This is a genomic window from Nitrospira sp. NS4 (assembly GCF_049546785.1).
Classification (GTDB): Bacteria; Nitrospirota; Nitrospiria; order Nitrospirales; family Nitrospiraceae; genus Nitrospira_D.
Map to the genome: position 1 here is coordinate 56142 of NZ_JBMWAN010000003.1, position 224738 is coordinate 280879.

Here is a 224738-nt window from a genome sequence, read left to right on the forward strand (position 1 = left end):
GGTGGTCAAGACGACGACCCGCCCGCCGGCTTCCCTGGCGAGCAGATCAGGAATCCTCTGGCTTAGCTGAATTTCCGACACGATCACCTTGATCCGGTCGTGCTTGATCTTCGAGATGAGGGATTGTAGTTGCAGCGCCGAAGGCTCCGTGCCAGATTGCGATTGAATCGTCGCGACAATGTCAAAACCGAACCGTCTGGCCAGATAGGGCCAGGCCGGATGGTGGGCCACGAAGCGGCGATCAGGCAGCCGGTTGACGCGGTCCGATAGGTCCTTGCGCAGCGCGTCCAGCTGTCGCACATAGGCGGTCTGATTCTGGCGGAATTCGGCGGCATGCGCCGGATCGAGCTTGCTGAGTGCGTCGGTGATGTGCCGGACCATCGTCGACACGCTCTCCGGATCCATCCAGATGTGAGGATTGCCGCCGCCCTCGTGATGGTGGTCATCGGCTGCCGACCCGTCCGGCTCCGAGTGATCGCGGATCAAGCTGACTCCTGTCGACGTGGTCACGACCATCAATGACGGACCGCCCGCATTTTTCACCAGTGATGCAACCCATACTTCGAGACCGAGGCCGACTTCGAATAACACGGTCGCTTTGCGTACCGCGACCAGATCGCTGGGTTTCGGCGAGTAGGTGTGCTCGTTTTCATATCCGTTCAAGAGCGAGGTCACGTGAACCCGCTGGCCGCCGATCTGTTCCGTCAGATCTTTGAGTACCGGGATGGTGACGACGACATTGATGGGAGAGGGCGACGCGGCCCGCGCCGGAGTCCCTGACAAGAGGGGACCGAAGAGGGCCATGGGCAGGACGGGGAAGAGGGCTATGCGAAAAATCGCGAGCATGGGCGGGGACGGTAACATCGGGGGTGCGTGATGTCAACGCGCTGAAACGGAGCGGCTTACGGCGAACGGCCGGCCTGCTTGACCCCGATCGTGACTTCCATTAGCGTAGCGCGAACCGTTCAGGAGTTGCGTGCGGTCGAAAGGAGAACGGGATTATGAAAGTTGTCGGGCTCATGTCCGGAACATCGGGTGACGGGGTTGATGCCGCCCTGATCGATATTGTCAAGAAGACATCGGGGCTCCAGGTGCAGATGCTCGCGTTTCATTCTCTGCCCTATCCCCGGTCACTCCAGCAACGTGTCTTGACGGCGTCGGTGTCAGGAACGGTGTCTGAACTGTGTCATTTGAATGCGTTGCTCGGCGAGTGGTTTGCCAATGCGGCTCTCGGGGTCATTCGAGAGGCGGGGCTGCAGCCGAAACAGGTCGACTTGATCGGATCCCATGGCCAAACAGTGCATCATCTGCCCCATGGCACCAAGGACGCCGGGGTCGGTGCCATCCGCTCGACGTTGCAGCTCGCTGAGCCGGCGGTCATCGCCGAACGCACCGGAATTACGACGGTGGCGAATTTCCGCCCTCGCGATATGGCCGCCGGAGGACAAGGTGCGCCGCTCACGCCCGGTGTCCACGCCCTCCTTTTCCGCCATCCCCGGCGTGCGCGACTGGTGGTGAACCTCGGCGGCATCAGCAATGTAACCTATCTGCCCCGCGGCAAAGGAGTCGGTGGCGTCATCGCCTTCGATACCGGCCCTGCCAACATGGTGCTGGACGGGCTCATCTATCGGATCACGAAGGGCCGTATGTCGATGGATCGGGACGGACGTGTTGCGGCGCGCGGGCGTCCCGACGGGCGCCTGCTGGCGAAGCTCTTGGCGCACCCCTATCTCTCAAAGCAGCCGCCCAAATCCACTGGACGGGAAGTCTTCGGGGCGCCGATGGTCGAAGAGTTGCTGGCCGTTCAAGAGGCGCGACAGCTCTCGATGGAAGATCTGCTCGCCACCTGCAGCCGGTGGACGGCCGAGGCGGTCGGAACGGCAAGAAGATGGATTCATGGCGGGGCCATCGATGAAGTGTTTGTCGGCGGGGGCGGGGTGCGAAACCGGGCCATTATGACCCATCTGGCGGACGTGTTTTCCCCCGCGCCCGTCACGACGTTCGATGCGCAGGGATGGGACAGCAAGGCGTTGGAGGCGGTGGCCTTTGGCATCCTCGGGTATCAGACGATCATGGAGCAGTGCGGCAATGTTCCGGCCGTGACCGGCGCCACACATCCGGCTTTACTGGGCTGTATTGTCCCCGGTGGGCCCGGGTGGCTCAGCCGGTTGAAGCGCAGGTCCGGGTAAACGGCACGGATGACGATGGACGCGATTCTCATTGGTGTGGTGGCGGCCGGTGTGTTGCTCCTGGTGTTTTGGGAGCGGGTTCAGTCTCCTGTTGCGGCGAACACCCAGGCGCCTGTCCTTCCGGCCGGAGTGACGCTGGCCCCCGCTCCATTGCTGACGGAGCAGGAGGTGGTCCTCTATAACCTGATACGGATGGCGGTGCAGGACCACTATCTCGTCTTTTCCAAGGTTCCGCTCTGGGCATTCGTCCGCATCGATGCGGCGGGGAAGGCTCGCGCACAGATCTTTCGCGATATTGCCCTCAAGCCTGTGGATTTTGTTCTCCTCCATCCGGGCACGCGCGAGGTGGCGCAGGTGGTTCAGGTCGAAGATGTCCCTTCACGAGGGCCCCAGGCCGACCGGGCGCATGTCGTGAGGTCGGTCCTGGAGGCGGCCGGGATCAAACTGGTGATGTTGCGCTCGCAGCACGCGCACAGTGTGCCGGTGCTGGCCTCGTTGTTGGGGCTTGATCCCGAGGAGTCGTGAAGGACCGCGGCCGATGACGGCGGATTCATCGATACCGGGTCACTCGACCGGAGGTAGCGCCGGATCGGATTTGGCGATGGCGGCGTCGATGGCTTTTCGTGCGACTTCAGCTTCCGAGCTATCCGGGTATTGGTCCACCACCCGTTCGTACATCATGCGGGCCTTGCCCTGATCTCCTAACTTCGAGTAGGTCTGGCCTATTTTCAGGGTGGATGCCGCAAGTTTCTGGCTGAGAGGATAGTAGGACACGACGTTGTAGAACGCGGTGAGTGCGTCTTTGTAGCGCCCCATGCGATATTGGCATTCTCCGATCCAGTACTGAGCGTTTGCAGCGAGGGCGGAATGTCCATGGACTTCGATGAAAAATCGAAACCCGGCCAGAGCCGCTTCATAATCGCGATGCTTGAACTCTTCCATCACTCGGTCATAGAGACGGCGTGACGTGTCTTGAAGCTGGCTCGGGGCGGCCAGCGACGGAGTTGTTGAGAGGAGCAGCGTGGTCACGATGAGCGCTCCGATGGTTCTCAGGTTTTTCACGGTATCCCTCCATGTCAAACGAGACTGCCGGGCAAGACTCGTGCGGAACTTTACGGAAGACAATCGCAATCGTTGTGCCATTAGCAGGCTGCCGGAAGTTCTTTAGAACGGTCACCAACGGAACTTTTCCGACATTGAACATCCTGAGACCGGAAAGCCTGCAGTCATACGCATCTTCGGGAAACAGATTTGTACGGCGCGACCGGGACAACTGTGATGTTTTTGCCGCGCTTCCTCGTGCGTGAAGGGCTTGTGCGCAGGATGTCAGAAATGGAAGAACAAGACGTTCCTCTCCCGGCCGGCGGGCGGGTCCTCGTTGTCGACGCGACAGATGCGCGCTGCTATCCCCTTCCGAGCGCCGCGCTTCGCGATGCCGGCGAGCACGATCGGGTCTATATCCGGCCGGGCATATACGAAGACAAGGTCTTTGTTTCAGATCGACCGGTGTGGCTGATCGGCGCGGGGCGGGATCAGGTGCAAATCTATTGTCGGCGAGGCGGTCCCCTCTACCTGCAGCGCGTCTCCGGAGGAAGGATCGCAGGCATCACGTTTCGCTACGTGGGCAGCGATCAGCATGCGGCGATGAATGTGCTGGATGCCACCTGTGTGATTTCCCGGTGCCGGGCGATGGAGGGAATCCTCTCGGGCGTCATTCTGTACGGACCGGAATGTCGTGTGACGTTCTCGGAGAACGAAGTGTGCCGCAATCGGGAGTCAGGGATTTTCGTGTTTGCCGGCGCGCAACCGCGTGTGGCCGACAATCGTTGCTTCGAGAATCATCATTTCGGCATTGCCGTGCGCGATGAGGGGTCTCTGCCGGAGATTGTCCGCAACCAGTGCGACAGCAACATGCTGAGCGGCATGCTCCTGTTTCATCATGCCGGCGCGCTGCTGGTCGATAATGTGTGCCGAGACAATCAGCAGTGGGGTCTCGTCATGACGCCCGACGCTCATTCCACCCCCGCGTTATCGGAGTTGCCGGGCATGAATCAGCTGGCAGCGAATCCGCGCGGCGCCTGCACCATTACCGATGAGCCGTTGTCGGAGATTGGACGCTAGGAGGCCTCCGTCCTCTTCGAATGCATGCGGCAGTTGGACAGGAGCCCCGGCGGTGCGGGTTCAGGTTGCGTTACGGTGGGGATGGGCGGACGTCGGTGACGTGGGAGAGCGGGCGTGGAAATGAAACGCGTTTCCGCCTTTTTGCTTGGCCCGGTACATCGCGGCATCGGCGTGTTTTAAGAGGTCATCCACACCATGGTCGTCAGACGGGTACACCGTGATGCCGAGGCTGACCCCGACTGATGCGTGACTTTGGCCCAGATCGAACGGTTCAGCAATCGCGTCCGTGATCCGCTGGGCCACAACCGTCATATCCTCTTCGGACGCACAACCTTCCAGAATGATGGTGAATTCGTCCCCGCCCATTCGCGCCACCGTATCGATTTCCCGGACGCAGGTCCGCAGGCGGTCCGCCACCAATTTCAGGAGAAGGTCGCCCACGCTGTGTCCCATCGTATCGTTCACCGCTTTGAACCGGTCCAGGTCGAGCAGCATGAGGCCCAGCGGCCGTTGGAGCCGTTTGCTCCTGGCCATGGCTTGAAGCAGCCGGTCACGGAACAGGGTTCGATTCACCAGGCCGGTCAATTGGTCGTATTGCGCCAGATAGGTCATGCGTTCTTCAGCACGTTTGCGTTCGATCGCATAGCGGATGGAGCGGGCGAGCAGATCGGGGTGCCCCTGGCCTTTGACCAGATAGTCCTGCGCGCCTTGCTGAACGGCTTGGATCGACAGCGCTTGGTCGTTGACACTGCTCAGCACGATGATAGGAATTGTCGGGCAAGTGGCCTGCACATGTTTGAGGGTTGGTATGCCATACGCATCCGGCAGCGAGAGATCGAGCAGAATAGCATCGTAATGACTGCGTCCCAGGCGGGCAAAGGCTGCGCTGAGGCTGGTCACGTGCGTGATGTCGAATTGTTCAAGGCTCCATTCCGCCAGAATATCCTGGGTGAGATGGGCATCAACACTGTCGTCTTCGATCAGCAACAGCTTAATCATTGAGAGCCGTTCCCTCGGCCGTGGAGACTCCAGAGTCTGAGAGACTCCCGTCCTGCAATCCCGAACCACCCTCTCTCGTACGATTGTGAGTATAATGCAACATGTTGGGCAAACAAGGAATTCTCGATATTCTGAGGGTGGGGTGTCTGTGTTGAGTGACTTCGGTATCGGGTCAGAGAGGCAGGTGGGCGGGCAGAAGGCTGTTGTCGGTTCGCCAGAATGGCGGACCGGGACTCATCGGGTGCCGGTGGCTGCGGGGATCAGAGTGAATCCCGGAGCGTCTTTCCGGGTTGGGCAAGGGGAGGGGCTCTGTCTATTCCATCCGTGACAGCACGCGGCTCTCTTCGCGCGGGTAAATACCTCGCCGGATGTCCGGTGGGCCGATGGGGGCTTCACAGTAGTAACCAGGCTCAACCGGCCACAGGAGCATTTGTCCAAACAGCGATCCCTTTATGTGCACATGCCGAACGGTGACGCCCAGTTCATCCGCGTCTTGCTGGATTTCTTGGATGCAGTCCTCCCGTGAGTAGGCTCGTCGAGTCAGGATGAGCGGATCGCCTGTCAATTTGTGATAGGCGATATATTCGTCGGCGCAGCCGGCCGCCAATAATAGCCACGCCATGAGCATGCCGATGTCAGCTGCTGAGGATTTCCGGGTCATCACGGGTAGCCTCCTATTCCGAGAAGAAGTGTACCGCATATGAAGAGGATTGCAATAGGTAGTTGTCGGCCTCCTGAGGGGCGCTCTCTAGTCTATGTCACGACCGTATGTTATCCGAGGCCATCCTGCACCCGGTTAACCAGAAGCGACAAAGTCCGGCTGACCCGACACGCTTTGGCTGCGAGCCCGGAGAAAGCTTTCGACCAAAATGGGGAAGAAGGAAATCGCAGGCGGGGCGAAGCCCCTCCGTTACCTGCTCGATCGCTTCCATGGCGCCACCCGTCCGGCGCTCGCTGCCTGCAATGCCGGGAGGGGAAAGGTGGCCCGGTATCGGAGGGGTCCTCCGTTCAAGGACACGCAGCAGCATGTCAGACAGGCGAGAGCCTACCGCCGCGCTTACCCATCAACGGCGAGCGTCGTATCTCTTCACGGGGACTTGCTGTCACAGAGCTGAAATGGTCGGTAACAATGGCTGGACTGGAGGGAATGCGAAGCGCGGCTAGACCGGTTTTTCAGCCACGTACTCGATGTACTTCCAAAACTCCTTCGCCTCTTCTTCGTTCAAGACCACCGGCGTGTTGTTTGCCATGCCGGACAGGTAGATCTTCACTGACACGGCATCGTGCCAGACCTGGACTTCGCAATGCGTCACGTTGTCTAGATTCAGCGCACGATTGCCGATTCGAACAAAGTGCATCTGCGGACTCCTCCTGATTTGGCAAAGGTGGATTGATGCTACAACAGGGGAGAGTATTCGGCAAAGCAACTTACACATTCCTGATCGTGCCGGAAAAGCATAGCGGCGGGAGGCAGCTGAGATATGTTCAACTCACGGCCGAGATGGCTGTCCCGGTTTCCTTTCAGGCACGGAGCCAAGGCTCAATGGTGCGGCCCGTGAAGCGATTTGTGACCACCCTCGCCGGTTATGCCCCAATCCTCATGCGGTCGCACTCGTTGCTATCTGGTTCGGCTCAGTCCTTATGGACAGGACCGGCTCGATGAAAAGACCGGTGGACCAGAGTTGTCTTGGAAGGAGAAAAATTGCGCCCGAGAAAACACGGGGGGTACTTCAGTCTGTCCTGCCTGGTCCCGGGCTCCCTGGACTGAGACAGAGAATAGGCTAAACTATCAGCGCCTTACCCGGACGGACACTCTCCGTTACCCCTACAGGGATGCCGAACAGGGAAGGCATTGGTCTTGCTCCGCACCATTCATACTACTCGCCATGGGTAGCAGTTGTCCTGACAACACCGGAGGTACCTACTATGCGGGCAAGGATCACATTGTTGTTGTTTGCTGTAATGCTGGCTCCACACCAGCCGCTCTATGCCGCGAGCAAACAGGCGTTTCCAGGGGCAAGCGGGCGGCCCTTCCAGGCATTAACCCAATACATTACCGATCTCCAAACGGAAATGAACACATTCACGCAGCAGCTCATGGAGTTGCAACTGACGGCTCAGCAGTTACAGGCGCAGATTGCTTCCTCTGTAACCGATGTGTCCACGCTGCAATCACAGCTATCAACGGTTCAAGCCCAGATCGTCATGGTACAGACACAAATCAATTTTCTGCAGGATGCCTTGAATACCAAACAGGGGGCGATCACTGGGTCCTGCCCCAGCGGTAGCTCGATCCGGCAAATCAATCCCGACGGGTCCGTGATCTGTCAGGAGGACTCTTCTTCCGGTTCTGGTGTCGGACAATTCGTCACGAAAATAAGTCCGGTGCAGACGGCCTCCTTCGGGCAATCCGTTTCCTATGCGATGAGCTGCCCGTCCGGCTATATCCTGTCGAACGTCGGCTATAGTTCCAGTGCCTATGTCACCATCAATCAGGCGGCATACCCTTCCCTTGCGACGGGGTTTGTTGTTGGATCGCATTCCAACGCGGCGTTCAGCGACCGGCAGGGATTTTTCCAGCTATATCTTCGTTGCCAGGCCGCTTCTCCCACCGGTCCTTCCGGTTTCTGAAGTTCTCATCCGAGCCGTCATGCGGTAGGGCTCCACTCAGTAAGGGTGGAGCCCGTACTGCGACAAGGCGTGGAGGCCTGCCGCGCAGAATGCTCTTAGCCCTGCCTGGCTCAGTGTTCCGTTGTGCGGGTAAGGCCAAGAGTCTGCTGAGATCCTAAACCCGATCTCGCCCTATGCGGGTTCGAGATCCTGGATCGGGTTCGAGCAGAGAGCAGCGCAGCCGGCTGATTGTGCCGGTACGCGACTTCCAGGAAATTCCGCTGTTAGTTTTTGAAAGACTAGAGAGAGGATTGGTTCCGGGGAGAGGATTAGGAGATAATTTAATCCCGCCGATACGCATTATTCTGAAGTGAGGGGAATCAGAATCTTGGTGGCCGAACTTCTGGATAAGCGTATGAGGGGATCGTGAACGAGTGCGGTTCCCTTGACGTACGAGGAACGTGTGCGCCCATTCCAATTGAGCACAGAACTCAGACAGGGAGAATCGGAGGGCATGGGAGGAGAACCCACCGACTCACTTCTATTAAGCGTCAGAAACGAGGCAACCGGTGTCAGTGCAAGCTAGTGAGGCGCTTCCTCGACAGTCCAAGGAGCATCACAAGGCCGAAGCCAAGTAACAGCAGAGAAGAGGGTTCGGGAACGCGGGCCGGAACCCTATTGAACCGGATTCGATCGAGAGTTGCAGGATTCTCCCATCCACCGATGAAGAGTGTCTGCATAAATGGATCACGATCCAAACTTCCAATTTGCGCAATTTCGGCTTCCATGCCACCGCCATACTCCAAAGGGAACCGGCTCGTCGCTCCCCCAACAAATAAGCCATTAGTGTCAAAGGCATATATTGTGTGCACGTCCTGATTAAAGCTCCCCGCAATTTCAAAGAAATTGGTGGGTCGGTCAAACTCAATCATCAGAGCAGAAAACCCACTCGAACTACCTGTCGGGCATCCCCCCACGCTCCAACAGCCAGGAGCATCACTCGGGCGCCTAAACGCTCCGAAGGTATGCGTCCCAGTGGGAGCTCCCCACCATGTACCCGTTTCGACATAGACGGGGGTATAAACAGCAGTAGGGCTATTAAGACCATACCCAGAAGGTGGGACAGCTCCAACTCTGTTGTAAAGGTTAGTGCTACTCGCACCCTCATAGCTACTGATTCTATACATCGTCACCCCTTCAAATAGATTGGTGACATTGGTTCCGACCCGGAACATATCCGGTTCGAGTTCCATCAGAAGAGCCTCGGCTGGGGTGTAGGCAAGGCTCAAGGTTAGCAGAGATAGGCTCAACGCGAACAACATCGCCCGTATAACGGATTTTGGCGTCTTCATGTCCTCTCCTTCCTCTTAGTTGAGCGGACCATGGGCGTGCCTAACAAATATAGCGCTCCCTCGTTAGAGGGGGCTCAATGAAACGTTGATTGTGGAGTGTGGAATGGTTGTATTGTACAGGGGATAAGATACAGTCAGCCTGACTGTTTCCACGACTGCCACGGCGGCACCTAAAGAGGGGCAGCATGTCACGACACGAGTCAGCGTTGAATGGCATCCCTACACCTAGTTTCATGGTCTTATACCTACCTGACCAGATTGAACGCCACTATCGGCCATCGTCTGATTCTGTTATCGAATTCTTAAATGGTCCTATTGTCATGGTTCGTATGACAAGACGAGGAGCGAAGAGGCGGAAAGACAGCACGCATTCGATAACAACACTAACTGCGGTGTAAACATTAAGGTGATGAAGGCCGCTCGTGGGGGGCGTGTCGACGGTATATTTGGATGGAGGTGAAAGTGTTTTCTGTGGCAGGCGTGGGATTCTTGCGGGCAATATCTGCTACTTGCTCACGAACTGTGTCCTTTTCCTCCACTCCCACGGCGGTACGGGTTGAGGCTCCGCCCATAGCCCATGCCTCGCGTCTTTTGCCTCAGTCTTAAGACCCTCAAGCTCTGTATTGCCTGCTGCATATTACCGATAGCACCAGCACCAGTCGTCTTTGACGAGAGCGCGATGGACATTCGTTTTGTCCACCAGCACCACTCCTTGGTCAGTTGAGTACAAATGCCCCAATTAGTTTGGCTCTGCGGGGCAGATCACCACGTGGCGTTGCCATTCATACCGATCATTCTACTGATTGGCGTATCATTCGATGCACGTCACTGCTTATTAGGTTGGGCATAGCGATTGCGTTTCACTCCGCTACAACAATGAGGAACGGTACGGGGTTCGTAGCATAGCTTCCACGGCTTGGCCGGAGCCGCTCGGATGATTGGAGCGCGCGCTCATGCTAATCCCGAGTCAGTTCCATAGCCGTATCGGCTCACCCAGGTTCCCAGCAAACCCGCACTCACTGCTTCAGCGCGCGCATTGCGATCTGTCCCTACAGACAAATGGGTGGAGGTCCTTCTGTGCAATCTCCCCGCATGTCCCTGAATGTATCCATGGGCCCAGAGTGCGGGTCTATCTCTGGCGCTGATGCTGATAAGGAACGGTGAGGACAAGGAAGGGGGTGGTAAGCAGCACCAGGCAACGATCAATGACGAAGAGTGGGCCAAACAGCAGGTATCGAGTGCATTAACAACAGACCAGTAAGAGGAGGGTACCAAGATGAGAAGATTTCTAGCTGTGATTGTCGGTATCATTTTGATGAGCGTGGGAGAGGGAGGCCTGAGGAGTCAGGAAGTAAGCGCCGCCCCGCCCACGACTCCAACCGATCTGAATGGCGTGACCCAGAACTGGGACAAGAACCTGCCAAGCGCCTCGCGCTTTACCGTCTTGGCAGCCTTTGGCAATCAAGCCGTGCGGGACAATAATACCGGGCTGGTATGGGAGCAGGCGCCCGATGCTACTCCTCGCGCGTTCGCCGAAGCGATTTTGCACTGCCTAAATCGGACAGTGGGCGGCACGACCGGCTGGCGAATGCCCTCGGTGGTTGAGTTGAAGAGCCTGCAGGATCCGGCTCTGCCGGCACCTTTTGTCCCAGCCACTATCTTCACTGGCGTCCAGCCAGACATTTATTCGGTGACTACATATAGCCCTGATCCCATCGCAACCTGGCTCGTTTACTTCGCCCCCGGAGCCGAGATCACCGCAACCCAGAGAAGCTCCGTCAACCATGTCTGGTGTGTGCGCGGTCCGATGCAAGAGTCTGTGTATTGAAGCTTCGGTAATTGGAGTGATTGATCTATTGGGGGCAGGGGGCGAAAGCCTCCTGCCTCTCTGCGAAACGCTGATGGCACTCACGGTCTACATCGAGGAGGTCGTGCTTAGGGCACAAGCCCTGGCCTTGGGGGGCGACGAAGCCGCCAGTGGGCAGGTGTCAAGAAAGTGGAACGGGCTTCCGAGACAAACTAATTGCTCTGCCTCCGCCACTATAATGACGGCACCGGCTGCGGATCAGCCCACAAGCCTTTCCTCGCCCCTCGTGCTTCCTTTTCTAGCCCTTCTAGCACCGTATCGCCTGGCGCATATTTGCGATACCACCAGCACCAGCCTTGCTCAACGAGTTCCTGATTCAGGTTGGTCCCATATGGGCAGGAACACATCCGCAATGGTACGTCTGTAATTGACGTGGCCGTGCATCTCGACGGTGATTTCTTTCCCGAAGGCAAGGCCTTAGTCAGCGTGCTTTGTGTGTGGGTCGATTGCCTTCCTGTTCATGTCCGGCAGGTTACCTGTTGAGGTCTGCCAAAAAATCCATTACACGAACAAAAGCGGCGGCTCCATTGCTGGAACCGCCGTCTGTGATGCCGTGATGTGCTAAGGTTACGCTGCCGGGTGTTTCTGTCGCCACGCTGCCAGCATCGCAAGGCCGACGCCGAGTAATAGCAAGGAGGTGGGTTCGGGGACACCCGATGCTTGAGGCATGACATGCCAACTCTCCTCCCAACCATGCTCAAGTGCGCAGCCGGGGCAATCATTCCAATTATAAAACTCCGATATTTCTAATAGAAACATATTTGGAGTGCTAGGTGCGGGAAATGAGGGGTCGTTGGTTTCTCCGATGATACTAGCGCGAAACCAAGTGTAATCCGAAATTCCCGAATCCGACGTCACTGAAAGGTGCTTACCATCTGAGAAAGTGGAGGGGGTAAATAGATAAGAATTCAGATCAGTATCAACTGTACGATTCAACAGTTTATTGGTGTCAAAATCTACAGTCGTCCCATCGAAGGTAAAATACAACGTACCTCCGCGGCAAAAACTACAGATGGTCGAGTCGAGGTCGAGTGAAAAATCTAAGGGCAACGCTTTTGCGGGGGATGGGTGAAGGACGCCCCCCAGGACGCAAGACAGAAAGACCCCGACTGCCATCAGCCGCAATCGGTCAACTGGCACCGTCGCGCGGATCGTTGGTGTTGGCATTTCCATGGACTCACCTGTGTCCGTGATGGGCTCAGCGTATGCCTTTGCCACGAACAAAGCGATCCCTCGTTGGGGGGGGGGTATGTAAGAATACGTAATGTGTTGTGGAAGCTCATATGCCATCGGATTACTTAGCTTCCGGCTCCTATGGCAGGGCCACAGTGTTCACCATATTCGATCCAAAAAGCGAAATTGCGGATGATAGAGGACCCTGGTCAATGCGCGAACCGCAAGAGATCCGGTCGCCGGAAATGGGGGTGTTGAATTTGAATTCGGCGTGCACCGCAATGTCGTGCCCCTTGAGTATCGCTTTGACCGAATAGTCACCGGGGAGAGATTCTGTCCAAGCTCGATTCGCAGGATCTACTTGGAACACGGCGTTAAAAACAGGTACTGCGGTTGCTCCGTCCCATGGCAGATACTGAATGCGCATCACCCCACTGTAAATTTTGTCTTCGTCAACCCCGCTTACCGAGATGTCACAGGTTGCAGTCCAACTGGAGGTCCTCGGATCGTTTTCTATCGTAAGAGAGTTGGACTTATTGAACCCTGTGGCCCACGATGTCCCAACGAAGAGTACGATGATGAAACTGCTTATCAGGCCCCACAGCACAGCTCTCTCAAATATTCCTATCCATTTCTCCGACCCTGTTACATGCTGGCTCGACATGATTCCCTCCTTTATCCCGCTGCAGCTAGGTTGGTGTTCTTTCTCCTGTCCTGCTGATGGGGACCTCAATCAAACATGGGAACTGCCCGTACAAGAGAAGAGTAGCGGCCGCATTGGCAGGTGACGGAACAGTGTACGTGAAAGCGACGGTGAGGGGGAATTGCGAAGGGCCTGGGAGCCTCGGAGAGTGACGTATTGTAGTAAGGATCCCGATTTAGCCCAACCGTGGAGGCTGTGGGACTTCACCGCGTATTGAGACGTGACCTGATCGACACGGAAAGAAACACGGACAATTAAGCCGCTTTTATGGGTGCCGGGATGAAGTGAAGTTGCTAAGTGTTTGAAAGGGTTGGTTGCGGGGAGAGGATTTGAACCTCTGACCTTTGGGTTATGAGCCCAACGAGCTACCAGGCTGCTCCACCCCGCAGGCGGAGACTAACAAACGGTTAGACGGCAAGTCAAGCGAACCGGCGACACCGTTGCATTCACGCGAGGGCAGTGCTAAAGCGATACCATGCGTATTGTCTTCATGGGCACTCCGGAATTTGCAGTTCCTTCACTCGAAGCGTTGCTTACGTCCGATGACCAAGTGGTCGGCATCGTCACGCAGCCCGACCGGCCGAAGGGACGAGGGCAGATCTTAACGCCCTCTCCGATCAAATTGATTGCACAGCGAGAGAACATTCCGTTACTGCAGCCTCTCAAAATGAAAGCGCCTGAATTTCTTGACGCATTGGCCGGGTGGAAACCGGATCTCATCGCGGTCACGGCTTTCGGACGTATCCTGCCCGGCATGATTCTGAAGCTGCCTCCCATGGGCTGCGTGAACGTGCATGGATCCTTGCTCCCGAAATATCGGGGGGCTGCGCCGGTGCAATGGGCGGTGATCAATGGCGAACGCGAAACCGGCATCACGACTATGTTGATGGACGAAGGCATGGATACCGGAGCGATGCTGCTACAAGAAAGCCTGCCGATCAGTCCCGACGACACGGCAGGAACGCTGGCTCCACGACTGGCGGCCATCGGGGGCCGGCTGTTGGTTGAAACGATCAGGCAGCTCAAGGCCGGCACGATTACTCCTCTTCCCCAGGACCATTCCCTGGCCACGATGGCGCCGATTTTGAAGAAGGAAGATGGTCTGATCGATTGGACGATGAGTGCGGGGCAGCTGTCCAATCGTGTCAGAGGGCTGTCGCCTTGGCCGGGAGCCTACACCTTTCTCGGCCGCGAACGGTGGATGATCTGGAAGGCGTCCCGTCATCCGGCGGATAACCATGGAGCACCCGGCACGATTATCGGCGTGACTAAACAGGCCATCCAGGTTGCGACAGGCGAAGGCGTCCTTGAGATGACCGAGGTCCAACCGGCGAACAGCAAGCGGCTCACGGTCGCGCAGTTTCTTGCCGGCCATCAGGTGGTCGCTGGGCAGCGCTTCGATGCCGGGCCTCCTGTGCCGGAGGATCACGAGGCGGCACAGTCGTAGGCATCGCCAAAATTCTCACCGTCCGCTGTGATCAGGCCATCGATGTCCTCTGCCCGCCCATCTCCAAAGAAATCCGCTTCTTCCGCCCGACACCGGGCGCTTTCGGTGTTACTGGCCTTCCAGAAATCCGGCGATGCGATCGACGAGATCCTCGATCGTCTGTGGACGGGCGAGGCAGGCGATTCCCGCGATCGGGCGTTTGCGATGGAATTGATCTACGGGGTCTTGCGACGGCAGGAAACTCTCGATTGGCGATTGGCGCCGGTGCTGAGCAAGCCTCTGGCCCGTCTCCCACAGGTTATTCAAGTTGTGCTTCGCCTGGGCGCGTACCAACTGCTCTACATGGATCGGGTGCCGGAGTCTGCGGCCGTCAATGAATCGGTGAACCTGGCCAGATCCCATGCGGCCAAACTCGGGCGCGATTGGGGCGGCCTGGTGAATGCGGTTTTGCGTGCCCTCATGCGTTCCCCTGAACCACCGTTGTCGGATGGACAACACATGCCGGCCAGGGGGTTGTCCGTTCGCTACGCCCTGCCGCTCTGGTTGTGCGAACGTTGGGTTCAACGACTCGGAGTGGAGGGGGCTGAAGCAGCCTGCAAGACCGTCAGTGTCATTCCCTCTCTGACGTTGCGTGTGAACCGGCAGCGAGCGACCCGTGAGGGACTTCTTGAGCAGTTCGAGAAAGCCGGCATCGTATCGCGACCGACCCCTGTCAGCCCCGCTGGAATTGTCGTCGAGGGCGGACAGTCCGTGACGGCGCTTCCCGGTTTTCACGAGGGGTTGTTCTATGTCGAGGACGAAGCCGCTCAACTGATTCCGCTGGTGCTTGATCCGCAGCCCGGCGAGCGGATCCTCGATGTCTGTGCGGCGCCGGGTGGTAAGACTACGCACATTGCCGATCTCATGTCGAACCGCGGCGAGGTCGTGGCCATGGATCGGCAGCCCTCGCGGCTGAAGCTGCTTGCCGAGAATTGCCGGCGACTTGGTGCGACCATCATCGCTCCCCTTGTGGGGGATGCGCGGGAGCTCGGCTCTCCCGCATCACCCAAGAGTACAGATCAACGAATCATCGCCCCGGGGCTGTTTGATCGCATCCTCGTGGATGCACCTTGCAGCGGCATCGGCGTACTCCGCCGGCATCCTGACGCGAAATGGAAAAAAGATACCGGCATGTTTGCGAGACATCAGATTTTACAGCGCGCGATCCTCGATCGGGCGGCATCTGTCTTGCGGCCCGGCGGGGTGCTGGTCTATAGTACCTGCTCAACTGAACCCGAAGAGACGGAAGAGGTCATCGACCGCTTCTGCCGGGATCATTCAGCGTTTAGGCGCGAGTCCGTGGCGCTGTGGTTATCAACCGCCGTCCTCCCGTTTGTCAGTCCTCAGGGATCGTTGTCCACCCTGGGAAACGAACTCGGGATGGACGGATTCTACGCCGCCAGACTGCGAAAGGCCGAGTATGAGTAACCGAGTGCTGATTGCCCCTTCTATCCTGGCCGCAGATTTTGCCCGGCTTGCCGATGAAATCGCCGCGGTCGAACGGGGCGGCGCGGATCTCCTGCATATCGACGTGATGGACGGCCATTTTGTGCCGAACATTACGGTAGGACCTCCGATCGTGGAATCCCTCAAGAAAGTGACCAAGCTCCCCCTCGACGTGCATTTGATGATCACCAACGCCGATGCGTTCATCACGGAGTTTGTTTCCGCCGGGGCGGACTATGTCACGGTGCATGTCGAAGCCTGCCCCCATCTGCATCGCACGGTTCAGTTGATCAAAGAGCGGGGCGCGAAGGCCGGGGTGACGCTGAATCCTGCGACGCCGGTCAGTTTGCTGCAAGAAATCCTGCCGGAGGTCGATCTGGTGCTGATCATGTCGGTGAATCCGGGATTCGGCGGGCAGAAATTTATTCCGTCCGCCCTGCAGAAGATTGCCGCCATACGCGAGATGCTGGACCGTCTCCACAGCCCGGCGCTGCTCGAAGTCGACGGCGGGGTGAAAGTCGACAATGCCGCGCAGGTGCTGGCGGCGGGAGCCGACGTCCTCGTTGCCGGGTCCGCGATTTTCTCCAGCCGCGACTATGCCGGAACCATTGCCGCGCTGCGTGCGGCAGGTCAGCCGGCTTCCTCAACCATGGCGCATGCCGCACTCCATCGATAGGCCATTCAGGGTGGATATTTCCGGACTCATCGACAGCCTGCACCCCCTCGAAATCAAAGTCCTCACGGCCTTTGGCGCAAGACCGGCCGGATCGGTGCTGGGGACCGAGGAGCTGGCCGCCGCGGCCGAATTAGAGCCGTCACAGCTGAGCATGGCGATTGAGTGGCTGCTGACGAAGTCCCTGCTGGCCGTGCATGCCGAGACCGTGACTCCCGTGGTGTCGTTGACGAAGATCGGTGAGCAGTATTTCGATACCGCATCGCCGATCGAGCGGGTGTACTCGGCCGCGCGAGAAGTGGCCAGCACGGGCAAGCGGCTGACGATTCCCGACTTGCAGGCGCAGGACGGGTTGGATCCCTCCGACGTCAGCAAGGCCGTCGGCCGTCTGAAAAAGGAAGGCGTGTTGCTGATCGTCCAGGGCGGCTGCATCGAAGCGACGGGGCGTCCGAGTCCGACCGTCGAGGCGATCCGCACGTTGCTCAAGGACGTGCATGAGTCCTCCCGAGATCTGAAGAGTTTCTCCGACGCCCATCGTCAGATCATTGAAGATTATGCCGTGAAGCGCGGCAATGCCAAAGAGCCGTTCCGCGTCGATGACCGCGTCGCGCGTTCGTTCGCGCTCTCCCCCACCGGGGCGACCGCGGCGGAGCATCTCCTGCGCGAAGGGGTGGCGGAGGAAGTTTCCCAGCTCACGCCGGAATTGCTGAAGGACGGCAGTTGGCGGGGCAAGCGGTTCCGCAAATACACCATCAGTTTGCGCGCGCCGCGCATTGGCACAGGGAAAAAACATCCCTATCGCGAGTTCCTCGACACCGTGAAGACGAAACTCGTGAGCATGGGCTTCCAGGAGATGCGCGGGTCGCTCGTGGAGACCGAGTTTTGGAATATGGACGCGCTCTTCATGCCGCAGTTTCATCCGGCACGCGACATTCACGACGTCTATTTCGTGAAGAATCCCACCCACGCGACGAAAATCGACGAGCCGTTCCTGACGCAGGTGACCCGGGCGCATGAGAATGGCGGCAAGACCGGGTCCACGGGATGGAAATATGCCTTCAATGGCGAACGTGCGAAGCGGCTGGTACTGCGAAGCCAGGGGACGGCCGTTTCGGCCAGGACGTTGGCGTCGGTTCCGGCCGTGCCGGGCAAGTATTTCTCCATCGCACGCTGCTTTCGTTACGATCAGGTCGACGCGACGCACGCCACCGACTTTTTCCAGGTCGAAGGCATCGTGTTGGGCGAAGACATCAATTTCCGCACCCTCCTGGGGTTGCTGAACCTCTTTGCGCGGGAGGTGGCGCAGGCGAAGGAAGTGAAATTCCTGCCGGCCTATTTCCCGTTTACCGAGCCGTCGGTGGAAATGCACGTGCGCCATCCGCGCCTCGGATGGATGGAGTTGGGGGGGGCGGGGTTGTTTCGCCCGGAGGTGACGCTGCCGCTCGGGGTGAATGTGCCGGTGATTGCCTGGGGGCTGGGCTTGGACCGGATGGCGATGGTGGCGCTCGGCATTCACGATATCCGTGAGTTGTTCACCGATAATTTGGATTTGATCCGCACGACGCGGGGGATCTTCTAGCTGCCATCATGCCTACGATTTCAATTTACAAAGAGGATTTCGAGTCGCTCCTGGGTTTCACCGGTCGCGCGAAGCGATCGGTTTCAGTCGAGCAATTGGAAGAGTGGCTCATGCTCGTCAAGGGCGAGTTGAAGGGGCACAACGCCGAGACCGGCGAGTTGCGCGTCGAATTGCAAGATAGCAACCGGCCTGATCTTTGGTGCTGCGAAGGGATCGCGAGACAGATCCGGATCAAACAGCAGGGCAGGCTCAAGCCCTATTCCTTCTTCAGCAAAAAACCGAAACCCACGCAGCGTCTCATCGTCGGGCCTGGCCTCGAACAGGTGCGGCCCTATGTCGCCGCCTGCACGGCCAAGGGTTACCGGGTGACCGACGAAGGGCTGGCTCAGCTGATTCAGACGCAAGAAAAGCTCGCGGATATTTTCGGGCACAAGCGAAAGACGGTTTCCATCGGGATCTATCAACTGTCGAAGATTCAGTTTCCTGTGACCTACGAATTGGTCAAGCCTGACGAGGCACGGTTCACGCCGCTGGGCATGGAGACGGTGATGACCTTGTCGGAAATTCTCATGGTCCATCCTAAAGGATTGGAGCATGGCCACATTCTGTCGGGGCAGAGCCGGCTGCCTATTTTGCGCGACGCGAAGAACCAGCCGCTCTCTTTCCCGCCGATCATCAACAGCCGGGAAGTCGGGGAAGTTCGGGTGGGCGACGATGAGTTGTTTGTCGAAGTGACCGGGACTGACTTGGCGATGGTGGTATTGACGCTGAACATCTTCGCCGCCAACCTCGCCGATCGCGGTGCGGCCATTGAGCCGATCGAAGTGCAGTATCCGAAGAGCACACCGCTGGGCAAGCGCGTCGTGACACCGCAAGACCTTGGCAAGCCCAGGACCATTCAGCTGAAGACGATTGAACAGGCGCTGGGCCAGGAACTTGGGGTCAAAACCGTCAAGCAGGCCCTGGAAGTCTATGGCTACGAGGTCTCAGCCGGAAAGGGGACGGTCAAGGCGAAGCTGCCGCCCTATCGGCAAGACCTCATGCACGCGATGGACGTGGTCGAAGATGTGGCAGTCAGCCGAGGCTACGGTGAGTTTGCTCCGGTCATGCCGGCGCAGTTTACGGTAGGCGGGTTGTCGCGGATCGAAGAGACGTCCGACCGGGCGCGCGAGTTGATGGTCGGGCTGGGGTTTCAAGAAATCATCTCCAATATTCTCGGGTCGCCGGAGAACTATCGCAGTGCCATGCGTCTTGACGGGACGGATTGGGGACAGATGGTTCAGGTCGATAACGCGATGGCTCTGACGTTTTCCTGCTTGCGCCAGTGGATGCTGCCGTCGCTCCTGCGCGTCGAGGCGGCATCCAGCCGGGCCTTCTATCCGCATCGCCTGTTCGAAGCCGGTGAGGTGGCGACTCCCGATAGCACGCACGAACTGGGCTCGCGCACAGAAGTTGTTCTCGGCTCTGTCATCGCCCATGCCGGAGCCCATTTCTCAGAGATTCATTCGTGCGTCGATGTCTTGTTCTACTATCTCGGGAGGGAATACAGCCTGGAGCCGGTGCAGCATCCCTCATTCCTGGAAGGGCGCGCCGGGCGAATCGTCGTTGCGGGGAAACCGCTGGGGGTCATCGGCGAAGTCCACCCCGAAGTCCTGGAGCGCTGGCAGATCGCCGTGCCCGTCGTCGCCTTCGAAGTGAATCTCACCCAACTGGCAGACCTCGCCTGATCGGGAGAGCGACGAGGTGTCGCTCTCCCGTATCCGAAGCATAGGGGAGTGATGACGGATTGTGTGAGGCGGCGAGATTAGGCCGCGGCAGGGGTCAGGTGCTGCTTGGCGAGGCCGACCAACTTCTCAAATCCGGCGCTATCCTTGATGGCCATGTCCGAGAGGACTTTGCGGTCCAACAAGATATTCGCTTTCTTGAGCGCATTGATAAACCGGCCGTAGGTGAGGCCCTGTGCCCGGACGGCGGCGCTGATACGCGCAATCCACAACTGCCGGAAGTCCCGCTTCCGGTTCTTACGACCCGTATAGGCGTAGACCAGTCCTTTATCTACGCTCTCTGTGGCCGATCGGAACAGCCGGCTCTTTCCGCCATATTGGCCTGACGCCAGCTTGATCCGCTTCTTTCTCCGCTGTCTAGTTTTTGATCCACCTTTCGCGCGAGGCATGATTCCGTCTCCTTTTACTCGTGAGGCACCCTGTCAGGGCTCTAGTTATACGGCAAGAGGCGATTCAAAGACAAGGTCGCCGTCGGATCCACCGGTTGGGTTCCGCTCAAGCGGCGCTTTTGGTCGCTCTTCTTATGGCTGAGAAGATGGCGCTTCCCGGCGCTTTTTCTGACCAGTTTTCCTGTGCCGGTTCGCTTGAATCGCTTGCTGGCTCCTTTGTGTGTCTTGGCTTTCATCGGCTGATTCCTCTTGGTTAATGACGACGGTGTTATTCGCTTAGTTCTTTGGAGCCACGATCATGATGAGGCTGCGGCCTTCCATGCGCGGGGCATATTCAATCGTGCCGGTTTCCGTCAACTCGGCAATGACTGAACTCATGACGCTACGGCCCATCTCCTGGTTGGCCATTTCCCGTCCCCGATAGGTGAGCGTCACTTTGGTCTTGTTCCCATCGGCCAGGAATTCCTTGATCTGACGGATCTTAATCTCCAGATCGTGCTTATCGGTCCGTGGACGGAGCTTGATTTCCTTTACCTGCGTAGACTTCTGATGGCGACGGCTCTGGTGGTCCTTCTTGCTGAGCTCGTACTTGTATTTGCCATAGTCCATGATCCGGCATACCGGCGGGGCGGAAGTCGGGGCGACTTCTACCAGGTCGTAGCCCCCTTCTTGTGCCTGCCGGAACGCATCCGCGGTCGGGAGAATGCCTAATTGCTCTCCTTCCGGGCCGATCACCCGAACTTCTCGCACTCGGATTTCACGGTTTACACGCAGTTTGGGAACGATAAGCCACCTCTTAGTGTGTAGGTTGAAGGTCCGGCTGCGCGCGAGAGACGTCATTTCTGAGCATCTCGATCACCGCAGCCCCTGTCATGCTGCCAAGGTTTGCCCCGCTCCGCCCTCTGACCGAGAGGGTGCCGCTCTGGACTTCCCGGTCACCCGCGACCAGCATGAACGGAATTTTGGCCTTTTCGGCCTCGCGGATTTTGAAACCGATCTTCTCATTGCGAAGGTCCGCCTCGGCGCGAAAGCCGGCGGCCTTCAGCTGCGAGACGACCGACGTCACATAGTCGCGCTGGTTATCGGTGATCGCAATGACCACGGCCTGCACCGGGGCGAGCCAGGTGGGGAACGAACCGCCGTAATGCTCGACCAGAATGCCGAAGAACCGCTCGATGGATCCCATCAAGGCCCGATGGATCATGATGGGCTGATGGGACTTCCCGTCTTCGCCGATATAGCTGAGGTCGAACCGTTCCGGGTTATTAAAGTCCACCTGGATGGTGGAGCATTGCCAGGAACGTCCCAGAGCATCCTTGATTTTGATGTCGATTTTCGGCCCGTAAAACGCGCCGCCGCCTTCGTCGAGATGGTACGAAATCCCGCGGCTCTTCAGCGCGGCCTCAAGCGACGTGGTTGCGAGAATCCATTTGTCGTCGGAGCCTACCGACTTGTCGGGTCTCGTGGAAAGGAAGATCTCAAATTCCACGAAGCCGAACGATTTCAAAATGAAAAATGTAAAGTCCAAGACGCGGCTGACTTCGTCCTGAATCTGATCCGGACGGCAGAACAGATGGGCATCATCCTGAGTGAAGCCGCGCACCCGCAGCAGCCCATGGAGCACGCCGGTCCGCTCGTAGCGGTAGACCGTGCCGAGCTCGCCGTACCTGATGGGCAGGTCGCGATAACTCCGCAGATGCGACTTATAAATCATGATGTGGTACGGGCAGTTCATCGGCTTGAGCTGATACTCACTGCCCTCCAACTTCATGGGGGCGAACATGTTTTCCCGGTAGTAGTCGACATGGCCGCTGGTTTTCCAGAGGTCGAGTCGCGCGACGTGGGGGGAGTAGACCAGTTCGTACCCGTCTTTGAGGTGCTGTTCACGCCAGAAATTTTCGATCAACAGCCTGACCAATGCGCCTTTCGGGTGCCACAGGACCAGCCCGGGACCGATTTCGTCCTGAATGGTAATGAGGTCGAGTTCTTTGCCGACTTTGCGGTGGTCCCGCCGCTTGATTTCTTCCAGCCTGGCCAGATGGGCGTCCAGTTCTTTTTGAGAGGGGAAGGATGTCCCGTAGATCCGCTGCAACATCGGGTTGCGCTCGTCCCCTCGCCAGTAGGCGCCGGCCGTATTCAGGAGCTTGAAGGCGCCGACATGGCCGGTTGCCGGAAGATGCGGACCCCGGCAGAGGTCGACGAACTCACCTTGGCTGTAGGCGGAAATCGGTTCGTTCTCAGGGAATCCCCGGATCAATTCAACTTTATAGCCTTCGCCGCGCGAGTGGAAAAACTCGATGGCTTGTTGTTTCGAAAATTCCGTCCGCTTAACCTGAAGATTCCGTTTGATGATGTCTCGGGCGCGGTCCTCGATCTTCTCCAGGTCTTCCGGGGTAAAAGGGCGATCGAAGGCAAAGTCGTAAAAGAAACCGTCTTCGAGAGCCGGGCCAATCGTCATCTGAGCCGTGGGAAACACTTCTTTCACGGCCTGCGCCATAATGTGGGTGCTGCTATGGCGATAGACCTCGCGGCCTTCGGCACTGGCAAAGGTGACCGGCTCAACCGTCGCATCCTCAGTCAGGGGACAAGACAGATCGACGACCTTCCCGTTGACTTTCGCGGCAAGGACGTCGGTCCCGACCGTCACGCCGCAGGCCTCCAGCGCTGAGCCGACGGTGTGCCCGCTCTCGACGGTCTGAGCCTTTCCATCTTTCAACGTAATCGTCATCACGAGGGTGTTCTGTCCGATCGCAAAAAATAACAAAGGCACTCCGCCACCGAAAGGCAAGCGGATGCCTTCAGCCGAAATGGTAGGCGCGGACGGTCTTGAACCGTCGACCTCTACCGTGTCAAGGTAGCGCTCTCCCCCTGAGCTACGCGCCTATAGTCCGGGTGCGCATGCTAATATAGGCCTGCCTGTAGTGTCAAGAAAAGCAAAACAGAAGACAGCCCCGTTCTGATCATCCGAAAGGGGGTCGCCATCTCTCTTATGCCTCGGCGCGGCAGTGGGTGGTTACTTGACTGCGGAGCGCAGCTCTTTCCCTGACGAGAATTCCGGAACCTTCGCCGTGGGCATTTTGAAGGCTTCGGCCGGTTCCGGGGTTCCGACCCATCCGGGTCTTTCTCTTGGAAATGATGAAAGTGCTGAAGTTGACGAGAGACACGCGATTACCCTTACTTGAGCGAGGAGGTGACGGCGCCGGTAAAGGCTTCCAGTGCTGTTCCTGCCGCTACTTTGGTGATTCCGCAGAGGCCGCCATCGTTGCGATGATTCCCTCCTTGGTCATCCGTTTTCTCTTTGTGTGAGATTGAGTGAGGATGTCGGTTGTCTCACGCCCGATTCTCTCGCCGCTCGACAAACCTGGATGCTAGGCGTCGCGCGCGACTTTGGCCCGTTTGCGCTTTAAGGGAATGTGCAAATCGGTGATTTTTTTCCTCAGGGTGTTTCGATTGAGGCCCAAGAGTTCGGCCGCCTGAATTTGATTGCCCTGTGTTTCGCGGAGCGCGGAGGAAATAAGCGGCCGCTCAACTGCGGAAATCAGCATGGGGTGGAGATTCTTGGCCGATCCGTTGCGCATCCCCCTGACGAAATCCCCCATCTTTAAGTCCAGATAATCCTCCAGCGAGAGGTCGCGACCTTTTCCGTTTTGCATCCCTTCGTCCGACCGATTCATGTGCTGGAAGAGTTTGGACGTCTGGCTGAGTACGGCTCGGGAACCGGCAATCACCAAGGTCTTGGCTGGATCGACACAAGTCGGGAGCGTCACCGCATGGTCCTGTTCGGCAGCCCACTCCACCACCACGGCATCGAAGGGAGGATTTGGAGGACTGTGAGGGAGAGAGAGACGGTCCTGGCAGATGGTGACCGAGGCGTGTGGAAAGGCCAGTGTGAACTGAGTCTGGACGTCGGGGTCCCCCGTCAGCAGGAGTATGGAGAATGCAGATAGAGGGACTGACATGTAGGCACCAAGCGAAGAGGAGGGCGGGATTATTGCCCAGCGCTTCAGTGATGTCAAACGCCTTGTTTCTGGTTTGCGGATTTTAGTTAGGGGTCTTTGAACGAGTGGGATGCTGTTCCGGGGCTTACGCCCGTTCCGGGAATCGGTGCTGAGTCGGGAGGATTGCCAGGCCGTGAGTCAGCCAGCTGTCCGCAATTCTAGGGCATGATTCAGCCGAACGATAGAGACGGTCCTGGAGATTCATGACAGACTGAGCCTTGACAGGACGGAGAACCGAACGGTATATGATGCTAAATCAATTCCAATCGGAATATTCAAGAATGAGAGTCTCGCATCGCGCAACCTATGGAATTATGGCGGCTGTTGACCTGGCCATGAACGGGAAAAGCGAGCCGATACAGGCGCGGACGATTGCCAAGCGGCAATCGATCCCTGTTCGATTTCTCGAACAGGTCCTTCATGCGATGAAAAAGGCGGGGCTCGTTGACAGTATTCGCGGCGCGCAGGGCGGTTATCTCTTGCTCAAGAATCCCTCTGAGCTTTCCGTGGCCGATATTCTGGAAGCGCTCGATGGACCGGTGCTTCATGGCGGTTCCCTCGACGGCCATACTCATGAAAGACGGGAAAGCCGGCAACATCTCTTGCTGGGGCGGGTCTGGGAGCAGGTTGAAGAAGCGGAGCGCGCGGTGCTGGAAGCCATTACGATAGAAAGCCTGGTTGAGCGTCAACGTACGCTCGATCAGCAGCAAAACCCCATGTACCACATTTGACCACTGACCATCGGTGGATTGCCATAAAGCCTGCCTGTCATTCAGGCCGGCATCCCGGCAGTCACTTGTATGTAGGGAGCACATCGCCATGAGCCCTCAAGACCAACTGGTCGTTCCAGAGATCAAGACCCTTCCCATTCCCTCGGCCATTCTCGAAGAGATCGAGACGTTCGAGAACGAAGCGCTGAAGACCTTGGCAGGGGAGGTCTCCACCGACCTTTTTAAGCCCTTTCGGCTTCAGTACGGGATCTATGGCCAGCGGCAGCCCGGCGTGCAGATGGTGCGGATTAAGATTCCCTTCGGCGGGATATCGGCGAATCAACTGCGGCGTGTGGCCGAACTGGCCGACCGTTATGCCACAGCCGTCGGTCATGTGACGACGCGCCAGGACATTCAGATGCATTTCGTCGAATTGAAGGATGTGCCGACGATCATGCGCGGCCTTGCAGAAGTCGGGCTGACGACCCGCGAAGCCTGTGCGAACACCGTGCGGAACGTGACTGCCTGCCATCTGGCCGGAGTGTGCCAGGGGGAGGTGTTTGACGTCACTCCCTATGCCAAAACCGTCGCCTATCATCTGCTGCGCAACCCGCTGAATCAGAGTCTGCCGCGGAAATTCAAGATTGCCCTCTCCGGGTGCAAACAGGACTGTGCCCTCACGCCTATTCATGACGTGGGACTGTTGGCTGTGAAACGGGCTGACGGGGTCATTGGTTTTCGCATGGTCGCGGGCGGCGGGCTTGGTTCCGCCCCACGGATGGCCCAAGTCCTGCGCGAATTTACTCCGATGGAAGAACTGCTCCCGAGCATTGAAGCTGTCATCAAGGTGTTCGATACGCTGGGGAACCGGAAGAATCGCAATAAGGCCCGCATGAAATTCGTGATCGAAAAGCTCGGCTTCGAGGAATTCAAGCGGCGCTGGGAAGCGGCGTATGAATCGATGGGCTATCAACGCCCCTCGCACGAGCCGATCAAATTGCTGGCGTACCAGGACGAACCCACTCCGCTGATCATGCCGACCTGCAATGGGTCCGGAGCCCCGTCGGCGAACAGCAACGGGCATGCGAATGATATCGGGCACGAAACGCCGTTTCAGATGTGGAAGCGCACGAACGTGGTCAAGCAAAGACAGCCCGGCTATGTGACCGCTGCGATCAAGTTGTTCATGGGAGACCTTACATCCGAGCAAATGCTTTGCGTGGCCGATCTGGCAGAGCGCTACGCCAACGGGAACATCCGGACCACGATTAACCAGAACATGGTAATCCGGTGGATTCCCGAGACGCAGATCGAATCTCTTTATGCGGACCTTGCCGCGCATGGCCTGTCAGATCCAGGCGCCGAACTCGTCGAGGATATTATTGCCTGTCCCGGCACCGATACATGCGGCCTGGGCATTACCTCGTCCAAGGGCCTCGCGCGGGCGCTGGCCGAAGTATTCCCCGCCGGTCGTGTGCCCGAAGATTTGTCCGATGTCAGTGTGAAAATCAGCGGATGCCACAATTCCTGTGCGCAACACCATATCTCGACCATCGGACTCCATGGGGTCGGGAAACGGCTGGGCGACCACGTGGCGCCGCACTACGAGTTGCACCTTGGCGGGCAGATCGACGGCACGCCCAAGATCGGGCAGATGACGGTCAAGCTTCCGGCGAAGGCGGTCCCGGCGGCCCTGTCGCACCTCGTCGCGGTCTATCGGCGCGATCGGCTGCCGAATGAAAACCTGTCGGCCTTCATCGGCCGGGCCGGCAAGGTCAAACTGAAGGATGAGCTCATTCCGTACACTATTGTTCCTGCCTTTCAGGACGATCCCACCTTCTATTATGACTGGGAAGGTGAGGAGGAATTTATCCTCGAGGACCTGGGACCCGGCGAGTGCGCCGGCGGTGCGCTGGAAATGATCGAGAACGGCATCCTCGAAGCGGATCAGGAGCTATATCAGGCCAAACTGCTGGTGGAGAAGCATCAGTACTCCGTGTCGGTGAATAAGTCCTATCGCGCGGTGCTGGCGGCAGCCAAGGCGATGCTGGTCACGGAAGGGCTGGATCCCTCCACTGACTCGGAAATTTTCCTGGAGTTCGAGCAACGGCTGGCGACCAAAGGCGTGGTGCCGGCCATGTATCGGAATCTCGGGAAGCAGGTGGGGGATTTGGGGCCCAAAGACACCACAGCGCAATCCGCCCTGGCCAAGATGGAATTCGCGAAGGGATTCGTCGAGGCCTGCCGGGCCGCGACCGAACAGATGGGGAAAGATCTGAAGCTTGCGCCCGTGACGGAGGCGCCGGTTCCGGCGAAGGAAGCGGTTGTGCCGGCTACCCCCGTGCCGGCGGCGGTCGCTCCCACGGCTCCCGCACCCACCGGCGCGCCGGTCTATGACCTCCGCGGGGTGGCCTGTCCGTTGAACTATGTGAAGACCAAACTGAAACTTGAAATGATGGATGCCGGTGAGCAGTTGGAAGTGTGGCTGGATGCCGGCGAACCGATCAAGAACGTGCCGATGAGCCTGAAGAACGACGGGCACAAGGTGCTGCTGCAAGAGGCGCTGGAGCCGGAGGCGGCCCATTACCGCGTGCTGGTCGAAAAAGTCGAGGGCTAAGGGAGCGCACCGGGAAGATGAGCAATATCGGGAATTCAGACATGATCGCGGAGTTGAAACGGGTGAGCGACGCGTTCGAGTCAAAGCAGCCGCAAGACCTGTTGGCGGAAGCGATCAGGCGGTTTGCCCCGAAGATCGTCGTGGCCTGCAGCTTCGGCGCAGAGGATGTGGTGCTGGTCGATATGGTCCATCGCATCAATTCTGAGATCCCGCTCTTTTACCTGGATACGGACTTTCTCTTCCCCGAGACCTATGAGACACGCGATCGCATCGTCCGGCATTATGCGCTCAAGCCGGCGCAGGTCATTCAGGTGAAATCGCTGCTGACGCCGGAACAGCAGGCGGCTCAATACGGTCAGGCGCTCTGGTCCACGGAGCCGGATCGCTGCTGCCAGTTACGGAAAGTGGAGCCGCTCACGCGGGTCCTCAAAGGGTTCGATGCCTGGATCACCGGCATTCGTCGGGATCAGGCCCCGACCAGGGCCAACGCGGGGTTGATTGAGTGGGATAGCAAGTTCCAATTGGTGAAAGTGAATCCCTTGGCTCGCTGGACATGGGCCGATGTGTGGACCTACATCAAGGTATACGAAGTGCCCTACAATCCGTTGCACGACCACAACTATCCCAGCATCGGCTGTACGCACTGCACGGCTCCCGTCGCGCCGGGTGACGATCCCCGGGCAGGGCGCTGGAAAAATTTTACAAAAACGGAGTGCGGACTACACAAAACGTAACATGCCAATCCAAGACTACCTCGCAAAAATTGCTCAAGGGCCCAAGGCGTCAAAAGATTTGACGTGGGACGAGTCGAAGCAGGTGATGAAGCTCCTCATTGAGGGACAGGTGACCCAGGCCCAGATCGGGGCCTTTCTGATTGCCATGCGCTTCAAGATGGAATCGGTCACCGAGTTGGCGGCGTTCACCGCCGCCGCGCGTCAGTATGTGGCGCCTCTGTCGATTCCGAAGTCCCTGGCGCTGGTGGATGTGCCCACCTATGCCGGCAAGCAGGATACCTTTCATGCGCTCATTGCGGCGGCTGTTGTTGCCACGGCCGGCGGGGCGGCGGTCTTGATGCACGGCTACGATGGCATTCCGGGCCGTCCGGGGAGCGCCGGAGTCTTAAAGGCGCTGGGGGTTCCCATCGATCTCGAACCGAAAATGGCGGCAGAGGAATTGACGAAGAAAGGCTTCGCCTATCTCGACATCGGCCTCTACCATCCGCCGATCTACCGGTTTTTGGAAATGCGCCAGGAATTGGGTGTGCGCAACATGTTTCATCCCGTCGCGCGGCTGCTCAACCCGGGACGCGCGTCCGCGCAAGTGGTCGGGCTGTCCCATCCGCCGCATTTTGAAAAGACCGCCGAGGTGCTTCGCATGTTGGCCTGTCCGCGCGGGTTCGTGATCCGCGGGGTGGAGGGAGATCCCGAGTTATCCGGCGCGGCGGCGACCCGGGTGCTGGAATTGCGCGATGAGCGCATCACACCGCTGGGCATTGCCCCGAAGGATTTCGGCATGGGTTTGTGCTCATCCCGTGAAATGGCCGGGTTTCCTCCGGACCAGCGCGACAAGGAAGCGGATCTACTGCGGCGGTTGATCCAGAATCAGGTGCCGGGTGGACCAAAGGATTGGGTGCTCATGAATGCGGCGATGCTGCTCTATGCCGCCGGAAAGGGAACGTCGTTGACGGCTTGTTTGCCGATTGCCCGCGCGGCCCTCGAAGGGGGGGCGGCGGCGCGCAAGCTGGATGAGCTGGTGCAGGCGCCGCTTGCGGCAGGCAAGCGGGGATAAACGGAAAGGGTCGGCAGTCGTGAAACATCTTCGGCAATTGGAAGACCAAAGCGTCTACATTCTTCGAGAGGCCTACAAACACTTCGACAATCTGGCGATGCTCTGGTCGATGGGCAAGGACTCCACGGTCCTGCTCTGGCTCGCGCGCAAGGCGTTCTTCGGGCATGTGCCGTTTCCTCTGTTGCACGTCGACACAAGTTACAAGATTCCCGCCATGATCGAGTATCGCGACCGGCTGGCGCGCGAGTGGCGATTGGATCTCGTGGTGGGGCAGAACAAGGAAGCCCTGGCGGCCGGGATGAACCATACGATGGGCCGGGTGGCCTGTTGCACCGCGCTCAAGACGAACGGCCTCAAGCAGCTGATCGAGCAGAAGGGCTACACAGGGATCATTCTGGGGGTGCGGGCCGACGAAGAAGGCACCAGGGCCAAGGAACGGTATTTCTCTCCCCGCGACAAGCACGGCGACTGGGATTTTCGCGATCAGCCGCCCGAGCTCTGGGATCAGTATAAGACCACGTTCCCGCCCGGCACCCATATCCGTATCCATCCGCTGCTGGATTGGACCGAGATCAATATCTGGGAATACATCAAGTACGAGAACATTCCGTTCATCGATCTGTATCTCGACAAGGGGGACGGGACCCGCTATCGCAGCCTCGGGTGCGCCCCCTGCACCACCCCGATCAAATCGACGGCGAAGAGCGTGGACGACATCATCGACGAATTACGCCACACGACGGTGGCCGAGCGGGCAGGCCGCGCCCAGGACGAAGGGCGCGGAATGGAACTGTTGCGCAAAGACGGGTACATGTAGCCATGAACACTACTACTGCAGCCTCCAAACCGTCAGAGAATCTCAACATCGTCATTGTCGGACATGTGGATCATGGAAAGTCCACGCTGCTGGGCCGGCTCTATGCCGACACCGGCTCGCTGCCTGACGGCAAACTGGAAAAGGTGCAGGCGATCTGCCGCCAGCAAGGCAAGGAGTTCGAGTACGCGTTTCTGTTCGACGCCTTCCTCGAGGAGCAAGAACAAGGCATTACAATCGATACGGCGCGCACGTTCTTCATCTGGAAGGGGCGCCAGTACATCATCATCGACGCCCCGGGCCATAAAGAATTTCTCAAGAACATGATCTCCGGCGCGGCGCGGGCGGAGGCGGCACTCCTTCTGATCGACGCCCTTGAAGGGGTGAAAGAGCAGTCCAAGAAGCACGGGTATCTGCTCTCGTTGCTGGGCGTTCGCCAGTTCGCCGTGGTCGTGAACAAGATGGATCTCGTCGGGTATCGACAGGATGTATTCGATGGGATTGAAAAAGAATACCGGGAGTTTCTCGGGCAGTTCAAGGCGGTGCCCGAGCGGATCATTCCGGTCAGCGCCAAGATGGGCGACAACATCGCCAATCGCAGTGACAAGATGTCCTGGTACACCGGTCCGACGGTGCTGGACACCCTGAGTCTCTTTAAGAAAGAGGCAGCTCGTTCGGAGCAGCCCCTGCGGCTGCCCGTTCAAGATGTCTATAAGTTCGATGCCCGGCGAATCATTACCGGGCGTATCACCGCGGGCACGCTGAAGGTCGGCGACCAGCTGGTGTTTTCCCCCTCGAACAAGCGCGCCAATATCCGCTCTATTGAAGCCTTCAATATCGATCCGCCGCTCGCGGAATCGCATGCCGGCCAATCGGTCGGGATCACGCTTGACGAGCAGATCTTTGTGGAGCGCGGGGAAGTCGCCACGCATCCGGAGGCGCTGCCGCTGGTGTCTACGGCGTTCCGCGCCAATCTCTTCTGGCTTGGGAAGCGCCCGCTGGAGCGGGGCAGGAAGTATCAACTGCGTGTGGCCACCAAAGAAGTCGACTGCGAAGTGTCCGCCATTCACCGTATCATCGACACGATGGACCTGGCGCAACAGCAGGGAAGTGCGACCGTCAACAAGAATCAGGTGGCCGAGCTCACGTTGCGCACCAAGGCCCCGGTCGCCTTCGATCTTTCCGCCTCCTTCGAAGCCACGGGCCGTTTTGTGCTGGTCGATGAGTACGACATTGCCGGTGGCGGCATCGTCACGGAGCTGGTGCATGACGATCAGGAATTGCTCCGCGAGGAAGCCCGCCGCAGAGATTTTGCCTGGGTGAAGGGCGAGGTCGGCGTGGAAGACCGTGCCCAGCAGTACGGCCATCGTCCCGCGATCGTGCTCTTTACCGGAGGCCGGCACACGGGCAAATCCTTTCTCGCGAAAAGGCTGGAAACCCGTTTAGTCGCGGACGGACGCCATGCCTACTTGCTTGACGGTGAAAATCTTCGCCGCGGACTCGACGCCGACCTCACCGAGGAAGAGCGGGGCCAGACCGACGAGATGGCCCGGCGTTATGGGGAGGTGGCCCGTCTCTTGATCGACACGGGGTTGATCGTGGTGTCTACCACCAATCCGTTCGGTCTTGCGTATAAAGAGGCAGCCCAGGCCATCAGGACCCTTGTCCATCCGGCACCGGTGATCGCCGTGCATATGACGAAGACGAACGAAGAGCCGCCTCCGAACACCGATATCATTTTCAGCGGACCAACGGATTTTGATGAAGCCACGAGGCAGATCATGGAGGAGCTCAAGAAGCGGGGCGTGCTGGCCCAGGCCATCGGCGCCAAGCCGACCTTCCAATATTCGATCTAGCGGGAGTCCCAAGAAGGAGAGATCCCCGGGCGCTTCGCTTCCTGTGGATCCCCCCTTCCGGTTGCTTGGTTTGACTCCCCAGAAACCGCTGTGTTACGGTACCGTTTGATCAATTTGGCCTGCACAAAAGGGACGTATTATGGCTCCTGAAAAGGACCTGAAAGCCATCCTCGGCAAGCTCAAATATTCGGACGACGCCAAGGTCGTTCAGCAGATTACCGAGCAAACCAAGCAGGTACATGCCCGCATGGCGGGTATTAAGTACAAGATCGCCGTGATGAGCGGGAAGGGCGGCGTCGGCAAGAGCATGACGACCGTCAACCTGGCCCTGGCTTTTGCCCGTCAAGGGGCCAAGGTCGGATTACTGGATGTGGATTTGAACGGTCCCTGCGTGCCGCGCATGTTGGGTCTGCATGGCCAGTCTCTGACTATGACGCCGGAGGGCGCTATTCCTCCGGTTGGGCCATTGGGACTGAAAGTCGCCTCGATGGACTTCTTTCTCGGCGACGCGTCGCCGGTCCGGTGGAAGGGCCCGATGGACGTGAGCCCGGTCTGGCTTGGGCTCATGGAGATGAATGTCATTCGGGAGTTTCTCGCTGATGTGGTCTGGGGCGAACTGGATTATCTGCTGGCCGACCTGCCTCCTGGCGCTGCTGCCGATAAGCCGCCGGTCATTGCGGGATTTATCCCGGATTTGGCCGGTGCGATTGTGGTGACCACTCCATCGGAAGTGGCCTCCGACGTGGTGCAGAAGTCGGTCACGTATGCCCGTGATATGGGGATCAAGGTCCTCGGTATCGTGGAAAATATGAGCGAGTATCGCTGTCCGTCCTGCGGTGAAGTCAATGAGCTGTTTGAAGGCAATACCGAAGCGATGTGCGAGGCGCTCGATCTTCCGCTTCTGGGAAGGGTTCCGTTTGATCGAAAACTCGCCCGTACGTTTGACAAGGGCCAGCCGTTGCTTGACGAAACCTATCCGACTATTCAACGGTATCAGGAAATTGCCGGTCGTATCCGCACCTTGCTCGACTACAAGAAGGTGTTAGCGGATAAGCTGTAATGAGAGGGATGCGGGAGGAGTCACTATGAAATTTGTCTGTCTGAACTGCGAAACCTATATGAATTTTGAAAAGGTCGAGAAGCCCGGGGAAGGGTCGCTCGGCGTGTTCTTCGGCTGTCCGTCTTGCAATGCCAAGTTCTCCATGGTGACCAATCCCGGCGAAACGCAAATGGTCAGTTCGCTCGGCGTGAAACTGGGAGGCCGGACGGTTGCGGCCGAGCCGTTTGAAATGACCAGAGGGACCCTCAAGGATGAGGCGTTGGCCGGGGCCGGACAGATGGGCGCCTATTTGAATGAGAAGATTCAGGGCGGCCAACCGGTTGCCTCCGCTGCCGTTCCTACGGCCGCGAAGCCCGGCGAGAAAGCCAGCGGCGGCTGTCCCTTCTCCGCCATGGTCGCGGAAATGGGGCTGACGACCGGCGGTAAACCGGGCGCGACTGCTCCGTCTGCTTCGGAGTTCACCTGGACGGCCGACGCAAAAGAAAAACTCGACCGGTTGCCGGCTTTTGTGAAACCGATGGTGCAAAGCAGTGTCGAAGCCTATGCCAGGAAGAACGGGTTTACGTCCATCACGCTCCAAGTCATGGACGATTCGAAAAACGATTCGCCCAACGGGATGACCTGGTCTCGGGAGGCGGAGCAGCGGCTGGACAATATTCCCGACTTCATCAGGCCGATGGCCCGGAAAGAAATCGAGCGGTTGGCCAAAGAGCGCGGCGTGGCCACCATCACCGCGCAAGTTATGGATGACGCCAAAGATAAGTTCATGAAGTTTATGTAAGACGGTTATGGGCAACAGACAGCGGGCCTTCTCAAGGCCTATCCGGCCGGCCGGATGGGCCTTTCCTTTCCATATATTCCTTCAGCGATCAGGACAGCTGAGTCGAGTCTCCGCGTGGCTACGCGGCTTCTCGTGTGTGGCCGCGGTGGTCTTGTTGTGCGCCGGGCCGCTGGGCGCTCAGCACCATGAGCCGGGGCCAGACACTTCTGCTGAGACGGTACCCCATCACGGGCACGATCATGATTCGGCCCCTTCCTCCGATGGCTGGGAGGGATCGAAAGAAGGCGTCGCCTATTCCGAGTTTAATCACCATCTGGCAGGATTCTTCGTCCTTCTGATCGGTTTCTCGGAGTTGACTCCGGCTCTTCGGGTTGCCGCGGTCAGTTGGGCGAGGATGCTGTTGCCCGGGGCTCTTATTCTTATGGGGATCTTTCTCTTGATTTGGAGCGATCACCAGGCATGGCCGATCGGTTCCTTGAGTTTTGCGCAAACATTTGGCGGCCACGATCCTGAAATCCTTCAGCATAAGTTGTATGGGATCTTGTCGTTGGCCATCGGGCTCATCGAGATTTTTCGACGGCTCGGTCATGTCGTTCATGCCGGCTGGATGGTGCCGCTTCCCGCCTTCGCGATTCTCGGTGGGCTGATGTTGTTCGCCCATTCCCACGGAGCCCATCCCTCCGCACAGCAGATTGCTCTTGACCATGCGATCATGGGGACCATTGCCATCTCGGCCGGCGGGACAAGGCTCGTCTCTGCGTGGTTTGCCTCTCCCATTGGCTGGTTGCGCAGCAGAGGGGAAATCGCCTGGGCTCTGTGCATTCTCGCGATCGGTGTGCAACTCCTCTTATACTCCGAATAGTCTCGGGACCACCGGCCGCACCCGAGTCGATTGACACCCTCGAAAGCCCTATGCTAGGTCTAACGCATTGCGGCGACTGAGGCAGTGCGGTGATCTCTAATCAGCCGGATTGTCGCTGACTTAGAGGAGGAATCTTTATGGGTGGACATAGTCATTGGGCGACAATTAAGCGGCACAAAGGCGCGCAAGATGCCAAGCGCGGGAAGATTTTCACGCGCATTATCAGAGAGCTGACCATCGCATCCCGATCAGGCGGTGATCCGGACGGTAACCCTCGCCTACGGCTGGCCATTGCCAAGGCGAAGGAAGCCAATATGCCCGGCGATACGATGAAGAAGGCCATCCAGCGAGGCACAGGGGAACTTCCCGGTGTGACCTATGAAGAATTTGCGCTCGAAGGGTATGGGCCTGGCGGCACGGCCGTCCTGCTGGAGATCACCAGTGATAATCGTAACCGCACGGTCGCCGAAATCCGCAGTCTCTTTACCAAGAACCATGGCAATATGGCCGAAGCCGGTGCCGTGTCATGGCAGTTCCACAAGAAGGGCCTCATTACGATCGAGAAGGGAAAGGTGGACGAGGACACGCTCCTGACTCTGGCTCTTGATGCGGGTGCGGAAGATGTGAAAGTCGGCGAGAAAATGTTCGAGGTGGTCACTGACCCGCATGATTTTGAAGCCGTCAAGAAAGCGCTGACCGATGCCAAGATCGAATCGACGACGGCGGAAATCACCTTTATTCCCCAGAACACGGTCCATCTCGAAGAGAAAGCCGCTGAGCAAATGCTCAGGCTGATGGAAGTCATGGACGAGCACGACGATGTGCAGAAAGTCCATGCCAACTTCGACATTTCCGACGAAGTCATGGAGAAAGTCGCTGCGGCTGCTGCCGGGTAACCGGCGTTCTCATCGTTCACCGATTCAGGAGTCTCCACGACCGACGCATGATCGCCTTATTGACAGGCCGGTTGGCCTTTAAGGCGCCGACGCATCTGGCTCTTGATGTCCAGGGAGTCGGTTACGAAGTCTTTGTTCCCCTCAGTACCTTCTATAACCTCCCGGATCTCAACCAGACCGTTTCGCTGAGCATCCACACCCATGTCCGCGAGGATGCCATTCAGTTGTTTGGTTTCGTCACGCAACAGGAAAAAGACGCGTTCGTGTTGCTGACGACAGTCTCCGGAATCGGTCCCAAATCGGCCTTGGGAATACTCTCGGCCCTGCCCGTGTCAGACCTGGTTTCGGCGATTCAATCCGGCGACGTTGATAAGCTGGAAACGGTGCCGGGGGTGGGTAAAAAAACCGCCGGACGGATCGTCCTTGAACTCAAGGAGAAAGCGGCGAAGTTGCATCCCGCGATGGCGCTGACCTCAGAAGTCTCGCCCGCCGGACAGGATGCCATGTTTGACGATGCCCTCTCTGCATTGACGAACCTCGGGTATCGGGCACAGGATGCGAAAGAGGCGTTAAAGCGGGTGCGGCAGTCCAGGACAGAACCCGTCAGCTTGCAGGTTCTGATCCGTGAAACCTTGAAAGATCTGGCAAGGGGGTAGCTCATGACCGTGAACTCGTGGCGTGACGTGATCGTAACCGTGTTTTTCATGCTCAGCGCGTCGGTCGCATTCTCCCCTGATCTCTCTCTGGCTGATGACGCGCAAACAGAGCCGAAAAGCATCCGCAAGACGTGCGGGAAATGCCCCGAGGGCTATGCTATGACGGGCGTCACCGAGGCTCCGAGTATTTGCAAAGATGGGGATCCGATACTGGTCCAGTGCGTGCCGCTCGGCGCCAACTTGCTGCCCGTCTGCGGTTCCTGTCCGGAAGGGTACCGGGAAATCGGGAGTTCCTCGGTCCCGGCCCGTTGTGGAAATCAGGACGGCGGGCGCCTCTCCCAATGCCAGTTGGAACGAATGGAATCGAACTTTCCGGATTCGACAACCGGCGGAAAAATCTGTCCGCCCGATTGCGGGAGCACGGCGACGCCGGGGCGAGGGGCGTTGCCGCCCCCCCCGAACTATCAATATATTCCTCCCTCCGAAAAGAAATAATACCCCAGTGCGGGACCCAGGGACTATGAACGATCGAATCCTGAACGCCCAGTTGACCGACGACGAACGAAGCATCGAGCAGACGTTACGTCCGCAGACGCTTGACGAGTACATCGGCCAGGCGCGCATGAAAGAATCGCTCAGGATTTGCATCGAAGCCGCCACGCAGCGAGGCGAGACCCTCGACCATACGATTTTCTATGGCCCCCCGGGGCTTGGCAAAACCACCATCGCCCATATCATCGCCCGTGAAATGGGCGGGGCCTTGCGCGCCACCTCGGGCCTTGTGCTGGCGCATGCCGGGGATCTCGCGGCGATCCTCACGAATCTGCAGGAGCACGATGTGCTCTTTATCGATGAAATCCACCGGCTGCCCGCATCGGTGGAGGAGGCGCTGTATCCCGCGATGGAGGATTTCCAGCTCGATCTCGTCGTGGGGCAAGGGCCTGCTGCCAGAACCGTAAAACTCGATCTTCCTCGCTTTACGCTCGTCGGGGCGACGACCAAAGCCGGGGCCTTGACGTCGCCGCTGCGGGATCGCTTCGGGTTGGTCTATCGGCTTGAGTTTTATTCACCGGCGGAACTGCAAGTGATCGTTATGCGTTCGGCCGGGCTTCTCAATATTCCCATCGATCCGGAAGGCGCCCACGAAATCGCCTGCCGTGCCCGAGGCACACCGCGGATCGTCAATCGACTCATCAAGCGGGTCCGTGACTTTGCCCAGGTGAAAGCCGAAGGCCGGATCACGCAAGCCGTGGCTCACCAGGCCTTGGCCTGGCTCGGGGTGGATTCGGCGGGCTTTGACGAGATGGATCGCAAAATCCTTCTCACCATCATCGAGAAATTCGGAGGAGGGCCGGTCGGGGTCGAATCCCTGGCAGCGGCGGTGCAAGAGGATCGCAGCACCCTCGAAGATGTGCACGAACCCTATCTGATTCAAGCCGGCTACCTCGATCGTACGGGGCGCGGCCGGCAAGTCACCAAAGCGGCTTTTGAGCATTTCAACAAGCCAACGAACCAGCTGTTCTAGCGACTGAAGCTCGACGACCGGGCGCCTTTCCGTGGTCGCCGCCAAGGTTACACCTAGTTCCTGGGCCATTCCCCCTTTCATGAAATCCCGTCCCATGGCCTTTCCTCAGCCCTCCGACTTGTCGCGAGAGCTTCGCGGGGAGTGAGTTTATAAAGAGGACGCAAGTCCTTGACAGACCTTGAGTCTCCTTGCATTACCTGACTCGGTTCCTGTATGATTCAACGCTTGCTCGCACTCGTTCCGCCTCTGGACGATCGTCCAACTCATGAGGCGAGAGTGGAGGGGGTTTGTTCATGCCTGGTGACCTTTCCGATTACCGGAAAGAGATTGACCGTATCGACGATGAAATTCTCCGTCTGCTCAACGAGCGGTCGAAGAGTGTTATCGAGATCGGTAGGATCAAGAAAGAGAAGGATGCGGAGGCGAACCTCCATACCCCGGCCCGCGAAGCTGCGATCATCGAGCGTTTAGTCAACCAGAATACAGGTCCGTTTCCTTCTGAGGCCATCCGTCCCGTGTACCGGGAAATCATGTCGGCCTCGCTCTCGCTGGAAGGCCCGCAGAAAGTGGCCTATCTGGGGCCCCGCGCAACGTTTACCCATATGGCCTGCATGCAGAAGTTCGGATCGTCGGCCCAGTACATTCCGGTCCACAGCATCAAGGAAGTGTTCAACGAAGTGGAGCGGGGGCGCGCGCATTTCGGCGTCGTGCCGATCGAGAATACGACTGAAGGCGTCGTCAATCATACGCTCGATATGTTTGTGGACTCGAATCTCCTGATTTATGGCGAGGTGCTGCAGGAAGTCTCGCACCATCTCATGTCCAAGTCAGGGGTGGCGGAAGAGGTCAAGAAGATTTGCTCGCACCCTCATGCCATTGCCCAATGCCGCAACTGGCTCGAAACCAATATGCCGCGCGTTCAAGTGTCAGAAGTGGCCAGCACGGCGCGCGCGGCTGAGATGTGCCTGGAGGATCCCTCCATTGCCGCCATTGCTTCGGAACTGGCTTCCCAGCTCTACGGTCTCAAGGTGATCAAGGCGCGGATTGAAGACAATCTCAACAACTTCACCCGTTTCCTCGTGCTGTCGCAAAAGCCGCCCCAGCGCACCGGCAAAGACAAGACTTCATTGATGCTGTCGATCAAAGACAAGGTCGGTGCCCTCTATGACCTTCTCAGGCCCTTTGCATCGCACGGGATCAGCATGACGAAGATCGAGTCGCGTCCGTCCCGGCGCAAGGCGTGGGAATACATTTTCTTTGTGGACGTTGAAGGCCACGTGGAAGAAGAGCGTGTGAAGAGGGCCATTGAAGAGATTAAGGGCCGGTGCCTCTTTATGAAGATCCTGGGTTCCTACCCTGCGCACAGTTAGCCCTATGGCACTTCGAATTCATCCAGACATTGCCTCGCTCCATCCCTATGTTCCGGGCAAGCCGATCGAAGAGCTGCAACGGGAGATGGGGCTGGCGCGGGTCATCAAGTTGGCGTCGAACGAAAACCCGCTGGGACCATCGCCCAAAGCGTTGGCCGGTCTTGCCGGGGGGCATGAAAGCCTGCATCGGTATCCGGACGGAGGCGCCTATCGGTTGCGCCAGGCATTGGCGGATCGATGGAAGGTCACCCTCGATCATATTATCCTCGGCAATGGATCCGACGAAATTCTTGGTCTGCTCGCGCGGACCTTCCTTGCGCCGGGCGACGAAGCGGTGATGGCCGACCAGACCTTCGTCATCTATAAGATGGAAGTGACGGCAGCCCACGGTAAGGCGGTGATCGTCCCGTTGATCGACTGGACCCACGATCTTGACGGCATGGCGAAGGCGATCACTCCCAAAACGAGACTCGTCTTTCTCTGCAACCCCAACAACCCCACGGGGACCATGGTCTCAGCCGATGCCGTCGCCCGGTTCATGACGCAGGTGCCGGAGGATGTGATCGTGGTCTTTGATGAAGCGTATTTCGAGTACGTACGCGATCCGCACTTCCCGGACAGCCTGCAGTATGTGACGCAGGGACGGAACGCGGTTGTGCTGAGAACGTTTTCGAAGATCTACGGGTTGGCCGGACTGCGGATCGGCTACGGGATCACGACACCGGAGATCACCAATTGCCTGAATCGGGTCCGCCCGCCCTTCAACGCCAACACGCTCGCGCAGCGCGCGGCTCTGGCGGCGCTGGGCGATGATGACCATGTAGCGAAGAGTCGGGCGGTGAATGCCGCCGGCATGCAGCAGATGGAGAGCGGGTTGCGGGGGCTCGGGTTTACGGCCATCCCCAGCCAGGCCAATTTTCTGTACTTTGACGTCAAGCGGGACGGCCGGGGCATATTCGACGCCTTGCTTCGCGAGGGCGTCATCGTGCGGCATATCGAAGGCACCATGCTGCGCGTGACCATCGGGCAGCCGGATGAGAATGACGCATTTCTATGCGCCTTGCAAAGAGTCTTGCGGTCGTAGGGGAGGCAGGGAGAGGCTACCATGATCATCGTCTTGAAACCCGAGGCGACGGAACGGGAAGTCGATCGCATCATCGATCGCTTGCGTGAATTGGGCCTGAAGTCACAGCTCTCCACGGGGCAAGAGCGGACGATCATCGGGGTCATCGGAGACGACCGGATTCTCCAGAACCAGCCGTTGACGGCGCTTCCCGGCGTCGAGAGCGTGCTGCCGATCCTGGCGCCGTGGAAGCTGGTGAGCCGGGAGTTCAAGCGGGAAGGCACCATCATCGACGTCGGCGGCGTGAAAATCGGCGGGAACAAACTCGTGATCATGGCGGGCCCCTGTGCCGTGGAGCGTCTGGAATTGACGGTCGGGATCGCGCACGAGGTCAAAGCGGCCGGGGCGTCGATCCTCCGCGGCGGGGCCTACAAGCCGCGCACGTCCCCCTATTCGTTTCAGGGACTTGGTCGTGAAGGCCTCGACTACTTGTTGGAAGCGAAGAAGCAGACGGGCCTGCCGGTGGTCAGCGAGATTCTCGACACGCGGGACATCGAACTTTTTCTCGAGAAGGCCGACATCATTCAGATCGGCGCCCGCAATATGCAGAACTTTGAACTCTTGAAAGAAGTCGGTGCGTACGACAAACCGGTGTTGCTCAAGCGGGGCCTCTCCGCGACGATCAAAGAATTTCTGCTCTCGGCGGAGTACGTCATGTCGCGGGGCAATCGCAACGTGATGCTCTGCGAGCGCGGCATTCGCACGTTTGAAACCCAATATCGCAACACCCTGGATCTCGCGGCGATCCCGACGCTGAAAGAACTGTCGCATCTTCCGGTGATCGTGGATCCCAGCCATGCGACCGGTAAATGGAATCTCGTCGCCCCCATGTCGAAAGCGGCCGTGGCCGCGGGAGCCGACGGGTTGCTCATCGAAGTGCATTCCAATCCGGAATGCGCCCTCTGCGACGGAGAAGAGTCGATCAGGCCGTCGAAGTTCAAAGAACTGATGCAGGATTTGCGGAAGATTGGGGCTGCCGTGGGGCGCGAGGTCTAGGAGTTGATCGAGCGAGCATGACCGTTCACTTCACACAGGTTGCTATCATCGGAGTCGGGCTCATCGGCGGATCGCTGGGCATGATCCTGCGCCGCAAGGGGCTGGCCGATCAGGTGGTCGGGGTGGGGCGGCGGGTTGAAAATCTCAAGACGGCCGTCGAACTGGGTGCCATCGATCGCTATGTCGCCGACGCGAAAGAAGGAGTGCGAGGCGCGGATCTCGTCATCCTGGCGACGCCGGTCGATACCTACGATCGACACCTGAAGGAGTGGGCCTCCTGTCTCTCCCCCGGTGCCATCGTGAGCGATGTCGGGAGTGTCAAAGGTGCACTGGTTGAACAGTCGGAGGCGAGTCTGCCGTCGGGCGTGCATTTTGTCGGCGCGCATCCCATCGCAGGGAAGGAAAAAACCGGCGTGGCGGCAGGGACGGATCAGCTCTTTAAGGGCGCACGCTGCATTCTGACGCCCACCTCCAAAACCGATGCTCAGGCGTTGGAACGGGTGCGGGCTTTGTGGCAGGAGACGGGCTCGGTCGTCTTGACGATGGATCCCCGCCTGCACGATCAGATTCTGGGCGCTGTCAGCCATTTGCCCCATGTCGCGGCCTTTGCGCTTATCACGGCGTTGGCGGATTTGCGTGACCGTGAAATCGCCTCCCTCGATTTGGCCGTCCATTCCGGAGGGGGATTGCGGGATACGACGAGGATTGCCGCGAGTTCGCCGGAAATGTGGAGGGATATCTTTCTGTGGAACCGCGACAACGTGGTGCACTTCATCGACGCGTATCAGCAGGCGCTTCAGGACCTCAAGCGCCTGATTCAATCCGGGGATGCAGCGGGTATCGAGAAGGCGCTGGAACGGGCAAAAGACGAACGGGACAAACTCAACCCTCGTTCAGCTGTGTCGGCATGAGATCGCTATGGCATCGTTAACTGTCACACCAGGACGCGCGCTTTCCGGGGCCATCACGGTTCCCGGCGATAAGTCGATCACGCATCGCGCGATTATTTTGACGTCGCTTGCCGAAGGGGAGAGCCGGCTGTCCAGTTACTCCCGCGGGGAAGATTGTCTGAACACGATGCGCGCGTTTCAGGCGCTGGGCATTCGGATTGAGGAACAGCCCGATGTCCTTCACGTCCATGGGAAAGGCTTCTGGGGGTTGCAGGAGGCGGGTGCTCCGATCGATTGCGGGAATTCCGGAACCGGGACAAGGTTGCTGACCGGCCTGCTGGCCGGACAGGATTTTTTTACGATCCTCACCGGCGACGAATCGATTCGCCGCCGGCCTATGGGGCGTGTCGTGAAGCCGTTGCGGGAGATGGGCGCGATCATCGCCGGCCGCAAGGGCGGTGAATTGGCGCCCTTGGCGATTACCGGGACCCGCTTGCATGGGATTGACTATACATCGCCGGTTGCCAGCGCACAGGTCAAGTCCTCGCTGCTCTTTGCGGGCCTGTTCGCCGACGGTGTGACCAGATTTCGGGAGCCCCGGTTGTCGCGCGATCATACGGAGCGGATGTTTCAGTTTTTCGGGATTTCTTTGCGGCAGGAGGCGGACACCTTGGTCTTGCAAGGCCGTCCGTCGGTAGGGTGGACCGGACGAGACATTGTGATTCCCGGTGATTTCTCCGCCGCCGCATTTTTTCTGGTCGGGGCGACGATCGTGCCCGGTTCGGATGTCACGATCCGCAATGTCGGCATTAATCCGACGAGGACCGGGCTGCTCGACGTGCTGACGGCCATGGGGGCGAAGATCCAGATCCTCAACCGGCGGGATCAAGCCGGTGAACCGGTTGCGGATTTGCGTGTGACGTCCGCATCGTTGAAAGGTGTAGCGGTCGGTCCTGAGCGGATCCCTCAAACCATCGATGAATTTCCGATCCTCTGTGTGGCCGCGGCGGTGGCCGAGGGTGAGACGACGATCTCCGGGGCGGAAGAATTGCGGGTGAAGGAAAGCGATCGCATTGCGACGATGAGCGCCGAACTGCGGGCCATGGGGGCACAGATTACGGAGAAGCCCGACGGCATGGTGATTCGCGGGCTGGGGCGCGCGGGGCAGAACGGTCATCTGAACGGCACCACCCAGGGCCGGAGTCATGGCGATCATCGTGTGGCGATGTCGTTGGCCATCGGCGGGTTGACTGCCGCGACGCCCACCAGCATCGAGGACACGGGCTGCGTCGATACCTCATTCCCTCACTTCGATCGAACCTTGGCCGCATTGTTGACCGGAGGGGCGTGAGGACTATAATGCGGTGGCGTTCCGGCATCGGGATGGAAGGACGGGCGTGTGATTATCGCCATTGATGGACCAGCCGGAGTCGGCAAAAGCACCGTGGCCAAGCTGCTGGCTGCCCGCCTGGGCTATCTCTATCTCGATACGGGGGCATTATACCGGGCGGTGGCATGGCACATCCTGCGTCATGGGATTGATCCGGCCGATCGGGAACAGGTTGCCGCCTCGCTTCCGACCCTGTCGATTCAAATGTTGTTTCAGAACGGGGCGATGCGCGTATTGGTGAACGACGCTGACGTCACCGGCGAGCTGCGCACGCCGGAAGTAACGGCCGCGGCATCGGTGGTGTCGGCCATTCCCGCAGTCAGAGAATGGCTCCTGCCGGTCCAGCAGCAAATCGGACAGCGCGGGTCAGTCGTCGCCGAAGGCCGTGACATCGGCACCAGGATTTTCCCCTCGGCGCCGGTGAAATTTTTTCTGGAGGCCGATGCGACGGTGCGGGCCGAGCGCCGCCATCGAGAACTCGTTGCGGCGGGACATGGCGGTCCGATGGAGAAAACGTATCAGGATCTTTCCGGACGTGACGAACGGGATCGGAATCGCGTCGTGGCGCCGCTCGTGCCGGCCGCCGACGCGCGCCTGATCGATACGTCCTTATTGCAGATCGACGAGGTGGTGGAGCAGATGCTGGCGGTGGTGGCAGCCGCATCGTGAGCGGGTTCGTTTACGGAATCCTCTGGGTCCTGGCCCGGACGATTGCGAGGCTGTTGTTTCGGTATCGGATCGAAGGAGAATTGCCCAGGACCGGCGGTGTGCTGGTTGCCGCCAACCACGCCAGCTATGTGGATATCCCGCTGCTGGGATGCGGCATGAAACGGCGGGCGTGGTATCTGGGCCGCAGCGATCTGTTTCCCGTTCCTGTGCTGAACGGAATTTTGCAGTCCCTGGGCTGGATTCCCCTCCGGTTAGGCCGGCTGGATCGTGAGGCTTTCGGGAAAGCCATCAGCCTGATTCAGGCTGGCAAGGTGGTCGTGATTTTTCCTGAGGGGGGCCGGACTCTTGACGGCCACCTCAGGCAGCCGAAATCCGGCATCGGGATCATCGTCTCGCAGACCGGTTGCCCCGTGGTTCCGGCCTATCTCAAGGGGACGTTCGATGTGTTGCCGACCGGGGCCAAGTGGCTGCGCTTTCGCCCAGTGACCGTCAAATTGGGAGCTCCGTTGGTATTTGAAAAGGGGCATCCCAAAGAACACGATAAGGCAGACGCGAAACGATTTTATCAACTGGTCAGCCGCACGGTGATCACACAGATCGCCGCTCTCGGGAATGTCCCTCCTCCGATGGTGGGACACGAGGGCGATCCGGTTTTACCGGAGCGGCCGACTGCCGACGCTCGCAACGCTGAGTGAGCGCGGCTTCTTCACCCTCAGCACCCGGCGAAAGCCGGAGGATTAGGATCCGCCCATGAGCACCGCACCGACAGGAAGTGACGCACAATTGGATCGCGCCGCATTGGCCGCCCTCTATGAGGAGACTTTCCGGAACCTCGAAGAAGGCACGATTACCGAAGGCCGTGTGGTCGCCATGACGAAAGACAAAGTCGTGGTGGACATCGGCTACAAGTCCGAGGGGATGATCCCCAGCGATCAGTTCTCTCCCGACGATCTCCAGAACCTGAAGGTCGGGGATCGGCTCCAGGTGTATATCGAAGAATGTGAAGACGCAGACGGCAATCTCGTTCTTTCCAAAGAAAAAGCCGACAAGATGAAGATCTGGGAAGAACTGGAAAAGCTGTACAAGGATGAAAAGAGCATCGACGGGAAAATCATTTCGCGCATCAAGGGCGGCATGATGGTCGATATCGGCGTGAAGGCGTTCCTGCCCGGTTCACAGATCGATCTCCATCCGGTCCGGGATTTGGACGGCCTCGTCGGCAAGACGTTCCCCTTGAAGATCATCAAGATCAACCATCGCCGCGGCAACGTCGTGGTGTCGCGCCGTGTGCTGCTCGAAGAAACCCGTGACAAGAAGCGGCAGACCACGCTGGCCAATCTGAAGGAAGGGCAGCTGATTCAGGGCATGGTCAAGAACATCACCGATTACGGCGCGTTCATCGATCTCGGGGGCATCGACGGGTTGCTCCACATCACCGATATGTCGTGGGGTCGTGTCGGCCATCCCTCTGAAATGTTCACGGTGGGCGATCGCGTCGAAGTCACCGTGCTGAAGTACGATCGGGAGACCGGCCGCATTTCCTTGGGCTTGAAGCAGAAGAGCGCGGATCCCTGGACCAACGTCGCAGGAAAGTATCCGATCGGCACCCGCGTGCGCGGCCGGGTCGTGAGCCTCACGGACTACGGGGCCTTTATCGAGCTTGAGCCGGGCGTCGAGGGCCTGGTCCACGTCTCTGAAATGTCCTGGACCCATGAAGTACGGCATCCGTCGCGCGTTGTGGCGGTCGGCGATCAGGTTGAGGCGGCGGTGTTGAATGTGGACCCTGCCAGCCGGAAAATTTCGTTGGGCATGAAGCAGACGGCCCCCAACCCCTGGGACATGATCGAGAGCAAGTATCCGATCGGCACCAAGATCGAGGGCAAGGTGAAGAGCCTGACCGATTTCGGCGCCTTCATCGGGCTGGAAGAGGGCATTGACGGTTTGATCCATATCTCGGACATGTCCTGGACGAAGCACATCAAGCATCCGTCCGAATTGTTCAAGAAGGGGCAGAAGGTCGAGGCCGTGGTGCTGCGTATCGACAAGGAGAAAGAGCGGCTTTCTCTGGGCTATAAGCAGCTGGCCCGCGATCCCTGGGACGATGAGATTCCCGCCCGCTATCATGTCGGGGACTCGGTGACCGGCAAGGTCAGCAAGATTGCCGATTTCGGGATCTTCATCGAACTCGAAGGCGGGGTCGAAGGACTGATCCATGTCAGCGAGGCCGGGCTCGAAGGATCGGCCAAGCTTGAAGAAAAGTTCAAGCTGCAGGATGATGTGACGGCCAAGATCATCAAGGTCGATCGTGAAGAACGGAAAATTGCGCTCAGCTTGCGGGAGCATCAGGCGGATTCCGATCGCCGTCAGGTGGATGAGTACCATGCCTCCCAGGGCGGCCTGGACCAGAGCCTTGGGCGGGCTGCCAAGCAGAGCCGGAAGAAGTCCCAGTCAGACGACTAATCACGGAGGCGCGGGCCTTGAAAGTGCTCTGTGTGATGCAACATGGCTGACGAGCATGTAGAACGCAGTCCCCGACGACGCCCGTTTCGCACCTTTTTGCTGGTGGCGGGCGTCGGCCTGGGATTGCTGCTCTTGATCAATATCTTCTTCCCCGATGTCGATTTTTCCGGCGAGGACCGGATTGCGCTGATTCGTGTCGAGGGGGTCATCCTGGATTCGCAGGCGACCATCGAAGAACTGAAGCGGTTCAGCGAAAACCCCACAGTCAAGGCGATTGTGTTGCGCATCGATAGTCCCGGCGGCGGGGTCGTGCCGTCGCAGGAAATTTATGATGCGGTGCGCCGGGTCCGAAACAAAAGCAGCAAAGTGGTTATTACGTCCATGGGCAGTGTGGCGGCCTCGGGCGGCTACTATATTGCTGCGGCGACGGATCGGATCGTGGCCAATCCGGGGACGCTGACCGGCAGCATCGGGGTGATCATGGAGATGGCCAACGTGGAGGGCCTGCTCCAGAAGATCGGGGTCGAAGGGGTCGTCGTCAAGAGCGGAAAATATAAGGATGTGGGATCTCCGCTCAGGAAAATGAGCGACGAAGAGCGAGGCCTTCTGCAAACCGTGATGGACGATGTCCACAAGCAATTCATCGAGGCGGTGGCCGAAGGACGGGCACTGGAGGTCGGCGACGTTCAGGCGCTCGCGGACGGACGGATCTTTACGGGCCGTCAGGCGAAAGAGGCCAAGCTTGTCGATGAACTCGGGGACTTGGAAGACGCTATTCAGCTTGCGGCCGACGTCGTGGGCATCGAGGGAGAGCCCAAAGTGGTGGAGCCGCGGCGCCGGTTTTCGGTCCGCGAGTTGCTGGAATCCAGACTGTCGGCGATGTTGCCCAAGTTGGATTTTCATTCCGGCGTGAATCTGAAGTATCTGATGGCCTATTAGTAGCGGGGCGCGGCATCCACGCGCGAGGCATCCGTCCATCAACGGTGCGAAAGGGGATCGGACATGACGAAGGCGCAGATCATCGAGCAGGTTTCCGAGAAAGTGACCACGCTGACGAAACGGCAGGCCGAGGTCGTGGTCAATACGATTTTCGACTGTATCCGGGATTCGCTCAAGAACGGCGACAAGACCGAGATTCGCGGGTTCGGCAGTTTCCGGCTCCGCGCGCGACGGATGAAAGAGGGCCGCAATCCCAAGACCGGCGCCACGGTCGCGGTGCCGGCCAAGCGGGTTCCGTTTTTTAAAGCGGGCAAAGAACTCAAAGAGCTCTTGAATCAGTAACCAGCCAGAAGGAGTCCTCCCCATGTCATCCCCCAATACCCCCGAGTCAGCCATGACGGAGATTCGCTGGACCGACGGTGCCCTTAAGCGGATGGAGCGCGCACCCATTTTCCTGCGGAGCATGGTGCGTCGCTTGGCCGAGAAAAAGGCCCGCGAGTTGGGCTATGACGAGATCGATGAAATCAAGCTGGATCAGTTTAAGGGACAGATGATGGGCCGCATGGGTGGCGAGGCCGGGATGGCCTCCGCCGCCGATGCGATGGAGAAAGGGCAGCTGCCGTGGACGGCGGCGGCCAAGGCGCGGCTCGATGCGGTGCCTGATTTTATGCGCGGGATGATCAAGCAGATTGCCGAAGAGTTGGCCCGTGAAGGCGGGCACATGGAGGTCAACATCGATCTCCTCGATCGTGTCGAGTCGATGGGGGATTTGCGCGAACAAGAGCTCCCTCCCTTGGAGTGGAGCGAGGGGGCGTTGGCGCTGCTTCAGCAGAAGATCAAGGATTCCCCGCCGATTGCGCTGGAATTCGTCAGCGACATGATCCGGCATGACACCGAAGAAGCGGCAAGAGAGAAGGGGTTCACCAGGATCGACGAAGAGAACGTCCGGCAGTTATGGGACGCGCCGCAACAGCGGGTGGCCTGGTCGGATGAGGCGTGGAAGCGGCTGCAAACCTCACCGGACTTTGTCCGGAGCGGCATCAGGAAAGCGGCCGAACGGCGCGCCCGAAAGCTGGGTCTTGCCGAGATCGACTCCGATCATCTGACGACGTTCCGCAATCAGGCCATGATGAAAGCGGTAAAGCGCATTCGATCATTCGGGTATAATGAACTGACGTTTGATGCCTTTGACACCGCCCTCACGAAAACCAAGCGGCTGCAGGGGAATGATCAGGCTGAAAAGCGCCTGCAGGAAATTCGCGGCCACTTTGCCGATCCTAATGTCAAGAAGCCCGAAGGCGGCACACTGGGTGCCGACCTCATGGATCGATTCCGCAAGTATCTGAAGGGTGAGGGGGCGCTGTAACGTCCCCTCATTCTTCCGCCCTCAGCGTTACCTTACGGCAACGGAACAACAGTGGGCATCTGCGCATTGCGAGCGGCGTCTATGCGTCCTGTCTGAGGGTGCGCAAGTTGCCCCGGAATCGCCAGCGCGACTCCGGGGAACGCCTTAGTGGGCTGCGACGGGTTTCGGCCAGAACTTGTGACGAATCTGTGGCAGCGGTTCGTTATCGAAGTTCGGAATGTCATAGAGGCAACGGTCAATGGTGGCCACTTCCTCTTCGGTCAAATCGAGCGTGACTTTCTTTTTCCAGAACTGATCGAGCGTAAAGTAATCAGCCGACTGAGGCTTCTCAGCCAGCAGCGCCTTCATTTTCTGGAACCCTTCGGTCTCGACACCGGGAACGCGTCCCTTGTTTCGATCATGACACCAGGTCAAGACTTCGGCGATGCCGTACATCGTCAAGTCGATCTTCACGAGATTACTCATTGGATCCTCCTCAAGTGAGCGCCCATTCTAGCGCAATCACAACCGCATCGACAAGGCTCTTTGCAAGGATTTCCCCGGGATGTTCGCCGGTCCCTCTCTTTGATTGCCAGGTGAAAGACGGGGTCTGTATACTGCCCCTTCTGCCCAGCTTCTTGGGGCGACGAGCCTCTGAATTGATGGTCGGCTAGGCCTTACGGCCTAGCTTACGTAATGGGATGCCGGTGAAGATACCTGATGTTGTGAGACGTATCCGAGCGTCTGCGTGGTCCACCCTCGCCCTCTTTGCGCTGTGTTGCGTGTCTATTCTGTCCTGCACGAAGGCCAACCCCTACACCCCCCCGGATCTCTTTTACTACTACGCCAGTTACAAAGTGGGGAAAAATCCGACCACGATCACGACGGCCGATCTCAATCACGACTCCTTTACCGACCTGATCACGACCAATATATCCAGCAACACCCTGTCGATTTTATTGGGTAACGGCGACGGGAGTTTCCAAGAGCAAATGCAAGTCAAAGTCTGCCAGGAACCCCGAGCCCTTGCGATGGCGGATTTCAATCTCGATACCCATTCGGACGTGGTCCTTGCCTGCTCCGGCGGCGACGAGATTGCATTACTGGTCGGCCGCGGGAATGGGAAATTTGAGGAAGGCCCGCATTACCCCGTTCATCGGACGCCCGTGGCCTTGGCGACAGACGATCTCAATGGGGACGGCCATCCGGATGTCGTGGTGGCATTGCGGAATGACAAGATCAAAATCTTTCTCGGGACGGGCACGCCTGAGTTCCGGCATGGCGCGCAATATCAGTATGGTGATACCCCCACCTCCGTCGCGCTGGCCGACCTTAATGCCGACGGCAAGGTTGATCTGGTGGTCACCAACGGGGGACCGATGTCTAACGCGGTGTCGATTTGGGTCGGAAAGGGAGATGGAACTTTTCTAGATCCCAAGGATTATCCAACCGGGAAACGACCACTGGGAGTCAGCTTTGCCGATTTTAACAATGACCGCCACCGCGATCTCCTCGTGATCAACGGCGAGCGAGACAGCTTTACGACCTTTCTTGGAAACGGAGATGCCACCTTTCAGCCGGGCCAGGATTCGGGCGCTGATGCCGGGCCCATCTCCGGCATTACACGTGATTTTAATGGGGACCACGTTGTGGATGTGGCCATCGCGAATCTCCAGTCGAATGATCTGTCCATCATCTTTGGAAAAGGCGACGGAACGTTTTATTACCCGCCGAGGAATTATCGAACGAAGGCCGGTCCCTTCGCGATCGCTTCATTCTGGGTCACGACCAAGCAGGTCGAGGAGCCGGGACTGGTGACGGCGGACAATGGTGATGGCTCCGTCTCCATTTTTCTCCATCGCGGGCTAAAAACCATCGCTCCCGCAACCTCGTCCGGTACGTCGTAGAGGAATAGCCGCCACGGGTAATGCCCCTCTTCTTGACAGGTTGGGGACCCTCGGATAGAGTGGCCGACAGGCGTGATTATGCGCCATTTTTTGTCTGTGTGACCCGAATGCCGCTGAGAATCTTTACCTGGTGGTTTGCGATGGGCGCAATCATGACCCTCGCCGTGCTCATGGTTCAGGGCGGTATTCGAGATCTGTTGGAAGGGACTCAGCCTGTCGCCGGCGCCACGGCCCTTGTGTCGTTCGGAACCACGATCCTCGGCGGAGGCTTGCTGGCCGGGTGCCTGGCCCTCGTGATGAATCGACTGCGGTAACGTCGAGTGAGACAGAGACGGGATGCATTGCCTCAAATGCAAAGGCTTCATGATGGTGGAGCGTCACTATACCCTCATGAACAAACGACTCTACGCCCGTTGCCTTAATTGCGGGTTTTGGATCGACCTCGCCGATGTGCTCCGCTTTTTCCATAAAGTAATCGATAGCAGTGTGCGGGGCAGAAAAGTTCGAGAGTCCTACACGTTATAAGCCGTCGGGTCGGCCGGCAGATGTGACAGACCCGTGTGGCAGGGAGTCCACCCAGCATGATGCGAATTCTACGTACGGCAGCCATGATCCTTTCCCTCGTCGGGGCCGTACTGGCCGGGGTTTCGTCTCCCGCGCATGCCGAATACCGTTCAAAACACAAACACCATGTCCGCCCCGTGACATCGTCGACGCACCACCTCCCCTGGAGAATCGCGCCGGCGCACAGCATTCTCCTCAAGGAATTGCGATCGGGGCGTATTCTGTACGAGCATGATTCGCTCCGGCGACTTTCCCCCGCGAGTCTGACCAAGATCATGTCGGCACTGGTGATTCTGGAAAGAGGGAAGCTCGACGATCTGGCCACGATCAGCCGGAATGCGGCCCGCGCTCCGAAGACGCATTTGCGCGTGCGAGCAGGGGAGGTCTTCAGGCTCGAGGACTTGCTGAAAGCGATGCTGATCGTATCGGCCAATGACGCCTGTCTTGCCGCCGTCGAGCATGTCGGGGGTGACGAAGAGCAGTTCGTCATGCTGATGAATGCCAAGGCGGCTGCGCTGGGCCTCGTGGATACCCACTTCAGCAACGGGTGCGGGTTTGACGGCCCCGAGCATTATTCCACGGCAGAGGATCTGGCGAAGCTCAGTGAAATCGCGCTGCAGAATCCCGTCTTCCGCGAGTTGGTTCGTGAAGAGCGGGAAATCATTACTCCCGTGAGCGGACACCGGTCGTATGTGCTACATACGACCAACCGGCTGCTTGGTCGCATTCCCGGTGTGGAGGGGGTGAAGACCGGCTTCACCTCCAAAGCCGGGCGCTGCCTCATCGCCAAGGTTTCTCAAAACGGCAGCGACCTGCTGCTGGTGATCCTGAATTCCAACCGCCGCTGGAATACTGCGGTCAGCCTCATCGATTACGGGCTCAAAGCGACTGAAATCGTTCGATAGATTGCTCCCCAGCCCTCACGTTCTCTCAAAGACACAGCCATCCGCTCCACTCCTTTGCGCGATGTTCAGGTGGGCCTGGCCAGGTGTGCCTGGAGAAGGAACGCACGCGAATCACCCGGGGACACCCGCGAAGCTGGTGGGGAAGCTCGATCGGGATGGTTTGGGGGCACCTATGCTGGCTGTGACCAGTGGCAGTCGTCTTAGCTGCCACTGGTCGATCAGTCGTTAGCGGGGGAGGGAGAATTCGATGTTGATATCTTTGCCGAGGTAATTGACCTGGAAGCCTTGCTTGTCATAGGCCATCACCGCCCCCATGACGTTCTCATCGCCGTATTCTTCTTTACCCAGAAGTTTCCGGATGTCTTCCGGGCTTTCGCTATTCAGCACATTGCGGAAGATGCCTCTTGTCTTATGCGCAAATCGGTTATTGACAAAAATGAGGTCTACTTTCCCATCCTGCACCCGCACCCCGGCCATCGGGCCGGTAGGCTTTCGTTGATCGATTAGAAAAATGAATGTGGCTTCCTGCTCGGCTTTGATCCCCGAGATCTTCTCGTTCACGAGCATGTCCAAAGCCTTCGCTTCCGAATCACCAAGCTTGATGCCGAAGAGGGAAATAGAGTCACTGGAAATATTTTTCGGCTCCATGACGTCATTCTTGCTCAATTCATAGGGCTCGGCGTGCAGGGAGGTAGGAACGCTCGTGAGGAGCGCCACGAGTACCCAGGCTAGCGCGATCAACCCGTATTTATCCCTCATCGATTCCTCCTTCACGTCGCTCTCAAGATGAATGTTGTTCTGTATCAGGATCTATGTCGGCATTGGCGGGTCTAAACAATCATCGGTTATTTTAGCCAAGGGGGTGACGAACTTGCAAGAAAGAGGCGGGCTGCGGTTTTAGTATCCTGCGTCTGGGCGATTCTTCCCGTGGCAGACCCGTATAATTTACACAGGGAGGGCTGTGATGTTTCGAAGTATTCAGCAGACCATGATCATCAGCTGCGTTGGAACGGTACTCATGATGGCCGGTTGTTCAGGAATGGAGCCGGCACCATCCGGTAAGTCTCTCTACGATCGTCTTGGCGGAAGGCCGGTCATCACGGGAGTGACGGATCAGTTTGTCGCTAATGTAGTCAACGACACACGTATTAATGTCCGCTTTGCGACCACGGACATTCAGAAGATGAAAGGTCAGCTTGTTGATCAGGTGTGCATGGTGACGGGCGGCCCGTGCAAGTACACAGGCCGGGAGATGAAACCGCTTCATGCAGGGATGAAAATCACCGACGGGGATTTTGGCGCCTTCGTGGGCGATCTTGTTGCTGCCCTCGACCAGTTCAAGGTTCCGGCTCAAGCAAAGAATGAGTTGCTGGGCCTATTAGGCCGGATGAAGAAAGACATTGTGGAGTAGGGAAGGATGGATTAGGCCGCCGGGTTTGTGAAAGGGGCCCGGCTGTCACGCCCTGCGCTTCTACGATGCGGGGGCTGTTGCGAGCAGGAGTTCGCCCAGGCGGCGAAGCCGGAGAAAATACGGGCGGCAGTCAGGCTCGAGTTCCTCGGTCAAGCCTTCCAAATCCGACAAGCAGTCTTTCAAGATCGTAATACGTTGAGGGTCCAACCCTTCAGGGCTGTCCAGAAAGAACACCACGCAGCCGCTGATCACGGTATCGAGCGTCATCAACTGGCCCTGGTTCGGGCTCGCAAACTGAGGCCATCCGTCGCCGCAGTGGGCTTCCCAGGCCGAGGCAATAGGTGAACGGTTCACGGAAATCCTCAGGTATGCTGGTGGCTACTCATGTCCCAGCCACCCTAACGCATGGAGGAGGAGCACGGCAAGGGTGCAGAGTCCAATCCCGAGGAAGCGATAGTCCACATCCTCGCGTTGCAAGCACCACCCGATCACGATTGCTCGCCATGCCGGCGAGCCCCAGGCCAGAAATAACCCCTTGGTCATCATTGATGTAGCGGTGAGCGTCCAGAGCGGTTGATAGCGGAATTCAAGGGTGCCCACGAGCAAGACGATTCCCGCCACCACAGAGACCAATTGCCAGATCAGGAGGGACGGATTTCCTTGGAGGGTTTCGCGAACCCTCTCAACGACAAAGCGCGGTGCGACCAGGAGGGAGAGGCCATCGGCCAGCCAGATGCCGGCAATGGCAGCCAGGGCATATTCGTTCATGCGGTTACGTATGGCATGGGATTGTGAGGGTGATCATCAAGATTCGGTGAACCTCAGGGATACAATCCCCGCTGGAGATGGGCCTGGGCGACCTTGTCGATTCCGCTCATCAGGGCGGCCATGCGCATGGACACACACCGCTCTGTTGCAAACTGTTTGGTCCGATGAAAGGCCGAGGTGATGATCTCCTGCAGCCGGTTACGGATATCCGTCTCGCTCCAGAAGAACCGTTGAAGATCCTGCACCCATTCAAAGTACGAGACGATCACCCCGCCCGAGTTCGCCAGGATGTCCGGAATGATAAAGACTCCCTTATCTTCCAGAATCCGGTCGGCTTCCAGCGTGGTCGGGCCGTTGGCCCCTTCGGCGAGAATCCGGCAGCGCAGGGATGCGGCGTTCTTTCCGGTGATTTGTTCGGATAGCGCAGCCGGGACCAGCACCGTGCAATCGAGTTGGAGGAGTTCCTCGTTGCTGAGCCAGTCGCCCATCTTGGTGTCCCGCAACGACTGGCCCCTGGTCTTATAGCGATCCAGCAGGTCCCGCACATCAAGCCCACGGGGGTTATAAATTCCACCGGTGACGTCGCTCACCGCAATCACGCGCGCACCTTGCTGTTGCATGATGAGTGCGGTATGCGATCCCACATTACCGAATCCCTGAACGGCCACGGTTGCATCTTGAACCGACAGGTTCAGCTGTCGGAGCGCTTCCAGGGTGACGTACACGACGCCGCGGCCCGTGGCTTCTTCTCGTCCCAGGCTGCCGCCGATCGAGACGGGTTTCCCTGTGACGACTCCGGGAACGGCGTATCCCACCTGTTGGCTATAGGTGTCCATGATCCAGGCCATGGTCTGCGCATCGGTGCCGACATCCGGGGCCGGCACATCCTGATCCGGTCCGATGAGCGGGAAAATCTCCGCTGCGTAGCGTCGCGTCAGCCGCTGCAGCTCGGCGCGCGAGAGTTGCTTGGGAGCGACCGTGACGCCGCCCTTTGCGCCGCCGTAGGGGAGTCCGGCCAAGGCGCATTTCCAGGTCATCCACATGGCCAGCGCGGCCACTTCGCCCAGGTTGACGTCGGGATGGTAGCGGATGCCGCCCTTGGACGGGCCGCGAGACGAGTCGTGCTGCACGCGATAGCCGGTGAACACCTCGACGCGGCCATCGTCCATGCGCACGGGCACGCTGACGACCAAGGAGCGCTGCGGCAACTTGAGCCGTTCCCGCAGGTTGCGGTCCAACTGCATGGTTTCGGCGGCTTGATCGAATTGGGCCACTGCCAGTCGGTAGGTGTGGGTATCAAGTTCTTTCATATGAGCCTCAATACTAGAATCAGGTCTCCCTGTTGAGCAAGGGCGGAAGCCAGTCAATGCCCAGTAGCGCACCCAAGCGAAGCGCGAGATCGCGTTTCACGTCGGCGACGGAAACAGGACGGCCGAGGACCTCCGCCATGGACGTTACGCGGCAATTGCTCAATCCGCAGGGCGTAATGCGCCCAAAGGGAGACAGGTCCATCTGGACATTGAGCGCGATGCCGTGCATCGTCACTCCACGGTCTACTCGAATGCCGATTGAGGCAATCTTCGCGTCGTGCGGAGCCGTGACCCACACACCCGGGGTCTTTTCCCTTCGCTGGCCCTCGATCCCGTGGTCTTGCAGGCCGCCAATAATGACGTCCTCCAATTGCTGCACATACTGTTTCACTCCTCTGGCGTACTGCGTCAGGCGGAGAACGGGGTAGATGATGACTTGACCCGGGCCATGATAGGTCACAGACCCGCCTCGGTTCACGTGGTGTACTTCCGCCCCTTCCGCCTGCAAGGGGGCCGGGTCACCGCCCCAGTCGGAAGGTTTCGTGCTTCGTCCCAACGTATAGACCGGCAGATGTTCAAGAATCAGCACCGTGTCGGGCCTTGCCTCTCCGACTCGCTCGTGATGCACACGCGATTGCAGTGCCCACGCGGTGGCATAGGAGACCGGCTCCTGGAAGAGGAGAAGTTCTGCTTGCCTCTCCCTCATTCCCTCACGTGCGGGAACGGTGAGCGCTTTTTCTGAAGTAGATGGCATGGGCGTCACGGAAAGGGCTTCTGTCCAGGCGGACGAGGCACCGTCAGCGTGGTCTGTCCGCCGTGGCCATGGATGGTGAATTGAACGGGCGGCTGGTCGCCTCCCCGCATGACGCTGTGCCAGAAGTCGCCCATGTTGTAGAGTTGGTGCTGATCGAGTGCCGTGATCACATCGCCTGTCTGTAAGCCCGCAGTGCCGGCCGGCTTCGACGGGTCCACATTCAGCGCGAGAACGCCACGTTCGGCATCCAATCCGAAGCTGGCGGCAATGCTGGGGGTCACGGTCACCGGCGTAAATCCGAAATCGGGTCTGGTGACAGATCCCTGCATCATCATGGAGTGAATGTGAGGGTAGACCGCCTCTAATGCAATGGCGTAGCTGATTGCCTGGGCTGACGGGGCAATGGCGACATTGATACCCACGACATCTCCGGCAAGATCGACCAGGGGGCCGCCGCTGTTCCCGGGGTTGATGGCGGCATCGGTCTGAATCAGGTCATAGAGTGTCTCACCATTCGGCGTCAGCACCGATCGATCGAGCGCGCTGACGACGCCGACGGTCACCGTGGAGCCGCCTTTCAGGGCGAGGGGATTCCCGATTGCCACCACCGTTTCACCAATCTCCAACGAAGCGGTTTGTTTCAGTGTGGCCGGCACGAGATCCTGCGCGTTGATCTTGACTAACGCCAAATCCAGGAGGAAATCTCGCGCGACAACGCGACCGGGAGTAAGCCGGCCGGTCGGCAATCCTACCACCAGGCTCGTGACGCCTTCGACGAGGTGGTTGTTTGTCAGCACATAGCCGGTGATATCGATGACAATGCCCGAACCGGAGCCGGATTGCGGACCGTGTTGAGAGGGAATGGCTGGCATGCCCCGAGTCAGGATCGTGACGACCGAGGGGCGGACTTTGGCCACCACGGCGGGAATCGAGAGCGTCTTCTCATCGGCCGCTGCAACTCCGTCGAAGGCGAGGGTGAGCAGGCAGGTGCTCATGAACAAGCTCAGAGCGGAGATACAGCGGCGGCTTGTCATCGTGAGATCTGACTTCATGGCTGAGCCTGTGAGCGTCGGGTGTGATGATCCCGGAGCCGGCGCACATTCTCTCATACCTGAGGGGGAGGGGGAAGCCTGATCTGGAGCGCGAGGCATATCCCTCGCGCCCCAGGTCCGAAAGGCGGTTGAGTCCTACTGGATTGCCGCAAACATTTCTTTAATCTGCGGAGTCTTCAGCTTCTTGAGCGCCTTGGCCTCAATCTGCCGGATCCGTTCCCTGGTAACCGACAGGCTCTGTCCCACCTGTTCCAATGTGCAGGGCTCATCGTATCCGATGCCGAACCGGAGGCGGATCACGGTTTGCTCCCGCGGGGTCAGCGTGCCAAGGATACGATCCAGCTGTTGCGCCATCTCCGTTCGATGCACATGGGCATCAGGAGGCGCTGCTTGCTGGTCGGGAATCATCTCCCCGAATTCGGTGTCGCCGTCTCCGATCGGACGTTCGAGGGCCACCGGTTCCTGAAAGGCCTGCACCGTTTCATGCAGCCGCTCAGGCCTCATGCGGAGGACATCCGCGATCTCCTCCAGGCGCGCCGGCCGGCCCAACTGTTGAGCGAGACGGCGCGTGACGCGGAGAATCCGGCTCGACGCTTCCGTCTGATGAACGGGAATGCGAATCGTCCGCGATTGATCGGCCAGCGCCCGCGTAATACCCTGCCTGATCCACCAGGTGGCGTAGGTGCTGAACTTGAACCCTTTGCGATATTGGTAGCGTTCGGCCGCTTTCATCAAGCCGATGTTGCCTTCCTGCACAAGGTCCAGGAGAGTCAGCCCTCGTCCTGTGTAGTGTTTGGCGACATCGACGACGAGACGGAGGTTGCATCGCACGAGCTCGTCTTTCCCCTTCTCCAACACCGCACGGGCCGCCCGGATTTCGTCGAGCAATGCCTTGATCTGTTTTGCCGTCGTGGGTGCGGGTTTCATCTCGCGCACGGCAGGTTTGAGGATCGCCGTGAGCGCCTGCTCGGCTTTGTCCAGGGCGGTCGCCGAGAAGCCGCTCAACTGCCGCGTGAGTTGAAGGGCGGTCATTGATTCCTGGAGTACGGGAGTGCGTTTCGATCGCGCGAGCACTTTGAGTGTGTGCCGCAAGGCGATGCGGATGCGCCGCGTCCCCTCATCGACGCGCTTGGCCAACGCGATTTCTTCTTCGCGCGTCAGAAGCGCACGTTCTCCGAACGAACGGAAATACAGCGACTCGAGCAGGAAAGGACTGGCACCCTGGCTCGTGCGCATCGTGGCAGGAGCCGTCTCTGGTGCCTCGGTTTCCGGGTCTGCCTCCCGTTCGATCACTTCCAGCGCATCGCTGGCCTCGGAGTCATCGGTATCCACGTCTGCCGTTATGGTCGTAGTGCCTTCAACGCCGTCAGTCGACCGAAGATCTTCGTTTTTCATCGCCTCACCCTTTGCATCCTGGTTTCTCATCTCACCCTCCACTACAATTAGAGCAACCCGGGACCAAGAAGATTCGTCGTCGATACCCGCACTCTGTGATTTCTCTACGAAGCAAGAGCGGTGCTGGATTGGACATGAGGACGGTCATGAGCAATCCCCAGGATATTGCAGGAAGATTAGGGAGACTTAATGAGAAATGACGCGTGTGCCTGTCACAAGAATGCGGCAGCTCTGTATGGTTTATCCCAAAGACGAGGCCGAATTGCCACACCATTGCAAACCGTGACGTTGTTGACCGGATCGAGGCGGCAATCATGGGGGAATGGTCAGGCGAATGTGTGGTGATTCGTTTTGAGCCGGGGCAAAGAGGGCCTCTTGGTTGCAAACAGTGGAACGAACCACCTAGAATGCCGCCCCATGTCGCAACTCATCAGCGGTGAACGCATTCACCTCGTCGATAAAAAAGGGCGTCAGTATGCCCTGACCTTGAAGGCCGGGGACACCTATCACTTCAGCGGACAGAAAATCCCTCATGATGACATGATCGGCCGTCCCGATGGGACGATTGTGACGCTTTCAGGCGGGAGGCAGATGCTGGCCCTGCGTCCGACCTTCGGCGAGTACGTCCTCAAGATGCCGCGTGGTGCGCAGGTGTTGTATCCCAAGGATTTGGCGCTGATTCCCATGTGGGCGGATGTCTATCCCGGGGCGAGGGTGTTTGAGGCCGGCACCGGTTCAGGCGCGCTGACGATGGCACTCTTGCGAGCCGTGGGGCCGCGCGGTCTGGTCGTGACCTATGAGATGCGCGAAGATTTTGCGAAAACGGCTCTCACCAACATCGAGCGCTACATGGGACCGACGCCGACGTTGATATCCTGCCGGAAGAGTGCGTATGAAGGCATCGATCTGCCCGACGACGGGGTGCCGTTCGATCGCGTCGTTCTCGACCTGCCGGAGCCCTGGCAGGTGGTGCCTCATGCGGCGAAGGCGCTTCGGTCAGGCGGCATCTATCTGAGTTTTGTCCCTACAGTTCCGCAAGTGATTCAGACGGTCCAGGCGCTGGAGCGGGCGACGGTCTTTGGCATGATCGAGACATTCGAATCATTAATCCGCACCTGGTCGGTGCAAGGCCGAAGCGTGCGCCCCGATCATCGGATGGTCGCGCACTCGGGCTTTATCACGGTTGCGAGAAAAGTTGAGCCGGGGTTGTTGAGTGTGGGGCAGGAGCGCGAGCGAGCGGCTGAGGCTATGGCTGAGGAGGTCGGTGGCAATGAGGCAGGGGAGCAGCCGCAATGAGCCGTCTGGCCGGGAAAGTGGCCCTGATCACGGGCGGCAACGCTGGTATCGGGGAAGCGGTGGCGAAGCTCTTTGCCCGTGAAGGCGCGTCGGTGGTCATTACCGGTCGGCGTAAAGACGAACTGGATCGCGTCGCGGCAGACATTCAAAATGATAAGGGGATGGTGCTCGCTGTGGCGGGGTCGGTGACCGACGAGTCTCACATTCGGTCCGCCGTGGCGGAGGCGGTTCGTCACTTCAACGGGCTCGACATTCTGGTCAATAACGCGGGCATCGGCGACTTCGGCAAACGCGTCCACGAAACCGATGATGAAACCTGGTCGCGCGTGCTCGACGTGAATCTCACGGGGGTCTTTCGCATGACGCGGGCCGCAATTCCGGCGATGTTGGCGCGGGGGCGTGGATCGATTGTGAATATTTCCTCCATCGCCAGTCTTGTCGGAATTCCCCTGCTCCCGGCCTATGCTGCGTCAAAAGGCGCGCTGGATTCCCTGACCCGGTCGATTGCCGTTGATTACGCGAAGGATGGCATTCGATGCAATGTCGTGAATCCCGGGTTGATTGCCACACCGATGGCGGCGCCCCTGATGGGCAATCCGGAACAGCTCGATCCAATCCTCGATCACTACCCGATCAGACGCCCCGGCAAGCCGGAAGAGGTCGCGAATATGGTGCTGTACCTTGCCTCCGATGAATCCGCCTGGGTGACGGGTGGCACGTTCACGGTCGACGGGGGCATGACAGCCTGGTGAGACAGGTCTGAGAACTTATGGAAATTGACGCACATACCCGGTTTTGCGGAGTGATCGGAAACCCGGTCGAACATTCCCTGTCACCCGCCATTCACAATGCGGCGTTCCAGAAGCTGGGGCTGAATTTCGTTTATCTTGCCTTTCGAGTGGAAGCCATCGGCGATGCAATCAAGGGGTTGCGCGCCTTAGGGAGCTTCCGCGGGGCGAGCGTGACAATCCCACACAAGGTCTCGGCGATTCCGTTCTTAGACGAGGTCGAGCCGACCGCCCGGCACATCGGCGCCATCAATACGATTGTGGCAGAGAACGGGAAGCTGACCGGCTACAACACGGATGCGACCGGCGCCTTGCGCGCCCTTCGAGAGGGCGCAGGTTCTCTCAAGGGGAAACGGGTTGTCATGCTGGGATCAGGAGGGGCTGCGCGCGCCATCGCCTTTGCCTTGGCGGCGGAATCAGGCGTGACCGGATTGACCCTGCTCGGTGTGGACGGGAAGGAACGGTCGGCCTTGGCTGCGGACCTGCGGGTGAAAACGGAGTTGTCCGTCCAGGATGCGATGCTTGACGACGCGGCGCTGGCTCGAGAACTTCCAGGGGCTCAAGTGCTCATCCACTGCACGCCTATCGGGATGTCTCCCAAAGTGGAGGCGACCTGCGTGCCGCCGCAGTTGCTGCATCCCGGATTGGCCGTCATGGACATTGTTTATAACCCGCGGGAAACACGATTGCTCAAGGATGCTAGGCTGGCTGGCTGTGTGACGATTCCGGGTCTCGAAATGTTCCTTCATCAGGCTGTGGCCCAATTCGAATTGTGGACGAATCAGCCGGCACCGGCCGACGTGATGCGTGCGGTCTTGGAATCCCGCTTCCAATGAACATCGTCCTGATCGGCTATCGAGGGACCGGGAAAAGCACCGTGGGTAAAGTGCTGGCCAGCCGGCTTGGCCGGACGCTTGTCTCGACTGACGCAGAGATTGTGCGGCGCGCTGGACAGACCATCCCTGAGATTGTGGCAAAACTTGGCTGGGACTATTTCCGCGACCTGGAATCCACCGTCTGTCAGGAACTCGCCATGAGAGACGGATTGATTATCGACACGGGCGGCGGTGCGATTCTCCGATCCCAGAATGTGGACAGTCTCAAGAAGACCGGGACGCTGTTTTGGCTCACGGCTTCCATACAGTCGATTGCGTCACGTATCGGAGGGGATACCCAGCGGCCCTCGCTGACGGGGACCAAATCGTTCTTGGAGGAAATTCAAGAAGTCCTGACCGAGCGGACTCCCAAGTACCAGGCTGCAGCCGATCATGTGGTCTCGACCGACGGGCAGTCCATAACCCAGATTGTCGATACGATTCAGTCTTGTCTCTAAACTCGCGGTGCCCTCTATCTCTCTCCTTGACAGGGTCTGGCTCGAAGTGTTTGAAATAGCCTCGTGCGCCCGTAGCTCAATTGGATAGAGCATCGGACTTCGGATCCGAGGGTTGGGGGTTCAAGTCCCTCCGGGCGCACCACTGAATTACATAACGCGGCTGATGGGCACGCTGAAATATCAACGGTTTCGATTGATTCGTTGCCACCGGCTCCCGCCCGCACCCTTGTGTTGCATTCCCCCCGCAAAAGCTGCATAGATTTTCCATAGCTTGCGCATTAAAATAAAAAAGAGAGAAGGTTTATCGCGAAAAATGTTCTTGCCGAAAGAGGGGCAGGAGAGAAGCTGGTAAGGTATGATCAATCCGTGAGGTGAGTCCGGGCTTGGTCGTTCTGCTGTTTTTCCCCGAGTAGGGGAGTGTGAACATCCACCCGTGCGAATGCGGGTGGCAGCCTGGGTAGTGAGGAAGGAGAAATTATGAGCCCTGTACTGCATGATGTACGAGCGGGTTTCTTTCTCGTTGTCGGCCTTGCCATGCTCGCGTTCATTTGCGCGGTAGCGGCGTTGGGTACGGTGATGCGTCCTATTCGCTGGTCGGAACGGAACGGACACGGGTATTAGTTTTTTCTGCGCCTCACGTTCTTGGCCTCCCATCGGACGCCAGGGCAGTTGTACGTTTCCCCCACTTCCGCCTTTCGACGTTTGTCACTGCTAACTCCTTCATTCTTTCCAGTCCTGACAATTTTTCAAGTTATTGTAATTGCAGGGCTAGTTTTGCTTTCCCAAGACATTTTCCCATGCCCAGCCAATTTCGTATCTCCTGCTATAGTTAAATCAGTCAATTTGCTGTGGATTGTCGCGGTGCAGGGATGCAGGCATCTGTACTCAGGCGTAGCTTCTACTGCGCACGAGACAGGCGGCGACGGGATAGAGGCTTGAACGTTATTACATAGGAGAGAGCTATGAGCAGGAGAATCATTCACGCAAGCGGGATTGTCATCATGGGTATAGTCATGATGGTCAGCCAGGGGTGCAGTCTGAAGGCGCTTCAGTCCAATGGAGATTCCATAGCGGACTCGAAAGCCGGATCGTCAGCCGGGTCCGATGTGAACAATTGGAATGGAGAAGGGGTCAATCCGGACTTCCCCCAGAATTTTTCCGGTCTAGGGCAGGGGAATTCCAGCGGGGAGCTGAGCGGGTTTTCACAGAATCCCACCGAGGAGCGCCTCACGCAAGGCGGGTATAAGGCTTCGTTGTCTCCCTCTGACGTGAATGTGAGACGACGCGCTGAATTGACAAAGGAAGAGAAGGCCGCAATTGAAGCAGGCCTTCAGGATGTCTTTTACGGCTACGATCAATGGCAAGTCTCTGATGCGGGGATGGAGGCCTTAAATCGAGATGCCAGTTGGTTGAAGGATCATCCTGGGGCAGTGCTGAAAATCGAAGGTCATTGCGATGAGCGGGGAACCACTGATTACAACATGGTTCTCGGAGATAAACGGGCAAAAGCCGCGCAGGCGTATCTGTTGGAGACCGGGGTCAGCCCGAAACAGGTGGCCATCGTCTCATTCGGGAAGGAGCGTCCGTTCTGTTTCGATCACGCGGAATCCTGCTATCAGCAAAACCGGCGAGGGCACATGTTGTTGGGCACGAAAGAGTAGCGGGGCAGAAAGCCCTGCGACATCCGGCTCCCCCCTCATGCCTTCGGGGGAGCTGGACATCGTCGTCGCACCGCCACAAGAAGGTAGAGAACACCCATGGCCATTCACGCGTTCAAGAAGAGTGCCTCTTTGTTGAAGTCGGAGGTTCAAGTGCAGGGCCAGGAACCATCTTCTCCGCAGGACCGGCGAAGGCAACCGCGCTTTACCACGCAGTTCAGGAGTACGTTTTCTAAGAATCAGCATGAGGGTCAAGGTCGCGCCCTCGATCTTTCGATCGGGGGATGCAGGATCGAGAGCGAGGCTAACGCAGTCCAAGGCGCAACGTTCGAATGCCGGCTCCACATTCCGGACCTCGATTGGCCTCTGAGAATTGATGAAGCAACCGTCAGGTGGGTCGAGGGCCATACGTTTGGCCTTTCCTTTACCCGCATTCGTCCGGAGGAAAAAGCGAAGCTCCAGCAGCTGCTTGAAAGACTCGAGAAAGAATAATTCCTCGTATCGCCTCTTCCATATTTCTCTCTCGCCGTACTCCCGGCCCCTCAGGGGTTGCTCGCAGCCGTGTGATTCAGGCTGTGTGCGCCAATCGCGGGGGCGGCATTCGACAATTGAAAACCCGACCGACCGGTTCTTTGAGAAGGACTACCGATTGACACCGCCACTATCCGTGTCTCAAAGTAGCCCCACAAAGTCGGATGTCGAAGGCGGCGTTCCAGGTTTGTGAACACTTCCCGCGGCACTATATCCCTACGATGATTGAAAGGAGTCTGCAGTGGAGCAACGCTATGCCATTACGGTGAAATTCTTAGTCAACGCCGATTCAGCCGAAGATGCCGAGGAAATGATCGAAACCGCATGTGAGAAGGCCACCGCGTCATTTCCTGAAATGAGCTATGAGGGGATTGAAGATATCGAAGAGGAAGAAGAGGACTAGCGCCGGCTTGTTCTCGCCCGAATAGGCGAGGCGCACCTGACCGGTTTTTCGATCGACAATTATCATCTCGCGAGGAGGGAGAGGGCCTTGGTTAATGCCATAACCGAAATCGCAACCCTTGCCGGTGGCTGCTTCTGGTGCCTGGAGGCCGTCTATGATCAGGTAAAAGGGGTCCTCTCGGTCGAATCGGGCTATATCGGCGGGTCTGTCGAGAACCCGTCTTATGATGCGGTATGCGGTGGACGGACGGGGCATGCCGAGGCTGTTCGTGTCACCTATGATCCGAAGATCATTTCGTATCGGGAATTGCTGGAGATCTTCTTTGCGATTCATGATCCCACCACGTTGAATCGTCAGGGCAACGATGAAGGCACGCAATACCGTTCTGCCATTTTCTACCATTCACCGGAACAGCAGCAGCTGGCGGAAACGGTGAAGGCCGCGGTGGCAGGGGCGGGCACGTTTGCCCATCCGCTGGTGACGGAGATTGCTCCGGCCTCCACGTGGTACGAGGCTGAGCGGTATCATCAGGAGTACTTTGCCAGGAATCCTCTCCAGGGCTACTGTCAATTTGTGGTGGGCCCCAAAGTGGCGAAATTCAGAAAACAGTTTGTGGCGAAACTGAAGTCCTAGCCGATCCTGCTCCCCTTCTCATCTCCCCAGCAATCCGGCGAACCTGTCTTTGATCCCCGCCAGCGGGTCCGGCTTCTGAAATACCTGCTGTGTGGTCAGAAGTACCTCGGTATGGGCCCGGCAAAACGGCCACTCGATGGGTACATTGCCTTGTACTGTGGCGAGAATGGTGCCGTCAGGTCGATCGCCCGGAGGTTGCACAATGATGAGAGGGGTTCCGGGATCAAGAAGGCAGATCTCCACTTTATCGGGCGCCGGTGCGAGGTCATGGACAGACACGAGGGCGCGCTGATGGCCCTCGGAAAAAACCGTATCTCCCTCCCGCAGAGGGCCAGAAGGGGCCAGCGAATACAAGAGGAGCGGGGCAAGCAGGATGACCAAGACGGCGATGCCGATCGACCACAGTGGGGGTTCCGTTCGGTTGGGATCCGCTGGCGTGGGTGAATCGCTCACCGGGTCTCTCTGGCTGTGTTGCCCGTTCCGGCTGCCGAGCCCCCCAGGGCATCGCGGCCTGCTATGCCGGATGCGAATCCGCGTCCAGCCAGACATCTCCCTCACCGGCTCCATCAGCTGAGGCGTGAAGGCGCTGGAAATCGAACAGGCGCTGATCCATTAATAAAGAGGGGGCCACATTGGCAATGGCGGCGGCGACGCTGTCCGAGCTTCCCGGAGACCGGCTCTCCCAATCCCGGAGTAAGGTTTTCACTTCTTTCCGCTTCAGGTCTTCTTGAGAGCCGCAGAGGTCGCAGGGAATGATCGGGAATGCGCGGAGCTCGGCATACCGTGCCAGATCCGCTTCTTTCACAAAGGCCAGCGGGCGAATCACGAGATGGCGTCCATCCTTAGAGCGCAGCTTCGGCGGCATGGCTTTCAGTTTGCCGGTAAAAAAGAGATTCAAAAACAGCGTCTCATTGATGTCGTCGCGGTGGTGGCCGAGCGCAATTTTTGTCGCGCCCAGCTCAGTGGCGATGCGATAGAGATGACCCCGCCTGAGACGTGAGCAGAGTGAGCAGGTTGTCTGGCCTTCTGGAATGAGACGTTTCACGATCGAATAGGTATCGCGTGTCTCAATGTGAAACGGGATGCCTCGGCTGGTCAGATAATCGGGCAGGACATGAGCAGGGAAGCCCGGTTGTTTCTGGTCCAGGTTGACCGCCACGAGGTCGAAGTGAATCGGTGCTCGTTGTTGAAGCAGGAGCAGGATATCGAGCAGACCATAACTGTCTTTCCCCCCCGATAGGCAGACCATGACCTTGTCTCCCTCCTCGATGAGGCGATAGTCGGCAATCGCTTGCCCAACGAGACGGCAGAGCCGAGTCTGAAGTCTTTCCGTCTCTTGGTCCAGCTTGCCGGAGGGGGCAGTTTGCAGGGGAGCTGGTTGCATGGGGGCGATTGTACCCGCTCGCCTGAGCGCCTGTCGATGGAGCGCTCACAGGAACGTCGACCCGGATCGGCCAGCCATGCCGCTCGCAGTTCATTCTTGAACCGCCGGTGACAAACTTTTCCTCTTTTAAAGGCCGGGGGCTCCGCCTCTCCGGGCACCAGTAAAATCCCTGGCAGCTGGTATAGTTTCTTAAGAAAGATGGCGAAATGACGAGAAAGGAATAAGCGGTTGCGCGATGCAGCGAGCATTATCCGACAATACGAAGTCTCACACCCCCGGCCAGCTTGATCCCGAGTGGATGAACTGGTCTGACGAGCAGCTGCTCGACCTTCCGATGTGCCGGCTCAACCTGGAGATCAAAGGCAGCTTTCTTGAAGGACCGATCGCCGAGCTGGATCGAGAGTTGGAAGCCAGGAGACTGCTCTTTCGTCCGCACTATTGGCTCTCGAACGAGTGGTTTACGCCGGACGGGGTGCCGGGTATTGCCATCCCGTTTTATCTCGTCCATCCCCGGCTCGCGAAACTGGAGCTGGCGCAGATGCTTGAGGTGGAGGGAGGGACGCCTGAGTGGTGTCTTCGCATTCTGCGCCATGAAGCCGGGCATGCCATTGAGAATGCCTACGGCATCCGCCGCCGCCGGACCAGGCAATCCATCTTTGGAAAATCTTCCCAGGCCTATCCCAAGTACTATACCCCCCGGCCCTATAGCCGTAGCTTCGTCCGGCATCTCGATGTCTGGTACGCACAAAGCCATCCGGACGAAGACTTCGCCGAGACGTTCGCTGTCTGGCTGACGCCCGACTCGATGTGGGAAGAACGGTACTGTGGCTGGCCGGTCCTCAAGAAGCTCAGGTACGTGGACGCGCTGATGCAAGAGTTGGCGGGGGCTGCTCCAAAAGTCGTCACGCGAGAAGAGATCGATCCGCTGCCCAGTTTGCAGACCACGTTGCGAGAGCACTATGAGCACAAACGGAATCATTATGGCGTCGAGCGGTCGTCGTTCTACGACCCCGATCTGAAGCGTCTGTTTTCGGAGGCGCCGGCGCACGCGGGCAAACCCAACGCCGTGACCTTCCTCAACCGGTTTCGCCGGGAAGTGCGCCGCAAGGTGGCCAGCTGGACCGGTGAGTATCAATACACCATCGATCAGGTGCTGGAGGACATGATCCAGCGGTGCCGTCAATTGGGGCTCCATCTGACGGTACCGGAAGAACAGGCCAAGCTGGATTTCACCATTCTGCTGACGGTGCACACGATGAACTATCTGCGCAGTGGCCGACATCGGGTGGCGCTATGAGACGGCTCCGGATTCTCGTTCTGATGCATGAGGATCTGGTCCCGCCGGACGACATGGGCGGCCAGGATCTGACACGGGTTGAGTGGAAGACCGAATACGATGTGGTCTCGACTCTGAAGAAGCTGGGGCATGAGGTTCGCCCGCTTGGCGTCAAAAGCGACCTGGGTGTCATCCGGGCGGCCATTGAAGAGTGGCATCCGCACATCGCCTTCAACCTGCTGGAGGAATTCGACGGGGTGTCAATTTATGACCAGAATGTTGTGTCGTACCTCGAGTTGCTGCATGTGCCGTACACCGGCTGTAATCCCAGGGGGCTGATGTTGGCCCGGGATAAAGCCCTCACGAAGAAAGTCCTGTCCTTCCACCGGATTCCCTATCCCGATTTCATGGTGGTACCGCAAGGACGAAGCGTGAAGCGGCCAAAGGAACTGGTCTTTCCGCTGATCGTGAAGTCCATCAGCGAGGAATCGTCCCTGGGCATTTCTCAAGCGTCGATCGTCGAGGACGACGAAAAGCTCAGAGACCGGGTCGCCTTTATTCACCAGAGTGTCGGCACCGGGGCCTTGATCGAACAGTATATCGACGGGCGAGAATTCTATGTCGGGGTCATGGGAAACGGGCATCTCCAGGTCTTGCCGGTGTGGGAGCTCCTCATGGACAAGCTGCCGGAGGATGCGAAGCGCATTGCCACGCAGCGCGTCAAGTGGAGCAGGAAATATCAGGACAAGTATGAGATTCGTTCAGAAGAAGCGACCAATCTTCCCGAGGTAAAAGCCTGCGAGATTCAAGATCTGGCGAAGCGTGTATACCGTGCGCTCGGCCTCAGCGGCTATGCGCGCATCGACCTCCGCATGGATGCCGCAGGGAATGTCTATGTCCTGGAAGCGAATCCCAATCCACAAATTGCTCATGACGAAGACTTTGCCGATTCCGCCGAGAAAGCCCGCTATAGCTATAAAGATCTGCTCCAGGAACTCCTCAACGTCGGCCTCCGCTGGCAGCCGGCCAAGGCGGCCTAATCTTGCCAGGCCACTGTCGAAGCTAGGCGCCCGTTACGGGCCCCACCGGAATCCAAACATCAGGGCCACGCTGGCATGGTCATTTTCCGGCAAGGACGGCTGGAGTTGATCTCGTGCAGATTCACCATGAGGGTGGAGGGGAGGGCGATATTGTGACGGACCTGAGACTCAAGGGAGAGGCCGACGGGGCCATCCTAGCTGGTATCGTTCCGATCGATTTAGGAGGCTCCTGTGCCGCGATCCAAGTCTGCGTGGGCCAATCTGATGCCGGTGAAGGGCGCGAGGTTGAAGCCCTTGCTTAAACGGATGCGGTATTTCCCGCCGCCGGCACACGCAATCCGAAAGAGATTGCCTGTCGGGGCGATCTGCATCATCCGACCAATTGAAAATGCGCGATCAAGGTAGTACTCGAGATTGAGTCCCAAGGTAAAGACAGTGCCATCGACCGTTCCCGTGGTCAATCCGGGATCTCTCCCGAAGCCCCATCGATTGTCATCCGCCCGGGCTGGAACAATCAGCGTGGTCAGCAAGAGCAAGACGGCCAACGTCGGGTTTCTGAAGCGGCCGCAGGGAAGTGGTAGTGAAGCGGTGGCCCCGAGCATTGGGCGGGAAATCCAGCATAGCCTCCTGTGTCGGACAAGGGACTTGAGTGTGGAATTGCCGGTACAGTATTCTCCCTTCCTCAACGCTGATGTGGGTCTGGGGGAGAATCGCCGATGACACCGAAAGAAGCCGCAACGGCTCTCTTCAACGCCATGCCGCATCCCGTGACGGTTGATCAGATGCAGGAGTACGGCATCGAGGTCACCGAGGCCCAAGCTCGGCAGGTCGCCCGGGAAATCCTGTCGCTGAATCTCTACTGGATTCTCGCGGCGGTGGATGCTCATATCTTACAGAAGTATCGGGGGGTCATCGGCGAACTGCTCTTTGACGCGGTGACCGCGCAGTGGACCGCGGCGGACTTCGGACTGGGGGCATGGGCGGAGTATCGTCGGGAACTGGACGAGCGGCTTGGTCACTATTGCAAACTGATGGACGATCGGCTCAGTCCCATGGCGCTCTGTGCGGAGGCGGCGAACCTCTTGGAAGATCAGCGGGCCGTGTCTTCCGATGATCGGCAAAAGCTGCTGGTGTTGCTCATCGACTATGCCCCGGTTGATCAGTACGCTGCACTGCTCGACGACGTGCGCTAGGCGACCTCCCGCGATCAGAGATACCGGTGGGATAGAACCTTCCCCTGCCGGTCGAGCTCGTACAGGAGCGGGGCGCCGGTCGGGATGTTCAGCTCCAACACCTGTTCCCTCGACAGTTGCTCCAGCTGCATTACCAGGGCGCGCAGGCTGTTGCCGTGGGCGGCGATGAGAATGGTCTCGTCCTTCAGGAGAAAGGGCTTAATTTTGCTCTCATAATAGGGCAACACCCGCTCGGCCGTATCCTTCAAGCTCTCTCCGCCCGGCGGCGGGACATCATAACTGCGTCGCCAGATCTTGACCTGTTCTTCGCCGTATTTCTTGGCCGTCTCGGCTTTATTGAGGCCCTGGAGGTCGCCATACATGCGCTCGTTCAGTGCCTGGTCTTTTTCGATGGGAATGTTGGTTTGTCCGATGACTTCCAGGGCCAGGCGTAGCGTTTCATTCGCCCGCGTCAGGACCGAGGTGAAGGCTCGATTGAAGGTGAAGCCGCGCAACTTGTTGCCGGCCTGCTGAGCTTCTTGAATTCCCCGGGGAGAGAGCGGCACATCGACCCACCCCGTAAACCGGTTTTCCAGATTCCATTGTGATTCACCGTGACGCAGTAAGACCAAGCGGGCCATGAATCTCTCCTTCTTCTCGACAAAACCACCTGAACCTGGCCCAAGAATACTGGAATGGTTCGTCAAGTCAAGCGGTTGCTTTCGCCTGTTCTCGGCAGTACCATGTCGCGCGATCCTCTCCACGCGGAAATCAACAACCCATGACGATGCCCTCAGCCCCTGACACCGATTGGCCTTTGCTGGAAGCCTGGTGGTGCGGGATGGCCACCCGATTGGCCGTGCTCGACCGCGCCCAGGAATTCTTCAGGGCGGTCCACGCCGGAAATCTGTTGGAGCGCATCGCCCAGATTGGCGGACAGGTGGATTATGTGTTGTTCGTGCTCATGCGGTATTGGGTGCCGACCGTTCTGCCGCCGCCGGGCCGCGAACGGCTGACCAAAAACGATCCGGATTACTGGCTGGAGTCCGAGCAGATCTTAAAGGCGGCCGCGAGCCGGCTTCGCGAGCTGAAACCCCTGATCGAACTGCTGACCACCCCGAGTCCGCTGTCCGATCCTGAGTCCGGGAAGCGAATCAGTGCCGCCCCGGTGGTCGAAGTCGAATTGGCCAACATGATCGAAGGGCTGGCTGAAGCGGCCGGGAGCTATGGCGGTCCGGACTACACATCCATTGTGAAGCAGTTCGATCCCGTTCCGCTGCGGCAGACGCAGCCATTCAAACACAACAAAAAGCACAGCGCCGAATTGTGGGTGGTGTTCCTGCTTCGTGAACATCTCAGAAGTCTCGGCCTGGGGAAAGACCGGTATTGGCCCCTTGTCGCGCCGTTGTGTGCTGCGGCCGGGATACTACAGCCCAATGGCCAACCCTACCCGCCCGATGAGCTCAAATCCTGGTGGCAGAAAAATTGGCCGCGCACCTATCAACAGTTGGGGCAGAAGCAAGAGGCCGCCGATTCCGGCGGCGCCGCGTATGAGCAGGATTTTCTGTGGTTCCAAGCGTGGATCGGGTGGCAGCGGGAGCGCGGTTAGGTCGATTTTTTCAGCTCAGGTGCGCGGGCGGCCCTACGTGGAGAGCATCGAAGCCGGTTTGGCGGGGGGGGGGAGCACCTTGTCCCCTTCCGGCGGGCCGTCCTGGATTATCTTCATGAGGCCGGCGAGGGCGAGCACGTAGAGCGCAATGCCTACGTAGATCACGTACGGTTGCACTCCACCGGATTCTTTGAGCGCCGCCTCCTGCGCGGCCGGATTCAATTTTCCGGTTTTCTTGATCTCCGCAATCCCTTCTCTGCAGTGCCAGTAGTACAGGTAGTTGGCCGTGGCTCCGGCCATGATGCTCCAGACGAGGCTCCCGCTGATATCGCCGGTGAGATAGCTGGAGACCATCGGGCCGATGGCATAGACAAAGGCATGGAGATACATCTTGCGGTAGAGAAACCAGAGAAACGAAATGTAGAGAAAGGCCGGCCAGTTCCAGCTGAGGGCGAATTTCGGTTTGCCGTTTGAGGAGAATTTCTTGAACTGCCCCAGGTAATGGTCCGCATGCGGGCCGATGAATTGGCGCCACAGATCCTGGTCGGATGCCTGGGTATAGGCCGGATCCTCTGGCGTCGCCTCGGCGGGCGGGTTCGCCGCCGGGCCGTTGGCTGTGGCGGGGCTTAGCGCTGCGCCGCATTGGGCGCAATAGTTTGCATCGTCGGCGTTCGGTTGTTGGCACTGGCGACATGACGGCATGACGGCAGAGCTTACCACACTTGGATAAAGAGCTGACGGCTTATCGTGTAGGGCTCTCTTTTCGAAGCGGGCGGTCTGCCAAAGTCCCCGCCCGACTACAAGGTTTCCCGCGATCAGAGATCATCTCCATCATCCGTTGATGTTCGACAGGCCGTCCCTCGCACTTATTGCTTTCAAGTCAACCCTATGCTAACTTTCCCCTTCTTTCTTAAGGGGATACGTCTGTCATGCCAACTGAAGAACTCAAGGACGGTGCTGCCAAGTATCTGATGCAAACCTATGCGCGTCAGCCGATTTCCATCGTGCGGGGCCGCGGCTCCAAAGTCTATGACATGGAAGGCCGGGAATACATCGACTGTGTCGGTGGGATTGCGGTCAATATCCTCGGCCACGGCCATCCGGATTTGGTGCAGGCCATTCAACGTCAGGCCGCGCAGCTCATCCATGTCTCGAATCTCTATTACACCGAGCCGCAAGTGAAACTGGCGCAGATGCTGGTCGATCACTCCTTTGCCGACCGCGTCTTCTTCTGCAACAGCGGAGCAGAGGCGAATGAAGCGGCGATCAAGCTCGCCCGGCGCTACGGCCACGAGAAACATGGAGCCGACCGGTTTGAGATCATCACCATGAAGAATTCCTTCCATGGCCGGACGATGGCGACGCTCACCGCCACCGGTCAGGAGAAAGTACAAAAGGGATTCGAGCCGCTGGTGCCGGGGTTTGTGTATGCCCCGTTCAACGATTTTCCCGCGATCGAGAGCCTGGTCACGGACAAGACCACGGCGATCATGCTGGAGCCGATTCAGGGTGAAGGAGGCGTGCACGTCGCGGAGACGGGCTATCTCAAGAGCCTCAGAGAATTGTGCACGCAGCGAGACATCCTGCTGATTTTCGATGAAGTGCAAACCGGCATGGGCCGCACCGGCACGCTGTTCGCGTACGAGCAGCTGGGGGTGGAGCCGGACATTATGACCCTGGCCAAGGGGCTTGGCGGCGGCATGCCGATCGGCGCGTGTCTGGCGAAGGAGGCAGTCGCCGCGGTCTTCACGGCGGGCACGCACGCGTCGACGTTCGGGGGAAATCCATTGGCCTGCGCTGCCGGACTGGCCGTGTGTCGGGTACTCATTGAAGGCCGCATACTCGATCAGGCACGACGGATGGGGGAATATCTCTTGAAGGGCCTGGCGGACGTCAAAGACCGCCATCGGGTCGTTCGGGACGTCCGGGGGCTTGGTTTATTGCAGGGGATGGAATTGGATATCGACGCCAAGGCGGTTGTCGCGGATTGTCTGGCTCGCGGGGTACTGGTGAATGCGACCAGCGAGCGGGTGTTGCGTTTCGTGCCCCCGTTGATCATTACTCAGCGCGAGATCGATCGGGTGCTGGAGATACTCTCGGCCATTTTTAATCAGCGGGCCATCGCTGAAAAGGATACGCACCACTGACATGGCGACGAAGCGGCCGAAACAGAAGCGTGCATCGGGGTATGCCAAGGACCTGTTGGATGTGGCGACTATGCCACGGATGCAGGTCGATGAGTTGCTTCGTCTTGCGGCGGCGTTGAAGGCGAAGCACCAGCGGGGTACGGCGCATTCGTTGCTGGCGGGGAAAACCCTGGGGCTCCTCTTTCAGAAGCCCTCGACGCGGACGAGGGTCTCGTTTGAGGCCGGGATGAATCAGCTGGGCGGTCATGCCCTGGTCCTGCCGGTGGGGGAGATCCAGCTGTCGCGCGGCGAAAGCGTGGCGGATACGGCGCGGGTGTTGTCGCGGTATCTTGACGGCATCGTCATTCGCACGTACGACCATGCCATCGTGCAGGAGTGGGCTGCGGAGTCCACAATGCCCGTGATCAACGGATTAACAGACCTGAGCCATCCCTGCCAGGCCCTTTCGGACTTGATGACGATCAAGGAAAGAAAAGGGCGCTTCAAAGGCCTGAAGGTTGCCTACGTGGGGGATGGCAATAATGTGGCGAACTCGTTGATCGAAGCAGCCGCTAAAGTCGGGATGCAGATCGCCCTCGGCTGTCCCGCAGGCTATCAGCCTGACCAGCATGTGGTGGATCGGGCCCGGCTGGAAGCCGCCCGCACGGGCGCCGCTATCGAGGTGTGCGTCGATCCGCAGATCGCCGTGAAAGAAGCCGACGTCGTCTATACCGACGTCTGGATCAGTATGGGACGTGAGCGGGAGCAGGCCCGGCGCTTGAGAGCGTTGTCGCCCTATCAGCTGAACGGTCGGTTGCTTCAGAAGGCCAAGCCGGACGCCATCGTGATGCATTGTCTGCCGGCGCACCGCGGAGAAGAAATCACGGCCGAGGTGCTCGATGGGCCGCAGTCCGTCGTCATCGATCAAGCGGAGAATCGGCTCCATATGCAGAAAGCCATTTTGGTTCAGTTGCTGAGACAGAAGAAAGGCAGGGCGTAACCGGTCATCATGAAACAGACATCGATCAAGAAGATTGTCCTTGCGTATTCCGGCGGGCTCGACACCTCCGTCATTTTGAAGTGGCTGCAGGAAACCTATCAGGCTGAAGTGATCGCGTTTTGCGCCGACCTCGGCCAGGGTGAAGATCTGCAGGCGATCAAGGCGAAGGCGAAAAATCTCGGAGTGAAGAAGGTCTACCTCGAGGATCTGCGCGAGACGTTTGTGAAGGACTATGTGTTCCCGATGCTGCGCGGGAACGCAATGTACGAAGGCTGCTATCTGCTGGGGACGTCGATCGCCCGTCCGCTGATCGCCCGCCGCCAGGCCGAGATCGCCTTAAAGGAAGGCGCTGAGGCGGTGTCGCACGGTGCGACCGGGAAGGGCAACGACCAGGTGCGGTTCGAGCTGACATACATGGCGCTGGCTCCCGGTCTGAAGATTATCGCGCCTTGGCGGGAGTGGAGCCTCCGGTCGCGGCGAGAATGTATCGAGTATGCCGATCGGCATGGGATTCCCGTGACGGCGACGAAAGCGAAGCCCTACAGCATGGACTTGAACCTCTTTCATGTGAGCTACGAGGGGGGCATTCTCGAAGATCCTTGGAAGTCACCGCCGGATGAAATTTTCCAGATGACGGTGTCTCCCGAGAAGGCGCCGAACAAGCCGCTGGAAGTGGAAATCGAGTATGAGCAGGGCAACCCGGTCGCCGTTGACGGCAAGAGAATGAGCCCGGCCAAGCTACTTGCGCATCTGAATAAATTGGGCGGAGCGCACGGGGTCGGGCGCGTCGATCTGGTCGAGAACCGGTACGTAGGAATGAAATCGCGCGGGGTGTACGAAACGCCGGGCGGGACGATCCTGCATGTGGCGCATCGCGGACTCGAATCGCTCACGATGGATCGCGAAGTGCTGCACTTCCGCGACAGCCTGATTCCGCGGTTCGCCGACCTGATTTACAACGGCTACTGGTTCAGTCCGGAACGGGAAATGATCCAGACGGCCATCGACGAAGCGCAAAAGGATGTCTCGGGCACGGCGCGCGTCAAGTTGTACAAGGGCAGCTGCACCCTGGCCGGCCGTAAGTCCAAGAACTCGCTATACCGGCTGGACATCGCGACGTTTGAAGAAGATGACGTGTACAACCAGAAAGACGCCGAAGGGTTTATTCGCTTGAACGCATTGAGACTGAAAATCCGGGCACAGAGGCGGAAAGCGAAGTCCTGATGGCCAGTCGGAAATCCGGCAAAGCAGCGGGGAACAAGCCGAGCAAGGCGTGGGCCGGACGGTTTCGCGAGCAGACGAACCGGCTGGTCGAAGCCTTCACGCGGTCTGTGGCGGTTGATCGGCGGCTGTATGCGCACGATATTCAAGGGAGCATCGCCCATTGCCGCACTCTGGCGAAGGCGGGCGTGCTCACCAGGCGGGAGACGGCGACCATCGCCAAAGGGTTGCAGTCGGTGTGTCGCGAACTGGAACAGGACCGTTTCCGGTTTCTCCCGGAGGATGAAGACATTCATATGGCGATTGAGCGGCGGCTGACCGAATTGATCGGTCCGCTGGGCGGCAAGCTCCATACGGGGCGGAGCCGGAACGATCAAGTTGCGTTGGACATCCGTCTGTACCTGCGGGATGAGGTCAAGGCCCTCATCGGGCGATTAACCGAATTTCAACGGGTCTTGGTGGCGCAGGCGCAGGCGCATGAGAATGTGCCGATGCCGGGCTATACGCATCTGCAGCGTGCCCAGCCGGTGCTGTTCGCGCATCATCTTCTCGCGTATGTCGAGATGTTTGAGCGCGACAAGGGACGGCTTGACGATGCGCACGTGAGATTGAACGTCATGCCGCTGGGGTCCGGCGCATTGGCTGGATCCAACTACCCGGTGGATCGGCTCTATACGGCGTCGTTGCTGGATTTTCCGGCCGTGACGCAAAACAGTCTTGATGCCGTCTCGGATCGGGACTTCATGATCGAAGTCTCATCGGCGCTGGCCGTGGTCATGATGCATCTCTCGCGGATGAGCGAGGAGCTGATCATCTGGTCCACCCAGGAGTTTCACTTCGTCGACTTGCCGGACGGGTTTTGCACGGGCAGCAGCATGATGCCGCAGAAGAAAAACCCCGATGTGCCTGAATTGGTGCGCGGGAAAACCGGGCGCGTCTACGGACACCTGATGAGCCTGATGACGACCTTGAAGGCGTTGCCCCTCAGCTATAACCGGGACCTCCAAGAAGATAAACCTGCGCTCTTTGACGCGCTTGATACCACCCGGGATTCCGTGGCGGTGATGACGGAGCTGATGCGTCGGTTGAGGGTCGACCGGGAAGCTCTGACGCGGGCCCTCACAGGCGGAGGCATGCTGGCCACGGAGATCGCTGACTATTTGGTGACCAAGGGTGTACCATTCCGGGAAGCCCATGCGATTACCGGCCGCGTGGTCCGCTGGGCGCTCGATGAGGGACGGGAGTTGTCTGATCTGTCCGTCGAAGATCTGCTTGCGTTTTCTCCCCGGTTCGAAAAGTCGGTGCTGGAGCGATTGACAGTGCAGGGGGCGATTGACCGGAAGGCGCAGATCGGCGGAACCGCACGAGAACAGGTGGCCCGCCGCATCAAGGAACTGACGAAAAGGCTGGCATGAGGCGGTTCGGATATACCCTCGTCCCATTGGGCATTCTGCTGACCGGAGTGCTGGAGGGCTGCGGAGTCGTCGGTCCGCCTATTCCCCCGGAGGACGTGGGGGTGGCTTCGACGATTGCCCGGCAGAAAAAGGCGCAAGACAGCCAGAGCCAGGCCGGCGAACAAAAACAGAACACCGAGACTCCGGAGACGGGGGAGGAGCCCCGTCTGGGGCCGCCGGGACAAGACGAAGAGTTGCCGCCATTGCGGCCGGTGGGGGGCAGGTAGAGAAGGGAAGGCAGAATTCCGGGCAGCGGGAAGATCCCCGCCACGACCAGGAGGGATGCACGATGGATTTGATTCAGCTGGGACGGGTCAGTCCTCCGGAAACGACTGCGGCGCAACGACGCCTGTTGCTGGTAGATCCCTATCCTCGTAACAACCCCTACCACCTGACTGCCGCAGAGCGTCGCGCCGTCTGGTTCCCCAAACTGAGTCTGCCTACAATCGCGGCGTACACGCCGGAGCATTGGGACATCGATCTTGTTGACGAAGCCGTGCAGGACATCGATTTCGATCATCCTGCCGAGATGGTCGGGTTGTCCATCATGACCTGTTACGCGCCACGGGCCTATGAAATTGCCGCGGAGTTTCGCAAGCGGGGAAAGACGGTGGTCATGGGCGGTGTCCATCCCACCTACTGTCCTGAAGAAGCGCTCCGCCACTGTGACACGATTGTGTGCGGCGAGGCCGAAGATCTCTGGCCTGAATTAGTGGCGGACTATGAAGCGGGCCGGATGAAGCGCGAGTACCGGATGACGTCGTTTCCCTCGTTGGACAATTACAAGAGCCCGCGCGTCGAACTGCTCAGTCCCGATGCCTACATGACGCGGCAATGCAGCTTCACTACGCGCGGCTGTCACTTTGATTGTGAGTTTTGCAGTGTCTCTCCGTTCAACGGGAAAACGACCCGACGCCGCCCGGTACAGGAGGTTGTGCGTGAACTTGTGCGGGTCAAGCACTGGGTACGGAGCGAATTGATCGAGCGCATCTGTACGGAATCGCTCTGGCAGGCCTTGAAGACGGGGCTTAAGATCCGGGTCGGGATTGAGGACGGGTCGATCGTGGCATTCGTCGACGATCTGCACAATAGCAATCGCGCCTACTGCCGGGAATTGTGGGCGGCGTTGAAACCCTTGAACATCAAGTGGGGATGTCAATCGACCCTGTTTCTTGGCGACGACGAGGAGATGGTCAAGCTCGCGGCAGACAGCGGATGCGTGTCGGTGTTCGTCGGGATGGAATCGCTCGACGAAGAGAGTCTCGACGAAACGAACAAGCCGTTTAACCGGGTGCACAAGTTTTCCCAAGAGATCAAGATGTTCCACGATCACGGGATCATGGTGAATCCGGGGATTGTGTTCGGATTCGACAACGACGACGAATCCGTTTTCGAGCGGGCCGTGGAATTCCTCACGGCCAACCGTGTCGAGTTGGCGTATTTCAACGTCTTGACGCCGTTGCCGGGCACCGCGCTGTTTGATCGCTACGAAAAGGCCGGCCGTATTTTCGATCGGGATTGGGCCAAATACGACGGGAAGCATGTGGTGTTCCAACCCAGCCGGATGAGTCCGGAGCAGCTGCAGGAAGGGTTCCATTGGGCGAATCACCAGTTCTATTCGTTGCCGAATATCTGGCATCGGCTGGCGGGCACGAAACAGCGGTTCATCGCCCGGTGGGAAATGAACCGCGAGTTCAGGAAACTGGTAAAGCGGGCCTGTCCGAAAGGAAGCCTGTCACCTGTCGCCAAGGTACTCAAGAATCTTCAGGCCAAGCTGCCGACTTTCGACACGGAGCATCTGATCCCGAGCGCGCTGCATGCAATCAAGCAGCGGCTTGATCAGAAGCCCTCGGGACAGGGCTTGGTCCTGAATATCAAGGCCAAGCGGCATGACAAGTTTGCGGCCTTGTTCGTCGATCTTGAAGGCGCCCTTGATATGATGAGCGCGCAAGAGTTGATCCGGCGTATCAAGGACGCCACGGACAAGGCGCGAATGGATGTAATCGTCAATTTCGAGCATCTCAAACAGGCGACCCCTGAGGCACTGAAGGCGTTGATGGATGGCGAGGCCATCAAGACGGCCGTTCCCCATGTTAAAGTTCGATACCGGAAGTTTCGAGATGCGTTCGAGACCTCGCTGCAAGGGTTCTCGCTGTCCGGGATCGAGTTACTAAACGAGGATTTTCAAGATGCATGATTTTGTCTATCGTGAGGGTGAGCTCTATTGCGAGCAGGTTCCGGTCAGCCGGATCGTCAAAGAGGTGGGCACGCCCTGTTACGTCTATAGTTATTCCACGCTGGTGCGGCATTTCCGCGCCTATGACAGCGCCTTCAAAAACATTCCGCACATCATCGCCTTCGCGATGAAGTCGAACTCCAATCTGGCCATTTTGAGCCTGATGGCCAAGGAAGGCAGCGGGGTGGACATTGTGTCCGGCGGCGAGCTCTATCGGGCGCTGAAAGCCGGCGTGTCTCCGTCGAAGATCGTGTTTGCCGGCGTCGGCAAGAATCCCGATGAAATCCGGGATGCGCTCAAGGCCGATATTCTCATGTTCAATGTCGAATCCTCGGCGGAGCTGCGGGCGATCAACGATGTGGCCGCGTCCGTGGGATGCCGCGCGCGGGTGGCGCTGAGGATCAATCCGGACATCGATCCGAAGACGCATCCGTATATTTCGACCGGCTTGAAAAAGAGCAAGTTCGGGATTGCTGCGGACCGGGCGTTGGAGGAATTCAAGCTGGCGTCATCGCTGAAACATATTGAGGTCGTGGGGGTTCATAAGCACATCGGCTCGCAATTGACCGAGGTCACGCCGTTCGTCGAGGCGTTGAAGAAGGTCCTCAAGCTCGTCGAACTGCTGAAGCAGGACGGCATTAATATTCAGTACATCAATATCGGCGGCGGTCTGGGCATCACCTATTCGGATGAAACCCCGCCCCTGCCTCAAGAATTGGCCGACGCGATTTCGCCGCTCATCCGCGATCTCAAGGTGACGCTCATCATGGAGCCGGGCCGGGTTATCGTGGGCAATGCGGGAATCCTGGTCACGAAGGCGCTCTATCTGAAGGAAGGGGAAGCCAAAAGCTTTGTGATCGTGGATGCGGCGATGAATGATTTGATCCGCCCCAGCCTGTATGGGGCCTATCATGAAATCCGTCCGGTTCTCGAAGCTGCCGGCCACCGGCCGAAGCATCAGGTCGATGTCGTGGGACCGGTCTGCGAGTCCGGTGATTTCCTCGCCAAAGATCGTTCGCTGGCCGAGGTGAAGCCGGGCGAAGCGTTGGCGGTCATGAGCGCGGGTGCCTATGGATTTGTCATGTCTTCCAACTACAACTCCCGGCCGCGTGTGCCCGAAGTGCTGGTGAAAGATGGGGAGATTCATGTCATTCGGGCGCGGGAAACGTTTGACGATTTGGTCAAGGGCGAGACGATTCCAGGATTTTTGAAATAGCGAATTGACACGGGGAGCGGCCGGCTCTCCGTGGATCGTAAAAGGAGCCACCATGTTTGCCGGTTCTCATGTCGCGATTGTAACGCCCTTTCGGAAGGGGAAATTCGACGAACGCGCCTTCGGTGATCTTATCGAATGGCAGATCGCCCAGGGAACCGACGGGATTGTTCCCTGCGGAACCACGGGGGAATCGGCCACGCTGTCGCACGAAGAGCACAACCGTGTGATCGAGTTGACGGTCGAGGTTGTCAATCGACGGGTGCCGGTGATTGCGGGGACCGGGTCGAATTGCACCGACGAAGCGATTTCACTGACGAAGCATGCCAAGGAGGCCGGTGCCGACGGGGCGTTGCTCATCACGCCCTATTACAACAAGCCCACGCAAGAGGGGCTGTATCGACACTACAAGGCCATTGCCGAAGCGGTTGATATTCCCATCGTGCTCTACAACATTCCAGGGCGTACAGGCGTCAATATGCTTCCGCCGACGATTGCCCGCCTGGCGGCCATCAAGAACATCGTGGGGGTGAAGGAAGGGAGCGGGTCCGTGCAGCAGGCCTCGGATATCGTTCAGGCCTGCGGTGATCGGCTGACGGTCTTATCGGGCGATGATGCGCTGACGCTCCCGATGATGGCTGTCGGCGCCAAAGGCGTCATCACGGTCACCGCCAATCTCCTGCCGGCCGATATGGCGAATCTGGTGAAGTTCTTTGCCGCGGGGCAGGTTGCGGAAGCGAGACGGATACATTTCAAGCTCTCGCCGTTATTCTCCGCCTTGTTTTTTGAGACGAATCCCATTCCGGTCAAAGAGGCTTTGGGGATGATGGGGAAAATCGATCCGGAACTCCGGTTGCCGCTCTGTCCGATGGGACAGGAAAATCGTGACAAGTTGAAGCAAGTTATGAAGGACAGCGGCCTCATCTAGCGTACGAGCGAATAAGGAACCCATAAAGTTATGATCAAAGTCATTGTGGCGGGGGCAGCGGGCCGAATGGGGTGCCGGTTGGTATCCTTGGTGCGGGATTCGACCGCGTTGACGCTGGCGGGGGCTCTCGAAGGGCGCGGCCATCATGCGCTCGGCGAGGATGCCGGAGAAACGGCCGGTGCCGGGCGGGCCGGGGTCGCGATTACCGACGATCTGGAGTCTTTGATGGATCGCGGTGAGGTGTTGATCGACTTCTCCGCTCCCGAGGCGACGCTCGAACATTTTCGCATTGTGGCGCAACATCATCGGGCGATGGTCATTGGCACCACCGGATTTTCCTCTTCGGAACTCGAAGAGGTCAAATCGCTGGCGCGCCAGGTTCCCTGCGTCCTCTCCCCGAACATGAGCGTAGGTGTGAACCTTATCTGCAAGGTGATCGGCGAGATGGCAAAGACGCTGGGAGACGACTACGACATCGAAGTGATCGAGGCCCATCATCGACTGAAGAAAGATGCGCCCAGCGGAACAGCTCTGAAGATTGCCGAAGTCCTGGCGCGTGCGGTCAATCGGGATCTGAACCAAGTCGGGGTCTATGCCAGGAAGGGGATAATCGGGGAGCGAACGAAGCAGGAGATCGGCATTCAAACGATTCGCGCCGGCGATATCGTCGGCGACCATACGGTTCTATTTGGCGGCATGGGTGAGCGCATAGAGGTCACGCATCGGGCCAGCAGCCGGGATACCTTTGCGCGGGGGGCGTTGCGGGCGGCCCGGTGGGTGGTTCGTCAGCCGCCAGGGCTCTACGACATGGTCGATGTATTGGGGCTTCAGTAAGGTAAGGCAAGGCAAGTATCCTTCCGCTAGTATGAGGTCCTGAGCCTCGTCGGTAGGATCCACTCCTTGTCCATTCCCTTCAAGTTGCGGTCAACTCGAAATGACGGCGGCTAACCTGCCTGGTTTCCCCCGACGATTCACCGAAAATCCTGAGCCATCCAACGATGAAAGAGGGGGTTAATTCGAAGAGAGCGGCGTATTAGAGAAGGAGTGTTCGCAGGCGCCGCACTTGATGATGAGTTGATCTCTCGTGTAGCTGATCAGCCGGTAGCATGATGGGCAGCAGAGAGCGCCCGGCGGGGAACGGTCACAAGCTTTGTACCCGTGGGCTTCATCGCGGTGTCCCGCTGATGTCATGACGACTCGCACCGAATCCCACACCATCCTTGGAGAGCGCCTCCTTGGCGGCTGAAAGTCGAGCATAGAGAAGCTGGGCAGCTTCCGTCCACTCGGGGTTGGACGGGGCACCGGTGAAGGCGGCTTCAGCCGCCTTCTGCTCATCGTATGTTAGCGGTTTTGGTTCTGCCATTGTGCGGTCAATGTCTGGCCGTAATGGGTCGAGGTTCCTGGTCCGCTGCTTTCCTACGACCACAATTCAAGCACGCAAACACTGTGATCGCAAGTCCTGCGTCCAAATCCACCGCCCGTTCCGGCAACATTGATCCGCGGCATTTATCGCATGTCTTCATAATGTTCAAACTTTATCATTTTCAATAATGGATGGATATACTGCTGAAGTACTGGATGGCACGGCCAATAGTCCCTATTTAAACGGTACGAGTAGGCCATTTGTCCACATTTCTAATGTTAACCGGCGACCACTCTGCGTTGAAGTTACCTTGACAGACCCACCACCATTCCATAGGATTGTGGCCCATCTGGAATACACCCACTATGTATAGATTGTTTTTGGTCCTTTTCTTATTGCTGGTCCTCATTTTTCTCCTGAGAGGGGTCTATCGGGGAGGGAAGAAGAAAGAGGGTGGGTATCCCCTCCAGGGAGACCAGATGGTCCAAGACCCTGTCTGCAAAGTATTTGTTCCGAGAGGGTCAGCGATTGTCCGGCAGGCGGGCTCCGTTGAGCACTGTTTCTGTAGTCAAACCTGTGCGGATGAGTTCCTGAAACAGCACCAAGGCTAGCATCCGGAGTAACTATAATCCTCTAGCTTGTCCTCTTTATCGAACTTTAGGGTGATCTGGCATTGGTTTGGAGAGAAGTTGAATAAGGGAAGACCAGATTTTCCGCCGGCAATGCGGTAGTAGGTCCAGGTCTCTCCACCGAAGAATCTGGGCGCCTTCCCATCCGGAGCCCCCCAATTTTTTTCGAACCATGCTTTGTCTTTTCCCTGGAGTTCGGCCGGCTTGAGAGAGGCCTCAAGATACGGATTGCTGCCGCCGCAAGCGGTCAGCCCCAGGCAGCAAACGAGCAGCCAAACAGACGGGCGCATCGGTCGTCTCCTCAATCACCTAGGCCAATCAACGTGTTAGACACCGTTCCGTTAACGATCGAATTCTAACCTTGGTTCGGAGACCTGTCAAACCACGTCCTGCCGTTGCGGGATGCCTGCATTCTCCTTACAATGTTCCGGCGAACTCTTTGAGAACTTGTTCATTCCGATACGAAAGGATCCGACCATGAAATTCTATCTTGATACCGCCAACGTAAAAGAAATTCAGGAAGCCGCCAGCCTGGGGCTTCTCGACGGGGTGACGACGAATCCATCGCTTGTGGCCAAAGAGGGCCGGAGCTTCAAGGAGATGTTGGTCGAAATCTGCAATATTGTCGATGGCCCCATCAGCGCGGAAGTCGTCAGTATCGAAGCCGATGCCATGGTGAAAGAAGGAAAAGAGCTGGCCAAGATTCACAAGAACATTGTGGTCAAGGTGCCACTCATCCCGGAGGGGCTCAAGGCGACGAAACGCATGGCGGCCGAGGGGATCAAGGTCAATGTAACCCTGTGTTTTTCGCCGACCCAGGCGCTGCTAGCAGCCAAAGCCGGAGCCTGGTGTGTCTCGCCGTTCATCGGGCGTCTTGACGACATCAGTTCGAACGGGATGGAGCTGATCCGACAGATCGTCACCATCTACAGGAACTATGACTTCAAGACCTATGTCTTAGTCGCAAGCGTCCGCCACCCGCAACATGTGGTGGAGGCGGCGCTCGCCGGCGGCCACATCTGTACGATGCCCTACACGATCTTCCAGCAGCTGGTGAAGCATCCGTTGACCGATATCGGACTCAAGAAGTTTTTGGCCGATTGGGACGCCCAGACGAAGAAGTGAGTGGGGTGCGCGGGGGCGCGGACGGCTTCTCCAGTTCGCCCCGCGCTCTGGCAAACACAGCATGAAACATCGGTCGTGTCAGTTTCCCGGTGAAGGTATTTTGCTGGCTCGGGTGATAGGATCCGATCAGCGTGATCCCCCACGGAAGGGCATATTCCACGTCGTGGCTGAACTTGGGTGCCGGAGACGGCTTCGTGAAGCCCGCGGCCTGACAGGCCTTGAGGTAGCGATCGAAGGCGATCTTCCCCAGCGCAATTACCACCCTCGTGTTTGTCAGGAGCCTGATCTCCTCCATCAGGTAGCCCTGGCAGCGGGCAAATTCATCCGGCAGCGGTTTGTTGTCAGGGGGGGCACAGCGGACGGTGGCGCCGATGTAGCACCCTGTCAGTTGCATCCCATCCTCCCGGTGCGTTGAAGCCGCCTGGCTTGCGAATCCAAACCGGTGTAGCGCTTCATAGAGCCAATCGCCGCTGCGGTCGCCGGTGAACACACGGCCTGTCCGGTTGCCTCCATGAGCGGCAGGGGCAAGTCCCAGCACATAAAGTTGAGCTTGCGGATCACCGAAGCCAGGAACGGGACGGCCCCAATAAGTTTCCTCCAAGAATTGGCGGCGTTTCGTCCGGGCGATCGATTCCCGATAGGAGACGAGGCGCGGGCAGGCGGTGCAGAGGGTGATCTCCCGATTCAGGATCGTCAGAGAGGGCATGACGGACGCAGTGTAGCACGACGGAGAAATGTAATCGTACTTGCCGGGTATTCCCCTTGCTGATAGCATGGCCACGGTCAGGTCGCGTTCATCGGTCGGGGAGAAAAGAGGAGTACCACGGATGGCAGGGTGTCACGCACGAGTGGGGTATTGGGTCCTGACGGTTCTTCTTTCCTGGGGTGCCGGTCAGGCATGGGCACAGACCAACTCGGATCAATCGGAGAGCAGGGATCCGGCCAAGCCGGAAGCGGGTTTCCGAGATCTCATCCTTCCTGAACCACTCGAAGGGCAGGCCGAGCCTGAAGATCGGCTGGTCATCCTTCCCGAGATCAAGCGCGAAGGCGAACGGTTCTTCCTCAGCTCGTTCAAACTGCCGGACAAGCTCACCTTCGCCGGACAAACCATTCCGCTCGACAACTGGCAGGTCCGCGAACGGATCGAATACGAGTTCTATCAATTCCTGGAAGATCAGGGCGAGAGCATCATATTGGCCAAGCGAACCGGCCGGTGCTTTCCGCCGGCCGAAAAGCAATTGGCCGAAGCCGGACTGCCGGACGATCTGAAGTATATGTTGCTGGTGGAGAGCAAGTGTATTGCGGCGGCTTACTCCAAAGCCAAGGCCTCCGGCCCCTGGCAATTCATTCCGTCCACCGGACGGCGCTACCATCTGAAGAGCGATGCGGTGCGCGACGAACGGCGGAGTCTCGAGATGTCGACTGAGGCGGCGATCAAGTACCTCAAATATTTGAAAGAGTTTCAGCAAAACGATTGGTTTCTGGCGATGGCCTCCTACAATGCCGGTGAAGAGCGGGTGAGAAAACTGCTCAAAGAGCAGAAGATCACCGACTATTGGAAAATGCACGGGCCACGCGAGACGATGCGCTATGTCCCGCGAATTATAGCGGCCAAGGAGATCTACTCACAGCCGGAAAAGTATCTCGGCCTGACCAAGAAAGATCTCTATGTCACAGTGGATACGGAAACGGTGACGGTGAATGTAAAGGAGGCGCAGCGAAACCTGACTTCCATCGCCGAGGAGTTTGGAACCTATTTCCTCGAACTCAAGATGCTCAATCCGGAATTCAAGAAAGACGTGCTGCCGAAAGGCACCTACCAGATTAAGGTGCCCCGACAGACTTGTCCGAACCGGTGCTTTAAGCAAGACAAGACACCCTGATCGAGTCCCATGCGTCTCCAGATTCCTGCATCCCCCGCTCAGTCTCTACTGGGTAAATTGATCCGGGCTGGGTTACAGGCCGCTGATCCCTCTCATGCCATCCAACGAAGGGTCAGCCGGGACGGCGACATCCTCCATGTCGGCCGGCGGCGTTACGACCTGCGGCAATTTGACCGAGTGGTTGTTGTCGGCGCAGGGAAAGCCACCGCTCGGATGGCGCAAGCACTTGAACGGGTGCTGGGTCGTCAACTTGACGGAGGGCTCGTCGTGGTCAAAAAAGGCCACTGGGCTCCGACCAGGCGGGTCACTGTCCTGGAGGCGGCGCATCCTATTCCCGATCGTGCGGGACTCAAGGCTGCGGCGGAATTGCGCAAACGAGTGGCGGATTGTGGCCCTCGCGACCTTCTGTTCGTGCTCATCTCCGGCGGAGCCTCCAGCCTGATTCCGGCTCCCGTTTCCGGGGTCAGTCTGGCCGACAAGCAGATGATCACGGATGATCTTCTTCGGAGCGGAGCGACCATCCAAGAGATCAATGTCGTCCGGAAGCACCTCTCTGCGATCAAGGGCGGCCGACTTGCCCAATCCACCAAGGCCAGAATCGTCTCACTCATTCTGTCAGACGTGATCGGCGACGATCTCGCCTCCATTGGATCAGGACCGACCGCGCCGGACCCGTCCACGTTTCACGATGCCATCGCCGTTCTCAAGCGGTATCATCTCTGGTCCATTGCGCCTGACTCTATACGCAAACATTTGCTGCAGGGACGGCGGGGGGGTGTGGCTGAGACCCCGAAGCCGGGCGCTGTGCGGTTCAGGAGAGTGCAGCACGAGATCATCGGCAACAATGCACAGGCGCTGGCGGCCGTCGAGGAAGCGTCGAGGCAAGCGGGCCTGCGGACGGTGCTGTTCTCGACCCCGCTCATCGGGGAGGCGTCTCAGCTCGGAGAAGCCTTCGCGTTGCTGGCCCGTCGCGTTACTGCAGGAAAGGGAATTCTGCGGCGGCCCTGCTGTGTGGCGGGAGGAGGAGAAACGACGGTAACGGTCACGGGACATGGCAAAGGCGGTCGCGCGCAGGAATTCGCCGTCGCGGCGGCGCGTGAGATCGCGGGGCTCTCACACGTGTGGATTGCCGCCGTCGGGACCGATGGGACCGACGGTCCGACAGACGTTGCCGGGGCGGTGGTATCCGGAGCCACGGCGGCGCAGGCCCAGCGGAAGGGCGTCAGTTTGCGACGCGCCCTCGTGCAGCATGACACCTATGCGGCGCTCAAGACGCTCAAGAGCCATGTGATGACCGGCCCCACGGGAACCAACGTGAACGACCTATACATCCTCCTTGTTTTATAGCTAGTATCCACATCCATGGCTCCTCAGTTCGTCATCCCGCTCGAATCCTGTACCGACTGTCAGGTGGCCGGGGGGAAAGCCCTGGGGTTGGCTCGTCTGCTGGCCAAAGGATTTCCCGTTCCGCCGGGACTGTGTGTCACGACGGCGGGCTATCGCTCGTTCTTGCAAGGCCTGCACATCAATGCCGAGTCACAGTGGCAGGAGGCGGTGCAAGCCGGCGGGGAAGAACGCAGGGTGCGTCTCGCCGCGATTCGCGAACGCATTCTTCACGGGCCGCCGCCTGGCCGGATTCTACAGGAGATGACGCAAGCGCTGGATGCGCTCCGCCGGCCTCCGGATCAGTTGTGGGCGGTGCGGTCATCCGCGACGAACGAAGATGCGGGCCATGCCAGTTTTGCCGGAATCTACCGGACATCATTAGCTGTGACCCGGGAGCAGATCGGGGCGAGCTTGCAGGCCTGCTGGGCTTCGCTCTGGGAAGACCGTGTTGTGGACTACCACCGGCGAATCGGGCGCGCAACGTCGATGCCGGCGATGGCGGTGGTTATCCAGCCGGTCATCCGCGCGCGCGCGGCGGGAGTGGCCTATACGGGCGATCCTGTCACCGGTCGTGGAGATGCGGTGGTGGTGAACGCTGTGCCGGGGCTTGCGCCGGGTCTGGTGGACGGCACGATGTCGCCGGATCAGTTCGTACTTCGCTGGGATGTCTCGACGGGTCGTGCCATTGTGCGTGAACGGATGATTGCCTCGAAAACTCACCTGATGCGGGCGGGTGTCCGCGGGGTGCAGACCGAAGCGATTCCAGAGGCTGAACGCGAATGCCCGTCGGTGACGGACGGCGAAATCGTCGCACTCGCGCAGTTGGCAAAGCGGGTTGAATCGGCGTTGCAGTATCCGGTCGATCTCGAATGGGCCTCGGATGCACAAGGGCTCTGGCTCCTGCAAGCCAGGCCGGTGACCGTCGCGGCTGCCCCTGCGTCCCAGCCCGCTGAACCCTGCGAATGGTCCCGTACCAATTTCAAAGAGACCATGCCGGAAGTGCCCAGCCCGCTCGGCCTCTCCTTTCTCGAACAGTTCATGGATCGGTTTCTGATGGGACCCTATCGGCGGCTGGGCTGTCACATTCCTCCCGGTCTGTCACCCGTCAGGATTCATCACGGGCGTCCGTATCTGAACATGAGCCTGATGCATGCCTTGATTGAGCAGTTGCACGGCGATCCCGCGATCCTGGCGGAGCATATGGGCGGGCATACGGTGACCAGGCCGTTGCCGGTGAAACCGCTGGGCCCGTGGGCGATGCTTCGAGCCGGCCTGTTGATCACCTGGTGGATCAACCGGGCTACCCGTCATTCGTCATCCTGGTTTGCCGACATGAAGCAGATGGCGGCGGACAATCGTCGCGACAAGGTGGAATCGCTCACGTTGGAGCAGGTACGCGACCGGGTCATCGCATCCAACGGGCAGTTTGCGTCGCGGGAAATCACGTTCGGGATTGCCGGCGGCGTGACGCAGTGTCTGCAGGCGCTGGGGTATCTGCTGCCGCGCTGGCTCGGGACCGATTGGCGCGGCCTGTTGAACGCGGCGTTGCAAGGGCGGGCCCAGGCCATCAGCGCGCAGCAGATCATCCGGCTGGCCGCCCTCGCTGAGGCGGCGCGCGGCGATGAGCGGGTGCGTCGCCTGTTTCAGGGGTCCGAGTGGGAGGCGCTGGCAGGGGGAGGGGCGCTGGCCGGGACCTATTTCCGTCGCTTGTTTGACCAATATCTTGAGGACTACGGACAGCGGGGCGTGGGCGAGTCCGACATCATGTCGCCCCGGTTTGCTGACCAGCCCGAGCTGGTGCTGGAGGTCCTGCGCCATCAGGTGCTGGCGGCGGCGATTGTGTCGCCGGCCGAGATCGTGGCACGACAGCGGGAAGTGCGGGAGCGGGCCCTTGCGGAGATCCGCCATCGTTGCGGCTGGCGGGTGGATCGGTGGCTGATTTTCTCCTGGTGGTATCGACGGCTCTGTCGCTTTTTCGCGCTGCGGGAGGCGAATCGGCATCATCTTATGTATTACGCGGCGGCGGTGCGGCAACTGTTGTTGCGGGCCGGGACGTTGCTCGTGCAACGGGGCGTCCTCGAACAGGCGGAGGATATGTTTTTCATCCGGGTCGAAGAACAGCTCGACCTCTTGCAGCCCACCGCTCGCGATTGGCGGGCATTGGTCCGGTCGCGCAAAGAGGCTCGCACAGATAACGTCCGTATAACCGTGCCGGACAGTCTTACGGACCACGAAAGCGGGCCCCGGGGCGAAAGCTCCCTGGAGGCGGGGTCACGGTGGCGGGGAATTCCGATCAGCGCGGGGATGGCTTCCGGCCCTGTGCGTGTTGTCACCACGAGTGCGGATTGGAAGAAGGTGACGGCGGGAGATATTCTGGTGGCGCCCGTGATCGATCCTGGGATGGCGCCGCTGTTCGGGGTTGCTGCCGGATTGGTCGTCGAGATGGGCGGGACGTTATCACACGGCGCGATCATCGCCCGGGAATATGGATTGCCGGCTGTCGCCAACATTCCCGGAGTGACGACCTGTTTGCAGGATGGTGAACGGGTGGAGATGAATGCGACAACCGGCGAAGTGTGGCGGCAGGAGAATCCTCCATCCTGAAATTCTTGCGCTGCGACGGTACAAAACCCGTTCTCCACGGTGCTCCCGGCCGAGCCGTCGGCCTTGCTGATCGTAGCGGATGGCAGTAGGGCCGAATGGCACTGGGACTTTTCCAGTGTTGACCTTTCACGGCGTATTCCTTACCCTCAAGCAGATTTATCCCCAATCAGATTGACGCTGCAAGGTCTGGTCGCGTGCGGGGGAGTCAGGTTCCCCAGGATCACGCGGAGTGCTCTATGGATGTCAGCGCCTTATTACTGGGAATTCTGGTCGGCCTGATTCTCGGGGCGATGACCAGCGGGTTCCTCGTCTCGAGCCGTTCCTCCCGTCGCTTTCAGCAACAATCCGTCGAACAGATCGGGCGTGCCGAACGGGCCGAATCCCTTGCGGCCGAGCTGCGGCGCCAGGCCGAACAGGATCGCGTGGAAGGGGAACGTCTTCGAGCCGATCTGGCGCTGGCGCAACAGGCGCGCGCGGCTGCCGATACCAGAGTTGAAGAAGCGCAGAAGAATGTGGCTGAGCAGAAGCATCTGCTGGATCAGGCCCGGCAGCAATTGCTGGATTCGTTTCAAGCGCTCTCAAGCGAGGCGCTCAAGCAGAACAACCAGGCGTTCCTCAACCTTGCCCGCGTGTCGTTTGAAACCCTGCAAGCGAAAGCCGAAGGCGATTTGTCGCAGCGCCAGCAGGCCATCGACAGTCTGGTCAAGCCGCTGCACGATTCGTTACAGCGCTACGATGAACAAATGCGATTGCTCGAGCAGTCGCGCCAGTCGGCCTATGGCGGGTTGGACCAGCATTTGAAATCGCTGGCGGAATCGCACCAGCGCCTGCAACAGGAGACGGGCAATCTGGTGAAGGCCCTCCGCGCGCCGACCGTGCGCGGGCAATGGGGGGAGATCACGCTGAAGCGGGTGGCCGAACTCGCCGGCATGGTCGATCATTGCGACTTTGTGGAGCAGGAGACCGTGACGGGTGACGAAGGACGGTTCCGGCCGGACATGGTGGTGCAGCTGCCGGGAGGACGCCAGATCATCGTGGATGCCAAGACCGTCCTGGCGGCGTATCTCGATGCCCATGAGGCGCAGGACGATGTTGTCCGGGCCGAAGCCCTGCGCCGCCACGCGGAGCAGGTCCGGAGCCGGTTGGACGAATTGTCGCTCAAGGCCTATTGGAACCAGTTCGATCGCGCGCCCGAGTTCGTCGTGCTCTTTCTCCCCGGGGAGCAATTCCTCGGCGCGGCGCTGGATCAGGATCCCCGCCTCATGGAGGAAGGATTCGCGCGCGGCGTCGTCCTGGCCACGCCGGCCACACTCATTGCGCTTTTGCGCGCGGTGGCCTATGGCTGGCGGCAGGAACAGTTGACGGCGCATGCGGAAGAGGCCGGGAGGCTGGGCAAGGATCTCTATGAGCGGATGGCCGTCCTGGCCGAGCATCTGAACGACGTCGGCCACGCGCTGGGCAAGAGTGTCTCCGCCTATAATCGTGCCGTGGGATCGCTGGAAACGCGTATCCTACCGGCGGCCCGCCGGTTCAAGGAATTGGGGATTTCGTCGGAGAAAGACATTCCGGTGTTGGAGCCGGCCGAACTGCTCCCCCGAAAGTCGTTGCCGTTTGAGGCAGAGTAAAGGAGCATCCATGACCGATGAGCAGGCGATGGTTGAGGAGTTTCACCGCAAGTTCGAGATCGTCGTGCAGACGGCTCCCGCTGAGGTGAGCGAGGACACGAAACGTCTCCGTGTCCGTCTCATTCAGGAGGAGTTCGACGAACTCAAGGAGTCGATGGCCGCCGGAGATTTGCCGGCCGTCGCCAAGGAGATGGCCGACCTGCTCTACGTCGTGTATGGCACCGCCGTGTCCTATGGCATCGATATGGACCCGGTATTCCGCGAGGTGCACCGCTCGAACCTGAGCAAGGTCGGGGGATACAAGCGGGCCGACGGCAAATGGGTCAAGCCTGCGACTTATTCACCGGCCCAGGTTGCGCCGCTCCTGGCCGTGCAAGCACAGGCCACAAGTGAAGCCCTTGAGGCGCCGGGAGACCTCAAGGAGGCTGCGAAACGGACATGAGGACCCGGCATTGTCCCAATTGCGGAACACCGTTCGTTCGAGTGATCGCGCCGGAGAGGCCGGTAGATCGGGTGTTGGCCTGGTTCAGTCTGGCTCCCTTCCGCTGTCAGCTCTGCACCCACCAGTTTCGTGCCGCGTCTCTGGACGAAGGTCAGGGAGAGGTCGAGCCGGACCGGCGTCAGTTCACTCGACTTGCGACCTCCATGGAAGCGCAGGTGTTCGGCGGCAGTCAGGTGTCTGGGACGAAACGGATTTCCGATATTTCAATGGGCGGGTGCGCGCTTTCAGATGTGAACCTGCCCAAAGGGTCGTTTCTGGAACTGGTTCTGAAGCCGACCTCCGAGGTGGAGGACATTCATATTAAGTCGGCCATGGTCTGTTCCGTAAGGCCGGATTCGGTGGGAGTGCAGTTTCTGGAGCTTCGTCCCGACGCCAAACACCGCTTAAGCCAGGTCGTGCTTGGACTCTTGGTCGGGCAGAACCTCATATAAATCTCTACCCGTAAGTCCCTTCCCCTACCGGTGTCCCCATTTCTTCAGCGCTTTTTCTTTGCAGGAACAGAAACCAGCATATTGTCGATGAGCCGTACAGTGCCGACGCGGACGGCGCCGAGCAGCACGGCCTGCGAGGTGACGGCCGGGAGCGGTTCCAATGTCTGCGGATCGCAGACGGCCAGATAGTCGATGGCCGCATCGGAGTGCTGTCGGAGCGTTTCTGTCATGATGGATTGGATCCCTGCCCCTTCCGTGACCCCTCCCCGGATCCCCCCGGCCCCGGCCTGCAAACTTTTAAAGAGGACCGGCGCCACTGCCCGTTCTTCGGGCGACAGGTAGACGTTGCGGGAGCTCATCGCCAGCCCATCCTGTTCGCGCACGGTCGGGTGCACGATCAGGGTCACGCCGAGATTCAGATCCTCGATCAGCCGCCGTACGAGCGCGGCCTGCTGAAAATCCTTCTGCCCGAACAGAGCAAGGTCCGGCCGGACCATACCGAAGAGTTTCGTGACGACGGTGGCCACGCCGGCAAAATGATGAGGCCGGATTGCTCCCTCCCAGCGGCGTGCGAGGTCGGGAACCGTCACGACCGTTTGAAAGCCCTCGGGGTACATAGTTGCCGCAGTGGGTTCGAAGCAGATGTCCACCCCCTCCTGTCGGCACAAGGCCCGGTCTTTGGTGATGGGACGGGGATATTTCGACAGGTCTTCGGTCGGGCCGAACTGCGTGGGGTTCACAAAAATGCTCACCACGAGCGCGTCGCATTTCAGTCGCGCCGCGCGGATGAGAGCTCGATGGCCGTCATGGAGCGCCCCCATCGTCGGGACGAAGCCGATCGTCACGCCCTCGCGTCGTAGCCGGTGACTCCAGGCCGTCATGGTCTTGGGGGAGCGAATGATCTTCATGATCCCGGCGGGGGGCTGCAGGCCGGGCGCGAGCCGTAGCGGGTGGAGGGTTGGGGGAAGAGCAGACGGACTTCCGATTGTTTTCCGGCCTCGGCCAGCAACTGGTTGATCGTCTTCTTCAGGGTGGGGTGCACAAACAGCGGATCAAGTTCGCTCAAGGGCATAAGGACGAAGCGCCGCTGGTGCAGCCGGGGATGGGGCACGACGAGATCCGGTTCGTCGATGATGCGCCGGCCGTAGAACAGGATGTCCAGATCGAGGGTTCTGGGGCCCGAGCGATTGTCCTCGTCCCGTCCCAATGAGCGTTCGATCTCACGAAGGACTGTCAGCAGGCTGCGCGGCGTGATGTCGGTCTCCAGCTGTACCACGCCGTTCAGAAACCAGCCGTCTCCCGGCTGGGCATGGTCGTTCACCGGTTCGGTTTCATACAGCAGCGACACGCCGGAGACCTGAGAGTGGGGGAGCAGGCTCAGGAGCGTGACCGCCCGGTCGCAGAAGTCGAGACGATCTCCTACGTTGGAACCGAAGCCGATGAAGACCGTCTCTCTCATAAGCGTATCTTGTGAAACGTCATTCGTGAATCGTTAAGCAGGAAGAACAAGAGAGTATTTTGCGAACGACGCTTCACGCTTCACGAGCGACATCCTTTTAGAATCCCGCCTTCTGAATCCGCTCCACCGCTTCCGCCAACCGCTCTTTGGTCGTGCAGACCGTCATGCGGATATAGCCTTCGCCCGGCGCGCCGAAGCCGTTCCCCGGTGTGGTGACGATACCGGCCTTTTCTAACAGATGCGCGGTGAAGGAAGCCGAGGTGTAGCCCTTCGGCACCGTCACCCAGATGTAGAAGGCGGCGGGCGGCGCATCCACTTCCAACCCCAGTTTCTTGAGCCCGGGAATGAGCGTGTCGCGGCGCTCCTGGTAGATCTTCCGGATGCCGTCGGTGACGGAATCGTCCAGGCCCAGCGCCGTGATGCCGGCGGCCTGCACCGCTTCGAACACGCCCGAGTCCAGCTGGCTCTTCACCTTGCCCAGCGCGGCCAGGACCGTCTTGTTGCCGACCACAAACCCGAGGCGCCAGCCGGTCATGTTGTAGGTCTTGGAGAGAGAGTGGAACTCCACGCCGACGTCCTTGGCGCCGTCCACTTCCATGAAGCTCGCCGGGCGCTTGCCGTCGTAATAAATCTCCGAGTAGGCCGCGTCGTGGCAGATGATGATCTGGTTCTCCTGCGCGAACTCGATCGCCCGCTTGAAGTAGTCCTTCGTCATGATAACCGAGGTCGGGTTATTCGGCGAATTCAACCACATCAGCTTGGCCTTCTTCGCCACGTCTTTGGGGATCGCGTTCAGGTCGGGCAGGAACCCGTTGGCCTTCGTCAGCGGCATAATGTGCGAGACGCCGCCGGAGAAGCTGGTCCCCACCGGATAAACCGGATAGCCGGGGCTCGGCACCAGCACCACATCGCCCGGATCGACGAACGCCAGGTGGATGTGGCCGATCCCTTCTTTCGATCCGATCAAGGTCAGTACTTCATCGGCCGGATCGAGCGTCACGTTGAACCGCCGCTTGTACCAATCAGCCACGGCTTTCCGGAACGCCAGCATCCCTTCATAGGAGGGATATTGATGGTGCTTGGGGTTCTTGGCGGCCTGCGCGAGGCTCTCGATGATCGGAGCCGGGGTCGGCAAATCGGGATCGCCGATGCCGAGATTGATGATATCGACGCCCCTGGCGATCGCCTCTTGCTTCATCTTATCGATGGCGGCGAACAGGTAGGGGGGCAAGGTTTTGATGCGAGTTGCGACTTCAATGGGGAAACCAGCCATGTCCGATGCGCTCCTTTTCCGCAGGATGTTGAAAACAGCCGCCAGCTTCGTTCTCGCGTGGCTCAGACTCTCAACGTGCTGATAAACGTACGCCTCGGGTCCTTGCACGCTGCGGCATCGCTGGACGGCCGTTTTTGACCATCCTGCGATGTAAGGCGATAAGACTACAGCAGGAATATGGACGCAATCAACGCCCTGGAGTAAGCACGTGTCCGATCAGCCGATCGGCGATCTGGTGCGACAGCCACATATGAGGGAGGAAGCCGATCGAGACCTTCGAGGCGGTCACCTGTGCCCGATCAAGATCGGGGGCGCACTCGCGACAGAGGGACTCAATTCCGTCCGTCTCCATCTCCAGATGGAACAGCAGGCCATAGGCGCGGGAGCCGAAGCGAAAGGCTTGGAGCGGGGCAATCTCAGAACCGGCCAGGGGCACGCAATCCGACGGTAGGTCGAAGACCTCGCCGTGCCACTCAAAGACCGGGAGGTCCTCCGGAAACACCCCGAACACGGGGTCTTGTTTTCCCTCCTCGGTTAAATGGATTCGTGTCTTGCCGATTTCCAGCGCCTTGCCTGGCCGCACGGTGGCGCCGAGCGCCTTGGCCATGAACTGGCTGCCCAGGCAGACGCCGATCACCGGCTTCCCGGCCAGCAGCGCGGAGCGAATGAACGCGGTCTCTTTGGCAATCCAACCATCCGTATCATTCACCGACATCGGCCCGCCCATGACGATGAGCAAGTCGCCCGCATCTTTCGGCAAGCCGTCTTGGGGGACGAGATGGCGTTCGAGACTCACCCCGCGATTCGCGAGCGAGGCCGCAAAAGCACCGGGCCCTTCAAATGAGACATGCTGGAGACAGACAGCACGCATAAACAGAAGAATCTTAAGCCATTGCTTCCCGCGTGTGTCAAGAGAACCGAGAGGGCGCTTATGAGTTGGTCTGTGCCGAAATTGATTCGGATGGCATCATGAGTAGGATGAGTTTTCGGATGGTGATCACAGATCACGTAATCCGATGCGAGTCATGCCTATCGCTAAGGATGGCGTAGGACTTAATGTTTCGCGGATCTTGAAATCTGCTTGCGGGCGAGTCACATGTTTGGTCTAGTAGATGCTAGCCGATGGTTGTCGCACCGGTCGTGCGAGGTTTTAGAACAAGGGCGGGGAAAGCAAGAAGGGGAAGTGTTTCCACAAGGAGGAGCGTTCATGGCAAACCTGGTTGAGCAGCTAAAGGCGGAACATGTTCAGCTAAAACAGATCTTGAAGAAGGCGGGAGATTTCTCGAAGCCGGCAGTGGAGCGAATCGGGTTGTTGAGTGAGGTCAAGAAGGGCCTACTCGCACATCTAGGGAAGGAAGACCGCGAATTGTATCCTGTGTTAAGCGGCGTGGCGCAGCATAACCAAGAGGTGCGGAGAATCTTGGAGGTGTTCGCCAAAGACATGGAAGAGATCGCGCCCCAAGTGCTGGCGTTTTTTGAGAAATATGAGGACGTCCAGTGGGTTTCAGAGAAGATGCGGACAGACATCGCGTTCCCTGCTGAGTTCGGGCAGGATCTCGAGCGGCTGGTGGTGCTGTTGGGACTACGGATTGGCCGAGAAGAAGCCACGCTGTATCCCACATACGACAGAGTGGCGATGAAAGCAGCGTGATTTTGAGCAAGCCTGTGAGCAGGCCATAACATTTGGTGGGCGTGTTAGCCTCCCATGCCATGAATGCCCTGTGTCGGACTATTAGGGTTGGTACCATTCGGAGCCGGTTGGGTAACCATGCCTCACAGGGCTCGAGCTATATGTAAGGACATCACCACGCTCGACGTTGATGCCATCGTCAACGCGGCGAACTCCTCCCTGCTGCCCGGCGGCGGAGTGTGCGGCGCGATCCATCGGGGAGCCGGGCCGGAGTTGGCGCAGGAGTGTCGTCTCCTCGGAGGATGCCAGACCGGGGACGCGAAGCTGACGAAGGGCTACCGTCTGCCCGCCCGCTACGTCATCCACACGGTCGGGCCTGTCTGGAGCGGCGGTCAGCAGGGTGAAGCGGAGCTGCTCTCTTCCTGCTATCGCCGTTCCATTGAAGTCGCTGCAGCCAACGGGGTTGCAAGATTGGCTTTCCCCGGCATCAGCAGCGGCATCTACGGATATCCCGTTGAGGAAGCCGCCAGTATTGCCGTTGCCACGGTGCGGCAGTCTTTGCGGGAATTCCCTGCAGTTCGTGAAGTAATCTTCTGTTGCTTCTCGCCAGGCGACCTGGCCGTGTATGAAAAGATTCTGTTGGATAAATGATTCCCTTCTTCTGGAGGCTGATCCGAACCATGTAGGGACAGCAGTCGGCCCATGAGGGCCGGCAAATCGCCTGCATTCTTGGGGGAGACGCACTTCCGGTATCCCCCTGTTTTCATAAATCTTCTCCGTTTCCTCTTCAGCTCTCCGCCTTTTCTTCCGAAAAGTAAGCCATGACGACCGAAAGTGTCTTCTCGGCTTCCGGGTTTGATTCATCGCTGTCTGGCGCTGAGCCGTCGGATTTGCCACGCTATACGCTGGGGCAGCGGCTGCGTTCCGGCTACTACGCATTGTGGTATCGCCTGGGCGAGCATCTGCGCTGGTCCCGGGGTGTGTATTGCGAGCAACCGGTCGGGCGGCTTGTCCTTCTGAGCCGTGGGCAACAGGCGCGGATTGCCCTTTTGCGGCGGCGCTTCGATCTCCGGTTTGAGAAACACTGCGCCGCGCTGACGGCGATCAAGAACTACGACTATTTCGATATGCTCGATCAGGCCTGGATGGCGTGGGGCGAGCCGCGGCCGGCCGGCGGAGTGGTGCACGATGTGGGAGCGTCGAACTTCTGGTATGTCCGCGCCCTCCACGCCTTCTTTCAGCCGGTTGAACTGACAGGCATAGAGGTCGAGGGCTATCGGATTTCCGCCAACGGCTACAGCCGATGGGATTATGCACAGGGCTATATGCAGGATTTGCCCGGAACGAAGTTTGTCGTGGCCGACTATGCGGCCTATGCCGCCCCGGCCGATACGATCGTGGTCTGGTATCCCTTTGTGACGCCGGCGTCGGTGCTGGCCTGGCGCATGCCGTTGGGCCTCTTCGCGCCGCGGGCCCTGTTTGCCCGCATGGCGTCAAATCTGAACCCGGGCGGCGTCTTGGTGATGGTCAATCAAGGGCCGGAAGAGGCGGAGTGCGCGGCCGGCTTTTGCCGCGAGGCGGGGTTGCTGTTCCGCAGCTCCTGTCAGCCGCTGGCGCTCTTGCGCGCGCGGCGTCTGCCTCCCGTGATTTCTATATGGAGCCGTCGCTAGCAGGCTGTTGAAAAAGTCCGCCAGCGGCGTTCTCGCGGCGCTCAGAGGCTCAACGTACCAGAGCGTACGCCTCGCCTCTTCGCTGGCTGCGGCCTTGCTGGACGGCCATTTTGAACAGCCTGCGAAGAATTCTGAAGGAGTCTGTGAGCGGCCACATCTCACGGTTTCGTGGCAATGAAATAGTTCTCAACCCACTGCTAGCTGTTTCGCGAAGGCCTACGATACAATCCCGCCTATGCAACACCACATCAAGACGGTTGAAGATCTTCGATGGCTCATGGCCCATACGGGCGGGTTTCGCTCGGGCTATGTCACGGATGTCCAGATGAGCAAGCGCCGGCTCTTCGACGAGGAGACGGGGCGTGACGTGCTGGCCGACACGACGGTGACCGTGACCATTCGCTATCAGCTGCGCGGGATGGTGCGGGTGGCGAAGCTGGTGATGAGCGGCGTGACGGATTTTTCGATTTTTGAACAGGAAGGCGCCGACTGTTCCTCTCTCAGCATCATCCAGGCGGAATGCACCGCCGGGCGACTGCGTTTCTGGTTCGATCCGCAAGGGGAGCTGTATGCGGTCTGCGAGGAGGCTCATTTGGAGGAAGTGGCGGCGCCCCTGCTGCCGGTGCATCCCCTTCCGGAGCTTGCCCGGTGGACGTTCCAGGGACACTCTTCGGATGGTCCGACCGTCTCCTGGTTGTTGACGGAGCTGGAGCAAGCCGGCATCCCCTGCTCCTGGGTCGCGGCGAAGAAACGGCGGGCGAGCGATTCGCTGATGCGGTGGGAGGGGGATTTGACGCCCGACAGCGAGTCCGGCGACGACCGCTCCCGTGCGGTGCGCGTGATGGTCTATGGATCGCTGGATGGAGAGGGATTCGGGATCGTGCTGCGGGCGCTGGGCGAGCAGGATCGCCGGGTGAGCCGGGTCCTGGCGGTGCTGGCGGACCGGATTACGCAGCGCTATTCCGGGACCTGTCTGGTCGGGACGACGATGATTCCAGGCCGCGAATGGGAATACTGGCGGGCGAGAAACGGCCGGGCACCTGAGTAGGGGAATTCCCGACTGATTCGAACGCGAATCTAGTGGGAATGGCCGTTGGCAAACTGGCCGTTGCCGTTGGCATGGTGTTCGGCGTTGTGCCCGTTGCCGTTGACATAGGCGCCTGCGCCGTTGCCGTTCTTCACGACATGCCCGTTCTTCGCATTCACACATTCCACCAGCGCCCAGAACCGCAGCGGGTTCACGTTCTGTTTGCGGGCGACGTGCAGTGACGTGCCCTCCAGCACCGTATTCAACGACAGATCCGTCCGCCAGCCGAGATGCTTGGTGATCGGAGAGATCACTTTCTCCATCGCGGCGATGATCTTGTTGCCGTTGCTGAAGTGGTTGAGCATGATGATGCGGCCGCCCGGCCGGCAGACGCGGATCATTTCGTTGACCACTTTGCGATAGTCCGGGACGGCGGTGACGACATAGGCGGCGACGACGGTATCGAAACTGCTGTCGGCAAACTCCATGGCTCCGGCATCCATCCGGTGCAGCTGCACGTGCGTCATCCGGTGCAGGTCGGTCTTCATCTTGGCCTGTTCCAGCATGCCTTCCGAGAGATCGATGCCGACAATGCGGCAGTGTCGCGGGTACATCGGGAGGGCCAGGCCGGTGCCGACGCCGACCTCTAAAATGCGTTCATCGGGCTGGACGTTCAAGTTGCGGATGGCGGACTCGCGGCCTTCATGAAACACTTTTCCAAAAATCTGATCGTAGACGCCGGCGTACGAGGTGTACACCCGTTCGACTTTCTTTAAATCCATGTGTCCTCCGGGCCCGCAGGGCTTCGACTCGTCGCGGCCCATTCGGGCAGGCCAGCGCAGAACGAGAAAGCGCCAGTGGGAAAATACAGAAGGCGGGAGTCGATCTGATGCGAAATGCCCGCCCAGACTACAAGCGGAGCTACTGTAGCCAAGTCCCCAGGATGAGTCAACCTCTTCTTGCCGTCCCGACAGCACACCCCATCGCGGGCGGGAGCGTGTCGGATCGTCGCGGGTCGGGTCGGCAACGGGGCCTCGCGGCTTGATTCATGGCCGATTGCTGTGGGATAGGTACGCATTATGATGTTGGCGGGACTGTTTGCCGGCGCGTTGTTCATCGGTCTCCTGGTCGGAGACCGTTTGTACTTTCGTACACTCTCGCTCGACGCGAGCCGGTACGGGTGCCGCGTGGGGCGAGGCGAACACCGGTTGGATGCCCTCACGCCGGCGCAGATCCATGCCCGTTTCGATTCGTACGGGATTCTCGCCCTCCGCCATGGCGTCGCCCGCCTGTTTGCCGACGCCCAGCGCATTCTGCTGCGTCCGCGCTATCCGACCCTCTGGGCCTTTCTCTGGATCTGGCCGATGAAGGTCACCATCGATCTCCGGACGGAAGGCCAATCGGTCGTGTTGTCTTCGACAAAACGCATTCCCTGGTGCTCGGCGATCCTCACCGGCGCCTGGTTTTGCATCGTGGGACTCGGCACGCTCGCCACGCTGATCAGTTATGCGATGGAGGGGGGCTTGTCCGACTCGGGCGGGGCGCTGATGGGCGCGGGCATTCTTACCCTGGGATTGTTCTTCTTCTTTTCGGGCCTGGTCACGGTGGTGATGGCCTACCGGATGGAGAACAGCCGGCTGGCGCTCGTGTCCCAGGAGCTGCACGAGGCCCTGAAGGGTGCGGCGGCTCCTGTCTCGGCTACGCGCTAAACAACTGTAAAAAGTGGTCGTACTCGGCGGGCAGGGCGATGGCTGACCGATTGCGGGCCAAACCGGCAATGATGCCGCGATGCTTTTTGCTGAGGCCGGATGTCTCAAACGCCGTTCGGAACTGCTGCCATTTTGCCGCGGAATCGGAGGCGATTCGGGTTTGCTCTTCCTTGGGGAGGGCATGCACGGCGGTGGTCAACGCGCGAATCGCCTTCTCCACGCTTTCATAGGGCGGAGCCAGTTTGAGCTGCGCGTAGAACGTTTCGAGATGAGCCCGGAACTCTTCGCGGAGTTCGTGGAGCTGATTGGATGATGGAGAAATCGGTTGAGTCATTGTACTGCAGCGAATGATACGGCATGATAGCGCAGCCTGACAACAGGCGACCCGGTATAATAGGATTTTTCATACGCAAGGAGGTCTGTATGAGACGCATGCAGTGGGCGGTGCTATCGTTGGCGAGTCTGTTGGTGTTGGGCGGCTGCTCGGGCTATCGCCATCACCACGGGATGATGGAGGGCGGCAAGAGCGAGGCCTATTGGCAGAAGGGCCAGCAGGACATGGCGGCCTTGATTGATCGCACCGTGAAAGATCCGGCCAAGGCGCAACAGGTGAACGCCATCGTCGGCGAGATCGTCACGGAATTGAAGGCCGGCCGCGAGCAGGAGCGTACGGCTCACCGGCAGCTCTACGCGCTCAATGCCAATTATGCGGCGACTCCCGAGGAGTTCACCAAGATTCTGGATGATGCGAGCAAGCAGCGCACGCAGGTCTCGTCAAAGATCCTTGCCCTGCGGTTCAAGATGAAGGACCTGATGACAGCCGATGAGTGGAAGGCGCTGTCCGATCAGATGCTGTCCTACAGCAGCAAGTATCAGCACGGAGGCACGGGGGCGAAGACGGGGTATTAAGAAGGTCCGTAGAGCGTCTTTCGTGAAGCGTCGTTCGTACGCGAGAGACGAGCGATGAGAAACGAGGAACTAACTCCTGGCCGGCGCGGCCTTGAGCGGCAGGGGAGTCCAGGTCTCGCCGTCATTCGTCGAGCGGTAGAGGCCGCTCCCGTTGGTGCCTACATAGAGCTCCTGCGGATTGCGGGGGTTCATGGCCAGCGAGCGGATATTCAAGCTGGTGAGGCCGCTATTGATCGCCTGCCAGGTCTGGCCGCTATCCGAGCTTTTCCAGACTCCACCCGGTCCGCCGAGATACAGTCGTGTCGGTTGGGTCGGGTGGATCACAATGCTGCTGACAAACGGATCGGGTAATCCCTGGCCGATCCGTTCCCAGGCTCCCCCTCCATTTGCACTGCGGAACAATCCCTTGGTCGTCCCGGCATAGACGATGTCGGGCGTGACCGGGTCGAGGGCGATCACGTTCACGCCCAGCGCCATGGCGCCCATCAGCTCGGTGTCCGGAATGAGCCCGTTGTTGATCTTCTTCCACGACGTAGCCCCGTCGTCCGATCGATAGACGCCCCCCGTGGTCCCGGCATAGAGGATGCGGGGGTTCTTCGGATTGATCGCCGCCGAGACAACGATGTGCACTTCTTTCATCCCCGCCATGCGCTCTTCCCACTCGCGCCCGGCGTCTTTCGTGATGAAGGCGCCCACGGTCGTCGCCGCATAGATGATCTCGCTCTGCGTCGGATGAAACACGAACTGGTTGATGAATGAGACATGCTCTTTCAGGCCGACATTGTGCGGCAGCCAATGTTGCCCGCCGTCGGGACTCTTGTAGACGGCATCGCCCATCGTCCCGGCGTAAATCGTGGCGGGGAGCAGCGGGTCAATGGCGATGGTCGTCACACGACGAGCGCTGAAACCCGGGAACCGTTCCCACGACGCGCCGCCGTCACGGGATTTGTAGACCGCGTCGTTCGTCGCGACGTACAGAATGTTCGCATTGGTCGGATGCAGCGCGATCGAGACGATCGACTCGCTCTCCTTCTCGCAGCCGATCAGGACAAGGACGAATAGGAGAGAAACGAGCTGAGCAAACTGACGGAGTGGTCGATTCATTCTGGAGGCAGACCTAATCATAGGATTTGATGCGGCGTCAAGGAGAAGAGGGGCGAGGCGGCCAGCGAGTCTCTGTGCTCGCGGAACGCGCGCCCTCAGAAGGGCCTCGTTCGACGCGCGCAGTGGGAGATCGCCCAGGCCACGCCTCCAGGTGGGAGCAAAGGGAATAACTTGAGGGGGGATAAGGGGAGCAGTCTTTTCCGGATATCGAGAGGGCAGGCATCCCGTTGATCAGCCTCTTATAGCCTGTGCCGTTTTCTCGACCTCCCTTTTTGTAAGGGGAGGGAAGGTGGGGTAGAGGACCTCGACTGCAGCGGTGCGCAAGTGGTTGGCCAGTGATCCATGCAGCCGTTCTCAGGATTCGACCTCCCCTCACCCCTCCTTACGAAGGAGGGGCCACCAGGGGATACTGGCGTCAATCCAAACGAACTCCTTCTCCCATGCCCACACGAAATCCTGAAGCGCCCTTTTTGTTAGATCTAGTTCATTCCATGGGTGTGTTATGCAGATCCGCATAAGAGCCTGTGCAAATCGTCAGTAGGGCATAACTCGTTGAACCAAAGTCGATGATGGCGTATCGTTCGCGACCATTGATGGCGTGTAACACGGACAGAAAATGGCCGATTCGGTTCTTATGCGGATCGGCCTAAACATTGTTAGGGCTACGAGAATAAACATCATAGTCTATTTCGTGCTGGAGCCTGAAGCAGCGCAGGAAGTGATCGAGGTTGCTAATAAAATCGGCGCGGCTGTTTGGGTCGGGTTGGACGCGATGACCCACGAAGAACACTATCGAATTGCATCGGAAGGCGTAAACCTTACTCGTTTTGAATATCCTTTGTCTGGTGCAGACGAGGAAACGATTCAAGATGCGCTTGAAATGGTTAAGTTACATCATCCTGGCGAAAGCGTTTGGGTGCAGTATGTGTCTGCGGCCTAACAACCGCATCGAGTTCGCGCCTGCTATCGCAGGCGCCGGACCTCGCTTACGCTCGGTCGCTCATGCGGAACGTTAGACATCCTGGCCTCATATGCACTTGACAGGCTTTGATCAGAGTTGCCTAGAGCTGGTTGATCAATCACCGCAAACGCAGTCGCGTGCCTGCCTAAGATCTGCCGTCAATCACCTCACGCGAGCGGAGGCGATTATGTCGATCGACCGCCCGATGGCGGTCTTCCGTTGCTATACCGCCGAAGAAGAAGCCACCTCTGGCTTAATGCATTGTCTCAAGGAGCGCAGATATGCGAACGCCGACCGACTCAAACCTCGGAATCATGTGCATAAGAACGCGCTGATCCCTTTCCTCACAATCCTAAAGAAATTCTTTGACGAATCGCTGTGCGTGCAGGGCATTGAACCTGAGATTCAGTTGAGGGAAGTAGACGGTCGTCGTCGGCTCTTTCTTGCAGTGCCGATAGTGGTCAATGGAAAAGCTACTGTATTTCTTCCGGATCCTCCGTTGAACTTCTCGGTGTCCAATCAAGTGCAACGTGTCTCCTACAAAAAGCACATTGAGGAGTACGTTCGGTCCCAGGGTGCCAAAGATATTGACGATCATCTGCGTGACATGGCGAACAAGCGCAATCTAGTGCTCTATGCAGGACCAAAGGGATATCCTGCAGATATAGAGATCACAGAAAAGTTCTTTACAGCCTATTGCGCACGCGTCATGGCTATCGTAAGAGCGTATTTGCTCATCCAACCTCATGCTCAACGGCAGTCATATGTCCAAGACTCACTCGATGCCTTTCTCGAAATGCTTGGCCTTCTTACATTCAAAGAGGAGGTCTAACCCCGCGTTCGAGCGGACGGCCGCAAGCGCGCTTCGCTTGCTTGCGGTGCCCTCCTCGCTTCGCTCGTCGGTCGCCGCTCAACGCGAACGTTAGGCTGCTATTTTCCCCCAACGGAAAATGCCATTTAGGGAGATGGGGTCACATCTTGTTATGTGACATCACTCTGCTAGAATAGCCCCCATGGCTCGTCCGCTCCGTATAGAATTCCCCGGTGCGCTTTACCACATCACCTCGCGGGGCAATGCCCGGCAGCGCGTGTTTCGGGACGACGAGGACCGGGAGACGTTTCTGGCCACACTGGCCTGGGTCGTCGAGCGGTTCGGCTGGCGGTGTCACGCCTACTGCCTCATGGAGAACCACGTCCACCTGCTGATCCAAACGCCACAGCCCAATCTCTCCCGCGGCATGCGCCAGTTGAATGGCGTCTATACCCACCGGTTCAATCGCCGGCACAACAAAGTGGGCCATCTCTTTCAGGGGCGGTTTAAGGCCATTCTGGTGGAGCAGGAGCCCTATCTACTGGAACTCGCCCGCTATATTGTTTTGAATCCGGTGCGGGCCAAGATGGTCAAATCACCAGAACGGTACGCATGGAGTAGTTACCGGCCCATGGTGGGATTAGCCCCGGTTCCGCCAGCCCTCGAAACCGAGTGGGTGTTAGCGCAGTTTGGCAGTACCAAAGCGACGGCACGGAAACGTTATGCCGAATTTGTTCAAGATGGGGTCGGTGTCCCAGGTCCCTGGGATGAGGTCAAAGGGCAGGTGCTGTTAGGCAGCGAGGCCTTTATCGAACGATTGGCGCAGCAGCTTCAGGAATGCGCCTCGGCTGAAATCCCCAAGCGGCAACGTCTGGTGCATCGGCCCTCGCTCAAGACGCTTCTGGCAGGGGCGGATTCGAAAACAAAGCGCAATGCCGTGATGGCGCAGGCCTATCTGAAGCACGGCTACACGCTCACCGAGATCGGCCGGGCCATTGGTTTGCACTACGCGACGGTGAGTCGCATCATCGCGGCAATGGAGAAAACATCATAATTCAAGATGTGACCCTGCTGTCTTGCACCTGGCGGACATTTTCTACAGCCTGTTACAGCTTCTTCTCAATCCGCTCTGCATAGCCCGTCAGTTCGACATACCCCTGGCCTTTGATGGGTTGGCCTTTCTCGATTCCCTCCACCGCCACCGCGCCTTCCCAATAGGTGACTTGCGTACTTCGTGTCGTGCGCAATTCCTGATCGGCTATGAGCGGGGTCAGTTTCAACGACAGCCCGAGCGATGGAATTGAGACCTGCCAGCGGTGGGGATAGGTGGCCTTGCTGGCCGGGCTGGTCCAGGTATCGAGCGCGGTCAATTGGATGTCCGAGGCCGACAGGTGTTGCGTGCGACCGTCGGGGAAGACGAGCGTGCCGCTGGAGGCTGGGTCCGACGAGCCATCCGACCGACGGAGCCGGTAGACCATCAGTTCACGGTTGTCGGCGAGTTGCATGCTGAACCAATCCCACCCCACCAGATCCGCGCTCAAATCGGCGGAACCGAATTCGTGGTCCATCCAACTGGTGCCGGTGACTGTGTAGCTGCGCGTGCCGAGAGTCAGAGTGCCTGCGGTCTTGAGGCGAGTGAAGGAGTAGTAGTGTGACGCTTGTCCTGGCGCCGCCCCTTTCTTGCTGATGCCCTGCTCGCCGTGAATGACCAGTGGCTTGAGGGGGGAGAGTGTCAGAGACAGCGCCATGCCATCGGCTCGCGCATCGAGGGTCTGCTGGTCGCCTGGTTGCCCGGAGGCCTCGGCGCGCCACTGGTCGAGCCAGACATGCAGGCGGTTTGCGTCGGCTCCCGCCTTGCCCAATCCGCTCCGGCTGACTCGATCGCGAAAATGGAACCGTCCTTCGGAGACATCGGTGATTGCCACATGGGCGAGATAGAGCTGATCGACGGACCAGCGCGAGGGGCGGGTGTGGATCTGATCCGGCGGAATGCCGCGACGGAAAAAGGTGAGTTCATAGCCGAAGCGACGGCCCTCCTCCGTTTCCAGATGGCCGGTGTAGTACCACCATTCCGTCCGGAATTCCTCGTGGGCCCCGTGGTCGTGGGGAAACTCGTAGCGGTAGCCTGCTTGCGCGAACCGGAACGAACTGTCAGGGACGTCGGCGGCCGGCGCGGTGGAAGCGGCGTAGGCCAACCAGGCCACGATCAGAAACATCCGGGTGGCGGTGGTCCGCGTCGGGCTCATCGAACGAACAGCAAGCGTGCGCAAGGTGTGCCAATGGGGATTTAATTTCGTTGCGGGCTTATAGCATGCGGACAAGCGCGGGCACAAATCGCCTGTGTTGAAGAGGGATTTCGACATGTGCGTCGCGGCAATCATGAGGGCGCGCCTCGTTGACAATTTTCACAACTCTCGGCTATCGTGAGTTATGCAAACCGGTCACGAGCGTGAACAGCCCCAGCGCGATCCCTACGAACATCAGGCGGCGTTTCAGATCCCTGAACGCGTGCCGGTGTTCGCGCTTCCGAACGTGGTGTTCTTTCCGCGCACCTATCTCCCCCTCCATATCTTCGAGCCGCGGTACCGCCAGATGGTCGTCGATGCCGCCGCCGGCGGGCAGTGCATCGCCATGGCGCTGCTCAAGGAAGGCTGGGAAACGGATTATTACGGCAACCCGCCGATTTACTCCATCGGCTGCATCGGCCGATTGGTGAGCGTGCAGCCGATGCCGGACGGCCGGTCGAATATTCTGCTGCAAGGCCTCGAACGTTACGAGATCCGGAACGAGTTCTTCGACAAGCCCTATCGGGAAGCGACCATCTCTGTGCTGGGCGCCGGCGTCGAGCCGTCGCTGGCTCCCGAGGTGCGGCACGCGCTCATGACGGTCTTGGAACAATATCTCCGGGCCCGTGAAGATGCGGCGACCTGGGAGGGGATGTTCCGTAATGAAGTCAGTGACGAGATCCTGGTGAACACCCTGTCCACCTACTTGGATTGCACGCCATTGGAAAAACAATTTCTCTTAGAAGCCGAAGGTCTCCACCAGCGGGCGCGCCGTCTGAACGACCTGATTCAATTCATGCTGCATGATCAGCACGGCGCGAAGGGCTGGGGGTAAATGGACCGGACTATTGCAATCGACGTCAGTCACCTCTGTAAAACGTACGAGAACCACAAGGCCGTCGATGATCTCTCCTTCCAGGTGTATGCGGGCGAGATTTTCGGGCTGCTGGGGCCGAACGGCGCCGGCAAGAGCACCACGCTGCGCACGCTGATTACGCTGCTCCATCCGACATCCGGTAGCGCGACGATTCTCGGGCACGATACCGTGCGTGAGGCTGATGTCGTGCGGACGCTCTTCGGCTATGTCCCGCAAGAAAGGGCGATTGACCGGTTTCTCACCGGCCGCGAACATCTCGAACTGCTCGGGGCCCTCTATCACCTGACGAAAGAGGAAGCGAACAAGCGCATCGGCGAGCTGTTAAAACTCGTTGAGCTGGAAGCGCACGCCGATCGGCCGGCCAAGACCTATTCCGGCGGCATGAAGCGGAAGCTCGACATCGCCTGCGGTCTGCTCCCCGATCCGAAGATCCTCTTCCTGGACGAACCGACTTTGGGGTTGGACGTGCCGAGCCGTATGCGGATCTGGGACTATGTCCGGATGTTGAAAGCGCGCGGTATGACGGTTGTCATGACGACGAATTACCTGGATGAAGCCGACCAGCTCTGCGACCGCCTCGCAATCATCGACGGCGGGAAAGTCAAAACGATCGGCTCGCCGGCGGAATTGAAGGTGGCGCTCGGAGGAGACATCGTCTCCCTGACCGTCAAGGAAACGTCACGGCTCGGAGCGTTGGCTGCGGCGCTTAAAGGACAACCGGCGATCCGGACGGTCAACACCACGGCGAACGGGCTGGATATCCGGGTGGAGTCCGCCGAAAAAGCGCTTCCAGCTATCTTGGAAGCTGCGAACAAGCTGGATTGCCGCCTCGATTTTATCGATTATCACCGTCCCCGTCTGGACGATGTCTTCATCGCGCACACGGGCCGGTCTCTCCGGGATGCGGCGCCGTCGGCCGAGACAGGGGAATAGGAACACCATGGCGCACTATTGGCAGGAAATCGGGGCTTTGACGATGCGATGGGTTCGCCGTCTGAGCCGGGAAAAGTTCAGCATGCTCTTTACGCTGGTGCAGCCCATGCTGTTCTGGCTCATCTTTTTCGGAAACCTGTTCCAGCGGGCTGCGGATACGCAAGTGACGCAGGCGCCCAATTACATCAGCTTCCTGGCGGCCGGGGTCGTGGTGATGACGGTGTTAAACAACGGTCTCGCCGGCGGCGTCGATCTGCTCTTCGACAAAGAGAACGGATTTCTCGAACGCCTCATGTCCACGCCGATCCACAGGAGCTCGGTAATCCTGAGCCGGTTCATCTTCGTGATGACGATCACCTCGCTCCAAGTGCTGGTCATCCTGGGTGTGGCTTTCCTGTTCGGTGTGCAGCCGGCCACGGGTATTCTGGGTGTGGCCGCGATTCTGCTGATCGGGATGATGTTCGGGGTCGGGCTCACGGCCATTTCGATGGCCATGGCCTTTTCCGTCAAAAGCCACGGCGACTTCTTCTCGGTGCTCGGATTTCTCTCGCTCCCGATGATTTTCCTCAGCTCCGCTTTGGTGCCCCTGGCCGCCATGCCCGGCTGGATGAGCTTTCTGGCGCAGTTCAATCCCATGACCTGGGCCATCGACGCCGTGCGGCCGTTGATCCTGTCTGGATGGAGCGAGGCCTTGCCGCATGTCGGCATGGTGGTTGTGGTGATGGTGGTGTTTGACGCTCTCTGCTTGTATGGCGGCGCCAAGGCGTTCCGCCGGGCGATGGGCTAGCCGATGTCCACCTCCGCGGGCATGATGACCGTGATCCCCGAAAGCCAGATTCGCGCGTTGATTCGGCTCTTGTCCGATGAAGACGACCGCATTGTCGAAACGATCAGCGACAAGCTGATCGATATCGGCCCTTCCGCCGTCCCGCTCCTCCAGCAGGCCGAAATCGAACAGCCGGAAATGGCGGATCGGATCGCGGCCATCCTCGAAGAAATCCGAGGGGGCAAGCTCGAAGACGAGCTGCGGGCGATGGCTAAGCTTCCGGACGAGGCGATGAGCCTGGAAGACGGCGCGTTTCTCATTGCGCGCTACGCCTATCCGACGCTGGATGTGCCGGCTTATCGGCAGCAGCTCGATACCATGGCTCAAGAGATCCGGGAGCGCATCGGCCAGCGGGCGTCGGGAGAAGAAACGGTCACCGCGCTCAACCGGTATTTTTTTACGGAGCAGGGCTTCAAGGGCAATACGAAGAACTATTACGAAGTCGAGAACAGCTACCTCAACCGCGTGATCGACCGGCGCGTCGGGATCCCCATCAGTTTGTCCGTGGTCTATTTGCTGATCGGCCAGCGGCTCGGGCTGCCGCTCCACGGGATCGGCATGCCGGGGCATTTTCTGGTGAAGTACGACTCCGAGCGCTACAAGATCTTCATCGATTGTTTCAACGGCGGGGCGCTGCTCACGGAGAAAAACTGCGCGCGATTCCTGACCGAAGCGGGGTATGGATTCGACGAGAAGTATCTGCAGAAGAGTCCGGTGCGTGCCATCCTCTCCCGCATGGTCAAGAATCTCCTGGCCATCTATTCCAAGACGGACGAGCCGGTGAAGACCGCTCGCTTCACCCGATTGATCGAGATCCTGGGCGGCGAATCCCGCGAAGATAATTTATAGCGACGCCGCAGACGTTCCCTTCCCCTGCCAGTCTTTTCTTACAGCTTGATCGTCAGCCGGTCTTTCCCTTTGGTAATGACGCCGTCGAAATGTTCTGCTGCCTGCGCCTTCACATCGTACCGCTCGGCCACCGGATAGAAGTGTGAGAGGACCAGCCGGCCGACGCCGGCCTCCTGCGCGACCTGTCCGCATTGTCCCGCATGCATATGAACCGGGCCGGGCTTGGTGGCGGGGAAGGAACAATCCAGCACGGCCACGTCGGCGTCGTGGCACAGGCGCACGAGGCTGTCGCAATACTGGGCATCCCCCGAATACACCAGGGTCTTCCGCTTATATTCGATCCGATAGCCCACGCAATTCAGGTCCGGCACATGGACGACCGGGCGCGGGGTAATGCGCGTTTCGCCGATGTGAAAGGGGCGGGTCGTGACCTCTTTGATCAGCACTCGAAAGGGAGGAGAGGCAAAGCTAGGGAAGGTCGCCATGATGCTCTGCAACAGGGGCTTCGTGCCGCGCGGGCCGATCAGGGTCAGGTCAGGCCGCCGGCCTCCGCCATGTTTCGTGTAGATGAGGGCGTCGAAGAAGAAGGTGATGAAGTCTGAAAAGTGATCGGCGTGAAAATGCGAGAAGAGGATATGGGTCACCTGGTGGCGATTCACCCCTGTCTTAATCAGATTCGAGAGGGTGCGGGGACCGAAGTCGAGGAGGAGCGTATGGTCGGTGGTCACGAGATACCCGGCCGCAGCCCTGGTCGGGTGGATATTGGTGCCGGAGCCCAGGATGGTAAGGCGCATCGGTCAGCCGCCACTCCGGTTGAAACTGTCGCGCAGGCGCAAGAGCAACAGGCGGGCCTGCTCGACTTCCTTCTCGCTCAAGGCCTCCTCAAAAAACGGCCTGAGGAAGGCGATGTGAGCCGCGAAGGCTTTTCGGAACACCGCTGTGCCTTTCTCCGTCAGCCGGACGTTGATCCGCCGACGATCGCTGTCGACCGCTTCCCGCCGGATCAGTCCTTTCGCCGCCAAGCGATCGAGCACCCCCGTCAGGGTTCCTTTGGTGACGAGTGTCCTTGCGGACAACTCCGCGCAGGTCATGCCGTCGGTATCACCCAGCGTCGCAATGACGTCAAATTGGGATGGCGTCAATTTTAAAGAGCGGATATGGCGGCTGTCCGCAAGCCAGAAGGCCTGGTAGGCCTCTACCAAAGGGCGGACTAACTTGAGATAGGGGTCGTCTTTGAGATGCGGAAGGTCCATCGGCTGAGGATAGTCGGCTTGCCAGGGATGGTCAAGGGAGAGGAGGGCTTCTGAGCGCCGTTCGCCGTCGTCCGGGATTCATTGACGGGGCGAGGGATGCGCCCGTATGATCCTGCTCCCATGATGCGCCGTACTGAGCAGGGCCAGGCCAATCTGACCGCCATCGTGATCCTCGTCGGACTGATCATCAGCGCCGTGTGGATCTGGAAGCGGCTCTCCCCCGAAACGCAAGAGTTTGTCATCGATCAGGCGATTCCCCTCGCCGCCGCGGTCATCGGCATCGTCGTGTTGGTGCTGGCGGTGGTGAAGAAGATCCGGCGGCGCGCTCATCGAAAACGGGAACGCGATTATCTGCTCGCGGCGTTTCAGCGGGAAACGGTTCGCGACAAACAGCTGGAGTTGTCCTTTGCGCTCGCCGAGGTCAACGACTACCGGGTGAACGGGCTCGAGGCGGTGGCGCCGGCCCTCAAGGATCTCTGGGTCACGACCTTGCGCCGGGCGCTGGGAGACAAGCAGCACCGGATCCGGGGTATGGCGGCCAGCCACCTGGGCATTTTGAACGATCTGACCGTCGTGCCGCTGTTGCTGGCGGCGCTGGAGGACGATCATGCGTACGTACGGGCCTGCGCCGCGCTGGGATTGGGCCGGTTGCGCGCGCCGGAGGCCAGGGCCAAGCTGGAGTATGTGATGAAGGAAGATTGGGATCAGACGGTGCGGAGCCGGGCGAAGGAAGCCTTGGAACGAATTCCGCCGCCATGATCGACGGAGCGGGGTTATTTCGAGACACGTTCAAGTTCCGCGCGATCGGCGGACGAAACGCGATAACCCTTCTCATAGAGCTGCGCCATGCTGGCCATCAGGTGCTCGAGATTCTTTGAGCGATACCAGCTATCGAAGCGGGCGGTCAGCGCCTCCGCCTGCGTGCCCGGTGTCTGCCGGGGGTCATAGGCGAGGGTGAGGGAGAGAAACAGATCGCGCAGTTCCTCGCGGCTGTATCGGTTATCATCGTCGCGGTCACCGACCAGCGCAAACTCGTAGAAGGTCAGGCTGACGGAGAGCGCCGTCTGGGTCCGGTGAAAATCCTCCCGGACTGATTCGAGTCCGCCCGGATAGATCCGGAGGCAGTCTTCACGGCTGGGCGACTCAAGCACCGGATCCAGGCGGATCGGCTGAACGACTGCGGGCGCGGGCTTGTGTTTCTCCTGCTGATAGAACCAGGTCGTGCAGGTGCTGGCCTGAGCGAAGGCGGCTTTGTCGGTTTCAATTTGCCGCTGAATATGTCGGGTAAAGTCTTGATAGACATCGGGGCGTGTCACCGGCCAGGCCGCATCGACCGGCGTCACGCCGGAGACTGTCGCGGCCAGCAGGAAGAGGACGCCGGAGGCGGTTCGCTTCAGCAAAGGGGTATATCCGGCCGATTGTTTTGCCTGCCTGTTGGTATGATGCCACATGGCGCAGTATACCACGCCTCTGGACAGGGCCGCAGAAAGGACGGAGTTTTTCTCATGACGCAACAACAAGGTGGGGCATGACGACAGCACAGATCGAGCCGTTTCTCACAGACAGTTTTCCCGGCATTGGCGGGCGCATGCGCGCGACGCCCGAGGACTTTCAGGTCGAGGAGCGGCCCTTGTATCTTCCCTGCGGCGAGGGCGAGCATTTGTACCTGCGAATCACAAAGCGCGGGTTATCGACCCCCGATTTGGTGAAGCGGCTCTCGTCGGTGCTCGGCGTCAAGGCGCTGGCCATCGGCATCGCGGGATTGAAAGACGCGCGGGCTGTGACAACGCAAATGGTTTCCGTGCAGGGCATCGAGGCGGACCGGATGGCGGGTCTCCCGGTCGATGAACAGATGCTGAAGGTGGAGATCCTCGGACGGCACAGGAATCGGCTGCGCACCGGACATCACGCGGGAAACCGGTTTCGCTTGGTGATCCGCGACGTCGCTCCCCATGCGGCCGAGGTAGTGCCGGGGATTCTCGATCAACTCAGCCGCCGAGGCGTGCCGAACTACTTCGGCCCCCAGCGGCAGGGCAAAGGCGGCGACAATTATCAGCTCGGCGCGGCATTGCTGGCGGATGCCGGGCGGCGCGACCGGATGAGCCGGAATAAACGGATGTGGTACCTCAATACCTATCAGTCCTATCTCTTCAATCGCATCCTGGCGAAGCGCATCGATCGGATCGACCGTGTGTTGGTCGGCGACTGGGCAACGAAATTGGAGAACGGGGCCTGCTTTCAGGTCGAGGATGCGACGATCGAACAGCCGCGCGCCGACCGTTTTGAGATCAGTCCGACGGGGATTCTCTTCGGCTCCCGGGTGTCGTGGGCCGGGGGTGAACCGGGAGAGATTGAGCAGGCGGTGGTCACCGAGGCAGGGACGACGCAGGAGGCGCTGGTGACGGCGGCGAAGGCCTGCGGCTTTCGCGGCGAGCGCCGGGCCCTCCGGGTGCCCTTGACCGAGCTGGCGTGGTCGCTGGAGGGGACGGCCCTCACGCTCTCCTTTGTTCTACCTCCGGGGGCCTATGCGACGAGCGTGTTGCGAGAGATCATGAAAACTGGCGAGGGGCCGGAGGCAAGGGGCAACGGGCGAGGGGAAAGAGGAAGTGCTGTCAGTGCATGATATGATTGACGCATAACCCTCTAGCCTCGTGACTCAAGCCCTAGCCCTGAGAGGCGTTGAATGACCCAGGTTCAGGAAACGATCGTCCTGCGCGGCCACATTATCGATTCGCTGATCCTCGCGAAGGTCTTGGATCTGATTTTAATGATGGGGGGCTCGTTTGACCTCGATCAGGTGGAGATCGGCCGCACCAGGGAGGATCAGTCGCATGCACGGATCGTCGTACGGGCCCCGACGCTTGCCACGCTGAACCACATTCTCCACGCGATTCAGCCCCATGGCGCTGTGGTCGAGCGGGACTCCGATTGCGTGCTGCAACCGGCTCCTGCCGACGGCGTGTTCCCCGACGGATTTTACTCCACCACCCACTTGCCGACCGAAGTCCGTCTCAATGAGACGTGGGTTGATGTCCAAGGGGTGGAGATGGATCTGGGCATCAGAGTGGACAGCCAGCGTCTGACCGCCCGTACGGTCCCGATGGCCGATGTCCGCGGGGGGGACCTTATCGTGACCGGCCAGACGGGAGTGCGCGTCATGCCGTTACAGCGCCCTCGCGAACGCGACGTCTTTGCGTTCATGGAGTCAAAGGTGTCGGCTGAACGGCCGCACGGCCATATCATTGCCGACATTGCCGGACGGATGCGCGCACTCCGCGACGAGCACCGCGCAGGGGGGGGCCGAAGCAAGGTCCTGCTGGCCGGAGGGCCTGCCATCATCCATGCCGGCGGGCGGGACGCGCTGGCCTGGTTGATCGAGGAGGGGTTCATCCAGGTGCTGTTCTGCGGGAATGCCTTGGCCGCTCACGACATGGAAGCGGACCTGTATGGAACCTCCTTAGGCTATGCGATGAAGGCCGGTCACGCGGTTCCGCACGGGCATGCGCATCATCTGCGGACCATCAACCGGATTCGAGCGATCGGCAGCATTCGGGCTGCCGTCGAGTCCGGCGTGATCAACAGCGGCATTATGGCGGCTTGTGTCAGGACCGGGGTTCAGGTGGTGATGGCGGGCACGATCAGAGATGACGGTCCCTTGCCCGGCGTGATCACGGATTCGATGCAAGCGCAGGCCGCCATGCGCGAGGCGATTCCGGCGGTCGGGCTGGCCCTCCTGGTTGCCTCCACGCTGCATGCGGTGGCCACCGGCAACCTATTGCCTGCCGCGGTGCCGACCGTGTGTGTGGACATCAATGCCTCCGTTCCGACGAAACTCGCCGACCGGGGGAGTTTCCAGGCCGTCGGGCTGGTGATGGACGCCGCCTCGTTTCTGGGCGAGCTGTCCCGGCATTTGGGGAGAAGCGCGTGAATCCTCCGTTGCTGTGCCCGCCGGATTACCTTGCGGCTGAAGATGAGTGCAAACCAAGGATGCGGAGACCGAACATTGTCAATCAGGCAGGCCAACCAGCCTGGTATCCAGGGAGAAGCGCGTGAGTCGTCTGCTGGTGTGCCCGCCGGACTACTTTGCCATCGAATATGAAATCAATCCATGGATGCGGCGGGCGAACACCGTCGATCATGAGCGCGCGACCGCACAGTGGCACCGGCTCATGGAGGTGCTCGAGCGGGACATGGGTATCGTGCTGGAGCGGATGCGTCCGGTGCCGGGGTTGCCGGATTTGGTGTTTACGGCCAATGCGGGTGTGGTCGTCGGACGGCAGGCGGTCGTCAGCCGCTTTCGCTATCCCGAACGTCAACGGGAAGAGGCGCATTTCGAACAGTGGTTTCGCGACGCCGGCTACGAGGTCATAACGTTCGATCAGGAATTCTTTTTCGAAGGCGCGGGAGATCTGCTGGGATTTCCCGAGTACTGGTTCGGAGGGTACCGGCAGCGCTCAGACGTTCGCTCGTTTTCGCTCCTCAGCGAGTTGTTCGGGCGTGAGATTCTTCCCCTGGAATTAGTCGACGGGCGCTTTTACCACCTCGACACCTGTTTGTGTCCCTTGTCGGGCGGCGAGTTGCTGTATTACCCGCCGGCGTTCGACTCGTATGGGCAGAATGCGATCATGGAACGGGTGGATAAGGACCGGCGGCTGGCGGTTCCGGAAGCGGACGCGCTGAAGTTTGCCTGTAACGCGGTCTGTGCGGGAACCCATGTCGCGCTCCCCGGGGGCTGTCCCGCCACGAGCCAATGGCTCCAGGAACGAGGCTATCAGGTCCATCCGGTCCCGCTGGACGAGTTCATGAAGTCCGGCGGATCGGCGAAGTGTCTGACGCTGGCCCTGGACTAGCCTTCTCAATCGCTGCGTAGCGCACAGGTCATCGCTTTCGGAAGAAGAAGGCTCCATAGAGCCCGGCTATGGTGATGGTCGTGAGCTCGATCGTGAGCAGCATACGGCTCACAATGGCCTCCGGCGTGGGCGGGGACAGAACAAAATGGATACCGAGAAATTCCGGCGCTTGAGCGGGAGGGGTTTCCCAGGGAGGGAACAGGACCGCGACCATCAGGGTCGCCACCATGCCGTATAGCACGGCGAGGTTCAGCTGTTCAGGTGTCGAGATTGGCCGGGTGGTGCGGTCTTGAGCGGAGTTCCCGGCGTCGAGGCGCCGGCCGCACTGGGTGCAGAAGCGATTAATTTCCGGCAGCGACCGCCGGCAGTTGGGACAGATTTGCATGGCGGCCATATTACGGTGGATTCCCCCGCGCAGGCAAATCCAATTTGATGTCAGGGGCTCGCAATCACGTACTCAGGCTCGCCGACGATGAGGCTGGTCGTGGCCCCTTCTTTCTTCTTCAAGCCCGCCGCCCCTTTCGTTGACTCCTGAGGAAGGGCTTCCTATAATCCGCGCCGTTTGGCAGAACAATCCACGGATCGCCCTCCTATAGGATGGAATCTTCCCTTATGCAGGACGTCAGAAACATTGCTGTGATTGGAGCCGGTGCCTGGGGGACTGCGTTAGCCAAACATCTGGCTGAGAAAAAGCTGGAGGTTCGCCTCTGGGCCTACGAACATGAAGTCGTCGATGCCGTCAATACGACGCACGAAAACAGAGTGTTTCTCCCCGGTGTCACGCTGCCGCGAACGCTGACGGCGACCTCGTCATTGACGGAAGCGATTGAGCAATGTGACGGCATTCTTTTTGTCGTCCCGTCTCATGTCACCAGGCAGGTGCTTCGCAATCTGGCGCAATGCCTCTCCCGTCCGATTCCCTTCATCAGTGCGACCAAGGGAGTCGAAGAGGACAGCTCGAAGCTGATGACGCAGGTCATGGATGAGGTGCTCCCGGAGTCGATGGAGCGGTATCTCATGGCGTTATCCGGTCCGAGTTTCGCGAGCGAACTCAGTGCGGGAAAGCCCACGGCGGTCTGTCTGGCCGGTCGGGACCCCGAGTTGGTGGAACGGTTTCAGTCCGCGTTGATGACCTCGTCGTTCCGGGTCTATGCGGACAGCGACCTCATCGGCGTCCAGTTGGGCGGTGCGCTGAAGAATGTGATGGCCTTGGCCGCCGGCGTGGTCGATGGGCTGGGGCTCGGGGATAACGCCCGCGCGGCGTTGATCACGCGAGGGCTGGCCGAAATCGTTCGCCTGGGTGTCGCCATGGGGGCGGACCCGCGAACGTTTTATGGTTTGTCCGGAGTCGGCGATCTCGTCCTGACCTGCACGGGCTCGCTCAGCCGGAATCATACCGTGGGCGTGAGGTTGGGCAAGGGCGAGACGCTTGAGACAATTTTAGGCGGCATGCAGGCGGTGGCGGAAGGCGTGCGCACGGCGCGGGCGGCGCTGGGCCTGTCGCGCCGTCATGGGGTGGAGATGCCGATTACCCAGGAAATCAATGCGGTCCTGTTCGACGGGAAGTCCTGCCGAAAGGCGGTGAGCGATCTCATGGAGCGGGATGCCAAGTTGGAGAAAGGACAGGCATGAGCCCCGAAGGGATCGAGCAGCTGTTGAACGAGGTGCGCGACGGACAAGTGACTGTCGCCCGCGCGGTGCAGCGGCTGCGGACCATGCCGTTTGAAGATCTGGGCTTTGCTGCCCTCGACCACCACCGGTCGCTTCGCCAGGGTTTTCCGGAGGTGTTGTTGTGCGAGGGCAAGACGACGAAGCAGGTGCTGGCGATCGCGCGGGCGCTGATCAAGAAGGGCGGGCCTTTTCTCGCGACCAGGGCCGAGCCGGCTGTGGCCAAAGCGCTCATCAAGCTCGACCGGCGGGCGCGGTACCATGAGGCGGCGCGCCTCGTGTCGATCGAGGCCGCGCGCCCGCGCCGCGCCGGACACGTGCTGGTGCTGACGGCGGGTACCGCCGACGTGCCGGTGGCCGAAGAGGCCCGGGTGACCGCGGAGGTCATGGGCAGCCGCGTTGAAACGCTCTATGACGTGGGAGTGGCCGGACTGCATCGCCTCCTGGGGCGCAAGGACCGGCTCTTTGAAGCCCGTGTGGCGATTGTGGTGGCCGGGATGGACGGAGTGCTGCCGAGCGTCGTCGGCGGGCTGGTTGAGTGTCCTGTCGTGGCGGTGCCGACCAGCAGAGGCTATGGCGCCAGTTTCGGCGGGCTTGCCGCGCTCCTGACCATGCTGAATTCCTGCGCGGCCGGTGTCGGAGTCATGAATATCGATAATGGATTCGGCGCCGGATGCCTGGCGCATCGGATCAATGTGTTGGGCACGAGGACCGAGGCTAGAGGCTAGAGGACAGGAGACTTACCCCTTGCCTCTCGCCCCTCGTCTAGTGCCATTCGGAATGCTACTTCACGTCCAGGGTCCCGCGTTTGGGCCATGCGACGATTGAGGTACGCAGACCTTTTTCGCCGTTCGCCAGCAACTTCGTGCGGACCTCATAGGAATATTTGCCTGCCGGCGCGAGCTTTTTCCTCTGATCCTGCCCGTCCCAGATGAGGTGAACGGAGACCGTCTGTCTATTGCCGCCATTAGCGGCAGACGATTGCGGCTGGATCTCCTGACGCTCGGAAAGAAAACGCAGGGAGGTCTTCGACGGAGAGCTGATGAGCGAGGAGACTTCCAGCACGGTGGCGCCCTCTAATTCTTTGGGAAGCTGTACAGTGACGGAAAACTCAAGCGGGCCGTTTCCTACGGAAAAGGGGGTCGGTGTGATCGTCAAGTCCAGGATCTTGAGCTCCGGTTCCGGCCGGGGTACGCGCGGCGGTTTCGTTTTGGCAAATCCGTCGGCGGGGAGGACTCCGATAAGGCCGATGACGCAGCATAGCACCAGAGAAACGAGCGCCAGATGTCCGGCAGTGCGTCTATCGATGGAGGTGGTAGTCGAGGGCCGGGAGACGACGGCCGCAGGTTCATGATAATTGTGTGTCATGTAGGGGGGATAACACAGCCCTTCCAGGCTGTCAACGAAAGACCTGAAGCGATTGCCGTTGGGTGACGCGTTGGGTAAGATGGGCGGCCTTTTAATCGGCCCTTGATGAGGAGCGGCGTGGGACGACACCTGCATTTCGATTGTTTCTCCGGCGTGAGCGGCGACATGGTGCTCGGCGCCCTTGTCGATGCGGGGCTTCCACTTGCCAATCTGGTTAGGGAGCTGAAACGACTCAAGCTGGCCGGGTACCGGCTGGAGCAGCAGCAGGTTCATCGCGGAGCCCTGCATGCGACAAAGATCAACGTGGTGATCAGGCAGGGCTTCGATCGGCCGCTCACGCTGGCACGCATCCATCGCGTGCTGGCCGCCAGCACGTTGCCTGCAGCGGTGAAAGAGCAGAGCCGGGCCGTGTTTGATCGGCTTGCGGAAGCGGAAGGGCTGGCTCACCGGGTGGCGAAGAAAGACGTTCATTTCCATGAAGTGGGCGTGATCGATTCGTTTATCGATGTGGTCGGGGGCGTGTTGGGCTGTCACTTGCTCGGGGTGACGCAGGTGACGTCGTCACCGGTGAATGTGGGCGCAGGCACGATTCGAACCGCGCACGGGCTGTTGCCGGTTCCCGGCCCCGCTGTGGCGGCGCTGGCGAAGGGGATTCCCATCTATTCGGACGGGCCGCGGTGCGAGCTGGCGACGCCGACGGGCATGGCCTTGTTGCGTACCCTGGCGTCGTCGTTCCGGCCGATGCCGGTCTTGGAGTCTGCGCAGGTCGGCTATGGAGCGGGCGATGCCGATCCCGAGGGCTGGCCCAATGTCTTGCGGGTGTTTCTTGCCGACGAACAGGCTGCGGTGATTCGCCCCACTGACGTTGTGGTCCAGATCGAAACCAATCTCGACGATCTGACGCCGCAGGCCTATGAGCATGTGATGGATCAGCTGTTTTCGGTCGGTGCGCTGGATGTCACCCTTACGCCGGTCATCATGAAACGCAGCCGGCCCGGTGTTGTGGTGAGCTGTCTCGCCGCGCCGGAGAAACTTGATGCGGTGCTGGAAGTGCTGTTTCTGGAGACCACGGCGCTGGGTGTGCGATTGCAGGAATTGGCCAGGCAGGTGCTGGCTCGACGATTCGTGGCTGTGAAGGTGCCCGGCGGGACGGTGCGGATGAAAGTGGCGGCGATCGGGGCCGGTTGGGAAAAGGCCGCGCCGGAATATGTCGATTGTAAAAAGATTGCCGGACTCACCGGACGTCCCCTCAAAGACGTGATGGACGACGCGCGGCTGGCCTACGCTCAGCTCACCACGCGCAAAGGCCGGGTACGCTCGTGACCATTCTCCTCTACGCGCTGCTGTTTATCGTGTCTGTCGCCGTGACGCTGGGTGGCTGCGGGCTCTTTACCAATGCCATTGAGTGGCTGGGGAAGCGCCTCGGGATTTCCGAAGGGGCGGTGGGGAGCATCTTTGCGGCGATCGGGACGACGTTGCCGGAAACGTCGATTCCCGTCATCGCCATTTTCTTTGGAACAAGCCGGCAAGAGGCCGAGGTGGGCTTGGGCGCGATTCTCGGGGCGCCCTTCATGCTCAACACGCTGGTCCTGCCGATCCTCGCGGTCCTGCTGGTGCTCTATGCGCGGGCGGGCAAGCGCACGGCCCAGTTTCATCTCAACTACAGTGAAGTCCGGACGGATCTGACCTTCTTCTGCATCAGCTATGCGGTGGCTCTGGCTTGTGTGTTCGTCCCCTCGCGCACGTTGCATCTGGTCGCGGCTGCCGGCCTGATCAGCCTGTACATCTACTATATGAAGATCAAGTTCAGCGCCGTGGATGAGGAAGGCGGAGAAGGCGGACTCGAACCGTTGTTGTTCGCGAAGCAGGCTCAGACTCCCTCGTATGGCATGATCGGGTTGCAGGCGGTGGCCGGGTTGGGTGGCCTGATTCTCGGCGCCCACCTCTTTGTGACCGCGGCAGAGACGATGGCTGCCGCCCTTGCGATCTCGCCGCTGGTCCTGGCGTTGCTCATCGCCCCCTTGGCGACGGAGTTGCCGGAGATGTCGAATAGTTTTCTCTGGCTCTACCGCAAGAAAGACCGGTTGGCGGTCGGAAATGTGACCGGCGCGATGGTGTTTCAGGGCACATTCCCGGTCTCCGTGGGGTTGATCGGCACCGAGTGGGCCTTGGCGCCCTCGGCGTTGCTCGCGATGGTGCTGGCTGTCGTCGGGGCAGGGCTCTGTCTGCTCCAGATTCTTGTCCACGGGCGTTGGCAACCGTGGTTGCTGAGTGCGGGCGCCATCCTTTATATAGGGTACACAATCTATTTGTATGTCGGTGGATGAGGCGTGATGAAAGCGAAGCAGAGCAGGATGGAATTGGATGAGAAGCCTTTGCTCGGCATCACCATGGGCGATCCCGCCGGGATCGGACCGGAGGTGATTGCCAAGGCTCTGGCCGGACGCGAGCTACAGAAATTCTGTCTGCCGCTGGTGGTCGGATCGTACCCGGTGATGGCGCGCACGGTCAAAGCGTTGCGGTTGAAGCTGAATGTCGTGCGGGCCGATGGCCATGATCCGGCATCGGCAAAGGGGAATACGGTAGTCGTGCTGGATCCCTTGGAACGGCCGCTCAAGAAGTTTAAGCCCGGCGTGGCGGCGGCTGAGACCGGCGCGGCCTCCGTGGCCTTCATCAAGAAAGCGGTCCATCTGGCGGAGCTCGGGTGCATCGACGGCATCGTGACCGCGCCGATCAATAAAGAAGCCATCAACATGGCGGGCTGCCATTACCCCGGTCACACGGAATTGCTAGCGGATCTGACCAAGACGCAGGAATCGGGCATGATGATCGTGGGCGGCCCGCTGCGCATCATGTTCGTGACGACGCATGTGGCGATCAAGGATCTGCCGAAGCTTCTGACGAAGGCCAAGATCGAAAAAGGCATTCGCCTGGCGCATCGGGCGCTGACGGAGCTCTATGGCATCAAGCAGCCCCGCATCGGCGTCGCTGCGCTGAACCCCCATGCGGGGGAGCATGGGCTGTTCGGTAATGAGGAGGCCCAGATCATTCTTCCCGCGGCCCGCGCGGCTCAGGCGCGAGGCATTCTGGCGAGCGATCCCATGCCGGCTGACACGCTGTTCGGTAAAGCCGCCAAGGGGCAATATGACGGGATCGTCGCGCTCTATCATGACCAGGGGCTGATTCCCTTGAAGCTGGTCGCCTTCGGCACTTGTGTCAATTTGACGGTCGGGTTACCGATCATTCGTACCTCGGTGGATCATGGCACGGCCTTCGATATTGTCGGGAAGGGCATTGCCGATCCCGGGAGTTTGCTCGAGGCGGTGAAACTCGCGGCGGTGCTGGCCGCCAAGCGAAAGGCGAAAAGCCCAATGCATCAGACAGCGAGGCAACGATGACAGAAGACGGAAATCGGGGACTCGCCATCGTTCAGCAGCAAGTCAAAGAGCTGGATGCCATTGCCAAGCAGACGCTGGAAGATCTCAACACCGTGGCCGGGACCGAGCGGGTGGCCAAGTGGAAAGCACGCACCGTGGCGTTGCTCACGGACGCGATCGGGGCCCAAGCCGTCCAGAAATTCGCCGCTATTCAACAGGGCCCGTCGTTCACCAACGATCTGGTCGAAGAATTTTCCGATCTGATCGACTCCTACCGGACGCCGCTGACCGCGCTCGCCAAGCAGTTGGCGCAGGTTGCCCCTCGTCCGCCCAGCGGGACCTAGCTGGTGGATTTCCCCGACCTTCCTCCTGCCAACAAGCGTCTCGGCCAGAACTTTCTCATCGATCCCAACATCGTTCGTAAAATTGTTGCCCTGGCGGAGGTGACTCAGGAGACGCAGGCGCTTGAAATCGGACCGGGGCGTGGCATCCTGACGGAGGCCCTGTGCAAGGCAGCGGGGCAGGTGACTGCGGTCGAGATCGATCCCCGGCTGCACGCCTATTTGGCCGGACGGCAGGCTGAGTTTCCGAATCTCACCCTGGTGCTAGGCGATGCGCTGATCTATTCCTTCGCAGAGCTGCCGGTCGGTACCGTCGTCGTGGCCAACCTGCCGTATTACATCTCCACGCCGCTGCTGTTCAGATTGCTGGAGCACCGCGATCGGATTCCACGCATGGTGCTCATGCTGCAGAACGAAGTGGCCGATCGTCTGGCGGCGAAACCCGGCACGTCGGATTACGGCGTCCTCTCCGTGATGACGCAATATGCCGCTGACATCACAAAGGCCTTCCGCGTCTCCGCCCAGTGCTTCCGGCCCAGGCCGGAAGTCGGCTCCGCCGTCGTGTTGCTGCGGACGAAAGAACGGCGGGAGCTGAATCGGGAGGAAGAGCCAAAGTTCGCTGCGCTGGTGAAAGCCGCCTTTGCCCATCGCCGGAAGACGCTGGTGAATTCGCTGAGGGATGAAGGGTATGACCAGGCGCAAGTAACTGAAGGGCTTGTCTCACTCAATCTCCCGCCATCCACCCGGGCAGAGGTGCTGGCCCTCGATCAGTTTATGCGGCTGACCAGAGCCATCGCTTCCCGGTATTGAGCCGGTCCTGTGCGGGGCTATGCACCGGTCAGAGACCGGTCCTTTGTTTGAAACGATTCCGCCCCTGTGTTAGCATCCGCGGCATGGGTGTTACCACGTCCTCGAAGCGGGGCGAAGCCCGCCGGGCCCCGTCTCCTCCCTCCCACATCCAGCGCGAAGTGATTGGGGTGGTGCTGATCGCGTTGAGCCTGCTCACGCTCCTCAGCCTGCTTTCCTTCGTGCCGGGCGAGGCAAAGACGGTGGCAGCGGGAGCGCCTGCGGCCAATCCTCCGCGCAATCTGATCGGGTCGTTCGGCGCGGTGCTCGCCGGCGGCTTCTTTTTTCTCATCGGCGGCGCGGCCTACCTCTTTCCCCTGCTCCTCGGCCGGGTCGGCCTGCGGTGTTTTTCGCAGAGCCCGGTCAGCATCCGCTTACGCACGGCGGGGAGTTCCCTCGCGGCGGTGCTCTTTCTCAGCGCCTTTCTTCATCTGGAAGCCACTGCCGTTCCGACCTTGACCAGTGGGCTGGTCTACCGCGGGGTTGCGGGAGGGATATGCGGCCAGGTCCTGGCCGAGGGGCTCCGGACATGGTTTGCCAGCACCGGAGCGCATATCTTGATCATTGCGGGATTTCTCGTCTCCCTGCTGTTTACGACGCCGCTCTCCCTCACAGAAGTCGTTCAAGCCCTTCCGGCACGCTGGGCTGCTCTGCGCGAAAGCTTATCCGCCTTAATTCCTGAACGGGCCGAACCGGTCGTTGTCGAGACGGCGAACCGGCGGCAGCGAGGCAAAGCGGCCAAGTCCGGGCGCGACCAGGAGAGCGCGGAGCCGGTCCCTGTTCTTGTAGAGGAGGCCGTTTCAAATATTCCCTCTGAGCTGCCTATCATCCAACCGCCTCTGCAGCCCGTCACGTCATCTACTGAAACGCCACAATCGGAGCCGGAGATCGTGTCGGTGTCCGTTGATTCGGGGGACTATCAACTGCCGGATCCGGATGAGTTGTTGAGCGACCCCACCGGACCGATAACCCGGATGTCGGACGAGGACCTCAAGGCCCAGTCCGAAGTGCTCACGCGAGCCTTGGCGAGCTTCGGCATTGAGGGTAAGGTTACGGAGGTGCGGCCAGGTCCGGTCGTGACGATGTATGAGTTTGAACCGTCGCCCGGCACTAAAGTCGCCAGGATTGTGAACCTGGCCGACGATCTGGCCCTGGCTCTTAAAGCGACGAGTCTGCGCATTGTGGCCCCGATCCCAGGGAAGTCGGTGGTCGGGATCGAGGTGCCCAATCTTTCCCGTGAAACGGTTTCCATGAAGGAAGTGGTGATGAGCGAGCCGTTCAGCCGGGCGCGCTCGAAGCTGACCATGGCATTGGGAAAGGATATCTTTGGCGCCCCGGCGACGGCAGATCTCAAGACCATGCCGCATTTGCTGGTGGCTGGCGCCACCGGGGCCGGCAAGAGCGTCGGGCTCAATACGATGTTGTTGAGCATCCTCTTTTCAGCCCGGCCGAGCGAGGTAAAGCTCTTATTGATCGATCCTAAAATGCTCGAGTTTTCGGCGTACGACGGCATTCCCCACCTGCTGAGGCCGGTCATCACCGATGCGAAGTCTGCTGCAAGAGGGTTGGGGTGGGTGGTGGCCGAGATGGAACGCCGGTACAAACTGCTCGCGGAAGCGGGTGTGCGGAACATCGATGCCTACAACCGCAAGGTGGCCGGGCTGCATGAGGTCTTTGCGGAAGAGGCGGCTGCCGCGAATCAACCGGAGCTGCCCATGCAGTTCCTGACGGAGGAAGAGCGGCTGGCCGCCGGCGAGTCCACCGATCCCGAGGTCAATCCGGGGCCGCGCGACCGTCCGACTCCGCCCGAACCGTTGCCGTATATTATCGTGATGATCGACGAGCTGGCCGACCTCATGATGGTGGCCCCCAAGGATGTGGAAGACAAGATTGCGCGGCTGGCCCAAATGGCCAGAGCATCGGGCATCCACCTGGTGCTGGCCACGCAGCGGCCGTCGGTGGATGTGTTGACCGGCCTCATCAAGGCCAACTTTCCCGCCAGGATTGCGTTCCAAGTGTCGTCGAAAACCGATTCCCGCACGATTCTCGATGCGAACGGCGCCGAGGCGCTTTTGGGGCGCGGGGATATGCTGTATCTGGCCTCAGGGACCGGACGGCTGGCCCGCCTGCACGGATCGTTTGTGTCGGATGACGATGTCCGGCGGGTGGTCGAGTTTGTGAAGAAGCAGGCGCTGCCTAAATACGATCCCGAGCTGCAATCGCTCAAGCAGGAGGAGGCGGCGGAGGAGGAGGCCAAGGACGAGGTGTACGAACAAGCCAAGGAGCTGGTCCTCTCGACCGGCCAGGCTTCCGCCTCGCTGATTCAGCGGAGGCTGCGCGTGGGCTACCCCCGTGCGGCGCGCATGATCGAGCAAATGGAAGCGGACGGGATTGTGGGCGCCGCAGGCCGTGACGGGCGCCGGGAAGTGCTGGGTCGGCGAGGGCCGGTGGGAGCGGCTGAAGCATGAAGTCTATTTTGATGCGGGTTGTCGCAGGTATGTTCTGCATCGTCGTGGCCGGCACCGTGTGGGCGGCCGACGCCGCCGTGGACGACAAGGCCATGCAGGAAGTCAATGACGTGGTGAAGCAACTCCAAGCCCGATACGAGAAAACCAAGGATCTTCAGGCCGACTTCACTCAGCAGACCAGAATTGAGGGGTTTGAGCGGCCGGTGACGTCCTCAGGCAAGGTCTATATCAAGAAACCGGGCCGGTTGCGATGGGATTATCTCGATCCGGCCACCGAGCAAATCTATGTGAATCAGGACGATGTCAAGGTCTATGTGCCGGAGCACAAGCAGGTGCTGGTTGGGAAATTAACGCGTATGGCTGCGTCGCAGGCGCCGCTCGAACTCCTGCAGGGGGCAGCCAAGCTGGAAGAGTCGTTCACGATCGCTCCCGCGACAGGGAAAGAGCGAGGGGTGGGGGGGCTGCGGTTGCTCAGTCTCACGCCCAAGGGGCAGGAAGGTGACCAGGCCAGGCCTGTGCAGCGAATTATTGTAGAGGTGTTCCCCAAGACGTATTTTATCCGAACCGTTTGGCTCCATGAGGTCAATGGCAATGTGGCGACGTTTGAGTTTTCGTCGCTGAAGCCGAACACGGGACTGGGAAACGACGTCTTCGAGTTCAAAGCGCCGCCCGATGTCGAGGTGGTGAAAGCTCCGGTGCTGAACTAGCCGGCTGTGATGCGGGACTTTGGCGTGACTATTTGTGAGGCAGGTGAGCGATGATCATGCAATCAGAGAAGAAGAGTGTCGTGACGGACATGATCGATCAAGCCGTGGCGGCGCTCGATTTTGACCAACTGCACAAGACCTATTGGGAACAGAACGAATTTCTGGTGATCAAACAATTTCTTTCGCGGCGATTCGTGGAAGACGTGCTTGTGCCGCAAGCTCACGGGCTGCAGACGAGTCTGAATCGGAACTATATTCCAGGGCACAAGAAAGGAGGCAGCGTCAGCTACTATACGGTTCTGGAGAAAGGCCCGCTGTTTCTCGATCTCTATCGGTCGGCATCCTATCGCGACTTCCTCAATCGGCTGGTGCATGCCGATCTGTTGCTCTGTCCCGACAACGACCCGCACTCCTGCGCGCTCTACTACTATACGGAGCCGGGGGACCATATCGGGTTTCACTACGACACGTCCTACTATAAGGGCGCGCGCTATACGATTTTATTGGGATTGGTCGACCGGTCAACCCGATGCAAACTTGTGTGCGACCTATTTAAGGACGATCCCGCGAAAGAAACCCGGCATCTGGAACTGATCACTGAGCCGGGCGATATGGTGATCTTCAATGGCGATAAGCTGTGGCATGCGGTGACCCCCTTGGGAGAGAACGAGGAACGTATCGTTCTCACCATGGAATATGTGACGAATCCCGAGATGGGGAGGTTCAAACGCCTCTACTCAAACCTCAAAGACTCGTTTGCCTACTTTGGCTTGAAGACGGTCTTCAAGCGGGCCCTCTCCGGTCAGTTTCCTTCTTCCTGATCCGTCTCTCATATCTTCCCCGATTTCTGGCTTGATCCACCCCTCCGATTTCCCGGAGAACGGGAAGCCTTGCAATATGTTGTCTGAAACGTCTTGTGGACGAGTCTTGGCCGGAAGACGCTTTCGAAACGAGGGCCGGCCCTGGAAGGACTCGCGAGCAATAAAGTAACGGACTGACCCGGTTACAAGCGGAGAGTCCGGGTGTGGCTCTGGCGGGCCCCTTCTTTTCACCGTTCGAGTTAATATCCGCACCCAGTTCGGGATTCAAGCGGGGTCGATATGTTCACCCGCTGCTGCAGCGCGGGTTTCTCCGGCGGTTGAGGCGTCGTAGCAGCCAGGCGCTGGCCCGGGAATTTCTGTGAGTAAGGATTCGCTCTCCGAGGGCGTCCTGATTTCAATTCTGCGGTTCGTTTCGGGAAGGGGCCTTTGTTGGCGAGTTCCATTTTCTTGATTTCAGCCAGCAGGGCTCCTTCGACGAGCCAGGCCAGTGTCGTTTGAGGGGTCCAGTACACGACGTCGCGCAGGTGGTCGACAAGATGGGAGGGGAGGGTAATCGTCAGTCTGGTCGTCTTAGCCTGGGAAGCAGCCCGGGATGATTTCTGGGGAATGATAGTGTGCTGGCGTGGTTCCTTGGCGATAGTACCGGGCTCATGTCGGTGGGATTTGCCAATCAACATAGGAGTCCTTTCGCATGCTGGTGCATGATCAAGATGGGCTGAAATGTTGCTGGAATGAGCTGTACGCTTGCGAGGCCGACAAGCGTTGAGTGGAAGGAGTAGGCCGTGCCTCCTGGTGGAGGCACGGCGCTCATGGCCATGGTCAAAGGCGTCGGTGTGCTGCCAGATGGGCACAATCTAGCAGCGACAACACCATGTAGAGGGGAACCCTCAAGATCATGATGGAAGGCCGACGGCTCCAATCCATGCCATAGGGAGTTAAAGAAGTGCGACAAAGCTATGAGGGATTCATTCGGCAACGCCACATCCATTACGAATCACTCACTTTTCTAAGCCGGTACGCTATCTCTCTTCAGCAATGGGCGTACCAGCATGCGGAGTAGGTCAATGGCCGTGCCGAATGGCTAAGCGGTTGATTTCTTTAATGCTGGCAATAGATTGCGCACGGGAGTTTAAAGTAAGGAATAAGAATTAATTACGGTGGTGTATCTAAAACGGTTCGAAGATTATCTTCTTCGATACAGGAGAGGGTTCTAAAACGCGAGAGTCTGGAGGAGCGGCCTGACTTCTATTGGTGCAGATGCTTGAGGGCAGATGCGCACAGAATGATGAAGAAGCCCATCCAAAGGGCTGCCCGTTGATAGGGGATGACTTCGTATTCGATTTCGGCATCGTCATCTTCATCTGATTTGAAGATCACGGTGTAGAGGAAGAGGGTCAGGAGGCACAATACGAGCCCGAGCTTAATAAAGAAAATGGTCAGATACTTCGCATTGTGTTGGATCCCCAGCTGAGTCTGGGAGGTCATCACCTGATTGACATAGTGGAGGTTGACTCCGCCGGTAAACAAGAGCACCACCAGAAGGATGCCGGCCACTTTCCTATAGTGCTGATAGAAAATGTCGGTGATGGGCTTGATCTGCTCTTTCGCCACGGCCTTCTTTAATCCGGGGGTCACGGCCATGACCAGGAACGCGAGGCCTCCGATCCAAATCACGGCGGACAAGAGGTGAAACCAGTGATTGACGATCGGGATTAGCGTGTTGAGATCGGTAACGATGCTTTGGAGGGCGTCCATAGTGACTAGATGAAGGCTCGAGACGATACAGAAATCGCCGCGAGGACCCTACTCTTTCCCCTTCATGTCAAAATTGAAGACCGGGGCATCATTCCCAAAACGCTTTTTCCGCAGCTCTTCCATCAACTCGATGGTCACCAACGGGACATTGTTCTCGCGGGCATGTTTTTCTACGCCCTTCTTCACCATCGCCCGCAGGAAATAGGGAATGCGGCTGAGTCTGAGCGAGGAGGCCTCGTCCCAGGCGACTTCCGTCTCTTCCGGGGTGTTGAAGGCGACTTTGATTTTTTCCCCGCCCTTGGGCGTGTAGAGGCACCATTCGTCTTCGTCCAGCCAGTCGCCGTGATCCACATAGGGACGAGCCCGGCAGCCTCCGCAGATGTCCGTGTACTCACAGTCGCCGCATTTTCCCTTCAGTTGCGGGTAGCGGAACGAGTTGAAGACGTCAGACTTTTCCCAGAGGTCTACGAAGCTGTTCTGTCTGACATTACCGGCCGAAAGCGGCATGTAGGGGCAGGGGGTCAGTTCACCATTTGGTGTCACTCGCGCGTAGTTCGTGCCGGCAAGGCAGCCGCCGCCCATGTAACCGGTGGCTTTCGTAATCGGCGAATTGGGATCTTTCTCGTAGGCCAGCCGCTTGAAATGCGGCGCGCAACGGGCGCGGACCAACATCCCTTTGTAGTTGTCCTGACAGTCGATCAGATAGCCCAGGACCTCTTCATACTGAGCCGGCGTGATGTCGGTGAGTTCCTCGCCACGGCCGGTGCAGACCATGAAGAAGACATTCAGGACGCGGGCTCCAAGGTTGTGAGCCCATTCAAGGACGGCGGGCAATTCCTGATAATTCATGGGCTGGGCGCTGAAATGGACTTGGAACTGCAACCCGTTGCGTTTGGCAGCCTCAATGCCTGCGACCGCCGCTTCCCAGGCTCCCGGAACCCCGCGGAACTGATTGTGCTTGGCGGCATCCAGCGAATCGATGCTGATGCCGACGCCCATCACCCCGATCTCGACCAACGTCTTGGCCATCTGATCGTTGATGAGCATGCCGTTGGTGCCGAAGACCACCATGAAGCCGAGCTTCACCGCATGTCTGGCAATATCCAGAATATCCGGCCGGACCAGCGGTTCGCCGCCCGTGATGACGAGGAGGCAGCCCTTGTTCACTTCGGCGATCTGATCGATGAGCTTGTAGCACTCCTCCGTGCTCAGCTCGTCGTCTCCGCCGGCCGCCTTGGTGGTGGCGTCGAGGTAGCAATGATCGCATTTCAGGTTGCAGCGCTTGGTGAGGTTCAGCGCGACAAGGTAGGGCTTGAAGTCGTCAACGGTCCGCCCGTCATGCACCCCCTGGCCCTGAGTCGCGGGGGTGAAGAATTTGGTGATCTGCTGTTGGAAAGATCCCAGCGAGCCCGTCATGGACGGGATGTTGAGGATCGGGAGTGATTTGCCCATTAGTGGCTGGCCCCGGACTTCGACCCGGTCAGATTGGCAATCATATCTTTGAGATTGCCGGTTTTCATAGCGTCCGCCATGTACCCTTTGGCCTGTTCAATGCCCTCGGTCGCCACTTCGATGGTAATCAGGGTTGCGCCGATCTTTTCCGCATGCTTCTCGATCAATGCCTTCGTGCACTCGCGCATGAAGCCTTCCGGAGCGCGCTCCAGGCGCGCTGTCGCGTCGGCGGTCCAGGTGTAGGGAGAGGCGGCTTCAACATGGCCGTTCCCATTCCCTTGGCCGTTCCCGTTCGTCCCATTGGCGACGGCGGCAAGCTTTTCTTCGGCTGCCTGTGACGTGCCTGCGTCCTTGTTCGCGAAGATCGGCTGATAGTCTTCAGCTGCCGCTTCCTTAATCATGGGCGCGGCATATTCGAGCGTAATGGTCGTCATGCCGAGCTTGCGGGCGGTCTTTTCAATTTTCGCCTTCGCGCGGCGGCGTTGAAAACCAGCCGGGACGGCGCGAATCGCTTCCTTCGCATCCTTCGTCCACTGCATCGGCACATCGTCGTAGGCGAGATCGGTTTCCAATTCGCCCTCGGCTTTTGCCGCGGCATCAAAGATCGTCTTATCAACCTGTTTAAAGCGATCACCTTCAGCCGCGCAGACCGGACACTTCACCGGCGTTTCGCCCTTACCGATGTAGCCGCAGCCGTCGCAGACAAAGTAGTTCTGACTCATCCGGTCGAGGTAGGCCTGTGTGGAGGGGCTGTTCGTCGGCTTTTCCTCGACGACCTGGGTCATCATCCCGCTGAGGGTGTTGCCCATGAGGTCCTTCGCCACTGAATCGTCCGCCTGCATCTTGTCCCGGTCGATCCCGGCTGCGTCAAGATTGCCGCCCAGCGCGCGCATGGCGTCCATGGCGCCTTTGGGGAGGATATGGCCGACGGCTGAATCGACGACGGTGTTGCTGATGATCGTATGGCCCTTTTCGATCGCATAACGGTGAATCGCCGTTTTCGCGACGCCGCGGGCGAAGACCGGGATCTTTTCCATGCGGCGGAGGGCTTCTTCCGTCCAGGCGATTGTGTATTCGGCCTGGGTGTCGATCGGCGGAACATACTTGCGATTCGAGACCAGCACGTTGCAGGCCGCGCTTCGCAAGAGGTTTTCGGTGTTGCTGCCGATGTCCATGTCTTCGTCGCTATGGACACCGATGCGGCCGACGATCAGCAGCCAGGGCGTATCCTTGCGGACGTATTGAATGATCTTTTCAAAGGCCTTGCCGTCCAGGAGCGTGGTCTTCACGTCCGTCTCTTCGGCCTGGGCAATCTCACGGGAAATATCCAGGTGCGATTGGTAAATCTTGGCCAGCCCGCTGTCGATAATTTCCTCGTGCAGCTTTTCCTGCTCCTTGAAGCGGAAGACTTTTCCGGCTTCTTCGTTCAAGACGCCGGAGATGCTGTGGAAGGCGGCATAATGGAAGTAGGGATCAAATGCGGAGATGACTTCGACGGGGCGATTGAAGGCCTTGCCCAATGACAGGCCCGTCATCAACCCGCCGAACGAGTAAGGGCTGCCGTCCACCGCAACCACGATCTTGCCGTTGTTCATCGGCTCGGTGTTCTTGATGATGAACATGTCCGAGTTGCGGATGCGGCGGATGACGCGCTCGGTGTTGCTGCCGATCACGCTGTCCTTTACCGCACCGACGCCCAGCGCGCCCATGATCACCAGATCGTAGCCGTTGGTATTGATGTCTTCGACCAGCGCCTTCCAGTTACGGCCCTCAAGGGAGCGGCGCTCGACCGGGAGATTGGCTTCGTTGCACTTTTTATCGACGTAGTCGAGGTAGGAGTCCGTGATGATCTGCAACCCGCGCGTAATCAGCGAGTCGTGGATCTGCCGCTGGCGGTCCAGTTCTTTCTCGTCATGGTATTCCTCGGGCAGCCCCGCTTCCATTTGCTTGAAGCGCTTGTCGTGCATTTTCGCCGCGTAGACGTGGCTGCCGACAATCTTGGAGCCGAAGGTTTTTGCGAACTCGACGCCGACATCGACGGCTGTATTGGAATGGTCGGAATTATCGACCGGCACATAGATCGTCTTATACATTGAGACGCCTCCTCTAGGCCCACTGCCAGCCGGGGGTGACCGTGATAATTGTCAAAAAAACCAAACAGTTGCCTGGGATCCCCGGCATAAAAGAGGACGGATGATAGCACTTGGCCGAACTGGAATGCAAGGCGAGTATCATGCCCGCGGGTTGTCTTGCAGGGTAGAGCTAAGAAGTCGGGGTGGCCACCGATTTCTGGTCGGCAGTCACTGATGCCGGTGGAGATTTCCGCGATTTAAGAATCTCCTCAAGCGACAGCAGGGCATCGCGCCCCGAGTTGCCTTCGATCCCCTTGAGCAAGCTTTTGTCGGCATACTGGCCCGGCTGGGTGGCTGAACCGCCGGTGGTCGTTTGAGAGAGAGAGCCGGTCCATTTTCTGGGATCGCGGCTGCCGTCTTTCCTCTCCCAGGCCTTGAGGCAGGCCTTGGCGATAATCTTGTTCAGGGGCGCGGGGTTATAGAGAAGCTTCCGGATGCTGGTGGGCGTCAGCATCAGCGGGTTGTACCCGGCGGAGAGGTAGCCTTCTTCAAGCAGACGTTGCTCAAGATCGGTATTGGGCTGGATGCCCAGGAAGAACATCAGGGGGAAGACCCGTTCCTCTCCCAGGATGGAGGCGACCATCTTATAGGACTCCACGCTTTGCAAGAGGGACTCTTCCGTTTCCTTGGGGGAGTTGAGCGAATAGTTCAGGATCACTTTCCCCTTGAAGCCTGCCTCAGCCAGGTAACGGCATCCATCATAGAGCCGCTCCAGCTTGAAACCCATGTGCAGGTTGTTCAGGACTTCCTGAGAGCCGGAGGTGATGGCGACTTCGAGATCGCCGACGCCCGACCGGACCATTAACTTGGCCAGTTCCGGCGTAATCAGCGACGTGCGGATATAGCCGGACCACTCAATCTCCAGTTTTTCGCTGACGATGCGCTCGAGAATCTCGGTGCACTGCGGGTAGGCCTCTTTCCCGGTGATGAATTGCGCATCGGTAAACCAGAACCGGCGCGCGCCCCATTGATGGTAGTGCTGGGAAATGTCCTTCACGACCATGGAAGGGGGACGGTAGCGGACCCGCTTGCCCTCAATATAGGGGTAGAGGCAGAAGGCGCAGTCGTAGGGACAGCCGCGCTTCGTCTGGACACCGATGGACTCGTTCTGGAATTCCCGATATTGGGGGAAAATTGAAGTTAGGTAGGGGAGATCCACCGTCAGGGCGTCGAGCAAGGCCATGGTGCCCTGCTGGCCTTTGCGGATATTCTTCCCTTCCCGGATAATATAGCGTTCGCCCTCAAGCGACTGGCCTTCGACCATTTTCAAAATCGCGTCTTCGCCCTCGCCGAGAATTCCGATCGTGCCCTCGGGGAGTTTTTCAATGAGCTGATCGGCAAAGGCCGTGAAGGCCCCGCCGCCGATCATGATCTGGGTCTTGGGGAACTCTTTCCGCATCAGCCAGGGGTACGACAGGATCGTATAGATGTGGCTGTAGTAGCGGTAGAGCTGCTTCAATCCCTCGAACGAAGCGACGACCCGCTTGATCGGGTTGCTCGCAAAATAGAAATTGAACGCATGTTCCAGTGACGAGTCGCCTTCATGGGGAGAGAAAATCTGGATGTCGCGCCAGGAAAAGCAAACCAGGTCAGGCTTGAAGGCTTTCGCTGCATCGCGGAGGGCCTGGCTGCGCTGGGACACGGGAAATAGCGAGAGATCCAGGATCTGCTGGCGCACCTCCGGCTTCCGGCGATGAATAAAGTCGGCCAGATAGGTGATCCCGATCGGGTACACCTTCTTGCAAGGGAGGAAGACGTATAAGATAGAATTCATATCTGGTTCTGGGCTAGGGGCACGTGGCGAGAGGTAAGAAAGGGAATATCATACCCATCGCCTCTAGCCTCGTGCCTCTCGCCTACTTCGTTGCTATATGGATCGCGACGATCCCGCCCGTCAGGTTCTTGTAGGACACCTGGCGGAACCCGGCCTCGCGTAGCACCTGGCAGAGCCGTTCCTGATCCGGGAATGTGCGGATCGAAGCCGGGAGATATTCATAGACGCCGGTAGTGTCCCGCGCGACCTTCGTTCCGATCCAGGGCAGTAACTTGAACGAATACCAATCATAGAGCGCCCGCAGCCAGCCGAAGACCGGCTGGGAGAATTCCAGGCAGACGAACGTGCCCCCCGGCTTCATCACGCGGCGGATCTCGCCGACCGCTTGGGGCAGGTTTCCGACATTGCGCATGCAAAAGCCGGTGGTTACCGCATCGAATGTGTTATCCGCAAATCCCAAATGTTCGGCGTTCGCCTGGAGGCAGGTGATTTTTCCCGCCAGCCCCTTACCGGCGACCTTTCTCAGTCCTTCGGCGAGCATGGCGTGATTCAGGTCAGAGGCAACGACCCTGCCATTGGCACCCATCCGGGGTTCGACCAGAAGGGCCAAGTCGGCGGTGCCGGCTCCCACATCGAGCGCGGTGCCCAGCTCGACTTTCGGGACCAACGAAGCCGTGATCTTTTTCCAGCGGTAATGGAGCCCGAAACTGAGCAATGTGTTGTTCAGGTCGTAGACGCCGGCAATGGCAGTGAACATCCGTTGTACGGCCTGTTCGCGCGCGGGCCCGGTCCAAGTCGAAATCGCCTGGGGTGGGGCGGATGGCCGGGAGCGCTCTTGCACGGATTCCTTCACTGACATCATGCCAGCCGTGGTAGCACCCGACTTCCGTCTTTGTCAAGGCAACCGGACCGGCATGGTATAATCCCGCCCCTATGAGCAATTCTATCATCATAAAAGGCGCGCGCGAACATAACCTCAAGAACATCGATGTCACTATTCCACGCGACAAACTCGTCGTGATCACCGGCTTGAGCGGATCGGGGAAATCGTCGCTGGCTTTTGACACCATCTACGCCGAAGGGCAGCGGCGGTACGTCGAATCTTTGTCGGCCTATGCCCGTCAGTTCCTGGAGCAAATGGGCAAGCCCGATGTCGATTCGATCGAAGGCTTATCGCCCGCCATTTCCATCGAACAGAAGAGTACCAGTCATAATCCCCGCTCCACCGTCGGTACCGTTACGGAGATCTACGACTATCTGCGATTGCTGTTCGCGCGGGTCGGGCGGCCCTATTGTTTTCAATGTGGGGAAGAAATCGCCGCCCAGACCGTTCAGCAGATGGTTGATGCGATTGCGGGACTTCCGGAAGGAAGCAAGTTTCAGATCCTGGCGCCGATCGTTCGGGGGCGCAAAGGGGAATATCGCAAAGAGCTGCTGGAGATGCGCCGGGCCGGCTACGTGCGGGCGCGGGTGAACGGCGAGATCGTCGATCTCGGCGAGGACATCGTTCTCGATAAACAAAAGAAGCATACGATTGAGATCATCGTCGATCGCCTCGTCATAAAGGCGGGGGATGCCCTGATGCGGCGCCTGGCCGATTCCGTTGAGACTTCGCTGAAGCTGACCGGGGGGCTGGTTGCGGTCCTAACCGACGATGGCAAGACCCGGCTCTACAGCGACAAGCTGGCCTGCATCAAGTGCGGCGTCAGCTATCCGGAAGTCGAGCCTCGTATTTTCTCCTTCAACAGCCCGCACGGGGCCTGCCCGGCCTGTGACGGCATTGGCTATCAGGTCACGCCCGGCTGTCCAGAGGACGAAGATTTCACGTTGCTCGACGCATGCGAGGTCTGCCAGGGCGCCAGGCTCAAGCCGGAGAGTCTTTCGATCAAGCTCGCAGAGAAATCCATTTCCGAAGTGACGAGACTCTCGATTCGCGCTGCGGCGGAGTTTTTCGTCTCGCTCAAGTTTACGGACCGCGAGTTGGTCATCGCGCATCGTATTCTGAAGGAGATTCGCGAGCGGCTCGGCTTTCTCGTCAACGTGGGTCTCGACTATCTCACGCTCGATCGCGCCGCAGCCACCTTGTCCGGCGGAGAGGGGCAGAGAATCAGGCTGGCGACGCAGATCGGCTCGGGCCTCGTCGGAGTCCTCTACATTCTCGACGAACCCTCCATCGGCTTGCACCAGCGGGACAATCGCCGCCTGCTGCAGACATTGTTACGACTCCGCGATCTCGGCAACACGGTCGTGGTCGTGGAGCACGATGCCGAAACGATGATGGCCGCGGATCATCTGCTCGACATGGGACCAGGCGCCGGGACGCATGGCGGTCATGTCATCGCCCAGGGCACGCCGCAAGAGGTGATGGGGAATCCCGACTCGATTACCGGACAATATCTGCGCGGGATTCAAACTGTCTCCTTGCCGAAGCGCGAGCGCAAGCCGAAGGGGTATCTCTCGGTCGTGGCAGCGCAGAAGCATAACCTGAAAAATGTCACGGCCAAGATTCCGCTGGGTCTGCTCACCTGCGTGACCGGAGTGTCCGGTTCAGGTAAGAGCACGCTTGTGCTGGAAGTGCTCTTCCATTCGCTCATGCAGACGCTGGGCAAAGAGCCGTCAGCCAATAGCGATCAGCCGTCGTCGCGTCAGACAGCACGCGGTACGCGTCATGAGGAAGGCCGCCCCGTACGAAAGCGGAAAGTGGTCAAGCTGGACGGCTGTAAGGAATTGCTCGGCGTCGAGGCGCTCGACAAGGTGATCGACATCGATCAGTCGCCGATCGGCCGGACGCCGCGCTCGAACCCGGCGACCTATACAGGTCTCTTCAGCTTCATTCGCGATCTCTATTCGAATCTGCCCGAGTCGCGTGTGCGGGGGTACAAGCCGGGACGTTACAGCTTCAATGTGAAGGGCGGGCGATGCGAAGCCTGCCAGGGCGACGGGCTGATCAAAATCGAGATGCACTTCCTGCCCGATGTCTATGTGACCTGCGAAGTCTGCAAGGGCCAGCGGTACAACCGCGAGACGCTGGAGATTCATCACAAGGGCAAAAGCATTGCCGATGTGTTGAACATGACGGTCGACGACGCGGTGGAATTCTTCGAGCACATTCCCTTCATTAAGCGGAAGCTGGAAACCCTGCACGATGTCGGCTTGCACTATGTGAAGCTCGGCCAGTCTGCCACCACGCTCTCCGGCGGCGAGGCTCAGCGCGTCAAATTGTCGCGCGAACTATCGAAGAGGCCGACCGGGCGGACACTGTATATCCTGGACGAGCCAACGACCGGGCTCCATTTCGCCGATGTGCAACGGCTGATCGATGTGCTGGATCGACTGGTCGAAGCCGGGAACACAGTGCTGGTCATCGAGCACAATCTCGACGTGATCAAGAACGCCGACTGGATCATCGATCTCGGCCCAGAAGGCGGCGATCGCGGCGGCGAGATCGTGGTCGAAGGCCCACCCCGCGAAGTGGCCAAGTCCAAGCGCTCGTACACAGGGCAGGTGTTGAGGGAAGCGGGGCTGTAAGGGCGGAGCTTTCGGAGTCGCCATGATGCGATGAGCCATGACAGCAACCGAATCAGTTCTCTTGGCCGCGTGCGACTCTAAAGCGCGATAAGAATCGCATGCCGTCGCACGACGGCCCGCTTGTGGCTGCCACCCCTCTGTGGCCGCCATGGCGACCTCCGAACGCTCTGCCCGTCCACGCCTGCGGAGAAGGAAAGGGGGATAGCGGCAGATGGTGCCGATATCGTTCGTCTGCAGCTAGTTTAGCCACTCTATGGAAACGCAGGACATAATCGATCGAGTCTTCAATCACGTTGAAGCGGGTGAAATTGATAACGCTGTAATTGCCTGCCTCCGTCTGGCTAGAAAAGTCGGCGATTCCTTCAACGTGATCATGTTTCTTCGAGAGCTGTGTCCCGATAGCCACCAATTCAAAGCGTCATTCGCTCAGGAAACGCAGCATCTAAACGAAGAAGCCTGCAAACGACTTTGGAAGGACTCTCATGATCATTGGATTGCGGAGCGCACGCTCGACGTTAGCCTTGACCCAGACGATGAAGACAGGAAAGTCCTTGTCTTTGGTGTTGGTCAACTTAAACGCCAGATTGAGCAGACAGAAAAGTCAATCGAGGACCTTCGGCTTCCCGAAAGCATGGGCGAATTTGACACAGCGGCCTTTACTGACCGCAATAGAAAACTCAGGGCAGAGATGCGCTTCAATATACAATCTTACAATATTATTCTTGAACGAGTCCGCACACGATGTCTTTATTATGCGAGCCGGATTGAAGGTCAACTTGAAGCGGTAAATAAGGCATCGAGCTTAATTGCCTCTTTGCAAGACGATGTCCATAACTACTACGCCTCGCGAAGCGACGCAGCCTACCAGAGCCTTTGTAAAGCTGCGACTCTTATCAGCTCGACAGATGCAGAAGACCACGCGCTACTCCTTACTTCAATCAGAAGGGCTGTAAAAGCTGCAACGGACTTCCATTATCCTCCCGCCTCTGCCCCAGTAGTCTGTCACGATGGCCAAGTCAGAAACCTCGGGGAAGAGCAGTATCTAAATCGGCTGCAGGAGTTTTGTGCTCGGCAGTTTCATGGAAGTGCATCGAATAAGCTGCTGCAAGCTGAGTTGGACTTCTTCTCTTCATTCGTTCGCCGACTGCATGAAGTAACGTCAAAGGGTGTTCATGCAGAAGTCAGTCATATCGAGGCCCGCCAAGGACTGCTCGGCGCGTACCTATTCTTTTCAAACTTGATTGCCAAGCTTGATGAGCGTGATCAGTAGATCAAGGGTTTTTAACTGCAAAGGGAAGTAGACAGGGGTGTATTAGTTGGAACATGGGAGTCGTGGCTGTATTGATTCAATCCATATGTTGTAAGCCATAATCTCTTTTCATAGGGGAACCCATGCACACAATCTTACTGCTCACTATCTCCAACATCTTCATGACCTTCGCCTGGTATGGGCATTTGAAGTATAAGGACTCGCCTTTGTGGATCGTGATTGTGGCGAGTTGGGGCATTGCATTCTTCGAATATTGTTTCCAGGTGCCGGCGAATCGGATCGGCCACTATGAGTTCACGGCGGCGCAACTGAAAACTATTCAGGAAGTGATTACCCTCGTCGTGTTTTGTGTCTTTTCGGTGCTCTATCTGAAAGAGCCGCTGAAATGGAACTATCTGGCCGGATTCGGGATGATGATCGGCGCGGTGTTCCTCATTTTTAAGGAGTGGTAGGTCAAGGCTAGGGGGGCGGGGCTAGAGGCAAGGGGGAAGGGAAAGAATGGCGAAGGCAAAGAAGGCGGCGGGAACGGATCAGCAGGCAAGCCAGGACTTTGAAGGGTTGGGTGTCTTTTATCTCGGCCGTCCGTACGATCTGGCGACCAAGCAAGCCAAGCCGGGATGGCTGCTCTACGATTCCAAAGACCTCGTGACCCACGCTGTCTGTGTCGGCATGACGGGAAGCGGCAAGACCGGCCTCTGTCTCTCGCTGCTCGAAGAGGCGGCGATCGACGGCATTCCCGCTCTCATCATCGATCCCAAGGGCGACCTGGCGAATCTGCTCCTCACCTTCCCGCAGTTGCGCGGCAAAGACTTTGCGCCCTGGGTCAACGAAGACGATGCTCGCAAGAAGGGCCTTTCAACAGCCGAGTACGCGCAGGCGCAGGCCGACTTATGGAAGAAGGGGCTGGCCGATTGGGGGCAGAGCGGCGAGCGGATTCAGAAACTGCGCGATGCCGCCGATGTGGCGGTCTATACGCCGGGGAGCAATGCGGGCATTCCCGTGTCGATCCTCAAATCCTTCGCCGCGCCGTCGCAGGAAGTTCTTGATGATGCGGAGATGCTGCGCGAGCGCATCGGGACGACGGTCACGAGTCTGCTGGGCCTGATCGGTGTGGACGCCGACCCTATTAAGAGCCGCGAGCACATTCTCCTCTCCACCATTCTCGATCGCACCTGGAAGGCGGGGCAGGATCTGGACTTGGCCACGCTCATCCAACAGATCCAGACGCCACCTGTGACGAAGATCGGCGTGCTGGATTTGGAGTCGTTCTATCCCTCGAAGGACCGGTTTGCGCTGGCCATGCAGTTGAACAATTTGTTGGCCGCGCCGGGGTTCAGTGCCTGGTTGGAAGGCGAGGCGCTCGACGTGGGGCAGATGCTGTACGCGCCCAGCGGCAAGCCGCGCCTGGCGATTTTCTCGATCGCGCATTTGAGCGACGCCGAGCGGATGTTCTTTGTCACGCTGTTGCTGAGCCAGACGCTGGGTTGGATGCGGGGACAGTCCGGTACGACGAGCCTGCGGGCTATTCTCTACATGGACGAAATCTTCGGCTACTTCCCGCCGGTCGCCAATCCCCCCTCCAAACAACCGCTGCTCACCTTGCTCAAGCAGGCGCGGGCATTCGGTCTGGGCGTGGTCCTCGCGACGCAGAACCCCGTCGATCTCGATTACAAGGGCCTCGCCAACACCGGGACGTGGTTTATCGGACGGTTGCAGACGGAGCGGGACAAGGCGCGGGTGCTGGAGGGGTTGGAGGGGGCTGCGGCGAGTTCGGGGAAGAAATTCGACCGGCAACGGATGGAACAGCTCCTCGCCGGATTAGGCAATCGGGTGTTTCTCTTGAACAATGTCCACGAGGACGCCCCCGAAGTGTTTCAAACGAGGTGGACGCTCTCTTATCTCCGTGGGCCTCTGACCAGAACGCAGATCAAGACGCTCATGAGCGAGGCGAAGGGCAAGGGGCTAGAGGCCAGGGGGAGCGAAAAGGATCAGAGCCGTCAGATCGTGTCGTCTTCCCCCGTGCCCCGCGCCTCTGGCCTCTCGCCTGGCGGCGCCCGTCCCATGCTGCCCCCCGATGTGCGGCAATACTTCATTCCGTTGCGCGGCAGCCAGCCCGGCGGGAGCACGTTGGTCTATCAACCGATGGTAGTGGGCGTTGCTCAAATCCGCTTGGCTGATACGAAAGCGGCAGTCGATGTGACGGAGGACGTGTCAGTGCTGGCACCGATCGATGACGGGGCGGTGCCGGTGGAGTGGGAGCATGCGACGACGGCGCCGATCGCCGTTGCGGATTTGGAGCAGGCTCCGGCAGAGGGGGCCCGGTTTGCGGCCTTGCCCGGCCCCGCGGCGAAGGGGAAAAGCTACGACACGTGGAGCAAGGATTTTGCGGGCTGGCTCTTTCGCACCCATAAACTGGAGCTCTTGAGGAGTCCCAGCACGAAGGAGCTTTCACGCCCTGGCGAGTCGGAGCGGGATTTCCGCGTTCGTCTTCAGCAGGCCGGCCGGGAGCTGCGGGATCAGCAATCGGATAGTCTGCGGAAGAAATACGCGCCGAAGATTGCGGCGCTGCAAGATCGTCTCCGGCGGGCGGAACAGATGAAAGAGCGGCAGCAGGCTGAGGCTCGGTCCAGTCAGGTGCAGGCCGCGATCTCCGTCGGGGCTTCGATCCTGAGTGCGTTTCTTGGGCGCAAGACCATCAGCGCCACGAACATCGGGCGTGCAACAACAGCGGTCAGGAGCGCGGGCCGGGTCATGAAGGAATCCCAGGACGTGGGACATGCGGAAGAGAACGTCGCCGCGTTGCAACAGCAATTGGCCGGTCTCGAAGCGCAGTTCAAGGCCGAAGCCGACGCGTTGGCTGCGGCCATTGACCCCCTCACCGAAAAGCTGGACGTCGTGTCGCTGAAGCCCACGAAGTCCAACATCGTGGTGAAGGTCGTCGCCCTCGCTTGGACGCCGCACTGGCAGGATGCCAGCGGCACGCTCTCGCCCGCCTGGCAGTGACCCGTCTATGGTGGGATAGGCCGGTTTACATCTGAGTTACGACGGTTTCACTCCTTTGATGATCAGGTCTGATATCCGCTCCGCGAGCGCGGCAATCGTTCGCGACGGATTCAGCCCGACCGCCTCCGGGATAATCGCCCCATCCGCGACATACAGGTTGGGGTATCCAAAGACCTCGCCCCGGTGATCAACCACGCCATTCTCCGGCGTCGTGCCGGTATTGCAGCCGCCGAGAGGATGCGGGGTCACCAGATTTTTGAGCACCGTCCATGACGGCGGAACCCAGGGGGTTCCGTTCGTGGCCGCCGAGAGGCGCTTGTGCATGTTCACGAGCGCGTCGATGACTGGCTCCGAACGGGCGATGTCCCAGTCCAGCTTCAGGTCTTTCTTCCAGGGGGCCCACCAGCGCCGTCCCAGGTATAGCCGTCCATCTGCTGCGTCGATGGCTTGTCCGAACCAGGGCATCACGTTGGCCAGGGCATCGCGTGATCGGACGATCTTTCCGAGCGAATCAAGCAACACCTGACCGGTGCGGTCTTTCGATCCCGACTGCAGCTTGGCTTCAAGGTAGTTGCCCAGCACGTCCGGGAAACCGCCGTCTTCGACAAAGAATTGCTGGCGATCGACCGAGCCGTCCAAGAAGTCGATGGCGCATGTGATGGTTGGACCTTGTGTGGGAGAGATCCGCCGGTTGCTGTAGGTGGCGGGCGTCAGGAAGTCTCCGTTCGAGCTCCAATTGTGGCCCAGGAACCGGGTGATTCCCGGCAGGGTCTTGTGCTGGTCGCGGCATCGAAGCAGCAGCTCGGTTGACCCCAGTGAGCCGGCCGACAGAATGACCCGTTCCGCCGTTTCGCTGCCAGGGATGCAGCGGCCGTTTTCGATGCGATCGAAATCCACCCGATAGCCGTTGGCCAGGGGAGTGATACAGCGAACCATATGAAGCGGGCGGACTTGCGCGCCGTGGCGTTCGGCCTGGGGGATATAGTTCAGGTCCAGCGTGTTCTTCGCTTTCACCTGACAGCCGATATCGCAGTTGCCGCAATGGACGCAGGTCCCTTGTTGCTGGCCTTGCGGATTGGTCCAGGTTTTCGAATGGCTGTTGTTAAAGGGGTCGGACAGGTTGTAATTCCAATCCGGATTGAAGGACACGGCGAGGGGGACCGGACGGAATCGGGATCCGTACCCCAGCTTCTCGGCGGCTTCCTTCATTAGTTTGTACCGTTCGGTCAACTGATTTTCGGGGAGCGTCTGCACGTTGAGCATGCGGCCGGTTTTGTCGTAGTAGGGTTTCAATTCGTCGTAGGTAATCTCGGCGGGCCAGCCGACGTTGAAGACCTCGCGCTTCGCTTCGATGAACACGTTTGCGTAGATCAACGAGCCGCCGCCGACCCCGGCGCATTGGGCGACCCACATGTCGTTGAACCGGCGCAGATCGAGCCAGCCGTTCTGGCGTTCTGGTTCATGCTGTTCCCAGATCCAGGCGTCGTCGGGTTTGCGCGGATAGTCCTTCGTGTCCCAGCGCCGCCCGCGTTCAAGGACCAGCACGCGGAATCCGTGTTCCGCCAGGCGGCAGGCTGTGATGGCTCCGCCGAATCCGCTTCCGATCACGATTGCGTCGAATGCATGTGCCATGGTGTCTTCTCCCGCTACAGGCTGCTCAGGCTCATTGCGATGTGGTCAGTGCATGGGTGTTCGCTAGGGCTTTGAGAGCTTCGAGGCATAGGTGTCCCAGAGTTCACCCAGGAAGAAGCGTCCAAACTCCAGGATCGCTTCCGCGCTTTCCTTTGTCGAAGTCGCGTTGGTGGCATGGACGGTGGACACCAGCTTGAGTAATTCTGTGAGACTCAACGTGAGAATCCCAGCTCCGATCACCGGCCCCGTTGTGTCTGTCCCTTTATGCAGTTGGGTCAGAAGCGTCGTCGTGTCTGCCCATAGGTCAAGCCCCGGGTCATCTTGAACTTCCTTTTTCCCCGCCAAGTAGTAATCCTGCCCATTTTGCTCAAAGGCTAGTTCATAGACCATCCATTTCAGTTTGGGATTGCCGCTCGGGTGGAAGAGGTTGAAGGTGCCACCTTTTGCCGGGAGGTTGTCACCGAGGGCAGCCATACTGACATGGCCGGTAATGCGGCCTGTATGATTCGGATCGGAGACGAATCGTTTGAGATCCTGAATGTCGATAGTCGCATTCATGGTCAAATGTGTGCCGGCTGCCTTGCCTTTTTCCGCCCCGGCTTTCGGGTCCGTTTCTCCCAACGCAAACCACCCTGCCATCGTTTCGCGAAATGTGAGCCTCAGATTGGCGTCTTTCATGTGGGTTGTCTCCGGTTGAAAAGGTAATCCTTGTGCGGTCATTCCGCTCAGATACTGTTTGGCGTCCCTGTAGCCCATGTCGATCAGCGTTGCTGTGTCGATCCGTCCCAGGTAGAGATCGGGGTCCAAGGGGAGAGGATACTCCGGCTTGATGACGTGGAGCGTGATCGGACGGGTGTGGTTGTAGACGACGTCCCCTGATGCGATGCGGGCATTGATGTCTCTGATCTGGGTGAATTCCTCGAAGAGGGCCCCATTGGCGCTCATCTCGATCATATGGACATACTGGTTGAACAACCCGGCCTTGTATTGCTGCGAATTGCCGATGCACCACACCAGCCACAATTCGTCGGCGCCGCGGCGCACGGCCTCCATGAGATTCGCGTCCTTGATCCAGACGGAATCCGTATACCAGTCCGTGCCTTTCCGGACCGGCGGCATGAACATGGGCAGGGAGATGCCGGCGACCAGCAGGTCGAGATCGACCGTGCGATGCGGCATGACTTCGTTGGTCTTGCGAGAATAGTTGCAGACGTTGAAGGTGCCGTCCATGCCTTGCGCGGCGTTGATGCGTGAAATGTCGATGCCCAGGTGAGGAAACACCTTGTCGACAATCCCATCCGCATCGCCCATGCCCATCAGCTGGGATGCGTGAAGGTATTGTTCCAGCGGCATGAAGGACACGAAGTCGGCCACCTTCAGCGTCCGCCAGCGGTCGCACATCTGTTCCGGCGAGAGGCCGGAAAAAAGCATGGCCAGGTTAATGGTGCCGCCGGACGTCCCGTCGGCATGGGCAAAGCAGAGGCCCGATTCCACTAAGGCCCGGATCACGCCGGCTTGGTAGGCCACGCGCATACCGCCGCCTGCAAGGATGAGCGCCCGTCTGGGGCCGGAGTAGCCTGCGGGAGGGGCGCCTGATGGAATATGCGGTGACGTGGTCATGTCGGCTCCAGGGTGGTTCTCGAATAAAGAAAGATGACAATGGCTCCGATCAGCTCGGAGATGGCAAAGAAATAAAAGGCTCCGTTGGGACTGCCATCGATGATCAGCGAGATCCCACGGGCGACGACACCGAGTGACATGGTGCTCAAGAACAGGGTGTTAAACAGCCGTTCCCTAAAAATCTCTTTCCGAAAGATGAAGGACATCATGCCAAACCCGAATTCGATCGCGCGAAGAAAACGATACTGGCTGATCAAGCTGGATGCGACGACAGCATCCAATTGGGCTGTATTGAGATTAAAGAGAAGCTTTTGGTCCAAGTGACCAAAGAGAACACCCCATCCTCCGGCGATAATGAGCAGCCCCACATACCCATAGAAGAAAATATTGCTCAGCCACCGGAGGATCAATGGCGTACGCGGCTCCAATACCAGATTCCCAAGATGCCCGAGAGCAGATCAAACCCCGCGACCATAAGAGCCAACGGCGAGAAAAGCAGGTGCAAGACGCCCAGCCCCACGGCGACGGAGGCGCCGAATTTCTGGAGACTGGCCCAGAACAGGACGACAGGGTGATGAAGCGGGCTCAGAAGCGCCTGGAGCATGGCTCCCCCGAACAGCACCATGAACATGCCGATGATGCCAAAAAAGTGCAGGCTGGTGGGGGTCATGTCGCCGCCGATGAGCGTGAGCACCAGGCCGGGAGCCACCATCTGCAACGATCCACTCAGGACCGTGATGGCTCCGATCGTGACCAGCGCCCAGTACAGCCAATCCTTGGTCTTCATCCCCGGTCTCCTTCCGCTGCGGCTTTGGATGCGAAATAGACCATCATGCACAGCCACTGGATGGTCCAGAGGCCGACGCGGATTTTGTTCAGGAACATCCAGCGGTCCAGGGTTTGGTGCAGCACAGCCGGATCGGTGATCCCGTTCTTCATCGTGTCGTTGTAGGGAAAGATGAACGCCATGGTCAGCCCCGTTGCCGCCAATACGGCCAGCAACACGACAATGGGAACCCAGCGATAGGGTGTCTTCCATTCTCCCCACATCATGACCCCGCAGGCGGCGATCATGACCATCGTCATGTAGGTGAAGAAGTGAGTGGCGGCCTCGACTTGCGGAACGAATTGCATATAGTAGTTGTCGACGGTGAGTTGAGGCGCAATGGGGAACGAAAAGAAAATCAGCGAGCCTCCGGTCCCCAAGTACATCGAGGCGCAAAGAAAGAGGATCGAGTGGTTGATCAGCAGCAATTTGGCTTTCACGGTTCCTCCAGCAAGGTTGAGGGAACAAGACGTCGCGTGACTATGATTTGGGCGGCGGCGGCCACTCCTCGCTGAGTCCCAGATCCACCACGCTTTCGAGCCCTTCCGGTTGCTGCTTGGGCGGCTGCTCCTGACTGACAAACCAGCATTCAAAGTGATCGTCCAAGACCCCGCTGGTCTCGGGGAAATAGGCGGTGAAGATCGGGTCCGGGCAAATCTCTAAGCCTTTGAGAGGCTGTAGCCGTGGGTGGCTGCCGATCGTGAGTCTGGCGGAGCCCTTCTTGAACAGGTGAAAGCCAGGCGTCCCCTTGAAGTAGACGTAGGATTTCATGAGCAGGCCGCGAAATTGGCAGTAGTTGACGCCCCCCATTCCGATGGGAAACAGACCATCCTTGGGACGGTCGATCTCGATCTTCATCGCCAGGTGACCGTCGAGATCGTATTGGCTGCTCACTGTTCGGTCGTCCACGAGGAAGTTCAAGCTGGCCCGGTGCTTGGGCATGCCCCAGATGCCTTTCCCTCCCTTGACGGAGATTTCCGTGCTCACCGGGAGGTCATACACGAACTGGCCGGTGCCATACCGCTTCATGAACAAGAGCGGGAGGACCATGGGGGCTGGTTTGGGGCCATGGGTGCAGGCGATTGCGATACTGAACTCAATGTATTTGCCGATCACCGTGACCCGGTAGTTGATGACCGTGATGACGAGAAAGGCCTTCTTTCCCAGCCGCAACGGATGAATCTCATGGCCTGGCATCAGCGCCGTGGCTTTCTCGGCATTGATCGGAAACACAGCCATGAGCGCCGGGGATTGCTGCGAGCTGACCGGTAATTGGAACGGAATGCCGTCGACGAGCGCGTATCGTCCGGCCTGATCACGTAATCGTGCAGGTATCGCCATGCGGGTCTCCTCTATATCACGTCGATTTGTCCAGTTCCTGAAGCATCAAGGGAAAGACGTCCGTCGATGCGTTCTTGCCCAGGAAAACATCAAGATGGGAATATCCGGGCAACACGTAGTGAGCGTGGAAGTCTTTGCGGTAGCGGTCGAAGTAATCAAAGGTCCTCGTCTGGCTCTCGGGTAGGAAGCACCGGTTCAATGCTCCAGCGAAGAAGACCATGCGCGCGTCGGTTTGTGGTGCCTGGGCGACGAAATCGTCGGGAAGTGCTTTCTTGCCCTCGATGGCCACCAGATGGCCTTCGCGAAGACAGCGCGCCATCTGTTCAAAAAAACGAAGGGGGACATGAGCGAATTCCCGGCTGATCCACTCGTGGGTCGCCTGGTCGAGATTCTCATGACGCCACAAGGCCGGAAAGCCTGAGCCATAGGTGAAGCTGACTTGTTTACACACCGGGTTGGCGCACTCATGATGCGTCAGGTTCACCACGAGGGAAACGAGTTTGGCGGCGAGGGTCGGCGCATGCAGCCCCCACTGGGGATTGAGGTAGTCCGTGAGCTGCTTCATGAAGGGGAGCAGCAGCGTGATCTTCAGCCGTGACGCGGCGGGCACGACCGGATGCAGGGAGACCGCGTTGCTGATGATGGTTGTGACCTGGGGGATGAGACCCGCGACCGCCGACATCATGAAGCTCGTGGACCCCTGGCAATGGATGATGGCCTTGATGTCACGCCATCCTGTTTCCCTCACGACCGTGGCGACCGCTTGAGGGTGGTCGTAGAGCGCGGCCTGGTCGAGCGTCCAAAGGTTGGGAGGGAGATCGATGCTTGCCCGCCAGTTTTCCAGCCAGACGTCGTATCCCGAGTCAAGCAGGACATCGACGATCGTCGGTTGCCTGGGGGGACGGAAGATGTTGGCGCGGACGCCCGCGCCATGGACGAGGAGCACCGGCCCCTTCTGCGGGGGGCGGTTTCCCTGCACCTGAATCAGGTTGCACTGAAACTGATCGCCGGCTGTAAAAGGAACGAGGCGTTCACTGACCATGGCCTTCACGATGCTACTGAAAGGGTTCCGACGTATACGTAGTGGCCCTCATCCTAAACCTGGTGGGGAACCGGTGCAAGCCTGGGATCTGACGGGGAGTGCGATCTCACGCACACATCCGCCTGCATGACACCGGCCCACCATGATGGGTTCACGAATAACTCAGAGAGAGCCTCGGGGATTCGTCAGTGCTTCTTGTCCTTCTGCATGATCTTGTCCGTCCAGGCCAGAAGAATCGCGGATCCCAGGAACGTCATATGGATGAAGATCTTCCACATGATGTGTTCAGGGTCCTCGTTCTCGATATCGACGAACGCCTTCAAGAGGTGGATGCTGGAGATCCCGATCAGCGACGCCGCCAATTTCACCTTGATCGTGCCGGGATCGACATGGCCCAGCCAGTCGGGACGGTCGGGGTGATCTTCGAGATCCAGTTTGCTGACGAAGGTCGCATAGCCGCCGATGATCACCATCGTAAGCAGATTCGCCACCATCGTGACGTCGATCAAGCCCAAGATGCCGAGCATGAATTCGACTTCTTTGCTCTGATTGACGTGGAGAAGCATTTCCCACAGTTCGACCAGGAATTTATAGGCGTAGAGCAGTTCCGCGACGATCAAGCCTCCGTACAGCGGCGCCTGAATCCATCGGCTGCCGAAGACAACGACTTCAAAAAGGTGTTCGATTTTGGCGATCGGGCTTTCTGCTGATTTGGGTGCGGGATGGGACGGGGAAGAATGCTCGCTGGACATCAGGCCTCCTCAACAATTCATGCGTTCACGCGGGAAACGCGTCAACCGCGTATCCTAAAGTGAGCCTTGCGGGCTGTCAATTCAAGAGGAGGATGAGTGCGGATCATTGCGCGAAGGGTTCAGGCTGATTTGGCTGTGATGGCGGGCGAGGGATCGGCGGTGCCGGACATCGGCGCATGCGTTTTGAGCAAAATCGCCTCGCCGCAGGGCGCCATGTCTTGCGGGAGAAATGAAGAGAGATTGAACATCGATATGTATTCTCAAAGTCCCTCGGAGGTCCCGCGACAGATGGAACGACGTTTCCACCTCCTTGTCGGACGCGGAGGCCCTAAACTTGATACGGACCCGATGGATGGAATGTGAGGAGCTGATCGGAAGATATTTGCAAGGGCCTCTGCGAGAGTATCGGTCTCTTTTCGACACACTTACGCCGCGCAGGATGTACGATGAGCGGGCGGACGCGGAGAAAGGGGAATGCGGGGTTGTCGTTCGAATGCAGGAGTCCGGAGATTATGATTCGGCGATCGGCGCCGGGGAGCCTTTGAAGCTGCTGGCATAAAAGGCGGCGACTTGCGACCGGCGGCTGATCTGGAGTTTTGAGTAGATGTTCGCCAGATAATTCTTCACGGTTTTCTCGCTCAGGCCGAGAGACTCGGCCATTTCCTTGTTCGTGTATCCTGCGGCGACCAGCGGGAGCAAGCGCAGCTCTTGCGGCGAAAGCAGCGGGCGTCTCGACTGGACCGAGGGCGTCGTGAGCGGGTGTCTCCAGCCGATCGCATGTTTCGCAATCCGGGGGTCTGTGAGGGATTGGCCGGATGCGACGGTTTTGATGGCGCGCACGAGCGCGTGCGAGGCGATGTCTTTGAGGAGATAGCCTTGGGCACCGGAAAGGCTCGCTTCCTCAATGGTGTGCTCATCCGCAAAGCTGGTCAGGAATAGGATGCGGGTCTTCGGGCTGACGGACAGGATGTCTCCGACCGTTTCGACTCCGTTGCCGTCGGGCAAGCGGATGTCAAGGAGCACGATATCGGGTTGAAGCCGGGCACATTGGGTGATGGCCTCTTGCCTGCCCCTCGCTTGTCCGACCACTTTCATGCCGGGGGTCAAATTCAGCACCGCCCTCAGCCCGATGCGCACCACTTCATGGTCGTCGACGAGCAGGAGGCGAATGGTCCTGGAGTGTGCCGGCCTCATGGGGTTTGTTCTCCCGGCACCTCGATCGTGACGCAGGTGCCTTTTCCCGGCGAGCTGCTCAGCGTCAAGCGGGCGCCGATGTGCTTAGCGCGCGCGGCGATGTTGGCCAGGCCCTGGCCTCGGTTGTCGGCACTGCCGGGGTTGAACCCGATGCCGTCGTCACAGACGCATAATTGAATAGTTGTGCCGGTCAGGCGGAGCGCGACGGAACGATGGGCCGCTCGGGCGTGGCGGACGCTGTTGCTGAGGGCTTCCCGCGCGATGCTGAAGAGCTGTTCCCCCACTTCCGGTCGAATGAGCGAGATGGCGGAGGGGGCAATGTCCAGCGTGGGACCGGTATGGTCGGTCGAAGAAAAAGAGGCCACGAGCTGGCGCAGGGCCAGCCCGAAATCCAGCTCGGCGGTGTCTCGCTTGCGGAGCAGGGCGATAAAGTGGCGCACTTCCTGGACGAGCTGGTTCAGTTGATCGACCGCGTGGGTGATGTGCGTCTTGGCCTTCCGTGCCGATTTGCCGGCGACGATCTTGCTGGCTTCCAGCTGCATGCCGACGGCATATAAGGATTGCAGGATATTATCGTGCAGGTCCTGACTGATGCGCTCGCGTTCCTCCCGGGCCTGTTGGAGCGTGTGCTCCTGCTGCCGTAAGGCGTCCTCGGTCCGCTTGCGCTCCGTAATATCTCGAGCGATGGCCAAGTGCACCACGCCGCCGTCGGCGGGATTGCGCAGCGGCACGGCGTGGGTTTCCATCCAGCGCGGAGTCCCGCGCAGGCCAATCACCTCGAAGACCAGGGATTCCTTACTGCCGCAACAGACCCGCTCGTTCATGGCTTGGAACGCGTCGCGATGTGACGGGGCCACCAAATCGTAGACATTGCGGCCCAGGACGTCTTCCGCTCGGTCCGCCTCGATCATGGCGAGGCCGGCCGCATTGATTTGCAGCAGCGTGCCGTCAGATCCGACCAGCTTTACGCATTCCGGAGAGGTCTCGATGATGCTCTTGAGGTGTTGCTCGCTGAGGTGCAACGCTTCCGTCGCGCGCTTTTGTTCCGTGATATCGGTTCCCACGGTGACGAGGCAGGGGGTCCCGTCGAGTTCGATCGGTTCGCACGACACCAGGCAATGCCGGGGCGTCCGGTCTTTCGCATAAAACCGAAGTTCGATATTTTGGAGCGCCCCTTCGGCGGCGAGCCGCGCGAAAAAACTCGCCCGGTCATCGGGCGTGGGCCACAGCCCCAAGGTGATCGTGGTCTGCCCGATGACTTCCTCCCGCCGGTAGCCGAACAGAGCGAGACCGGCTTCGTTGACTTCGAGGCAGCGTCCCGTGTCGCGTTCCGTGACGATAATCGGATGGGGGCTCGACCGAAAGGCTTTGGCAAACCGCTCTTCGCTGACACGGAGGTCCTCTTCTGCCTGTTTGCGCTCCGTGATGTCCAGCGCTACGCCCACATAATGTGTCAGTGTTCCGGTTGCAGGATCCACAACGGGAAACCCTCGGTCCCAAACCCATCGGATTTCACCGTCTGGCCGCACCACTCGGTACTCATGTGCAAAGGGTAGTCCTTGCTGTTGCACGGAGAGGTGAGCCAGTACACGCGTACGATCGTCGGGATGAATGGCCTTGATGAATGATTTTGGCTCCGTATACAGGCTGGCGCAGGTCCGTCCCCAAATGCGTTCATAGGCCGGGCTGATGTACAACATCTTGCCGATGGTTGGATCGGCAGACCAGACGACTTCCTCAATTGTTTCTGCAATTTGTCGGAACCGTTCCTCGCTCTCCCGCAAGGCTTTTTCTATTTGTTTGCGAGGGGTGACATCGCGGACCACGCAGGCGACCGTCGCGGCCGCGTCTCCCGTGGCAGGGATGCGACTGATGATTGCGGAAAAATAGCGGAGGTGGTCCTTGATCGCACACTCGTACTCGACAGGTTCCGGCTGGCCTGTCGCCAGTACGCGCTGGATGGCCTCCAGGTAGCGGGCGCTTTCCACGGCCCCGAAGATATCAGAGAGGTTTCTGCCGATGATGTGCTGCCGCGGGAGCATCAGGTTGTTATCGTTGCGGGTCCAGACATTGAGATAGGTGCCTCGTGCATCCATCTCAAAGGCCAGATCATCGAGGGCATTGAGGAACGACCGGAGCCGTTCTTCGCTGTGCAGGCGGGCGGCTTCGGCCCGCTGAACATCAGATTGATCGACATAAAGCCCCACGGCCGTCGACAGTTGCTCGGCCTCGTCGTAAATGAAGACCGGCCAGAGGAGGACATCCAGCAGGGCACCATCTTTGCGTTGCCGGCGCAGGGCGATCGGGCCGCGCATCATATCGCGCGTGCCTTGCTCCCATAGGGCTTCGGCCTCACCTTCCTGACCCAGGGGGACATAGGGGAGTTCGCGGCCCAGGACTTCTTCTGCCGTCCAGCCGAAGAGCGAGGTCGCGGCCTGGTTCCAGGTGGTCACCCGCGCATCGGCGTCCAGGCTGACAATCGGCAGCGGGGATTCACGAACGAGCGTGGAGAGCAACTGGGTGGTCTTGCGATGGTCGGTTACATCTTCGCAGACTACCAGGATGGTCAGCGTCCCCTGTGGGTCGGTGATGGCCCGCGCCCGCTCCCGCACCCACAGGCGGCTCCGGTCTTTGCGGACTTTTTGCAGCTCCCACTCGAAGATACGATTCGGATTCTCGGCACACACGGTCAACTGGCCGAGCACCGCTTCATGATCCTTCGTGTCGAAGACGCACAGCACGGAACGGCCGACCAGGTCTTCCTGCCGGTAGCCCAGCTGTTCTGCGCCGAATTGATTGACTGACAGCACGGTGCCCTCTCTGGACAGCGTGAAGTACATGGAGGGGTTGTTCTCGTAGAGAGACTGGTACCGTTGCTCGCTTTCTTTGAGCGCGGCCTCGGCCTGTTCCCGTCGCGTGATTTCGCTCTTCAGTTTGACCACCGCTTGTTCCAGGCTGGCCGTACGTTCGCGAACCAGCCGGTCAACCTGCTTGCGCAGCTCCTGTAACGCGAACTCGGTGTCTTTGCGCTGAGTCACGTCTTCGACGACCCCTGCCATCCCAGACACGGTCCCTGCTGCAGTGATCACCGGGCGCCCGTAGCAGGAGATCCAACGGATGGTTCCCGCCGGAGTCACAATCCGGTATTCAAGATGACAAATCCGGCGGTCGGAGAGGGCTGTGCGAAGCGCCGATGTTACCCGTGGATGATCGGCTTCATGCACGGAGCTGAGGAAGCAGTCGAAGGTGACCCCGCAGGATTCCGGAGGGAGGCCGAGGATGCGCACGGTTTCAGGAGGGCAGGTTACCCGGTTGGTGCTGAGCTGCCATTCCCAGGCTCCGATTCCGGTGGCGTTGTCCGATGGGGCAGACGGCCGGGAGGCGGCAGATTGACGTGTGTGGATGGAGGCCTGTGTCAGGTCCGTTCCGTCCTGTGCTGGTTGGGTCCATCGCGGAACCGGATGATTGTGCTGAGCGCTCATCGACGTCGTATCTTGCCGGTGTTGATCGTGTCGACAGGGGAGGCTTGTGTATGCTCTCCCCCAGGCCGGTTGCCAGCGTGGCTCAGCCTTCGGGGAGACAGCATAGGGCGAGATGTGGATGAAATGCTAGAGGAAACCTTGCCGGTACGGGGAATGTGGGCTTGTGAGGCTAGTTGGTGTGATCCATGGGGCGTGACCGGCTGATCTTGATGTACCAGGCGACGGCCTCAGTCCGGCGGCTGACTTGCAACTTGTCGAAAATGTGAGCGAGATAGTTCTTAATTGTCTTGTCGCTCAGCCGTAAACTCGCGGCAATTTCCTTATTGGTTTTCCCCTCGGCGAGGAGGGGAAGAATCGCGCGTTCCTGCGGGGAAAGTTGAGCCAGCCCGTGCGGGGGCGCAGTTTGGCCGGGTTTGCTCTGGTGACGGATCCATGTCAGGGTTTGTTGGGCCACTCGCGGGTCGAGGTAGCTTTGGCCGCCGGCAACGGTTCGGATCGCCTGAACCAGATCATGTGCGCGGACATCTTTTAGCAGATATCCATGAGCCCCGCTTCGTACAGCCCCCATGATCATCGCTTCATCCGCGAAGCTGGACAGCATCAGCACGCGTGCGGAGGGGGAGAGTGCGAGCAGTTGCCCGCAGGCCTCGGGGCCCGACCCGTCCGGTAATTTCATATCTAAAAGAACGACCTGAGGATGGAGCCGGGCCGTTTCCGTCAGGGCCTCTGCAACTGATGAGGCTTCCCCCACAACGTGAAAATCCTTTTCAAGGCTCAACAGGGTCCGGAGGCCCTGACGGACGACTTCGTGGTCATCGACGATGAGAATGGTGAGGCGAGTCTGTTTCATACGGATGTCAGTATAGGTTCCAGGAGAAGTTCGGCGGTCAGACGCGTCCCCCCGCCCGGCTTTGAGTGTATGTGCAATGTGCCGCCGAGTTTTCTCGCACGGGCTTCCATGTTGGCCAGGCCGTAGCCTCTGCGTTGGAGGGGAGAGGCCGCGAAGCCGACCCCGTCATCGATGATCGTCAGACGAAGCCGCGTGCCGCGAAGGCGGAGAGACACCGAGGCCCGTGTCGCCTGCGCATGGCGGATACAGTTGCTCAAGGCTTCTCGCACGATATGGAGGATGTCCTGCTCTTCTTCCAGGGTGAGATAGTCCATCGCTGTCGGCTGCAGATCCAACGTGATGGTCATGCCGCCGACTTGCTCGTAGGTGCGCTGGAGGTTGGCCAGCTCTTCAGCCAGGTCAAAGCTCTGAACCGTGCCGTCTTTGAGCCGATGGATCGTTCCGCGAACCTCATGGATCAGTCGGTTCAATTGTTCAATCGCATGGGTACGGAGCTGGGTGGCGTCCGGGGGCAACGGCGGGCTGATCTTCCCGGCTGTCTCCAGGCTGAGGCCGATTGCATAGAGCGACTGGAGCACCGAGTCATGCAGGTCGCGGCCGAGCCGCTCCCGATCCTCAAGGAGCGTGCTCAGGCGCTGCTCCATGGTCGATAATGACACGGATAGTGGTTCTTTCATCGCGATATTGTCAGCCTGAGGTCGCGAGGTCGAAATGCGTTGTGCCGTCATCGGTGTCGATTGCCGGGGGTCGCGCGGGGCCCCGGCAGCCATTCTCCGACCTTCGAATACCCGAAATCCATGCCGTTCTTTCATCATGCCGTGGGATCCTTTTCTGCTAGGGCGTAGAAAAGCCTACTAATTCAACTAGTTGAATCTCTTCGGTCATTTTTTACACGGTAGCGGAAGTGAGACGTCCACGTCACCTGGCGGATCCGCCAGGTGACGAACCGGGTGCGTTCAGGCACGTGTGTAACCGCATATGCCTGTGGTTTGCAGGACGCGGTCCTAAACAACGGGGGAGGTCCAGATGGAGGCCATACGGGACATCGAATTCCGGGAAGGTGAGTTCGTGATCAAGACCTTGTGCGGGGAGGAGCTGGAACAATCGTATCGTCTCCGACACCGTGTGTTTGCCGAATCGTTGGGCTGGGTGCCGTTGTCAAGTGACGGACGGGAAATTGATCTCTATGACTTGTGGGGGACGACGATCGGTCTGGTTCGTGACGATGGGACGATTGCAGGTATCGCTCGATTGCTGCCCTCTTCCGGGCCGTTTATGTTGGAGCAGGATTTATCCGCGCTGTTGCCTCCAGGGTACCGCGTGAGAAAGGCCCCGGACACGGCCGAAATAACCAGGCTGGCCATCGATCCGGATATTCGCGACAGGGGGTTGTCTGGGAGGATTCTGCGGGCGCTGCTGAAAGGGGTGTATCAGTGGGCGATAGAGAATAAGATACGATTCTATTATCTGGAGGTTGAAGAACGGTTTTTGCGGGTCTTGAGGGCGGTAGGGTTTCCATGCGAACCTCTCGGGCCGTCTGTGACCCTTCCTCCTGCGAATGCCTCTTCGGTGGCAGCGTTGTACGACATGGTTCAGTTTGCCGAAATAAATATCCGCAAGCGGCCGCAGTTCCTGGAGTGGATGTCGGCCATCGAAACGGTTGACGGAGAGGTAGAGCGTGGGCGGAATGCCCTATCGGTATTCAGGTCTGACGAGGCGTTGGTCTGAGAGTGATCTCGCCTCCAGGCGCGGCGGCATCAGCGCGGAGCGCAGGGAGAGGTCGTCAGACGACGTTTGGAAGCCCGTGCTCAATGGCGGTTGCGACGGCTTGTGATCGCGATGTGACGTCGAGCTTTGAAAAAATGCTTCCCACGTGAAAGCGAACGGTGCGTTCGGTGACCCCGAGGATTTGAGCAATTTCGCCGTTGGTCTTCCCGTTCTTCATCCAGTTCAAAATAGTCATCTCGCGCAGCGTTAACTCTCGCACGCATTGATCAAGGGCTTGAGAACGAGGGGGAGTGGTTCGAAGCAGAGCGAGATGGATGTGATAGCCGAAATACTCGATCAATTGCAGGTATCGCCCGGCGTCGACCGGGTCCGCTGAGGCAAAAGAACAGAAGGTGGCGATTCCGCAGGCCGAGTCGATAGATCCGGTCGTAATGCCGTCGCCCAGTCCGAATTCCCTGGCGGCCGCGATAAATTCCCGCTGCTTCTCCGAGCCGCTTGCGTGGTATGTCTTCGCCCAGTGCTGTGTTCCTGATTTCTGTAGAGCGCTCTGGAAGACAGGATCGACGTCGAAATACCCTTTTTGCCAGTAGAGGCGCAGCCATTCTTCCGGGTAGCTGGCATTGAGGACATTGGTGAAGCCCTCGAATGTTCCGGAGGGCCCCAATCGTGCTAAGCCGCCGATCACTCTCGTAAATGGAAAGAGCTTCTGAAATCGAACGAGGATGGATTTGACATCATCCACGTTGTCCGACTCCGCTGTGTAGTGGAGAAGTTCAATGAAGCCTTCGCACTCAGACTTTGAGAGGGCAGCGAACAATTCACGCGGGAAAGGGCGCTTATCCTGGACCGAGGGCATGTCTCTCTCCTAGTCAGGTGGCGGTAAAGCCTACCATGGGGCGATGTGAAGAACAATGGGGGAGGTCTCGTGGGGGCTTGGGATCGAGATTTGAGGACCTGGCTCAAGCGGCTCAGCCCTTGACCCTGAGGATGAGCACGATGTACTAAAAGCGACTTGGAGGTGGGTGTGATCATCGCCGGCGACCGTCTGGCGTTTCTGGCGCGGTATGGCACCGCTCTCTTCTGCATGAGCGCCATCTGTTTTGGATTTCCTCATGTGGCGTACTCTCAAGCGCTTCGATTTCAACCACAAGGGGCCCGCGCGGTCGGTCAAGGGAATGCCTTTACCGCGCAAGCCGATGACGCATCCGCGATCCATTACAACCCTGCCGGTCTGACTCAGGTTGACGGAGTTCAGGCTATCGTGGGAACCCTCCTCATGGGCGGATCGATCAAGTACAAAAGCCCGACAGGGGCCGATGTGCGCGGCGATTTCGGGGGTAGCGTGGTGTCCCCTCTGCCGAGCCACACCTATGTCAGCGCCGATCTGGGAGCATTGGGTATGCCAAGTCTCTCCCGGGTGACCGTCGGACTGGGCCTCACCTCCCCGTTCGGACTGAATACGCGCTATCCGGTTGATGGTCCGTTCAACACCGCGGCAACCTCTGCCACGTTACCCCTGTTCGATATCAAACCGACCGTGGCGTACAAAGTGACTGACAACCTGTCCATCGGTTTCGGTGCCGATATATACACCTTTGCCAGCTTTCTCGGGGAAGGTCAGGTCGAGCAGCATCAGGTAGGGAGCGGCTCGTTGGGAATTCCGCCCGGGGCCTCCATCGAGTTGAACGGGAAAGGCACGGGAGTGGGGATGAACGCCAGCCTGATGTATCAGCCGATCAAGAACCGCGAAGGCAAGCCCTTAGCTTCGATCGGCCTGGTCTATCGCAGCCAGGCCGTGCTGCCGTTGCAGGGCGCGCTGTTGGTGAATGGAACCAAGGCGGCCGATGCGGCTACGAGCCTCGCGCTCCCGCCCATCTATACCGCTGCGGCGGCAGTCTGGCCGGTGCGTACCAGTGAGCGGGAATGGAAGCTGGAGCTGGATGTGGACTATGTCGCCTGGAAGTCCAACAAACAGCTTGATGTGCATCTATCCAACGGTGTCACGGTGCCGCAGCCGCAGCAGTGGACAAGCGTGCAGGTGGTGGCGGTCGGGACTGAGTATAAGTGGCTCACCCCTTCATGGTTGCCGAATTGGGATGTGGCCGTGCGGGCCGGCTATACGAGGACGGAAGATCCTGTGCCGGATCTGACGTTCAACCCGGCGACCATTTCCCTGGCCTCCAATACGCTTTCGCTGGGAGCAGGGTTGCTGTGCGGAAAGGGCGGGAGGTTTCTGGGGATGGTTCCCTGCGGAGGCGAGTCCGCCTTGTTGCCGAAGGCCATCGGCTTTGATGTCGCCTATCAGGAATGGTTTTACGAGACTCGTACGGTGGCGGGAAATCTGAATCCTGCCGTGAACGGGACCTATCACGCCTTTGTCCATCTGGGGACGTTCAGCCTGAAGTTGTTCTTCTAAATCCGGACCCAACAGCTATGTGAAACTTTTCCGGAGAGACGTGATCGTTCTAGTGTCGAGGCCTGCTTCCGCGAGGGCGGCATCGCTCGCCGCGGCCAGCGCGTCCACGCTGCCGAACTGTTTGAGCAGCTTGGTACGGGTCATTTCGCCGATGCCGATGATCTGATCCAGTTGCGAGGCGATCAAGGCTTTGCCGCGGAGCTTGCGATGGTAGCTGATGGCAAACCGGTGGGCTTCGTCGCGGATGCGTTGCAGCAGGTGCGTGGCCGGGGCATTCGGTCGAAGCAGGATGGGGTTCTTCCGCCCGGGGAGGAAAATGCGCTCGTCCTTCTCTCCGCGCGCTTTGGCCAGGCCCACGATGGCCTGATCGCGATGTCCGACCTGCCTCAGGCCTTCCATCGCAGCGGCAAGTTGTCCGAGTCCTCCATCGATCAGGATCAGGTCGGGCCGGGCGAGGTGTTCGGATTCTCCATACCGTCGCGCCACGACTTCCTGCATGCTGGCAAAGTCGTTGGCTCCGGTGACAGTCTGAATCTTAAAGCGGCGATAGTCCGATTTCTTCATCCGGCCATCTTCCCACACGACCATCGACGCCACGGACTGGTTTCCCATCGTGTTGGAGATGTCGAAGCCTTCGATGCGCCGGGGGGCTGTGTCGAGATGCAGCAGTCGCTTCAAATCTTCCACGGCCTGCCGGTCAAGTTCCTCGTCTCGTAGATGGTCCGCCACCGCGGCGGCGGCATTTTCCTCGGCCAGCAGGACCAGTTGGTGTTTCGCTCCGCGTTCCGGAGCAAGGACCTTCACGCCGGAACCCCGCTTTTCACTCAGCCATTGTTCGATCAGGTTTGCGTCGGCCAGGGCTGTGGGTACCAGGAGTTCTTTGGGCGGCTGGCCATCCTTATTGTAGAACTGTTCGATCGCCGATCGGACCAGATCCTCGTCGCTGACATCGGCCGACTGGGGCCAGAAGAAATCCTTCCGTCCGATCAACAATCCGCCACGCACGAAGAGCAGCTGCAAATCCACGGCGGTGCCTTGCCGCGCGAGGCCGATCACGTCTTGATCCGCCGATGCCGTCTGCGTGATTCGTTGCTTCTCCAGTGTCCGTTCGATCTTGTAGAGCCGATCGCGCAGCCGGGCCGCTTCTTCAAATTCTTCCCGGTCCGCCGCTGCTTCCATCTGAGCGCGAAGGTCGTCCAGCAATTCACGGTCGCGCCCTTCCAGGAATTGGCGCACTTGGCTGACGATCTTGTGGTAATCCTCTTGCGATTGGTTGCCGGTGCAGGGAGCCATGCAGCGTTTGATCTCGAATTCCAGACAGGCCCGGTCCGCCGTGCCGTCGATGTCGATCGTGCAGGTTGCCAGAGGAAAGGCCTTCTTGATGACTTTTAATGTTTCGCGGAGGGCCCCGGCCGGCGTATAGGGGCCGTAGTAGAGCGCCCCGTCTTTCTGGACGCGCCGGACAATCGAGAGGCGCGGGAACCGTTCCTTGATCGGCAGGCGGAGATAGGGATACTGCTTGTCGTCGCGCAGCACGATATTGAACCGGGGCCTGTGCCGCTTGATGAGGTTGCTTTCGAGGATCAGCGCTTCGAGTTCCGATCGGGTGACAATGGTCTCAAGATCGACGACGTGGCTGACAAGCAGCGAGGTCTTCGGCGTATGGTCGGCCCCGCGCTGGAAATACGAGCGGACACGGTCGGCCAGTGACGCCGCCTTGCCGACATAGAGGTAGTCGCCGGCCCGGTCTTTGAAGAGATAGACGCCGGGACTGGGCGGCAGGTGATCGAGTTTGGATTGAAGAAGGTCATTCGTCATACGGCAATCGTAAGAATAACAGGAACCGCAGCTCAGTTTCTTCCCGATCGACGAATGACGCGTGACGGTCGGCGCAGGTCTTATTTGAGCCCGCGCAGGAACGAGGGGCTCAAAGTCCCCCTGGCGACTTCGGCCACCGGCCCTTTCATCGTCAGGCTGAAATCGGGCGCAACCTCGATGTTGAGTTGGCCGCCCGGCATCTTCACTGTGACCGGGCTCTTGACCAGTCCCAGGCGGACGGCTGCGCTGGCTGCCGCGCAGGAGGATGAGCCGGACGCTTGCGTCTCTCCGGCCCCGCGCTCCCAAATCAGGATGAAGATTTCCTTCGGACCCGTCGGGACAGCCAACTGGACATTCGTCCGTTTCGGGAAGAGGTTATGATTTTCCAGGACAGGTCCAAGGGCAAGGAGATCTTCACGCGACCAGGATTCTCCCGCCTGTTTGAACACGACACAATGGGGATTGCCGACGCTGACACCCGTGAAGACCAGTGAACGGCCTGCCGCATTGATGGGTTGCTGTATCAGTTCTGGTACGTCGAGTGTGCAGGGAAGAGCCCTCGGTTTGAACGTGGCCTGGCCCATCTCGACCGTGACGGCGCTGGCGTCGCCGTGACGATCGATGTGCAGATCGATGGTGACGAGGCCGCCTTTGGTATCCACCGTGAAATGCTTCTTTTTGGTTTTACCCGTCGCATGGAGGTAGCGGGCAAAAATGCGCAGCCCGTTGCCGGACTTTTCCGCCTCGCTGCCGTCCGGGTTGTAGATGCGCAGACCGAAGTCCGCCTTCTTGGTCGGGACGAGCGCCAGGATGCCGTCACTGCCCAGGCCCCAGTTTCGATCACAGACGGCTTTGATATTCTTCGGGCTGAGCCTGAAGGTCAGCTCTTTGGGGTCCATCACAAGGTAGTCGTTGCCAAGGCCGTGGCCGCGGAAAAATCCGTTCTTCATCTGTAGCTCCTTTGAAGAGAAATCGTCCGGCGTCGATCGTCATTCGTCAAACGGAAGAGAAGGTACTAAGGAGAGGTGGGAATCGTCAACAGGGGGAGAGACAATTGTGATCGATTCTCTACGCGTGACGATTGACGAAGGACCGGGCTAGACGATCTTCACTCCGGCTGGCCGTTCGATCAACTCGATCTCATAGCCATCGGGGGCTTCGATGAAGATGAACTTGCTGCCGGAGGAGGTTTGGGTGGGGCCGTCGGTGATCCTGACGCCCTTGGCATTGAGCGACGCGATCGTGGCATCAAGGTTGTCTACCTGAAAGGCGAGATGGACGAGGTCTTCCTGAACCTTCACCGGCCCGCTGGGTGGGAAGCTGGTGAGCTCGATCAGCTCGTCGCTGGCGGGGGCTTTCAGAAAAGCCAGATGCGATCCCCGCGGGGAGGTTTTTCGCTCGATCACTTCGAGGCCCAGCACGTTCGTATAAAACTGAATCGTCTGATCCAGATCACTGACTCTCATGCGGGTGTGGAGAAGTTTAGTGATGTTCATATGAGGAGCTTATAGCAGAAAGTTGTTAGCTATGTCGTGCGGGTCCTGCCGTTTTGCGGAGTAGCATCTCGGCGCTTCCCGGAATCAAGAAGTCCGGCATAGGCCCGATTTCCTGAAAGCCGTGTTTCTTGTAGAAGGCTCTTGCCGGTGCGTTGAAATCGGACACGCAGGCGAAGAGGTTCTTCGTTCTCGCGAAGACGGTGTGTTCCACGTGGGCCAAGAGTGCGGCTCCGAAACCGGATTTTCTCGCCCATGGCGCCACGCCGAGCAGCTCCAGATAATCTCCCAACAAGAATTTCTCGCGAATCAAGGCGATGCCGGCCACCTTCCCCTCGACCAGGGCGACAAGACTCTCGCGGCCTTGCGGCAGGGGGCAGAAGATCCGGTTCCAGTCGGCACTGGTGTAGCCCAATGTCTTCCAGGGATCGGAGTCGGCGAGGAGTTGCACGACCGCGCCGCGGTCCTCTGCCTGCATGGCTCTGATCTGGGGTGTGGTCATGGATTCTTCTGTTTGCAGGCCAGGAGATCGCTGACGGTCATGGGCTTCAGTGCCTTGCGCGGGAGCACGTCGGTCGTCAAGTGCTCAATCACTTCCCTGGTTTGCTTCCCTTTGCCGTTCGCATGGAGTACCACGATGCTGCCTGGTTTCGCGCGCTTCTCGATGCGGGCCAGAATCTGCTCGGCAGACAGGGTGGGGTCGGGGTCGCCTGATTCGATATTCCATTGAATAAAGCGCAGCCCGAGTTGCTTCACCACATCCACGGTAATGTCGTTATACTCGCCATATGGGGGACGAAAGAGAATGGCATCGTGGGCATACTGTTCGTTCAGGAACCGGACGGGCCTGTGGATTTCTTGGCGCTGTTCATCGGCATTCTGCATCGGCAAGTGCGCATGGACTTCGCCGTGTGTGCCAACCTCGAAAAATTCGATTCCGAGCAAGTGTTCCACCTCGGCGTCGTGTTTTGCGATCCATTTGCCGGACATGAAGAATGTGGCGGGGATGCGGTGCTGAATGAGGTAGTCCACCAGCGCCTGATCGTAGCCCGTTCCTTTTCGGACGGGGCAGAGATCGAAGGTCAGCGCGATGCCGGGGCAGGAAGGGGGGCCGGACTTGATGACTTGTGCCGATCCTATTTGTGGAGCGACAAGCCCGATGATGCCGATGAAGAGGAATACCCATGACCTGAGCGACATAGGCTCTAGTATACCTCAAGCTTGTCGAAGAAGAGTTGACCCTTTGTGAATTCGACTGTTACGGTGAGGCTATGCAACTACCTTCGTGGGAAATCGGCCGCGCTCTGGGAATTCCGATTCGCATTCATGCCTCCTGGTTCCTTGTCTTTTTCTTTGTGACCTCCAGTCTGGCCTCGGGATTTTTGCCGGCCAATCTGCCGGGATTGTCCGAGGAGCGCTACTGGGCGATGGGGGCCGTTTCGGCGGTGCTGTTGTTCCTGTCCGTTCTCCTGCACGAACTGGGACATTCCTACGTCGCGCTGCGCTACCGCATTCCCATCAGCCAGATCACACTCTTTCTCTTCGGCGGTGTCGCGCAGATGCGGCAGGAGCCGCCTCATCCTCGGGCTGAATTTCTCATCGCCATCGCCGGTCCTGCCGTAAGCTTTTTCCTTGGCGGACTGTGCCTCGGGGCCGTTGAGGTGGCTGGAGAAGTCGGCGAGGCGGCGGGCTGGAGGGGGTTGATGATGCTCGGGAGCCTGCTGGGCTTCGTCAATGTGCAACTGGGACTCTTCAATCTGATCCCGGGGTTTCCGTTGGACGGCGGCCGGGCCTTGCGCGCCGGGCTCTGGGCCTGGGGGAAGGATTTCTATCGGGCCACCGTTCAGGCGTCGTTTGTCGGCCAGGCGTTCGGCCTGTTGTTCGGCCTGGCAGGAGTGATGGTCGTCGTCGGGGCGTTGAGCGGCGATCTGCCTGAGTCAATGGTCTCCAACGGCGGCTGGGTCATTATTCTCGCCACATTTCTGTTCGCGACGGCGTTGACAAGCCGGCGCCAGGCGGTGGTGCGGCAATCGCTGGCCGTGGTGCCGGTTCGGGATCTGATGGTGCAGACGGTGGTCTCGATTCCTCCCGACTGTACGATTGCCGACGCCGTCAATCAGTACTTCGTGCCGCACGGGTATGGCGGATTTCCAGTCGTGGCAGAGGGGCGGCTGGTGGGTCTGGTCACGGTGATGGACGTGCAGACGGTGCCCCAATCGCTGTGGGCCTGGAAGATCGTTCAGCAGGTGATGCGGCCGGCGGAGCCCTCGCTCATGATCGAGCCGAACGCGGCGGTGCTGGACGCGATGCAGCGGATGACGCAAGCGGGATGGGATCGATTGATCGTCGTGCAGGAGGGGCAGGTGATCGGTCTCGTCACCCGATCGGCGATTGTGCATTACCTGCAGTTGCACAAGGCGTGAGGCCTATCTTGCGAGCGACGAGATAAGAACGACGCATCACCGCTCACTCAGCTCTGGCGACGGAAATGTTCTGGGCAATGGCGACGCGGATGAGGTGGACGACGAGCAGAAATCCATAGACCACGCAAAAGAACTTGAACGTGACGCGGTAGAAATCCATTAAGAGGATGGGCAGACAGAGGGCAAAAATGAGGCTGGCGACCAGGGTCACAAACGTGAGCCGGCGGCAGAATTCGTAGGACGGTTCTTTTCCGATGGGTTTCAGCGCGCGGGCGTAGCGCTCGGCCCGTTGGTGGCGGGCCTCCTGCATCGCGTCTTCCGGTTGCCCCCAGTAGCGAAGCGTCAAATACCCGATCACGATAAACACCCAGGGCAGCGACCACAGCGGCCAATAGACCATGCCCGCATACCCGTCGCTGCTGATCAGTGTGGCGTAGGACGGGGCATAGAGGAGCCCCAGCACGAGGGGCAGCATCCGTTCATCGCTCGGGCGTTCTCCCTCAGGCCCGCCGTGGATTAATTCCTGTTCGAACAGCGGATAGCCGTATTTCAGAACGACCAGGGCAATCGCCGCGCTCATGGTCTTATCCGGAATGTAGCGGACGCAGTTCTGGAACCAGTTCACGACAGCCCAACTGAGACTTTCTCCCCATTGCACGCCGAGGATCGATTCCAGTGAAACCCGCACGGTGGTTTCCCACTGTGTCACGCGAGCGCTCAGCGACTCGGCGACGTCAGGGTTGAGCGCGAACGTGGTGCGTTCGTTCAGCGCAGCCTGCACCAATGTGCCGGGGATGCTCATCACCACTGCGCCGACAACGCCGAAGCTGAGCAGGAACCAGGTGTGGGCCAGGACGGAGCTCTTGGACGTCCGCACATATTTTTGGAAGCCCGGTTGTCTGGCCAGGACGCCCCAGAAGAGCGCGCCGGTCATATTGACGAGCGACCAGGGGAAGATCACCACATCGGCGCCCACTTCGGGATAGAGCAGCCAGTTCACCACGGAATTCGATAACAATGCCACCATGGCACCCCACCAGGGGCCCAGGAGGAAGGCCACCAGGGCCGTGCCGGTCATGTCCAAAAACAGAATGCTTTCCATATGGCGGCTGAGGGTCAGCCCGACATAGTTGAGCAGGACGCCGGCTGCAACGATGACGCCGGTTTCGTACAACAGCAGATAGGATGATCCGCGGAGAGGTTTGGAGGAAAAGAAGTCGATCGTGGACGCCGTCGGAGCGGAGGCGCGTTCAGGCCGGGCCGGTCCTTTGTCTTCATGCCTGGCGCGGATGCGATGTTGGAAGTCGAGGAGCTTTTCCAGGACGGTCAGCAGGGTGGCAATGAAACCTGCGATCGTGCCTCCCAGCATCATCAGTTCTTTGCCGAAGTCCTCAGCCATGGCGCTCCCCGTTTTTGCCGAAGTCATTGTATCGGGGAAGGGACGTATCACCTAGGAAAAGGCCGGAAGTTGCATCGGCACAAGCCGGGTCAGGCTAAGGGTTCAGCGGGAACTGCGGGTGAGACAGGGCTAGGAGGAGGCCAGCGTCGATGGAGGCGTCACGGCTTGGGCGCGTTGCTGAAGGTTGTGGGTGACCACGGCGCCGAACAGCAGTAAGCCGGCCGAGTAGTAGACCCACAGGAGCATCAGGACGATTTCCAGCAGCGAGCCGTAGAGCCGCACGTAGACCGTGGCGTATCCGCTGTACGTGACGAACAGGAGTTTGGCCGCGACCCAGAGGAGGGCGAACGTGAGGCCTCCGATCATGGCTTCGCGCCACGCTGGACGGCGTCGCGGGACGAAGCGGTAGAGGACGCTGACCGTTAAGAACGCCAAGCCGAAAGGGACCGTGTAGGTCAGGAGAAAATCGTGGGCGGCCAACGCCACCAGATCCAGCCCCCAGAGGCGCGGGACATACCCGATCAAGATGTTAATGATCTGAGTGGCGACATAGGAAATGATGAGGAGCAGCTCAGTTGCTCCCAATGAGGCGATTGAAATCGCCGTTGAGATGAGCGGGTGGCGTCGCCAGGTGCTTTCGAACACGACGTTCAGCGCGTAATCCAGTTCATAGAACACGAGCGCGCCGAACCAGGCGAACGACAGAAATACGGCCCAGCGAACGCTTTCAAGGGCGCTGATGCGGTGCAGTTCTTCGGCCAGCCGTTCGCCCAGGGAGGGCAGAAAGCCCTTCAGGAAGCTCAGGAGGAACTGCTCCCCCACATCCTGACTGACCAGGAAGCTGATGCCATACAGCAGAAGGAAGACCAGCGGAAATAGCGAGAGCAGCGAGAAGAACGCCAGGGAGGCGGCGAGGCTGGTACAGCCGTTCCTCTGAAAGGCTTTGACCACGTCGAGGAGAAATCGCAGGGCTGGCAGCATCGTTCAGGACCCTTTGGGGGCTTCGTTCGGTGCAAGCCGACGGATGTGAGCCTAGCATGAGCGGCGCGGATGCGCACCAGTTTCAATAAGCCGGAGCCTTACTTCAGGGTCAGCGCGGCCTGGGTGGCCAAGCTCACAATGGGATTGGGGTAGAGCCCGAAGAAGAGCACGCCGGCCACGGCGCAGGCCAGCACGATGGACAAGGCCGGCGAGGGCACGAAGCGCGGCGATGTCGCTGTCACCTCGCCCGGCTCACGCATATACATCACCATGACGAGACGCAAATAGTAATAAGCGGAAATGGCGGCGAACACCAGGGCGAGGATCGCCAGCCAGGACATCCCGGCCTGGACCGCGGCCGTGAAGACATAGAACTTCCCGATAAATCCCGCTGTCGGCGGAATGCCGGCGAGCGAGACCATGAACACCATCATCAACAATGCAGCCACTGGATGCCGTTTCGCCAGGCCGCTGTAGTCTTCGATTTCTTCTCCCTCCAGGCCGCCCTTGCGCAACATGGCGACGATGGAAAAGGCGCCGAAGGTCATGAAGGCATAGAGCGCGATGTAGAGCATCACGCTGGCGATGGCGGAGGCTGAGTCGGCTGCATCGAGGCGACCGGCCGCCACCACGCCGATCAAGGCGTACCCGGCGTGGGCGATGCTCGAATAGGCCAGCATCCGTTTAATATTCGTTTGAACGAGGGCGACGATATTGCCCAATACCAGCGTGCCGATACAGAGCAGCAGGAAGATCGCGGCCCAGTTTGCCTTGACGCCTCCGAGTCCCTCCACAAAGACCCGCACGAAGGCGCCGAAGCTGGCGGCTTTCGATGCCACGGCCATGAAGGCGGTGACGGACGTCGGGGCTCCCTGATAGACGTCCGGTGTCCACATATGGAACGGCACCACCGCGAGCTTGAAGCTGAACCCCACCGCAATGAGGATAGTGGCGAACAAGAGGAGCGGATCGTTCAGGCTGCGCCCGGCGATGGCGGCGGCAATGGCGGGAAGCTGAGTGCTGCCGGCTGCGCCGTACAGCAGGGAAATGCCGTACAGCAGGATGCCGGAGGAAAAGGCGCCGAGGACGAAGTATTTGGCCGAGGCTTCCAGGGACCGGGGCTCCGTTCGTTTCAAGCCCGCCATCACATAGAGCGAGAGGGACATGAGCTCAGTCCCGAGATAGATCGTCAGCATATCGGCGCCGGAGACCATGACCATCATGCCGGCCAAGGCCAGTAGGACAAATCCGTAGTACTCGCCGAAATAGATTCGCTCTTCCTTCAAATAGGGGAAGGACAACAGAATGGTCAGCCCGGTCACAAAGTACAGCAGCAGTTTCCAAAAACAGGAATAGGCATCGATCACGACCAGCCCGCCGAACGCCGTGGTCGGATCGCTCATGCGGGCCGCGGTCAGCCCCATGCAGATGGCCATGGTGGCCAGGCTGAGCCAGGCCAGACCGTCTTTCTTCGACGCAGGCGTGACGGGATCCAGTGCCAGGACGGCGCAAGCCGCAAAAATCACCAACAATTCCGGCAGGATGGCAAACAGATCGTGGGCCGAGATCGTCATGGACGTGCCGCTTCCTCCATTACCTGAACTGTTTGGGCTCCATGGACCGGAGCGGTCGGCGGAGTCACTCGCCCGGTGGAGGTCGGAGATTCCCGTGGCGCCGTGGTCGCGCGGGCGACCACATTCGTGACCGAGGCATGCATGCGGGTGAGAATCGGGTTGGGAAACAGGCCGATCCAGAACACCAGCACGACCAGCGGGATCAAGGTCATCATCTCGCGCTGATCGAGATCCTTCAGTTTGGGGAGAAACTTGGCTAACGGTACGCCGAAGGCCACCCGCTGGACCATCCAGAGGATGTAAGCGGCGGCCAGGATGATTCCCAGCGAGGCGATGGCGGCTGCCAGCTTGCTCCAGAGGAAGGTTCCGACCAGCACCATGAATTCGCCGACAAAACTGTTGGTGCCGGGGAGTCCGAGCGAGGAGAGGGCGAAAATCACCAGCAGCGTCGCGTAGCGGGGCATCGGTTTGGTGAGGCCGACGTTGTCGGCAATCTGGCGGCTGTGGGTCCGTTCATAGATCACGCCGACGCAGAGGAAGAGGCCGCCGGTGGTAATGCCGTGGTTGACCATCTGCATCACCGCGCCTTCGATGCCCTGCTGATTGAACATGAACAACCCCAGCGTGACAAACCCCATGTGGCTGACGCTGGAATAGGCGATGAGCTTCTTGAGATCCGCCTGTGCCAGGGCCATGTAGGCGCCGTAGATGATGGCAATGATCGAGAGCGTCACGATCATCGGGGTAAAGCCCTGTGAAGCGTCGGGCAGCATAGGCAGGCTGAAACGCAGGAAGCCGTAGGTGCCCATCTTGAGCAGGACGCTGGCAAGGATGACGCTGCCGGCGGTCGGCGCTTCCACGTGGGCGTCCGGCAACCAGGTGTGGAACGGAAACATCGGCACCTTCACCGCAAAGGCGGCGAAGAAGGCCAGGAACAGCCAGAACTGGAGCCGGGCCGAATAGGTTTGCTGGCTCAGTTGGACAATGTCGAAGGTGTGGCCGCCCTGGAAGTAGAGAGCGATGATCGCTACCAGCAGCAGCACGCTGCCGGCCAGGGTGTAGAGGAAGAACTTGATGGCGGCATACAACCGGTTCGGTCCGCCCCAGACGCCGATCAGCAGATACATCGGGATCAGCATCGCTTCCCAGAAGACATAAAAGAGCACGAAATCCAGCGCGGCGAACACGCCGATCATCGCGCCTTCCATGATCAGCAGCATCGCCATGAAGCTGCGGATCCGTGATTCGATCGAACGCCAGGAAATCGAGACGCACAGCGGCATCAGGACGGTCGTCATCAAGACGAGCGGCAGGCTGATCCCGTCCAGGCCGAGGTGATAGTGCACCGGCGGCGAGGAGATCCAGACGGCGTCCTCGGCGAACTGCATCTGGCTCGACGAGGCGTCGAACAACCACCAGAGCGGGAGCGACAAGAGCAGATCGGCCAGAGTAATGCCGAGCGCGGCCATGCGGACGCTGGTCTCCTTGACGAAGAACAGCGCGGCCGAGCCGGCGATCGGAATGAGGATCAGAAATGTCAGCCAGGGAAACCCGCCCGATTGCATAGGCCCTCAAAACACCAGAAAGACTGTGACCAGAATCACCACGCCGAGCGCCATCGCCAGGGCGTAATGCTGCGTCTGTCCGCTTTGCACCAGGCGCAGCAGCCATCCGCCCCAGGCGATCCCGCGGGCCACGCCGTTCACGGCGCCATCAATGATCGCGACGTCGATGCGCTTCCACATTTCCGCCGCCGCGGTAAACGTCGGCCGGACGAAGGCCCGGTCGTAGGCTTCGTCCACGTACCACTTGTTCAGCGATCCCTCGTAGAGGCTCTTCCATTGACGGGCGAACTGGTCCGGCAGGTGGGGATTCAGCACATACACGTAGTAGGCGCCGGCGATCCCGGTGAGGCCCATCAGTGTGGCGACGATCATAATGCCGAGTCCGGCCGCCCCATGGTCATGAGGAGTAGCCCCGCCTTCGCCGTGGGCGAACACCGGCTCCAGGAACGACGGAATGCCGATGTAGCCGGCGACGATGCTCAGTACGGCCAGCACGATCAGCGGCATCGTGATGGTTTTTGACGGCTCATGAATGTGTTTGGCGTGATGCGGATCCACGTGCGACGGCCCCCAGAAGGTCACGAAGACCAGCCGGAAACTGTAGAACGCCGTCATCAAGGCTGTGAGCAGTCCAAGAATCGTGAGGATCTGTCCTAATGATCCGGATGACCAGGCCGAGACGAGCAGATCATCTTTGCTGAAGAAGCCGGCGGTCAGCGGAAAGCCGGCCAGCGCCAGCGAGCCGACGACGAATGTCCAGTAGGTGACGGGGAGCTTGTCCTTCAACCCGCCCATGTGCCGCATGTCCTGCTCATGGTGCAGCGCGACGATGACGGACCCGCATCCCAGGAAGAGCAACGCCTTGAAGGCCCCATGGGTGAGCAGATGATACATCCCTGCTGTATAGGCGCCGAGGCCGCAGGCCATCACCATGTAGCCGAGCTGGCTCACGGTGGAGTAGGCGACCACGCGCTTGATATCGGTTTGGGTGAGGGCGATCGTGGCCCCGAGGACCATGGTGGCGGCTCCGACCAGCGCGACGACGGTCATCGCGGTCGGGGACAAATTGTAGAGCGGGGCCAGCCTGGCCACCATGAAGACGCCGGCCGTGACCATGGTCGCGGCGTGGATCAGCGCCGAAATGGGCGTGGGGCCTTCCATTGCATCCGGGAGCCAAACGTGCAACGGCACTTGTGCGGATTTGCCGATCGCGCCGGTGAACAGGAGCAGGCAGATGAGCGTGAACACCGACACGTCCCAGGTGCCGCCGAAGGGGCCCAGCAGATTGATGGTCTGATTGGCGGCCTCGTGGGCGGCGGGGAAGATCTCCAGATAATTCAGCGTGCCGAAACTGGTCCAGACCAGCAGGAGGCCCAGCATGAAGCCGAAGTCGCCCACGCGATTGACGAGGAAGGCCTTGGTCGCCGCGGCGCAGGCCGAACCCCGCTCATACCAATGGCCGATCAAAAGATAGGAACAGAGGCCGACGGCTTCCCAGAAGACGAACAGCTGTAACAAATTATCGGCGAGCACCAGCATCAGCATCGAAAAGGTAAAGAGCGCGATGTAGCTGAAGAACCGCGCGTAACCCGTCTCTCCGTGCATGTACCCGATGGTATAGATATGGACGAGCGAGCTGACCGTCGTGACGAGCAACAGCATGACCGCCGTCAGGCGATCAATATAGAGCCCGATGTGAATGTCGAGCAGCCCCGAGGTCATCCAGGTGTACAGGGGCTGGGCGATCACCCTTCCTTGCGCGACTTCGATGAAGGCCGCCACGGCGAGGACCCACGACACCACGACCGCCGGGACAGCGACCAGATGCGCCCGTTCCTTGATCCGTGAGCCGGCCAGGCCGAGCACGAGGAAGGCGGCCAGGGGAAGTAATGGAATCAGCGCATACATCGTCTGGTTACCACTTCAGCAAACTGAACTCTTCCACGTTGATCGTATCTTTGGCCCGGTGCAGGGCGATGATGATGGCCAATCCCACCGCGACTTCCGCGGCGGCCACCGTGAGCGCAAAAAAGACAAAGACCTGGCCGCCGAGATCGTGGAGATGCTCGGAGAAGGCGACGAAGTTGATGTTCGTGGCGTTCAACATCAGTTCGACCGACAGCAGGATCGCGATGATGTTCCGCCGGATCAGCACCCCGACCATGCCGGTGAGGAAGACCACCGCGCTCAAGATGAGATAGTAGGTCACTGGTACGGTCATAGCGCTCCCGTGATGGGTGACGGGTGATGGGTGACAGGCATGTTATGAAGTGACGGTCTTTGCACGCTCATCACTGATCACCCCTCACTTTTCACTTCCCCAATGTCTCGTTTCGCCAGGATAATCGCGCCGATCATCGCGACCAGCAGGATCAGCGAGGCGACTTCAAAGGGGAAAAGATAGGTTGAAAAGAGCACTTCGCCGATGGCCAGGGTATTCTCGCCGCTTCCGGCCTCTGCCGGTGCGACGGATTGCGGCGCAGCCGCGATGCTGCCGGCGATCAGGACCATGAATTCGATCAGCAGCGGGACGCAGACAAAGGCGACGCTGCGCCACTGGCTGTGGTAGCGGTCGTCGCGATGGAGATTGAGCAGCATCACGACGAAGAGGTACAGCACCAGAATTGCGCCGGCGTAGACAATGATCTGGACGGCCGCGAGAAACTCGGCATGGAGCGTGACATAGAGCCCGGCGACGTGAAAAAACATCACCAGCAGGGAGAGGGCGCTATAGACGGGGTTCCTGAGCGCGACGACCAGGACGGCCGTCACGGCAATGACCCCGGCGAAATATCCGAAAAACAACTGATCCACGTCTCTCCTTGGGCGGGACGGTTGTCCCGCTCTCTCCAGGCACAGGCCGGTCACTCCCGCACCTCCCCCTGTGCGCACCCGCGGGGGAAGCCGGCTCAGCGTTCAGGCCTCAGTTCGGTTTCTGCGGCACGTGCTTGAACGCCACGTTGAAGAAGGCGACGTTCGGATGTTGCAACTCCAGGCGCTTTTCACGCACCGGGAACGATCGGTCCCCGATGGCGAGCAGCTGCTGCTTGTTCAGATGGAGTTGCCGCTTGTCGTACACGGCCCATTCAAATTCCCGGGTCATGCCGAGCGCATCGACCGGGCAGGCATCGACGCACATCCCGCAGAAGAGGCAGCGCGTCATGTCCATGTAATATTCTTTGGAGTAGCGCTTCGTCGGCTCCCCCGGCACTTCCGCGCTGACGACGCGAATGACCCGCGACGGACAGGCGGCTTCGCACAGATCGCACCCCACGCATTTCTCCGTCCCGTCGTCGTAGCGGAGCAGCGCCAGCATGCCGCGATAGTTGTCCGGCAGGGTCCGCTTCTCGTGCGGGTACTGCAGCGTGATCGGCCGGTAATGCAGCAGGTGCGACATCGTGGCCTTCATGCCCACCAACAGTTCGTAGAACGTGATGGTCTTGAGCCAGCCGATGAGGCGCTGTGTGCCGGTGGTCTGTGTCATCGTGTGCGTCGGTCGCTACTTGAACTGGTTATAGATGTACATCGCAATGGCCGTCACGACGATGTTGCCCAGCGCGATCGGCAACATGACTTTCCAGCCGAACTTCATCAGCTGATCGTAGCGCAGGCGCGGCAGCGTGGCCCGCAGCCAGAAGAACAGGAACAGGAAGAAATAGACCTTCACGGTGAACCAGGCCACGCCCTCGATCCAGGCGAAGCCGCCCAGCCCGAGTTGGGCGAGGATGGTGCCGGGATAGGGGGCATTCCATCCGCCGAGGAACATCGCGGCGGCCACGCACGAGACCAGCACCATGTTGGCGTATTCGGCGATGAAGAAGAACGCGAAGCGCATGCCGCTGTATTCCGTGAAGAATCCCGCGACCAGTTCGCTCTCCGCTTCCGGCAGGTCGAACGGCACGCGGTTGGTTTCAGCCACGGCCGAGATCACGTACACGACGAAGGCGAAAATCTGCGGGGCCGGGAAGGCAAACACATACCAGTGCCAGAATCCTCCGGCCTGGGCTTCGGTGATCTTCACGAGGCTCAGCGAGCCCGCCATGATCAGCACGCCGACGATGGCGAGTCCGACGTTCAATTCGTAGCTGATGACCTGCGCCGCCGACCGCAGTCCGCCGAGCAGCGAGTATTTGCTGTTCGAGGCCCAGCCGCCCAGGATGATGCCGTAGGCGCCGATGGAGGCGAAGGCCAGGATGTAGAGAATGCCGATGTTGATATCGCTGATCACGAATGGCTTGACGGTGATGCCGAACACGTCGATCGTTTGGTCGGGGCCGAAGGGGATGACGGCAAAGCCGATCATCGCCGGCACCATCGCCAGGATCGGGGCCAGCGTGAACATGAACTTGTTCGCGCCGGCGGGCACGATATCTTCCTTGAAGAACAGCTTCAGGCCGTCGGCGATCGGTTGCAGAATGCCGTAGGGTCCGACTTCCATCGGGCCCATCCGATCCTGCATCCATCCGAGCACTTTCCGTTCGGCGAGCGTCAGGATCATCACGGTCAACATCACAATGCCCATGACCGCAGCGATCTGGGCGAGAGACACGGCAAGGCGCAAGCCTAGTTCAGTCACGATGGCACCCCTGGATTAACGGATGACGAACATCCTCAGATTCATGGTACGAAACCCTGGCCAACGACATCGATGCAATCGCAAACGAGATACGGCGATGTCCTGATCGCGCGCGCATATTACGACACTTTCACCATGGATACCGAAGTGGCCCGGATCGAGGGCGCCTTGGTATCCGGATCGATCGCACAGTCGAACAGGGCAATGATGTCCTGCGCGAAGTGATCGGGGAACCATGCCTGCCCCTCCGGCACACGGTCAAGCACCTTGACGTCCGTGGTGACCTCGCCCCTCGCGTTCGAGAGGCAGACGCGGTTGCCGTCCACCAGCGAGAAGCGGGCGGCGTCTTGCGGATTGATCCGGAGGTAGCCCCGCCCCTCAATTTGCAGCAGCCCCTTCGCGCGCGTGGACAGTTTGCCGGAGTGAAACAGGCTTTGCGCAAGGTGGATCTGCACGGTGCCGTCCGGTCGCGGGGCCGCGGCGGTCACGTGATAGCGGGCGGCGAGATCCTGTTCAAACCCCTGCGCGAGGTAGCGGTCGATGGCCGCACGCTCGACTCTCTGCGGCACCGGCGCCGGGCCGAGTGATCCGTATCCGGGAATGAGGCTCCGGATCTCCTTGAGAATCTCCCGGCTCTCGCCATACTCCAAGGGGGTTCCCATCAACCCGGAGAGGGCAGAGAAGATTTCCCAGTCCGGGCAGCTCTCGCCGGCCGGTTCGACGGTCTTTCGAACTGCTTGCACGTGGCCTTCCGCATTGGTGAAGGTGCCGTCCTTTTCCAGCGATGAGCACACGGGCAGGACGACGTGCGCCAGGGCGGCGGTCTCGGTCAGGAAAAGTTCCTGGCACACAAGCAGGTCCAATTGTGCGAGGGATTCGCGCACGCGCATGGTCGTCGGAAGGCTGGTTATCGGATTTTCCCCGACGATAAACATGGCCTTCAGGATGCCCGCTCCGGCACGATCCAACATGTCGACCAGCGAGGATCCGCGGTTCTGAGGCGGCTCTTCCTTCCAGAGGTTGGCGACACGGTCCCGTCCGGTGCGGTCCGTGATCTCGGACGGACCCGGCAAGAACTCGGCGACCGCGCCCATTTCAATCGCGCCTTGATCGTTGTTCTCCTCCGCCAGGGGGGCGAACCCGCAGCCCGGTTGATCGAGTTTGCCGATGAGCAGCAGCAGATCGAACAGGTTCATCGCGCCGGCATAGCCCTGCTCGCCCCGGAGAAGGCCCTGTCCGGCCACGGCGACCACGCGTTTCCCGCCGGCCAGCGCTTTGGCGGCAGAAATATAGGCCTCCATGTCCATTCCGGTGGCGGCCTGGATGTCCGGCCATGCCAGAGACTGGAGCCGGGCGGTGACGGCGGTCACGTATTTCGATTGGTGCCGGGTCAGATCCGGTGCGATCAGGCCCTGTTCCACCACGGCTTTCAGCAGACCGAGCATCGCGGTCGTGAGCTGGGCCGGCGCCACGCAGAAATGATGCTGCGATAAATTGGCGATGTTGCTGATCGTGCCGACCGCAGGCCGGAGCGATTCGATCGTGACGAGCGTGGCCTGCCGTTTCTTGACGGCCTCCTTGATCTTGAGCCCGGTGATCGGATTGGTTTCCGTGATGTTCGTCCCGACCAGGAGCAGCACATCCGCCGCGGCGAGATCCTCGAAGGTCACGCTCCAGCGGGAGATGCCCTGAACCCGCCGCATCGCCTGCACGGCGTTCATGTGGCCGTAGCGGGCGCTGCTGTCGATGTTGTTCGTGCCGACCGCGAGGCGGAGGAACTTCTGGAACAGATACAGTTCTTCGTTGGTGCAGCGGCTGGTGATCAGGCCGCCGAATGCCTGCCCCCCGTGGTCCTGCTTGATGCGGCTGGCCTCGGCCGCGATGAATTCCAACGCCTCATCCCAGGTGGCCTGAACAAGGGCGCCGTTGCGCCGGATCAGCGGATGGGTCAGCCGCTCGGGATGGCTGGCGGCATGAAAGCCGAAAAATCCCTTCGCGCAGAGGTCGCCGTTGTTGCGTCCCGCGCCGTGGGCGGAATTCACTTCGATCAACTGGTTGTTCTTGGTCTGGACGGTGATCTGGCAGCCGTCGCCGCAGTAGCCGCAGATGGTATCGGCGCGTTTCAGCATCCAGGGGCGGTATTCATACATGGACAGCCGGCTGGTGATGGCGCCGACCGGGCAGATCTGGACGCAGCCGCCGCAGAATTCGCAGTCCAGCGGATGCGCCCCGAAATATTTGATCTCCGTCATCGTCCCGCGGCCGACTGGGGCCAGGGCTTTGACGTCCATGACCTCGTCGCAATAGCGCACGCAGCGCAGGCACTGGACGCAGCGGTTCATCTGGGTCTCGATGAGCGGACTGAAATATTCCTTCTGGAAGATGCGCTTGGTTTCGGCGAACCGGCTCGTGGTCGGGGTGTACTGATGGGAGAAGTCCTGCAGATCGCAGCGCCCGCCCTGGTCGCACACCGGACAGTCCAGCGGATGGTTCGCCAGGATAAATTCCAGCACCGACTTGTGCGCGTCGTTCACGACCGTCGTGGCCGTCCGGACGCTCATGCCTTCCGCCACCGGCGTGCTGCAGGCGGTCTGGAGCTTCGGCATTTTCTCGACTTCGACCAGGCACATCCGGCAATTCGCATCCGGCTTCAGCTTCGGATGGTAGCAGAAATGCGGGATCATCACCCCGACGCGGCGCGCCGCTTCGATCACGAGCGTGCCTTTCGGGACGGACACAGTGGTGCCGTCGATCGTCAAACGCACCATATCGGCGGTTCGGTCAGGCATGGATCAGTGTCGGGCTCCTGTCGACTCCGGGCGTATCAAATTGGCCGCCTCCGCCTCGCGGATGAGGGTCACGTATTCGTGCCGCCAATGTTTCAGCGTACTCATGATCGGCGAGACTTCGGCGTCGCCGAAGGCGCAGACCGTGCGGCCCGCGATGTTCTTGCACAGATCTGTGAGGGTTTCAAGGTCCTGCATCTGGCCCCGCTTGGCGACGATCCGGCGCATGGTCTGGACGAGCCAGGAACTGCCTTCGCGACAGGGAGTGCACTTGCCGCAGGACTCATGGTAGAAAAATTCCATCAGGCGGAGCGCGGCCCAGACCATGCTGGTGCCTTCCTCCATGACGGTGACGCCGCCTGATCCGAGCATCGAGCCGGCGGCCGCGACGGATTCGAAGTCCAATTTCACATCTAAATGATCGGGCGTCAGGAACGGCGCCGAGGCGCCTCCCGGGATAAAGGCCTTCAAGGGCTTGTCGGAACGCATGCCCCCCGCATGCTCGTAGACGAGTTCACGGACGGTCACGCCCATCGGCAGTTCATAATTGCCGGGACGTTTCACATGGCCGCTGACGCAGAAGACGCGGGTGCCGGTGCTCTTGGGGGGAGATCCGATTCCGGCAAACCATTCGGGGCCGCGCGTGAGAATGTGCGGCAGGTTGGCCAGCGTCTCCACATTGTTCACGACCGTCGGTTTATTGTAAAGGCCGTGCGTCGCCGGGAAGGGCGGCTTCACGCGCGGCAGCCCGCGTTTGCCTTCCAGCGATTCGAGCAGCGCGGTTTCCTCGCCGCAGATATAGGCGCCGGCCCCGCGATGAACCCACACATCGACGGTGATACCCGTTCCCAGAATGTTCCTGCCGATATAGCCGGCGGCGCGGGCTTCGCCGATGGCCTGCTCCAGGATCTTCGAGCCGAGCACCATCTCGCCTCGAATGTAGATATAAGCCGATTGCGCCCCGATGGCATAGCAGGCGAGCACGATACCTTCGAGGACCTGGTGCGGATCGCGCTCCATCAGTTGACGATCCTTAAACGTGCCGGGCTCGCTTTCATCGGCGTTGCAGCAGAGATAGCGAGGCCCCTGGTAGTCCTTGGGGAGAAATCCCCACTTGACGCCGGTCGGGAAACCCGCCCCGCCGCGCCCGCGCAGGCCGGACTTCATGACGGTACCTGTCACGTCCGTCGGAGCGATTTTGCCGAGCGTGTTCCGGAGCGCCTGATAGCCGCCGGTCTGCTCATAATCTTTGAGCGAGCCGGTATAGCCCGGCTGCATCATATTTTTCAGAAGGATGAGTTCGTGCTTGGGCATTTCAACAACCCGTTGTTCGTGAAGCGTCGCTCGTGAAGCGCGATCCTGGCCAACTCATATTTGCGAATGAGGAGATGCGCTTCACGATTCACGCTCCCGGTTTTGCCGGCTCCGGCCACAGATAGGGGCCGCTCTTCAACGCACTGGCTCCGGCGGTGCGCAGGTCGGCCAGGATGCGATCGACCTTCTCCTCCGTCAGCCGCTCGTAATAGTCGTCGTTGATTTGCATCATGGGCGCGGTGCCGCAGGCCGCCAGACATTCGACGGCGGTGAGCGTGAAGAGTCCATCCGCCGTCGTTTCGCCCGGAGCAATGCCGAGCTTGGTTTTCATCCAGCCGATGACGGTATCCGAACCCACCAGTGCGCACATGAGCGATTTACACACCTGAATGTGAAACTTCCCCACCTTCTTCAGATTCAGCATCGTGTAGAAGGTCGCCGTTTCGTAAACCTGCGGAGGCGTCAATTTCAGGATCCCGGCAATCTCCGTCATCGACGCTTCCGTGATGTAGCCCTGCTCGCGCTGCGCGAGATAGAGCAACGGAATCAGCGCCGACCGTTTGACCGGATAGCGGCTCAGAATTTCATCAATTTCAGCTCGGTACTTATCGCGCAACATATGTAGTTCCGCCTCAAGAGCCGACGGCAGATTGGTGATGGCAAGGCATGGAGCATGTGGTCCGACCCATACGCCATACGCCATTCGCCGTTCGCTTTTGTTTCATCGGTCGCACTCTCCCATCACGATGTCATAGGTCCCGAAGATCGTGATGATGTCGGAAATCAAATACCCGCGAGCCATGTGATCGAACGCGCCCATATGAATAAAGGAGGGCGAGCGGATCTTCAATCGATAAGGACGGGGGCTGCCGTCGCTGATGATGAAGAACCCCAGCTCGCCTTTCGGGGCCTCGGTGCCGCAATAGGTCTCGGCTTTCGGCGGCTTGAATCCTTGCGTAAAGATGATGAAATGATGGATCAGGCTCTCCATGTCCCGCATGACCAGCTGTTTGGGCGGCGGGATATACTGCGGCTCGTCGGCGATGATGGGGCCGGACGGCAACAGGTCGAGGCATTGCGCGATGATGCGCGCGCTCTGGCGCATTTCCTCCATCCGCACCCAATACCGGTCGTAGGTGTCGCCGTTCTTGCCGATCGGCACTTCCCAATCGACCTTGTCGTAGACCCCGTAGGGCTCCATCTTGCGAATGTCGTAGGCCACGCCGGACCCGCGAAGGGTGGGCCCGGTGAGCCCGAAATTGATCGCGTCCTCTCCGGAAATCACGGCCACGTTCTTGGTCCGGCCCAGCCAGATGCGATTGGAGGCGATCAGCGAATCATATTCGCTCACCTTCTGGGGGAACGTCTCGAGGAATGTCTTGAGCCGCAGCACGAGATCGGGCGTGAAGTCGCTGTCGACGCCTCCGATCCGGTAGTAGTTCAGCGTGAGGCGCGCTCCGCAGAGTTTCTCGAACATGTCGAGCAGAATCTCGCGCTCGCGGAACGTCCAGAAGAACACGGTCATGGCGCCGATATCGAGAGCCTGCGTCCCCAGCCAGAACAGGTGTCCGATGATGCGCTGCATCTCGGCAACGATAGTGCGGATATATTCCGCCCGTTCCGGGACGGTGATCCCGAGCAGCTTCTCGACCGCTCTGACATAGGCATAGTTATTGGCCATCGCACAGACATAGTCGAGACGGTCGGTATGCGGGATAACCTGCATATAGGCCAGGCCCTCGGCGAGTTTTTCCACACCGCGGTGGAGATAGCCGAGGTCGGGCGTCGCTTTCACGATCCGTTCGCCGTCGAGCTCCAAGACGACGCGCAAGACGCCGTGGGTGCTGGGATGTTGCGGGCCCATGTTCAACAGCAGCTCTTCCCGCCGGCGTGTTCCGGTGGTGCCGGGGCTTGCGCGGAAGGGTTTCTTTTCGGCCTCGGTAAACTCGCTCCCGGTCGTCTCTTCGGGCGCTTCGTCCAGGCGCGGGATGAAATCGAACTGGCTGCGCCAGCCCCGGCCCTCCGCCGGAAAATCTTTCCGGAGCGGGTAGCCCTCGGTATAATCTTCCGGCATCAGAATCCGGCGCAGGTCCGGGTGGCCGGTAAACGTAATCCCCATCATGTCGTAGACTTCACGTTCGAGGAATTCCGCGCCCCGCCACACGCCGGTGACGGACGCGATGGACGGGTTGTCCTCCGGCAGGCGGGCTTTCAGGCGGATCCGGAGCCCCTGCGGCAGCGAGAGCAGCTGATAGATGACTTCGAAGCGGTCCTGGTCCGACGGGTAGTCGGCCGAACAGATATCCGTAATATGGTCGAAGGCCATGTCGGGCGCGTCGTGGAGATAGCGGGCGACCTGGAGGATCGCGGAGGCGCGCACCCGAGCGGACAGCTCTCCGCGACTCTCATCGAGATCGACGGACAGAATGGCGTCCGGGAACTGTTTTTGTAGCCGTTCAGCCAGGTCTTGCAGCATTACTTCACAAAGACTTTTTCGCGTTGAATCTTTTCTTGCAGTTTCAACAGCCCGTCGAGCAGCGCTTCCGGCCTCGGCGGGCAGCCCGGCACATAGACATCCACCGGCACAATCTGATCGACGCCCTGCACGACTGCGTAGCTGTTGTAATGGTTCCCGGACGTCGCGCAGGACCCCATCGAAATGACGTACCGGGGTTCGGGCATCTGATCGTAGATGCGGCGAATGACCGGGGCCATCTTGCGTGACACCGTGCCGGCCACGATCATCAGGTCCGATTGACGGGGAGAGGCGCGAAAGACGCCGGCTCCGAACCGGTCGAGATCGTAGCGGGACGACACGCTGGCGATCATTTCAATCGCGCAGCAGGCCAGTCCGAAGGTCATCGGCCAGAGCGCCGATTTCCGGGACCAATTCACGACCGCGTCGAGATTCGTCGTGATGATATTGGCTTCGAACTGCCGTTCTAAAAAGCTCATAAGTCCAACTCCAGGCTAGGGGGGAGAGGCTTGGGGCAAGGGGGGCATCCCCTCTAGCCTCGTGCCTCTCGCCTAATCCCATTCGAGAGCGCCTTTTTTCCAGGCGTACCAAAATCCCACAACCAGGATGCCGATAAACATGGCCATTTCGGCCAGCCCGACAAAGCCCAATTTGTTGAACGCGACGGCCCAGGGAAACATGAACACAATTTCGATGTCGAAGATCACGAACAGCATCGCGATGATGTAGTACCGCATCGGGAACTGCACGCGCGCATCCTGGAAGAGCGGACTCCCGCTCTCATAAGGGGCCAGCTTGGCGCGGTAGGGGCGGCTGGGTCTGACAACCCATCCGGCCAGCAGCGACACGGCGCCGAAGGCAATCGCGACTCCGATAAACACCAGAATCGGAACGTAATTCGCCGGCATTGCCGCGTTACCCATGGATGCCCCGTGAGGAGTGAAGAGTGATGGGTAATGCGGTGTTAGTTATTGAGTGAACCATACGGTTTCCAATGATTTCTATGCCGCGGATGGTACGGCCAGGGCTGTGCCGAAGAACGGCTTGAACGCCAGGGCGTCAAGGGTCGGGGCGGCGATCCCCTTGTGCTGAATCAGCACTTTGAATGTCCGGCCCATGCCTTCGGGTCTCATGAGATGGATGGCGGCGCGAAACTCGGGCCCTTCGGGGTCCATGTGCGCGACCATCTCTTCCACCCCCAGCCCCATCAAAAAGCTCATCTGGTTTGTAAATCCTGTGACGTGCAGTCCGTGCTCTTCCCCGACTGTAGCCAGGGTGGAGAAATCCACATGTGCGGTCATGTCCTGCTGACCGACCCGGACATAGGGATCCTCGTTCGTCATCTGCGAGTAGTAACAGAGCAGTGTGCCCTTCGCCCGGTCTGGTCCGTACAGATCCTGCGCCGTGTGACCGTAATCGATCGTAATGGCAAGGCCGCGGTCGATCGCGCGGGAGACCTGGGCCATCCAGCGGACGGCCTCAAGGTTGACCTCGGTCTGGTAGCCGTCAGGAAGCGAGAGGTTCAGCCGCGCCAGATAATCCTGTATCGCGGGGGAGGACAGCGGCCGGAGACGTTCGACGAAGCGAGCGCCGTCGTAGTCCACATAGATTTCCCGAATCTGTTCCTGTTCGACCTGAATCCGGTGGACAGGGAAGGCATCGGGTAATTCATTGCTGAAGAAGAGCCCTGTGATGCTGCCTGGTTTAAGATCAGCAAGGCTCTCAACCCACGTGATGCGGCCGGGTTCGACTAACCCATGGAGCAGGTTGGCGCGTTGCAGGTCCCGCATGGCGGGGCTGCGCTCGATCAGCACGTAGCGCAGGCGTTGGCTGAACGAGTCATCGGCCTGCGTGCGACAGGCTGAGAGGAAATGTTTGGCGAGCAACCCTTTGCCCGGGCCCATCTCGACAACCGTGAAGGGATCGGGGTGGCCCAGGAGCTTGTCGAGCTGCCTGGCCTGCTTCGCCAGCGCCTGGCCAAGAATCGGATGCACGTCTGAGCTGGTATAGAAATCGCCCGACCAGCCGATCCGTTCAGCGCCAGACTCAGGCGGACGCATGTAGTAGCCGAATTGCGGGTGATAGAGCGCCAGCTCCATAAACCGCACAAACGGGATGGGACCCGACGTGGCGATTTCGGAGGTGATGGCAGCAATAAGTTCTGGGTGCCCTATCGACACAGACAAATCCCTTCGTCCGCGGGTAAAGCTTCAGCGGGAACACCAATACATAGATAGGTGCAAGGCATCTATCCGAATCGGCGTGCCAAAAGTGGGGTAGAGTAGCCTCGCGGCCTGCGCTAAGTCAAGGCGAAATCAGAGGGAATAGCGGTCTGTTGGATGGAAATTTCAGGAGAAAAGTCGGCCGAGCGCCGGAGCGCTTTTGAACAAGTCTGCCCGGCGCCACGGGGAGGCTAGGCCCCGTGGCACTTCTTGTATTTCTTGCCAGATCCGCAAGGGCAGGGGTCGTTGCGGCCGATTTTGTCATCTGCGCGTTGCGCTGCCTGGGGTGCGACCGGTTCGTCGCCCCGGTTCAACGTGAGTTTCGGCTGAGGCCGGGCGATCACCGGCGGGGGAGGCGGCGCGGCTTGTTGTTGTTCAGGAGCTTCCTGCCTCACGGCCTGCACCCGGAAGAGTCGTTCGAGCGCGTCGGATTTGACCCGCTGCATCATGCCGGCAAAGAGATCGTAGCCTTCGCGCTTGTATTCGATGAGCGGATCCTTCTGCCCGTACCCCCGGAGGCCGATGCCGTCGCGCAGGTGGTCCATGCCCAATAAGTGGTCCTTCCAGTGGTGGTCGATCACTTGCAGCATGAAGGTCTTTTCCAGGAAGCGCATGAGTTCCGAAGAGAGTTCCTGCTCTTTCCGCTCATAGGCCTCAAAGGCGAGTTTCTTCAGATCTTCCCCGAGTGCGTCGCGGCCCAGGTCGCGGAGCGAGTCGCCGCCGTCGTGCTTGCCGTGGGTGATGTCGAGGCCGAACTGGCCGTGCATCATCTCCACGAACCCCTTCATGTCCCATTCTTCCGGATACTGTTCCGGGGGGCAGTAGATGGTCATGGCGGAGTCGATCGTCTCGGTGATCATATCGAAAATATCGTTCTTCAGATTCTCCCCGGCCAGCACGGCGTGGCGGTGCTGGTAGATCACTTCCCGCTGCTTGTTCATCACGTCGTCGTATTCGAGGAGCTGTTTCCGGATCTCGAAGTTGTGCCCTTCGACTTTCTTCTGCGCGTTCGCAATCGCGCGGGTGACCATGCCGTGTTCGATCGGCACGCCTTCTTCCATGCCCAGCTTCAGCATCAGCTGTGAGACGCGCTCCGAGGCGAAGATCCGCATCAGGTCGTCCTCGAGCGAGAGATAGAAGCGGGAGGAGCCGGGATCGCCCTGGCGGCCGGCGCGGCCGCGGAGCTGATTGTCGATGCGCCGGCTTTCGTGCCGTTCGGTGCCCAGGATGTGGAGCCCGCCCAGCGCGACGACTTCCTGCTTGTCCCGCTCGCAGTCCGCCTTGATCTGTTCGTAGACTTCCAGCTTTTTCTCTTCCGGCAGGTTCTCTTCCCGATAGAGCACTTGCTTGAAGAGGAAGTCGGCATTGCCGCCGAGGAGGATGTCGGTGCCGCGGCCGGCCATATTCGTGGCGATGGTGACGGCGCCTTTGCGTCCGGCCTGGGCGACGATTTCCGCTTCCTTTTCGTGAAACTTGGCGTTCAGCACGTTGTGCTTGACGCCGTTCCGGCTCAAGAGGCCGGAGAGCCGCTCGGACTTCTCAATCGAAATCGTGCCGACGAGGACCGGCTGGCCCTGCTGGTGGCATTCCTTGATTTCTTCGACGATCGCGGCGAATTTCTCTTTTTCCGTGCGGTAGACGACGTCCGCATAGTCCAGCCGGATCATCTTCCGGTTCGTCGGGACGACGTTGACGTCGAGGTTGTAGATCTTCGCAAACTCGCCCGCTTCCGTATCGGCGGTTCCGGTCATGCCGGCGAGCTTCTTGTACATGCGGAAATAGTTCTGGAAGGTGACGGAGGCCAGCGTCTGGTTTTCGTTGGCGATCTTCACGCCTTCTTTGGCTTCCACGGCCTGGTGCAGCCCGTCGCTCCAGCGGCGGCCCGGCATGAGGCGCCCGGTGAACTCATCGACGATGATGACCTCGCCGTCTTTCACCACGTAGTCCACGTCGCGCTTGTAGAGGGTATAGGCCTGGAGGGCCTTCACCACATGGTGGACCAGATCCATATGGGCCGGATCGTAAAGGTTTTCCACACCGAGCAGCTTTTCGACGCGCACGTTGCCGTCTTCTGTCAGCGACGCCGTCTTCGTCTTTTCTTCGATCGTGAAGTCCCGCTCCGGTTGCAGCTGCGGGATGATCGAGTTGATGCGGTAATAAAGGTCGGTGGTTTGATCCGTCGGTCCGGAGATGATCAAAGGCGTTCGCGCTTCGTCGATCAGAATGCTGTCCACCTCGTCGACGATGGCGAAATTCAGCTCGCGCTGCACGCACTGGCTCAGGTCGCTGACGATCAAATTGTCGCGCAGGTAATCGAACCCGTATTCGTTGTTGGTGCCGTAGGTGATGTCGGCGCGATAGGCTTCCTGTCTGGTGCAGGGCCGCAACGATTGCAGCCGCTTGTCCGAGGCCTCGTAAGAGGGATCGTAGAGAAACGAGGCATCGTGCTGGATGATGCCGACCGACAGTCCGAGCGCATGGTAGAGCTGGGCCATCCATTGCGCGTCGCGCTTGGCCAGATAGTCGTTGACGGTCACGAGATGGACGCCCTTGCCTTCAAGCGCGTTCAGATAGATGGGCAGGGTCGCCACCAGCGTTTTCCCTTCGCCGGTCTTCATTTCAGAGATACGGCCCCGGTGCAGGATCATGCCGCCGATGAGCTGGACGTCGAAGTGCCGCATGTTGAGCCTGCGGCGTGACATCTCACGGCAAACGGCGAAGGCCTCTGGAAGAATGTCGTCGAGGGTCTGGCCATCAGCCAGGCGCTTCTTGAATTCCTGGGTCTTGTCCACCAGAGCCTGGTCGGATAAGGGCGTGAGGCCGGACTCCAGGTCGTTGATGCGGGCCACTGTGGGCATCAACGCCTTGATTTCACGATCATTCTTACTGCCGAAGACGAGATTCAGGACTTGAGTCAGCATAGACGACGTATTGTAATCGTAAGGGTGATCAATGCGGGAGAGGTCGATCTACCACGCAAATCTACGGGGGCAGTATACAGCAAAATTTTCCCGAATCCTATCAGGAAGAAGAGAAGGGATTGCCTGCGGGTCCGCCTTGACTCTGCGCGGGCCAACCGGCTAGCATACCGCCCTGTTAGTGGGCTCGTTCTCTTTCCATATCGGTGGGTCTCATGATGCGTCGCGTGTCCGCCATCCTCGCGGTTCTTCTGGTCCTCTGTATTGTGGGGATCAGCGGCGTTGCGTCGGCCCAATCCGTCCTTCACGAAAGCCACCATAATAGTCACCATCAGGCGGCCACTCACGGATCAGCCTTCTGTTCCTGGATGTGCGCGGCCGGACAGGCGTACGATACGTCAATTGTTTCACTCGCCCACACATCAGTAGCGATTGCGCTCATTCAGCCTTCCTCTTCGCAGTATCTCCCTAGCGTTTCCACCTCTCTTCGATCTCCTCGCGCGCCCCCCGTTCCCGTTGCCTAATCCCGCTGCCCGTTGTTCCGTTTTTAAAGCATCGTCGTTGAACCGGTGATCTTCCGCCCATGGCGGAAAGGCCGGAGCCCAAGGAGACGCTATCATGATCAGCACTCGATCCCGCCGTTATGTCGTCGCATTCAGTTTGGCTGTCTGGCTTGCCGGAGCCGTGGGATTGTCCCAGTCCTGGAGCATGGGGTCGCGCGTTCCGACGGTCGGGATGCCGGTCGATGAGTTCCGCCTCGTGGACCTCGACGGCAAGACGCACAGTCTCAGCGAGTACCGCGGGAAAGTGGTGCTGGTGAATTTCTGGGCCACCTGGTGCAAGCCCTGTACGACTGAAATGCCGGCCATGCAGGCCAGCTTCGACAAGCTGCGTGACAAGGGCTTTGTCGTGTTGGCCATCAACGAGCTCGAAGACGATGCCAAAGTACGCGAGCACATTAAACAGTATGGCCATACCTTTCCTGTCTTGATGGATCGCGACAATAAGGTCGCCAACCAGTTCGGCGTGTTCGGGCTGCCGGTGAGTGTATTCATCGATCCGCAAGGGCGCGTGCAGGAATACATCAAAGGCGGCCTGCTGACGGAACAGATGATCAACGACGTGGTTGCGAAGATTCAGAAACAGGAACCAGTAAGAGCGGCGTCTTTGCGGTAGCGAGTATGACAAGGGCTATTCAGCGATTAAGCATTGGGGTCTTGGCAGCCTGGTTGCTGCTGCTGAGCGGGATGGTGTATCCGCAGCTCGCGGCTCATGCTTCTGAGCATGCCCATCACGCTGCGACCACCCATGCGACGGCTCTTTGTTCGTGGCTCTGTGCAGCCGGGCAGACGGCGGAGGACGCGGCGCTGCTGAGCCTCCTGGTAGTGTCCGTGACCTCGCCTGCGTTCCACCCTCAATACTGTGCGTTCTGCAAACAGTTTGTTGTGATCAGTGTGTCTCGCGGCCCTCCGTCCGTTCTCGCCTCTTAGCAATCTGAAATTTGTTCCCGACGTAAGCGTAGTGATGGTCGATGACGGCTCGTTGTCGGCCGTATCGCATGGCCTGGCGCGATTCAGGACGCCATGGCTTTGCGGGTCTTATGAACCGTTCTGTCATGAGGAGTGTTCTTATTATGTCGAAGGTAGTTCAGCGAGCCAGTATGTCCCTCGGTCTTTGCGCCTTATTTGTGTTGGCCATGGTGCTCGGGCCAGTCCGTTCATACGCGGCCTGCGGCGCGGTCAGTTGTTTCGTCACCATCGGGTCGCAGCAGCAAGTGCCTCAGGAAGGTCTGCTGACGACGAATTTCATCTACAGCTATACCCCGATGACGTTGCCGAGCGGGAGCACCGGTATCATCGCCGAGGCGGATCAACGTACTCATCGGATCATTCCCGGTCACCATCGGGAACTCTCGACGATTACGAATAGTTATACGCTTGACGCGAATTACGGGATCACGGACCGGCTCGGTATTCAGGTGACGCTTCCGTACCTAATCCGGAACCATGACCACTATCATGTGCATCACGGTCAGGATGAGGACCTCTCTCAATTCAGCGATAAGGGGATCGGTGATATGCGGATCACGGCGAAGTACAATGTGCTCCCCTCGATCAGAAGCATGTTCGTGGTCGGAGCCGGTGTAGAGCTTCCCACCGGCGACACGAATGAGGTTGATAAACTAGGCCAGGTGCTTGAGCCTTCCGGACAGCTTGGGCGTGGCCAGTTCGGGTTAGTGGGTTCTATGTACCAGGGGTATGAGTTGATCCCCCATCGGTTGAATGAGTTTGTCTATGCCAGCTATCGCCACACATTTAAGAATAACGATGACTATCAATTTGGTGACGAATACATTCTCAATGCCGGGCTCAATGCTGTTCCGGTCGAATCTCTCCCCTGGCTCACGATTACAGCTCAATTGAATTATCGGTACATGGTGCACGACAGTATGTACGCAACTATGGGTTCAGGCCCGCTGATGGATCAAGCAGTGCCGAACACCGGGTCCTCCTGGTTCGGGATTTCTCCCGGTGTGCTCGTGAGCTTTGCCGACACCTGGCAAGGCTATTTCATGGCGCAGGTCCCGCTGGTGCGCGATGCCAATAACAATCTTTCTCAGGGCACAACATATACCATCGGGCTGACCAAGTATTTCCAGTTGGGCAAGAAAGCATAGCCCCTCGAAAGTTCGTATCGAGGCGAGGGTTATACATAGTGGACACTTTATTGGCTAGCACTTCATGCGGTTGATCTCCTTCTTTGCATGGTCCGATCACGGCATACCGGAGTAAGAGGCTGATCCAAGGTTCATGAAATGGATGTCAGAGGGGGGCAGGGCAGCCTGCCCCTGAGACTGTCGCTTTGAGCAGGGAGAAGACCATGAATAAACCGCTTGTACGGGTCGAAGAGGCGGCGGAATTGTTGGCCGTCAGCCGGTGGACGATCTACCGCTGGGTGGAGCAGGGCCGGTTGGAAGGCAGCAAAATCGGCCGTGGCAGCCTGCGGGTGTTTACCCGCTCAATCGAACGGCTGGTCGAGCAAAACCGGATCGACGATTTCCAGCCGGGCGTCCTTTCATCTGAACGGAACTCCCGGAGCGGCGCTTCAGCGGGGCATGCAGTCGCCGCCCATTAGCATCATCGCGATACCGGCGGATGTGTGTAGCATCCGTCGGTATCCATCAGTAGACGATTTCTGCCAAGTGGCGTAGATAGCTTGTATGACCAGGTATCGAGCCAGACACCTCATCGGGGCGGTCGCCTGTATCACCGCAGTGGTCTATCTCACGCTGGCCGCGGTCGCGGCCGGATGTCTGTTCATGCATGCCGAAGGGCATGAGCATCATGCGCACGATGCAACTCATTCTCCTCTCTGTGCCTGGTCTTGCCAGGCTACGTCCAGCACCGCACTGATCTCCGATCCTTACCAACTCACGGTATGGAATGTGGTGAGTGTGACGATCCTGCATCCGGTACCTCTCCACGCTGATGCTGCGGCTGAATTGCTTCAGTGTCGTGCTCCACCCCGTCTGCTCGCTTCGTAATCGTTATCGTTCACAGAACATTTCTTCATGGCTCTCTGCCTGACGGCGGGGAATCGGCCGACTGTCTGGAACGGCGGGCGGCGCAGAGGTCTCAGCCGGGCGCCGGTCAGGGCGCAGGGTCTGTTTCCGGATTCCCGGTACATGACCCTGGCACGGCAGCCATGTTGTTTCCACGGTGTCGCAAACGACCGGAGGAGGACGAATGAGCAGCGCACCATTCTCTTGGGTGGTCATGATGGCGGTCAGTTTCTGTATCCCGGCCTATGCGGAGACACATCAGGAATCTATTCCATCCGCCGGCCAGGGCGGTGAGGCCGGGATGAGCCATGTCATTGTTCAGATCGGGGGGCGGTACTGCGAGTACCATCGAGAAGAGGTCGAAGGCGCGCTTCGGAGGTTTCCCGAAGTTCAGGAGGTCAAATTCCTGAACGACCACGGCACGGTGCTGGTGCGGTATCAGGTTGGGGCGGTTCCGCCGGCTCAGTTGGCGGCGTCGGTCGAGATGGCCCTGGCTTCAGGGATCGGCTGCAAGGCGTGGGTGGATCTGGGAGGGGCGCAACATGCGAAATCGTAGGGGGCTGGCGTCCTCGAGTCGGGTGCTCCCCAGCGATCGCATAGGTGCGGTGGAGGACTGAGGCATGTATGTACCGCTGCTGCGAGTGCAAGAGGCCGCGCACTTGCTGAAAGTCAGCAAGTGGACGATCTACCGCTGGGTCGAGGAGGGTCGCCTGGAGGCGACGAAGATCGGTCGCGGGAGTTTGCGGATTTTCCGCTCGTCGTTGAACGGACTCATCGAAAGTCAGCGTACCGATCAGGCGGGTCTTGAGCCGGATGGGCGTGGTGAGGTCGTTCACTTGCGGTCCCGTGTCGGGACACGTGGATGAATCGGAATCGGGTCTGGTGGTTGTGCACCCTTCTTCCAGGCCTGTCCGGGGAGTCGGAGGTGGCCTCCCTCCGAGTCCCCGGCCCTTCGGGGAAAGAAAGGATGAGGTGATCTATGGCGGTCATGATATCTGCAGTCCCAGCAGTCTCCGAGCCCGTCACGTTGGGGGAACGGCTATCCGATTCCTGGCTCCACGTGGTGGTTGTGCGCCTCCTGGTGGTGTCTTTGACGATCACGCGTCGCCGGCACACGCGGTCCGTTGGCATGGGCAGAGGGTTACCCAAAGGGTATCGCGCCTGGCCCATGCTGGATTCCGGAGCGGGCCCGTCGGAGCCCGGGGTGTTCCACCGATTCTATGTCTGTCCCAAGGGATCGGCCACCGTCGATGAGGAGACGTTTCCTGTCGGTACAGTGCTGGTGGTCGAGACCTATCGTCCGTGTGGGGCCGACCGATCCCCCGATGTGGCGGTGGGGGCTCCTCGCGAGTTGCACTCGATCTTTGTTATGGGAAAATTTGCCAGTCTGCAAGTCTGCTCCGGCGGCCATGATGGACAGGGGGGCTGGTCCTATGCGACGTACGACGCCGACGGCCGGCTCCCGGTTGATTGTGCAGCGGCCTCCGGCACCGGGCGTGTGACGGCGCTGGCCGGGAATGCGCATGTGCAAGAAACCATCAAGCATGCCAAGGAAGCCATCGCGCATGAAAAGGAAGCGATTACGCATCTGGAAGAAGCCGTGAAGGGCAGCACGGATCCCCATGCGAAGGAAGCCGTGAAGCATGCGGAAGAATCTCTGGCGCATGCCGAGCAGGCAGAGAAATCCGCCAAGGGCAAGTAGAGCAAATAGTAGAAGATTCGTCGCGGGTCTCCTTCGTCCTTCTCCTTATCTCAGGCACGGCCATCGCCTTGATGGCCGTGCCTGCTTGCGTGAAGTCCATTTCCGGTTCGTCGCCTCCTTCACACTCGTTGACCGCCTGACTTTCGGCCCTCTTTCAAAAGATTCAACCTTCTGGTGCAGCCATGTGCATGTATGAGTGCGGGTCGGTAGACAGCCTTTCGGGGTGTGGATACAGTGCCGCGTCATTGGAGAGGATGCTGTGCGCTTCCTGATTGCCCTGATAATCAGTTGCCTGTCTCTATCGATCGGTCTTGCCGTCGCGGCGTCTGATAGTCCGCTGGAACGGTTGCTTCGCCTGCAGGTCTTCAATCAAGCCTTCGAAGGTTTCGACTATTACCACGTGACCATCGAAGATGATCGGCCGCAGGCCGACGGGTCACGGGAGGTGACGGCGGTGGCGAGCGGAAGATTCCTTGAGAGCACGAAGCGCATAAAAGTGCGTTTGCTGATTGTCGGAGACCAGGTGCTCGGCGGGCAGGTGCTGGAAGGAATTGGATTGCCGCCCTGTCTTGCGCCCGGGCAGAGTCGTACGTCTTAATCGTGCGTAATTACAGGAGGAGGTCGCGTATGTTGCGGAACGTGTGTCTCGGTCTCGCGGGGTGTGCCAGTGCGCTGGTCATGGTGTCCGGTGCGTGGGCCTTACAATCGGGAGGCGTTGAAATCGGCGATCTGCAGACCGGGTCGGTAGTCGGGCAGGCGTTTAAGGAATTGCCGGTCGATCTCGATATCTACGCGACCGAGGTTGGAGCGTTGAAGATTCTGTACCCGCCGACGGCCGTCTTGGATCTGAAGAATCGACCGGGCACTCCGGTGTTGATGCGGGTCACTAACAAGTCGGGCGTTGAGCGCGGGTTTCATATGACGGCGGCGGAGAATCAATCGGCGCCGACGGTGTTGAATGTGATGATCACGCTTAAGCCTGGAGAGACGAAGTATATCGGCATTCCGACGAGCGATCTCTTGTACGCTGCCGGCGTGACGTTCTCGTACAAAGATCATCTCAATCCGAAAGAGCCGGATGGCAAGCTGGTGCTGATCAAGTAAGGTCTCCGACCGGGCCCGGCATCCGGCGCGGCGACCTTCGTGGTCGTGCGCGGATCGCAGCGGGTCCTGGAGGGGGGGCAAATGATTTGTTATCTGGGGTGGCCCTAAGTACTGGAATTTTCAGGGGTGCAAAAAAGGCGTAGGGGCATTAATTTGTTCGCTAAGATTATCTGCTCTTTTCTCATGCCGTAATGACTTGTTCTCTGGCGTTTCAGCCAATCGGGGTAGCCCGGATAGCGCGAGCATAATATGGCGGTTACGGTAAGCAATGAGTGTTCTTGGGAAGCCTTCGGCATTCCGGAGGCTTTCCCCTTGCTGCACCGATTCTGAAAATGGCTGTTTCTCGAGTCGACTCTAACGTGTGAGTAGCCACGTCTCGGCAACAGAGGTACGAACAAATGCTCGGGCGGTTTAATAGGCTCATAAGACCAAGTGGTCCTCCATCAAGCAACGGACCGTAGATCGAGACGGCATCTTCACGGCGCGGAGAAGGGTGGTGAAGTTATCTTAGTGCCGGAAGTCCCCCTCAAGTCACCCAAGAGGATGTCCAGGACGGACCTGCGCGAGACTTACTCCTTCAGCGGATCACCGCACAGATGTCCCGAACGAGCCCGCGCAACCAGCGATGCGCTTGATCGGCATCCAGTCTCGGGTGCCAGAGCAATGAAACTGTGAACTCCGGCATGGAGACCGGAAGCGGAAAGCTATGCATTCCGGCACGCAGGTTTCCGGTGTGGCGTTCGGGCACCGTGGCGATCAGGTCGGAGGCCCGAGCCAGGCCCAGCGCGGTGGAAAAGCCACCGACAATCGTGACGATTTCCCGCTCCAGCCCTAACGGCTTCAAGGCTTCATCAATCGGTCCCCTGGCGAAACCGTCCCGCGAGACGCAGATGTGCCTGCCGGCCGCATAACGGGAGGGCGTGATCTTTCCCTTGCTCAGCGGGTGCCCCTTTCGCACGACGCCAATGTAACGGTCTCGGAACAATACCTGTACACGCAGCTCCGGAGCCGTCGTCTTCTCCACAACACCTGTTTCCAGATCGACGGTGCCGTCGCGAAGCGGCGCGCTGTCTTTGTTTGGCTTCTGCACGAAGCGCAGCCGCACGCCGGGCGCCTCGTCGCCGACACGAGCAATGAGGTCCGGTCCGAAGTTCTCCACAAAGCCTTCGCTCGTCCGCAACGTGAATATTCGTTCTATCTGCTTGAGATTGAGCTTCTCGGCAGGTCGCAGAACCGCTTCTCCATCCTGCACGAGCTGACTGACTCGTTCGCGGAGCTCGAGCGCCCGGGGCGTGGGAACGAGACCCCGTCCGGCCCTGACCAGCAGCGGATCGCCCGTCGCCTCACGTAATCGCGCCAGCGCCCGGCTCATCGCCGACGCACTAAGCCGCAACCGTTGGGCAGCACGCGTCACGTTGCCTTCCGCGAGCAGCACATCCAGGGCGACAAGCAAATTGAAATCGGGTCGCGCCATGCATTGATCGTATCGAGATATGGCGTCAAACGCAATCATAATGTGCAATCAGTGCGTCTTCCGCCATATGTGCAGGTTACTTATACTTCGGACCATCGATTGAACCGGGTCCATCCACTCCGAACTGAAAGGGAACACATGGCTAACAATTCGCTGGAAAAGTTTGTTGAGGGGGTGAGGCAGATTTGGGGGCCTCTTACCTCCGAACTGGTCACAGGATGTCGCCAGCATTTGGAGGAACTCGTCAAAGCGTCATCCACAGAGGAATGGTTGGCGGCGCTGCACTGGGAAGCTCCGGCCTACCACGAACTGTACCGGGATCCGGCACATAAGTTCGTGCTGTTGGCCCACACGGAACAGGCGGGGCTCTACAGGCCACCCCATGATCACGGCAGAGGGTGGGTCATCTATGCCATCCAGCAAGGCGAAATCGAGATGGGAACCTATGCTCGGATCGAGGCCCCGGACGCGAGCGTGAAACTCGTGAAAAGGAATTCCACGCTGGTCCGTCCCGGACAGGTCCAGGTGTATCTGCCCGGAGATATTCACGACACACGGTGCATCTCCGGGCCCGCACTGCTATTCCGCTTTACAGAGCGTGATCTGAAGAAGGAGGACACAGAGGAACACAGAGTGACGAGATATGTTGAGCGGGACGGCGGCTGGACTTTAGGGGCGCCGTGATCATGCCCTTTACCCAAGCCATAGGACGCCGTTTGGCCTCGATATACATCGCGTTCAATGTGTCTTCGTCCATGCCCCGCGGATCGACATCGCCCGCGCGAGACAGTGACCGCAAGGATGTACGATCCGCAGGGCATCCCGATGACGCCATCTCGGGGCTGGGCGAGCCAAGGCGCACGGTCGCGATCGCCTCCGTGCTGGCTGCCATGGTGCTCGTGGTGCTGGACGCGGCCGTTGCAAACGTCGCGCTGCCCACGATCGCGCGATCGCTGCATGTGACGGCAGCCATGTCCGTCTGGGTCATCACCGCCTACCAGACCGCCCTGTTGATGGCCCTGCTACCCTGCGCCGCGCTCGGGGAAAGCCTGGGCTATCGCCGGGTCTTCACGGCGGGTGTTGCGCTGTTCACGGGAGCGTCCGTATTGTGCGCGTTGTCGCCGTCCCTGTCTTGGCTCGTCGCGGCCCGTTTCCTCCAGGGGCTCGGGGGCGCCGCCGTCATGGCGCTCGGCGTCGCGCTGCTGCGCGTCGTGGTTCCACATCGGCAGCTCGGCAATGCTATCGGGTGGAACGCCCTTGCAGTTGCGCTGTCGTCTGCCGCCGGTCCGGCGATCGGCGCGGCGGTCCTCTCAGCCGCAAACTGGCACTGGCTCTTCGTCGTCAACCTACCCTTGGGTGTGTTGGTGCTACACGCCACCCGCGCGCTGCCAGATGTCGGCGGGACGGCACGTCGGCTGGATCTGTTCAGTGTGGCGTTGAATGCCGGAGCCTTTGCGTCGTTGGTCATTGGCACGGAGCTGCTCCCAACCAGACCGGCGCTGGCTGCCGTCCTGCTCGCCGCAGCAACCCTTGAGCTGGTGGCGCTGGTTCGGCGGGAAATGCCGAAGGAGGCGCCACTGATCCCGCTCGACTTGCTCCGCGCCGATTCATTCCGGTTTTCGGTGATCGCCTCGGCTTGTTGTTTTGCTGGGCAGACCGCGAGCATGGTTGCGCTGCCTTTTTACCTGCAGCACGGGCTTGGGCAGGACACGTTGATGGCCGGGCTGTATATGACGGTCTGGCCGTTGACCGTGGCTATCGCTGCCTCGTTCGCGGGCCGGCTCGCGGACCGCGTGCCGACCGCCTGGCTTGGTGCCGCAGGCGGTTTGTGTCTCGCGACTGGGCTCGGGGCTGCCGCACTGTGGCCGCTGAAGGGCGACACGCTGTTGCTCGTACCGCCCACTATGCTGTGTGGCCTCGGTTTTGGCCTCTTTAATGTGGCCAACAACCGCAACATGTTCCTCTCGGCACCAAAGGATCGAAGTGGCGCTGCGGGAGGGATGCAGGGCACCGCCCGGTTGTTTGGGCAAACTGCTGGTGCGGTTATCATGGCCCTGCTCTTTACCCTCACATCCCCCGATGCAGCACCTCAGATCGGTCTTGGGATCGGAGCGATGTTGACGTTTGTAGCAGGCCTCGTGAGCACACTGAAGATCAGTCCGATGTCGCCGCGCTGACGGGTGCCGCTGCATCTATTATGGGCGCTGTGTTCGCGTTCGCATCGGCGACGAGCGACATCACAACGGCGCACCCCGAGGGCTTTACCACCGGTATGCGGATCACGTTCGCCGTCGCGGCGATTCTGACCGTCGTCTCGCTCGGCATCGTGGTTTGGACCCTACCGCCGCACATCGCACAATCGAGCACGTGCTCCGGAAGCAGAATTGCTCATCATCGGGCGTGGGCTATAGCGTAGACATAGTGCATGCCGTTGAGAAGCTAAGAGGAGGATCTGCGCGTGTGCCAACCCTCAGGTTAGCGCGCCTCATTAGGGAACAAGGCATGCCCCTCAGAGAACATACGAATGCCCCAGTTAGCAAATCATTTGTCCCACACCATACCGCGACTATCTCCGGTTACGTTGATTTCGGGTCCCCCGCCGTTTATAGTCTGCCCTTGCGCTCTAATTAGGAGGGAGGATGGGTCGGTTGGCTTTCTGCCGATGGATGCAGATCATCACCCTGTTCGGTCTTCTCCTGGAGCTTCCTCCCGTTGTCTCGCCCCGGCTTATTTTCGCCGCTCCTCAATCTGAATCGGTCCAGCAATATCTTGATCAGAGTGCCGCGCTGCTTCGTCAGGGCGACCTCAAGTCGGCCGAAGAGGCGGCGAGGAAAGCGATCCAACGGAATCCGTCCTCCGCGGAGGCCCATCATCTGCTGGGGCTGATCTTGTTGAAGGCCCGCAAGCCGGCGGATGCGGCAGAAGCCTTTCTACATGCGGTCAAGTTAAAACCGGCCTATCCCGAAGCTCTGAACGATTTGGCGGAAGTGTATCTTCTGCTCGGCAAAGAGGCCGAGGCCGAACAGGTGCTCACGCGTGCGATTGCGGCCGATCCCAAACGGGCCGAGTCCTATCTGAGTCTTGCCAAGCTGTATCAGCAGCGGCGGGATGTGCCGGCTGCTTTGAAGACGTACCGGTCGTTCCTGGCGGTGCAGCCGACCCATGCCGAGGCGTTATTTCAAGTAGCTGTCTTGTCTGACGGCGCCGGCGACGGCAGGGCCGCGCAGGATGCGTTGGCGAAGCTGACGAAGGCCCATCCGAAACATGCCGATGGCTGGTATTTGATCGGACGTATGGCGGAAAAGAGAAACGATTTGGTGGAGGCGGCGTACGCCTATAAGCAGGCGGTGGCGGCGAAGCCTGACTTAGTCGATGCGCATTACAATCTGGGGTTTATCTATCGCAGCCAGGGGAAAACGAACGAGGCGGAACGGGCCTTCCTCGAGGTGTTGCGCTATCGGCCCGAGTACGCGGAAGCCCATATGAACCTGGGCGTGGTCTACACGAGCGTGGGCAACCTCGACGATGCGGAACGTGAGTACGAGGCGGCGGTGGCCCTCAAGCCGGACTATGCGGAGGCCCACTACAACCTCGGTGTGTTTTATGAGCTGCACCGGAAGGATATGCCGCGCGCGCTGGCCCAGTACCGCAAGTATCGTGAACTCGGCGGGCGTGACGACCGGGTGGAGCGGATCGTCGGATCGACGTTCCGGTAAAGGGCGAGATAGGCGAGAGGAGCGTGACGAGCGAGACTCGACGATTCACACCTCCCGCTTTTCTCGCGCATTCCGCGCGTCTCGCCACTAGTACGGCCAGGGTTTCCAGTAGGGAGACCAGTATGGACCCCAATAGGAGCCCGGCCCCATATGCGGCCTGATGCGGGGCGGCGCTTCTTCTTCTCCCGTCCAGATTTTCATCTCTTTGATTTCCATCATCGGGTAGGTATATTCGGTTTCATCGAGGGGCAGGGTGAGCGATCCCGTGAGTTCGCCCGTGACGGTGACGAAGGTGCCGGCGGGGATGGTGGCAGGGTCGAGAAACTCTCTTTGTATGGCGACGAATCGGCCTTCGGACTTGTTCAGCTGAGTCGTGGGTTGGAGCGAGCTATTCAAGGGAAGTTGCAGAATCTCGACTCGCGTCCCGTCCTTCAGCCGTCTGGCCGACAGAATTTCTCCTCCGAATGTGACCAGTTGTCCCTTGAAAGAGTCCGGGGTGGCTTTGACTTGCGCGAAGGTGAGGCGAGGCGGTTGTCCCTGGTAGCTTTCGCCAAAGTCTTTACCGGCGGCGCAGCCGGCTGAGATGACGAGGCAGACACTGAGAAAAAGAGTCCGGTACGACCGCATGGGCGAAGTATAACAGAGGGCAAGACGGCCCGGCATTCTATATAATGAGCGGACATCGGGTCGGATATTCTCGAAAGGAGCAGGACATGGCGCGAAGAGAGATGCAGGGATGGCGTGGGGCATTGTGCGCGGTGGGCGCGGTGGCGGTGCTCATGGCGCCCCTCGCCGGATGGGCCGGGACGCCTGAGTTGAAGGGCAAGTTCGAGGTGTTGAAAGACGAAAAGTCCACCCATCAGCCGGGGAAAGTGAAGTTGTTCGAGTTTGCCGATTTCTATTGCCCTCACTGCCATCATTTCGATGAGTCCGGACTTCCCGTGATCCAGAAAGAGTTCGGCAGCAAGCTTGACGCGACGATGGTCGGGTTTCCTGTCTTCCGCAACAAGCTCCCGACGCCTTTCGCCATGTACGAGCAGGCGAAGACCATGGGGAAGGGCGACGAGATGAAGAGGGTGCTGTTCCGGACGATTCACAAGGACAAAGTAACGGGGGTTCTGGATCGCTCCTTGCGGGAAGTGCTCATTAAAGAAGTGGGGCTTGATCCCAAGGCATTCGAGGAGGGGATGGCGAGCGGGAAGCCGCTCGAGGCGTTTGACGCGGGTCGCCTCTGGGGCGAACGGATCAATGTCCAATATACCCCCACGCTGTTACTCGACGGGAATATCAAGATCGAAGGCGATAATATGAAGACGGAAAATATTATCGCGGTCATCCGCAGCATTCTTGAGGCCGATGCAAAGAAGTAAAGGCTGATCGGTGATGGGACGAGAGAATGAGAGGAGCCGTAAGAGGTGATCTCAGGGTTTTCTCACTTGTCACGCATCACTCATCAACACGTCACAGGGTTTCTATGGCGATTGACCCAATCTGCGGGATGACGGTCGAGCCCGGGACGGCGGCCTGGTCCTATGAGTATAAAGGGCAGACGTACTATTTCTGCGCCACCTCCTGTTTGGAGCGATTTCGGGCTGATCCCGAGAAGGCCCTCGCCAAGGTCTCTTCCGGCCCTCTCCCGTTTCCTGCTGCGCGTAAGCCGCTCCCCATGATGATGCCGGCGGCGCCTGCCGCCGGCGGTGAGCGCGATCCGGTCTGCGGCATGATGGTGCAGCCGGCTGCGGCGGCGGGTTCGCATCTGCATGAAGGGAAGACCTACTACTTCTGCGCGACCAGTTGTCTTAGCAAGTTCAAGAACGATCCCGCATACTATCTGTTGCCGCCAGAGCAGCGGCCCTCCCGCCCGGTTTCCGTCCCAGCCGGAGGGACGGTCGAGTACATCTGTCCGATGGATCCCGAGATTCTCGAAAGCAAGCCCGGCGCCTGCCGGATTTGCGGGATGGCGCTGGAGCCGAAAGTCATCACTATGGAGGAGGGGCCCAATCCGGAACTTGAGGATATGAGCCGGCGATTCCGGCTCTGTGTGGGACCGGCGGTGCTCGTGATGATCCTGGCCATGTCCGACATGATCCCCGGCCAACCGTTTCAACAGTGGCTGGGCGGGGCGGCGCTGAATTGGGTCCAGTGGCTGTTGGCGACCCCGGTTGTCATCTGGGGCGGGCGTCCGTTTTTTCAGCGCGGCTGGGCCTCCATCGTCAATCGCGCGCCGAACATGTTCACGCTGATTGCGATCGGAACCGGCTCCGCCTACGGGTATAGTACGGTCGGGACCGTGGCGCCCGGATGGCTTCCGGCCTCCTTTCACCACCATGGCGGGGGCGTGGCGGTTTATTTTGAAGCGGCCGCGATGATTACGGTCCTGGTGTTGCTTGGACAGGTCTTGGAGCTTCGTGCGCGGAGCCAGACAACCTCCGCGATTAAGGGACTCTTGCGACTGGCTCCAGCGACGGCACGGGTGGTGCGGGCCGGCGCGGAAGTCGATGTTCGGCTTGATCAGGTGCAGGCAGGAGACCGGCTTCGCGTGCGTCCCGGCGAACGTGTGCCGGTCGATGGCGTGGTGGTGGAGGGTGCGACATCCGTCGATGAATCGATGGTGACGGGGGAATCGATGCCGGTGGGAAAGACGGTCGGCGCGTCGGTGACCGGGGGCACCTTGAACGGCACGGGCAGCATCGTGATGCAGGCGCAGAAGGTGGGGCGCGAGACCTTGCTCGCTCGCATTGTGCAGATGGTCGGCGATGCGCAACGCAGCCGGGCGCCGATTCAGCGCGTGGCCGATGTGGCGGCGGGATATTTTGTGCCGCTCGTCGTGATGGCGGCAGCAATGACGGCAGTGGCATGGGCCTGGTGGGGGCCTGAACCGAAGCTGGCCTATGCCCTGGTGAATGCCGTGGCGGTGTTGATCATTGCATGCCCCTGCGCGTTGGGCCTGGCGACGCCGATGTCCATCATGGTGGGGACGGGACGCGGGGCGACGGTGGGTGTGCTGGTGCGGAAGGCCGAGGCGCTGGAAGTGCTTGGCAAGGTTGACACGATCGTGTTCGATAAAACCGGCACCCTGACTGAAGGGAAACCGGCGCTGGTCTCCATTCGATCTGTGCCCCCGTTTACCGAACAGGACGTGATTCGGCTTGCCGCCAGCCTGGAGCAGGGCAGCGAACATCCGCTGGCCGAAGCGATTGTGTCCGGCGCGAAGGCACGAGGCGTCGCGCTGGCTCGGGTGCAGGAGTTTCGTGCCGTGACCGGGAAAGGCGTGACCGGCCGGATTGACGGGCGGTCGGTGGCGATTGGAACGGTGTCGTTCTTGAAGGAGCTCGTAGAGGCTGCAGGCAACGCGATACAGCTGCTGGACGAAGACGCTCAGATCTTTCGGGAGCGCGGGCAGACGGTCATGTTTGTGGCGGTGGATGGGAAAGCGGCCGGCTTGCTCGGCGTGGCCGATCCGATCAAGGCCTCTACCCCGGAGGCGGTTCGCCGGTTGAAAGCGGACGGGCTCAAGCTGGTCATGGTGACCGGGGATCATCAACGGACAGCTGAAGCGGTTGCCGGACAGCTCGGGATCGACGAGGTGCGAGCTGGAGTGTTGCCGGAGGAAAAGGGCCGGATCGTCAATGAGCTCAAAGCCAATGGCCGGGTGGTGGCGATGGCGGGTGACGGGGTGAACGATGCGCCGGCCCTGGCGCTGGCCGATGTCGGAATTGCGATGGGAACCGGGGCTGATGTGGCCGTCGAGAGCGCGGGGATGACTTTGCTCAAAGGGGATTTGCAGGCTCTGGTTCGGGCACGGCGACTGAGCGTTGCCACCATGCGGAATATCCGGCAAAACCTCTTTTTTGCGTTCGCCTATAATCTGCTGGGCGTTCCGATTGCGGCCGGGGTTCTGTATCCCCTGACGGGACTGTTGCTCAGCCCGATGATTGCCAGCGCGGCCATGACCTTCAGTTCGGTCTCCGTGATTTCCAACGCGCTCCGGCTTCGGCATATCGAATTATAAGTGCGCGGGCTTCGCCGGCATGGTACGGTGGCCGAGGCATTTCCGTTGCAGATGAATTCCCGGTAGGGTGTAGCGCAGGTATGACTCGACAATCTTACTCAGTCTGCTGGGTGTTTGGTCTCGTTCTTTCCATGGGGCTCTCCGCCGGAGAGGGGGCGGCGGTCCCCCGTCTTCTTCCTGTCGCGACCGCGGCGGATCTTCAGAGCCAGGTCAAAGCAACGGCGATCAAGGTCATTCCGGCTGTGGTGAGCATCGCCTCGACGGTGATGGTGCGCGATCAGGCGTTCAGCGACGAGACCTTGCCTTTCGGGCTGTTCAAGGAACCGCCCGCCCGGCGTCAGTACGGGCAAGGTTCCGGCGTGATCGTGTCGCCGGATGGCTACATCATCACCAACAACCATGTCGTTGCGGATGCCGTGGATGTGGAAGTGATTCTGGCCGATCGGCGGCAGTACAAAGGCAAAGTGGTGGCGACCGATCCGAAGACCGATGTCGCGGTCGTGAAAATCAACGCGACCAATTTGCCGGTCGTGACCTGGGGGGATTCCAGCACGCTCGCTGTCGGGGAGTTCGTGTTGGCCATCGGCAATCCGCTCGGCCTGAGCCGGACGGTGACTTTCGGGATTGTGAGCGCCGTCGGCCGGGCCGATGTGGGCGTGGCGGATTTTGAAGATTTCATCCAGACCGACGCCCCCATCAATCCCGGCAACTCGGGTGGAGCCCTGGTCAATGTGAACGGCGAACTCGTCGGCATCAACACGGCGATCGCCAGCCCGACCGGTGGGAGTGTCGGGGTCGGGTTTGCCATTCCCAGCAACATGGCACGGGCCGCGATGCAGAGCTTGATCAAAACCGGACGGGTGGTGCGGGGATTTCTCGGCGCCTCGACGCAGGATGTCAGTCCGCTGCTGGCGAAGATCTTCCGGCTTCCGGACGTCAAAGGGGCAATTGTCACCGACTTGCAGGCGAAGGGGTCTGCGGAACGGGCCGGCCTCAAACGGAGCGATGTGGTCGTGCGTTTCGACGGACGCGATGTGATGGACAGCGGGCATCTCCGCAATCTTGTCGCGCAGTCGGCGATAGGCACGAAACACCGCCTGGACATCATCCGTGACGGGAAGTCTTATCAGGCGGATCTTGTGGTGCAGGAAGCGCCACGGGAACGCACGAAAAAAAGCCTGGCTGCTGCCGCGGCTACGTTGACGGCCCACCCGCTGTCGGGGGTGGTTTTTGACGACGTGACGCCGCCCCTCGCCAGGCAGATGGATCTGTCCGTGAACAGCGGAGTGGTGGTGACCGATATCGAAGAAGGCAGCCTCGCCGAGGCCTCCGGGCTTCAACCCGGCGACGTCGTCCTCGAACTCAACCGTCAGTCCGTCAACAACTTCTCGACCTTCCAACGGCTTGCCGACCCGCTCAAGCCCACCGACCTCGCGCTCCTGCTCGTCAACCGCCAGGGCAACGCCCTATATATCCCCATCCAGGGGGAATAGGGCGTCTTCCTCTCCCGCACCTTTTGTCTTAGTGGGTCTAGGTATTCTGCTACGTCTGTGATCCGGGACAGCGTTTCCGGAAGAGTATCCATGAAATGCGCGAATCCGGACGATGTCCGGCTGGGGGGATTCCAGGTTGACCGTGTCCCGATAGCTGTGCTACGAAAAACTATTTCGTAGCACTGAAGGAGTGGACATGAAAAAGCTTGTCCGTTTCGGCGTCTCTCTCGACCACCACCTGCTCGACGACTTTGACCGGCATATCCAGCGCAGGAAATACATGACGCGATCGGAGGCGCTGCGGGATCTTATTCGGGAAACCCTCGTGGGGGAAGAATGGGGCGAGAACAGAGAGACGGTCGGGACCATTACCTTCGTCTATGATCATCATGTCCGTGACCTGACGAGCAAGCTGACCGACATCCAGCACGATTACCACGGGAAGATTCTATCCGGCATGCATGTGCATCTCGATCATGATCATTGCCTGGAAGTGCTGGTGGTGAAGGGGAAAGGTTCCGAGATCCGCAAAGTCGCCGACGCGTTGATCAGCGTGAAAGGTGTGAAGCACGGCAAGTTGACGATGACGACGACGGGTAAAGGACTGAACTGAGTACGGCGTGACACCTCGCACGATTGCCTTTCTCGGTGGTGTGCTGGCGCTGATTTCTTCCTTCGCCCACGCTCATGATCCGGACGCTCAGGAGATTGAGGTTCCCGAAGTCTCAGTGGTGGGCGAACGGCCTGTCGCCGCCTCGTCGCAGCAATTTATCCCCGACAAAGAGTATCTGCTCCAGCCGCAAGGCCGCCCGGCTCAGGTGCTGCGATTGATTCCCGGTTTCGTTGCCGTGGAACATTCGGGTGGCGCGGGGAAGGCGGATCAATATTTCCTGCGCGGGTTCGATGCGGATCACGGCACCGATGTGGCCTTCTTTGCCGACGGCATGCCGATCAATTTTCGCTCCCATGCCCACGGACAGGGCTACACCGACCTCAATTTCATCATTCCGGAAACGATCGAAGGCCTGGAGGTAAACAAGGGCGCGTACCTGCCAGAGTATGGCGACTTCGCCACGGCAGGGACGGTGAATTTCAGGACGCGACAGGTGGTTCAGGAAGGGGTCGTCCAGGCGGCCGGGGGACAGTTCGATACGCAGCGGTATCTGTTGATGTTCTCTCCGACGAAAGACAAGATCCGTACGTTGATCGCAGCGGAAGGGTATTACACCAACGGCCCCTTTCAAAACGACAATCAGTACTTCCGGAGCAACCTCTTTGGAAAACTGACGACAAATCTCACCAGCCGCGATGAACTCAGCCTTACGGGGACGTTTCAGAAGTCGGAATGGGATGCGTCCGGCGAGATTCCGTTGCGCGCCGTCCAAGACGGATCACTCGACCGTTTCGGGGCGATTGATCCGTCGGAGGGCGGCAAAACCACGCGCAGCACAGCCCGGTTGAATTACCACTACGACACCCCGTCCGGCGGGCAGTTTATTGTTAATGCCTACGGCCAGTACTATCGACTCGACCTCTATACGAACTTCACCTTCTTCCTCAATGATCCGGTCAACGGAGATGGCTTCGTTCAATCCGATCGGCGCGTCATGTACGGCGGGGATATCGGATACAAACAGCATGGGGACATATTCGGTGTCCCCAGCATCGGGACGATCGGGTTTCAAACGCGAGTGGACGATATTCATACGACCCTCGGCACTCAAACGAAACGGGTTCTGACGGGCGTTAGGACGGACAGTGATATCCTTGAAGCTTCCTATGCGCCCTTTGTGAAAGCGGAAATCCAGCCGCTGTCCTGGTTACGACTGGCGGGTGGGTTGCGCGCCGAAGCCTTCACCTTTGACGTGCGTAATCTTTGCGACACCTGTGCCGAACAACCGGCGGGTCAGAAAAGTTCAGGCCTCGTGCTGCCGAAGGTGAATCTCATTCTGGGGCCCTGGGCCGGCACAGAAGTATTTGCGAATTACGGTGAGGGGTTTCACAGTAACGATGCACGGTCGGCCGTGATGCCGGGCTCTTCTCCACTCGCACGGGCCAAGACCTATGAACTGGGAGTGCGGTCGAAACCGTTCGGAGCAGAGGGTCTGGAGCTAATCGCGACTCTCTGGCAATTGGATCTGCAATCAGAATTGGTTTTTGTGGGGGACGAAGGGACAACGGAAATTCGGGGTGCCTCCAGACGGCGCGGAGTGGAAGTCGCAGCCCGAGGTCCGGTGTGGGGGCCGCTGTCTTTTAACGGGAGCGTGGCCTGGACGAGCGCCGAGTTCCGCAACGGTGATGCGATTCCGCTGGCGCCGGAGCTGACGGCGTACGGGGCGCTCCTCTTGAAATGGCCCGAGGGCCTGACCTCCCAACTACAGGCGACCTATCTGGGAGTCCGTCCGTTGATCGAAGATCGAAGCGTCAAATCTCCCGCCTGGATCGAATTCGATCTGTCGGAGCGCTATCGACTGCCGATCAGGCTGCCGCATGGCCGGATGGAAGCGTTTCTGTTCATTCAAAACCTCTTGAATGCCAAGTGGGAGCAGGCTACGTTCTACTTTGAGTCGCGATTGGCACACGAAGCGGCCGGTGTGAACGACATTCACTTCGTGCCGGGGAATCCGCGGATGGTGATGGGCGGCCTGGCCTGGTATTTTTAGTGGCCACCTGACCATGACCTCCCTCTGCGTTCCCGGTCGGTCGTCTCCCTGCGACATGCCAATACAGTACATCGCAGTCGCCGAACTTTCTGCGGCCTTGCTGGATGTGACTGCGATGAGGCGTTATGAGTTCATCCACGGGAGCGGCTCCGAATGAGAAAAGTTCTTTCGCAACCCTACTTCGCCCGGCCGACCGTGCAGGTCGCTCGATCGTTGATCGGGAAGTATCTTGTCCGATCGCTTGACGGGCATGAAATTGTCGGACGGATTATCGAAGTGGAAGCCTACGTGGGGGGCGAGGATAAAGCCTGCCATGCCTCGAAAGGAAGAACGCCCAGAACCGAGGTGATGTTCGGTCCGAGCGGCATCGCCTATGTGTACCTGATCTACGGCATGTACCATTGTTTGAATGTGGTAACCGAGCGGGAGGAGTTTCCCGCGGCGGTGCTGATTCGCGCGATTGAAGTTGAAGGGGAGTTGATCGATGGCCCCGGCCGTCTCTGTCGCGCGTTACAAATTGATCGCAGCCTGAACCGGCTCGACCTGACCATCCAGCAGTCGTTATGGTTTGAAGAGCGAGGCGGCCGCATCCCTGTCCATCAAGTGAAGGTATTCCCTCGAATCGGGGTGGACTATGCCGGGGAGTGGGCCAAGAAACCCTGGCGGTTTCGGCTCGATCTCCCTCCTTCAATCAACAAGCGAAGCAGGCGAAGCGAGCCATCGTGATTGAGTGGGTTGAATCGTGCAAGTGGAACGAAAAAGGGGGACGCCGTGTGAAACGGCGTCCCCCTTTTCAATCGTAACGATCGGTCGACTATTCGATCTTGCGATCGCCGGTGATCTTGGTCGCAGAGGTGACCGGCGGTGCAATCTGGATCTGCGGACCCTGCACCTTCGGGAGACGGCCTGCGCCGGCGCTCTCGACGATCCGGTCGTTGTCCGTCTTTTTGAGGTTCTGGTTGGTATGCTTGTCGCCGAAAGCGGCTGACTTCAACAACGTCGATTCCCCGCGGGCATCCGACTGGCCTGGATCATTGGCCGTTGGCTGGCCAGTGACCGGGCTTCCGCTGTTCTTCATCGGATAGCCTTCATGCTTGGGGAGCAGTGCCGGATTGGCCAAGGCCATCGACGACACGAAGAGCACACCGGACAACGTCGCAATAGTGCCGAGTACGAGTTTCATACCCTACTCCTTTGAATAATGGTGGCTGGAGAAATGCGTTTCAAAACGTTCGAATTCTAAAGCCGAATCAAGTGGCCGCGATCATAGCGATGGGGGGGTACCCCTGTCAAGCACGAAAGCGGTCTATCGGTGCCTCTCCTCCAAAAACTCGGTATCTATCTAAACCATGGACGCATCGCAATAAATTCGCACCGATGACCGGTGCAAACGTTCTAGCTTGCCGGACGGCGAGTCGGTCGTCGGCCGCGCCCGCGATGGCGGAAGGCCGGCCCACGGCTCACACCAGGAAGCCGAATGGTTACCGTCGTTCCTTCGCCGGGGGCGCTGCCTATGGCAATCGATCCCCCATGCTCTTCAATGATTTTTTTGACTGTGGCTAACCCGAGACCGGTCCCGGATCGCTTAGTGGTAAAGAAAGGCTCGAAGACCTTGTCGACAATCTCGGCAGGGATCGGAGCGCCGTCGTTCTTAATCAGCGTCTGGACTTCAATCCCGCGGCCGGCCCGATGCTGGGTCACCTGAATGTGCAAATGGCCGCCCGGCGTCATGGCCTCGCCCGCGTTCTTGAAGATGCTAAGGAAGACCTGTTGGAGCTTGGCCTCATCGCCGCGGACCGGGGCAATCTGGGCGGCGTAATCTTTCGTGACCTGAATCCGGGTGACCTCCAGATCCGTGCCGACGACGACCAACGCGCTTTCCAGGACTTCCGGAATGCGGCAGAGGCGGCGATTCAGTTCCAGCGGTTTGGCAAAGTCGAGGATCTCGTTCAGAATGGCTTCCACGCGCATCAGATCGCGCATGGCGTTCTCGACGCGGGTCTGCGGGTCGAAATCGAGAATCCCTTCGCCGGTCACTTCTTCCAATTGCGAACGGATGGACGCGAGCGGCTCACGGATTTCCGTGGCCAGGAACGCGCTGAACTCTCCGATCGCGGCTTGCCGCTCCTGCTTGCGGATAACCGGTTCCAATGCCGTCGGTGCGGCAGCGGGGGCGGTCTCATCACTGTCGGTTCCCGGAGCCGGGGCCGCTGCCGGCGCGACGACGGGCGGCGCCTGAAGCAGATCGGCCAATTTGAGAATAATCGGCTCCAGCGTGCGCGCATCCGTCACTTGATAGCGCGAGGACTCTTTGGAACCGAGCGTGAGTGTGCCGCCGACCTGTCCGCGTACAAAGAAAGGGACGACGAGGGAAGACAGGAAGCGGTCTTTGTAGAGGTGCTTGTGGTCGAGGAACCGGCCCTGCGTTGAGGCCAGGTCGTGATCCACGCGCGGTTTGCGGTGTCGGACGGCCCAGCCGGAGGCCGAACTGTCGAGCGTCAGCCGCAAGCCCGCCCGCAGATCTTTCTTGTTGTCTTTCTGTTCGCCCTTTTGATCGCCGGCCAAGCCGAGGACTTCCACGCTGCCTGCCAGCGGATCGTACGAGGAGACCCATGCGCGATCAAAGGTTACGTACTGGCTCGCCTCTCCCAGGACGCTGACAATCTTATCCTGCAATTCCGGGGTCAAGTGCGAGGTTGGGGCGGCAAACAGTTCTGCGACGGGCGGGGCCGGCGGCAGCGGCTCGCGCGTCACATAGGGACGGCTGAGCACGACATTCAGATCGAAGAGCCCCTCCTGCTCCAGGGCTTTCGTGATGCTGTCCCCGGCCTGTTCCAGGAGCGTTTTTTCTTTTTTGGCGAAGGCGGCGCCTTCTTTCCGTCCGATCACCAAAAACCCGTAGGTCCGTTGGCGATGTCGCAACGGCATGCCCAGGAGCGATTTCGATCCCGGTGTGATCAGGCGGAGCCGCATCGTCCGTCCGTTGTCCTGGTCCTGGCTTGACGCTGCCGACGGCGCCGAGGCCTGGGTCGAAAGCGTCCGGAGAATCGCCTGCACATCGCGCGGAGTGAATCCGCGGGCGGCATGGCCGATGAGGGGCCCCTGCTCCTGATGGAAGATGGCGGCCAATGCCGCCTCCATTCCCAACTCGTTGAGGGCGGTATTCAGCGTCCGCTGCAAATGCGTTTCGGCGCTCGGTTTCGTGGATGTGGCTGGTGTAGTCATCATGTGTGTGTTGGGATCAAGGGGCGCATTCTAGCAACGATAGTGAGGTGATGCAATGAAAAGGGACTCTTCTGTCACTCGGGGTTGATAATTTTGGGGCCACGGTGTTCCGCGATGTAGGGTTCGACGGGCGGTTGATCGCCCTTCCAGCGGTTGAGCAGGCTGCTGACGATGCTGATTACCAGCGCGCCCCCGACGGCGGGCCAGAACCCGGAGACGGTGAACCCTTTCACCAGATAGGCCGTCAGTTCGAGCAGGAGCGCGTTCAAGACCACCAGGAACAGTCCCAGGGAGAGCACGATCAGGGGCAGGGTCAGCACCAATAGGATCGGCCGCAGAATCAGATTCAGAATCGTCAACACCAGCACGGCGGCTACGCCGGCCGCCAGCGTCCCGGCTTCGATGCCCGGGACAATGGTCACGGCGAGAAAAACTGCAATTCCTGTGATGATCGTGCGCGCGAGGACGGCCTGCAGCCCGCCGTGGAAGGGTGAAGCTTGCGCGAATCTTGAGATGTGGACGGTCGGCATGGTTGTCCTCTATGGCGCGGCCGGGGCGTGCGGGGCGGATGCCGCCGCTTTCTTGGCGGAGGAGTAATTCACCTCCGTCGCCGTCAGCGTCTTCGCCTCTTTCGTGGCTTCAATGACGACGCGGTCGCCGATGACCGGCAGCTCTCGCGACGCCGGATTGCCTTTCTCTTTGAACCGGGTCTGTTTCGTCACCTTTACCGACACCATGGCGCCTTTCTGCGTCTTCACTTCGATGTGAGAGTCATCGATGGCGGTGACGGTGCCGAGCACATGCTGGCCGGAGCCGTGCGCCCAGGCGGGAGATGAGAACAACAGGAGTGCGAATGCCAGTAAGAGATGTCGGGCCATGATGAGGACGGGCTCCTTCTGAGACGAAATTAGTGGTGATGTCCCGATTCCGCCGCCGGTGCCGCCGAATCGTCGCCTTGGAGGAATTTATCAAATGCGGCGGCTTCGTCCAATTCGTGTTGCGTTTTGGGATTCAGTGATTTCATCCGGTCCAATTCCTGGGGGGTGAGCTGGGGAAGGTGGCGGATGAAATGCACCAGTTTCCAGCTGTCGAAATCCTGTTCCGGGTCTCCCTCGCCCCAGGCCGGCATGGCCGTGAAGCGGATGCCGTGATGTATCACCCAGAAGAGTTCGCCGTCCGACATGTTCTGCGTGGCCCGCTCACGCAGGTCCGGGGCCTTCGGGTAGACGTTCTTGCCGATCGGCGTCCGGCCGCTCCCGTCGTTGGCATGGCAGGTGGCGCAATGGTCGGCAAAGTGTGCCAGCCCGTCCTGCAGGACCGCGGGCGTTACCGGGACAGGGTTGGCTTTATTGCGGTGCTCCAAAGGAATCGCCAGGTAGCGGACCTGCCTGGCCATGAACACTTCCAACGCATGCGGTTCAGCCTTCGCGCTGAATCCGGTCGTAAACAACTGGTAGCCCAACCAGCCCAGGAGGGCCAGGCCGCCGAAAAAGACCAGGATCAGCAGGGTCAATAATTTGGTGCGCATAACGGTGCCTGCCGTTCACTATACAAAGTCTGTCGCGTCATTGCTACAGCCGTGGAGGGGCGGCTTAGGAGCCTGATGCGGGAAGAGGGACCAGGCGAACGAGCCGGAGAGCCAGCAGCGCCGTCACCGGAACGTACATCAAGAGGCCGGTCATGCCGAGGAGATCTTCCCCGATCCAGAACGTGACTCCGAGATTGAACGCCAAGACGCCATAATACAGTCCCACACCCAGCAACACGCGAGGCGTCACGGCGAAATCGTCCGGCCGGATGAGGGCGGACAGCCGGCGCTCAATCGGAAAATAGATTGCGAGGGCAATCAGCCCGACGATAGCCCAGCCGACATAGTTGGCGAGGGGGACGCCGAAGTGTGTGCCGGGATCGGGATAGTAATAGATCTTGCCCAGGAACCAGCGGTCGCCGCGCAGTGCCACCGGATCGATCACCATATCGATGAAGGCAAAGAAGAGCGCTGTCAGGAAGAGAACGGGCCGGCCTGTCCTTGCCTCTTGATCGAATCGCAGCGGCAGCAGCCAGGAAGGACTGTCGGCGCTTTCGGCTTGCGGGAGCAGGAAGCCGAGGGCCAGGCAGTAGGCCGCATAGAGCAGGAAACTGAACGAAATCGAATCCATGAAGGGGATATTGGAGAAATACAGCTCCTGGCCGACGGTCGAGCCGTTGTAGTGGTACCAGCCGAAGGGGATACCGTTGCGCGTTGAGGAGTATTCGCAGACAAAGGCGGTAGCCCAGCTTATCAGCCAGAAGCGCCAGGTGCGGGGCCAACCGATCAGCTGAATCGCCGCAAACAGAAAGGCAGCCAGAAAGACGAAGACGTAGGGGCGGAAGAGGATGGTTTTGAGGAAGAGGGTAAGAATGTCCATCAGAAAGGTGATGAGTGATGGGTGATGGGTGATGGGCAAGAAGGGAGGCCGCAATGAGCAAAGCCCAGCCATGATTTCCTGGACGGGCCTTTCCTAGACTGATCACGCATCACGCGTCACCCATCACAGCCTTTACGCATAGCCATGATCCCGGAACCAGCGCACGGCTTTCTCCAGCGCCACTTCCGGCGGTGTTTGCGGGATGCCGAGCTCACGGATCGCTTTGCTGCAGTCGTAGTGCATTTTGTATTTGGCCATCTTCACGCCTTCCAGCGGAATGCGCGGAGGAATGCCGGTGACATAGGAGAAGGCCAGGTTCAGATAAGCGAGGGGCAGCACGAGTCCGCGGGGCAGCTTGATCGAGGGCGCTTTGAGGCCGGTCAGCCGGCTCAGGATCTCGAACACTTCGCGCAGCATCAGATTCTTGGCGCCGAGGATATAGCGTTCGCCGGTCCGGCCCTTCTCCATGGCGAGGAGATGGCCGGCGGCCACATCGTCCACATCGACGATGTTCATGCCGGTTTCGATATAGGCCGGCATCCGGCCTTTCATGAAATCGACGATCACCTGGCCGGTCGGCGTCGGTTTCACGTCGCCTTCGCCGACGGGCGCGCTCGGGTTTACGATGACCACCGGGAGCCCCGCGTGCGCCAGTTTCAGCACTTCCTGCTCGGCCAGATACTTCGACCGTTTATAATGACCGGCCATCTGTTCCAGTGAGACGGGGGTCTCTTCCGTGCCCAGTCCGCCGTCCGGCGGCAGTCCGATGGCGCCGATGGTGCTGCAGTAGACGATCCGCTCCGTGCCCACGTCCCGCGCGGCCTCCATGATGTTTCTCGTTCCGGTCACGTTGACGTCATAGAAAATCGCCGGGTTGCGGGCCCACAGGGCGTAGTGTGCGGCGACGTGGTAGAGCTGTTGGCAGCCGGTCAGGGCTTTGCGTAGCGAGTCTTTGTCGCGCAGGTCGCCGTAGGCACCGTCAATTTTCAATTGTTGGAGGTTGCTGAAGTCGCTCTCGCGGCGGGCGAGGACACGGACCTCGACCCCGGCCTTGAGCAGCGCGCGGACCACCGCGGCTCCGACAAATCCGGTTGCGCCTGTCACGAGAGCTTTCATGGTGAAGCCGTGAAGCGCGAAGTGTGAAACGTGAATCGTAGGAGTTGATTGTCGGGATGAGCGATCATGCGCTTCACGAGAGACGTTTCACGAACGACGGTCAATTCTTCCGTGATGTAATATACCGGGCGATTTCGCGCAGCGGATCGGCCGAAGGGCCGAACGACGACAGCCGATGGATCGCGCGATCGACGCAGTCATCGGCCAACTTCTTGGCACCGTCGACGCCGTAGAAGGTGGGATAGGTCTTCTTCCCGCGTTCGGCGTCGGTGTTGGGATTCTTGCCGAGTTCCTCGCGTGTGCCGGTCACATTCAGAACATCGTCGGCGATTTGAAAGGCCAGGCCGATGTCTTCGGCATAGCCGGTCAACTCGTCCAGTTGCCGGTCGGTCGCGCCTGCGGCAATTGCTCCCATGCGGACGGCGGCGCGCATCAGCATGCCGGTCTTGTGTTTGTGAATGTTCTGGAGCGTCGGCAGGTCGATATCCTTGTTTTCAGCCTGAATGTCGAACACCTGGCCGCCCACCATCCCCATGTTGCCTGAGCCGTAGGCGAGTTCTTGAATCAACCGCACTTGCCGGGCCGGATCGCAGCCCTTCATGAGGTCGGGGCGGCTGCACAGATCGAAGGCCATGGTCAGCAGCGCGTCGCCGGCCAGGATGGCCATCGCTTCGCCATAGACTTTGTGGTTCGTCGGCTTTCCCCGACGGAAATCGTCATTGTCCATCGACGGCAGGTCGTCGTGGATCAGCGAATAGGTATGGATGAATTCCAGCGAGCAGGCGACGGCCATCAAGCCGGGCGGGGTCGTGCCGAGCGCCTCCGCCGCAGCAATCGTCAGAATCGGCCGTACCCGCTTCCCGCCCGCCATCAGGCTGTACCGCATGCTTTCATGGAGCGTCGTGGGCGGAGTCGCAGCCGGTGGGCTGACGCTGTCCAGAAACCGATCGACTGCAATCCGTTTTTCCTCGAGATATGCCTTGATGTTCATGAGCGTGAAGATGGAGTTTGTGATGTCCGGCAATGAGAATCGGGTGGGGAGAGTAACAAACAGCCTGGGGGCTGTCAAACCGCGCCCCTTGCCTCCTGCCTCCTGCCTTCGCTATACTCCGCCGCATGAGTATTAGAAAAGCTGGCGGGGATTGGGAGCCGATGCTGCTGGGGATCGAACCACGGCAGTGCAAGGTCTGTCAGGAGGGGCTGTACCGGGACAAGACCTTTTTGAGCGGCGGCTGGTCCCGCTGTACCGTTTGCGACGAGTTCGTGCACTATACCTGTCTCGCCAGCGGCAAGGTCTCGTTTCTGAAGGCGCGTCCCCGTGTGTGCAAGACCTGCCGCGCCGCCCAAGAGGGCATCCCCTCTCCTTCGCCCTTGAAGGACGAGACTCCGGTTGCCGTCGGGTCGTGACGCCCCTTTCCCAATCGCATCCCGCTCCGTCCCGTTCCCGGTGGCATCATCTGTTTTCCGACGCGGTTCGCTGGGTCCTGGCTCCTCTCATCCTCGTGTTCAGCGGATTCTTTACGGCGAATTTTGTGATCAGCGTTCAATACACCTGGCCGCGGACGAGCCGGGTCCTGGCGCTCACGCTGACGGTGCTCATCCTCTCGTACGAATTTGTCTATAAGGAACAGCTCGCGCGGGGCATCGCGCCTGAGCGCGCCCGCACGGTGGTTCTCTATGCCTGTGTCGTGCCCTATCTGATCGGCTGGTTGTTGATGCTGGCTCTGTGGAAACTGTAACGGTCCGCCCTCCCTTCGTGTGAGGCCTCCCCATGGCGCAGGTCATTCGCAGCGGCGCATTTTTGCAGCAATGCTGGTCGGTGCACCCCCTCTGCGTGACGGTCAAACGGGTGACTGAGAGCCGCACGGTCGTGCTGCTCTGCAGCTCCTGTCGCTCCGCTCATCATTTGCAGTGCGACTCGATCGTCGCCAAGCCATCAGCGGCGCAGAGTCTGGCCGACGAGCAGGATGCAACCGGCGCCCGTGAGCCCGGAGGGCCGTCGCAGCTTGCGGCCTGCATCGAAGCCCATGCGCCGGCGCTGTCGCTGCGCGAGATGGACGTGTTCGAGGATCACGCCCTGCTCCGCTGCGCCGACTGCCGCTGTCACTATGCGCTGGCGGTGTCTGTGTTTGAAACGCATCAGAAATAACCCCCGTTCCCCGCGCGCGCTGCGATCATACCCATGCTGAACCAGATGCTTTCGTTTACCGAGGAAGAAACCGCGCTGCTGAGCGATGCCCAGTTCTTTCGCAAAAAGGCTCAGATCATGGCAAAAGTGCGCGGGTTGCTCGATGCCACACATATAGCGGTGACGGATGAGATGCGTCAGGCGGACCTGATTACGCCGCCGGATTTCAACCCGCGCGCGTGCCAGTTCGTCAAAGGCGAACATCTGGAGTCGTTCCCGTACCAGTACCTTGATTGTCCGAAACATTTCCATGGGGGGAGCACGTTCACCTTCCGGACGCTCTTCTGGTGGGGCCACCATCTGGCCTGCGCCCTCATGCTGGAGGGGACGGGCATCAAGCAATACAAGAGGCACATCGTCGATCGGTTCCATCAAGTGGCCGGACAGGAGCTGGAGCTGTCGATCGCCCCTACGCTGTGGGAATGGAAGCGCGGCGAAGGCTATACCCTGCCGATCACGCACAATCGAAAGGCGCAGATTGCGGCCGTTCTAGCCGAACGCCGGTTTTTGAAGATCGTGCGGTTCGTGCCCATGACCGATCCGCGCCTGCAAGCCGGTCAGTTGCCTGACCTGAGCCGGGAGACGTTCCGGGCGATCCTCCCCATCGTCTCCGCCTGATTGCGGCGGGCTCCGGCAATTGTCTCTCCGAGTGGACTTGGGTAGACTGGTCCGGATGTAATCACATCCCTGGCAGGTGTCTGGGACAGACCATGAACCCATGGAGAGAGGCCGGAGGTGTCCGGCCAGCAGTGAACAGTTTTCTAGCGTGAGGAGGAGCCCGTGAAATCAGCGACGATGCGACAGGTGCTGGGGTTGGGTCTGATCGGGGCGATGTTGGCGGGGGCCGGTTGCGTCGGAAAGGGCGACACGCGGCTGCTCGATGTGCGTACGCCTATATCGGCGGCGCCCTTTGCGCCGGGGGAACCCGTGACGATCGTCGTCGAGCCGTTCGAAGATCTGCGGCCGGACAAGAGCCGGGTCGGGGTGCGGACTCATTTATGGGGCGGGGTGACAAATTTCAATGTGACCGGTATGCGATCGGGCGATGCCATCGCCCAGGCCCTGGCCGACCGACTCAAGAACCGTGGCTGGCAGGACCGGGCCTGGAATGTGCGGATGGCGCCGGCAGGGTCTGTGCCCGACGCCGATATCATTATCAGCGGCCAGGTGAACAGTCTTTCGGTAAATGCCAAGAGCCGGGTGTTTTCGACCGTCATTACGACCGCCAGCAAAGTAACCGTCCAGGCTCGTAATCTCGGGGACAGGAGCAGTACGACGCGGAACATTGAAGGGGCGCAGAGCCGGACGGTCTTCTGGTTTAATGAGGACGATGTTCAGGAGTTGCTCGCCGCCACATTGCAGGACGGGATCAACCGGTACATCAGCGATACCCGGATCGAGCAACGGGCCCTCCGGCCCGCGCCCTAGCTCGACGGGAGGTTGAGGCCGAAGGGGGAGGGAGTGGGTGCATTGCCATGCGCGAGCGGCGATGGGAGACGACAACTCCGCTGACGTTCGGCCAGGTCCTGGCGGTCGGGGAGCGATTGGCGGCTTTGGGGCTGAAGCCCGCGCTCCCGGCCCAGGACGTCATCTGCTACGTCGAAGAATGGACTGTGGCGACGCCGGACGAGTTCGACCAGCTCGATCCCTGGGCCACGGAAGACGTGACGCTCGTGCATGTGCGCGAGGGGTGGCGGGGCGATTTCTTTCTCCTGGCCGGGGCCTACCACACCGTCTATCAACGCCATCAGGATGTCGGCACGTACTGCTCGGTGAGCCATCCCTGGCGTATCCGGGAGCCGTTGCGGCTGCACGAGCCGCGCGGGATGTTCTGGCTCGGGTTCCGACATGCCCATTCCTTTCTGCGCGTCCGGTTGCAGACATGCGAGGTGATCACGCCGGGGGAAACCCGCGCGGACGCCATGCGGCCTCAATGGCTGGATGAGCGGCGTGCCGCCTTCCTCGATGCCATCACGGTGCTTGATCTGCCGATTGAAACTCTTATTGAGAAGAATCAAGTCGTGTTGCGTCCGGCCGACCCCGGGACTCCGTTCTTTTGTTCCTGGCCCGACGCCTTCGGTCCCGGCCAGTTTGAATACAACACGACCGACGCCTTTGAGTTCCTGGTGCCGGCCAGTAAATTGGCCTCCACCGTCGTGCCTGAACCGGCCGGGGTGCGGGCCTACCTGACCGGCTTTTCCGAAGAGGCCCTGACTGAGTTTCAAGCCATCGAAGCCGGAGCCCGGTTTGCCTATCGCTGCTCGGTCCATTGTCCGCTGGACGAGTTGCCCGAGGTGTTGGACGCGATCCAGCCTGATGGCCGCCTCTATGCCACGCTCTGCGAGTTTCAGACCCAGGTGGTGATTCCGGAAGGCGAGGACGCCTCGGCGATCATCGGCATTGTCGGCCATAACGGAATGTTTCAAATCGAGGTGCGCCTGAACCGGGCCCCGCTGACTGAAGAGGCGATGGAGCCCTGGCTGGAGCGGTTGGTCGGCTACCCTGTGGTGTATGCACCGCTGCCCGCCTTTGTGTGACAGGTTGCTGAAACCGGCCGCCAGCGGGGTTCTCACATCGCAGTTCCCCTGCGGCTTCCCGGGAGTGAGTACGCCTCGGGGCGCTGCTTGTTGCGGCCTTGCGGGACGACCGTGTTGAGCAACCTGTGGGAGCCTCGCCTCCGGAATCAATTTTTCATTGAACAAAGCGCTCGGATTTCGCACAGTGGGCCCTGATGAGCCCGCTCACGAAAGTCCAGTCTCTCCTCACGAAGCCGTTCATGCCGGCGGTGTTTTTTCTGTCCGGAGTGACGTACGACACCCTCACCCTCACGCGCATCGATCGGCTGCAGGACAATCTTCTGCTGTTGATCTACCTTCTCCTCCTGGGCGTTCTCATTGTGCTGACCGGCCGGTTAGGGATCGAGCCGGCGCCGGACCGGGAGCAGGTCGCCGCGCTGTCGCCCTGTGTGCGGTGGGTGCTGCGCGTGAGGCCCTACTGCCCCATGGCGATACAGTTCCTGTTGGGCGGGCTTTTCAGCGCCTATGCGATTTTCTATTCGCGGAGCGCCTCACTCACGCGCACCGGCATCTTCCTGGGCATCCTCGTGTTGCTCCTCGTGGGAAACGAGTTTTTGCGCGACCGGTTGTCCAATCTGCGCCTGCTGGTCAGTCTGTACGCGCTGGTCTGTCTGAGCTTTTTCACCTTCTTCCTGCCGGTGATGATCGGCGCGATCGGGACCCGGGTGTTTCTTCTGGGAGCCGGTTTGAGCGTCGTCGTCACCCTCCGCGTGGTTCACCTCATCTACAAGAACAATCAGGAGCGGAGCGCGCGGGAGGCGGTGCTGACCGGCACGCCCGGTATCGCACTCATCGGCCTGCTCGTCGGCTTCTACTTTCTCAACTGGATTCCGCCGGTGCCGCTGTCGATGAAGTTCGGCGGCATCTATCACGAAGTACAACGGCAGGGGGACCAGTTTCTTCTGACCTACGACCGGAACTGGTATGAAGTCTGGAAACGGTCGGAGAATCCCTTCCCCGCAAACGAGCCGGTTTATTGTTTCACCGCGGTCTTCGCGCCGGTGGCGCTGGATACGACGGTGTACCACCATTGGTATTTCCGCCCGAACAGCAGCAGCCCCTTCATCCATGCCGACAAGATCCCGATCAAAATTTCCGGAGGCCGTGAAGGCGGCTATCGGGCCTATAGCTTCAAACAGCGGCTCGAACCGGGCGACTGGCGCGTCGACGTCGAAACAGAGGACGGGCGGGTCGTCGGGCGCGTCTCCGTGCGTGTGGCAGAGCGGGGCGAACGTCCGGCCGCATTCAGGACCCTAGCGTATTAATGCAGCGTCTGAGAGGTCTCACATTGCTTGAAGAGCGTGTGGGGGAAGGACGGCCAGCCCGGAAGGGCGACCGCGTCGCCTACAATAGGAGAACGGTGCCAACTCAGGGCGACGGGGTCTCGCTCAACGATATTCAGGCCAAGCCGCTTCCCCCGAAGCTGTTGCAGGTCATGAAGGGGGCACATTCGTCGATCACACCATGGTGATGGATCAGCGGAAGAGGATCCCCCCGTTTCGCTGTCGGAGTTCCAAGGCAGAGGCGAAGGATAGCTGAACGGGCAGGTTCGCCCGGGACTGTGCCGCGTGGCCTCGACATTTGCTCCTGTTCTGGTTAGGCTTCGCCTGTCTTGGGGATGTCGATGCGGAAACCGTCTACTTCTACGAAAAGACGCGCGTTGCGCGGGTTACGGGCGATGCGCTGTTGTGCCGGGAGGACCCATGCCTTTTTATAGCTCAATCGATAATCGAACTCCTGCGGGCCGAAGAACGGCGGAAGGGCTACTGCGTCTGAAGAAAGCTTTGGATGCCATGGTGCCTCCCAAATCCCTCGATCAGACGTTGCTGGTCGCCAGTTGGAATATTCGGGAGTTCGGCGGCAAGAAGTACGAAGGCCGGGAGAAGGAAGCGCTCTTTTACCTGGCTGAGATTCTGTCGCGGTTTGATTTGGTGGCGGTGCAGGAAGTGCGGGACGACCTTGATGCCCTGGACGGCTTGATGGGGATACTCGGGGGCTGGTGGAAGTTTCTGGTTTCCGACGTGACTCTCGGCATGCAAGGCAACAGTGAACGGCAGGCCTTCATCTACGATACACGGAAGTTGTCGTTTGGCGGGCTGGCCGGAGAGTTGGTTCCGCCGATGACGAAGAAGGGGGACACGCTGAGTTCCGAATTCGCATTCGCGCGAACGCCCTACCTGGCCGGCTTTCGGGCGGGCTGGTTCAAGTTTACGATTTGTACTCAGCACCTGTACTACGGGAACCCGAAGGCCGATGATCCGCAGCGCGTGAAAGAGGCCGAGAACGTGGTGCAGTTGCTGAAAAAGCGCATGAAGGCGAAGGACCGTTGGGCCAACAACGCGATCCTGCTCGGCGATTTCAACGTCTTTACCACGAATGATGCCACCTTTACAGCGATCGAGAAGGAGGACTTTGAGATTCCCGCGGGCCTGAAGGGGAAGTACACGAATGCCAATCTGGACAAGCCGTTCGATCAGATGGCCTTCCTCGCGCCGGACGTGAAGAGCCAGGTGCAGGTCGCGAAGGCCGGGGTCTTCCCGTTCTTTGACTACGTCTATCGCGATGACGATCACAGCGTCTATCTTGCAAGCAAGGATGCCAAAACCTATCGCGAGTGGCGAACCTACAAGATGTCCGATCACCTTCCGATCTGGGCCGAATTGGGGGTGGATTTCGGCGAGGCCTATCTCAAACGAAAGACGACCAAGCCGGCTGAGCTCTGACCGCCTCATGCGCCGCGTGATGGCGTGATCGGGAACCATTTTCTCGGGAAAGTGACTTGTTCGACGGTTCAGAGAAAGGCAAGGTGATATATGACAACAAACCTGCCGTGCCCGGATTCGCCCAACTGTGTTTCGACCCAGGCAACGGATGATGGTCATGCCATCGCGCCGTTCCGGTATCGCAAGTCGCGGGCTGAGGCGAAGGAGGCGTTGAAGGACATCATTCGTACCCTGCCCCGCGCCAAGCTCGTCGAGGAAGACGAGTCCTCCCTCCGCTATGAGTTCACCAGCCTGTTGTTCCGCTTTGTCGACGATGTGGAGTTTCTCTTCGATGATCATGCCAAAACGATCCACTTCCGCTCCGCTTCCCGCACCGGCTACAGCGATTTGGGCGTGAACCGGCGCCGGATGGAGGAGATCCGGTCACTGGTCGAGGGGAAGTTATAGGGTGTGCCGCCGGCGAGATTGGTGCAGATGAGCCGGTCGGGAAACTGCGATGCAGGGGCGCTTCTCTGCGGCCGCAGCAGGGTACGAGTGACTTTAGCAAAAGAGGCAGATGGGGACGACCGTGCTCAGCCTATTGGGCCAAGGGGCCGTCAAGGCTGTCAGTGCTTGGGCGGCGGGAGCTTGGGACCCAAGCGGGTCGTGTGCTGGAAGACGCACTTCGGGCAGGTGTAGTGGACGAACTGCCGGCCGCCGACCAGCCGCTTCTTCATCGGAACCTTACACCAGGTGCAGAGGCGGTCGGGGAGTTCGGTCTGGACTGTGGAGGGGGTGCTCATGGTGGGGCGCATTGTCACCGAGGGGCGCGAACCTTGTCAACCGGATCCCGGGTCGCCCGGATCGTTCGATCTGAAAAAAGTTTGTGCGGGCGCACCTGACCAGAAAAAGTTCATGGTATAGTTGGAGCCAGATGTCGTGCGCGTGGGCCCTCACTTTTAATCAGAAAGGGGTTTAACCCTATGAGTATCTCGGCTGGTTCCGAGTCTTCGATCTTACCAACTAGCGCCCCGGCGGCCGTGTCGCTTCCCGTCCAGGAGATGGTGGGAGCCGGCAAAGCCTGGGGACTCTGCACTGCAGTAGACCTGCAAGATTGCAATCCTGAGCTGATCCGCAGTGCCGACCATATCAAGCGTTATGTCGTGGAGCTCTGCGAGCTCATCGGGATGAAGCGTTTTGGCGAGTGCCAGGTCGTGAATTTCGGCGAAGGTCGCGTGGCTGGCTATTCCATGGTGCAGCTGATCTCGACCTCGCTGATCAGTGGACATTTCGCCAACGACACCAACAACGCGTACCTCGACATCTTCAGTTGCAAGGGTTATGACCCGGCGGTCGTCGAAGCCTTCTCGAAGGAATTCTTCGGCGCGCGGCGGAGCATGGC

At 59.5% G+C, this 224738-nt stretch carries 226 protein-coding genes, 3 tRNA genes and 2 pseudogenes (2 of these 231 cut by a window edge); 133 read left to right on the forward strand and 98 right to left on the reverse strand.

Annotated features, from left to right (window positions below; translation table 11 throughout):
* Positions 1-864, reverse strand: the 5' portion of a protein-coding gene (locus ACO9S2_RS08885) for a metal ABC transporter substrate-binding protein (RefSeq protein ID WP_423721644.1). Its footprint begins 90 nt before the window's first position; only the first 864 of its 954 coding nucleotides appear in the window; it begins with the start codon at positions 862-864; its stop codon lies off the left edge, out of view.
* Positions 865-1001: 137 nt separating this feature from the next.
* Here ACO9S2_RS08885 and ACO9S2_RS08890 point away from each other — a divergent pair, with 137 nt between their 5' ends.
* Both ACO9S2_RS08890 and ACO9S2_RS08895 read left to right on the forward strand, forming a co-directional pair.
* Positions 1002-2189 (forward strand): anhydro-N-acetylmuramic acid kinase, encoded by a 1188-nt coding sequence (locus tag ACO9S2_RS08890; RefSeq protein WP_423721645.1) that lies wholly within the window; start codon positions 1002-1004, stop codon positions 2187-2189.
* 15 nt (positions 2190-2204) lie between these two features.
* On the forward strand, positions 2205-2714 hold the full coding sequence (locus ACO9S2_RS08895) for a DUF2726 domain-containing protein (RefSeq protein WP_423721646.1): 510 nt from the start codon (positions 2205-2207) through the stop codon (positions 2712-2714).
* A gap of 39 nt (positions 2715-2753) precedes the next feature.
* On the opposite strand, the gene ybgF is transcribed toward ACO9S2_RS08895, so the two are convergent.
* Positions 2754-3251, reverse strand: coding sequence for a tol-pal system protein YbgF (gene ybgF, locus ACO9S2_RS08900; protein ID WP_423721647.1), 498 nt, complete (start codon positions 3249-3251; stop codon positions 2754-2756).
* Positions 3252-3521: 270 nt separating this feature from the next.
* Here ybgF and ACO9S2_RS08905 point away from each other — a divergent pair, with 270 nt between their 5' ends.
* Entirely contained in the window at positions 3522-4310 is a 789-nt protein-coding gene (locus tag ACO9S2_RS08905; protein ID WP_423721648.1) for a right-handed parallel beta-helix repeat-containing protein, read from the forward strand.
* 60 nt (positions 4311-4370) lie between these two features.
* Here the strand turns inward: ACO9S2_RS08905 and ACO9S2_RS08910 are convergent, their stop codons facing one another.
* The 3 genes from ACO9S2_RS08910 to ACO9S2_RS08920 all read right to left on the reverse strand — a co-directional run bounded on the left by ACO9S2_RS08910 (position 4371) and on the right by ACO9S2_RS08920 (position 6667).
* A complete protein-coding gene (locus tag ACO9S2_RS08910; RefSeq protein WP_423721649.1) occupies positions 4371-5309 on the reverse strand; it encodes a diguanylate cyclase domain-containing protein in 939 nt (312 codons plus the stop codon).
* A gap of 313 nt (positions 5310-5622) precedes the next feature.
* The gene (locus ACO9S2_RS08915; protein ID WP_423721651.1) at positions 5623-5973 is read right to left on the reverse strand and encodes a hypothetical protein; all 351 of its coding nucleotides are present in this window, start codon (positions 5971-5973) and stop codon (positions 5623-5625) included.
* Positions 5974-6469: 496 nt separating this feature from the next.
* Positions 6470-6667 (reverse strand): hypothetical protein, encoded by a 198-nt coding sequence (locus ACO9S2_RS08920; RefSeq protein ID WP_423721652.1) that lies wholly within the window; start codon positions 6665-6667, stop codon positions 6470-6472.
* Between the two features lie 568 nt (positions 6668-7235).
* On the opposite strand from ACO9S2_RS08920, the gene ACO9S2_RS08925 reads away from it, so the two are divergent.
* Positions 7236-7940, forward strand: coding sequence for a hypothetical protein (locus tag ACO9S2_RS08925; RefSeq protein WP_423721653.1), 705 nt, complete (start codon positions 7236-7238; stop codon positions 7938-7940).
* A gap of 551 nt (positions 7941-8491) precedes the next feature.
* Here the strand turns inward: ACO9S2_RS08925 and ACO9S2_RS08930 are convergent.
* Positions 8492-9271 (reverse strand): PEP-CTERM sorting domain-containing protein, encoded by a 780-nt coding sequence (locus ACO9S2_RS08930; protein ID WP_423721654.1) that lies wholly within the window; start codon positions 9269-9271, stop codon positions 8492-8494.
* Positions 9272-10547: 1276 nt separating this feature from the next.
* Between ACO9S2_RS08930 and ACO9S2_RS08935 the strand changes: the two genes are divergently transcribed.
* Positions 10548-11099, forward strand: coding sequence for a DUF1566 domain-containing protein (locus tag ACO9S2_RS08935; RefSeq protein ID WP_423721655.1), 552 nt, complete (start codon positions 10548-10550; stop codon positions 11097-11099).
* Positions 11100-11311: 212 nt separating this feature from the next.
* On the opposite strand, the gene ACO9S2_RS08940 is transcribed toward ACO9S2_RS08935, so the two are convergent.
* The 4 genes from ACO9S2_RS08940 to ACO9S2_RS08955 all read right to left on the reverse strand — a co-directional run bounded on the left by ACO9S2_RS08940 (position 11312) and on the right by ACO9S2_RS08955 (position 13402).
* Positions 11312-11485, reverse strand: a complete 174-nt coding sequence (locus ACO9S2_RS08940; protein ID WP_423721656.1) for a thermonuclease family protein — start codon at positions 11483-11485, stop codon at positions 11312-11314.
* A 220-nt stretch (positions 11486-11705) separates the two neighbouring features.
* Positions 11706-12311, reverse strand: coding sequence for a PEP-CTERM sorting domain-containing protein (locus tag ACO9S2_RS08945; RefSeq protein ID WP_423721657.1), 606 nt, complete (start codon positions 12309-12311; stop codon positions 11706-11708).
* Positions 12312-12450: 139 nt separating this feature from the next.
* The gene (locus tag ACO9S2_RS08950; protein ID WP_423721658.1) at positions 12451-12975 is read right to left on the reverse strand and encodes a hypothetical protein; all 525 of its coding nucleotides are present in this window, start codon (positions 12973-12975) and stop codon (positions 12451-12453) included.
* A gap of 350 nt (positions 12976-13325) precedes the next feature.
* Positions 13326-13402, reverse strand: a tRNA-Met gene (locus ACO9S2_RS08955).
* A gap of 87 nt (positions 13403-13489) precedes the next feature.
* Here ACO9S2_RS08955 and fmt point away from each other — a divergent pair.
* The 5 genes from fmt to pheT are packed head-to-tail and all read left to right on the forward strand — an operon-like array spanning position 13490 to position 19925.
* The gene (fmt, locus tag ACO9S2_RS08960) at positions 13490-14461 is read left to right on the forward strand and encodes a methionyl-tRNA formyltransferase (RefSeq protein WP_423721659.1); all 972 of its coding nucleotides are present in this window, start codon (positions 13490-13492) and stop codon (positions 14459-14461) included.
* Positions 14462-14503: 42 nt separating this feature from the next.
* The gene (gene rsmB, locus ACO9S2_RS08965) at positions 14504-15928 is read left to right on the forward strand and encodes a 16S rRNA (cytosine(967)-C(5))-methyltransferase RsmB (RefSeq protein ID WP_423721660.1); all 1425 of its coding nucleotides are present in this window, start codon (positions 14504-14506) and stop codon (positions 15926-15928) included.
* Positions 15921-16622: a ribulose-phosphate 3-epimerase gene (rpe, locus tag ACO9S2_RS08970; protein WP_423721661.1), complete on the forward strand. Its 702-nt coding sequence runs from the start codon at positions 15921-15923 to the stop codon at positions 16620-16622. The genes rsmB and rpe overlap by 8 nt, the downstream gene beginning before the upstream one ends.
* A 10-nt stretch (positions 16623-16632) precedes the next feature.
* A complete protein-coding gene (locus ACO9S2_RS08975) occupies positions 16633-18198 on the forward strand; it encodes a phenylalanine--tRNA ligase subunit alpha (protein ID WP_423721662.1) in 1566 nt (521 codons plus the stop codon).
* An 8-nt stretch (positions 18199-18206) separates the two neighbouring features.
* The gene (gene pheT / locus ACO9S2_RS08980; protein WP_423721663.1) at positions 18207-19925 is read left to right on the forward strand and encodes a phenylalanine--tRNA ligase subunit beta; all 1719 of its coding nucleotides are present in this window, start codon (positions 18207-18209) and stop codon (positions 19923-19925) included.
* 77 nt (positions 19926-20002) lie between these two features.
* Here the strand turns inward: pheT and rplT are convergent, their stop codons facing one another.
* The 7 genes from rplT to ACO9S2_RS09015 form a co-directional block, all read right to left on the reverse strand.
* Entirely contained in the window at positions 20003-20371 is a 369-nt protein-coding gene (gene rplT / locus ACO9S2_RS08985; protein WP_423721664.1) for a 50S ribosomal protein L20, read from the reverse strand.
* A gap of 41 nt (positions 20372-20412) precedes the next feature.
* Positions 20413-20607 carry a 50S ribosomal protein L35 gene (gene rpmI, locus ACO9S2_RS08990; protein ID WP_423721665.1) on the reverse strand — a complete coding sequence of 65 codons (195 nt, stop codon included), beginning with the start codon at positions 20605-20607 and terminating at the stop codon, positions 20413-20415.
* Between the two features lie 40 nt (positions 20608-20647).
* A complete protein-coding gene (infC, locus tag ACO9S2_RS08995) occupies positions 20648-21211 on the reverse strand; it encodes a translation initiation factor IF-3 (RefSeq protein WP_423721666.1) in 564 nt (187 codons plus the stop codon).
* The gene (gene thrS, locus ACO9S2_RS09000) at positions 21168-23102 is read right to left on the reverse strand and encodes a threonine--tRNA ligase (protein WP_423722483.1); all 1935 of its coding nucleotides are present in this window, start codon (positions 23100-23102) and stop codon (positions 21168-21170) included. Before thrS ends, infC begins: the two co-directional genes overlap by 44 nt.
* 77 nt (positions 23103-23179) lie before the next feature.
* Positions 23180-23254 (reverse strand) — tRNA-Val (locus ACO9S2_RS09005).
* A gap of 104 nt (positions 23255-23358) precedes the next feature.
* Positions 23359-23535 (reverse strand): hypothetical protein, encoded by a 177-nt coding sequence (locus ACO9S2_RS09010; protein WP_423721667.1) that lies wholly within the window; start codon positions 23533-23535, stop codon positions 23359-23361.
* 204 nt (positions 23536-23739) lie between these two features.
* Positions 23740-24330: a helix-turn-helix domain-containing protein gene (locus ACO9S2_RS09015; RefSeq protein ID WP_423721668.1), complete on the reverse strand. Its 591-nt coding sequence runs from the start codon at positions 24328-24330 to the stop codon at positions 23740-23742.
* Positions 24331-24650: 320 nt separating this feature from the next.
* On the opposite strand from ACO9S2_RS09015, the gene ACO9S2_RS09020 reads away from it, so the two are divergent.
* From ACO9S2_RS09020 to ACO9S2_RS09135, 24 genes and pseudogenes are all read left to right on the forward strand, one after another.
* A complete protein-coding gene (locus ACO9S2_RS09020) occupies positions 24651-25100 on the forward strand; it encodes an RrF2 family transcriptional regulator (RefSeq protein ID WP_423721669.1) in 450 nt (149 codons plus the stop codon).
* An 88-nt stretch (positions 25101-25188) separates the two neighbouring features.
* Positions 25189-27696, forward strand: coding sequence for a sulfurtransferase TusA family protein (locus ACO9S2_RS09025; protein ID WP_423721670.1), 2508 nt, complete (start codon positions 25189-25191; stop codon positions 27694-27696).
* Between the two features lie 17 nt (positions 27697-27713).
* Positions 27714-28430, forward strand: a complete 717-nt coding sequence (locus ACO9S2_RS09030; RefSeq protein ID WP_423721671.1) for a phosphoadenylyl-sulfate reductase — start codon at positions 27714-27716, stop codon at positions 28428-28430.
* Position 28431: 1 nt separating this feature from the next.
* A complete protein-coding gene (locus tag ACO9S2_RS09035; protein ID WP_423721673.1) occupies positions 28432-29484 on the forward strand; it encodes an anthranilate phosphoribosyltransferase in 1053 nt (350 codons plus the stop codon).
* A gap of 19 nt (positions 29485-29503) precedes the next feature.
* Positions 29504-30301, forward strand: a complete 798-nt coding sequence (cysD, locus tag ACO9S2_RS09040; protein ID WP_423721674.1) for a sulfate adenylyltransferase subunit CysD — start codon at positions 29504-29506, stop codon at positions 30299-30301.
* A 2-nt stretch (positions 30302-30303) separates the two neighbouring features.
* Positions 30304-32154, forward strand: coding sequence for a GTP-binding protein (locus ACO9S2_RS09045; protein WP_423721675.1), 1851 nt, complete (start codon positions 30304-30306; stop codon positions 32152-32154).
* 139 nt (positions 32155-32293) lie between these two features.
* A complete protein-coding gene (locus ACO9S2_RS09050) occupies positions 32294-33214 on the forward strand; it encodes an Mrp/NBP35 family ATP-binding protein (RefSeq protein ID WP_423721676.1) in 921 nt (306 codons plus the stop codon).
* Between the two features lie 25 nt (positions 33215-33239).
* Positions 33240-33995 (forward strand): PCP reductase family protein, encoded by a 756-nt coding sequence (locus tag ACO9S2_RS09055; protein ID WP_423721677.1) that lies wholly within the window; start codon positions 33240-33242, stop codon positions 33993-33995.
* Between the two features lie 136 nt (positions 33996-34131).
* Positions 34132-34857, forward strand: coding sequence for a hypothetical protein (locus ACO9S2_RS09060; RefSeq protein ID WP_423721678.1), 726 nt, complete (start codon positions 34132-34134; stop codon positions 34855-34857).
* Between the two features lie 137 nt (positions 34858-34994).
* Entirely contained in the window at positions 34995-35753 is a 759-nt protein-coding gene (locus ACO9S2_RS09065; RefSeq protein ID WP_423721679.1) for a YebC/PmpR family DNA-binding transcriptional regulator, read from the forward strand.
* Positions 35754-35800: 47 nt separating this feature from the next.
* Entirely contained in the window at positions 35801-36409 is a 609-nt protein-coding gene (gene ruvA, locus ACO9S2_RS09070; RefSeq protein WP_423721680.1) for a Holliday junction branch migration protein RuvA, read from the forward strand.
* A 3-nt stretch (positions 36410-36412) separates the two neighbouring features.
* Entirely contained in the window at positions 36413-36904 is a 492-nt protein-coding gene (locus tag ACO9S2_RS09075) for a hypothetical protein (protein ID WP_423721681.1), read from the forward strand.
* A gap of 25 nt (positions 36905-36929) precedes the next feature.
* The gene (gene ruvB, locus ACO9S2_RS09080) at positions 36930-37934 is read left to right on the forward strand and encodes a Holliday junction branch migration DNA helicase RuvB (RefSeq protein ID WP_423721682.1); all 1005 of its coding nucleotides are present in this window, start codon (positions 36930-36932) and stop codon (positions 37932-37934) included.
* A gap of 293 nt (positions 37935-38227) precedes the next feature.
* Positions 38228-39304, forward strand: coding sequence for a prephenate dehydratase (gene pheA, locus ACO9S2_RS09085; RefSeq protein WP_423721683.1), 1077 nt, complete (start codon positions 38228-38230; stop codon positions 39302-39304).
* A 4-nt stretch (positions 39305-39308) separates the two neighbouring features.
* Positions 39309-40388, forward strand: a complete 1080-nt coding sequence (hisC, locus tag ACO9S2_RS09090; RefSeq protein WP_423721684.1) for a histidinol-phosphate transaminase — start codon at positions 39309-39311, stop codon at positions 40386-40388.
* A 21-nt stretch (positions 40389-40409) separates the two neighbouring features.
* The gene (gene aroF, locus ACO9S2_RS09095) at positions 40410-41423 is read left to right on the forward strand and encodes a 3-deoxy-7-phosphoheptulonate synthase (RefSeq protein ID WP_423721685.1); all 1014 of its coding nucleotides are present in this window, start codon (positions 40410-40412) and stop codon (positions 41421-41423) included.
* Positions 41424-41440: 17 nt separating this feature from the next.
* The gene (locus ACO9S2_RS09100) at positions 41441-42334 is read left to right on the forward strand and encodes a prephenate dehydrogenase (protein WP_423721686.1); all 894 of its coding nucleotides are present in this window, start codon (positions 41441-41443) and stop codon (positions 42332-42334) included.
* 7 nt (positions 42335-42341) lie between these two features.
* Positions 42342-43664 carry a 3-phosphoshikimate 1-carboxyvinyltransferase gene (gene aroA / locus ACO9S2_RS09105; protein WP_423721687.1) on the forward strand — a complete coding sequence of 441 codons (1323 nt, stop codon included), beginning with the start codon at positions 42342-42344 and terminating at the stop codon, positions 43662-43664.
* Between the two features lie 48 nt (positions 43665-43712).
* Positions 43713-44372, forward strand: a complete 660-nt coding sequence (gene cmk / locus ACO9S2_RS09110; RefSeq protein ID WP_423721688.1) for a (d)CMP kinase — start codon at positions 43713-43715, stop codon at positions 44370-44372.
* Complete coding sequence (locus tag ACO9S2_RS09115; RefSeq protein ID WP_423721689.1) at positions 44369-45067, forward strand: lysophospholipid acyltransferase family protein; 699 nt, start codon at positions 44369-44371, stop codon at positions 45065-45067. The genes cmk and ACO9S2_RS09115 overlap by 4 nt, the downstream gene beginning before the upstream one ends.
* 55 nt (positions 45068-45122) lie before the next feature.
* Positions 45123-46832, forward strand: coding sequence for a 30S ribosomal protein S1 (locus tag ACO9S2_RS09120; RefSeq protein ID WP_423721690.1), 1710 nt, complete (start codon positions 45123-45125; stop codon positions 46830-46832).
* 42 nt (positions 46833-46874) lie between these two features.
* Entirely contained in the window at positions 46875-47771 is an 897-nt protein-coding gene (sppA, locus tag ACO9S2_RS09125) for a signal peptide peptidase SppA (protein WP_423721691.1), read from the forward strand.
* A 36-nt stretch (positions 47772-47807) separates the two neighbouring features.
* Positions 47808-48113 (forward strand): annotated as a pseudogene (locus tag ACO9S2_RS09130) (HU family DNA-binding protein); the annotation flags it as partial.
* A gap of 22 nt (positions 48114-48135) precedes the next feature.
* Positions 48136-49137 (forward strand): PCP reductase family protein, encoded by a 1002-nt coding sequence (locus tag ACO9S2_RS09135; RefSeq protein WP_423721692.1) that lies wholly within the window; start codon positions 48136-48138, stop codon positions 49135-49137.
* Between the two features lie 144 nt (positions 49138-49281).
* Here the strand turns inward: ACO9S2_RS09135 and ACO9S2_RS09140 are convergent, their stop codons facing one another.
* Entirely contained in the window at positions 49282-49602 is a 321-nt protein-coding gene (locus tag ACO9S2_RS09140; protein WP_423721693.1) for a hypothetical protein, read from the reverse strand.
* Between the two features lie 239 nt (positions 49603-49841).
* Here ACO9S2_RS09140 and ACO9S2_RS09145 point away from each other — a divergent pair, with 239 nt between their 5' ends.
* The 4 genes from ACO9S2_RS09145 (at position 49842) to ACO9S2_RS09160 (ending at position 52492) form a co-directional block, all read left to right on the forward strand.
* Positions 49842-51023, forward strand: a complete 1182-nt coding sequence (locus ACO9S2_RS09145; RefSeq protein ID WP_423721695.1) for an FG-GAP repeat domain-containing protein — start codon at positions 49842-49844, stop codon at positions 51021-51023.
* 107 nt (positions 51024-51130) lie between these two features.
* Positions 51131-51337 carry a hypothetical protein gene (locus ACO9S2_RS09150; RefSeq protein ID WP_423721697.1) on the forward strand — a complete coding sequence of 69 codons (207 nt, stop codon included), beginning with the start codon at positions 51131-51133 and terminating at the stop codon, positions 51335-51337.
* A 22-nt stretch (positions 51338-51359) separates the two neighbouring features.
* Entirely contained in the window at positions 51360-51548 is a 189-nt protein-coding gene (locus ACO9S2_RS09155; protein WP_423721698.1) for a hypothetical protein, read from the forward strand.
* A 56-nt stretch (positions 51549-51604) separates the two neighbouring features.
* Complete coding sequence (locus ACO9S2_RS09160) at positions 51605-52492, forward strand: D-alanyl-D-alanine carboxypeptidase family protein (protein WP_423721699.1); 888 nt, start codon at positions 51605-51607, stop codon at positions 52490-52492.
* Positions 52493-52717: 225 nt separating this feature from the next.
* On the opposite strand, the gene ACO9S2_RS09165 is transcribed toward ACO9S2_RS09160, so the two are convergent.
* Positions 52718-53251: a hypothetical protein gene (locus ACO9S2_RS09165; protein WP_423721700.1), complete on the reverse strand. Its 534-nt coding sequence runs from the start codon at positions 53249-53251 to the stop codon at positions 52718-52720.
* A 205-nt stretch (positions 53252-53456) separates the two neighbouring features.
* On the opposite strand from ACO9S2_RS09165, the gene ACO9S2_RS09170 reads away from it, so the two are divergent.
* On the forward strand, positions 53457-53903 hold the full coding sequence (locus ACO9S2_RS09170; RefSeq protein WP_423721701.1) for a group I truncated hemoglobin: 447 nt from the start codon (positions 53457-53459) through the stop codon (positions 53901-53903).
* 60 nt (positions 53904-53963) lie between these two features.
* Here ACO9S2_RS09170 and ACO9S2_RS09175 read toward each other — a convergent pair whose 3' ends face one another.
* The 6 genes from ACO9S2_RS09175 to ACO9S2_RS09200 form a co-directional block, all read right to left on the reverse strand.
* On the reverse strand, positions 53964-54257 hold the full coding sequence (locus ACO9S2_RS09175; protein WP_423721702.1) for a hypothetical protein: 294 nt from the start codon (positions 54255-54257) through the stop codon (positions 53964-53966).
* A 24-nt stretch (positions 54258-54281) separates the two neighbouring features.
* Positions 54282-54671, reverse strand: a complete 390-nt coding sequence (locus ACO9S2_RS09180; protein ID WP_423721703.1) for a hypothetical protein — start codon at positions 54669-54671, stop codon at positions 54282-54284.
* A gap of 53 nt (positions 54672-54724) precedes the next feature.
* Positions 54725-55981 carry a Glu/Leu/Phe/Val family dehydrogenase gene (locus ACO9S2_RS09185; protein WP_423721704.1) on the reverse strand — a complete coding sequence of 419 codons (1257 nt, stop codon included), beginning with the start codon at positions 55979-55981 and terminating at the stop codon, positions 54725-54727.
* Positions 55982-56000: 19 nt separating this feature from the next.
* Positions 56001-56687 (reverse strand): lipoyl(octanoyl) transferase LipB, encoded by a 687-nt coding sequence (gene lipB / locus ACO9S2_RS09190; protein ID WP_423721705.1) that lies wholly within the window; start codon positions 56685-56687, stop codon positions 56001-56003.
* Positions 56688-56740: 53 nt separating this feature from the next.
* Complete coding sequence (locus tag ACO9S2_RS09195) at positions 56741-57787, reverse strand: S1C family serine protease (protein ID WP_423721706.1); 1047 nt, start codon at positions 57785-57787, stop codon at positions 56741-56743.
* 135 nt (positions 57788-57922) lie between these two features.
* On the reverse strand, positions 57923-59212 hold the full coding sequence (locus ACO9S2_RS09200) for an RNA polymerase sigma factor RpoD/SigA (protein ID WP_423721707.1): 1290 nt from the start codon (positions 59210-59212) through the stop codon (positions 57923-57925).
* Between the two features lie 387 nt (positions 59213-59599).
* Between ACO9S2_RS09200 and ACO9S2_RS09205 the strand changes: the two genes are divergently transcribed.
* From ACO9S2_RS09205 to msrA, 10 genes are all read left to right on the forward strand, one after another.
* Positions 59600-60478: a tRNA (adenine-N1)-methyltransferase gene (locus ACO9S2_RS09205; RefSeq protein ID WP_423721708.1), complete on the forward strand. Its 879-nt coding sequence runs from the start codon at positions 59600-59602 to the stop codon at positions 60476-60478.
* Positions 60475-61230: an SDR family NAD(P)-dependent oxidoreductase gene (locus ACO9S2_RS09210; protein WP_423721709.1), complete on the forward strand. Its 756-nt coding sequence runs from the start codon at positions 60475-60477 to the stop codon at positions 61228-61230. The genes ACO9S2_RS09205 and ACO9S2_RS09210 overlap by 4 nt, the downstream gene beginning before the upstream one ends.
* 17 nt (positions 61231-61247) lie before the next feature.
* Positions 61248-62102 (forward strand): shikimate dehydrogenase, encoded by an 855-nt coding sequence (locus ACO9S2_RS09215; RefSeq protein WP_423721710.1) that lies wholly within the window; start codon positions 61248-61250, stop codon positions 62100-62102.
* Positions 62099-62599, forward strand: a complete 501-nt coding sequence (locus ACO9S2_RS09220; RefSeq protein ID WP_423721711.1) for a shikimate kinase — start codon at positions 62099-62101, stop codon at positions 62597-62599. The genes ACO9S2_RS09215 and ACO9S2_RS09220 overlap by 4 nt, the downstream gene beginning before the upstream one ends.
* Before the next feature lie 65 nt (positions 62600-62664).
* Positions 62665-62741: transfer RNA gene (locus tag ACO9S2_RS09225), tRNA-Arg, on the forward strand.
* Positions 62742-63076: 335 nt separating this feature from the next.
* Positions 63077-63220 carry a hypothetical protein gene (locus ACO9S2_RS09230; RefSeq protein ID WP_423721712.1) on the forward strand — a complete coding sequence of 48 codons (144 nt, stop codon included), beginning with the start codon at positions 63077-63079 and terminating at the stop codon, positions 63218-63220.
* Between the two features lie 341 nt (positions 63221-63561).
* Positions 63562-64260 carry an OmpA family protein gene (locus ACO9S2_RS09235; protein ID WP_423721713.1) on the forward strand — a complete coding sequence of 233 codons (699 nt, stop codon included), beginning with the start codon at positions 63562-63564 and terminating at the stop codon, positions 64258-64260.
* Positions 64261-64356: 96 nt separating this feature from the next.
* Positions 64357-64749 (forward strand): PilZ domain-containing protein, encoded by a 393-nt coding sequence (locus tag ACO9S2_RS09240; protein WP_423721714.1) that lies wholly within the window; start codon positions 64357-64359, stop codon positions 64747-64749.
* A gap of 280 nt (positions 64750-65029) precedes the next feature.
* Positions 65030-65191 carry a hypothetical protein gene (locus tag ACO9S2_RS09245; protein ID WP_423721715.1) on the forward strand — a complete coding sequence of 54 codons (162 nt, stop codon included), beginning with the start codon at positions 65030-65032 and terminating at the stop codon, positions 65189-65191.
* Positions 65192-65278: 87 nt separating this feature from the next.
* The gene (gene msrA, locus ACO9S2_RS09250) at positions 65279-65824 is read left to right on the forward strand and encodes a peptide-methionine (S)-S-oxide reductase MsrA (RefSeq protein WP_423721716.1); all 546 of its coding nucleotides are present in this window, start codon (positions 65279-65281) and stop codon (positions 65822-65824) included.
* Positions 65825-65842: 18 nt separating this feature from the next.
* On the opposite strand, the gene ACO9S2_RS09255 is transcribed toward msrA, so the two are convergent.
* Positions 65843-66277: a hypothetical protein gene (locus ACO9S2_RS09255; RefSeq protein ID WP_423721717.1), complete on the reverse strand. Its 435-nt coding sequence runs from the start codon at positions 66275-66277 to the stop codon at positions 65843-65845.
* 61 nt (positions 66278-66338) lie between these two features.
* On the reverse strand, positions 66339-67208 hold the full coding sequence (gene ttcA / locus ACO9S2_RS09260; protein ID WP_423721718.1) for a tRNA 2-thiocytidine(32) synthetase TtcA: 870 nt from the start codon (positions 67206-67208) through the stop codon (positions 66339-66341).
* A 235-nt stretch (positions 67209-67443) separates the two neighbouring features.
* Between ttcA and ACO9S2_RS09265 the strand changes: the two genes are divergently transcribed.
* Together ACO9S2_RS09265 and ACO9S2_RS09270 are read left to right on the forward strand one after the other, a co-directional pair.
* Positions 67444-68505 (forward strand): putative zinc-binding metallopeptidase, encoded by a 1062-nt coding sequence (locus ACO9S2_RS09265; RefSeq protein WP_423721719.1) that lies wholly within the window; start codon positions 67444-67446, stop codon positions 68503-68505.
* Entirely contained in the window at positions 68502-69524 is a 1023-nt protein-coding gene (locus ACO9S2_RS09270; RefSeq protein ID WP_423721720.1) for a D-alanine--D-alanine ligase family protein, read from the forward strand. Before ACO9S2_RS09265 ends, ACO9S2_RS09270 begins: the two co-directional genes overlap by 4 nt.
* A gap of 218 nt (positions 69525-69742) precedes the next feature.
* Here ACO9S2_RS09270 and ACO9S2_RS09275 read toward each other — a convergent pair whose 3' ends face one another.
* Complete coding sequence (locus ACO9S2_RS09275) at positions 69743-70069, reverse strand: hypothetical protein (RefSeq protein WP_423721721.1); 327 nt, start codon at positions 70067-70069, stop codon at positions 69743-69745.
* Between the two features lie 171 nt (positions 70070-70240).
* Between ACO9S2_RS09275 and ACO9S2_RS09280 the strand changes: the two genes are divergently transcribed.
* Complete coding sequence (locus ACO9S2_RS09280) at positions 70241-70717, forward strand: hypothetical protein (protein WP_423721722.1); 477 nt, start codon at positions 70241-70243, stop codon at positions 70715-70717.
* 14 nt (positions 70718-70731) lie between these two features.
* On the opposite strand, the gene ACO9S2_RS09285 is transcribed toward ACO9S2_RS09280, so the two are convergent.
* Positions 70732-71337 (reverse strand): 2,3-bisphosphoglycerate-dependent phosphoglycerate mutase, encoded by a 606-nt coding sequence (locus ACO9S2_RS09285; protein ID WP_423721723.1) that lies wholly within the window; start codon positions 71335-71337, stop codon positions 70732-70734.
* A 140-nt stretch (positions 71338-71477) separates the two neighbouring features.
* Between ACO9S2_RS09285 and ACO9S2_RS09290 the strand changes: the two genes are divergently transcribed.
* The gene (locus tag ACO9S2_RS09290) at positions 71478-72305 is read left to right on the forward strand and encodes a hypothetical protein (protein ID WP_423721724.1); all 828 of its coding nucleotides are present in this window, start codon (positions 71478-71480) and stop codon (positions 72303-72305) included.
* Positions 72306-72338: 33 nt separating this feature from the next.
* Here the strand turns inward: ACO9S2_RS09290 and ACO9S2_RS09295 are convergent, their stop codons facing one another.
* Positions 72339-73007: a DUF2628 domain-containing protein gene (locus tag ACO9S2_RS09295; RefSeq protein ID WP_423721725.1), complete on the reverse strand. Its 669-nt coding sequence runs from the start codon at positions 73005-73007 to the stop codon at positions 72339-72341.
* Positions 73008-73234: 227 nt separating this feature from the next.
* Between ACO9S2_RS09295 and ACO9S2_RS09300 the strand changes: the two genes are divergently transcribed.
* From ACO9S2_RS09300 to dapB, 9 genes are all read left to right on the forward strand, one after another.
* Positions 73235-74452 carry an acetylornithine transaminase gene (locus ACO9S2_RS09300; protein WP_423721726.1) on the forward strand — a complete coding sequence of 406 codons (1218 nt, stop codon included), beginning with the start codon at positions 73235-73237 and terminating at the stop codon, positions 74450-74452.
* A gap of 1 nt (position 74453) precedes the next feature.
* On the forward strand, positions 74454-75431 hold the full coding sequence (gene argF, locus ACO9S2_RS09305) for an ornithine carbamoyltransferase (RefSeq protein WP_423721727.1): 978 nt from the start codon (positions 74454-74456) through the stop codon (positions 75429-75431).
* Positions 75432-75440: 9 nt separating this feature from the next.
* Positions 75441-76655, forward strand: coding sequence for an argininosuccinate synthase (locus ACO9S2_RS09310; RefSeq protein WP_423721728.1), 1215 nt, complete (start codon positions 75441-75443; stop codon positions 76653-76655).
* Entirely contained in the window at positions 76655-78067 is a 1413-nt protein-coding gene (gene argH, locus ACO9S2_RS09315; protein ID WP_423721729.1) for an argininosuccinate lyase, read from the forward strand. The genes ACO9S2_RS09310 and argH overlap by 1 nt, the downstream gene beginning before the upstream one ends.
* Positions 78064-78333 carry a hypothetical protein gene (locus tag ACO9S2_RS09320; protein ID WP_423721730.1) on the forward strand — a complete coding sequence of 90 codons (270 nt, stop codon included), beginning with the start codon at positions 78064-78066 and terminating at the stop codon, positions 78331-78333. The genes argH and ACO9S2_RS09320 overlap by 4 nt, the downstream gene beginning before the upstream one ends.
* 62 nt (positions 78334-78395) lie before the next feature.
* Complete coding sequence (locus ACO9S2_RS09325) at positions 78396-80303, forward strand: B12-binding domain-containing radical SAM protein (RefSeq protein ID WP_423721731.1); 1908 nt, start codon at positions 78396-78398, stop codon at positions 80301-80303.
* Positions 80296-81558, forward strand: coding sequence for a diaminopimelate decarboxylase (gene lysA / locus ACO9S2_RS09330; RefSeq protein ID WP_423721732.1), 1263 nt, complete (start codon positions 80296-80298; stop codon positions 81556-81558). Before ACO9S2_RS09325 ends, lysA begins: the two co-directional genes overlap by 8 nt.
* A gap of 52 nt (positions 81559-81610) precedes the next feature.
* Positions 81611-82483, forward strand: a complete 873-nt coding sequence (dapA, locus tag ACO9S2_RS09335; protein WP_423721733.1) for a 4-hydroxy-tetrahydrodipicolinate synthase — start codon at positions 81611-81613, stop codon at positions 82481-82483.
* Between the two features lie 30 nt (positions 82484-82513).
* A complete protein-coding gene (gene dapB, locus ACO9S2_RS09340) occupies positions 82514-83317 on the forward strand; it encodes a 4-hydroxy-tetrahydrodipicolinate reductase (protein WP_423721734.1) in 804 nt (267 codons plus the stop codon).
* Positions 83318-84453: 1136 nt separating this feature from the next.
* Here dapB and ACO9S2_RS09345 read toward each other — a convergent pair.
* Positions 84454-84765, reverse strand: a complete 312-nt coding sequence (locus ACO9S2_RS09345; RefSeq protein ID WP_423721736.1) for a hypothetical protein — start codon at positions 84763-84765, stop codon at positions 84454-84456.
* Between the two features lie 187 nt (positions 84766-84952).
* On the opposite strand from ACO9S2_RS09345, the gene fsa reads away from it, so the two are divergent.
* The gene (gene fsa / locus ACO9S2_RS09350) at positions 84953-85600 is read left to right on the forward strand and encodes a fructose-6-phosphate aldolase (RefSeq protein WP_423721737.1); all 648 of its coding nucleotides are present in this window, start codon (positions 84953-84955) and stop codon (positions 85598-85600) included.
* On the opposite strand, the gene ACO9S2_RS09355 is transcribed toward fsa, so the two are convergent.
* Positions 85557-86306: a uracil-DNA glycosylase gene (locus tag ACO9S2_RS09355; RefSeq protein ID WP_423721738.1), complete on the reverse strand. Its 750-nt coding sequence runs from the start codon at positions 86304-86306 to the stop codon at positions 85557-85559. The genes fsa and ACO9S2_RS09355 overlap by 44 nt on opposite strands.
* Positions 86307-86427: 121 nt before the next feature.
* Between ACO9S2_RS09355 and ACO9S2_RS09360 the strand changes: the two genes are divergently transcribed.
* The 6 genes from ACO9S2_RS09360 (at position 86428) to ACO9S2_RS09385 (ending at position 94031) form a co-directional block, all read left to right on the forward strand.
* Positions 86428-87483, forward strand: coding sequence for a lytic transglycosylase domain-containing protein (locus ACO9S2_RS09360; protein ID WP_423721739.1), 1056 nt, complete (start codon positions 86428-86430; stop codon positions 87481-87483).
* Between the two features lie 9 nt (positions 87484-87492).
* Positions 87493-88830, forward strand: coding sequence for a glycerate kinase type-2 family protein (locus ACO9S2_RS09365; RefSeq protein ID WP_423721740.1), 1338 nt, complete (start codon positions 87493-87495; stop codon positions 88828-88830).
* Between the two features lie 15 nt (positions 88831-88845).
* Positions 88846-91473 (forward strand): PEP/pyruvate-binding domain-containing protein, encoded by a 2628-nt coding sequence (locus ACO9S2_RS09370; RefSeq protein ID WP_423721741.1) that lies wholly within the window; start codon positions 88846-88848, stop codon positions 91471-91473.
* A 236-nt stretch (positions 91474-91709) separates the two neighbouring features.
* Positions 91710-93098, forward strand: a complete 1389-nt coding sequence (locus tag ACO9S2_RS09375) for a DNA recombination protein RmuC (protein WP_423721742.1) — start codon at positions 91710-91712, stop codon at positions 93096-93098.
* 10 nt (positions 93099-93108) lie between these two features.
* Positions 93109-93540 (forward strand): MazG nucleotide pyrophosphohydrolase domain-containing protein, encoded by a 432-nt coding sequence (locus tag ACO9S2_RS09380; RefSeq protein WP_423721743.1) that lies wholly within the window; start codon positions 93109-93111, stop codon positions 93538-93540.
* Entirely contained in the window at positions 93537-94031 is a 495-nt protein-coding gene (locus tag ACO9S2_RS09385) for a PilZ domain-containing protein (RefSeq protein WP_423721744.1), read from the forward strand. Before ACO9S2_RS09380 ends, ACO9S2_RS09385 begins: the two co-directional genes overlap by 4 nt.
* 44 nt (positions 94032-94075) lie before the next feature.
* Here ACO9S2_RS09385 and panC read toward each other — a convergent pair whose 3' ends face one another.
* From panC to ACO9S2_RS09405, 4 genes are all read right to left on the reverse strand, one after another.
* Positions 94076-94939, reverse strand: coding sequence for a pantoate--beta-alanine ligase (gene panC / locus ACO9S2_RS09390; protein WP_423721745.1), 864 nt, complete (start codon positions 94937-94939; stop codon positions 94076-94078).
* A complete protein-coding gene (folK, locus tag ACO9S2_RS09395; RefSeq protein WP_423721746.1) occupies positions 94936-95490 on the reverse strand; it encodes a 2-amino-4-hydroxy-6-hydroxymethyldihydropteridine diphosphokinase in 555 nt (184 codons plus the stop codon). Before folK ends, panC begins: the two co-directional genes overlap by 4 nt.
* 97 nt (positions 95491-95587) lie before the next feature.
* The gene (locus tag ACO9S2_RS09400) at positions 95588-96763 is read right to left on the reverse strand and encodes an LL-diaminopimelate aminotransferase (RefSeq protein WP_423721747.1); all 1176 of its coding nucleotides are present in this window, start codon (positions 96761-96763) and stop codon (positions 95588-95590) included.
* A gap of 187 nt (positions 96764-96950) precedes the next feature.
* The gene (locus ACO9S2_RS09405; protein ID WP_423721748.1) at positions 96951-97634 is read right to left on the reverse strand and encodes a type 1 glutamine amidotransferase; all 684 of its coding nucleotides are present in this window, start codon (positions 97632-97634) and stop codon (positions 96951-96953) included.
* A gap of 336 nt (positions 97635-97970) precedes the next feature.
* Here ACO9S2_RS09405 and ACO9S2_RS09410 point away from each other — a divergent pair, with 336 nt between their 5' ends.
* The 4 genes from ACO9S2_RS09410 (at position 97971) to ACO9S2_RS09425 (ending at position 101111) form a co-directional block, all read left to right on the forward strand.
* The gene (locus ACO9S2_RS09410; RefSeq protein ID WP_423721749.1) at positions 97971-98414 is read left to right on the forward strand and encodes a hemerythrin domain-containing protein; all 444 of its coding nucleotides are present in this window, start codon (positions 97971-97973) and stop codon (positions 98412-98414) included.
* Between the two features lie 117 nt (positions 98415-98531).
* On the forward strand, positions 98532-99044 hold the full coding sequence (locus ACO9S2_RS09415) for an O-acetyl-ADP-ribose deacetylase (RefSeq protein ID WP_423721750.1): 513 nt from the start codon (positions 98532-98534) through the stop codon (positions 99042-99044).
* Positions 99045-99214: 170 nt separating this feature from the next.
* Entirely contained in the window at positions 99215-100063 is an 849-nt protein-coding gene (locus ACO9S2_RS09420) for a hypothetical protein (RefSeq protein ID WP_423721752.1), read from the forward strand.
* A 235-nt stretch (positions 100064-100298) separates the two neighbouring features.
* Complete coding sequence (locus tag ACO9S2_RS09425) at positions 100299-101111, forward strand: hypothetical protein (RefSeq protein WP_423721753.1); 813 nt, start codon at positions 100299-100301, stop codon at positions 101109-101111.
* A 29-nt stretch (positions 101112-101140) separates the two neighbouring features.
* Here the strand turns inward: ACO9S2_RS09425 and ACO9S2_RS09430 are convergent, their stop codons facing one another.
* Entirely contained in the window at positions 101141-101872 is a 732-nt protein-coding gene (locus ACO9S2_RS09430) for a class I SAM-dependent methyltransferase (protein ID WP_423721754.1), read from the reverse strand.
* Positions 101873-102169: 297 nt separating this feature from the next.
* Here ACO9S2_RS09430 and ACO9S2_RS09435 point away from each other — a divergent pair, with 297 nt between their 5' ends.
* Positions 102170-102799 carry a hypothetical protein gene (locus ACO9S2_RS09435; protein WP_423721755.1) on the forward strand — a complete coding sequence of 210 codons (630 nt, stop codon included), beginning with the start codon at positions 102170-102172 and terminating at the stop codon, positions 102797-102799.
* Here the strand turns inward: ACO9S2_RS09435 and ACO9S2_RS09440 are convergent.
* Positions 102789-103133, reverse strand: a complete 345-nt coding sequence (locus tag ACO9S2_RS09440; protein WP_423721756.1) for a hypothetical protein — start codon at positions 103131-103133, stop codon at positions 102789-102791. The two genes, ACO9S2_RS09435 and ACO9S2_RS09440, sit on opposite strands and share 11 nt — an antisense overlap.
* 89 nt (positions 103134-103222) lie before the next feature.
* Between ACO9S2_RS09440 and ACO9S2_RS09445 the strand changes: the two genes are divergently transcribed.
* Positions 103223-103708 (forward strand): hypothetical protein, encoded by a 486-nt coding sequence (locus ACO9S2_RS09445; protein WP_423721757.1) that lies wholly within the window; start codon positions 103223-103225, stop codon positions 103706-103708.
* A 69-nt stretch (positions 103709-103777) separates the two neighbouring features.
* Here ACO9S2_RS09445 and ACO9S2_RS09450 read toward each other — a convergent pair whose 3' ends face one another.
* The gene (locus ACO9S2_RS09450) at positions 103778-104812 is read right to left on the reverse strand and encodes a WD40/YVTN/BNR-like repeat-containing protein (protein WP_423721758.1); all 1035 of its coding nucleotides are present in this window, start codon (positions 104810-104812) and stop codon (positions 103778-103780) included.
* A 616-nt stretch (positions 104813-105428) separates the two neighbouring features.
* Between ACO9S2_RS09450 and ACO9S2_RS09455 the strand changes: the two genes are divergently transcribed.
* The 3 genes from ACO9S2_RS09455 (at position 105429) to ACO9S2_RS09465 (ending at position 107638) form a co-directional block, all read left to right on the forward strand.
* Positions 105429-105752: a hypothetical protein gene (locus tag ACO9S2_RS09455; RefSeq protein WP_423721759.1), complete on the forward strand. Its 324-nt coding sequence runs from the start codon at positions 105429-105431 to the stop codon at positions 105750-105752.
* 208 nt (positions 105753-105960) lie between these two features.
* Complete coding sequence (locus ACO9S2_RS09460; RefSeq protein WP_423721760.1) at positions 105961-106605, forward strand: hypothetical protein; 645 nt, start codon at positions 105961-105963, stop codon at positions 106603-106605.
* Positions 106606-106786: 181 nt separating this feature from the next.
* Complete coding sequence (locus ACO9S2_RS09465; RefSeq protein WP_423721761.1) at positions 106787-107638, forward strand: REP-associated tyrosine transposase; 852 nt, start codon at positions 106787-106789, stop codon at positions 107636-107638.
* 52 nt (positions 107639-107690) lie between these two features.
* On the opposite strand, the gene ACO9S2_RS09470 is transcribed toward ACO9S2_RS09465, so the two are convergent.
* Positions 107691-108965, reverse strand: a complete 1275-nt coding sequence (locus ACO9S2_RS09470; protein ID WP_423721762.1) for a lipocalin-like domain-containing protein — start codon at positions 108963-108965, stop codon at positions 107691-107693.
* 49 nt (positions 108966-109014) lie between these two features.
* Here ACO9S2_RS09470 and ACO9S2_RS09475 point away from each other — a divergent pair, with 49 nt between their 5' ends.
* The 4 genes from ACO9S2_RS09475 to ACO9S2_RS09490 are packed head-to-tail and all read left to right on the forward strand — an operon-like array spanning position 109015 to position 112354.
* Positions 109015-109704 carry an LON peptidase substrate-binding domain-containing protein gene (locus tag ACO9S2_RS09475; protein WP_423721763.1) on the forward strand — a complete coding sequence of 230 codons (690 nt, stop codon included), beginning with the start codon at positions 109015-109017 and terminating at the stop codon, positions 109702-109704.
* Entirely contained in the window at positions 109705-110679 is a 975-nt protein-coding gene (locus ACO9S2_RS09480) for an ATP-binding cassette domain-containing protein (RefSeq protein WP_423721764.1), read from the forward strand.
* Positions 110680-110686: 7 nt separating this feature from the next.
* Positions 110687-111466 (forward strand): ABC transporter permease, encoded by a 780-nt coding sequence (locus tag ACO9S2_RS09485; RefSeq protein ID WP_423721765.1) that lies wholly within the window; start codon positions 110687-110689, stop codon positions 111464-111466.
* A 3-nt stretch (positions 111467-111469) separates the two neighbouring features.
* A complete protein-coding gene (locus tag ACO9S2_RS09490) occupies positions 111470-112354 on the forward strand; it encodes a SirB1 family protein (RefSeq protein ID WP_423721766.1) in 885 nt (294 codons plus the stop codon).
* A gap of 38 nt (positions 112355-112392) precedes the next feature.
* Here ACO9S2_RS09490 and ACO9S2_RS09495 read toward each other — a convergent pair whose 3' ends face one another.
* Positions 112393-113148, reverse strand: coding sequence for an MBL fold metallo-hydrolase (locus ACO9S2_RS09495; protein WP_423721767.1), 756 nt, complete (start codon positions 113146-113148; stop codon positions 112393-112395).
* A gap of 3 nt (positions 113149-113151) precedes the next feature.
* A complete protein-coding gene (locus ACO9S2_RS09500; RefSeq protein WP_423721768.1) occupies positions 113152-113607 on the reverse strand; it encodes a MarR family winged helix-turn-helix transcriptional regulator in 456 nt (151 codons plus the stop codon).
* Positions 113608-113727: 120 nt separating this feature from the next.
* Between ACO9S2_RS09500 and ACO9S2_RS09505 the strand changes: the two genes are divergently transcribed.
* A complete protein-coding gene (locus tag ACO9S2_RS09505) occupies positions 113728-114366 on the forward strand; it encodes a HEAT repeat domain-containing protein (protein ID WP_423721769.1) in 639 nt (212 codons plus the stop codon).
* Between the two features lie 14 nt (positions 114367-114380).
* On the opposite strand, the gene ACO9S2_RS09510 is transcribed toward ACO9S2_RS09505, so the two are convergent.
* On the reverse strand, positions 114381-115007 hold the full coding sequence (locus ACO9S2_RS09510; protein ID WP_423721770.1) for a hypothetical protein: 627 nt from the start codon (positions 115005-115007) through the stop codon (positions 114381-114383).
* Positions 115008-115135: 128 nt separating this feature from the next.
* Here ACO9S2_RS09510 and truD point away from each other — a divergent pair, with 128 nt between their 5' ends.
* The 3 genes from truD to ACO9S2_RS09525 all read left to right on the forward strand — a co-directional run bounded on the left by truD (position 115136) and on the right by ACO9S2_RS09525 (position 118457).
* Positions 115136-116230 carry a tRNA pseudouridine(13) synthase TruD gene (gene truD, locus ACO9S2_RS09515; protein WP_423721771.1) on the forward strand — a complete coding sequence of 365 codons (1095 nt, stop codon included), beginning with the start codon at positions 115136-115138 and terminating at the stop codon, positions 116228-116230.
* A 60-nt stretch (positions 116231-116290) separates the two neighbouring features.
* Positions 116291-117535 (forward strand): TIGR00300 family protein, encoded by a 1245-nt coding sequence (locus tag ACO9S2_RS09520; protein WP_423721772.1) that lies wholly within the window; start codon positions 116291-116293, stop codon positions 117533-117535.
* A 121-nt stretch (positions 117536-117656) separates the two neighbouring features.
* Positions 117657-118457 carry a dimethylarginine dimethylaminohydrolase family protein gene (locus tag ACO9S2_RS09525; protein WP_423721773.1) on the forward strand — a complete coding sequence of 267 codons (801 nt, stop codon included), beginning with the start codon at positions 117657-117659 and terminating at the stop codon, positions 118455-118457.
* A 28-nt stretch (positions 118458-118485) separates the two neighbouring features.
* On the opposite strand, the gene ACO9S2_RS09530 is transcribed toward ACO9S2_RS09525, so the two are convergent.
* A complete protein-coding gene (locus ACO9S2_RS09530; RefSeq protein WP_423721774.1) occupies positions 118486-118851 on the reverse strand; it encodes a zinc-ribbon domain-containing protein in 366 nt (121 codons plus the stop codon).
* A 218-nt stretch (positions 118852-119069) separates the two neighbouring features.
* Between ACO9S2_RS09530 and ACO9S2_RS09535 the strand changes: the two genes are divergently transcribed.
* On the forward strand, positions 119070-120089 hold the full coding sequence (locus ACO9S2_RS09535; RefSeq protein ID WP_423721775.1) for an NAD(P)H-dependent glycerol-3-phosphate dehydrogenase: 1020 nt from the start codon (positions 119070-119072) through the stop codon (positions 120087-120089).
* The gene (larB, locus tag ACO9S2_RS09540) at positions 120086-120853 is read left to right on the forward strand and encodes a nickel pincer cofactor biosynthesis protein LarB (RefSeq protein ID WP_423721776.1); all 768 of its coding nucleotides are present in this window, start codon (positions 120086-120088) and stop codon (positions 120851-120853) included. Before ACO9S2_RS09535 ends, larB begins: the two co-directional genes overlap by 4 nt.
* Positions 120854-120908: 55 nt before the next feature.
* Here larB and ACO9S2_RS09545 read toward each other — a convergent pair whose 3' ends face one another.
* The gene (locus ACO9S2_RS09545; RefSeq protein WP_423721777.1) at positions 120909-121493 is read right to left on the reverse strand and encodes a hypothetical protein; all 585 of its coding nucleotides are present in this window, start codon (positions 121491-121493) and stop codon (positions 120909-120911) included.
* A gap of 117 nt (positions 121494-121610) precedes the next feature.
* Between ACO9S2_RS09545 and larC the strand changes: the two genes are divergently transcribed.
* From larC to ACO9S2_RS09585, 8 genes are all read left to right on the forward strand, one after another.
* Entirely contained in the window at positions 121611-122816 is a 1206-nt protein-coding gene (gene larC / locus ACO9S2_RS09550) for a nickel pincer cofactor biosynthesis protein LarC (protein ID WP_423721778.1), read from the forward strand.
* Positions 122813-123820, forward strand: a complete 1008-nt coding sequence (locus ACO9S2_RS09555) for a sodium:calcium antiporter (protein WP_423721779.1) — start codon at positions 122813-122815, stop codon at positions 123818-123820. The genes larC and ACO9S2_RS09555 overlap by 4 nt, the downstream gene beginning before the upstream one ends.
* Positions 123821-123826: 6 nt before the next feature.
* Entirely contained in the window at positions 123827-124891 is a 1065-nt protein-coding gene (gene pdxA, locus ACO9S2_RS09560) for a 4-hydroxythreonine-4-phosphate dehydrogenase PdxA (RefSeq protein ID WP_423721780.1), read from the forward strand.
* A complete protein-coding gene (locus tag ACO9S2_RS09565; RefSeq protein ID WP_423721781.1) occupies positions 124888-125214 on the forward strand; it encodes a hypothetical protein in 327 nt (108 codons plus the stop codon). Before pdxA ends, ACO9S2_RS09565 begins: the two co-directional genes overlap by 4 nt.
* A 3-nt stretch (positions 125215-125217) precedes the next feature.
* Entirely contained in the window at positions 125218-126021 is an 804-nt protein-coding gene (rsmA, locus tag ACO9S2_RS09570; protein ID WP_423721782.1) for a 16S rRNA (adenine(1518)-N(6)/adenine(1519)-N(6))-dimethyltransferase RsmA, read from the forward strand.
* 83 nt (positions 126022-126104) lie between these two features.
* Positions 126105-128525 carry a DNA translocase FtsK gene (locus tag ACO9S2_RS09575; RefSeq protein ID WP_423721783.1) on the forward strand — a complete coding sequence of 807 codons (2421 nt, stop codon included), beginning with the start codon at positions 126105-126107 and terminating at the stop codon, positions 128523-128525.
* Positions 128522-129232 carry a LolA family protein gene (locus ACO9S2_RS09580; RefSeq protein ID WP_423721784.1) on the forward strand — a complete coding sequence of 237 codons (711 nt, stop codon included), beginning with the start codon at positions 128522-128524 and terminating at the stop codon, positions 129230-129232. The genes ACO9S2_RS09575 and ACO9S2_RS09580 overlap by 4 nt, the downstream gene beginning before the upstream one ends.
* Before the next feature lie 50 nt (positions 129233-129282).
* Complete coding sequence (locus ACO9S2_RS09585; protein ID WP_423721785.1) at positions 129283-130053, forward strand: 2OG-Fe(II) oxygenase; 771 nt, start codon at positions 129283-129285, stop codon at positions 130051-130053.
* Positions 130054-130292: 239 nt separating this feature from the next.
* On the opposite strand, the gene ACO9S2_RS09590 is transcribed toward ACO9S2_RS09585, so the two are convergent.
* The 6 genes from ACO9S2_RS09590 to ACO9S2_RS09615 all read right to left on the reverse strand — a co-directional run bounded on the left by ACO9S2_RS09590 (position 130293) and on the right by ACO9S2_RS09615 (position 138028).
* Positions 130293-130730 carry a hypothetical protein gene (locus ACO9S2_RS09590; RefSeq protein WP_423721786.1) on the reverse strand — a complete coding sequence of 146 codons (438 nt, stop codon included), beginning with the start codon at positions 130728-130730 and terminating at the stop codon, positions 130293-130295.
* Positions 130731-131298: 568 nt separating this feature from the next.
* Positions 131299-131808 (reverse strand): hypothetical protein, encoded by a 510-nt coding sequence (locus ACO9S2_RS09595; protein ID WP_423721787.1) that lies wholly within the window; start codon positions 131806-131808, stop codon positions 131299-131301.
* Positions 131809-131856: 48 nt separating this feature from the next.
* Positions 131857-133260: a radical SAM protein gene (locus ACO9S2_RS09600; protein WP_423721788.1), complete on the reverse strand. Its 1404-nt coding sequence runs from the start codon at positions 133258-133260 to the stop codon at positions 131857-131859.
* On the reverse strand, positions 133260-135353 hold the full coding sequence (locus tag ACO9S2_RS09605) for a universal stress protein (RefSeq protein ID WP_423721789.1): 2094 nt from the start codon (positions 135351-135353) through the stop codon (positions 133260-133262). Before ACO9S2_RS09605 ends, ACO9S2_RS09600 begins: the two co-directional genes overlap by 1 nt.
* Positions 135354-135522: 169 nt before the next feature.
* Complete coding sequence (locus tag ACO9S2_RS09610; protein ID WP_423721790.1) at positions 135523-137166, reverse strand: B12-binding domain-containing radical SAM protein; 1644 nt, start codon at positions 137164-137166, stop codon at positions 135523-135525.
* A gap of 82 nt (positions 137167-137248) precedes the next feature.
* On the reverse strand, positions 137249-138028 hold the full coding sequence (locus tag ACO9S2_RS09615) for a class I SAM-dependent methyltransferase (protein WP_423721791.1): 780 nt from the start codon (positions 138026-138028) through the stop codon (positions 137249-137251).
* Positions 138029-138099: 71 nt separating this feature from the next.
* On the opposite strand from ACO9S2_RS09615, the gene ACO9S2_RS09620 reads away from it, so the two are divergent.
* The 4 genes from ACO9S2_RS09620 (at position 138100) to ACO9S2_RS09635 (ending at position 144967) form a co-directional block, all read left to right on the forward strand.
* Complete coding sequence (locus ACO9S2_RS09620; RefSeq protein WP_423721793.1) at positions 138100-140694, forward strand: excinuclease ABC subunit UvrA; 2595 nt, start codon at positions 138100-138102, stop codon at positions 140692-140694.
* Positions 140695-140947: 253 nt separating this feature from the next.
* Positions 140948-141964: a hypothetical protein gene (locus ACO9S2_RS09625; RefSeq protein WP_423721794.1), complete on the forward strand. Its 1017-nt coding sequence runs from the start codon at positions 140948-140950 to the stop codon at positions 141962-141964.
* A gap of 122 nt (positions 141965-142086) precedes the next feature.
* Positions 142087-142416 (forward strand): DMT family protein, encoded by a 330-nt coding sequence (locus ACO9S2_RS09630; RefSeq protein WP_423721795.1) that lies wholly within the window; start codon positions 142087-142089, stop codon positions 142414-142416.
* 46 nt (positions 142417-142462) lie between these two features.
* Positions 142463-144967: an ATP-binding protein gene (locus ACO9S2_RS09635; protein WP_423721796.1), complete on the forward strand. Its 2505-nt coding sequence runs from the start codon at positions 142463-142465 to the stop codon at positions 144965-144967.
* A 36-nt stretch (positions 144968-145003) separates the two neighbouring features.
* Here ACO9S2_RS09635 and ACO9S2_RS09640 read toward each other — a convergent pair whose 3' ends face one another.
* From ACO9S2_RS09640 to ACO9S2_RS09700, 13 genes are all read right to left on the reverse strand, one after another.
* A complete protein-coding gene (locus ACO9S2_RS09640) occupies positions 145004-146599 on the reverse strand; it encodes a GMC oxidoreductase (RefSeq protein WP_423721797.1) in 1596 nt (531 codons plus the stop codon).
* A 63-nt stretch (positions 146600-146662) separates the two neighbouring features.
* Positions 146663-148219: a patatin-like phospholipase family protein gene (locus ACO9S2_RS09645; RefSeq protein ID WP_423721799.1), complete on the reverse strand. Its 1557-nt coding sequence runs from the start codon at positions 148217-148219 to the stop codon at positions 146663-146665.
* Positions 148216-148587 carry a DUF4345 family protein gene (locus ACO9S2_RS09650; protein WP_423721800.1) on the reverse strand — a complete coding sequence of 124 codons (372 nt, stop codon included), beginning with the start codon at positions 148585-148587 and terminating at the stop codon, positions 148216-148218. The genes ACO9S2_RS09645 and ACO9S2_RS09650 overlap by 4 nt, the downstream gene beginning before the upstream one ends.
* A gap of 38 nt (positions 148588-148625) precedes the next feature.
* Positions 148626-149006: a patatin gene (locus ACO9S2_RS09655; RefSeq protein ID WP_423721801.1), complete on the reverse strand. Its 381-nt coding sequence runs from the start codon at positions 149004-149006 to the stop codon at positions 148626-148628.
* Positions 149003-149485: a hypothetical protein gene (locus ACO9S2_RS09660; RefSeq protein WP_423721802.1), complete on the reverse strand. Its 483-nt coding sequence runs from the start codon at positions 149483-149485 to the stop codon at positions 149003-149005. Before ACO9S2_RS09660 ends, ACO9S2_RS09655 begins: the two co-directional genes overlap by 4 nt.
* Positions 149486-149525: 40 nt before the next feature.
* Positions 149526-150386, reverse strand: a complete 861-nt coding sequence (locus ACO9S2_RS09665; protein ID WP_423721803.1) for an acetoacetate decarboxylase family protein — start codon at positions 150384-150386, stop codon at positions 149526-149528.
* Positions 150387-150402: 16 nt separating this feature from the next.
* Entirely contained in the window at positions 150403-151428 is a 1026-nt protein-coding gene (locus tag ACO9S2_RS09670; RefSeq protein WP_423721804.1) for an esterase, read from the reverse strand.
* A gap of 185 nt (positions 151429-151613) precedes the next feature.
* Positions 151614-152180, reverse strand: a complete 567-nt coding sequence (locus ACO9S2_RS09675; protein ID WP_423721805.1) for a TIGR00645 family protein — start codon at positions 152178-152180, stop codon at positions 151614-151616.
* A gap of 119 nt (positions 152181-152299) precedes the next feature.
* A complete protein-coding gene (locus ACO9S2_RS09680; protein ID WP_423721806.1) occupies positions 152300-152428 on the reverse strand; it encodes a hypothetical protein in 129 nt (42 codons plus the stop codon).
* A gap of 262 nt (positions 152429-152690) precedes the next feature.
* Positions 152691-153374, reverse strand: coding sequence for a response regulator (locus tag ACO9S2_RS09685; RefSeq protein WP_423721807.1), 684 nt, complete (start codon positions 153372-153374; stop codon positions 152691-152693).
* Positions 153371-156856 carry a PAS domain-containing sensor histidine kinase gene (locus ACO9S2_RS09690; RefSeq protein ID WP_423721808.1) on the reverse strand — a complete coding sequence of 1162 codons (3486 nt, stop codon included), beginning with the start codon at positions 156854-156856 and terminating at the stop codon, positions 153371-153373. The genes ACO9S2_RS09685 and ACO9S2_RS09690 overlap by 4 nt, the downstream gene beginning before the upstream one ends.
* A gap of 169 nt (positions 156857-157025) precedes the next feature.
* Positions 157026-157706, reverse strand: coding sequence for a response regulator (locus ACO9S2_RS09695; protein WP_423721809.1), 681 nt, complete (start codon positions 157704-157706; stop codon positions 157026-157028).
* Positions 157703-158521 carry a sensor histidine kinase gene (locus tag ACO9S2_RS09700; RefSeq protein ID WP_423721810.1) on the reverse strand — a complete coding sequence of 273 codons (819 nt, stop codon included), beginning with the start codon at positions 158519-158521 and terminating at the stop codon, positions 157703-157705. The genes ACO9S2_RS09695 and ACO9S2_RS09700 overlap by 4 nt, the downstream gene beginning before the upstream one ends.
* Positions 158522-158732: 211 nt before the next feature.
* On the opposite strand from ACO9S2_RS09700, the gene ACO9S2_RS09705 reads away from it, so the two are divergent.
* A complete protein-coding gene (locus ACO9S2_RS09705; RefSeq protein WP_423721811.1) occupies positions 158733-159434 on the forward strand; it encodes an acyl-homoserine-lactone synthase in 702 nt (233 codons plus the stop codon).
* 55 nt (positions 159435-159489) lie between these two features.
* On the opposite strand, the gene ACO9S2_RS09710 is transcribed toward ACO9S2_RS09705, so the two are convergent.
* A complete protein-coding gene (locus ACO9S2_RS09710) occupies positions 159490-160290 on the reverse strand; it encodes a helix-turn-helix transcriptional regulator (protein ID WP_423721812.1) in 801 nt (266 codons plus the stop codon).
* 168 nt (positions 160291-160458) lie between these two features.
* Between ACO9S2_RS09710 and ACO9S2_RS09715 the strand changes: the two genes are divergently transcribed.
* Positions 160459-161850: an OmpP1/FadL family transporter gene (locus ACO9S2_RS09715; RefSeq protein WP_423721813.1), complete on the forward strand. Its 1392-nt coding sequence runs from the start codon at positions 160459-160461 to the stop codon at positions 161848-161850.
* A gap of 15 nt (positions 161851-161865) precedes the next feature.
* Here ACO9S2_RS09715 and uvrC read toward each other — a convergent pair whose 3' ends face one another.
* From uvrC to ACO9S2_RS09740, 5 genes are all read right to left on the reverse strand, one after another.
* Entirely contained in the window at positions 161866-163668 is a 1803-nt protein-coding gene (gene uvrC, locus ACO9S2_RS09720; RefSeq protein ID WP_423721814.1) for an excinuclease ABC subunit UvrC, read from the reverse strand.
* Positions 163669-163748: 80 nt separating this feature from the next.
* On the reverse strand, positions 163749-164618 hold the full coding sequence (gene dapF, locus ACO9S2_RS09725; protein WP_423721815.1) for a diaminopimelate epimerase: 870 nt from the start codon (positions 164616-164618) through the stop codon (positions 163749-163751).
* A 147-nt stretch (positions 164619-164765) separates the two neighbouring features.
* Positions 164766-165164 (reverse strand): VOC family protein, encoded by a 399-nt coding sequence (locus tag ACO9S2_RS09730; RefSeq protein ID WP_423721816.1) that lies wholly within the window; start codon positions 165162-165164, stop codon positions 164766-164768.
* Between the two features lie 25 nt (positions 165165-165189).
* Positions 165190-165663, reverse strand: coding sequence for an N-acetyltransferase family protein (locus ACO9S2_RS09735; protein WP_423721817.1), 474 nt, complete (start codon positions 165661-165663; stop codon positions 165190-165192).
* Positions 165660-166361 carry a polysaccharide deacetylase family protein gene (locus ACO9S2_RS09740; protein WP_423721818.1) on the reverse strand — a complete coding sequence of 234 codons (702 nt, stop codon included), beginning with the start codon at positions 166359-166361 and terminating at the stop codon, positions 165660-165662. Before ACO9S2_RS09740 ends, ACO9S2_RS09735 begins: the two co-directional genes overlap by 4 nt.
* 71 nt (positions 166362-166432) lie before the next feature.
* On the opposite strand from ACO9S2_RS09740, the gene ACO9S2_RS09745 reads away from it, so the two are divergent.
* Entirely contained in the window at positions 166433-167584 is a 1152-nt protein-coding gene (locus tag ACO9S2_RS09745; RefSeq protein WP_423721819.1) for a site-2 protease family protein, read from the forward strand.
* A 43-nt stretch (positions 167585-167627) separates the two neighbouring features.
* On the opposite strand, the gene ACO9S2_RS09750 is transcribed toward ACO9S2_RS09745, so the two are convergent.
* The 17 genes from ACO9S2_RS09750 to secA form a co-directional block, all read right to left on the reverse strand.
* Entirely contained in the window at positions 167628-168983 is a 1356-nt protein-coding gene (locus ACO9S2_RS09750) for a hypothetical protein (RefSeq protein ID WP_423721820.1), read from the reverse strand.
* 129 nt (positions 168984-169112) lie between these two features.
* Entirely contained in the window at positions 169113-169964 is an 852-nt protein-coding gene (locus ACO9S2_RS09755) for a YihY/virulence factor BrkB family protein (protein WP_423721821.1), read from the reverse strand.
* A gap of 98 nt (positions 169965-170062) precedes the next feature.
* Positions 170063-171538: an NADH-quinone oxidoreductase subunit N gene (locus ACO9S2_RS09760; RefSeq protein WP_423721822.1), complete on the reverse strand. Its 1476-nt coding sequence runs from the start codon at positions 171536-171538 to the stop codon at positions 170063-170065.
* The gene (locus tag ACO9S2_RS09765; RefSeq protein WP_423721823.1) at positions 171535-173103 is read right to left on the reverse strand and encodes an NADH-quinone oxidoreductase subunit M; all 1569 of its coding nucleotides are present in this window, start codon (positions 173101-173103) and stop codon (positions 171535-171537) included. The genes ACO9S2_RS09760 and ACO9S2_RS09765 overlap by 4 nt, the downstream gene beginning before the upstream one ends.
* A 6-nt stretch (positions 173104-173109) precedes the next feature.
* Complete coding sequence (nuoL, locus tag ACO9S2_RS09770) at positions 173110-175011, reverse strand: NADH-quinone oxidoreductase subunit L (RefSeq protein ID WP_423721824.1); 1902 nt, start codon at positions 175009-175011, stop codon at positions 173110-173112.
* 7 nt (positions 175012-175018) lie between these two features.
* On the reverse strand, positions 175019-175324 hold the full coding sequence (nuoK, locus tag ACO9S2_RS09775) for an NADH-quinone oxidoreductase subunit NuoK (RefSeq protein WP_423721826.1): 306 nt from the start codon (positions 175322-175324) through the stop codon (positions 175019-175021).
* A 77-nt stretch (positions 175325-175401) separates the two neighbouring features.
* Positions 175402-175917 carry an NADH-quinone oxidoreductase subunit J gene (locus ACO9S2_RS09780; RefSeq protein WP_423721827.1) on the reverse strand — a complete coding sequence of 172 codons (516 nt, stop codon included), beginning with the start codon at positions 175915-175917 and terminating at the stop codon, positions 175402-175404.
* A gap of 109 nt (positions 175918-176026) precedes the next feature.
* A complete protein-coding gene (gene nuoI, locus ACO9S2_RS09785) occupies positions 176027-176587 on the reverse strand; it encodes an NADH-quinone oxidoreductase subunit NuoI (protein WP_423721828.1) in 561 nt (186 codons plus the stop codon).
* 15 nt (positions 176588-176602) lie between these two features.
* Positions 176603-177682, reverse strand: coding sequence for an NADH-quinone oxidoreductase subunit NuoH (nuoH, locus tag ACO9S2_RS09790; RefSeq protein ID WP_423722485.1), 1080 nt, complete (start codon positions 177680-177682; stop codon positions 176603-176605).
* Between the two features lie 116 nt (positions 177683-177798).
* The gene (gene nuoG / locus ACO9S2_RS09795; protein ID WP_423721829.1) at positions 177799-180468 is read right to left on the reverse strand and encodes an NADH-quinone oxidoreductase subunit NuoG; all 2670 of its coding nucleotides are present in this window, start codon (positions 180466-180468) and stop codon (positions 177799-177801) included.
* A gap of 3 nt (positions 180469-180471) precedes the next feature.
* Entirely contained in the window at positions 180472-181779 is a 1308-nt protein-coding gene (gene nuoF, locus ACO9S2_RS09800) for an NADH-quinone oxidoreductase subunit NuoF (protein ID WP_423721830.1), read from the reverse strand.
* An 88-nt stretch (positions 181780-181867) separates the two neighbouring features.
* Positions 181868-182398, reverse strand: coding sequence for an NADH-quinone oxidoreductase subunit NuoE (gene nuoE, locus ACO9S2_RS09805; RefSeq protein ID WP_423721831.1), 531 nt, complete (start codon positions 182396-182398; stop codon positions 181868-181870).
* A 102-nt stretch (positions 182399-182500) separates the two neighbouring features.
* Positions 182501-184255: an NADH dehydrogenase (quinone) subunit D gene (nuoD, locus tag ACO9S2_RS09810; RefSeq protein WP_423721832.1), complete on the reverse strand. Its 1755-nt coding sequence runs from the start codon at positions 184253-184255 to the stop codon at positions 182501-182503.
* Positions 184255-184734 carry an NADH-quinone oxidoreductase subunit B gene (locus tag ACO9S2_RS09815; RefSeq protein ID WP_423721833.1) on the reverse strand — a complete coding sequence of 160 codons (480 nt, stop codon included), beginning with the start codon at positions 184732-184734 and terminating at the stop codon, positions 184255-184257. The genes nuoD and ACO9S2_RS09815 overlap by 1 nt, the downstream gene beginning before the upstream one ends.
* A 72-nt stretch (positions 184735-184806) precedes the next feature.
* Positions 184807-185178, reverse strand: a complete 372-nt coding sequence (locus ACO9S2_RS09820; protein WP_423721834.1) for an NADH-quinone oxidoreductase subunit A — start codon at positions 185176-185178, stop codon at positions 184807-184809.
* Positions 185179-185256: 78 nt separating this feature from the next.
* Positions 185257-186435, reverse strand: a complete 1179-nt coding sequence (locus ACO9S2_RS09825) for a class I SAM-dependent methyltransferase (RefSeq protein WP_423721835.1) — start codon at positions 186433-186435, stop codon at positions 185257-185259.
* 233 nt (positions 186436-186668) lie between these two features.
* Positions 186669-189398, reverse strand: coding sequence for a preprotein translocase subunit SecA (gene secA / locus ACO9S2_RS09830; protein ID WP_423721836.1), 2730 nt, complete (start codon positions 189396-189398; stop codon positions 186669-186671).
* A gap of 615 nt (positions 189399-190013) precedes the next feature.
* Here secA and ACO9S2_RS09835 point away from each other — a divergent pair.
* The 10 genes from ACO9S2_RS09835 (at position 190014) to ACO9S2_RS09880 (ending at position 195763) form a co-directional block, all read left to right on the forward strand.
* Positions 190014-190571: a peroxiredoxin family protein gene (locus tag ACO9S2_RS09835; RefSeq protein ID WP_423721837.1), complete on the forward strand. Its 558-nt coding sequence runs from the start codon at positions 190014-190016 to the stop codon at positions 190569-190571.
* Positions 190572-190612: 41 nt separating this feature from the next.
* Complete coding sequence (locus ACO9S2_RS09840) at positions 190613-190885, forward strand: hypothetical protein (RefSeq protein WP_423721838.1); 273 nt, start codon at positions 190613-190615, stop codon at positions 190883-190885.
* 143 nt (positions 190886-191028) lie between these two features.
* The gene (locus tag ACO9S2_RS09845) at positions 191029-192072 is read left to right on the forward strand and encodes a hypothetical protein (RefSeq protein WP_423721839.1); all 1044 of its coding nucleotides are present in this window, start codon (positions 191029-191031) and stop codon (positions 192070-192072) included.
* Positions 192073-192275: 203 nt separating this feature from the next.
* A complete protein-coding gene (locus ACO9S2_RS09850; RefSeq protein WP_423721840.1) occupies positions 192276-192530 on the forward strand; it encodes a helix-turn-helix domain-containing protein in 255 nt (84 codons plus the stop codon).
* Between the two features lie 85 nt (positions 192531-192615).
* Positions 192616-192939, forward strand: coding sequence for a hypothetical protein (locus tag ACO9S2_RS09855; RefSeq protein WP_423721841.1), 324 nt, complete (start codon positions 192616-192618; stop codon positions 192937-192939).
* 202 nt (positions 192940-193141) lie between these two features.
* Entirely contained in the window at positions 193142-193513 is a 372-nt protein-coding gene (locus ACO9S2_RS09860) for a hypothetical protein (protein WP_423721842.1), read from the forward strand.
* Between the two features lie 64 nt (positions 193514-193577).
* The gene (locus ACO9S2_RS09865) at positions 193578-193823 is read left to right on the forward strand and encodes a helix-turn-helix domain-containing protein (protein WP_423721843.1); all 246 of its coding nucleotides are present in this window, start codon (positions 193578-193580) and stop codon (positions 193821-193823) included.
* A 113-nt stretch (positions 193824-193936) separates the two neighbouring features.
* Entirely contained in the window at positions 193937-194659 is a 723-nt protein-coding gene (locus ACO9S2_RS09870) for a cytochrome P460 family protein (protein ID WP_423721844.1), read from the forward strand.
* 259 nt (positions 194660-194918) lie between these two features.
* Positions 194919-195257: a hypothetical protein gene (locus ACO9S2_RS09875; RefSeq protein WP_423721845.1), complete on the forward strand. Its 339-nt coding sequence runs from the start codon at positions 194919-194921 to the stop codon at positions 195255-195257.
* Positions 195258-195286: 29 nt separating this feature from the next.
* On the forward strand, positions 195287-195763 hold the full coding sequence (locus ACO9S2_RS09880; RefSeq protein ID WP_423721846.1) for a hypothetical protein: 477 nt from the start codon (positions 195287-195289) through the stop codon (positions 195761-195763).
* A gap of 577 nt (positions 195764-196340) precedes the next feature.
* Here ACO9S2_RS09880 and ACO9S2_RS09885 read toward each other — a convergent pair.
* Positions 196341-197237, reverse strand: a complete 897-nt coding sequence (locus ACO9S2_RS09885; RefSeq protein WP_423721847.1) for a LysR family transcriptional regulator — start codon at positions 197235-197237, stop codon at positions 196341-196343.
* A gap of 138 nt (positions 197238-197375) precedes the next feature.
* Here ACO9S2_RS09885 and ACO9S2_RS09890 point away from each other — a divergent pair, with 138 nt between their 5' ends.
* From ACO9S2_RS09890 to ACO9S2_RS09900, 3 genes are all read left to right on the forward strand, one after another.
* Positions 197376-197921 carry a hypothetical protein gene (locus ACO9S2_RS09890; protein ID WP_423721848.1) on the forward strand — a complete coding sequence of 182 codons (546 nt, stop codon included), beginning with the start codon at positions 197376-197378 and terminating at the stop codon, positions 197919-197921.
* A gap of 32 nt (positions 197922-197953) precedes the next feature.
* A complete protein-coding gene (locus ACO9S2_RS09895; RefSeq protein ID WP_423721849.1) occupies positions 197954-199414 on the forward strand; it encodes an MFS transporter in 1461 nt (486 codons plus the stop codon).
* Positions 199415-199876: 462 nt separating this feature from the next.
* A complete protein-coding gene (locus ACO9S2_RS09900; protein WP_423721850.1) occupies positions 199877-200953 on the forward strand; it encodes a tetratricopeptide repeat protein in 1077 nt (358 codons plus the stop codon).
* 87 nt (positions 200954-201040) lie between these two features.
* Here the strand turns inward: ACO9S2_RS09900 and ACO9S2_RS09905 are convergent, their stop codons facing one another.
* Positions 201041-201580, reverse strand: coding sequence for a Slp family lipoprotein (locus ACO9S2_RS09905; protein ID WP_423721851.1), 540 nt, complete (start codon positions 201578-201580; stop codon positions 201041-201043).
* A gap of 86 nt (positions 201581-201666) precedes the next feature.
* On the opposite strand from ACO9S2_RS09905, the gene ACO9S2_RS09910 reads away from it, so the two are divergent.
* The 6 genes from ACO9S2_RS09910 (at position 201667) to ACO9S2_RS09935 (ending at position 209847) form a co-directional block, all read left to right on the forward strand.
* A complete protein-coding gene (locus ACO9S2_RS09910) occupies positions 201667-202323 on the forward strand; it encodes a DsbA family protein (protein WP_423721852.1) in 657 nt (218 codons plus the stop codon).
* A gap of 104 nt (positions 202324-202427) precedes the next feature.
* Positions 202428-204965: a heavy metal translocating P-type ATPase gene (locus ACO9S2_RS09915; RefSeq protein ID WP_423721853.1), complete on the forward strand. Its 2538-nt coding sequence runs from the start codon at positions 202428-202430 to the stop codon at positions 204963-204965.
* Between the two features lie 80 nt (positions 204966-205045).
* On the forward strand, positions 205046-206458 hold the full coding sequence (locus ACO9S2_RS09920) for a Do family serine endopeptidase (protein WP_423721854.1): 1413 nt from the start codon (positions 205046-205048) through the stop codon (positions 206456-206458).
* Positions 206459-206654: 196 nt separating this feature from the next.
* On the forward strand, positions 206655-207071 hold the full coding sequence (gene nikR / locus ACO9S2_RS09925) for a nickel-responsive transcriptional regulator NikR (RefSeq protein WP_423721855.1): 417 nt from the start codon (positions 206655-206657) through the stop codon (positions 207069-207071).
* Positions 207072-207078: 7 nt separating this feature from the next.
* Positions 207079-209121, forward strand: coding sequence for a TonB-dependent receptor (locus tag ACO9S2_RS09930; protein ID WP_423721856.1), 2043 nt, complete (start codon positions 207079-207081; stop codon positions 209119-209121).
* Between the two features lie 153 nt (positions 209122-209274).
* Complete coding sequence (locus ACO9S2_RS09935) at positions 209275-209847, forward strand: DNA-3-methyladenine glycosylase (protein ID WP_423721857.1); 573 nt, start codon at positions 209275-209277, stop codon at positions 209845-209847.
* 88 nt (positions 209848-209935) lie between these two features.
* On the opposite strand, the gene ACO9S2_RS09940 is transcribed toward ACO9S2_RS09935, so the two are convergent.
* The 8 genes from ACO9S2_RS09940 to ACO9S2_RS09975 form a co-directional block, all read right to left on the reverse strand.
* Positions 209936-210304 carry a hypothetical protein gene (locus ACO9S2_RS09940; RefSeq protein ID WP_423721858.1) on the reverse strand — a complete coding sequence of 123 codons (369 nt, stop codon included), beginning with the start codon at positions 210302-210304 and terminating at the stop codon, positions 209936-209938.
* A 212-nt stretch (positions 210305-210516) separates the two neighbouring features.
* A complete protein-coding gene (locus ACO9S2_RS09945; RefSeq protein ID WP_423721859.1) occupies positions 210517-212349 on the reverse strand; it encodes an ATP-binding protein in 1833 nt (610 codons plus the stop codon).
* Between the two features lie 71 nt (positions 212350-212420).
* The gene (locus tag ACO9S2_RS09950) at positions 212421-212876 is read right to left on the reverse strand and encodes a phage holin family protein (RefSeq protein ID WP_423721860.1); all 456 of its coding nucleotides are present in this window, start codon (positions 212874-212876) and stop codon (positions 212421-212423) included.
* Between the two features lie 9 nt (positions 212877-212885).
* Positions 212886-213224, reverse strand: a complete 339-nt coding sequence (locus ACO9S2_RS09955; RefSeq protein ID WP_423721861.1) for a DUF5666 domain-containing protein — start codon at positions 213222-213224, stop codon at positions 212886-212888.
* Positions 213225-213253: 29 nt separating this feature from the next.
* Positions 213254-213874, reverse strand: a complete 621-nt coding sequence (locus ACO9S2_RS09960; protein ID WP_423721862.1) for a c-type cytochrome — start codon at positions 213872-213874, stop codon at positions 213254-213256.
* A gap of 64 nt (positions 213875-213938) precedes the next feature.
* Positions 213939-214754: a carotenoid biosynthesis protein gene (locus ACO9S2_RS09965; protein WP_423721863.1), complete on the reverse strand. Its 816-nt coding sequence runs from the start codon at positions 214752-214754 to the stop codon at positions 213939-213941.
* Between the two features lie 132 nt (positions 214755-214886).
* Positions 214887-215870, reverse strand: coding sequence for a hopanoid-associated sugar epimerase (hpnA, locus tag ACO9S2_RS09970; RefSeq protein WP_423721864.1), 984 nt, complete (start codon positions 215868-215870; stop codon positions 214887-214889).
* Positions 215871-215970: 100 nt separating this feature from the next.
* Entirely contained in the window at positions 215971-216861 is an 891-nt protein-coding gene (locus ACO9S2_RS09975; protein WP_423721865.1) for a polyprenyl synthetase family protein, read from the reverse strand.
* 125 nt (positions 216862-216986) lie between these two features.
* Between ACO9S2_RS09975 and ACO9S2_RS09980 the strand changes: the two genes are divergently transcribed.
* The 10 genes from ACO9S2_RS09980 (at position 216987) to ACO9S2_RS10025 (ending at position 223804) form a co-directional block, all read left to right on the forward strand.
* The gene (locus ACO9S2_RS09980; protein WP_423721866.1) at positions 216987-217277 is read left to right on the forward strand and encodes a hypothetical protein; all 291 of its coding nucleotides are present in this window, start codon (positions 216987-216989) and stop codon (positions 217275-217277) included.
* Complete coding sequence (locus ACO9S2_RS09985; protein ID WP_423721867.1) at positions 217274-217609, forward strand: hypothetical protein; 336 nt, start codon at positions 217274-217276, stop codon at positions 217607-217609. Before ACO9S2_RS09980 ends, ACO9S2_RS09985 begins: the two co-directional genes overlap by 4 nt.
* A 32-nt stretch (positions 217610-217641) precedes the next feature.
* Positions 217642-218019 (forward strand): hypothetical protein, encoded by a 378-nt coding sequence (locus ACO9S2_RS09990; protein ID WP_423721868.1) that lies wholly within the window; start codon positions 217642-217644, stop codon positions 218017-218019.
* Between the two features lie 33 nt (positions 218020-218052).
* Positions 218053-218676, forward strand: a complete 624-nt coding sequence (locus ACO9S2_RS09995; RefSeq protein WP_423721869.1) for a hypothetical protein — start codon at positions 218053-218055, stop codon at positions 218674-218676.
* A gap of 162 nt (positions 218677-218838) precedes the next feature.
* The gene (locus tag ACO9S2_RS10000) at positions 218839-219486 is read left to right on the forward strand and encodes a hypothetical protein (protein ID WP_423721870.1); all 648 of its coding nucleotides are present in this window, start codon (positions 218839-218841) and stop codon (positions 219484-219486) included.
* Positions 219487-219533: 47 nt separating this feature from the next.
* Entirely contained in the window at positions 219534-220595 is a 1062-nt protein-coding gene (locus tag ACO9S2_RS10005; protein ID WP_423721871.1) for a hypothetical protein, read from the forward strand.
* A gap of 194 nt (positions 220596-220789) precedes the next feature.
* On the forward strand, positions 220790-221899 hold the full coding sequence (locus ACO9S2_RS10010; RefSeq protein ID WP_423721872.1) for a DUF2914 domain-containing protein: 1110 nt from the start codon (positions 220790-220792) through the stop codon (positions 221897-221899).
* On the forward strand, positions 221899-222105 hold the full coding sequence (locus ACO9S2_RS10015; RefSeq protein ID WP_423721873.1) for a hypothetical protein: 207 nt from the start codon (positions 221899-221901) through the stop codon (positions 222103-222105). The genes ACO9S2_RS10010 and ACO9S2_RS10015 overlap by 1 nt, the downstream gene beginning before the upstream one ends.
* Positions 222106-222427: 322 nt before the next feature.
* Positions 222428-223357: an endonuclease/exonuclease/phosphatase family protein gene (locus tag ACO9S2_RS10020; RefSeq protein ID WP_423721874.1), complete on the forward strand. Its 930-nt coding sequence runs from the start codon at positions 222428-222430 to the stop codon at positions 223355-223357.
* Positions 223358-223447: 90 nt separating this feature from the next.
* Positions 223448-223804, forward strand: a complete 357-nt coding sequence (locus ACO9S2_RS10025; RefSeq protein ID WP_423721875.1) for a DUF1499 domain-containing protein — start codon at positions 223448-223450, stop codon at positions 223802-223804.
* Positions 223805-223962: 158 nt separating this feature from the next.
* Here ACO9S2_RS10025 and ACO9S2_RS10030 read toward each other — a convergent pair whose 3' ends face one another.
* Positions 223963-224139, reverse strand: coding sequence for a hypothetical protein (locus ACO9S2_RS10030; protein ID WP_423721876.1), 177 nt, complete (start codon positions 224137-224139; stop codon positions 223963-223965).
* Positions 224140-224415: 276 nt separating this feature from the next.
* Here ACO9S2_RS10030 and speD point away from each other — a divergent pair.
* Positions 224416-224738, forward strand: a pseudogene (gene speD, locus ACO9S2_RS10035) (S-adenosylmethionine decarboxylase) (its annotated part continues 22 nt past the right edge of the window); the annotation flags it as partial.

Coding starts and splice junctions, on each gene's coding strand:
- ACO9S2_RS09845 (WP_423721839.1), top strand. CDS start 191,029: ATGTCGAAGGTAGTTCAGCGAGCCAGTATGTCCCTCGGTCTTTGCGCC.
- ACO9S2_RS09380 (WP_423721743.1), top strand. CDS start 93,109: ATGACCGATGAGCAGGCGATGGTTGAGGAGTTTCACCGCAAGTTCGAG.
- sppA (WP_423721691.1), top strand. CDS start 46,875: ATGGCTGACGAGCATGTAGAACGCAGTCCCCGACGACGCCCGTTTCGC.
- ACO9S2_RS09235 (WP_423721713.1), top strand. CDS start 63,562: ATGAGCAGGAGAATCATTCACGCAAGCGGGATTGTCATCATGGGTATA.
- ACO9S2_RS09685 (WP_423721807.1), bottom strand. CDS start 153,374: ATGAGGCCGGCACACTCCAGGACCATTCGCCTCCTGCTCGTCGACGAC.
- ACO9S2_RS09865 (WP_423721843.1), top strand. CDS start 193,578: ATGTATGTACCGCTGCTGCGAGTGCAAGAGGCCGCGCACTTGCTGAAA.
- ACO9S2_RS09280 (WP_423721722.1), top strand. CDS start 70,241: ATGACACCGAAAGAAGCCGCAACGGCTCTCTTCAACGCCATGCCGCAT.
- ACO9S2_RS09120 (WP_423721690.1), top strand. CDS start 45,123: ATGAGCACCGCACCGACAGGAAGTGACGCACAATTGGATCGCGCCGCA.
- pheA (WP_423721683.1), top strand. CDS start 38,228: ATGCCTGGTGACCTTTCCGATTACCGGAAAGAGATTGACCGTATCGAC.
- ACO9S2_RS09910 (WP_423721852.1), top strand. CDS start 201,667: ATGGCGCGAAGAGAGATGCAGGGATGGCGTGGGGCATTGTGCGCGGTG.
- ACO9S2_RS09600 (WP_423721788.1), bottom strand. CDS start 133,260: ATGGGCAAATCACTCCCGATCCTCAACATCCCGTCCATGACGGGCTCG.
- ACO9S2_RS08905 (WP_423721648.1), top strand. CDS start 3,522: ATGGAAGAACAAGACGTTCCTCTCCCGGCCGGCGGGCGGGTCCTCGTT.
- ACO9S2_RS09900 (WP_423721850.1), top strand. CDS start 199,877: ATGGGTCGGTTGGCTTTCTGCCGATGGATGCAGATCATCACCCTGTTC.
- ACO9S2_RS09195 (WP_423721706.1), bottom strand. CDS start 57,787: ATGAAGTCAGATCTCACGATGACAAGCCGCCGCTGTATCTCCGCTCTG.
- lysA (WP_423721732.1), top strand. CDS start 80,296: ATGCATGATTTTGTCTATCGTGAGGGTGAGCTCTATTGCGAGCAGGTT.
- ACO9S2_RS09705 (WP_423721811.1), top strand. CDS start 158,733: ATGGAGGCCATACGGGACATCGAATTCCGGGAAGGTGAGTTCGTGATC.
- ACO9S2_RS08925 (WP_423721653.1), top strand. CDS start 7,236: ATGCGGGCAAGGATCACATTGTTGTTGTTTGCTGTAATGCTGGCTCCA.
- nuoL (WP_423721824.1), bottom strand. CDS start 175,011: ATGTATGCGCTGATTCCATTACTTCCCCTGGCCGCCTTCCTCGTGCTC.
- ACO9S2_RS09735 (WP_423721817.1), bottom strand. CDS start 165,663: ATGACCACACCCCAGATCAGAGCCATGCAGGCAGAGGACCGCGGCGCG.
- ACO9S2_RS09595 (WP_423721787.1), bottom strand. CDS start 131,808: ATGGACGCCCTCCAAAGCATCGTTACCGATCTCAACACGCTAATCCCG.
- argH (WP_423721729.1), top strand. CDS start 76,655: ATGGCCAGTCGGAAATCCGGCAAAGCAGCGGGGAACAAGCCGAGCAAG.
- ACO9S2_RS09470 (WP_423721762.1), bottom strand. CDS start 108,965: ATGATTGCCGCGACGCACATGTCGAAATCCCTCTTCAACACAGGCGAT.
- ACO9S2_RS09020 (WP_423721669.1), top strand. CDS start 24,651: ATGAGAGTCTCGCATCGCGCAACCTATGGAATTATGGCGGCTGTTGAC.
- truD (WP_423721771.1), top strand. CDS start 115,136: ATGACGACAGCACAGATCGAGCCGTTTCTCACAGACAGTTTTCCCGGC.
- fmt (WP_423721659.1), top strand. CDS start 13,490: ATGCGTATTGTCTTCATGGGCACTCCGGAATTTGCAGTTCCTTCACTC.
- ACO9S2_RS09605 (WP_423721789.1), bottom strand. CDS start 135,353: ATGTATAAGACGATCTATGTGCCGGTCGATAATTCCGACCATTCCAAT.
- ACO9S2_RS08895 (WP_423721646.1), top strand. CDS start 2,205: ATGGACGCGATTCTCATTGGTGTGGTGGCGGCCGGTGTGTTGCTCCTG.
- ACO9S2_RS09015 (WP_423721668.1), bottom strand. CDS start 24,330: ATGTCAGTCCCTCTATCTGCATTCTCCATACTCCTGCTGACGGGGGAC.
- ACO9S2_RS09365 (WP_423721740.1), top strand. CDS start 87,493: ATGCGTCTCCAGATTCCTGCATCCCCCGCTCAGTCTCTACTGGGTAAA.
- ACO9S2_RS09415 (WP_423721750.1), top strand. CDS start 98,532: ATGCCTCACAGGGCTCGAGCTATATGTAAGGACATCACCACGCTCGAC.
- ACO9S2_RS08890 (WP_423721645.1), top strand. CDS start 1,002: ATGAAAGTTGTCGGGCTCATGTCCGGAACATCGGGTGACGGGGTTGAT.
- ACO9S2_RS09410 (WP_423721749.1), top strand. CDS start 97,971: ATGGCAAACCTGGTTGAGCAGCTAAAGGCGGAACATGTTCAGCTAAAA.
- ACO9S2_RS09455 (WP_423721759.1), top strand. CDS start 105,429: ATGGCCGATTCGGTTCTTATGCGGATCGGCCTAAACATTGTTAGGGCT.
- ACO9S2_RS09160 (WP_423721699.1), top strand. CDS start 51,605: ATGATGCGAATTCTACGTACGGCAGCCATGATCCTTTCCCTCGTCGGG.
- ACO9S2_RS09025 (WP_423721670.1), top strand. CDS start 25,189: ATGAGCCCTCAAGACCAACTGGTCGTTCCAGAGATCAAGACCCTTCCC.
- uvrC (WP_423721814.1), bottom strand. CDS start 163,668: ATGACGAATGACCTTCTTCAATCCAAACTCGATCACCTGCCGCCCAGT.
- ACO9S2_RS09185 (WP_423721704.1), bottom strand. CDS start 55,981: ATGAAAGAACTTGATACCCACACCTACCGACTGGCAGTGGCCCAATTC.
- ACO9S2_RS09045 (WP_423721675.1), top strand. CDS start 30,304: ATGAACACTACTACTGCAGCCTCCAAACCGTCAGAGAATCTCAACATC.
- ACO9S2_RS09430 (WP_423721754.1), bottom strand. CDS start 101,872: ATGGATTTAAAGAAAGTCGAACGGGTGTACACCTCGTACGCCGGCGTC.
- ACO9S2_RS09170 (WP_423721701.1), top strand. CDS start 53,457: ATGTTTCGAAGTATTCAGCAGACCATGATCATCAGCTGCGTTGGAACG.
- folK (WP_423721746.1), bottom strand. CDS start 95,490: ATGAGAGAGACGGTCTTCATCGGCTTCGGTTCCAACGTAGGAGATCGT.
- aroF (WP_423721685.1), top strand. CDS start 40,410: ATGATCATCGTCTTGAAACCCGAGGCGACGGAACGGGAAGTCGATCGC.
- ACO9S2_RS09670 (WP_423721804.1), bottom strand. CDS start 151,428: ATGGTCAGTGAACGCCTCGTTCCTTTTACAGCCGGCGATCAGTTTCAG.
- ACO9S2_RS09990 (WP_423721868.1), top strand. CDS start 217,642: ATGGCGCAGGTCATTCGCAGCGGCGCATTTTTGCAGCAATGCTGGTCG.
- ACO9S2_RS09065 (WP_423721679.1), top strand. CDS start 34,995: ATGGGTGGACATAGTCATTGGGCGACAATTAAGCGGCACAAAGGCGCG.
- ACO9S2_RS09870 (WP_423721844.1), top strand. CDS start 193,937: ATGGCGGTCATGATATCTGCAGTCCCAGCAGTCTCCGAGCCCGTCACG.
- ACO9S2_RS09945 (WP_423721859.1), bottom strand. CDS start 212,349: ATGATGACTACACCAGCCACATCCACGAAACCGAGCGCCGAAACGCAT.
- ACO9S2_RS09370 (WP_423721741.1), top strand. CDS start 88,846: ATGGCTCCTCAGTTCGTCATCCCGCTCGAATCCTGTACCGACTGTCAG.
- ACO9S2_RS09665 (WP_423721803.1), bottom strand. CDS start 150,386: ATGGCGATACCTGCACGATTACGTGATCAGGCCGGACGATACGCGCTC.
- ACO9S2_RS10015 (WP_423721873.1), top strand. CDS start 221,899: ATGCAGCGTCTGAGAGGTCTCACATTGCTTGAAGAGCGTGTGGGGGAA.
- ACO9S2_RS09580 (WP_423721784.1), top strand. CDS start 128,522: ATGAAGTCTATTTTGATGCGGGTTGTCGCAGGTATGTTCTGCATCGTC.
- ACO9S2_RS09270 (WP_423721720.1), top strand. CDS start 68,502: ATGAGACGGCTCCGGATTCTCGTTCTGATGCATGAGGATCTGGTCCCG.
- ACO9S2_RS09590 (WP_423721786.1), bottom strand. CDS start 130,730: ATGTTGATTGGCAAATCCCACCGACATGAGCCCGGTACTATCGCCAAG.
- ACO9S2_RS09995 (WP_423721869.1), top strand. CDS start 218,053: ATGCTGAACCAGATGCTTTCGTTTACCGAGGAAGAAACCGCGCTGCTG.
- ACO9S2_RS08920 (WP_423721652.1), bottom strand. CDS start 6,667: ATGCACTTTGTTCGAATCGGCAATCGTGCGCTGAATCTAGACAACGTG.
- ACO9S2_RS09520 (WP_423721772.1), top strand. CDS start 116,291: ATGACCCAGGTTCAGGAAACGATCGTCCTGCGCGGCCACATTATCGAT.
- rpe (WP_423721661.1), top strand. CDS start 15,921: ATGAGTAACCGAGTGCTGATTGCCCCTTCTATCCTGGCCGCAGATTTT.
- ACO9S2_RS09435 (WP_423721755.1), top strand. CDS start 102,170: ATGATGTTGGCGGGACTGTTTGCCGGCGCGTTGTTCATCGGTCTCCTG.
- dapB (WP_423721734.1), top strand. CDS start 82,514: ATGATCAAAGTCATTGTGGCGGGGGCAGCGGGCCGAATGGGGTGCCGG.
- panC (WP_423721745.1), bottom strand. CDS start 94,939: ATGAAGATCATTCGCTCCCCCAAGACCATGACGGCCTGGAGTCACCGG.
- ACO9S2_RS10020 (WP_423721874.1), top strand. CDS start 222,428: ATGGTGCCTCCCAAATCCCTCGATCAGACGTTGCTGGTCGCCAGTTGG.
- ACO9S2_RS09730 (WP_423721816.1), bottom strand. CDS start 165,164: ATGAACATCACTAAACTTCTCCACACCCGCATGAGAGTCAGTGATCTG.
- ACO9S2_RS10010 (WP_423721872.1), top strand. CDS start 220,790: ATGAGCCCGCTCACGAAAGTCCAGTCTCTCCTCACGAAGCCGTTCATG.
- ACO9S2_RS09385 (WP_423721744.1), top strand. CDS start 93,537: ATGAGGACCCGGCATTGTCCCAATTGCGGAACACCGTTCGTTCGAGTG.
- ACO9S2_RS09480 (WP_423721764.1), top strand. CDS start 109,705: ATGGACCGGACTATTGCAATCGACGTCAGTCACCTCTGTAAAACGTAC.
- lipB (WP_423721705.1), bottom strand. CDS start 56,687: ATGAGGGAGAGGCAAGCAGAACTTCTCCTCTTCCAGGAGCCGGTCTCC.
- ACO9S2_RS09165 (WP_423721700.1), bottom strand. CDS start 53,251: ATGAGGGATAAATACGGGTTGATCGCGCTAGCCTGGGTACTCGTGGCG.
- ACO9S2_RS09030 (WP_423721671.1), top strand. CDS start 27,714: ATGAGCAATATCGGGAATTCAGACATGATCGCGGAGTTGAAACGGGTG.
- ACO9S2_RS09290 (WP_423721724.1), top strand. CDS start 71,478: ATGACGATGCCCTCAGCCCCTGACACCGATTGGCCTTTGCTGGAAGCC.
- ACO9S2_RS08930 (WP_423721654.1), bottom strand. CDS start 9,271: ATGAAGACGCCAAAATCCGTTATACGGGCGATGTTGTTCGCGTTGAGC.
- rplT (WP_423721664.1), bottom strand. CDS start 20,371: ATGCCTCGCGCGAAAGGTGGATCAAAAACTAGACAGCGGAGAAAGAAG.
- ACO9S2_RS09585 (WP_423721785.1), top strand. CDS start 129,283: ATGATCATGCAATCAGAGAAGAAGAGTGTCGTGACGGACATGATCGAT.
- ACO9S2_RS08950 (WP_423721658.1), bottom strand. CDS start 12,975: ATGTCGAGCCAGCATGTAACAGGGTCGGAGAAATGGATAGGAATATTT.
- ACO9S2_RS09815 (WP_423721833.1), bottom strand. CDS start 184,734: ATGAGCTTTTTAGAACGGCAGTTCGAAGCCAATATCATCACGACGAAT.
- ACO9S2_RS09690 (WP_423721808.1), bottom strand. CDS start 156,856: ATGAGCGCTCAGCACAATCATCCGGTTCCGCGATGGACCCAACCAGCA.
- argF (WP_423721727.1), top strand. CDS start 74,454: ATGGCGACGAAGCGGCCGAAACAGAAGCGTGCATCGGGGTATGCCAAG.
- ACO9S2_RS09420 (WP_423721752.1), top strand. CDS start 99,215: ATGACGACCGAAAGTGTCTTCTCGGCTTCCGGGTTTGATTCATCGCTG.
- ACO9S2_RS09155 (WP_423721698.1), top strand. CDS start 51,360: ATGCATTGCCTCAAATGCAAAGGCTTCATGATGGTGGAGCGTCACTAT.
- ACO9S2_RS09820 (WP_423721834.1), bottom strand. CDS start 185,178: ATGGGTAACGCGGCAATGCCGGCGAATTACGTTCCGATTCTGGTGTTT.
- hpnA (WP_423721864.1), bottom strand. CDS start 215,870: ATGAAAGCTCTCGTGACAGGCGCAACCGGATTTGTCGGAGCCGCGGTG.
- ruvB (WP_423721682.1), top strand. CDS start 36,930: ATGAACGATCGAATCCTGAACGCCCAGTTGACCGACGACGAACGAAGC.
- ttcA (WP_423721718.1), bottom strand. CDS start 67,208: ATGCAACCAGCTCCCCTGCAAACTGCCCCCTCCGGCAAGCTGGACCAA.
- ACO9S2_RS09905 (WP_423721851.1), bottom strand. CDS start 201,580: ATGCGGTCGTACCGGACTCTTTTTCTCAGTGTCTGCCTCGTCATCTCA.
- ACO9S2_RS09835 (WP_423721837.1), top strand. CDS start 190,014: ATGATCAGCACTCGATCCCGCCGTTATGTCGTCGCATTCAGTTTGGCT.
- ACO9S2_RS09500 (WP_423721768.1), bottom strand. CDS start 113,607: ATGGACCTTCCGCATCTCAAAGACGACCCCTATCTCAAGTTAGTCCGC.
- ACO9S2_RS09400 (WP_423721747.1), bottom strand. CDS start 96,763: ATGGCTGGTTTCCCCATTGAAGTCGCAACTCGCATCAAAACCTTGCCC.
- ACO9S2_RS09345 (WP_423721736.1), bottom strand. CDS start 84,765: ATGCGCCCGTCTGTTTGGCTGCTCGTTTGCTGCCTGGGGCTGACCGCT.
- ACO9S2_RS09620 (WP_423721793.1), top strand. CDS start 138,100: ATGAGCAATTCTATCATCATAAAAGGCGCGCGCGAACATAACCTCAAG.
- dapA (WP_423721733.1), top strand. CDS start 81,611: ATGTTTGCCGGTTCTCATGTCGCGATTGTAACGCCCTTTCGGAAGGGG.
- nikR (WP_423721855.1), top strand. CDS start 206,655: ATGAAAAAGCTTGTCCGTTTCGGCGTCTCTCTCGACCACCACCTGCTC.
- ACO9S2_RS09975 (WP_423721865.1), bottom strand. CDS start 216,861: ATGAACATCAAGGCATATCTCGAGGAAAAACGGATTGCAGTCGATCGG.
- infC (WP_423721666.1), bottom strand. CDS start 21,211: ATGACGTCTCTCGCGCGCAGCCGGACCTTCAACCTACACACTAAGAGG.
- ACO9S2_RS09625 (WP_423721794.1), top strand. CDS start 140,948: ATGGAAACGCAGGACATAATCGATCGAGTCTTCAATCACGTTGAAGCG.
- ACO9S2_RS09150 (WP_423721697.1), top strand. CDS start 51,131: ATGCCGCTGAGAATCTTTACCTGGTGGTTTGCGATGGGCGCAATCATG.
- ACO9S2_RS09575 (WP_423721783.1), top strand. CDS start 126,105: ATGGGTGTTACCACGTCCTCGAAGCGGGGCGAAGCCCGCCGGGCCCCG.
- ACO9S2_RS09675 (WP_423721805.1), bottom strand. CDS start 152,180: ATGTCCAGCGAGCATTCTTCCCCGTCCCATCCCGCACCCAAATCAGCA.
- ACO9S2_RS08940 (WP_423721656.1), bottom strand. CDS start 11,485: ATGTGTTCCTGCCCATATGGGACCAACCTGAATCAGGAACTCGTTGAG.
- ACO9S2_RS09710 (WP_423721812.1), bottom strand. CDS start 160,290: ATGCCCTCGGTCCAGGATAAGCGCCCTTTCCCGCGTGAATTGTTCGCT.
- rpmI (WP_423721665.1), bottom strand. CDS start 20,607: ATGAAAGCCAAGACACACAAAGGAGCCAGCAAGCGATTCAAGCGAACC.
- ACO9S2_RS09565 (WP_423721781.1), top strand. CDS start 124,888: ATGACAGAAGACGGAAATCGGGGACTCGCCATCGTTCAGCAGCAAGTC.
- ACO9S2_RS09405 (WP_423721748.1), bottom strand. CDS start 97,634: ATGCGTGCTGTCTGTCTCCAGCATGTCTCATTTGAAGGGCCCGGTGCT.
- aroA (WP_423721687.1), top strand. CDS start 42,342: ATGGCATCGTTAACTGTCACACCAGGACGCGCGCTTTCCGGGGCCATC.
- ruvA (WP_423721680.1), top strand. CDS start 35,801: ATGATCGCCTTATTGACAGGCCGGTTGGCCTTTAAGGCGCCGACGCAT.
- dapF (WP_423721815.1), bottom strand. CDS start 164,618: ATGAAGAACGGATTTTTCCGCGGCCACGGCCTTGGCAACGACTACCTT.
- ACO9S2_RS09850 (WP_423721840.1), top strand. CDS start 192,276: ATGAATAAACCGCTTGTACGGGTCGAAGAGGCGGCGGAATTGTTGGCC.
- ACO9S2_RS09940 (WP_423721858.1), bottom strand. CDS start 210,304: ATGAAACTCGTACTCGGCACTATTGCGACGTTGTCCGGTGTGCTCTTC.
- ACO9S2_RS09700 (WP_423721810.1), bottom strand. CDS start 158,521: ATGATGAAAGAACGGCATGGATTTCGGGTATTCGAAGGTCGGAGAATG.
- ACO9S2_RS09545 (WP_423721777.1), bottom strand. CDS start 121,493: ATGACACACAATTATCATGAACCTGCGGCCGTCGTCTCCCGGCCCTCG.
- pdxA (WP_423721780.1), top strand. CDS start 123,827: ATGAAAGCGAAGCAGAGCAGGATGGAATTGGATGAGAAGCCTTTGCTC.
- secA (WP_423721836.1), bottom strand. CDS start 189,398: ATGCTGACTCAAGTCCTGAATCTCGTCTTCGGCAGTAAGAATGATCGT.
- ACO9S2_RS09635 (WP_423721796.1), top strand. CDS start 142,463: ATGGCGAAGGCAAAGAAGGCGGCGGGAACGGATCAGCAGGCAAGCCAG.
- ACO9S2_RS09630 (WP_423721795.1), top strand. CDS start 142,087: ATGCACACAATCTTACTGCTCACTATCTCCAACATCTTCATGACCTTC.
- ACO9S2_RS09300 (WP_423721726.1), top strand. CDS start 73,235: ATGCCAACTGAAGAACTCAAGGACGGTGCTGCCAAGTATCTGATGCAA.
- hisC (WP_423721684.1), top strand. CDS start 39,309: ATGGCACTTCGAATTCATCCAGACATTGCCTCGCTCCATCCCTATGTT.
- ACO9S2_RS08910 (WP_423721649.1), bottom strand. CDS start 5,309: ATGATTAAGCTGTTGCTGATCGAAGACGACAGTGTTGATGCCCATCTC.
- ACO9S2_RS09355 (WP_423721738.1), bottom strand. CDS start 86,306: ATGCCCTCTCTGACGATCCTGAATCGGGAGATCACCCTCTGCACCGCC.
- ACO9S2_RS09490 (WP_423721766.1), top strand. CDS start 111,470: ATGTCCACCTCCGCGGGCATGATGACCGTGATCCCCGAAAGCCAGATT.
- ACO9S2_RS09285 (WP_423721723.1), bottom strand. CDS start 71,337: ATGGCCCGCTTGGTCTTACTGCGTCACGGTGAATCACAATGGAATCTG.
- ACO9S2_RS09180 (WP_423721703.1), bottom strand. CDS start 54,671: ATGAACGAATATGCCCTGGCTGCCATTGCCGGCATCTGGCTGGCCGAT.
- ACO9S2_RS09855 (WP_423721841.1), top strand. CDS start 192,616: ATGACCAGGTATCGAGCCAGACACCTCATCGGGGCGGTCGCCTGTATC.
- ACO9S2_RS09615 (WP_423721791.1), bottom strand. CDS start 138,028: ATGATGTCAGTGAAGGAATCCGTGCAAGAGCGCTCCCGGCCATCCGCC.
- ACO9S2_RS09240 (WP_423721714.1), top strand. CDS start 64,357: ATGGCCATTCACGCGTTCAAGAAGAGTGCCTCTTTGTTGAAGTCGGAG.
- ACO9S2_RS09495 (WP_423721767.1), bottom strand. CDS start 113,148: ATGCGCCTTACCATCCTGGGCTCCGGCACCAATATCCACCCGACCAGG.
- ACO9S2_RS09310 (WP_423721728.1), top strand. CDS start 75,441: ATGAAACAGACATCGATCAAGAAGATTGTCCTTGCGTATTCCGGCGGG.
- nuoD (WP_423721832.1), bottom strand. CDS start 184,255: ATGCTGCAAGACCTGGCTGAACGGCTACAAAAACAGTTCCCGGACGCC.
- ACO9S2_RS09610 (WP_423721790.1), bottom strand. CDS start 137,166: ATGAATTCTATCTTATACGTCTTCCTCCCTTGCAAGAAGGTGTACCCG.
- ACO9S2_RS09760 (WP_423721822.1), bottom strand. CDS start 171,538: ATGACGATCTCGGCCCACGATCTGTTTGCCATCCTGCCGGAATTGTTG.
- nuoG (WP_423721829.1), bottom strand. CDS start 180,468: ATGCCTGACCGAACCGCCGATATGGTGCGTTTGACGATCGACGGCACC.
- ACO9S2_RS09375 (WP_423721742.1), top strand. CDS start 91,710: ATGGATGTCAGCGCCTTATTACTGGGAATTCTGGTCGGCCTGATTCTC.
- ACO9S2_RS09915 (WP_423721853.1), top strand. CDS start 202,428: ATGGCGATTGACCCAATCTGCGGGATGACGGTCGAGCCCGGGACGGCG.
- nuoK (WP_423721826.1), bottom strand. CDS start 175,324: ATGACCGTACCAGTGACCTACTATCTCATCTTGAGCGCGGTGGTCTTC.
- ACO9S2_RS09210 (WP_423721709.1), top strand. CDS start 60,475: ATGAGCCGTCTGGCCGGGAAAGTGGCCCTGATCACGGGCGGCAACGCT.
- ACO9S2_RS10005 (WP_423721871.1), top strand. CDS start 219,534: ATGCGCGAGCGGCGATGGGAGACGACAACTCCGCTGACGTTCGGCCAG.
- ACO9S2_RS09640 (WP_423721797.1), bottom strand. CDS start 146,599: ATGGCACATGCATTCGACGCAATCGTGATCGGAAGCGGATTCGGCGGA.
- ACO9S2_RS09320 (WP_423721730.1), top strand. CDS start 78,064: ATGAGGCGGTTCGGATATACCCTCGTCCCATTGGGCATTCTGCTGACC.
- ACO9S2_RS09460 (WP_423721760.1), top strand. CDS start 105,961: ATGTCGATCGACCGCCCGATGGCGGTCTTCCGTTGCTATACCGCCGAA.
- larB (WP_423721776.1), top strand. CDS start 120,086: ATGAGCCCCGAAGGGATCGAGCAGCTGTTGAACGAGGTGCGCGACGGA.
- ACO9S2_RS09215 (WP_423721710.1), top strand. CDS start 61,248: ATGGAAATTGACGCACATACCCGGTTTTGCGGAGTGATCGGAAACCCG.
- ACO9S2_RS09265 (WP_423721719.1), top strand. CDS start 67,444: ATGCAGCGAGCATTATCCGACAATACGAAGTCTCACACCCCCGGCCAG.
- ACO9S2_RS08935 (WP_423721655.1), top strand. CDS start 10,548: ATGAGAAGATTTCTAGCTGTGATTGTCGGTATCATTTTGATGAGCGTG.
- ACO9S2_RS09475 (WP_423721763.1), top strand. CDS start 109,015: ATGCAAACCGGTCACGAGCGTGAACAGCCCCAGCGCGATCCCTACGAA.
- pheT (WP_423721663.1), top strand. CDS start 18,207: ATGCCTACGATTTCAATTTACAAAGAGGATTTCGAGTCGCTCCTGGGT.
- ACO9S2_RS09980 (WP_423721866.1), top strand. CDS start 216,987: ATGAGTATTAGAAAAGCTGGCGGGGATTGGGAGCCGATGCTGCTGGGG.
- rsmB (WP_423721660.1), top strand. CDS start 14,504: ATGTCCTCTGCCCGCCCATCTCCAAAGAAATCCGCTTCTTCCGCCCGA.
- ACO9S2_RS09100 (WP_423721686.1), top strand. CDS start 41,441: ATGACCGTTCACTTCACACAGGTTGCTATCATCGGAGTCGGGCTCATC.
- fsa (WP_423721737.1), top strand. CDS start 84,953: ATGAAATTCTATCTTGATACCGCCAACGTAAAAGAAATTCAGGAAGCC.
- ACO9S2_RS09755 (WP_423721821.1), bottom strand. CDS start 169,964: ATGCTGCCAGCCCTGCGATTTCTCCTCGACGTGGTCAAAGCCTTTCAG.
- ACO9S2_RS09445 (WP_423721757.1), top strand. CDS start 103,223: ATGAGACGCATGCAGTGGGCGGTGCTATCGTTGGCGAGTCTGTTGGTG.
- ACO9S2_RS09645 (WP_423721799.1), bottom strand. CDS start 148,219: ATGACCACGTCACCGCATATTCCATCAGGCGCCCCTCCCGCAGGCTAC.
- ACO9S2_RS09955 (WP_423721861.1), bottom strand. CDS start 213,224: ATGGCCCGACATCTCTTACTGGCATTCGCACTCCTGTTGTTCTCATCT.
- ACO9S2_RS09295 (WP_423721725.1), bottom strand. CDS start 73,007: ATGCCGTCATGTCGCCAGTGCCAACAACCGAACGCCGACGATGCAAAC.
- ACO9S2_RS08945 (WP_423721657.1), bottom strand. CDS start 12,311: ATGGAAATGCCAACACCAACGATCCGCGCGACGGTGCCAGTTGACCGA.
- ACO9S2_RS09655 (WP_423721801.1), bottom strand. CDS start 149,006: ATGAAGACCAAGGATTGGCTGTACTGGGCGCTGGTCACGATCGGAGCC.
- ACO9S2_RS10030 (WP_423721876.1), bottom strand. CDS start 224,139: ATGAGCACCCCCTCCACAGTCCAGACCGAACTCCCCGACCGCCTCTGC.
- ACO9S2_RS09965 (WP_423721863.1), bottom strand. CDS start 214,754: ATGGACATTCTTACCCTCTTCCTCAAAACCATCCTCTTCCGCCCCTAC.
- ACO9S2_RS09960 (WP_423721862.1), bottom strand. CDS start 213,874: ATGCGCACCAAATTATTGACCCTGCTGATCCTGGTCTTTTTCGGCGGC.
- ACO9S2_RS09055 (WP_423721677.1), top strand. CDS start 33,240: ATGAAATTTGTCTGTCTGAACTGCGAAACCTATATGAATTTTGAAAAG.
- ACO9S2_RS09920 (WP_423721854.1), top strand. CDS start 205,046: ATGACTCGACAATCTTACTCAGTCTGCTGGGTGTTTGGTCTCGTTCTT.
- ACO9S2_RS09880 (WP_423721846.1), top strand. CDS start 195,287: ATGTTGCGGAACGTGTGTCTCGGTCTCGCGGGGTGTGCCAGTGCGCTG.
- ACO9S2_RS09740 (WP_423721818.1), bottom strand. CDS start 166,361: ATGTCGCTCAGGTCATGGGTATTCCTCTTCATCGGCATCATCGGGCTT.
- nuoE (WP_423721831.1), bottom strand. CDS start 182,398: ATGTTGCGCGATAAGTACCGAGCTGAAATTGATGAAATTCTGAGCCGC.
- ACO9S2_RS09505 (WP_423721769.1), top strand. CDS start 113,728: ATGATGCGCCGTACTGAGCAGGGCCAGGCCAATCTGACCGCCATCGTG.
- ACO9S2_RS09950 (WP_423721860.1), bottom strand. CDS start 212,876: ATGCCGACCGTCCACATCTCAAGATTCGCGCAAGCTTCACCCTTCCAC.
- ACO9S2_RS09325 (WP_423721731.1), top strand. CDS start 78,396: ATGGATTTGATTCAGCTGGGACGGGTCAGTCCTCCGGAAACGACTGCG.
- ACO9S2_RS09450 (WP_423721758.1), bottom strand. CDS start 104,812: ATGAATCGACCACTCCGTCAGTTTGCTCAGCTCGTTTCTCTCCTATTC.
- ACO9S2_RS09135 (WP_423721692.1), top strand. CDS start 48,136: ATGTCATCCCCCAATACCCCCGAGTCAGCCATGACGGAGATTCGCTGG.
- ACO9S2_RS09485 (WP_423721765.1), top strand. CDS start 110,687: ATGGCGCACTATTGGCAGGAAATCGGGGCTTTGACGATGCGATGGGTT.
- ACO9S2_RS09140 (WP_423721693.1), bottom strand. CDS start 49,602: ATGAGTAATCTCGTGAAGATCGACTTGACGATGTACGGCATCGCCGAA.
- nuoI (WP_423721828.1), bottom strand. CDS start 176,587: ATGACACAGACCACCGGCACACAGCGCCTCATCGGCTGGCTCAAGACC.
- ACO9S2_RS09935 (WP_423721857.1), top strand. CDS start 209,275: ATGAGAAAAGTTCTTTCGCAACCCTACTTCGCCCGGCCGACCGTGCAG.
- ACO9S2_RS09230 (WP_423721712.1), top strand. CDS start 63,077: ATGAGCCCTGTACTGCATGATGTACGAGCGGGTTTCTTTCTCGTTGTC.
- ACO9S2_RS09465 (WP_423721761.1), top strand. CDS start 106,787: ATGGCTCGTCCGCTCCGTATAGAATTCCCCGGTGCGCTTTACCACATC.
- ACO9S2_RS09205 (WP_423721708.1), top strand. CDS start 59,600: ATGTCGCAACTCATCAGCGGTGAACGCATTCACCTCGTCGATAAAAAA.
- ACO9S2_RS09680 (WP_423721806.1), bottom strand. CDS start 152,428: ATGTTCAATCTCTCTTCATTTCTCCCGCAAGACATGGCGCCCTGCGGC.
- ACO9S2_RS09200 (WP_423721707.1), bottom strand. CDS start 59,212: ATGAGAAACCAGGATGCAAAGGGTGAGGCGATGAAAAACGAAGATCTT.
- ACO9S2_RS09750 (WP_423721820.1), bottom strand. CDS start 168,983: ATGGCTGAGGACTTCGGCAAAGAACTGATGATGCTGGGAGGCACGATC.
- ACO9S2_RS09035 (WP_423721673.1), top strand. CDS start 28,432: ATGCCAATCCAAGACTACCTCGCAAAAATTGCTCAAGGGCCCAAGGCG.
- ACO9S2_RS09360 (WP_423721739.1), top strand. CDS start 86,428: ATGGCAGGGTGTCACGCACGAGTGGGGTATTGGGTCCTGACGGTTCTT.
- ACO9S2_RS09050 (WP_423721676.1), top strand. CDS start 32,294: ATGGCTCCTGAAAAGGACCTGAAAGCCATCCTCGGCAAGCTCAAATAT.
- ACO9S2_RS09075 (WP_423721681.1), top strand. CDS start 36,413: ATGACCGTGAACTCGTGGCGTGACGTGATCGTAACCGTGTTTTTCATG.
- ACO9S2_RS09765 (WP_423721823.1), bottom strand. CDS start 173,103: ATGCAATCGGGCGGGTTTCCCTGGCTGACATTTCTGATCCTCATTCCG.
- ACO9S2_RS09440 (WP_423721756.1), bottom strand. CDS start 103,133: ATGACTCAACCGATTTCTCCATCATCCAATCAGCTCCACGAACTCCGC.
- nuoF (WP_423721830.1), bottom strand. CDS start 181,779: ATGCCCAAGCACGAACTCATCCTTCTGAAAAATATGATGCAGCCGGGC.
- ACO9S2_RS09425 (WP_423721753.1), top strand. CDS start 100,299: ATGCAACACCACATCAAGACGGTTGAAGATCTTCGATGGCTCATGGCC.
- ACO9S2_RS09890 (WP_423721848.1), top strand. CDS start 197,376: ATGGCTAACAATTCGCTGGAAAAGTTTGTTGAGGGGGTGAGGCAGATT.
- ACO9S2_RS09695 (WP_423721809.1), bottom strand. CDS start 157,706: ATGAAACAGACTCGCCTCACCATTCTCATCGTCGATGACCACGAAGTC.
- ACO9S2_RS10025 (WP_423721875.1), top strand. CDS start 223,448: ATGACAACAAACCTGCCGTGCCCGGATTCGCCCAACTGTGTTTCGACC.
- ACO9S2_RS09745 (WP_423721819.1), top strand. CDS start 166,433: ATGCAACTACCTTCGTGGGAAATCGGCCGCGCTCTGGGAATTCCGATT.
- ACO9S2_RS09860 (WP_423721842.1), top strand. CDS start 193,142: ATGAGCAGCGCACCATTCTCTTGGGTGGTCATGATGGCGGTCAGTTTC.
- ACO9S2_RS09885 (WP_423721847.1), bottom strand. CDS start 197,237: ATGGCGCGACCCGATTTCAATTTGCTTGTCGCCCTGGATGTGCTGCTC.
- ACO9S2_RS09530 (WP_423721774.1), bottom strand. CDS start 118,851: ATGGCCGCCATGCAAATCTGTCCCAACTGCCGGCGGTCGCTGCCGGAA.
- ACO9S2_RS09220 (WP_423721711.1), top strand. CDS start 62,099: ATGAACATCGTCCTGATCGGCTATCGAGGGACCGGGAAAAGCACCGTG.
- ACO9S2_RS09535 (WP_423721775.1), top strand. CDS start 119,070: ATGCAGGACGTCAGAAACATTGCTGTGATTGGAGCCGGTGCCTGGGGG.